Origin of the sequence: Streptacidiphilus sp. MAP12-20 (assembly GCF_041262525.1) — a bacterium.
Classification (GTDB): domain Bacteria; phylum Actinomycetota; class Actinomycetes; order Streptomycetales; family Streptomycetaceae; genus Streptacidiphilus.
This window is the reverse complement of sequence record NZ_JBGCCK010000003.1, coordinates 1-224841: the sequence shown is the minus strand read 5'-3', so window position 1 is coordinate 224841 and position 224841 is coordinate 1. Positions and strand designations below refer to the sequence as shown.

The window sequence follows — 224841 nt, the reverse complement described above, 5'->3', positions numbered from 1 at the left end:
CGCGCCGCCGCCGGTCAGCGACTCCAGACCGGCGTCGATCAGCTCGTCCAGAATCTCGGAGGCGGAGAGCCCGGAGATCTTCTCGAAGTGGTGGATCTCGGTGGCCGTGAAGCATTTGAGCCCGACGTTCGGCAGCGCCTCCTTGAGGGCGCGCAGCGAACGGGGGTAGTAACGCCAGGGCAGCGTCGGGTGCAGGCCGTTGACGATGTGCAGCTCGGTGAGCTGGTCGGTCTCCATCGCCTTGGCGAGCTTGACCGCCTCCTCGATGCGCATCGTGTACGCGTCCTTCTCGCCCGGCTTGCGCTGGAACGAGCAGTAGGCGCAGGAGGCGGTGCAGACGTTGGTCATGTTGAGGTGGCGATTGACGTTGAAGTGGACGACGTCGCCGTTCTTCTGCGTCCGCACGTGGTGGGCGAGACCGCCCAGCCAGGCCAGGTCGTCGGTCTCGTAGAGGGCGATGCCGTCCTCCCGGCTGAGCCGCTCCCCGGCGTAGACCTTCGCCTCCAGCTCGCGCTTCAGACCTGCGTCCATCCGCCTCATGCCTCCATCACAGCCCGGTCAACCCGTACGAGACTACGCCCTGGGCAGACGGCGCGGTTGCACTGCCCTTGGGGGCGCGAGGCGCACCTCCTCAGGGGCGCGGGGAACTGCGCGAGAAACCACCCTGCGCGGATGGCCCTGCGCGTTGAGGACCATCTGCATGCCGGTGGCTTGTCGCGCAGTTCCCCGCGCCCCTGGAGGTGCAACCTCAGGTGGTGCGGATCAGACGGCGAGGATCTTCGCCAGCAGCGCCGGATCGATGTTGCCGCCGCTCACGACAGCCGCGAAGCGGCTGCCCGGCAGTTCCGCACCGCGGTAGAGGTACGCCGCCGTGGTGACCGCGCCCGAGGGCTCGGCGACGAGCCGCCCGCGGCGGGCCAGGACGGCCACGGCCGCGCGGATCTCGTCCTCCGTCACCGTGATGATGTCGTCCACGTACGCCTGCACGTGCTCCCAGGGCAGCACGCCGAGTGAATTCGTGCGCAGGCCGTCGGCGATGGTGCGGTGGGTGTCCGCGAAGGACCAGGCGCGGCGTTCGCCCGCATGGAAACTCTCCGCCGCGTCGCCGGCCAGGGCGGGCTCGACGCCGATGATCCTCACGCCTGGCATGGTCAGCTTGAGCGCCGTCGCGACTCCGCTGATCAGCCCGCCGCCGCTGACCGGGACCAGGACCGTCTGCAGGTCCAGGTCGAGCGCGGCCGCGTCGTCTGCGATCTCCAGGCCCGCCGTGCCCTGGCCCGCGATGATGTACGGGTCGTCGTACGGCGGCACCCAGACGTAGCCGAACCGCTCGACCAGGTCGGCCGGGGTCGTGTCCCGCTCGTGCATCGCGACCAGGATCACCTCGGCCCCGAAGGAGCGAGTGTTCTCGACCTTCACCTCGGGTGACGTGTCCGGCATGACGATGACGGCCTTGATCCCGAGCGCGCGGGCCGCGTAGGCGACCGCCTGGGCGTGGTTGCCGCTGGACTGCGCGACGACGCCGCGCGCCCGCTCTTCCTCCGTCAGCGCCGCGAGCCGGTTGTACGCGCCCCGGATCTTGAAAGCGCCCGTCGGCTGGAGGCCCTCGGGCTTCAGATGCAGGGTCCTCCCCGGCAGGTCCGCCCACGGGCAGGGCATCAGCGGGGTGCGCACGGCGACCCCGGCGATCCGCTTCTGTGCTTCGCGCAGCTCGTCCAGGGTCACCAGTGCCATGCGAGGATCACGCCTTCCGCTGCTCGGCGAGAAGCTCGGTGTCGGGGAGCTCGACCGCCCGGTTCTCCCACTTCGTGGAGAGGACCACCGTGGTCCGGGTGCGGGCGACACCCCTGGTGCCGGAGAGCCGCTTCACGATCGACTCCAGCCCGTCCACGTCGGGAACGCGGACCTTGAGCATGTAGGAGTCGTCCCCGGCGATGAACCAGCAGTCCTCGACGTCGGGGAGGTCGCGCAGCCGGTGGGCGACGTCCTCGTGGTCGGCGGCGTCGGTCAGTTGGAGGCCGATCAGCGCCGTGACGCCCAGGCCCAGCGAGGCCGGGTTGACCGTGGCGCGGTAGCCGGTGATGACCCCGGCCTGCTCCAGCCGGTTGATCCGGTCCGTGACGCTGGGGCCCGACAGCCCGACGAGCCGCCCCAGCTCGGCGTAGGAGGCGCGCCCGTTCTCGCGCAGCGCCTGAATGAGCTGCCTGTCCACCGCGTCCATGCTGGGAAACCTGGCCTTCCAATCGTTGGGGAACCTGCCGACAGTATCCGGAATCGCAAACTCGAGCCCGCCGTGACCCCCGGTTCGCAAAGAAGATACTCCGACGAGGTGACCTCCATCACTGCGGTCTCACTTCGGCCCGAGCTCGCCCTCCCAGCGACGGTAGAGCCGGTGCTTTACCTTGACCGAATCGAGCACGCGTCCGGCGACGAAATCCACCAGCTGCTGCACGCTCGCGGAGCCCGCGTAGAAGCCCGGCGAGGCCGGGATGATCACGGCTCCCTCCCCGTCCAGCTCGGCGAGTTGACGCAGCGTCACTCCGCTGAGCGGAGCCTCTCTGACGCAGAGCACGAGCGGCCGCCGCTCCTTGAGCGTGACGTTCGCGGCCCGCTGCAGCAGGTCCTTGCTGAGCCCGATCGCGATGCCCGCGACGGCCGCGGCGCTGCACGGCACCACGAGCATGCCCTTCGCCGGGTACGAGCCGCTGGACGGCCCGGCCGCGAAGTCGCCCGCCGTCCAGTAGCGCACGTCGTCCAGCTCGAACGGTTCCGGCTTCCCCCGATCGAGCGGCGACTCGAGCCACTCACGCAGGTCCTCCTGCCAGTGCGCGTCGCGGAAGGAGATCCCTGTCTCGTCGAGGATCGTCAGCCGCGCCGCGCGGCTCACCACGACGTCGACCGCCTCCCCCGCGCCCAGCAGTCCGCGTATCACCGCCGCCGCGTACGGCGTCCCCGACGCCCCCGACACCCCCACGACCCACGGCTCTCGCTCCACAGATCCGACCCTAACGGCAGGAATCAGACCTTGACGATCCGGACCGTGACCGCGCAGCCGGTGCGTGCGCAGGAGGTCGGCGGGCGCTTCACTCGATCAGGGGAACTTCCCGGATCAGTCGTGCAGGACGCGCAGGCCGGTGTGGCGGCCCTTCTGCATGGACGGGAAGAGCAGGAAGATCGCCGCGTCCAGCAGGTCCGGGCGGCCGGTGCCGGCGGAGACGGGGATCAGGCCGACGGCGGTGACCAGCGCCTCGAGGGCAGGGGCGTCGGCCTCATCGGAGACGGTGTAGAAGAGGCTGCCGCGCACGCCGTCCCAGAGCGGGTCGACGTAGGTCTCCCAGGTCTGGCTGTTGAAGGCGCGCGCGTAGCGCGCCGTCGGCGCGAGCTCGGCGAACAGCTCAGAGCTGTTGAGCACCGGGCCCGGGAAGCGGTTGGTCGCGTCGACGACCAGCTTGCCCGCGAGCGCCGCCCCGTGCTCGCGCAGGAACGCCTCGACGCCGTCGGCCGGCACCGCCAGCACGACCACGTCCCCGGCGGCCACGGCCTCCGCGAGCGTCGCCACCTTGGCCGTCGTGTCGCCGGAGGCCCCGGACTCGGCCGGGCTGCGGGAGCCGAAGACGACCGCGTGGCCCGCGCGGGCGAAGGCACGACCGAGGCTGCCGCCGATGTTGCCGGTGCCGATGACGGCGATCGTGCCGAGGTCCGTGCTGGTGTCCGAATACGCGCTGGTGTCGCTCATGGTGAAACCCTCCCGTTGACTGATCAGCCTGTGACCTGGCCAGCAGCGGGAGGGCCGGTGATATTCCGTCAGCTCGCCGAACGAGCCGACAAAGTCAGGTCCCCAGCCCGCGCAGCACCAGATCCAGCAGCGCGAAGCAGAAGAGCGAGATCCCCACGAAGCCGTTGACCTGGAAGAACGCCCGGTTCAGCCGGCTCAGGTCGTGCGGTCGCACGATCGAGTGCTCGTAGACGAACGCCACGGCCACGACCGCGAGCCCCATCCAGAACGCCCAGCCCGCGCCCGTCAGCCAGGCGTACCAGCCCAGCAGCAGCATGGTCACCACGTGCGCCGTCCGAGCCCCGTAGAGCGCGGCCGGGACGCCGAAGCGGGCGGGGACCGAACGGACGCCGTCGGCGCGGTCGGCCATCACGTCCTGGCAGGCGAAGATCAGGTCGAAACCGCCGATCCAGACGCCGACCGCGAGCCCGAGCACCACCGCGTTCCAGGACCAGCTCCCGGTCACCGCGATCCACGCGCCGATCGGGCCCATCGCCTGGGCCAGGCCGAGAATCGCGTGCGGGAAGTCGGTGAACCGCTTGCCGTAGGGGTAGATCACCATCGGGATCACCGCGATCGGCGCGAGCGCCAGACAGAGCGGGTTGAGCAGCGCGGCGGCGGCCAGGAAGACCACCAGCGCGACGGCCGAGCCGGTGTACGCCGTGCGCAGCGACACCGCGCCGGTGACGAGCTCGCGTCCGGCGGTGCGCGGGTTCCGCGCGTCGATCTCGCGGTCGATGATGCGGTTCGCGGCCATCGCGAAGGTGCGCAGCCCGACCATGCAGAGGGTGACCAGGAACAGCTGCACCCAGTGCACATGCGTGTCGGCCAGGAACATGGCCGTCAGCGCGGCGATGTAGGCGAAGGGCAGCGCGAAGACCGAGTGCTCGATCATCACGAGCCGCATGAAGGCTTTGGCCTTGCCTCCGGCCTCCGGAGCCGCAACAGCAGTCGTCATCAGAGCCCGTACTCCTTCCAGCGCTTGCTCACGCGCTCGGCCGTCTCCGGGTCGGAGAGGACCATCTCGGGCCAGCCGCCGTCGCGGGTGTAGCCCTCCTCGGGCAGCTTGCGGGTCGCGTCGATGCCCGCCTTGCCGCCCCAGAACTGCTGGTAGGAGGCGTGGTCGAGGTGGTCGACCGGTCCCTCCACCACGGACAGGTCGCGGCTGTAGTCGACGTTGCCGAGTGCTCGCCAGGCGACCTCCTGGTAGTCGTGGACGTCGCAGTCCGCGTCCACCACGACGATCAGCTTGGTCAGCGACATCATGTGCGCGCCCCAGATCGCGTGCATGACCTTCTGCGCGTGCTTGGGGTACTTCTTGTCGATCGAGACGATCACGCAGTTGTGGAAGCCGCCTGCCTCGGGCAGGTCGTAGTCGACGATGTCCGGGACGATGATCTTCAGCAGCGGCAGGAAGAACCGCTCGGTGAACTTCCCCAGCGGCCCGTCCTCCGTCGGCGGGCGGCCGACCACGATGGACTGGAGCAGCGGCCGCTTGCGCATCGTCACGCAGTCGATCGTCAGCGCCGGGAACGGCTCCTGCGGGGTGTAGAAGCCGGTGTGGTCGCCGAACGGGCCCTCCGGAAGCAGCTCGCCCGGCTCCAGCCAGCCCTCCAGCACCACCTCGGCGTCGGCTGGGACCTGCAGCGGAACCGTCTTGCAGTCGACCATCCGGACCCGCTCGCCCGCGACGAAGCCGGCGAAGAGGTACTCGTCGATGTCGCCCGGCAGCGGCGCGGTCGCCGCGTAGGTGACGGCCGGAGGGCAGCCGAAGGCGATCGCGACCGGCAGCCGCTCGCCGCGCTTGGCGGCGACCGCGGCGTGGTTGCGGCTGTCCTTGTGGATCTGCCAGTGCATGCCGATGGTGCGCCTGTCGTGGCGCTGCAGCCGGTAGAGGCCGAGGTTGCGGATGCCCGAGTCCGGGTCCTTGGTGTGGGTCAGGCCCAGGTTGAAGAAGCTGCCGCCGTCCTCGGGCCAGGTGAACAGCGCGGGAAGCTGCATCAGGTCCACGTCGTCGCCGGTGAGCACGACCTCCTGGACCGGCGCGTCGCCGGGCTTCACCTTCTTCGGCGGGACGTGCGTCATCCCGGCCAGCTTGCCGAAGGCCTCGCGGACGCCGGTGAAGCCGTGCGGCAGCTCCGGCTTCAGCAGCCCGGCGATCTTCTCGCCGATCTCGTCGGCGGACTTGAGCCCGAGCGCCTTGGCGAGCCGCCGCTCGGTGCCGAAGACGTTCATGGCCAGCGGCATCGCCGAGCCCTTCACGTTCTCGAAGAGCAGCGCCGGGCCCTTGGCCTTCTGCACCCGGTCGACGATCTCCCCGATCTCCAGGTACGGGTCGACCTCCACCTTGATCCGCTTGAGGTCGCCCTCGCGCTCAAGCGCCCGGAGGAAGGACCGTAGATCGTCGTAAGCCATAGCGCTCAGTATCCGTCACGGGCCCGCGCGGCTTGCGCGCGCACCCCCGGAACGGGCCGCGTCGATGATCGAAAAAGAAGATTGCCGACCGGGCCGTAAAGAGATTGTTTCGCGCATTTACAGCCCGCCGCACCGCCCCGACACTGCGGCAATGACCACCACGCAGGGCGCCGGACCGGGCGCCGCCCCCGAGGAGATCGCCGCCTACGGCGACCACGTGCTCGCCGTCGAGCCGACCGGCGCCGAACCCGTCCCTGACTCCGCCCGCCACGGCAAGCCGCTCAGCCTGCTGTGGACCTGGACCTCACCCAACATGGAGTTCGCGACCGTCTTCGTCGGCGTCCTCGCCGTCGGGATCTTCGGGCTCGGCTTCTGGCCGGCCACGCTGGCCATCCTGCTCGGCACCGGGCTCGGCGCGGTGGCCCACGGCTTCCTCGGGTTGGCAGGCCCGCGCTTCGGCGTGCCGCAGATGGTGGCCGGGCGCTCGGCCTTCGGCTTCTTCGGCAACGCGCTGCCCGCCGGACTGAACGCGCTGACGGCCGGGATCGGCTGGTTCGCGGTCAACAGCGTCAGCGCGGCGTACGCGCTGAACGCGCTGCTGGGCTGGCCGGTGCTGCTCTGCCTCTTCATCGTGGCGGCGCTGCAGGTGGGCATCGCCTTCTACGGCCACAACTTCATCCACACGGCCGAGAAGTACACCTTCCCGGCGCTGACCGCGGTCTTCCTGGTCGCGGCGGCGGTGCTGCTCAGCAAGGCGGACATCGGCGCGGCCGACGGCAAGCACGCCTTCACCGGCGCCTTCCTGCTGACAGCGGGCGCCGCCTTCGGCTACGCGGCGGGCTGGACCCCGTACGGCTCCGACTACACCCGCTACCTGGCGAAGTCCGCGTCCAAGTGGCAGGTCGCGCTCTTCCCCGCGCTCGGGGTCTTCCTCTCCTGCGCCTTCCTGGAGATCGTCGGCGCGGCCTCGGTGACGATCGTCGTGCCGAAGGGCCTCAGCCCGACCGCCGCGTTCGTCCACCCGCTGCCGGGCTGGCTGGGCGACCTGACGCTGCTCGCGATCGCGGTGGGCGGCATCGCCGCGAACGCGCTGAACATCTACTCGGGCGCGCTGTCCTTCGTGGCGATGGGCATCAAGCTCCCGGCGAAGGTGCGACGGGCGGCGGTCGCGGTGGTCTTCGGCGTGGCGGGGACGGCGGTGGCCTGGTCCGGGTTGAGCGACTACGGCGACAAGTACACCAACTTCCTGCTGATCATCACTTACTGGATCGGCCCCTGGCTGGCCGTCGTCTTCCTCGACCGCTGGCTGCGGCGCGGCCAGAGCGACGAGCGGATCGCCGCCGACCTGGCCGACCCGCGCTTCGCCAACTGGGCCGGGCCGATCGCGATGCTGGCCGGGACCGGGCTGGGCGTCTGGCTCTTCTCGAACCAGACGGAGTACACCGGACCGATCGCGAAGCAGTTCCCGCAGATCGGCGACATCGCCTTCCTGGCCGGATTCCTGATCGCGGGTCTGGTCTACCTGGGGCTGCGGACCCTGCCGGGCTTTGCGCCTTCTGCCACAGCGCCGGTGGCTGAGGCATCGTAGGCACATGGGTTCTCTGAATTACTCGGCTCTGCTCAAGACGGCTGTCGGCGAGGCCCAGCGCGGCCTCGCCGAGGGCGGCATCCCGATCGGCGCGGCGCTGTTCGGCCCGGACGGCGAGCTGCTCGGCTCCGGCCACAACCGCCGCGTCCAGGACGGCGACCCGTCCATGCACGCGGAGACCTCCGCGTTCCGTGCGGCGGGCCGACTGCGGGGATACGGGCGGACGACGATGGTGACGACGCTCTCCCCGTGCTGGTACTGCAGCGGGTTGGTACGGCAGTTCGGCATCGGCCGGGTCGTCATCGGCGAGGCGCGGACCTTTCAGGGCGGCCACGACTGGCTGGCCGAGCACGGCGTGGAGATCGTCCTGCTGGACGACCCAGGCTGCGTGCAGTTGATGACGGACTTCATCAGGGACAACCCCGAGCTGTGGAACGAGGACATCGGAGAATGATCCCCACCATCGATCTGACCCCCTGGCTGTCGGGTGACCCCGCCGCGCAGACAGCGACAGCGGCCGTGGTCGACGCGGCGCTGAGCGAGGCGGGCTTCCTGCTGATCACCGGACACGGCGTCACCCGCGAGGAGCGGGAGGCGGTCCGGGAGACGGCGCGGTCCTTCTTCGCGCTGCCTGCGTCAGTGAAGCAGCGGTACGGCGTGAGCGTCGGCGGCCGCGGCTGGCTGGCGAAGGGCGCGGAGGCCAACGGCTACAGCGAGGGGACGGCGACGCCGCCGGACCTGAAGGAGTCCTGGACGGTGGGCGCGGACACCCCGACCGGGACGGACCCGGAGATCGACGCCTTCTGGTTCCAGCCCAACAGGTGGCCGACGTCCGAAGCGCCAGCGTTGCAGCGCATGGTGGAGAACTACATGGCCCGGATGCGGGCCGTTGCCGACGAGGTGCTGAGGCTATTGGGCGCGGCGCTGGGCCAGGGCCCCGACTTCTTCACCGACCACACGCGTCACCCGACCTACACGCTGAACATCAACTGGTACCCGGGTGTGTCGGTGATGGGCCCGCCCGAGCCCGGTCAGTTCCGCATCGGCCCGCACACGGACTTCGGCACGGTCACCCTGCTGGACCGTCAGGTCGGCCGCGGCGGCCTCCAGGTCGACGTCCCCGGCGCGGGCTGGGTCGACGCCCCGTGGGACCCGGACGCGCTGACGGTCAACATCGGCGACCTCATGGCCCGCTGGACCGGCGACCGCTGGCGCTCCGGCCGCCACCGCGTTCTCCCGCCCGTGCCTGAGGCCCCGGAGGAGGACCTGATGTCCCTGGTCTACTTCTACGAGTGCGACCCCCACACGCTGGTCACCCCGGTGGCCGGCCCAGTGGCCTACGAGCCGGTGGACTCCTCGGATTACCTCCGAGCCAAGCTCGAAGCGATCACCGTGTCTGCATAGGACCAGTTGCACCACCAGGGGAGCGGGGAACTGCGCGACAAGCCACCGAGGTGGTGAGTCCCCGAATGAGCAGGGCCATCCGCACAGGGTGGTTCTCGCGCAGTTCCCCGCGCCCCTGATGGTGCAACTTCCCCGCTTGCCCCGAGAAGAGGTCAGCTGTGGCCGAGCTCCTCGGCCGGGGTGCTCTCCTCGACCGAACCGCCCGTGCGGTCCGGATGCAGCGGCATCGGCTCGAGGCTGAACTCGTCCAGGACCGGCGGAGCCGGGACTGGGGGCGCCGGCATGACCGCCGCTTCCGAGTGGCCGCCGCAGCCGAAGCCGAGGGAGACGATCCTGCCGTCCGCCGGGCCGAACTCGTTCGAGCAGATGCCGAAGGCCTGGCTCAGCGCGCCCGCGATCGGGACCAGGAAGCCACAGGACGCGCACGAGGCCGGAGCCGCCTGCGCCATCGGCGTGTGCGCGCCGAACTCCTTCTCCCAGCGGTCGGCGGCGAGGTTCAGCCCGAGTCGGCTCAGCACCCGGACCCGGCCCATGCCCAGCTCGTCCGCGACGGACGCGATCTGCGCGCGCTCCGTGGACGGCGCGATCGCCATCCGTTCGCCGGAGGGCTCGATCGCCACGTCCTCGCCGGCGATGCCGGAGAACCGGTCCTCGGCCAGCGCCGAGTTCGGCGCGGGCTCGTCCTCGCCCGAGTAGCCGGGCTCCAGGCGCAGGTCGTCGGCCTCGGTCGGGAGCAGGTCGCCGGGACCCATGTCGCCCGGACGCAGGCGCTCGCTCCACGGGACCCACTGCGGCGCGATCATCGCGTCGGGGCCGGGCAGCAGCACCGTTTCATCAAGGGTGACCTGCTTGCTTCGCGCAGCACGGGTCACCGTCACGGCCCAGCGCCAGCCGCGGTAGGCCGTCTCCTGGGTCTCGAAGTAGTGGGTGACCACCCGGTCACCGTCGACGTCCACACCGAGGTGCTCGCCGACCGCGAGCGCGCCGGCAGCCTCGACCGCGGCATCCCGGGCGAACTCCACGGCCTCGGCACACTGGGGGTCAGGGGTACGGCTTCGCGTCGTCGTCGCAGCACTCATCACGAACTGATTCTCTCCCAACCATCCGCACGGTTTCACCACTGCCGTCGCGGCGGCACTCGGCACGGCTCGCGTTCTCGGTCAGACTCCTATTCTGCTGGACATACGTCCCCGCTGTCCCGCTCGGGAGAGGAACCCGCCGGGGCAAAGTACCGCAGCCTGCCGACGACGTCATGCACCATGGGGGTGTGGCCGACGTGGGAGCGGGTAGGGCCCGGCGCGCAGTGACATCCGTGCACCGGTTCACCTCGGCTGCCGCGCTCCGCACCGGTGACCTCGTGCATGCCACCGGCCGGCGGATCCGCAAGGCCACATCCGCCGAGGGCGCGGGCGAGTCGGGCCTGGCGAAGCTGATCGAACTGCACGCCGTGAGCTCCGCCGGCGACATGATGATCACGGTCGCGCTGGCCTCGACGATCTTCTTCTCGGTCCCCACCGACCAGGCCCGTGGCCGGGTCGCCCTCTACCTGCTGATCACGATGGCGCCGTTCGTGCTGCTGGCGCCGGTGGTCGGCCCGCTGCTCGACAAGATCCCCAGCGGTCGCCGGGCCGCGATGGCCGGAAGCATGCTGACACGGGCCGCGCTGGCCTGGATGATGGCGGGCTCGATCGCGGGCGGGGGCCTGGCGATCTACCCGGAGGCGCTGGGCGTGCTGGTCGCGTCCAAGGCCTACGGCGTGGTGCGCAGCGTCGTCGTGCCGCGGCTGCGGCCGCCGCAGTTGGCGCTGGTGAAGGCCAACTCGCGGGTCTCGCTGGCGGGTCTGCTCTCCACCGGCCTGGCCGCGGGCATCGGCGGGCTGCTGCATCTGATCGGCCCGGACTGGCCGCTGCGCGGCGCGTTCCTGCTCTTCGTGATCGGCGCCGGACTGGCCTTCGCGCTGCCGCACCAGGTGGACGTGGCCAAGGGCGAGGAGCGCGCCGTCCTGCACGCGGACGCGCCGGAGGGCGCCTCCGGCAAGGTGGGTCTGCGGACGGTCGGGCCGAGCGTCGTCCTCGCACTGGGCGCGGAGGGGGCGCTGCGCGGGCTCTTCGGATTCCTTACCTTCTTCCTGGCTTTCCTGGTCCGCGAGCACCCGCTCGGCGGGCTGGCGCCGACCCTCTCGCTGGGCCTGGTCGCGGCCGGGCTGGGCATCGGCAACACGCTCGGCACGGTGCTGGGCGCGTGGCTGCACACGCGCGGCCCTGAGACGCTCGTCACGCTGATGCTGACCGTCGCCTTCGGTTCCGCGCTCGCCGCGGCGATCGCGTACGGCGCGGTGACCGTCGTGGTGCTGGCTTTCGTCGCCGGGCTGACCCAGTGCCTGGGCAAGGTCGCCCTGGACGCGCTGATCCAGCGCGACGTGCCGGAGACCGTGCGGACCTCGGCGTTCGCCCGTTCGGAGACCCTGATGCAGCTGACCTGGGTGCTCGGCGGCGGCCTCGGCATCGTGCTGCCGCTCGTCGGCGAGGTCGGCATGGCGACGGCGTCGGCGCTGCTGGCGGTGGCCGTGCTGTGGGCCGTCCGGACGAGGGTCGCCCTCAAGCCGCGCCGCACGTCGACCGCCCCCGACGTGGCGTGATCGCGGCGGGACGGTAGCCTCAGCACCATGAGTCTCAACCGCGGTGTCGCCGCCCTCGGAGCTGTCGCCGTCGTCGGCGCCGCGACGCTCGGCGTCTCGATTCCTCTCGCCATTCACTACGGCAAGCCCGTGTCGAACGTGTCCGTCGTGGCCGGGTCGCACTGGACCCAGATCGCGCCGCTCCCGGAGTGCTGGAACAAGGGCGACGCGCTGAGCGACAAGCAGCAGGCCAAGTGCCTCGCCGCCGTCAGCGCGGCCGTGCAGGGCAACAAGCTCCCGACGGCGATCGTGCCGAGTGCGGGCGGCAGCTTCGGCATCAACGTCGACCAGGCCGTCATCGAGAACAACCACAGCTGGCAGGCGAAGGGGCTCACCGGGGCCCTGGTCCCCACCACCAAGCACGCCTACGCCGGCCCGCTGTCGATCACCACGGTGCTGACCACCCAGGACCCGCAGACCGGCGCGACCAGCGTCGGCGCCTCCGGCCCGGTCCTGGTCGCCGAGGTCGACGCGAACAAGAACATCTACGGCGAGTGGCTGTTCCAGCTCAAGGTCGCCAACTGATCTCCCCCCGTCTCCTCGTCGTCACCGCCGTCGCTGCCGAAGCGGCGGCGGTGCTGCGTGGTGTGCAGGCGGCCAACGGCCACTACGCCGAGATTTCCCGGCCGTCGCTGCCCGGCGGGTACACGCTGACCGCGTGCGGACCGGTGGACGTGGTGGTCGCGGGCGTCGGCCCGGCGGCGGCCGCCGCCGCGACGGCGACCGCGCTCGCGGTGGGCGACGGCTGCTACGCGCTCGCCGTCTCCGCCGGGATCGCCGGCGGCTTCGCGCCGGTCGCGCCGGTGGGCTGCGCGGTGGTCGCCGAGGCGATCGTCGCGGCAGACCTGGGCGCGGAGACGCCGGACGGCTTCGCGGACGTCACCGAGCTCGGCTTCGGGCGGGTCCGGCACGCGTGCGCGCAGGCGGACGAGGTCGTCCGCGCGCTGCGCGGGCGCGGCCTGCCGACCGCGACGGGCCCGGTGCTCACCGTCTCGACCGTCACCGGCAGCGCCGAGCGCGCAGCCGAGCTGCTGCGGCGTCACCCCGGGGCCGTCGCCGAGGCGATGGAGGGCTTCGGCGTGGCCGAGGCCGCAGCGGGACACGACGTGCCGGTGCTGGAACTGCGCGCGGTCTCGAACGCCGTCGGCCCGCGCGACCGCGCCGCCTGGCGCATCGGTGACGCGCTGGACGCCCTGGCGGCCGTGTTCGCCGCGCTGCCGTACGCGACACTTGTCGGGTGACTCCTCTTCGTATCGCGTACTCGCCCTGCCCGAACGACACCTTCGTCTTCCACGCCTGGGCTCACGGCCTGGTCGAGGGAGAGCCGACGCCCGAGGTCACCTTCGCGGACATCGACGTCACCAACGGCCTGGCCGAGCGTGGCGAGCTCGACGTCCTCAAGATCTCCTACGCGCAGTTGCCGTGGGTCCTGGACGGGTACGCGCTGCTCCCCTGCGGCGGCGCGCTGGGCCGCGGCTGTGGCCCGCTGGTCCTTACCGGCCCGGACGCCCCCGCCGACCCCGCGGCGCTGCGCGGCCGCACGATCGCGGTCCCGAGCGAGCGCTCGACGGCCTACCTGCTGTTCCGCCTCTGGGCGGCGGAGGCGGTCCCCGGCGGCCTCGGCGAGATCGTGGTGATGCCCTTCCACGAGATCATGCCGGCGGTCCGCGACGGCAAGGTCGACGCTGGCCTGGTGATCCACGAGGCGCGCTTCACCTACCAGAACTTCGGCCTGCGCTGCCTGGCCGACATGGGCGAGGCCTGGGAGACGGCGACGGGCCTCCCGATCCCCCTGGGCGCGATCATCGCGAAGCGATCCCTCGGCGCGGAGCGGCTGGCGTCCCTGACGGAGACGATCCGCGCGAGCGTCCGCCAGGCGTGGGCGGCGCCGGAGGCGACGCGCGACTACGTCATGTCGCACGCACAGGAGATGGACCCGGCCGTGGCGGACCAGCACATCGCGCTGTACGTCAACGACTTCACCGAGGACCTGGGCGAGGCGGGCTACGCCGCGGTACGGGGGCTCTTCGACCGAGCGGCGACCCAGGGGCTCGTCCCTGCGGTTCCCTTTGAGCTGCTGAGTTAGCTTCTGCTGCCGCCTGCAGTTGCACCAATCAGGGGCGCGGGGCTCTGCTCACTTGCGCCTCCGGCGCGTGGGCGCGACAGGTCACGACAGAGGGCCCGTTGCACCACCCAGGGGCGCGGGGCTCTGCTCACTTGCGCCTCCGGCGCATGGGCGCGACAGGTCACGACAGAGGGCCCGTTGCACCACCCAGGGGCGCGGGGAACTGCGCGACAAGCCGCCCTGCGAGGTAGAGCCCCGAACGAGCAGGGCCATCCGCACTCGGTGGCTTCTCGCGCAGTTCCTCGCGCCCCTGGATAGTGCAACCAGGCCGCCTGCAAAGCGTCAGGCGTCGAGTTGGTCGGCGATGTGGTGCAGGAGGGTGGCAACCCTTTTGCCGACCGGCTTGTCCGGGTAGCGGCCCTTCTGGAGGCCCGGGAGGATCTTCTCCAGGACCGTCGTCAGGTCCTGCACCATCGCGGCAAGCTCATCCGGCTTCTTGCGGGAGGCCGCCGCCAGCGACGGCGCGTCCTCCAGCAGCGTCACGGTCAGCGCCTGGTCACCCCGGTGGCCGGCGACCACGCCGAACTCGACCCGCTGGCCCGGCTTCAGCGACTCCACCCCGACCGGCAACGCCTTGGAGTGCACGAAGACATCGCCGCCGTCGTCGCGGGAGAGGAAGCCGAAGCCCTTCTCTGAGTTGAACCACTTCACTTTGCCCGTAGGCATGGGGAGACCTCGTCGGTGGTGAGTCGGAGTGTGTCGTACGGGGAGCAGCGGACCGCCGCCCGCGCTGGAAGCGAACTAGCGCCGCGCCATTGTTCCAGTTCGGCGCCGGAATGATCGACCGGATTGCTCCGCCGGAGGCACCGGCGCCAGAGTCGGTCCACGGCGTACTCGCGTGGCGGTCATGGCGCACCTCCTCCTCCGGCCTGCCGGCCCACCGTCGATCCCGCAGCGCGTTCGCACGGTCCCCGTGCGTGACGTGCATACCCCCGCCGGGCCTGCGGCTAACCCGCGCCGGGCGACCACGCGTACGGACCGGCTAGCGTGGAGGGCGTGAACCCTGACTCCACCTCCCCCGGCGACCTCCTGGTCCGCGTCGGGGCGATCCTTTTCGCCCTCGGCGCCGTGGCCACGATCGCGACGGTCACCCCGCTCTTCCTGGGCCTGCACCGCCTGCCGACGCCCGCCTACTTCGTCTGCATGGTGATGCCGCTCGGCTTCGCCGTCGCGCTCGCCGGGCTCCTCCGCACGGCCCGCTCGCAGCGGCGTTAGCCGCCGGCTCAGCCCTGGTCGGCGAGGTATCCGACCAGCCAGGCCGGGAACTCGGTGAGGTCTGCCAGGACCACGTCCGCGCCCGCCGCGCGCAGGCTCGCCGCGTCGTAGGGGCCGGTCGTGACGGCCACGGCGTACGCGTCCGCCTCGCGCGCGCCCTCGACGTCGCCGAGGTGGTCGCCGACGTAGACGCGCGCGCCTTCCGCGCGCAGCGCGTCCGCCTTGCCCGTGCCGAAGACGTTGCCGTGCAGGGCGTCCACCCGCATCGCCACCGCGTCGAGGTTGAGCCTGGCGTTCGGGGCGTACTTGCCGGTCACCACGACGGACCGGCCACCCGCCGCCCGCACCGCGGCGAGCGCGTCGACCGCGCCGGGCAGCGGGACGACGCCGGCGACGCCGTGCACGGCGTAGAGCTGCCGGTAGCGGTCCGACATGGCCGGGACCTGGTCGGCCGGGAACCAGTTCGCCATCTCGATCTCGACCGGCGGCCCGAGCCGGGAGACGACGAGTGCGGTGTCGATGGCCGTGCCGGTCTCCTCCGCGAGCAGCTCATAGGCGCGCGCGATGCCCGACCGTGAGTCGATCAGCGTCATGTCGAGGTCGAATCCCACGGTCAGCGGTGTCTGCGTCGTCATGGCCTCACCCTAAGTCAGGGCGTGGTGGGTGATACTCCCTCTAACAAAGGCCGCAAATCGGTCATGGGAGGCAGGATGCCGCGCGACTGTTCGCGCAGAGCCGTGCTCGGCGCACTCGGCGCACTCGGCGCGACCGCGCTCGCCGGCTGCACCGGCTCCAGCCGCGTGCCACTCAGCTCGGACGCCACGCCCAGCCCCGGCTCCGCTTCGGCCTCCGCCGCGACCTCGGCCTCGGCAGCCGGTTCCGCCGCGCCCTCTCCCGTGCGGACCGTCAAGGCCGCGACCGGCACGGTCGACGTGCCCGCCGAGCCCAGCCGGGTCGTGGTGCTGGACACGGCGGAACTGGACTCCGCGCTCACCCTGGGCCTGAGGCCCATCGGCGCCGCGCGCCCCGCGCTGAACCCGGGCCTGCCCGGCTACTTCCCGCAGAGCTGGCTCGCGGACATCGCCCTCGTCGGCACGATCGGCTCGCCCGATCTCGCCGCGATCGCCCGGCTTGAGCCCGACCTGATCCTCTCCAACCGCACCCGCGACGGCGACCGTTTCGAGCAGCTGACCGCCATCGCGCCGACGGTGCTCACCGAGTCCACCGGCGCCGCTTGGAAGCAGAACTTCCAGACCCACGCCCAGGCGCTGAACAAGCAGACCGCCGCCGACGTCATCACCACGGCCTACGAGGAGCACGTCCGCCAGTTCGTCGCCGCGCTGGGCGGCGCGGGAGCGACGACGAAGCAGCAGATCAGCCTGGTCCGCTTCGTCCAGGACGAGGACCCGCGCGCCTACGCGACCGACAACTTCCCCGGCTCACTGCTCGCCGACGTCAGGCTCGGCCGCCCGCCCGCGCAGAACGTGGCCGCGTTCGAGGTGATCATCCCCTCGTCGGCGGAGCTGGGCGACGCCGACGGCAGCACGATCCTCTACGCGACCTACGGAGATCCGGCCAGGGCCCACACCACGGAGGTGCTGAACAGCGCGTCCTGGAAGAAGCTCTCCGCAGTGAAGGCGCACCGCGCGTTCCAGGTGAACGACCAGCTCTGGTACCTGGGGATCGGCTACTTCGGCGCGAATCTGATCCTGGCTCAACTCCAGCGCTACTTGGGCGGGTAGCGGACGATACGCGGCATGAGTCTTGTGATGCAGGTCACTCGGTAACACCATGGCAGCTATGCCGACGACAACCGAGCAGGAGCAGCAGCAGGCACAGGAGAAGGCGCGCGCGGCCAGGAAGGCGTTCATCGCCGAGGGCTTCGACCTGGTCGCCGACACCTACGACGAGGTCAACGGCGAGTTCTTCCGCGCGAACGGCGCCCGACTGGTCGCGCACGCCGGGCTCCGGCTCGGCGACCGCGTGCTCGACCTCGGCTGCGGCCGGGGCGCGGTGCTCTTCCCTGCCGCGACGGCGGTGGGCCCGGACGGCTACGTGGCCGGCCTGGACCTCTCACCCCGGATGGCGCACGCGACGGCGGCGGCGGTCGCCGGTCGCGGCCTGCGCAACGTCGTCGTCCGGGTGGGCGACGCGGAGGACCCCGGCTTCCCGGCGGCGTCCTTCGAGGCGGTGCTGGCGGGGCTGATGATGTTCATCACCCCGGCCCCTGAGGCCGTCCTGCACGGCGCACGACGGGTACTGACGCCGGGCGGGCGCTTCGCGATGTCGACCTTCGGCAGTATCGACCCCCGTTGGACCGGCCCCCTGGACGCCGCGCTGGCGTTCCTGAAGGACCCTCTGCCCGCGTCGTCCCCGACCCAGGGCGCTCGAGGCGGCCACCCGGCGTTCGACACGGTCGAGTCGATCGCCTCCCTGCTGGACGCGTGCGGCTTCGCCGAGATCCGGACGGTGGAGGAGCGGACGGTGGAGGTGGTGGAGAGCGGCGACGCGTGGTGGCGCTCGCAGTGGGCGACGGGCCGCAGGATCTGGCTGGAACAGATCCCCGCGGACCGCCTGCAGGCCGCGAAGCGGGCCGCGCTCACGGCGCTGGACGCGCTGCGGGACGAGGACGGCGTGCTGCGGAAGGAAACGGTGCTCCGGTACACCGTTGCCACCCGACAGTGAGTTGCACTGCCTAAAGGGGCGCGGGGAACTGCGCGAGAAACCACTCTGTGCGGATGGTCCTCAACGCGCAGGGCCGTCCGCACAGGGTGGTTTCTCGCGCAGTTCCCCGCGCCCCTGGGAGTTGCAACTGACTCAGCGTCGGGAGATGCGCCAGGCGAGGAACGCTGCCGAGAAGCCCGACGAGAACCGCAGCCAGAAAGCGAAGGCGTTGTGCGTCGCCGCGGTCATCTGCGCGGAGGTCAGGCCCGGGTGGCCCGGCGCGTGGCCGGCGCGGCTGTAGAGCCAGAAACCGCAGGCCGTCGCCGTCAGGCCGGGGACCCAGAGGGCTGCGAAGCGGCCGACCCCGCGGCCCAGGCGGCGGCCGCCGTACGCGAAGAGCCACCCCAGCAACGCCACGTACCAAAGACCCGTCACCGCCGCCGCGACCAGCACCAGCGTCGCGAGCGCCTCCACGAAGGGGATCGGCAACCGCGGCACCGTGACCGGCTGCGCGACCTCTGGAGCCGGGCTCGGCGCCGACGCTGTCGGAGGCGTCAACACCCGCCTCAGCAGGCCGCGCTTCGGTGCGGCTGCGGGAGTTGAAGCTGCCGGTTCCGGCTGACGGGCTGTCGGGATGCCCGTCACCGGGTCCACCAGACCGGCCCGGTACGCGCTGCTCGGGTCGAGTTCGTCCACGAAGCCGCCGGCCCAGCCCGGCGGCCGGACCACAGGGATACCGCCCTCGTACCCGCCGGAGCCCTCCGCGGCTCCGCCGCCCAGGGTCCACCAGTCGGTCGCGTACCCGGTGTTGCCCTCGTTGCCCGCGTCCGCGCGGACGAAATCGGCGCGCCCCTCGATCACCGGAGCGCTCGCCTGGGCCGACACGGACGGCGCGGCCGGCGCTCTCCGCACGACTTCCGCCGCGGACGCCGGCAGCGCGCCGCCCGCCGCGCGGCTCACCACCTCGTCCGGGGTGCCGAGCCCCGCGAGGATCTTCCTGACCGAGCCGACCTCCGCCCGTGCCGTGCGCGGGGCCGTTGCGGCCTGCTGGGCGTCGATCGTCTGACGCAGCGTGTTCACCAACCGCGCGCGGTCCGCCGCCGTCAGGGCCGGTGAGGCTCCGGCCAGGTCGCCCACCCGGCTGAGGTAGTCGTAGACCAGCTGCTCGCTCTCGATCCCCATCGTGCTCCCCGCCCTCCCAGCGGCTCCGCCGCAGCCACCGACGGCGTCAGCTTAGGCTGGCGGGTGTGGATGTGACGCACGTACCCGGAGATCTGCGCTGGTACTCCCTTCCGCCCGGGCTGCGCCGCCTGCGGCGGGCTGGGTCCGGGTGCGGATGAACGTGGCGGGGCAGAGCGAGAAGGCCTCCGTGCTGCTGCCGGTCACCCCGAAGGGCGAGGCGCTGGCACTGCTGGCCCGGCTCTGGCCGGGGCTCGACCTCGACGCGGTGGAGCTCACCCGGCCGCCGCGGCGGGCGCGCTGGATCGCACCGTTCTGGGCGGCCCGCTCGGGCTGCGGCTACGACGAGCGGGTCTTCGTCAGCGTCAAGGGCCTGGTGGTGCGACGGACGGAGGTCATCCCGCACGCCAAGCCGCAGAGTCTCGCGGTGACGCAGAATCTGCTGACCAAGGCGCTCGGCCTGGCCGAGTTCCAGCTTCATTCGACGAAGGGTCCGGTCGCCGTGACCGCCCGCTTCCGCGACCTGCGCGAGGCGCGCGCCCTGCTGGAGGCCCAGGCGCACCGCTCCCGCACGAGCCGCCGCGAGGACGTCCCCGCTCGCTGGGCAACGGACTGAGGTACGAGCCCAGCCAGGCGGCCGGGGCCTCGACGCCGCGCTGCCTCATCGCCCGAGGCCGGTCCGGCCCAGCCCGGACGGGGGGCCCAGCTGATCGCACGCCCGAGCTCTCGGGCTCGGCTGCCGGTAATCTGGGTCGGATGAGCACCGGGAGAACCGGGGGGTCTCCCCGGGCGAAGACGGCGAGCACGGCGACGGCAGCGCAGCCGGTGAAGACGGCGTCCGCGCCGCGCACCCTCGCCGAGGACCTGCGCGGGCGGGACGACGACGCCCTCGGCGCGCTGCTGCGTGCCCGCCCGGACCTCGTGCATCCGGTGCCCGCGGACCTGACCCAGCTCGCCACCCGCAGCTCCACCCGGGCCAGCGTGATCCGCGCGCTCGAGCGGCTGAACCGCTTCACGCTGCAGGTCGCCGAGGCCCTGGCGGTCGCCGCCGACCCCTGCGAGCCGGGCGAGCTCCGCGCGCTGCTCGGCACGGCGCAGGAGCCCGAGGTCGAGGCCGCGCTCGGCCCGGCGCTCGCGACGCTCCGGGACGCGGCTCTGCTGTGGGGCGACCCGGAGCGCCTCCGGCTGATCCGGACCGCGCGCGACGTGCTCGCGCCGGGCGGCGGGCAGCCGGGACCGACCGGGCTCGGCCCGGTCTTCGCCGAGGCGGGGGCGGGACTCTCGCCCGGTCGGCTGCAGGAGATCCTCGCGGACGCGGGTCTGCCCAGTACCCACGATCAGGTGAGCGCGCTCACCTCGCTGAGCGCCCTCTTCGCCGACCGCGCCCGGGCGGACGCGCTCCTCTCGCAGGCCCCCGAAGGCGCGCGGGGCGTGCTCAACAAGCTGGTCTGGGGTCCGCCCTTCGGCGCGACCCCGCCGCGCGCCGTCCGCGCGGCGGACGCGCGCACGCCCGTCGAGTGGCTCCAGGCGCGCGGCTTCCTGCTGCCCGCCGGACGCGACGCCGTGGTCCTGCCCCGCGAGGTCGCCCTCTGTCTGCGCGGCGGACTGGCCCACCGCCAACTCGAACCGATCGCCCCCGACCTGGTGACCGCGCGGACGATCGACCCCGATCAGGCCGACCGCGCCGCGGCCGCGCAGGCGTTCACGGCCGTCCGCACGGTCGAGGAGGCGCTCGACCTGTGGAGCACCGAGCCGCCGACCGTGCTGCGCGCCGGCGGCCTCGGCGTCCGCGACCTGCGGCGGGCGGCGCAGGCCCTGGACCTGACCGAGCCGATGGCCGCGTTCTGGCTCGAACTCGCCTACGGGGCCGGGCTGCTGGCACCCGACGGGGAGGCCGACGAACGCTGGGCGCCGACCCCCGCCTTCGACGAGTGGCTGCGCCGTCCCGTCGCCGAGCGCTGGCTGCTGCTGGCCCGCACCTGGCTGACCGCGACGCGGCTCGCCGCGCTGGTCGGCAGCCGCGACGCGAAGGACAAGGTGCTACCCGCCCTCGGCGGCGGGTTGGACCGGGCGCTCGCCCCGGAGATCCGGCGCGACGTGCTCACCCTGCTAGCCTCGCTGCCGCCCGGCGGCGCGGGCGAACCCGCCTCGCTGACTGCCCGGGTCCGCTGGCAGCGGCCGCTGCGCGGCGGCGAACTGCGGGACCGGCTGGTCAGCTGGACGCTGGACGAGGCGGAACAGCTCGGCCTCACCGGCCGCCGCGCGTTGGCGCGCTTCGCCGTGCCGCTGCTGGACGGTGACGAGGCGTCGGCCGAGGCCCGGCTCGCCCCGCTGCTGCCGGAGCCGCTCGACCAGGTGATCCTGCAGCCCGACCTGACCGCCATCGCGCCGGGACCGCTGCACACGCCTCTCGCGCAGACCCTCGCGGTCGCGGCGGACGTCGAGTCCAAGGGCGGCGCGACGGTCTACCGGTTCACCCCGGACTCCGTCCGCCGCGCCCTGGACGCCGGCCGCAGCGCGGCGGAACTGCACGCGTTCCTGGCCGACCACTCCAGCACTCCGGTGCCGCAGCCGCTCTCCTACCTGGTCGACGACGTGGCCCGCCGCCACGGCCGACTGCGGATCGGCGCGGCCTCGGCGTACCTGCGCTGCGACGACGACGCGCTGCTGGACGAGCTGCTCGCCGACCGCCGCGCCGCGCAGCTGCGGCTGCGCCGCCTGGCCCCGACCGTGCTGGCCGCGCAGGCGGAGCCCACGGCGGTGCTCACCCAGCTGCGCGCGATGGGCTACGCCCCGGCGGCGGAGTCCGCCGACGGCGACGTGCTCATCTCCCGCCCGGACGCCCGGCGCACGCCTCCCCGCACTCCCCCGGCCCCGGTCCCCGACGGCCCGCCGCCGGTCACCCGGGCGCTCCTCTCCGCCGCGGTCAAGGCCATCCGCGCCGGCGACCGCGCCGCGACCGTCCCCCACCGCGGCGCGGAAACCCCCGGCGGCCCCCTCCCCCGCACTCCGGCGTCGGAGACCCTGGCCACCCTCCAGACCGCGGTCCTCACCGGCGACGCGGTCTGGATCGGCTACGTCAACGCGGAGGGCTCCGCCAGCCAACGCGTCATCGAACCGGTCCGGGTGGAGGGCGGCTTCGTCACCGCCTTCGACCAGTTCCACGAGGAGATGCGCACGTTCTCGCTCCACCGCATCACCGGCGTCGCGGAGCTGGCCGCCGACGAGGGGTGAGACGAGGGGTAACGTGCGTGCGGGTGCGGGCCGACTTACGGTCGTGGCATGGATGCGTACGAGGAACTGTTCCTCCGTGCCGCCCGCGACGCCGCCCGCTACCGGGCGTCCGTGGCGGACCGTCCCGTCTCTTCCGGCGCCGACATGGCCGCCCTGCGGTCCGCGTTCGGGGGCCCGCTCCCCGATGCGCCGACGCCGCCGGGCGAGGTGGTGGACCGGCTGGTGGCCGCGGCCGAACCAGGGCTGACGGGGACGGTCGGGCCGAGGTTCTTCGGGTTCGTCATCGGCGGATCCCTGCCTGCGGCGGCCGCGGCCGACATGCTCGCGACCGGCTGGGACCAGTGCGCCTACAACGCGGTGCTTTCCCCCGCCGCTGCGGCGGCCGAAGAGGTGGCGGGGACCTGGGCGAAAGAACTGCTCGGTCTCCCCGGGACGGCGTCGGTCGGGTTCGTCACCGGCGCGCAGGCGGCGAACACCGTCGGACTCGCCGCGGGCCGGCACCAGGTGCTCGCCGAGGCCGGGTGGGACGTCGAACGGCACGGTCTGCACGGGGCGCCGAGGGTGCGCATCGTCGCGAGCGGTGAGCGGCACGCCACGATCGACCGCTCGCTGCGGCTGCTCGGTTTCGGCACCGCCGCCGTCGAGACGGTCGGCACCGACGCCAACGGCGCCATCGACGTGGAGGATCTGGCATCCGTGCTCGCCGCCGGGCCGAGCGCTCCCACGCTGGTCTGTCTGCAGGCGGGCAACGTCAACACGGGCGCCTGCGACGACTTCCCCGCCGCCATCGAGATCGCCCGTCGGCATCGGGCCTGGATTCATGTGGACGGTGCCTTCGGCCTCTGGGCGGGCGCGAATCCGGCCACCGCGCACCTGGTCCGTGGCGTCGAGGCGGCGGACTCCTGGGGCTGTGACGCCCACAAGTGGCTGAACGTCCCCTACGACTCCGGGTTGGTGTTCTGTGCCAAGCCGGACGTCCACGCCGCCGCCGTCTCCTACAGCGCGGCCTATCTGGTCGGCTCCGGTGGTTCGGCGAACTGGGGCCTGGGTGATCTGACCCCTGAGTCCTCCCGCCGCGCGCGGGGCTTCGCCGTGTGGGCCGCGCTGCAGCAGCTCGGGCGCAGCGGCGTGGCCGAGCTCGTCGAGCGCGGCTGCCACCTCGCCCGGCGGATGGCCGAGCAGCTGGCCGTCGGCGGCGCCACGATCGAGAACGACGTCGTGCTCAACCAGGTCCTCGTCGGCTTCGGCGACGACACCCCGCTCACCGATCGACTCATCGAGGCCGTCCAGAGCGACGGCACCTGCTGGCTCGGCGGCACCCTCTGGCACGGGAAGCACCTGATGCGGATCTCCTTCTCCAACTGGACGACGACGGAGGACGACGTCGACCGCTCCGCCGAGGCGATCCTGCGCCTCGCGAGAGAGCGACTCTGACGCCGTCCCGTTCACTCCGGCGATGCGGGACACTGGTGGTTTGGCCCCTCGCACCCGGCTCCGGAGGACACGCACGTGAACGACGGCCCGCTCATCGTCCAATCCGACAAAACCTTGCTCCTAGAGACCGGCCACCCCGACGCCGACGCGTGCCGGCGCGTCATCGCGCCGTTCGCGGAGCTGGAGCGGGCGCCCGAGCATGTGCACACCTACCGGGTGACGCCGCTGGGTCTCTGGAACGCGCGGGCCGCCGGACACGACGCCGAGCAGGTGGTGGACGCGCTCGTCACCTACTCGCGCTACCCCGTGCCGAACGCGCTGCTCGTCGACATCGCCGACACCATGGACCGGTACGGTCGGCTGCAGCTCAGCAAGCACCCCGTGCACGGGCTCGTGCTGACCACCACCGACCGCCCCGTCCTCGAGGAGATCCTCCGCTCGAAGAAGATCCAGCCCCTCGTCGGCCAGCGGCTCGACCCCGACACCGTCGTCGTGCACCCCTCCGAGCGCGGCCAGATCAAGCAGGTGCTGCTCAAGCTCGGCTGGCCCGCCGAGGACTTCGCCGGGTACGTCGACGGCGAGGCGCACCCGATCGAGCTCGCGCAGGACGGGTGGAAGCTGCGTCCCTACCAGGAGCAGGCCGCCGAGGGCTTCTGGCACGGCGGCTCCGGCGTCGTCGTGCTGCCCTGTGGAGCGGGAAAGACGCTGGTCGGCGCCGCCGCGATGGCCAAGGCCAAGGCGACCACGCTGATCCTGGTGACCAACACCGTCTCCGCCCGCCAGTGGAAGCACGAGCTGGTCAAGCGGACCTCGCTCACCGAGGAGGAGATCGGCGAGTACAGCGGCGCCCGCAAGGAGATCCGCCCGGTCACCATCGCGACCTACCAGGTCATGACGACCAAGCGGAAGGGCGTCTACTCACACCTGGAGCTGTTCGACTCCCGCGACTGGGGCCTGATCGTCTACGACGAGGTGCATCTGCTGCCCGCGCCCGTCTTCAAGTTCACCGCGGACCTGCAGGCCCGCCGCCGGATCGGCCTCACCGCGACGCTGGTGCGGGAGGACGGCCGGGAGGGCGACGTGTTCTCGCTCATCGGCCCCAAGCGCTTCGACGCCCCCTGGAAGGAGATCGAAGCGCAGGGTTACATCGCCCCCGCCGACTGCTGCGAGGTGCGGGTCACGCTCACCGACCACGAGCGGCTCGCCTACGCCACGGCGGAGCCGGAGGAGCGGTACCGGTTCTGCGCCACGACGGCGACCAAGCGCCGGGTCACCCAGGCCCTCGTCGAGAAGCACCGGGGCACGCCCACGCTCGTCATCGGGCAGTACATCGACCAGCTCGACGAGCTGGGCGAGGCGCTGGACGCGCCGGTCATCAAGGGTGAGACCACGAACGCTCAGCGCGAGAAGCTGTTCGAGGCCTTCCGACAGGGCGAGATCAGCGTGCTGGTGGTGTCCAAGGTCGCCAACTTCTCCATCGACCTGCCCGAGGCGACGGTGGCGATCCAGGTCTCCGGGACCTTCGGCTCACGCCAGGAGGAGGCCCAGCGGCTGGGCCGCGTGCTGCGGCCCAAGGCGGACGGGCACATGGCGCACTTCTACTCGGTCGTGGCCCGGGACACCATCGACCAGGACTTCGCCGCGCACCGGCAGCGGTTCCTCGCCGAGCAGGGCTACGCCTACCGGATCATTGACGCGGACGACGTGCTGTAGCCCGTCAGTCCTTGTGGAGGAGGTCCTCGGGGAGGCCGTCCCGGCCGAGGAGGACGACGGAGAAGGCCGTGGTGGCCACGATGCCCACGCCTCGGGCGCAGGCGGCGATCGGGTTGCGCGGGCGCCGGGCCGCCTTCGTGGCTCCACGGGCGACGACGGGACGGTGGCTGCGGACGCGGGGCTGGGGGCGGGGGTCGATGTGTGCGGTAGCCATGACTCAAAGGTAGATTTCGGGCGCCCCGAAGTCGTCAGCCCACCGGCCTAATCGGGGACCCCTTCCGGCTCCTCCCCGAGGGGTACTCCGCCTCATCCCCGCGTCAGGGTTACCCCTGATCTCCCCGGCATAAAGATTCGCATGCCACCCACCGTTGGGTATATGGTTTCCGGTCTGCCGCCTCCCCGTCACGCACGTGGGGAGGCGCCGCCCGGACGGTAACCGGGCGGCTCTCAAATTCCATCGCAGATCTTTTGAGACCGCTGCGCGCCGGGCACCCCCCGGTGTTCCGCAGCCGGGAAGGCTTCCTTGTGCCCGCGCACACTTCTGCACCGGTCGGCCCCCTCGACCGTGAGCGCGCCCATCTCGCCTCCTCCCGCTCCGCGCTGCGCGCGATGCGGGAGGACGTCCAGGCGCTCGACATCCGCGACGTCACCGGCAACTGGGTCAACGCCGCGATCCTCGCCCGCGAGATCGACGACCGGATCAAGGCCCTGGCCGACCTCGCCGACACCCCGCTCTTCTTCGGCCGCCTCGACTTCCAGCACGCACCCGGCGCGGACCTCGCCGAGGGTGCGGACGGCGAGCGTTTCTACATCGGTCGCCGCCACGTCCACGATCACGACGGCGACCCGATGGTCATCGACTGGCGCGCGCCGGTGTCCCAGTCCTTCTACCGCGCAAGCAAGAAGGATCCGCTCGACGTCGCGCTGCGGCGCCGCTTCGGCTACACGGGCGGCGAGCTGACCGCCTACGAGGACGAGCACCTCACCGACCCGGAAGAGGAGCAAGGCACCAGCGCGCTGCTCGCCGCCGAGATCGAGCGTCCGCGCGTCGGTCCGATGCGCGACATCGTCGCGACGATCCAGCCCGAGCAGGACGAGATCGTCCGCGCCGACGTGCACGGCACCGTCTGCGTCCAAGGCGCGCCCGGCACCGGAAAGACCGCCGTCGGTCTGCACCGTGTCGCCTACCTGCTCTACGCCCACCGTGAGCGCCTGGCCCGCACCGGCACCCTGGTCATCGGCCCGAACCGCTCCTTCCTCCACTACATCGAGCAGGTCCTGCCGGCCCTGGGCGAGCTCGACGTCGCGCAGGCGACGGTCGAGGAGCTGGTCGCGCACGTGCCGCTGCGCGGGCAGGACACCGCGCAGGCGGCCCGACTCAAGGGCGATGCCCGGATGGCGGAGGTGCTGCGGCGCGCGGTCCGGTCCGGCATCACCCTGCCGACCGAGGGCTGCGTCGTCGTCCGCGGCTCACGGCGCTGGCGGGTGGCCTCCTACGAACTGGAGGAGATCGTCCGCGAGCTGATGGACCGTGACATCCGTTACGGCGCGGCCCAGGCCGCCCTGCCGCAGCGGATCGCGCACACCGTGCTGGTCAAGATGGAGCAGGCGAGCGAGGCCCCCGACGACCGCGTCCAGGACGCGGTCGCGCGCAGCGCGTCCGTCAAGGCGACGGCCAAGACGCTGTGGCCGCCGGTGGATCCGGCGAAGCTGGTGCTGCGCCTGCTGTCGGAGCCCGAGTTCCTGGCGCAGTGCGCGGACGGCCTGCTGACGGCCGAGGAGCAGGCCGCCGTGCTCTGGCCCAAGCCCGGCCGCAGCGTGAAGACGGCGCCGTGGACGCCGGCCGACGCGGTCCTGGTCGACGAGGCACGGGACCTGGTCGAGCGGACGCCCTCGCTCGGCCACGTGGTCCTGGACGAGGCGCAGGATCTCTCCCCGATGCAGTACCGGGCGGTCGGCCGCCGTTGTACGACCGGCTCGGCGACGGTGCTGGGCGACATCGCCCAGGGCACGACGCCCTGGTCCACGGACAGCTGGGCGACAGCCCTGGAACACCTGGGCAAGCCGGGCTCCCGGGTGGAGGAGCTGACCATGGGCTTCCGCGTGCCGCTCGAGGTCATCGACTACGCCTCGCTGCTGCTCCCCGCCATCGCGCCGGGGCTCGCCCCGGCCACCTCCATCCGCGACACGACGGACGCGCTCGCCGTCCGACGGATCGACGGCGCGGCCTCCCCGGAGGACGCCTCGGCGCTGGACGCGGCCTCCGCGCTGGCCCCGGCGACGCCGCCGGCCCTCACGGACGCGGTCGTGGAGGCGTGCGTGACGGCGCTGGCCAACGAGGGCTCGACCGGCCTCATCGCCGCGGACGCGCGGATCCCCGCGCTCTCCGCCGCGCTGACCGCGGCGGGGCTGCCGTTCCTGGACCCCGGCACGGAGACCTCCGCCGACGCGCGGCTGACCCTCGTCCCGGCGTCGCTGGCCAAGGGCCTGGAGTACGACTACGTGGTCCTGGACGAGCCGGCGGCCATCGTCGACGGCGAGGCGGACCTCCGCACGGGGCTCCGCCGCCTCTACGTCTGCCTCACCCGCGCCGTCTCCGGCCTCGACGTCCTCCACGCGCGCCCCCTGCCGGAGGCGCTGGCCTACTGAGGCCCAGTTGCAACTCCCTGAGGGGCGCGGGGAACTGCGCGAGAAACCACCCTGCGCGCATGGCCCTGCTCGTTCGGGGACCCACCTCCTCGGGTGGCTTGTCGCGCAGTTCCTCGCGCCCCTGAGGAGAGTGCAACTGACCCTAGGCTGCCAAGGGCTCCGCATCGAGCAAGCGGCGCCACTGCTGGACGAGGCCGGTGTCGACCGGGCTGGCCCAGCCCGCCGAACGGACCATCGTGCCGACGTGGAAGCCGTCGATCCCCGCGGAGCGCAGGCGCGGGACGTGTTCGGTCTTGAGGCCGCCGCCGACCAGGATCTGCGGACTGTAGCCAGGCTTCCCCGCGCGCGTGACCTCGTCCACGAGTACGTCCATGCCGACAGCCACGCCCGCCGCCGAACCCGCAGTCAGGACGGTATCCAGGCCGGGCAGGCCGTCGATCGCCGCGCGGACGCCGTCACGCGACGCCGCGTTGTCGAGCGCACGGTGGAAGGTCCAGCTGCAGCCGGAGATCGCGTCCAGCACCGTCCGCAGCGTCGGCAGGTCGACGGTGCCCTCCGGCGTCAGAAAGCCGAGGACGAACTCCTCCGCGCCCTCCGCGCGCAACGCCTCGGCCCGCGCGCAGAGCGCGTCGACGTCGCGCACCAGGAAGCCGTCGCCGTCGCGCAGCATGACCCGCAAGGGGACGTGCACCGCCGCGCGGATGCGTGCGAACTCGGCGAGGTCGGGCGTCAGCCCGTCGGCCGCCATGTCGGTGACCAACTCGAGGCGGTCCGCCCCGCCCGCGGCCGCCGCGACGGCGTCCTCCGCGTTGGTAGCGATGACCTCGAAGATCGCCCGATCACTCATGTGCAGCCTTTCTGCTCCGCTCTCAGCCCTCGCCAACAGGTCTAGTCCAATACACCCTAGTTGCTCGGAAGCACGAAACGCACCCCTGTGGTCAGCCGGAAGGCCGCGCGAGCGCTCCTGTCCGTACCACAATGGCTGTATGCCCGAGCCGTCGCATCCCGACCAAGCCCTCGCCGAGGCACTGCTGTCCCGCTGGACCGCGCTCTTCGCCGCCCCGGAGGCGGAGCCCTACGGCGAACAGCTGATCCGCCGCTGGTCGGAGCCACAACGCAGGTACCACACCTTGCGCCATCTGGCCGCGACCCTCTCGGCCGTCGACCGCCTGGCCGCGCACGCGGAGGACGCGGACCTGGTCCGGCTCGGGGCCTGGTTCCACGACGCGGTCTACGCCCCGGACCGCACGGAGAACGAGGAGCGCAGCGCGCGCCTGGCGGAGCGGGTGCTGCCCGAGCTCGGCGTGCCGGACGAGGCCGTGGCCGAGGTGGCCCGCCTGGTCCGGCTGACCGCCGACCACGACCCGGCCGCCGGCGACCGTAACGGCGAGGTGCTCTGCGATGCCGACCTCGCGGTACTGGGCGCTCCCCCGGAGATCTACGCCAGCTACGCGGCCGCCGTGCGGGCGGAGTACGCGTTCGTCCCTGACGACGAGTTCCGCGCGGGCCGCGCGCAGATCCTGGAGCAGTTGCTGGCCCTGCCCACGCTCTACCGCACGCAGGCCGGACAGGCCGCGTACGGAGAACGGGCTTTGACGAACATGCGTACCGAGCTGGTGCGGTTGCGCGATAAGGTGCCGCCCATCGCATGAGTCGAACCGGGTGGGGCGCATGGACATCGAGGCCGAGTTCGAGTACGCGCGCGGCGAGCTGCGCGGGTACTGGCTGCGCACGACAGCGTGGATCAACGCGCTCTGGCTGTTGCTCGGCCTGGGCGGACTGGTCGTCGCGCTGGCCGCGCACCCCTTGTCCGCCTCGCACCTGACGCTGGCGCTGCTGTCGCTGCTGCTGCTCGGCAGCCACGGCCTGGCCGTGGAGCGCCGCCTCCGGAATCTCAACACCGGCACGGAGCTGTCGCTCCGCTTCACCGAGCTCGGGCTTTCCTGGCGGAATCAGTTCGTCTCCCACCAGATCCGCTGGCCGGCGGTCCGCCGGGTGCGTCGCACCCGCGGGTGGCTGGTCTTCGAGGGCACCCGCAGCGTGGGCAACGTCGCGTTTCCGGCGCGTTCGCTGAGCGAGGTCCAGATCGAGGAACTGACCAAGTGGCTCATCGCCCAGAAACTCCTCCGCTGATGAGCTGACGCTCACTTGCACCATCAGGGGCGCGAGGAACTGCGCGAGCAACCACCCTATGCGGATGGCCCTGCGCGTTGAGGACCATCCGCACGTCGGTGGCTTGTCGCGCAGTTCCTCGCGCCCCTGATGGTGCAACTACCTCTTGCGCCGCCGCAGCCCCGCCGCCGTCAGCCGCGCCACGATCTCCCTGCTGCGCACCGGCGTCGCCCCCAGCTCCACCGCCGCCGCGTACAACCGCTCCGGCACGTCGTAGTGGTCCCGTTCGAAGCCGCGCTCCGGGACCCCCAGCCGCCGCGCGAACGCATGCAGCTCGTCCAGCGACTCGTCCGAGACCAGGTGTGACCAGAGCCGGCCGTGGCCGGGCCAGCTCGGGGGGTCGATCAGGATCACGGGGTCAGCTCCCCCACCGCCGCGACGACGACACCCTCCTTGCCGCAGACCCAGTGCGGGTCGGGGCCCAGCTCCGGCTCGACGCTCAGCGCGTGCGGGTCGCCGTCCGACGAGCAGAGCGGACACAGCGGCCACCGACCCCAGCCCTCCAGCAGCCCGTCCTGCACGTCCTGGGCGACCAGCCCCAGCACGTAGTCGACCCCGTCCGGCCACTGCTCGACCCACCACCGCCGTTGCACGATCGCGTCCTCCAGCAGCGAGACGACCGCGGCGTCCGCCACGTCCCGCACCGACAGATCCTTCAGCAGCGCGCTCCGCGCGCCGTGCAGGGCGGTCTCCAGTGCACTTTCCATCCCACCAGTGTCCTCTCCTCCAACGCCGGAAGGCGGCCCACCCCTCTCGGGGTGAGCCGCCTTCCGAACGAGCTTCAGACGCTCCGATCCGTCAGACGGATCAGAAGTCCATGTCGCCGCCGGGCATGCCGCCACCGGCCGGGGCGCCGGCCTTCTCGGGCTTGTCGGCGATGACGGCCTCGGTGGTGAGGAAGAGCGCGGCGATGGAGGCCGCGTTCTGCAGCGCGGAGCGCGTCACCTTCGCCGGGTCGATGATGCCCGCGGCGATGAGGTCGACGTACTCGTTGGTCGCGGCGTTCAGGCCGTGACCGGCGGGGAGGTTGCGAACCTTCTCCACCACGACGCCGCCCTCGAGGCCGGCGTTGGTCGCGATCTGCTTGATCGGGGCCTCGAGCGCGACGCGCACGATGTTGGCTCCGGTCGCCTCGTCACCCTCGAGCTCGAGCTTCTCGAACGCGACACCGGCCTGCAGCAGGGCCACGCCGCCACCGGCGACGATGCCCTCCTCGACGGCCGCCTTCGCGTTGCGAACGGCATCCTCGATGCGGTGCTTGCGCTCCTTGAGCTCGACCTCGGTGGCCGCGCCCGCCTTGATGACAGCGACGCCACCGGCCAGCTTGGCCAGGCGCTCCTGCAGCTTCTCGCGGTCGTAGTCCGAGTCGCTGTTCTCGATCTCGGCACGGATCTGCGCCACGCGGCCCGCGACCTGGTCGCTCTCGCCGGCGCCGTCCACGATGGTGGTCTCGTCCTTGGTGACGACGACCTTGCGGGCGCGGCCCAGGAGCTCCAGACCGGCGTTCTCCAGCTTGAGGCCGACCTCCTCGGAGATGACCTGGCCACCGGTGAGGATGGCGATGTCGCCCAGCATGGCCTTGCGACGGTCACCGAAGCCCGGGGCCTTGACGGCGACGGACTTGAAGGTGCCACGGATCTTGTTGACCACGAGGGTGGAGAGCGCCTCGCCCTCGACGTCCTCGGCGATGATCAGCAGCGGCTTGCCGGACTGCATGACCTTCTCCAGCAGCGGCAGCAGGTCCTTGATGCCGCCGATCTTGGAGTTGGCGATCAGGATGTAGGGGTCCTCGAACGAGGTCTCCATACGCTCCAGGTCGGTGGCGAAGTACGCCGAGATGAAGCCCTTGTCGAAGCGCATACCCTCGGTGAGCTCCAGCTCCAGACCGAAGGTCTGGGACTCCTCGACGGTGATGACGCCTTCCTTGCCGACCTTGTCCATCGCCTCGGCGATGAGCTCGCCGATCTGGGTGTCAGCGGCGGAGATGGAGGCGGTGGAAGCGATCTGCTCCTTGGTCTCCACGTCCTTGGCCTGCTCGAGCAGCTGGGCGGAGACGGCCTCGACGGCCTTCTCGATGCCGCGCTTGAGGGCCATCGGGTTGGCGCCGGCGGCGACGTTGCGCAGACCCTCGCGGACGAGCGCCTGGGCCAGCACGGTGGCGGTGGTGGTGCCGTCACCCGCGACGTCGTCGGTCTTCTTGGCGACCTCCTTGACGAGCTCGGCGCCGATCTTCTCGTAGGGGTCCTCGAGCTCGATCTCCTTGGCGATGGAGACACCGTCGTTGGTGATCGTGGGGGCGCCCCACTTCTTCTCCAGAACGACGTTGCGGCCCTTGGGGCCAAGCGTGACCTTGACGGCGTCGGCGAGCTGGTTCATACCGCGCTCGAGGCCACGACGGGCCTCTTCGTCGAACGCAATGATCTTGGCCATGGAAGCGGTCCTCCTGGACAGACTGGCTGCTTCGGACCGCGCTGGCGCCCGCGACGGACGGCACCGACCTTCGGCGGTTCCTTCCCGCCGCGCCCGGAGCCTCACCGACCCGGCCCGTTGTCACTCTCTACCTCAGAGTGCTAACGCCAATGATTAGCACTCGACCCCCCTGAGTGCAAGCAGCGGACGCAACGGAGGACCCCCGTCTCGAGTGAGACAGGGGTCCTCCTGAAGACCTGCGTGGATGCATCGTTTCGCTGAGATGAGCTGGAACGAGCTCTGCGGGTCCTGAATCAGTCAGCGGTCGCCGGCTGCAGTGGGGTGCGTTACGCGGTCACGCGGACCATGTCCGCCTGCGGGCCCTTCTGGCCCTGCGAGATCTCGAACTCAACCCGCTGGCCCTCTTCGAGCGACCGGTACCCGTCCATCTGGATCGCGCTGTAGTGGACGAACACGTCCGCACCACCGTCGACCGCGATGAAGCCGTACCCCTTCTCCGCGTTGAACCACTTGACGGTGCCCTGAGCCATTCCAAACTCCCCTATTACTGGCCCTTTCACGGTCCGCACACCGCGGACCGGACCGGTCGGAACGCTGCGGGATGCAGACGCCACGCCCCCGATCGACGCTGAATGTATCCACTCCGATGCCCTGAGCAACAGAGCATAAGCCGGGGAATTCTCAGGAGAAGTTAAGAGACATAAACGGTAATCAACCGCAAAGGCGAGCAATTCGGGCCGGACATAAGGGACGGGTCCGGCATATTGCCGCAGGAAAAAGAATCAGCCAACCGTCTCGACGGACGGGACAGGAGCACTCTACTCCTCTTAAACATCAGGAAATGACAGAGTCGGTGCACCCCTGTCAGGGGTGCACCGACTCTGCACAGCTGTCAGCAGCAATCGTCAGCAGCCGCCGGCCACCGCGGGGATGATCGAGACGCCCGCACCTTCCGGCGTCGCCGTCTCCAGACCGTCGGCGAAGCGCACGTCGTCCTCGTTGACGTAGACGTTCACGAAGCGGCGCAGCTTGCCGTTGTCGTCCAGCAGCCGGGCGGAGATGCCCGCGTGGTTGGCCTCCAGGTCCTTGATCACCTCGGCGAGGGTCGCGCCCTCGGCCTTCACCTCGGCGTTGCCGCCGGTGTAGGTGCGCAGGATGGTGGGGATGCGGACGTTGACGCTCATGCGAGGCCTGCCTCTCGGAACGAGTCAAGGGTGGGGCGGATGACGGCGGTCGGGCGGGCGGCGTCCGCCACGGCCTCCAGGGTCTTCAGGCCGTCGCCGGTGTTGAGCACGACGGTCTCGGCGGCCGGGTCCAGCACGCCGTTCTCGATCAGCTTGCGCAGCACGCCGACGGTGACGCCACCGGCGGTCTCGGCGAAGATGCCCTCGGTGCGCGCCAGCAGGCCGATCGCGTCGACAACCTGCTCGTCGTTGACGTCCTCGACCGCACCGCCGGTGCGGCGGACGATGTCGAGCACGTAGATGCCGTCGGCGGGATTGCCGATGGCCAGCGACTTGGCGATGGTGTCCGGCTTCTGCGGGCGGACCACGTCGTGGCCGGCCTTGAAGGCGGCGGACACGGGGGAGCAGCCCTCGGCCTGGGCGCCGAAGATCTTGTAGGGCTTGTCCTCGACGAGGCCGAGGGCGATCAGCTCCTTGAGGCCCTTGTCGATCTTCGTCAGCTGCGAGCCGGAGGCGATCGGGATCACCAGCTGGTCCGGGATCCGCCAGCCGAATTGCTCGCAGATCTCGTAGGCCAGCGTCTTGGAGCCCTCGCCGTAGTAGGGGCGCAGGTTGACGTTGACGAAGCCCCAGCCCTCACCGGCCGGGTCTCCGATCAGCTCGGAGCAGAAGCGGTTCACGTCGTCGTAGTTGCCGTCGATGCCGACGACGTCGCCGCCGTAGATCGCGGCCATGACGACCTTTCCGGCCTCCAGGTCGTGCGGGATGAAGACGCAGGCGCGCAGCCCGGTGCGGGCGGCGGCGGCGGTGACCGCGCCGGCCAGGTTGCCGGTGGAGGAGCAGGACAGCGTGGTGAAGCCGAAGGTGCGGGCGGCCTCGACGGCGATGGCCACGACCCGGTCCTTGAAGGAGTGGGTCGGGTTGCCGGAGTCGTCCTTGACGTAGAGGGAGCCGGTGATGCCGAGCTCGCGGGCCAGGTTGTTCGCCTTGACCAGCTTGGTCAGGCCCGGGTTCATGCTCGGGCGCTCGGCGACGTCCGGGGAGACCGGCAGCAGCGGGGCGTAGCGCCAGATGTTGGCGGGGCCGTTCTCGATCTGCTTGCGCAGGCCCTCCGGGTCACCGGCCGGGAGCTCGTAGGCGACCTCGAGCGGGCCGAAGCACTCCACACACGCGAAATCGGGAGCGAGGGGGGTGCGTGCTCCGCACTCGCGACAGGACAGGGCCACGGCGGGGCCGAAGGCGTCGGGTGCGACGGTGTGGCTGACAAGAGCCATGATGGCGAGAACCTCTCTCCTCATCTTCCCCGGGGCGCGTTTCGCCACAGGACGGAATTGGCACCTTCCCGGCCTGGGCCACGCGGCGTGTGCACGCTGCGGACTACCTGGCAGGGGGGTTGCCGGGACTTCGACGGGCCGTTCCCTCAGTCCCTCTGGATGAGCGCTATGGCGTCGCGCGTTCGCACGCGGCGCATTTGTCGGAGACGGACCCCAATGTGCGATGAGTCCACCTCGTCCTCAAGACTGTAACCGAAGCCCCACCGACCGCTCACTGCCGTCCGAGACGCGAGACGGGCGCGTCGCCGACCGTCACTGCCGAGGGAGATCCGTGCTGGACCAGGTCGAGGACTGGCTGCGCCGCCGCTCGTGGAGCGCTGCCGACCGACCCCTGCCCGAACTGCTGGCCGCGAAGCGGCGCAGCGGCGCGACCGTCAGCGTGGTGCTGCCCGCGCTCGACGAGGAGGAGACCGTAGGCGAGATCGTCGCCGCCATCCGCCGCGACCTGATGGAGGCCGTGCCGCTGGTGGACGAGCTGGTCGTGGTCGACTCCGGCTCGGTGGACCGCACGGCGGCCGAGGCCACGGCGGCGGGCGCACGCGTGGTCCACCGTGACGAGATCCTGCCGCGACTGCCGGTCGAGCCGGGCAAGGGGGAGGTGCTCTGGCGCTCGCTCTTCGTCACCCGCGGCGACATCGTCTGCTTCGTCGACTCGGACCTGCGGGCCTTCGACTCGACCTTCGTCTCCGGGATCGTCGGCCCGCTGCTGACCGATCCGGGGATCGACTTCGTCAAAGCGATGTACGACCGGCCTTTCGACACCGAGACCGGCTCCATTCCGGCGGGCGGCGGCCGGGTCACCGAGCTGGTGGCGCGCCCGCTGCTCAACCTGCACTGGCCGCTGCTGGCCGGCTTCGTCCAGCCGCTCGGCGGCGAGTACGCGGCGCGGCGCTCATTGCTGGAGCGGCTGCCCTTCCCGACCGGCTACGGCGTGGAGCTCGGCCTGCTGGTCGACGCGCTGACGGCGGTCGGCCTGGACGCGCTGGCCCAGGTGGACGTGGGCGTGCGGCACCATCGCCACCAGGACGCGCAGGCGCTGGGCCGGATGGCGGCGACGATCTACCGCACCGCGCTGGACCGGCTGAAGACGCCGGAGGAGCAGGTCACGTCGGAGCTGGTGCAGTTCACCCGCACGCCGGCCGGCTTCACGCCGAGCACGAGCGAGATCGCGCTGGTGGAGCGGCCGCCGGTGGTGACCGTGCCGGAGTACCGCGCGCGGCGGCGATCGCAGTAGGGAAAGGTTTGCTCCACTCCCGGACAGGCAAGGTTGACTGACATGGCTCGAACCACGACCGCGCCCATCGTGCTGGCTTCCAACCGCGGCCCCATCTCCTTCACGATCGAGGACGACGGCACGCTGACGCCGCGCCGGGGCGGGGGCGGACTGGTCTCGGGCCTGTCGGCGATCGGCACCGAGCAGGAGAGCGTCTGGGTCTGCGCGGCCCTGTCGGAGGGCGACCGCGCGGCGATCAGGCAGGGCCTGACCGACCCGGACGTGCACATGCTGGACATCGACCCGGGCACCTTCAACCGGGCCTACAACGGCATCGCGAACTCGACCCTCTGGTTCGTCCACCACCTCCTCTACGACACGCCGACCAAGCCCGTTTTCGGAGCCAACTTCCGCCGCGAATGGGCCTCCTACGAGGCGTACAACCGCGCCTTCGCGGACGCGCTGGCCGCGTGCGCGGCGCCCGGTGCGGCGGTACTCGTCCAGGACTACCACCTGTCACTGACACCCCGGCTGCTGCGCGAGCTCCGCCCCGACCTGCGGATCGGCCACTTCTCGCACACGCCCTGGGCCCCGCCGGACTACTACCGCCTGCTGCCCGACGACGTGGCGGCGCAGGTGCTGGAGGGCATCCTCGGCGCGGACCGGGCCGGCTTCCTGACCGAGCGCTGGGCGCGGACCTTCGCGCAGTGCTGCGAGGCCGTGCTGGGCGCGTCCGTCTCGGACTCACTGGCGGTGACGTACCGGGGACGGACGACGCAGCTGGGCGTGCACCCGCTCGGCGCGGACGCGGAGTTCCTGCGCGACCGCAGCCACCGCCCTGACGTGGACGCCAGGCTCGCCGGCCTCCGGGAGGCGGTGGGCGACCGGCGCACGATCGTGCGGGTGGACCGCACCGAGCTGAGCAAGAACATCGTGCGCGGGCTGCTCGCGTACCAGCATCTGCTGCGGACGCGGCCCGAGTGGCTGGACCGGGTGGTGCACATCGCCTTCGCCTACCCGTCGCGCCACGACCTGCCGGAGTACCGCGAGTACACGGCGGCGGTGCTGCGCACCGCGCAGGAGATCAACGACGAGTTCGGGACGGCGTCCTGGCAGCCGGTGATCCTGCACGTCAACGACGACTTCCCGCGCTCACTCGCCGCGTACCGGCTGGCGGACGTGGCCCTGGTGAACCCGATCAGGGACGGGATGAACCTGGTCGCGAAGGAGATCCCGGTCGTCTCCGACGGGGGCGTGGCGCTCGTGCTGTCGCGGGAGGCGGGCGCGTTCGCGGAGCTGGGCGAGGACGCGCTGACGGTCAACCCGTACGACGTCATCGCCACGGCGGACGCGCTGCACGCGGCTTTGAACATGCCGGAGGAGGAGCGGGCCTCACGCTGCAAGCGCCTCGCCGAGGCGAGCACGGCGCTGCCGCCGACGGCGTGGTTTCTGGAGCAGCTGCACGCCCTGACGGGCGGTCAGGATCAGCAGGAGTAGTCGAAGGACGCGGACGGCTTGATGGACGAGTGGCCGGGCACGAGCAGGGTCGCGGTGCCGTGGAAGCTGCCGGGTCCGGAGAGCGTCCAGATCAGCGGCAGCTCGACCTGCCGGGTCCCGGCGGCGACGGTCTCGGTGAGCATTCCGCTGTCGGTGCCGTCGCTGCGGAGCCAGTGGTACTGGAAGCTGCCGGCTTCGCCGTTGGTGGCGACGGTGGCGGTGACGGTCGCCTTGCCGTTGCAGGTGACGGCGGTGGGCACGACCTGAATGCTCGCGCCGGTGAGCTGGATCGCCGACGGCGCGAGCAGCCGGAACAGGTACCAGGCGAGCAGCCCGAGGAAGACGAGCAGGACCGGGACCCAGAAGAGCCAGCGGCTCTTCTTCCCCTCTTCGGCGGGCCGCTGCTGCGCGTCGGGCGCGGCCTGCCCTTTCCAGACGGCGATGGTGCGGGCCGTCTTGGGGTCAGGAACCCCCGGCCCGAACCGGATCAGCGCGGGGTCCGGGGCGGGAGCTTCAGCGGCTGCCGCCGCAGCCATCACCGTGGCGATGTACCCGACCGACTCCGGCTCTGCCGCGAGCGGCGGCACACCACCGAGTCGCACGGTGCCTTCATCGGGCGGGAGCGGGGCGTCCTGCGGCGGAAGCTTCAGATGCATCGTGCCGTCTTCGCCGGGAACGGCGTCCTCGGGGGTCATGCGCTGGCCTCTCTGGCTAGCCGATGTTGCACTGGAGCGTGAGGAAGATCGAGGCGTCCGGCAGCAGGTACTGGCGCGCGTAGGCGGGGTCCTGGCCCGTCACGACGCCGCCGTAGTTGCACGGGGTCATGGTGATCTTGCTGCCCTGGAAACCCGCTGCCACGAGGTTCTTGTACGCCTGCCCGCCGTCCACGCCGCCCTCGTAGGGGTAGAAGACGCAGGTGTCGGAGGTCGCCGTCAGCTGGAACTGCGCCGTCGGCTTGGCCTCGCTGCCGCCCGCTGGATCCTGGGTGTGGACGGTGAAGAGCTTTTGGCGTGCCGTCAGGCAGTCAGGTACCACGGTGACGTTGTTCGGATCGAAGCCTGCGGCCTTGATCGCAGCGTCGGCCGAGGAGACGGTCAGATTGAGCACGTTCGGCACGTTGAGCAATGACGGCGGCGGAGTCGGCGACGCCGAGGTCGGCGAGGCGGAGGGGGTCGGGCTCGCCGACGGGCTCGGACTCGCAGTCGGACTCGGACTGACACTCGGGCTGGCGCTGGGGCTCGCCGACGGCGACGGCGAGGCCGAGGGCGACGGACTCGGCGACAATGAGCCGGGCGTCACCGACGTGACCGCCACCGGGGTGGGGCCGCCGGTGATCTTCGGCTTGCCAGTGTGGCCGCCCGCCAGGGCCACCCCGCCCAGCACGCCGACGAGGATGATCCCGGCCCCCGTGCCCACCAGGATCTTCCTCGGGATCCGGCGCGGCGCAGCCCTCAGCACAGTCCGCGCCAGCGCCGTCGTACCGCTCGTCGGTCCGCCGCCGCCCCCCGCCGAGGGGAACAGCATCGGCAGCAGCGCCGCGATCGCGGCCAGCTTCTTCCGGCCGCGTTCCTCCCACTCCGGGCCGTACGCCGCGCCCGCGACCGCCTCCAGCTCGTCGACGAACGCCGCCGCGCTCTCCGGCCGCTCGGCCGCATGCTTCGCCAGGCCGCGCCGGATCAGCGGGCGGACGCCCTCCGGGGCGAGCTCGTCGGGGATGGGGGCCGTCGTGTGCTGGACGACCAGTTCGGCGAAGGTCACCCCGGGGTACGGGCGCGAGCCCGTCAGGCACTCGAAGAAGGTCGCCGTCGCCGCGTAGACGTCCGCCGCCGGGGAGGCGGGATCGCCGGTCCACTGCTCCGGGGCCATGTACGGCGGGGTGCCCGCGATGCCGCCGGAGTCGCCCGTCTTGACCGCGATCCCGAAGTCCACCAGCTTCGACGTGCCGTCCGCCGCGACCAGCACGTTCTCCGGCTTGTAGTCCCGGTGCACCACGCCCAGCGCGTGCGCCGCCGCCAGACCTAAGAGCGAGCCCTTGAGCACGACCAGCGCCGCTTCGGGCCCCGTCGCACCCGCCTGCCTCAGCAGCGCCCGCAGCGCGATGCCGTCGACGAGCTCCATGACGATCGCCGCGCCCGCAGGGCCCTCGACGTACTCGTAGAGCCGCACGACATAGGGCGTCTCCAGGTCGCCCAGCAGCCGGGCCTCCTCGCGGAACTCCGCCAGGAAGTCCGGATCGGCGCGCAGCTCCTCGCCGAGGTACTTGACCGCGACCGGCGTGCCGGTCTCCTCGTGCACCGCGAGCACCACACGTCCGCTCGCGCCCGAACCCAGCTCCCGGGTGTGTCGGTACCCCGGAACAATCCAGTCCATCCGCCGCCCCCTACTCGTCGCGAAGGTAGCGCCAAACGGGCCGTCATACATCAGCTGTGACACCACAGTTACGCCCCCGGAGCGCAACCCTGATGCTCCGCACACGGCCACTCCCCGCCCGGATCAGCCGCTGCGCCGGGCGCTCGCAGCGGCTAGGGTCGGGAGCATGGGAATTCCCGAGCCGAGCACCCCCGCAGGAGCCGCCGGCTTGGCCGCGCTGCTCGCCGCACCCGCCCGGGCGGTCGTCGCCCTCGACTTCGACGGGACGCTGGCGCCGATCGTCGCCGATCCCGACCAGGCCCGCGCCCACCCCGGCGCGGCCCCCGCGCTGGCGCGGCTCGCGCCGCTGATCCGCTCGGTGGTCGTGGTGACCGGGCGGCCCGCCGGGGTCGCCGTGCGCTACGGCGGGTTCGCCGGCGTGGCCGGCCTCGAGCACCTCACGATCCTCGGCCACTACGGCGCGGAGCGCTGGGACGCCCGCAGCGGCGCGGTGCAGGCGCCCGCGCTGCACCCGGGGATCGCGGCGCTCCGCGCCGAGCTGCCCGGCGTGCTCGACGCGGCCGGGGCCTGGCAGGGCACCTGGATCGAGGACAAGGGCCGCGCCGTCGCCGTCCACACCCGCCGCGCCGAGGACCCCGACGCGGCCCTCGTCGCACTCGAAACCCCGCTGCGCGCGCTCGCCGCGCGTCACGGGCTCGCGGTGGAGCCGGGCCGGATGGTGCTGGAGCTGCGGCCGCCCGGCGTCGACAAGGGCGTGGCTCTCACCGACTTCCTGACCGAGCAGCGCGCCGGCTCGGTCCTCTACGCGGGTGACGACCTGGGCGACGTGGCGGCCTTCGACGCGATCGACAAGCTGCGCGCGGGCGGCCTGCCCGGCGTCCTCGCGTACAGCGCGCCCGCGACCGGCGAGCCACCGCTCGCGGTGATCGCGGACCGCGCGGACCTCACCGTGCCGGGCCCGGCCGGGGTCGTCGCGCTGCTGGACGCGCTCGCCGACGCGATCAGCGCCGGGCCCGCTGCTGCTCGCGGATCCGCCGCAGCCGGTTGACCAGCACGGGGTCCTGCGCGAGCGCGGCCTCCCTGTCGAGCAGCGCGTTGAGCAGCTGCGTATAGCGCGTGGGCGAGAGACTCAGCTCCTCCCGGATCGCGGCGTCCTTGGCCCCGCGCGTCCGCCACGGGCGGGCCTCGAAGGCCAGCACCGCGCGCTCGCGCGCGCTCAACTCGTCCGCCACCCTGGGCCCTCCTCTCCGGCTACCCGACCATACGACTTGTCATTCTGCCGGTCCCCTCTGACGCACTCTGCTGCTCCCCCGCCCCACCTGCGCGGACTACGGTCGGAACCATGACCAGTTTCGCCGTGCACATCCCCGAGGCCGAGCTCGAGCCCGACCCGCTCGACCCCAGCCAGATCGTCTCCGGCTCGCCGGAGGTCTCCGGCAAGGTCCTGTGGGAGTCGGAGGACGGCAAGCAGATCCGCGGCATCTGGCAGATCACCCCGGGCGTCGTCACCGACACCGAGGCCAACGAACTCTTCGTCGTCATCTCCGGCCGCGCCACCATCGCCGTCACCGACGGCCCCACCTTCGACGTCGGCCCCGGCGACGCCTGCGTCCTCCGCGAGGGCGACGAGACCACCTGGACCGTCCACGAGACGCTGCGCAAGGCGTACCACATCACCCTGCCGTAGCAGCGCGAGCAGACAGCAAGGGGCGGCCACCCGCACGCGTGGCCGCCCCTTCTTGTTTCGTCTTACATCAGATCACTTCACCGAACCTGCTGTCAGGCCCGAGACCACATGGCGCTCGATCGAGGCGAAGAGGATGACGACCGGGATGATCGCCACGACCGAAGCCGCGAACATGAAGTTCCACTGCGGGTTGTAGGCGCCGATCATGCTGTCGATGCCGACGGTCAGCGGCTGCTTCGACGGTGTGTTGATCAGGATCAGGCCCATGATGAACTCGTTCCAGGCCGTGATGAAGGTGAAGATCACGCAGGTCACCACGCCCGGGAGGGCCAGCGGCAGCGTCACCTTGAACAGGGCGCCCACCCGGCTCGTGCCGTCGATCATCGCCGCCTCCTCCAGCTCCGCCGGGATGGAGGAGATGTAGGCGGACAGGATCCACACCGCGAAGGCCAGGTTGAACGCCGCGTTGGCGATGATCAGCGTGAGGTCGCTGTCCATCATCCCGAGTGAGGTGAACTCCCGGGCCAGGCCGACCTGCAGGGCGGCCGGCTGGAACATCTGGGTGACCAGGACCAGCAGCAGGAAGATCTTGCGGCCACGGAAGCGGATCCGCGCGGTGTAGTAGGCCGCGGGAAGCGCGACCAGCAGGGTCAGCAGCGTCGCGCCGCCCGCCACCAGAAGCGAGACCTGAAGGTTCTGGCCGATCGTGGTCTGCGACCAGACGTCGACGAAGTTTCCCCACTGGAAGTGCTTCGGCAGGTACCCGTTGTCACGCAGTTCGTTCGCCGGGCGGACGGCCGTGATGACCATCTCCAGATACGGCGCCAGGAAGAATGCCGCCAGGCCCCAGGCCAGCACCGCGAAGACGGTCTTGCGGCTGAGCTCCTTGAATCGTCCCTGAATCAGCATCGGTCAGCTCTCCTCGTTCCAACGGCTGACCTTGAGGAAGAGCAGCACCATGACGATGACGACGGCGAAGTTGACTACCGACATGGCCGCGGACTCGCCGACATCCGTCTGACCCAGGATGAACATGAAGACCGTCGACGTGGAGGTGTCCGTGTTCGGGCCGCCCTGCGTCATGCCCCAGATGACGGGGAACGAGTTGAAGACGTTGATCAGGTTGATCACCAGCGCGACCAGGAACGACGGCCGCAGCAGCGGCAGCGTGATCCGGAAGTAGGTCTGCCAACTCGACGCGCCGTCGACCCGTGCGGCCTCGTAGACCTCGCCGGGGACCGTCTGCAGGCCCGCCAGCAGCGTGTAGGTCGTGAACGGCAGCGAGACGAAGACCGCGACGAAGATCAGCCAGGGCTTGGCGTGAGCCGCGTCCCCGGTCCAGTTCTCGGCGCCGTGGATCAGACCGAGGTCGAGCATCATCCGGTTGAGCACTCCGGCGACCTCGTCCAGCATCCAGCGGAAGCCGATCGAGGTGACGATGACCGAGGCGGCCCACGGGATGATCAGTGCCCAGCGGGTGTACTTCCGCCCCGGGAACTGCTGGTTGTAGAGCTGGGCCAGGCCGAGCGAGATGACCATGGTGAAGCCGACGACCAGGACCGTCCAGATCAGGGTCCAGGTCATCACCGTGCCCAGGCGCGCGTCGGAGAAGAGCTTCTGATAGCGGCCGAGACCGTTGAAGCCGAAATCGATGCCGAGGCCACTGATCTTGTGCGTCGAGGTCAGCACCATCTCGGCTACGGGCCAGACGACGACGAGCAGGATCAGCGCGATGCACGGGCCGATCCAGGGCAGCGGCCCGAGCCGGGCGAGGCTGTTGCGCCCGCCGGCGGCGGTGGGCTTGGCCGCCTTTGCCGCCTTCGCGGACGTGGCCGCGTCGGGCGCGGCGGTCTTCTGGGACATGGGACGTGAACTCCCCTGTGCGGAGATGCGGGAGGTGGATCGGGCCACGGGGGCCGGACGGACAGCCGCCGGTCGGACGGGCCACCGGACGACAGGCGAACGCGGCGGGACGGCGTGGGGGCCCGTCCCGCCGCGGCTCAGACGCAGGCTCTCAGGACCGGCCCTCAGCGAGAGGGCCGGAACCGACTGCCTACTGGCCGGCCGAGGTGGCGGCGGTCTGCAGCGTGGTCAGGACCGTCTGCGGGTCCTTCAGCGCGCCGCCAATCTGGGTCTTGACCTGCGCGTTGACGGTGTCCCAGGCGGGGATGCTGACCGGCACGAACTGGGCGTTGGGCAGCGCCTTCAGGAACGGGACCAGCGCCGGCACGTCCGTGCTGACCTGGGTGACCGCGTCGTTGGTGACGGGGAGCAGGTTGTACTCCTCGTCGAACTTGACCTGGTTGTCCTTCTGGAAGGCGAAGTTCAGGAACGCCTTGATCTGCGCCGCGTGGCCGCCCGACTTGAAGCCGTAGATCCAGTCGCCGACGCCCATGGTCTGGGAGGTCTGGCCGGCCTGCGCCGTGGGCAGCGGGGCCCAGGTGACATCCAGGTTGTTCTTCTTGATGTCACCCAGCTGGGTCGGGTGGCCGTTCAACATGCCGACCTTGCCGGACGCGAAGTCCGCGTAGAGGTCGGTGCGCTTGACGGAGGCCGGGTCCTTCTCGGTCAGGCCAGCATCGACCCACTTGCCGAGCTGCTTGAAGGTGGCGACGTTGGCCGCGGAGTTGATCGCCCACTTGCCGCTGGAGTCGACGTAACCACCGCCGTTGTTCATCTCCCACATGAAGGACTCGGCCTGCGCCTCCTCCGAGCCCAGCGGCAGACCCAGCGGGATCTGGATGCCGGCGGCCTTCATCTTGGTCGCGGCGGTCTCGACGTCCGCCCAGGTCTTCGGGGCGACGGCCTGCGTGCCGTTCATCGGCAGGCCGGCCTTCTTCCACAGCGCGTTGTTGATCAGGAACGCACGGGAGGAGGAGACGAACGGGATGCCGTAGGCGGTGCCGTTCTGCTGACCGGCCTTCGCCAGCGACGGGATCAGGTTGCTCTGGACCGACTGGTCGAGCACGTCGTTGACCGAGTAGAGCAGGCCGCTCTGGGCGAAGCTGGCGTAGCCGGGGCCCTCGACGACATCCGGGTACTGCTTGTTCTGGACCATCGTGGAGAGCTTGGTGCTGATGTCGTTCCAGTTGATGACCTGGAGGTCGACCTTGATCTTGGGGTTCGCCGCCTCGAAGGCCTTGACGACGCCGTCCCAGTACGCCTGGCTGGGGTTCTGGCCGTTGGACCCGTAGTCCGCGGCCACGAACTTGATGGTGGTGACACCGTCCGCGGAAGAACTCCCGCCGCCGTTGCCGCTGCTGCTACAAGCCGTCAGCGCAAGGGCACCGACGACGCCGACTGCCGAGAGGGCGAGCATACGACGCTTCAACGCAACTACCGCCTTTGGTAAGCGAGCCCGGTCCTGGCCGAGCTGTGGGTGCGGCTTAGTCTCCCGACGCGCCACCAAGAGGTCTACACCATTTATCGAAAAGCAGGACTTCATTGCATCCTGCGCAACGGCAATTCGGACAATGCCTCTCAAAATTCGTTAATTGCCTACTGCCGATGAGTCGTCAGATTTCCCTCGGTGATCGAGAGGCGAAGTTGCCGTGAATATTTTCGCGAAGCCTCTTGCCTATTCGCCTCGCCGCTGACCTGGGATTCCACTTGGTCTAGACCACAAAGGTCCAAACCAATGTATGCACGCAGGTCAGCGAGTGCAGTCCAGGACGACTACCCTCCGTAGTCATGCTGGGGCAAATCAGACCAATCACCGCAAACAGAGAGGTAGATTGTCCATGGACCAGACCAATCTGCAAACTGGACTAGACCTCTGTGGCCCAAAGGAGGGAGACTGCTGCGTCGTGAAGCACGTCATCGCTCTCGACGTCGGCGGGACCGGCATGAAGGCCGCCCTGGTCGCCCCCGACGGCACCCTCTTGCATGAGGACCGCCGACCCACCGGCCGCGAACAAGGCACCTCAGCCGTCGTGGCCGGCATCCTCGACTTCGCCGCCGACCTGCGCGACGAAGGACGGCGGCGCTTCGGCGTGACCGCCGAGGCCGCAGGCGTCGTGGTGCCCGGCACCATCGACGAGGCGGAGGGGATCGCCGTCTTCTCCGCCAACCTCGGCTGGCGGGACCTGCCGATGCGCAAGCTGCTCGGCGAGCGCCTCGGCATCCCGGTCGCGCTCGGCCACGACGTGCGCACCGGCGCGCTCGCGGAGGGCAGGCTCGGCGCCGGACAGGGGGTCTCGCGCTTCCTCTTCATCGCGCTGGGTACCGGCATCGCCGGTGGCATCGGCATCGACGGGCGGATCGAGTCCGGCGCCCACGGCAACGGCGGCGAGATCGGCCACGTCGTGGTCCGCCCCGGCGGTCCCGACTGCGGTTGCGGCGCTCGCGGCTGCCTGGAGACGATCGCCTCCGCCTCCGCCGTGGGCCGCGCGTGGGCCACGGCCTCCGGCGACCCCTCGGCCACCGCCGCCGACTGCGCCCGCGCCGTGTCGAAGGGCGACCCGAGCGCGGTCACGGTCTGGACCGAAGCGCTCTCCGCGCTCGCGGACGGCATCGTGATGGCGCACAGTCTGCTCGACACCGGCACGGTGATCATCGGCGGCGGCCTCGCCGAGGCCGGCGACACCTTGTTCGCACCACTGCGCGTGGCGGTCACGGAACGACTGTCGTTCCAGGTGCCGCCCGCGCTCGTTCCGGCGATGCTCAAAGACACCGCCGCTTGCCTGGGTGCGGGACTCCTCGCCTGGGATCTGCTCTCCTTGGAGGTGACCGCGTGAGCAACGCGGAGCGCACTGTGCTGGCCGGGGCCAGGCTCGTCCTGCCCACCGGCGTCGTCGAGAACGGGAAGATCGCCGTCGAGAACGGCACGATCACCGAGATCGCCGCGCCGGTCACTCCCCCGGACGGCGCAGTACCCGCCCTGGATCTCACCGGCTTCACCGTGGTCCCCGGCTTCGTGGACATGCACGTCCACGGCGGCGGCGGGGCGTCCTACCACTCCGGCACCGCCGAGCAGATCATCCATGCGGCGCACACCCACCTGGAGCACGGCACGACCACGACGATGGCCTCGACGGTCACCGGCGAGATCGACGACCTGTGCCGCCAGGCCGGACTGCTCAGCGAGCTGGTCGAGGACGGCGTACTGGCCGGGATCCACTTCGAGGGCCCCTTCATCAGCATCAACCGCTGCGGCGCCCACGAGCCCGACCTGCTCCGCGACCCCGACCCCGCGGTGGTCCGCAAGCTGATCGACGCGGCGCGCGGCGCGGCGAAGATGGTCACCCTGGCCCCCGAGCTCGAGGGTGGCATCGAGTCGATCCGGCTGCTCGCCGAACGCGGCGTGATCGCGGCCATCGGCCACACCGACGCCACCTACGACAAGACGCTGGCAGGCATCGACGCGGGCGCGACCGTCGCCACCCACCTCTTCAACGCGATGCCGGGCCTGGCTCACCGCGCCCCCGGGCCGATCGTCGCGCTGCTGGAGGACGAGCGGGTCACCGTCGAGCTGATCGGGGACGGCGTCCACCTGCACCCGGCCATCGTCGACCTCGCCTTCCGCGGCGCGGGCGCGGCGCGCGTCGCGCTGGTGACGGACGCGATGGACGCGGCGGGCTTCGGCGACGGCGACTACATGCTCGGCCCGCTGGCCGTGAAGGTCCGCGAGGGCGTCGCCCGCCTCGCCGAGGGCGGCTCGATCGCCGGCTCCACGCTGACGCTGGACGTCGCGTTCAAGCGTGCGGTCACCGTGAACGGTCTGCCGCTGGAGCAGGTCAGCCGGATGCTCTCGCTCAATCCGGCCCGCCGGCTCGGGCTCGGCGACAAGCTGGGCTCGCTGGAGGTCGGCAAGCGCGCGGACCTGGTGGTCCTGGACGCGCAGCACGACGTCGTCGCGGTCATGCGCGAAGGCCGCTGGGCGGTCGGCGCGGACAAGCTGACGGACCGCGTGCCGGTGCCCCACTGAGGCTTCGCCCGGCACCGTCCGCACATCACGTCGGCCCGCGCTCTCAGGGGGAGCGCGGGCCGAGTCGTTGTCGCGTGCGGGGACCACGGGACTACCGGACTACCAGGGGCTGACCTTCTGGGCGGTGATCGCCAGCTGGTCGATGGACACGGCCGGCTGGCCGGCGATGCCCTGGATCGTGATCTGCACCTGCCCCGCCTTCAGGTCCGGCTGGTTGTACGTGCGGTACCAGGCCTGACTCGGGTCCGTGGGGTGGCTGTAGTTCTTGAAGTCGGCCTCGCGGCTCTTCTTGCCGTTGACCAGGACCTGCGCCTTGGCGTCCGCGCCCATGTTGTTGTAGCGGATCCAGAGGTAGTACTGGCCGTCCGCCGGGATAGTGACCGTCCAGGTGACGCTCGCCGTGGCGTTCGTCAGCGGCACCGAGCTGCCGCCCGCCGCCTTCGCACCGGCCGGCGTGGTCGTCGCGGCGGTGCCCTGGAGGGTCATCGTCGCCGCGTCCGTCGCGCCCGGGAGCGCGGCAGAGGGGGAGGCCGAGGCGGACGCCGAGGCGCTGCCGGTGGCCACCGAGCTCTGCGAGGAGCCCGTTCCGGCCGCGGAGCCCCCCGTCTTGTTGTCGTTGTTGCTGAAGATGGCGAACAAAATCCCGATCACGATGGCCACGCCGACCGCCACCGCGCCGATCATCACTCCGCGACTGCTGCCGCCGGAGCCGCCACCACCGGCCCGCGCCGCGGCTCGGCCGCCGTCGGCCGGGGGCGCGGGCGGGGCCTGGTGCGGGACGGACGGGTAGCCGTAGCCCTGCTGCGGCTGCTGCGACTGCTGCGCGTAGCCGGGCTGCTGGCCGTACTGGGTGCGGCCGACCTGGGTGGCCTGCTGGTACGAGGTACGCGGCACTCCGGGCATCGGCTGCGTGGGCGCGGCGACTTCCGCGCCGGCGGCGTCGCCCTCGGCGCGGTACAGGTACGCGAACGGGTCGTCGTCCTCGGGCACGCCGTTGTTCTCGGCTGTCATCGAGTTCTCAACTCCCGAGTGTGATACGTGGATGTTCGGCTTCGCGCCCGGATTACCGCACGGCAGGCACGCGTATCCACCGCACACTACCCCGACTGGGTGACGCAGGGGTAAGTGGAAGGGGGACGGGAGGGGTGGTTGGGATCAGCCCGCGCGGCGGTGGGAGCGGCCTCCGCCGGCGGCCCGCGCGCGTTTTTCGACGTACATCAGCTCGTCGGCCGTGTGGAGTACCTCGTCGATGGTCATCCCGCAACCGGCCCAGCCGATGCCGATGCTGACGCCGACCCGAAGCGTGCGGTTCTCCCAGCGGATCGGCGGGGTGACCGCCACCCGCAGCCGGTCCGCCAGATCCTTGGCGCGCTCGCGGTCGACGCCGTCGGCGAGGACGACGAACTCGTCTCCGCCGAGGCGGGCCACGGTGTCGCCCTCGCGGACGACGTGCTGCAGCCGCCGGGCGACCTCGATCAGCGTCGCGTCGCCCGCGTTGTGGCCGTGGCGGTCGTTGATGCCCTTAAAGCCGTTCAGGTCGCAGAAGAGCACCGCCAGGGCGCGCCCGCCCTGCGGCGTGCCGCCGGCCTCGTCGGGCAGCACGGCGTGGACGTGCTCGTAACCGCTGCCCTCGCCCGCCGCCGGGTGTCCGTACGCGTGCCCCGCCCCACCGTCCGGGAGGGCCACGCCGTACCCGCCGTGGTCGGCGAAGCCGCCGTGCTCCCCGTCCTCGGAGCCGCCGTATCCGGCGAAGCCGCTGAAGGCGCCCAGCCCGCCGGGGCGGTGGGCGACGGCGGGGAGCAAGCTGTTCGGGTGGTCGCACAGGCGCAGCCGCAGCCTGGCCTTGAGCTCGGCGGCGTTGGGCAGGCCGGTCAGCGCGTCGTGGCTGGCCCGGTGGGCCAGTTGCAGTTCGTGGCGCTTGCGGTCCTCGATGTCCTCGACGTGCGTGAGCAGGTACATCGCGCCCTCGGTGGCGTCGGAGACCACGGAGTTGCGCAGGTTGACCCAGAACCAGCCGCCGTCGCGCCTGGCCAGCCGGACCTCGGCGCGGCCGTTCTCGGTGGCGATGCCGCGCAGCTTGGCCGAGTCCTCGGGGTGGATCAGGTCGGCGAAGGACTGCCGGTGCAGCGCGGACCTGGAACGGCCCAGCAGGCGGCACAGCGCGTCGTTGACCCGCGTCAGCCGTCCCCGCTGCTCGCCGTGCAGCTCGGTCAGGGCCATGCCGCTGGGGGCGTACTCGAAGGCCTGCCGGTAGCTCTCCTCGCTGGCGAGCAGCACTTGCTGCTCGCGCTCCAGCCGGATCAGCGCGCGCTGCATCTCCGCGCGCAGGCGCGCGTTGCCGATGGCGATGCCGGCCTGCTGGGCGAACATCTCCAGCGCCTCGCGCGTCCACGGCCCCGCACGCCGCCCGTTGCGCGGCCGGTCGACGGAGAGAACGCCGAGCAGCTCGCCACCGAAGCTGTACATCGGGGCGAGCAGCATGTCCTCCGGGTGCCAGGCGCCCTCGATGACGTAACCGGGGCCTCCGCCCCAGGTGGGGATGTCGACGGGCCGGGCCCAGCCCCGGTCGTGCGGGACGAAGACCAGGCTGCCCCAGACGTCGCCGACGTTGAGCAGCCGGTTCCACGACTCGCGCGAGCCGATCTGACCGAGCAGGCTGTTGATGCCCTCCTCGGCCTCGCCCTCGGTGCTGATCTCCCAGACGGCGGCGACGACGAGATCCCCGTCGGGCCGGACCATGTTGACGACGGCACTGTCGAAGCCGAGGCCCATCACGGCGCCCTCGACGACGGCCTGGAGGGTGCCCGCGAGGCTACGGGCGGCGTTGAGGTCGGCGATGATCCGGTGGAGGGTGCGCAGCGTCGCCAAGCGGACGTAGGGCTCCGGGTCGGTTGCCGGGTCGGTTTCCAACGCCTTGCCTCCCTCCCTCGATCGGAACCGCGTGCAGATGGTCCGACTGCCAGACAAACTGAATCACAGGGAGCACACCGATCGACACTCTGGGTCAGCAAATCCCCGTCACTTGTGACTCAACTCACACGTGTGGCAGGTGTAACCCTTGATCGAACAGCTGCCCCGGAGGCAACGTGAGCAATCAGACGCCCGTCCTACGCCCAAGGTCCGATGCGGTCCGGGGGCGAGCGAAGATAGCGTGACTGACGTGTACGACGCCGCGACCACCGCCACCACAGTCCCCACGACCACCGAGGCCTCCCCGGAGGAGTTCCGCGCCGCCTTGGGCCAGCTCGCCTCCGGCGTGGTCCTGGTCACTGCCCACGACGCAGACGAGGGCCCCCGCGGTGAGGACGTCGGCATGACCGCGACGGCGTTCCTCTCGGTCTCACTGGAGCCCCCGCTGGTGATGGTCTCGGTCCGCGAGGACTCCCGGATGGAGGAGGTCCTCACCCGCGTCGACCGCTGGGCGGTCTCCGTCCTCTCCGCCGACCAGCGTACGACCGCTGCGCGCTTCGCGATGAAGGGCCGCGTCAGCGACCGCCTGCTGTTCGCGGAACTCCCGCACAGGCGCGGCGCGCTGACGGGTGCCCCGCTGGTGGAGGGCGCGCTGGCGACGGTGGAGTGCCGCACGGTGGACCGCATACCCGCGGGCGACCACGTCCTCGTCATCGGCCACGTCCTGGAAGCCCACGTCGGCGCGCCGGCGGGCGGCCCGCTGGTCTACTTCCGGGGCCAGTACCGGCACTTGGGCTAGCTCTTGCGGCTCCGCCAGACGGGCGTGACAGCTCACAACGCAGGGAAGTTGCAGCACGCTAGGGGCGCGGGGCTCTGCTCGATGAACTGCGTGCGCGACAAGCCACCCACCCACCCGGCACACCGAACGCACAGGGCCATCCGCACAGGGTGGTTTCTTGCGCAGTTCCCCGCGCCCCTGGAGGTGCAACCTCAGTCGAGCGGTCGGCTGCGGCCCCGCTTCAACTGCGCGCGCCTGCGCTTGTTCTCCAGGCGGCGTTCGACCATGCCGCGGCTCGGCTTCGTCGCGCGGCGAGCGCGCGGTGGGGGTGCGACCGCTTCGGCGAGGAGCGCCGACATGCGGACGGCGGCCGCCTCCCGGTTGCGCCACTGCGAGCGGTGCTCGGACGCCTTCACCACCAGCGCGCCGTCGACCAGGCGGCCCTCCAGGCGTTCCAGCGCGCGCTCCCGCCAGACCGCCGGCAGCGCCGCGCTCGCCGCCAAGGCGTACCGCAGCTCGACCTGGCTGTCGCTGGTGTTGACGTGCTGACCGCCGGGACCGGAGGAACGTGAGAAGCGCCACTGCAGCTCGGCGTCGGGCACGACGACGCCCCGGACGCTGACGGCTACAGGATTCGCGGACATGTCCCCATGATCTCGCGCGGGGGTGGGGGGAGGCGAACGGTTTTGCTGCAATCAGCGAGAATGAGACGTGATCGAGCTCGGCTACTCCCTCTCCAACCGCTTCCCCGACCCGCCGCAGACGGACTACGCGTCCGCCCCCGCACGGGCCCTGCGGCACGACCTGTTCTGCGGGGACGTCTTCATCGAGGGCGACGGCGGGCGCGATCTGTCCACCCGCTGGGGGTGGGTCCCGGTGCTGGACTTCGCCTGGGCGCTCTGCGACATCGTCGAGCAGCTCGACGCCGTCCTGCCCGGCCTGCGGATGCCCCGCGCCGAGTTCGACTTCACCGAGTCGGCCGACCGGCTGCGCTTCTCCCGGCGCGGCGACTGGGTCGAGCTGCACGCGGACTGGATCCGCGACGAGCGGCCGCTGGTCGTCGACCACGGCGTGCTGCGCCGCGAGTCGCGGGACTTCCTCCAGGACGTACTCGCCGACCTGACGGACCTGCACGACGGCTTGGAGCAGAACCTCACCGTGTGGGAGCTGAAGGCCCGCTTCCCCCGGGTGAAGTAGCCGGTTCCATGTCCGTGCCGCGTCCCAGCACGACCAGGCCCGGCACCGGCCGGGCCAGCTCGGCGAAGCCCAGCCGGTCGTAGAAGGCGCGTGCGGAGACATTGCGCTCCCCCATCGCCAGATGCACCCGCTCCACGCCGCGCTCGCGCAGCGCACCCAGGTAGCTGCGCATCAACTGCCGTCCCAGGCCCTGGCCCTGGGCCTGCGGCAGCAGGTCGATGTGCAGGTGGGCGGGATATTCGTCGACCTCCGGGCCGAGCATGTACTCCGGATGCCGCAGCTCGCTGCCACGACCGCCGTCGTCCGGGTAGCGGTCGACCACGGCGGGCAGCCAGTCGGCGAGGTAGCGCGCGACGAAGCGGCGGGTGTCGGCGGTGCCGAGGATGTAGCCGAGGGCCCGGTCCTCCCCCGCGACGTCCGCGACGTCCGCGACGACGAAGGCCAGCTCCGGCTCCTGTGCCAGATACGGGCCGACGAAGATGTCGGGCAGGATGCGCGGGTCCTCGTACAACGAGGTCGCGTCCGCACCGTTGTCGCCGGTGCGGACGCAGATCTCGTACAGGTCCTCCCGGTCGCCCGGTCGGTAGGGGCGGATGCTCAGCTGCATCCGCTCAGGCTAGCCGTGCGACGCTCCGCTGCCAGTGCCGGTGCCCGTTCCCGTTCCCGGCACCGCACCGCCCGGGGTGCCGGTGCCCGGGCCGGCGGGGGTGTGCAAGCCGGGCACGCCGCCCTTGTAAACCTTGGGCGTCTTGATCTGGTCCAGCAGCGGCTGCCACACATCGCTCAGCGCCGCGGCCTTGAGCTGCTCGCCGGTGAGCGGCGGATCCTGCCGGGTGACCGGCGAGTCCTTCTCCGACACCGCATTGTTCTCGGCCAGTTCGATCAGCGAACCGTCGGGCCGGAAGAGCCAGGCGGTCCACGCTTTCGTCCCGCTGCCACGCGAGGAGTACTCGTAGCCGAGGTCCACGACCAGCGTGCCGCCGCCCTCCACGTCGTACTGGTGGCAGACATCGTCCGGGAAGTGCACCGGGTCGACCGGCGGGCAGGTCGGCGCCTTGTACGTGCCCGGGGCGTACTTGGTGAGACTCACGGCCACCGCGCCGGGGCCCTTGTCGTCCTTGTAGACGACCAGCGCCGACGCCATGATGTTCGAGTAGACCGTCTTGGGTGTGCCCCAGTCGCTGTGCGGACCGCTGACCGTGCCGCCCTTGGGGAGAATGCTCTCCAGCCCCGAGAGCAACTGCCGTGCGTTCTCGGCGTTCGAGACCGGCTTCGCGGACGCGGTCAGGGACATGCCCCCGGTGGCCGCCTGCGCCTGCTGCCGCGTGGGACTGCCGCCGAGCAGCGACGGCGCGAGCGCGCCGCCGACGGCGATCAGCGCGAGCGCGGCCGAGCCGCCGAGTACGGCGACGTTGCGGCGACGACGGCGCTTGCGGCCGTCGGCGACGCCCGCCGTGACGAGCTCGGTGAGGTTGGCCGGGGTGAACTGTTCCCCGGTGTCACGCAGGGTCTGCGCGACGTGGTCTTCAAAAGGCATGTGATGCCACCGCTTCCAAAGTGTCGAAGGTGTCGGTGCGTCAGGAGCGGGCCAGGTCCGGCAGGGAGTCACCGAGCACCGCGCGGAGCCGTCCCAGGGCGCGAGAGCTCTGGGTCCGCACCGCTCCGGCACTGATCCGGAGCGCGTGCGCGGTCTCCTCGATGCTGCGGTCCTCCCAGTAACGGAGCACCAGCACCGCGCGGTCGCGCGGGCGGAGCCGGGCGAGTGCGTCGAGCAGTGCCAGCCGCAGGGTGGCGTCCCCCTCGGTCGCCACCCCCTCCGGCAGCTGCCCGGTGGGATGCTCCGCCGTACTTCGTTTTCGGCGGTGGCTGAGAAAGACGCGCACCAACACGGTGTGCGCGTACGCAGCGGGGTTGTCGGCTGCGGCGACCCGACGCCAGTGGACGTACATCCGCCCGAGCGTCTCCTGAACCAGGTCCTCGGCCAGATGCGGATCGCCGCTGCTGAGCAGGCTCGCCGATCGGTACAGCGCGCCGGCTCGAGCGGTGGCGAATTCCAGGTAGTCCCGTTCGTCGTCCGCCCTCATCCGCGCCCCCACAAGAGTCCCGAGTCGTTACGCCCGCCAAAGATTGACGACCGTTCCTGCCCCTTTGACGCCGATGGCCGCACGGGACGTTACAGGGCGCGCTTCACCGGGGATCCGAACGCCTCCGGACCCCCGCCATTCGGTGGGGACTGACCGTATGCGTCGGGACCCACCGACACCGGCTCCAAGGGCCTCGGCACCCCGATCACCCTCGTCAGCTGAGTACGGACGAGCCCCCGCCCGGGATCGGGCAGGGGCTCGTCGCGGCCGGAAGGCTCAGTCGTTGGGGCGGAGTTGGGCCGGGCTGAGCAGGGAGAACGCCGTGGCTCCGTCGGTAGCCTCGCGGAGGAAGTCGGCGTGGCCGGCGTGGCGGCCGATCTCCTCGATCAGGTGGAGCAGGATCCAACGCGCCGATCGGCGGGCGCCCTGGGGGAACCAGGGGCGGTCCGGCAGCGGCACGGTGACGTCCAGGTCGGACAGCGAGCCGACGATCTCCGCGGTCTCCGCGGCGACCTCGTCCCAGAACTTCAGGACGTCCTCGATCTCCTCGCCCTCGACCAGGCGGAAGGTGTCGGCCCAGGTGTTCTCGTCCGCCGTAGCCAGCGGCTCGCGGCCGGCCAGGATGACCCTGACCCAGTTGCTCTCGACGAAGGCCAGGTGCTTGGGCAGGCCGCCCAGCGTCAGTTCGCTGACCGTCGGCCGGGCGACCAGCTGCTCCCGGCTCAGTCCGCCCACCGCGCGCCGCACGGCGGCCCGCTGGGCCTCGATGAACTGGAGGAGTGCGTCGCGCTCGTCGGTCTCTGCGTTGACGACGGTCGGCATGGGAACCACCTCTGCTTTCTGGCTTCGTGCGCTTCAGTGGTTCCCACGGTAGAGGGGAAGTAGGACGGAATCAGTCCTACTTCCCCGGTGTCTCAGCGTGGCGGGGGAAGTCTGTTCAGGAACACCTCGAAAGCGGTCGGTTCGACGTGGGTGACCCCGGTGAACGGGAAGTCCATCTCCTTGATCAGTAGGAGGGAGACCACGACCAGCGCTGTGAGCGTCAGCACCATCAGGCCGTGGGCGAGGGTGTTGGAGAGCCCGAAGAGATAGGTGAAGCCGACCGTCAGCAGCGCTCCGGCGATGAGCGCCACCCACATGATCGACGGGACGGAGTCCCCCACCTCGGTCAGTCGTTGCCGCCGCTCCGAGGCCAACTGCTCGACGTGGGCGACGGCGTGTTCGTAGAGCACCTGCTGCCGACTGTCGGCCGGGGTGAAGCCGAAGACCTCCGATCGCATGGCGTAGACGAGTTTGGTGGCCTGGGGACTGCTCTGATGACGGGACATCAGCGGCCACTCGGTGTCCTGGACGGTGTGCGCGTACTCCAGCGCGTTGTGCTCCAGCTGCGCGCCGATTGGAAGCGGCAGTTCGCGGGAGATCCAGTAGACGCCGGCCAGGGCGTCGGCCTCCTTGAAGGTGGTCTGCCTGGCGGAGTCCAGGTTCTGCCAGACGGCGATGACGACGAAGGCCAGCAGCACCGCGTACATCACGCCCACGGCGGCGAAGATGAACCCGGCCACGTCGTTGTGGGACTCCCGCAGCCGGTGCGGGACGAAGTGCTGCAGCAGCCACAGCGCGGCGGCGGACGCCGCGAGGGTGCCGAGCAGGATGAAGACGTCGGGCCAGCTCACGCTCGTGTGCCTCTGCTTCTCAGTCCCCCGACCCTCAGTCCCTGGGCCGCGCGACCTCGACGTTCTCCAGCACCCCCAGCGCGTCGGGGACGAGCACGGCGCAGGAGTAGTAGGCGCTGACCAGGTACTGGATCACCGCCTTCTCGTTGATCCCCATGAAGCGGACCGACAGTCCCGGCTCGTACTCGTCAGGCAGCCCGGTCTGGTGCAGGCCGACGACGCCCTGCTCGTTCTCCCCGGTGCGCAGCACCATGATGGAGCTGGTGTGCCCGCCGTTCACCGGGATCTTGTTGCACGGGAACATCGGCACCCCGCGCCAGGAGGGGATCCGGTTCCCGGCGATCTCCACCGAATCCGGGTACAGGCCGCGCCTGTTGCACTCGCGCCCGAACGCGGCGATGGCGCGCGGGTGGGCCAGGAAGAACTTGTTGCCGCGCCGACGGGAGAGCAGCTCGTCCAGGTCGTCGGGCGTGGGCGGGCCACCGTGGGTGTGGATGCGCTGGTCGTAGTCGGCGTTGTGGAGCAGGCCGAACTCGGGGTTGTTGATCATCTCGTACTCCTGGCGTTCGCGCAGGGCCTCGACGGTCAACTTGAGCTGCTGCTCGATCTGGTTCATCGGCTGGTTGTAGAGATCGGCAACCCTGCTGTGCACCTGCAGCACGGTCTGCGCGACGCTCAACTCGTACTCGCGCGGCGCGAGTTCGTAGTCGACGAAGGTGCCGGGCAGCTCCGGCTCGCCGTCGTGTCCGGCGGCGAGGGAGATGGCCGCCTGCCCGTGCGAGTCCTGCGCGGCGGCGCCCGCCGCGAGGTACGCGTCGACCTGCGCGCGGAGCTCGGGCGAGCGGCCGAGCAGATCCGCGAAGGCCTGCCGCGGCAGCGAGAGCAGGGTTCCTGCGGTGGCGGCCTTGGCGGTGTACTCCCACAGCGTGTTGTCGCTGGTCAGGGACCCGTCACCGAAGTGGTCACCATTGGCGAGCACCCCGAGCACGGCATGGGTGTCGCCGAACTTTCCGGTCCCCACCTTGTGCACCTTGCCGTGGGCGATCACCAGCACCTGGTCGACGACCTCCCCGTACTCGGCGATCACCTCCCCCGGCGCGAACTCCCGCTGGGTGAAGCGGGACGCGAGCTCGGTGAGCAGGGCGGCGTCGCCGAAGCCCCGCAGCAGCGGCAGCTCGGTGAGCGTGGGCGGCACGATCCGGGTCTCCGCCCCGGTCTGCGCGAACCCGAGCCGCCCCCTGCCGGTGGCGTAACTGAGCCGCCGGTTCACCCTGTAGGTACCACCGGACACCTGCACCCACGGCAGCATGCGCAGCAGCCATCGGGAGGTGATGCCCTGCATCTGCGGGGGCGTCTTGGTGGTGGTGGCCAGGTTCTTCGCTGCGGCGGTACCGAGCGCGGACGGCTGCGCCGTTGATCCTGACGAAGCGTCAATACCCGCGTCGACGGTCATATGTGGGGTCCTCCCCTGGGAGTTGATCGACGACTCCAGAGTGAGGGCGCGGCCACGTCAACGACCATTCCCCGAAAGAGCGGGACTGCGTATGCCCTTCGCCGGGTATCCGAGGGAAGTTGCAACTCCCCAGGGGCGCGGGAGCTGCGCGACAAGCCACCCACCCACGTGGCTGGCCGAACGCGCAGGGCCATCCGCACAGGGTGGTTTCTCGCGCAGCTCCCCCGCGCCCCTGGGGAGTCGCAACTACCTCGCTTGCAAAAGGCTTCAGGCCTCCAGCGCGGAGCGGATGTGGGGCCAGGCCGTTGAGCTCGGGTCGATGAGACCGAAGTGCTCCATGTCCGGGAGGTCCATCACCGTCACCGCGTCCCCCGCGTCCCGCGCCATCCGCGCGTACTCGTGGGACATCGACGGCGGGACGGTGTCGTCGTCACGGCCGTGAATCAGCGTCACCGGCACCCCCAGCGGGAGCAGCGCCGCCGGGTCGCAGTCCGCGTAGCGGTCGCGGAGGTCGTCCGAGGAGCCGCCCATCATCGCGCGGGCCGCGCCGTCGCCCAGTTGCCACTCGTCCGTCAGCGTCAGCGACGCGCAGCCCGCCAGGGAGACCACCGCGTCCGGGCGTGAGTCCGTGCGCCAGGGGGAGCCCGCCGGCAGGCGATGGCGGGCCGCCGCCCAGAGCGCGAGATGGCCGCCCGCCGAGTGACCCATCAGCGCGGTCCGACGCGGGCGCAGCCCCTCCGCCGCCGCCATCATCGACAGGGCCTCGACGCAGACCGACACGTCGTCGAAGATCTCCGGCCAGCCCTTGACCCGCCGGTACTCCGGCACCGCGACCAGGTAGCCCTCGTCCGCCAGCGCCCGCGCCAGCGGCGCGGTGTGGTGGCGGTCCCAGACCGGCCGCCAGTAGCCGCCGTGCAGCAGCACGACCATCGTCTTGCCGCCGCCGCCCGCGCCCTCCCCACTCGGCAGCAGGAAGTCCACGACCTGGTCCTCGTGCGCGCCGTAGGCGTGCGTGCGGTCCGGCGTCAGCCGGACCTTGCTCAGTTCGTCCTCGTTCATCAGGGTCCCCTCCCGTTCACACCGGTTCGACCGGCCGCCAGCGCACCGGGCTCGACAGAATCATCGTGCTGGACGGCTGCCCGTACTCCGCCAGCCGGTCGATCAGACCTTCGAACTCCGCCATGGTGGCCACCGCCACCATCAGCACGCAACAGGCCCCACCGGTGACCCGGTGCAGTTGCAGGACCTCCGGCCACTGCGCCACGGCCGGGTCCCGCAGCACGCAGCGCGGGCCGTAGCACTGCACCTGCACCAACGCGCTGACCACCCGACCGGCCCGGCCCAGGTCGACCTCGGCGTGGTAGCCGGTCAGCACGCCGGACGCCTCCAGCCGGCGGACCCGTTCGGCCACCGCCGGCGACGACAGGTTCACCCGCCGGGACAGCTCGTTGTAGGAGAGCCGCGCGTCCCCCTGGAGCTCCGCCAGCAGGCGCCGGTCCACCGCGTCCAGCACGGCACTCCCCTCACACATCCAACACGCTTTACGTTCGCAAACCCGATACTCGAATCTGCCTTCTCCAGACTAAGCCGGATGGCCCTGCCACCGCGCGTTGCCCATTCAGCCGAGAGCCCTTTCCGCCGCAGAATGGCAGTGCCCCACCGCGCCTGGAGGACCACCATGCCTGCGACGCCCGCAACCACGGCGTTCGACGAACCGACCACACCCAAGGTCGACTTCGGCGAGCCCACCACCCCGTACGCCGCCTACGCCGGGATCGACACCCTGCACACGCTGCTGCAGCCGCGCAGCAAGGAGCCCGCGGAGACCTCGTTCATCGTCGCCACCCAGGTGATGGAGCTGCTCTTCGGACTGATCCGGCACGAGTGGACCCGCGCCCAGCAGGCGCTGCGCGCCGACGACCTGCGCGAGGCGGGCGCCGCGCTGCGGCGCGGCCTGGACGCGCAGGACGTGCTGGTCCGCTCCTGGGACCTGCTGGCGACGATGACGCCGGTGGAGTTCGGCGCGTTCCGGCCGGTGCTCGGGGAGGCCAGCGGCTTCCAGTCGTACATGTACCTGCACCTGGAGTTCCTGCTCGGCAACAAGAACGAGCGGCTGCTCGCTCTCTACGCCGGTCACCCGCACGTCCACGCCGAGCTGACCCGGACGCTGGAGTCGCCGAGCCTCTACGAGGACGCGGTCGCCGTGCTGCAACGCCGTGGCCTGGACACCTCCGACCCGGTCGCCGCCTGGACCGCCGTCTACGCCGACCCGGCCGCGCACGAGCTGCAGGCGCTGGGCGAGCTGCTGCTGGACGTCGCCGAGCGGGTCACCCGCTGGCGGCAGCGGCACCTGGCGGCGGTGAAGCGCTGCATGGGCGCGAAGCCCGGCACCGGCGGCTCCAGCGGCCTGAGCTGGCTGCGCCACGCGGCGGAGACGGACGTCTTCCCCGACCTGTGGGCCGTCAGGAACGTGCTGTGAGCGCGCCGACCCGGGAAGAGGCGCTGGCCCTCGACGCCGCCGACCCGCTGCGCGGCTTCCGCGAGCGGTTCACCCTCCCGAAGGACGTCCTCTACCTCGACGGCAACTCGCTCGGCGCGCTGCCCGCGCACACGCCGGAGCGGCTGCGGCGCATGGTCGAGGAGGAGTGGGGCAACGGCCTGATCCGCAGCTGGAACGAGGCCGGCTGGTACGACCTGCCGCGCGGCCTCGGCGACCGGATCGCCCCGCTGGTCGGCTCGGCGCCGGGCCAGATCGTGGTCTGCGACTCGACCTCGGTGAACCTCTTCAAGGTGCTGACCGCCGCGCTGCGACTCAGGCCGGGACGCTCGACGCTCGTGAGCGAGCTGGGCAGCTTCCCGACCGACCTCTACCTGACGGAGGGTGTGGCCCCCGCGTGGCGGTTGCTGCTCGGCCGCGACGGCGACACCCTGGACGAGCTGCTCGACGCGGACACCGCCGTCGTCCTGCTCTCCCACGTCGACTACCGCACGGGCCGCCTGCAGGACATGGCTGCGGTCACGGCGAAGGTCCAGGCCTCGGGCGCGCTGATGGTCTGGGACCTGTGCCACTCGGTCGGCGCGCTCCCCGTCGAGCTGGACGCCTGCGGCGCGGACTTCGCGGTCGGCTGCGGCTACAAGTACCTCAACGGCGGCCCGGGCGCGCCCGCGTTCCTCTACGCCGCCGCCCGCCACCACGACGCTGCGCGGCAGCCGCTGACGGGGTGGTTCGGGCACGCGGAGCCGTTCGCCATGTCGCCGGAGTACGCGCCTGCGGCGGGCATCGGCCGCTTTCTGACGGGCACGCCGCCGTTGCTGAGCTTCGCGGGCCTGGACGCGGCGCTGGACGTCTGGGCGTCGGTCGACATGGCCCTTGTCCGCGCGAAGAGCCTCAGCCTGACGTCGTTCTTCCTCCGCGCGACGGACGCCCTCGGCCTGCCGACGGTCACCCCGCGCGTCGACTCGGAGCGCGGCAGCCAGGTCTCCTTGCAGCACGAGTCCGCGTACGCGGTGGTCCAGGCGCTGATCGCGCGCGGCGTGATCGGGGACTTCAGGGAACGGGATGTGATGCGCTTCGGCTTCACCCCGCTCTACGTCTCCCACGCGGACGTCCTGGACGCGGCGGAGGCGCTCCGCGACGTCCTGGAGTCCAAGTCCTACCTCGACCCCCGCTTCACCCAGCGCGGAGCTGTCACCTGAAGTTGCACTACCCCTGGGGGCGCGAGGAACTGCGCGACAAGCCACTGAGGTGGTGAGTCCCCGAACGCGCAGGGCCATCCGCACAGGGTGGTTCCTCGCGCAGTTCCTCGCGCCCCTGGGGGCAGTGCAACAGCAGCGTGAACGTGAGACACCCCTGTCGTTTCGCTGGGCGCACTGCGAGAATGCGCAGTATGCCCCGCCCTGCCCCCACCCCCGCGCGTTCACACCGCAGTCTCGGACTCAGCCTCGCGCTGGTCAGCGCCTTCGCCTTCGGCGGTTCCGGCGTCGCCGCCAAACCGTTGATCGAGGCCGGGCTGAGCCCGCTGCAGGTCGTGTGGGTGCGGATGGCCGGCTCCGCCGCCCTGCTGCTGCCGGTCGTGATCCGTCACCGTGACCTCCCCCGCCGACGGCCGTGGCTTCTGGTCGGGTTCGGGTTGCTCGGGGTCACGCTGGTGCAGGTCTCGTACTTCTTCGCGATCGCCCGCATCCCGGTCGCGATCGCCATGCTGCTGGAGTACCTCGGGCCGACCCTGCTGCTCGGGTACGTCCGCTTCGTCCAGCGCCGGCCCGTCACCCGCGCGGCCGCGCTCGGCGCGCTGACCGCGACCCTCGGGCTCGCGCTCGTCGTCGAGGTGTGGACCGGGCTCGGCGGGCTGGATCCGCTCGGCGTGGTCTTCGGCCTCTGCGCCGCCTGCTCGCAGGTCGGCTACTTCGTCATCTCCGAGAAGGCCGGGCGTGCCGCGTCCGCGTCTCCCGCCGATCACATCGACCCGATCGCGCTCAGCGGCTACGGCCTGCTGATCGGCGCGCTCGTGGTGACCCCGCTGGCCCAGCCGTGGACGCTGCCCTGGCACGTGCTCGGCGGCGAAGCCGCCATGGGCTCGCGTCAGGTGCCGGCGATCGGGCTCGCGCTGTGGATGGTGCTGGTCTCGACCGTGCTCGCTTATCTGACCGGGGTCGCTTCGGTCAGCCGGCTCTCCGCGCCGGTCGCGGCGGTGGTCGCGTTCCTGGAGGCCGTCGTGGCGACGGTGCTGTCCTGGTTCCTGCTCGGCGAGCACCTCGCGACGCCGCAGCTGCTCGGCGGCGCGCTGGTCCTGATCGGCGCTTTCGTCGCGCAGACGAGTCGGCCCTCGGAGCCCTCGACCGTGGTCGCCTCCAGCGCCGACCCGACCCCGCTGACCGAACACGCCCCGCGCTGACGCGCTCGACGTGCGGGCGGCGGCTCCTGCGCGCATCGTGGTGCCATGACAGCTATGACCTCGATGTCGAACAGCGCCATGAACACCGGCTTCCGGCCCAACGCCCGGCTGCTCGCACTGGGGGCCGCCATGACGGGCGTCGGCTCCGTAGTCGTCGCCACCGGCGCGGCCCTCGTCGGCCTTGCCCTGGCCACCGCCGGACGCCGCTGGATCCAGCACTGGGAGACGCCTCCCACCGAGATGGCCCACCGCACCTTTACCCAGGCCAAGGTCGCCTCCCAGGCGGGCCTCGACGCCTGGCGCAACGGTGGCTCCTCGATGAACTGACGCGTCCCGCCGCGCTGCGACGGCCCTCCGGTCGGCGCAGCGCTTGGGCATGCCCATGCTGCTCGCCCCATTGACGACCCCTCGGACCCCCGGCTATACCTTCCGGTGCACGACAGAAAGGAAAGTTTCCTAACCGGATTGCCGGAGGCCCCCACATGCGACCGTCCGTTTCTCGCCGCCCTCTCCGCGCCACCCTCACCACCTCCCTCGCCGCGCTCGGCCTCGCCGCGAGCGCGGCCGCGACCGGCATCCCCACCGCCCACGCCGCGACGACCTCCCCCGCCACCGCTGCCGCCACCACCGTGCCCGCGCAGCTCTTCGCCCCCTACTTCGAGGCGTACACGAGTGACGACCCGGCCACGATCGCCGCGCAGTCGGGCGCGAAGTGGCTGTCGATGGCGTTCCTGCAGACCCACAGCAAGGGCTCCTGCACGCTCTACTGGAACGGCAACACCAGCCAGCCGATCGCCTCCTCGACCTACGGCACCTCGATCGCCAAGATCCGCGCGGCCGGCGGCGACGTGATCCCCTCCTTCGGCGGCTACTCCGCCGACACCACCAGCACCGAGCTCGCCGACAGCTGCACCAGCGTCAGCTCCATCGCCGCCGCGATCGAGCACCTGATCACGACCTACAACCTGCCCCGCGTCGACTTCGACGTCGAGCAGAACTCCCTCACCAACTCGGCGGGCATCGACCGGCGCAACAAGGCGATCGCCCAGGTCGAGAGCTGGGCGGCGAGCAACGGCCGGTCGGTGCAGTTCTCGTACACGCTCCCGACCAACACCAACGGGCTGGACTCGGGCGGCACGGCCGTCCTGAAGAACGCCGTCGTGAACCACGCCCGGATCGACGTCGTGAACATCATGACCTTCGACTACTACGTCGGCACCAACCAGCAGATGGCCACCGACACGGAGACGGCGGCGCAGGGGCTGGTGAACCTGCTCGGCTCGCTCTACCCGTCCAAGAGCTCGGCGCAGAAATGGGCCATGGTCGGCGTGACGGAGATGCCCGGCATCGACGACTACGGCAAGGGCGAGACCTTCACCACAACGGACGCCAAGACGGTCTACACCTGGGCCGTCAGCAAGGGCATCAACGAGATCTCGATGTGGGCCTCCGAGCGCGACAACGGCGGCTGCCCGGGCACGGCAGGCTCCGACTCCTGCTCCGGCATCTCCCAGTCCACCTGGTACTTCAGCCACACCTGGGAGCCCTACACCCACTGAGCCCCGGCCCGACCCCCGGCGGAAGGCCGCTGCGGCCTTCCGCCGGGTAATCTGGGACCGCCCGACGGCACCCGTCGCCGGACGCGTGGAGGGAGGTCCGCCTTGTCCGCCGAGATGGTCGCCCCCGCGTGGATGCACGCCCAGATCACGGCCGAGGAGTACGACTCCTGGTCCGAGGAGCAGTGCGCGGGCATCGAGATCGTGGACGGGATGGTCGTCGTGAGTCCCAGCGCCTCCAAGCGGCACAACCGGCTGGCCCGCATCCTGGCCAACACACTCGACCAGGCCGGCGACACGACGTGGAACGCGGACACGGACTTCGATGTCCGGCTTCAGGATGTCCCTCTCACCAACCGGCGCCCCGATGTCGTGGTCTACCGGGCGGACAGTATCGACGTCTCCCCGACCCGCCCCGAGCACGTGCTCCTCGTCGTCGAGGTGGTCTCACCCGGCTCCGAGACCACGGACCGGGTCGTCAAGGTCGACCAGTACGCGAAGGCGGGAATCCCCTTCTACTGGCGGGTGGAGCAGGCCGCCACCGGCCTGCCGCTCGTGTACACGTACCTGCTCGACCCCGCGACTCGGCAGTACCGGGAGGGCGAGGTCTTCACCGGCGCGATCAAGACGACGGTCCCTTTCCCGGTCGAGGCGGACCTGACCGGAGCCTGATGCCCGCGAGGGCGTGGGCGTGTCAGGCCAGAGCCAGGAAGAGCTTTTCGAGCTCGGCCTCCGTCATGGGCGCCTCGTCGGGGTCGGCGGCGGCCAGGCACTGGCGCATGCCGCTGGCCACGATCTTGAAGCCCGCCCGGTCCAGGGCCCGGGAGACAGCGGCGAGTTGGGTGACGACGTCCTTGCAGTCGCGGCCCGCTTCGATCATGGCGATGACCCCGGCGAGCTGGCCCTGGGCGCGGCGGAGCCGGTTCAGTACAGGCGCGGTGGCATCCTCGTCGATGATCATGATGCGGGACCCTTCTGGCGGTGGCGGTCTCTCGTCGAGAGTACCCCGAGGGGTATGTCCCGCCCACCCGGCAGCGTGCCGCCGACGGCGACGCGAAGGCTGCGACCCCGGTGCGCCGCGCCTCGGCGAGGTGCGCGCCGGGTGGGCAGCAGCCGTCAATGGTCGTCGGCCGTCAGGTGGGCCGTGAAGCTGAAGCGGTCGCCGCGATAAAGAGAGCGGACGCACTCCACCGGGTGGCCGTCGCGATCCCGGCTGACCCGGTTCAGCAGCAGCATCGGCAGCGCCGGGCTGGTGCCGATCAGCTGCACCTCACGGGGCGAAGCGAGCACCGTCTCGATGCGTTCGTCCGCGTCGGCGAAGACCGCGCCGACGCCGCGCAGGTACGCGTAGAGGGAGGTGGTCGGGTCGAAGTCCTCGGCGAGTGCGGGGAAGCGGGTCGCCGACAGGTAGGTGCTCTCCAGCCCCACCCGCTCGTCGTCCGCGAGCAGCAGCCGCTCCAGATGGAACACCGGCGCGCCCGGTTCCACCTGCAGGCCCGCCGCGAGGGCCGGGTCGGCCGGGAGGCGCTCGAAGACGATCAGCTCACGTCCGGGGCGGCGGCCCTGGCGGCGCACGCCTTCGGTGTAGCTCGCCAGGGTCAGCGGCTGGACCAGCTTCGGCCCGGCGGCCACCGTGGAGCGGCCGCTCCGCTGGACCCGGCCCTCCAGGCGCAGCTCCCTGATGGCCTGACGTACCGTCATCCGGGAGACGCCGAAGCGCTCGGCGAACTCCCGCTCGGTCGGCAGCGGCACGCCGGGCCCGAGCAGGTCGAGGACCGCGTCGATCTTCTGCTTGACCTGGAAGTACTTGGGCGCCGGACCGTGTTCCGGCACTCCCGCTCGGACCGCCGCCAGCGGGGGCGGGGAGGGCACGGGGTCCACCGGGAGGCTGCTCACGAGCGCGAGCGTAGCCGACAGGCCCGGCCTCCCCGTGAGAAGGCCGGGCCTGCTGTGTCGGCTCTGTCGGCTCTGTCAGCTGCCGAAGGTCATCGCGAGGTCGTCGACGTAGCCGTCGTCGTCCGTGCCGGCCTGGCGGGTGAAGTTGACCGTGAACGTCACGGACGCCGTGCCCGTCGGCACCGTGCCGGTGGCATGTTCGAGCAGCAGCCCGGTCTGGTTGTTCCGCTGCGCGGCGGTGACGGGGGCGAGGGCGGCGGTGCCGAGCGAGGCACCGGACGCGTCGAGGAAGGTCGCGACGACGCCGGCGTTGTCACCCTGGGAGCTGTAGCCGCCGATCCAGCCGGAGAGCGTGTAGGGCAGCGTGCCGGTGGCGATCTGCGTGGCCTGGCTCTGGACGTCGACCGTCTGCGTCATCTGCGCGGAGGCGTAGGGGCCGCCGTCGAAGAAGGCGTTGCCGGGCGTCGCCGGGGCCTGCGGACCCTGGGCGGCGGTCGGGTAGCCCCCCGACGCGCCGTAACAGACCTGCTGGGGCTGGTTGCTCGTCGCGGTCCAGCCCTGGGCCGGGTAGCCGCCGCCTCCCGAGCCGCAACTGCCGGTCTCCGCGCCGGGGTTGGCGATCGGGACCGACCAGGCGCTGCCGGCCGGGCTGCCGACAGTCCAGACGAAGGACGCCGAACCGGAAGCCCCGCTGGTGTCCGTGGCGGTGGCGGTCGCGGTGAAGGTGCCGGCGGTGGTCGGCGTGCCGGAGACGAGCCCCGCGCTGCTGACGGACAGTCCGTCAGGCAGGCCGCTCGCCGTCCAGGTCAGGGCCTGGCCGGACGCGGAGTCGGTCGCGGCGAGCTGGAGCGAGACGGCCGCGCCGGTGGTCGCGGTCTGCGCACCCGGATCGGTGACGGTGACGGTGTTCCCGCCGGTCTGCGCCGAGGTGAACACCTCGTTGTACGGGGTTGCCCACCGGTCGTTGTTGGTCATCGCGGGCAGCCCGAGCGCGCTGTCGATGACGCGGGCGGTGCTGTAGTGGTCGTATCGGGCGGCGTCCTGGTAGCCGGCCTTCACGGTGCCCTGCGAGCCGATCGCGAGGGTGGCGACCTGGTTCGTCTGCCCGGGGCCGAAGCCACCGGGAGAGTTGGCGCCGTCCTCGTCCCAGGTGAGGAGCAGCAGCGACTTCTGCTGGGTCCACGCGGGCGAGTGGAACAGCGTCGGCAGGGTCTGGCGGAGCCAGGTGTCGCCGGCCGCGATGCCGCAACCCTCCATGTCGTCGCAGGAGTCCGCGTCGGCCCAGACGAAGGCGGGCGTCGTGGACGTGGAAGCGAGGTCGGTGTTGAGCAGTTGCGGCAGCGGCTGCCAGTGCGCCTGGCAGTAGGCGTTGTCGTTCTTCATCTTCGCGGCGTAGTAGAAGGGCACGTCGTCGCTGGAGTAGTTGCCGCTGCTGGTGGTCTGGCAGTTGCTGGTCTGCGACTGGACGTACTGCTTCCAGGTCTTGCCGACCGCGTCCAGGTTGTCCGAGAGGCCGTTGTTGGTCGCGGTGCAGGCGGTGCTGGTGATGCAGTTGGCGTTGCCGCCGCCGACCGCCATGGCGCTGCGGCCGTAGGAGTTGCCGAAGGCGATCTGCTCGTAGTTCGGGTCCGAGTTGTGCGTCCCGGCGTGGTAGTTGGTCAGCAAGGAGCCCATCGGCAGCAGGGTGTTGTTGATGTAGGGCGCGCTGGAGTTCCCGATGATGCCGGCGCCGCCGTCGACGGTGTTCGAGGAGGCGGAGTAATTGTTGTTCTCCATCATCACGACGAAGACGTGGTCGTACCCGGGCACGGTGGACGTCGGAACGGTCAGCGCGGCGGCGGTGACGGGCGTGTCGAGTGTCAGCGACAGGTCGTCGGCCATGCCGTCGTTCTGCGTTCCGGTCATGGTGAAGTCGACCGCGGTGAGGATCGACCGGGTGCCGGCGGGCACGGCGGAGGTCGTGCTGCGTTGCAGGAACTGGGTGGTGTTGCCGCGCGCCGCCGCCAGCACCGGAGCGATGGACGCGGTGCCGAGCGAGGCGCCGGACGCGCTGCGGTAGGTGACGGTCACCGCGGCCGCGTCGTTGTAGCTGCCGACGCCGCCGAGCCAGCCGGAGACGGTGGCGTGCACCGCGCCGGAGTCGATCGCGCTCGCCGCCGAGGAGACGTCGGTGACCTGGGTCATCTCGGAGGAGCCGCGCGAACCGCCCTGGAAGTAGGCGCCGCCCTTCGTCGGCGAGCCGGGCGTGGTGGTCGCGGCGCCCGTCGGCACGCCGTAGCAGTTGATCACCGGGTCGCCGGAGGTGATCTGCCACCCGGGCAGGGTCGTCTCCTCCCAGCCGCCGGGGCTGCACTGCGAGGTCTCGGCGCCGCCGTTGAGCAGCAGGTTCGCGCTCTGCGTGGCGGCGGCGGCGAGCTGCGCGGGCCCGGCGACGGCGGGCCCGAAGGCCGCCAGCAGCGCGGCGGCGGTACCGGCCGCGGCGAGCCGCGCCGTTCGGGCGCGCCTGGACGCGGGCGGTGGCTGGGGTGCTCGGGAGGTGCGCGGCGGCGGGGTGGATCGGCTCGTGAATGGGCTCATGGCGGGGCGTCCTTCTGCGTGAGGGGCGGCACATGGCTCGGTGACGGGACCGTCGCGATTGGGCTAGCCCAATCGCGACGACAGGATTCTCGGGGCCCGAATCGCACGGCGTGGGTCCGCCTGTTGCACAAAGGGCATCGAGCGGGCGAACGGCTCGGTCGACCTGCACTTCGGCCCCAAGCCCCCGCCCGGCCGCGAGTCGAACTGGATCGAGACCCTCTGACCAGAACCCCGGGCAGCACGTCCGGGCGGCGCGGACCACCCCTGGCCCGACGCCGCCCGCCGGCCGCCTGTGATCAGCAGCCCCGCCCGGACGGTCAGTTCCCGGCCGCCGTGGTCGAGCGGGCGTACTCGGTGGGCGTCCGGCCGTAGTGCTTCTTGAAGGCTCGGATGAAGTGGCTGCTGTCGGCGAACTGCCAGTGGGCGGCGAGTTCGGAGACGCTGAGCCGACCCGAGGGGGCGGTGAGGGCGAGGCGGGCCTCCTCCAGTCGCCGCTGCCGGACGTACGCGTTCACCGACTCCCCGGCGGCGGCGAAGGCCCGCTGCAGGTTGCGGATGGAGACGTTGAGTTCGCGGGCCAGCATCGTCCCCGAGAGCTCGGGGTCGGCCAGGTGGCGGTCCGCCAGATCCTTCGCCGCCTGTGCGAGTGCGGGGGCCAGCCGGGGTTCCGCGTCGTCGAACCGGCGCCTCGCCACTGCCTTGGCCAGTTCGATGAGTGTGCTGTGGGCGGCCTGTACTCCCGCGGGTCCCAGGTCGGCGACCGTCTCGTAGATCATGTTCGAGTGGGCCACGAGCAGTCGCACTTCGGCGGCGTCGGCCGGCCCGCTGACGCTCTGCCGGCCCCCGAGCAGGGGTTTGAGCATCGCGGCAGGCAGCACGAGGACCTTCGCCTTCGTGTCCGGAACCGTCTCGAAGTGCAGCGGCCGCCCGATGTGGCGGAGCAGGAACTGCCCGGCCGGTACGGTCTGTTCACTTCGCGCGAGTGGCGCGCCCAGGGCCCAGGAGCCCCGGGTGACGACGTACATCCGCACCTGGTCCTCGACGCCGTCGAGGGGCCCCTCGGTCCGGATGGCCGACGCGCCGTGGAGATCGGTGAGTGCCACGTCGCCCACGGTGGTGGCACGGCTCCTCACCCGGAAGTCGCGGGTCGTGGCCGGACTGAAGGTCGGCAGCGGGAAGCCGTCGCCGATCTCCGTCTCCCAACCGCTGCGGAAGGCGTCGAACGCTCCCGGCGCCGCACCGGCGCCTGCGGCTGCGGGGCTCTCGGGGACTCCTGACCTGTTCATCACCGTCCGCTTCGCCTGGCGCTGATGTTCTGTCCGGTTGGCGCTGTGGTCCAAGCCTGCGCTGCGCCGATCTTCCTAGGCTTCCAAGGCAGGGACAAGCCCCCGATACAGCTCGGCAGATACGCAGAAGGAGACTCTCGTGAGCCGGCAGAACTCCTCCCCCGTGGCCGTCGTCACCGGCGCCGGTACCGGCATCGGAGCCGCGACCGCGCACCGATTCGCCGCCGACGGGTACACCGTGGTGCTCGTGGGCCGCACCGAAGTGACCCTCCGACAGACCGCGAAGGAGGGCCCGGAGGGCGCGGAGCTGCACGCATGGGTGGCGGACGTGTCGGACCTCGCCGTGGTCACCGCGACCATGGACGGCGTGGCCGAACGGTTCGGGCGCCTCGACGTGTTGGTGAACAACGCCGGGGTGGCGATTCCCGGCACGGCCGAGCGAATCGACCTGGACAGCTACCGGACCATGGTGCGCACCAACATCGACGGCACCTTCTTCGCCTCCCGGGCCGCGCTGCCCCACCTGCGGGCAGTCCGCGGATGCATCGTCAACGTCGGCTCCGTGGCCGGGTTGCGCGGTGAATGGAACCAGGCCGCTTACAACATGACCAAGGGCGCGCTGGTCAACCTGACCAACTCGATGGCCCTGGACCACGGCCGGGAGATCCGGGTCAACGCCGTCCACCCCGGCGTGACGCTCAGCAGGCAGCTCTTGCGCGACGTGCTCGCCGAGGGGACACCGCTGTACGAGCGCTTCGTGGACCGCGTGCCCATGGGCAGGCCGGCCGAGTCGGCCGAAGTCGCCGCCGTCATCGCGTTCCTCGCCGGCCCCGACGCCGGCTACCTCAACGGCGTGCACATCCCCGTGGACGGCGGACTCACCGCCTCGGACGGCCAGACCGACCTCTACAGGATGGCCGGCTGAGACGAGTAGCCAGACTCGCATGATGAGAGTTTGCTTGCACGAAGCGGTCGAGTGGCATACATTCGTTCATGAGAGCCAACTCTCACAGCGATAGCTTTCTCTCTTCTTCGGAGGTTCAGATGACAGACGTCTCGGTGGTGGGCCCGAATGCCGGTGAGTCGATCCAGCTCGGCCCGACCCTGATGCGGATCCTGGAGGACGGCAGCACGACCGGGCACCGCCTGGGCATCGGGGAGATCACCCTCGCCCCGCACACCGACGGTCCGCCGCAGCACCGTCACGCCCGGCACGACGAGGGCTTCTACGTCGTGTCCGGCGCGGCCCGGTTCACCGTCGGCGAGACCGCGTACGACGCGCCCGCCGGAACGCTCGTGATGATCCCACCGGGCGCCCCTCACACCTTCGCCAACCCGACCGACGGCACCACGGTCCTGCTCAACACCTTCACCCCGGACCTGTACGTCAACTACTTCCGGGACCTGCGCGACATGATCGCCGCCGGCCGACCGCTCACCCCCGAGTCCACGATCGAGGCGATGAGCCGTTACGCCACCGAACCCGCCACCGACTTCGCCTGACTCCCCGACAGCAAGGAGAAAGCCGTGAGCGCCACCACGCAGTACACCATCCCCCTCGACGGCATCGGCCCAGTCGAGATCTCCCTCGCCGAGTACGGGTCCGGGCAGCCGTTCCTGCTCCTGCACGGCGGCGCCGGCCCGCAGTCGGTGACCGGGTTCGCCGAGAAGTTCGCCGCCGGCCACGACGTGCGCGTGCTGGTCCCGACTCATCCGGGCTTCGGCGGCACGGTCCGGCCCGACGCGCTGAACTCCGTCGCCGGCCTGGCCGCGCTCTACCAGGCGCTGCTGGACCAGCTGGGGCTGGCCGACGTCACCGTCATCGGCAACTCGATCGGGGGCTGGATCACCGCCGAGATCGCGCTGCTGAAGTCGCCGCGGGTCAGCGGCATCGTCCTGATCGACGCCGTCGGGATCGAGGTCCCCGGCCACCCCGTCGCCGACTTCTTCTCCCTGACCATGGATCAGGTCTTCGAGCTCAGCTTCCACAACCCCGACCCGTTCCGCTTCAACGCCGCGACGCTGCCCCCGGCGGTGCAGGCCGTCGCGGCAGGCAACCGGGCCGCGATCGCCGTCTACGCGGGCGGCACCATGACGGATTCCACCCTCCTTCAGCGTCTCGGGTCCCTGGAGATCCCGACCCTGGTGCTGTGGGGCGACAGCGATCGGATCGTGGACGCCGACTACGGCCGCGCTTACGCCGTCGCGATCCCCATGGCCCGGTTCCAGTTGCTGACCGACACCGGCCACAACCCGCAGCTGGAAACCCCCGGCCAGGTCGCGCAGGCGATCTGGGACAGCGCGGACACGGACTTCGCCGCCTTCGCGCGCTGAGCCGCGACCACCCGCCAATCCCGGCCAGCCAAGGAGATCCAACGATGCCCAAGACAGCGGTCACCCGCATCACCCACAGCTGCCACCTGATAGAGATCGGTGGTCGCACCTTCCTGACAGACCCCTGGTTCAGCACCAGGCCCGGCTACTACCAGGGCGAGCCCATCGCCGTCGGCATCCCCGACCTGCCCCGGCTCGACGGCGTTCTCATCACCCACGAGCACTACGACCACTGCGACCTGGACGCCTTCGCCGCCTACCGGGACCGTGACGTCCCACTGTTCGTCGCCGAAACCGTCGTCGACACGGCACGCAAGCACGGCTTCACGAACGTCACGGCCCTCGCGCCCTGGCAGGAGGCCGAGGTCGGCGGCGTCACCATCACCGCGACCCCGGCCAAGCACGGCGTCTACGAGGTCACCTTCGTCCTGCGCGCCGGCTCCGAGGCGGTGTACTTCGCCGGGGACACCATGCTCATCCCCGAACTCACCGAGATCCCCGAGCGGCTCGGTCACATCTCGCTCGCCCTGCTGCCGACCAACGGCCTGCACATCCGGCCCGCGAACGACATGCAGGTCGTCATGAACGCCGATGAGGCCGCCGAACTGACCGCGATCCTCAGGCCCGAACTGGCCGTCCCGCACCACTACGCGTTCACCAAGGGCTTCCTGGGCGACCGGCTGATCACCCGCAGCGACAAGGATCCGCTGCGCTACCAGCACGCCTCACGCGATCTCGCGCCCGGCACCAGCGTCCGCATCGTCGAACCCGGCATCAGAGTGGAGCTGTAGTCCATGACCGGCGACAGCGAGAACTTCCTCACCACGAGACCCCTGGCCGAAGGCAGCCGCCGGCGGTCGGGGCCGGTTCTGGCGGTTTGCTGCCTGAGCCTGCTGATCACCGCTGTGGACACCACCGCCGTGAACGTCGCCCTGCCTGCCGTCGGGCGCGATCTGCACGCTTCGGTGAGCGGGCTGCAGTGGACCGTCGACGGCTACACACTGGCGGTCGCCGCCTTCATGCTGCTCGCCGGATCCACCGCCGACAGGATCGGGCGGCGTCGGGTGTTCCAGGCCGGACTGGCCCTGTTCACCGTCGGCTCGCTGGGCTGCTCCCTGGCCCCGAGCCTGGGCTGGCTGATCGCCTTCCGTGTCGCCCAGGGCCTCGGCGCCAGCATGCTCAACCCGGTCGCCCTGTCGATCATCACCCACGCCTTTCCTGATCCACGCGAGCGTGCCCGCGCGATCGGGCTGTGGGGCACCACCGTGGGCCTGTCCCTGGCTGCCGGCCCGGTGGTCGGCGGCCTGCTGGTCGCCTCGGTCGGCTGGCGCTCGATCTTCTGGATCAACATCCCTGTAGGCGTGGCCGCCCTCGTGCTCGCCGCCGTGTTCGTGCCCGACTCCAGGTCCGCGACAGCGCGGCGCCCGGACCCGGTCGGGCAGGTGCTCGTCGTCACGATCCTGACCTCGCTGATCTTCGCGATCATCGAGGGCTCCCGCCGGGGTTACGGCAGCGCCCCCATCGTCGCCCTGCTCGTCCTGTGCGCAGCCGCGACCGCAGCGCTGCCCGCCTACGAAAGGCGCCGCGAGCAGCCGTTGGTCGACCCGGTGTTCTTTCGCTCGGTCCCGTTCACCGGCTCCTTCGTCGCCGCCGTCACGGCGTTCCTCGTGCTGTCCGGCTTCCTGTTCCTCAACACCCTGTATCTGCAGGACGTGCGCGGCTACAGCGCGCTCCACGCCGGCCTGCTGACGGTGCCGCTGGCGGCCGGCACCGCGCTCGCCTCACCGTTGTCCGGACGCCTGACCGCCGCGCGCGGCCCGCGCCCACCGTTGGTCGCCGCCGGCCTGTTGATCGCGGCCGCGGCGCTGACGCTGACCACACTCAACGCGACCACTCCGTGGGCGGTCCTGCTCACCGCCTACGTACTGCTGGGCATGGGATTCGGCCTCGTCAACGCCCCGATCACCAGCACCGCCGTGGCCGGCATGCCGCGCACCCAGGCCGGGGTCTCCGGCGCGATCACCGCCACCGGCCGCCAGGTGGGCAACAACCTCGGCGTCGCCGTCCTGGGCTCGATCGTCACCGCGCACACCCGGGCCCCAGGACGTGCCGGATTCGCCGCTGCCAGCCATCCCGGCTGGTGGATCCTCGCCTCGGGCGGACTGGTGATCGCGACGATCGGCGTGGCGACCACCACACGCCGCGCCACCGACAGCGCCGCGCGCGTCGCCACGCGCTTTCCGGCCGACTCCGTGTCGCGCAGCGAGGTCCATCTCGCGGCCTCGGTGCAGGTCAAACCGCCACCCCCGTGAGCCTCGCAGCGGCGTCCCACAGCTTGCCCGCACTCTCGCTGTCACGTGCGGCACGGGAGGACTTGCCGATCTTCGGGTAGCCCCTGATCCCGCCCGGACCGTCCGGGCCGACATAGGAGTTGCCCGGCAGGTTCTGGGTCACGGCGAACAGCGTCGGCAGCGCGCCGCGGTCGGGGTCGTTCAGGAGGAATCGGAAGGTGTTGATCCGACGGGAGACGGAATGGCTCGCCAGGTTCGTCGTGGCGATCCCGGGGTGCGCGACGATCGAGCGCACCGCGCTGCCGGAATCGGTCAATCGCCGCTGCAGCTCCAACGAGAAGAGGATCAGGTCGAGTTTGGAGTCGCTGTAGGCGTCCATCGGCTTGTACGGTCGCTGTTCCCAGTTCAGGTCGTCCGGCCAGACGTGTCCGACGCGATGCAACTGGGAGGCGACGTGGACGACCCGGTCGGTGATCCGCGGCAGCAGCAGGTTCGTCAACGCGAACGGCCCGAGATAGTTGGTCGCGGTCTGCAGCTCCAGCCCGTCGGCCGTCTGGCTCAGCGGGACGGCCATGACGCCCGCGTTGTTGACCAGCACGTCCACATCACCGGTCCAGTCACGCGCGAAGGCGCGCACCGAGCCCAGGCTCGACACGTCCAGCCGCCGCACCTCGGCGCGGCCCGCGATCCCCGCCAGCACCGCTTCGCCCTTGGCGACATCGCGCACCGCGAGCACGACCCGGGCTCCGACGCGCGCCAACTCCCGTGCGGTGACCAGCCCGATCCCGCTCGACGCACCGGTGACGATCACCGTGCGACCCGACATGTCCGGCAGGTCGGCCGCCGTCCACTTCGCCATGGTGCGCTCCTTGATCCGTGAGCGACGCGGGCCGCGCGGTCCAGGGCCCGTCGTCCGCCGCCGTGGCGGCGGACACGAGTAGACGCCGCGCCGGAGGGAGCAACAAGGATCCGCCGAGCCGCTGAATGCCGGACAGTGGATACCGGACTACGACCGGCCGATAGTGGACCCAGCGGCGGCGACGACCGGTTCGCGTCAGGAACGGGAGGAGCGGACATGGACAGCGACGCCTTGGGGCACTTCCTGCGCACTCGGCGTGAAGCACTGCAACCCGAGGACGTCGGCCTGCCCGCTCGCTCCCGTCGGCGCACCGCCGGCCTGCGCCGTGAGGACGTGGCCGAGCTGTCGGGCATGTCGGCGGACTACTTCGCCCGCCTCGAACGCGGTTCAGGCCCGCAGCCCTCCGAACAGATGACCGCCGCCCTCGCTCGCGGCCTGCGACTCTCCCTGGACGAACGCGACCACCTCTTCCGCCTCGCCGGTCACGGCGCCCCGCGGCGTGAGCTACGCGCCCAGCACGTCAGCCCCGGTCTCATGCGGGTGCTGGACCGGCTCGACGACACCCCCGCGCAGATCATGGGCGCGCTGGGCGAGACTCTCGTCCAGACCCGCCTGGCCATCGCGCTGCTGGGCGACGAGACGCAGTACACCGGAGCCGCGCGCAGCGCGGTCCACCGCTGGTTCACCGACCCCGCCGCCCGCCGCCTGTACCCGGCCGAGGACCACGCGCATCACAGCCGCGTCCACGTCGCCCTGCTCCGCGGGCTCGCGACGCAACAGGGTCCGCACTCACCGGCCGCGGAGCTGGCCCGCAGCCTCACGGGCCTGAGTCAGGAGTTCGCCGAGATCTGGAACGACCATCAGGTCGGAGTGCAGTTCACGGAAAGAAAGCGGTTCATCCACCCCGAAGTCGGCCGCCTCGACCTCTACTGCCAGATCCTGCTCGACCCGGACCGGACCCACTCCCTGCTGATCTTCACCGCCACCCCCGGCAGCGACAGCCACGACAAGCTCGCCCTGCTCGCCGTTCTGGGAGCCGGTCCGGTTGTGCCGATCGTCAGCCGCAGGTGATCGAGGCGATCTTCATGGTGGAGAGGTCGACGGTGACCTTGGGATGCCCGAGTGGCTTCTCGCCGGGAGTGAGTCCATGGGTCGTGGGCGCCGAGGTGAGGGCGACCACAACCGTGTTGCCGGACGCGGTGGCGGTGTCGGGATTGATGCTGCCGGCTGCCGTCGCGGCGCACTCCAGCGGCTGGGCACCGGTGTGCGCGGCGGCCGTGCGGTAGGCACCCGGGGAGGTGAAGTAGGCGGCGATGCCGGAGGGGTCGGCTCCGTAGGGCTTGAGGGCGAGGAGGAGGGCGTAGCCGTTGAGCACATCGCCGATGTATCCCTCGACCTGATCGCCGGAGTACGAGGCCGGGGCGAGCGGGGGCACAAGCTCGCCGGTGCAGTTGGCCCAGGCCACCTTCGGGGTGCGGTCGACGGCGACGGTCATGACGACCTGGCCGGGGCCGCCGGGCCAGAAGTACCACTGTGCGCCGGTGTTGGTGGCGTTCGGCCCGCTGTGCCGTCGCGGTGTCCTCCCCCGCGCCGGGCACTGGAGAGCGGGCCCACTGTATGACCGGCACCTGCCAGGACACCACTGTGCGTTGTGCCACATTCCGCCCACCTCGACGCACTGCAGGGTGCCCTCGGGGGCAGGCCTCAGCCCGCCGCCCAGTGTCGTCGGCCGAGGCTGATCAGACGCAACTGGCGGCGGGCGGTCGAGGCGATCCGGCCCTCCGCTTCGGCGTCGGCCTCGGCCTCCAGCAGGGCCACCGCCGTCAGGACCATGTGGTCGACGTACAGCTCGGCGACCATGCGGACATCCGCCGGGTTCCAGCCCGCCGAGACCGGCTGCGCGGCCAGCGCGCACGCCACCTCGTCGGTGAACCGCTCCAGCTCGGCGGCGATCGCCTCGCGGACCTGTCGCACCCCTCCGAAGCGCTCGCGTGCGATGAAGCGGACGTGCGCCCGGTGTTCGCGGACGTGGTCGGCGATCACCTGGACGGCGTGGTCGATCACCTCCTCGGGCTCGCCCAGCCCGGCGAAGGCGGCGAGGACCATCGCGTGCAGGCTGCCGAGGGCCTCCTCGACCAGTGCGACGCCCAGGTCGGCAAGGTCGCGGAAGTGCCGGTAGAAGCCGGCCGGCGACATGCCCGCTTCGCGGGTGACCTCCCGAACGCCAAGGCTGGAGAAGCTCTGATGCTCGAGCAGTTGCAGGGCCGCGTCCATCAAGGCGCGGCGGGACTGCTGTTTCTGGGCCTGCCGGACTCCCGTCGTGTGACTCACGGCATTGAGTAAACAACTGTTTGCTCAATATCGCCACTCGTCGTAGACTGCAGAAGTCAGCGAACAGTCGTCACCACAACTGTTCGCCGAAAGTTCACGCCGTCTGCACTCTCCGCCAGAGAAGAGTCTCGCGATGAGCCTCCTGCTCGTCCTCGCCGCTGCCAGCCTGCTGCTGGGCGCAGCGCTCCACATCAGCATGTCCGTCTTCGTCGCCGGTGCCGCCGCGATCCTCGCGTGGCTGCTCGCCTTCGGCGTCCGCGAAGGACTCTCCCGACTGAAGCAGCACTGACCGCCGCAGCATCGATCACCTTCGGAGTCGTCCCGTGGACACCCTCGCCGAACGCCAACGCACCTTCGACGCCGATCAGATGGCCGTCGCCTCGTTCATCCTCGCGCTGCCCGGCCTCCTGCTGTTCAACCTGGTGCTCGGACCGTGCGCGATCATGCTGGCCGTACTCGCGCTGGTCCGCGGCACACGTCGGCCGTTCCGGGCCGGGCTCGGCCTCACCCTGGGCATCGCCGATCTGGCCGTGCTCGCGGTGACCGTCGTGGCCAGCCACGGCACCTTCTGGCACGCCTGAACGGACCTGGAGCGCCGCCGCGCTCGGGGCAGTTGTGCTTCTGTCCGGCGCCGCTCATCGAGGAGGGCCGGGGCCCGTCCTCGATGAGCGGCGTGCCGGCCGACACGGCCTACCGTCTACTGGCCTGGCGGCGGGGCCGACTCGCGGCTAGCGCAAATGCCGAGCGAAGAACCCGGCTGCCTCCTCCCCCGCGAACTGCGGGACGCCCGTGTGCCCGCCCATGTTGGCGTGCAGCGTCTTCTCCTTGGAACCGAAGGCGTCAAACAGGTCCAGGGCCGCCTGCCGGTCGTTCCCTTCGTCATCCCACTGCAGCAGGACGTGCAGCGGAATGGTGACCCGGCGGGCCTCCTCGAACATGGTGGTGGGCACGAAACTCCCGGCGAAGAAACCGGCGGCCACGATGCGCGGTTCGACCACCGCCAACCGGATGCCGATGGAGATCACTCCCCCCGAGTACCCGACCGGGCCCCCGATCTCGGGCAGCGACAGGAGGACGTCCAGAGCGGCCTGCCATTCCGGGACCGACTTTTCGACGAGCGGGAGGATGAGGGCGTCGATGATCTCGTCGCCGACCGGCTCGCCGGCCTCCATAGCCCGGCGCAGGTCGGCGCGGGCCTGCTCGGCGGCGGCCCAACGGGGCCGGTCACCGCTCCCGGGAAGCTCAATGGTGGCCGCGGCGAAGCCATCCGCCGCGGCCTGCTGGGCCCGCCCCGCCAGCCGGGGGTACATCTTGCGCAGTCCGAGCGGTGGGTGGCCGAGCAGGATCAGCGGCACCGGTGCGGACGCGGATGCGGTTTCAGGCGTCCACAGGATGCCGGGGATCTCGCCGAGGGTGAATTCGCGCTCGAGGACGCCGTCGTCGAGACGCTGCTCAGAAGTGAAGTCCATGGTCGTGCCTTTCGGGAGTGCACAGAACGGCGCTCCCGGACGACCTATCGCCCGACCGTGACCCCGGAGGGGAGCACCCATGTCGATACTGCGTTCACGGGTACCACCTCCTCGTTCTCTCGCACGGCCTCCGGAAGGGTAACAGTGGTCGCCGTGGGCCGCCAACGGGTTTTCGCGGAGGCTCCCCGCACAAGCACACCCGTCGACGGGAGAACCCCAGAGTTCTGGGGTACCGAGAAAGCCGTCGCCGTCGAAGACTGCCGGTATGGACACCATCGAGCGAAACAAGAGCACCATCACCGCGTTCATCGACGCCCTCTTCACCAAGGGCGACCTGGGGGCTGTCGACGACTTCCTCGCCGAGGACTTCGTCAATCACGACCCACCCTTCGGCGGAAGCGCCGACCGCGAGGGCATGCGCCGGGCCGGGGCACTGTTCCGGGCCGCCTGCCCCGACTGGCACAGCGAGCCGGACCTGCTCGTCGGGGAGGGCGACCTGGTCGTCGAGCACTTCACCGGCACCGGCACGCACCGCGGCGACCTGCTCGGCGTGGCGCCCACCGGCCGGGCGCTCACCCTGCCCGGGATCAACATCTTCCGGCTGCGCGACGGGCTGATCGTCGAGCGCTGGGGTCGTGTCGACGAGCTCGGGCTGCTGCGGCAGCTCGGGGTCGTGCGCGTGGCGCAGGAGTAGCGTCGTTCCCATGGCGGCATCACTGGTGGAACGCCGCACGGCCGAGCTCGTCGGCCGCTGCTACGCCGGGTTGGATCTGGTCCGGCTGCGCGAGGAGGTGGTGCGGCGGCTGCGGCGACTGGTCCCGGCCGACGCCTCGTTCTTCGCGACGGTCGATCCCGCATCCCTGCTGTTCACTTCTGCCGTCGCGGAGGAGCCGCTGGGCGCCGAGACCGCCCGCTTCCTGGACAACGAGTTCGGCCGGCCGGACGTCAACAAGTTCGCGGCCCTGGCCACGTCGGACGATCCCGTGGCGACCCTCGGCCGGGCGACGCGCGGGGACCTCGCCGCCAGCGCCCGTTACCAGGAGATCATGGCGCCGCTGGGGCTCGGCGACGAGCTGCGGGCGGCGCTCTCCGTGGGCGGGTCCTGCTGGGGTGTGCTCTGCCTGCATCGGGAGCAGTCGGACACCGGCTTCGAGGACCGGGACCTGGCGGTGCTGCGCACCATCGCCCCGCATCTTGCCGAGGGACTGCGGCGCACGATCGCGCTCGGGCTCACCGACGGCGCGACCGCAGGGCCGCTCCCGGCACAGGCGCCCGGCGTCATCGTGCTCGACGACGCGCTGGAGGTCATGTCGACCAGTCCGGAGGCCCGGGAATGGCTCGACCGGATGGATCCGTCAGACTTTCCGCACCGAGCCCAACTCCCCTTCGCTGTCTACGCGGTGGCCGCGCGGTTGGCCCGGCTCGACGACGGGGCGGCGGGCGACGTGCCACCGGCGGTGGTCCGGGTCCGTGACCGCTACGGCCGGTGGTGCACTCTGCACGCCGCTCGACTCTCCGGACCGCCCCAGCCCCAGACTGCCGTCATCGTGGAGCCGGCCCCAGCGCAGCTGCGGTCCTCGCTCTTGCTCAGTGCTCTGGGCCTGACCGAGGCGCAGACCCGAGTCGCCGCCCTCGTCCTGCGCGGCTTCTCGACCCGCGAGATCACAGCTCAGTTGTTCATCTCGACCAACACCGTGCAGGAGCACCTCACGGCCGTCTTCGACCGGCTGGGTGTCCGCAGCCGCCGGGAACTGGTCGCGGTCGCGGCTGACGGCGCGCGCAAGCCCCACGCCCGCCGCCCGCCACCCGAGGGAGTGACGACATCGCAGACAGCGTCACGTTGAGTAGTGGACCTCTCCAAGGAGGTGTCTCATGGCACCCGCAACTGACCTGGAAACAGGCCTGGCGTACGACATCGAGGGGACCGGCACGCGGGTCGTCGCGATCACACTCCGCGCGTTCGTCGAACACGGCGACGAGCACACCTGACTCGCGTCACCGTCCGACTGCCCGAACCGAGGCGTTGCCGCCGAGAAGCACCGGCGCGATAGGCTCCCCGGCAACCGCGCACCGGGCGCGGTCGGCGGGGGCCCTTCGGACCACGGTGGCAGCGCGTGATCGATGCGACGAGCGGCGCTCCCCCCGTCGAGGCTGAGGCTGTCCCGCCGCGCGCGTGGGCGGTGTGGACCTGGCGGCTCGCCGCCCTGCTGATCAAACTCGCGCTCGGCAGCGTCGTCGCACTGATCATCTTCGGCGGTCTGCTGGTCGCCGCGCCCGAGCTGTTCGACTACCTCATCGCGCCGGCCTTCCAGGCATGGCAGACCGTCCTGGTCGCGGTCGTCATCCAGGGCCTGCCGTTTCTGCTGCTCGGCACCGTTGTCTCCGCGGCCATCAGCGCCTTCGTCTCCGACGCGGCACTCAGCCGGGTCCTGCCCAAGCGCGTGGCGCTGGCCGTGCCGGTCGCCGGCATGGCCGGCGCGGTGCTGCCCGGCTGCGAATGCGCCTCCGTTCCGGTCGCGGGCAGCCTGATGCGCCGTGGCGTCCCGCCCGCTGCCGCGCTGGCGTTCCTGCTCTCCGCGCCCGCGATCAACCCGGTCGTGCTGGTGGCCACCTCGATCGCCTTCCCCGGACGCCCCGAGATGGTCGGGGCCCGATTCCTCGCCTCGCTGGCGACCTCAGTCTCCATGGGCTGGCTGTGGCTGCGGCTCGGCAAGCCCGAGTGGCTGCGCCTGAACAGAAGCGCCGACGCCCACCGTCACGGCGGCCACACCCGCCTGGACGTCTTCCGCCGCGGCCTCCAGCACGACTTCCTGCACGCAGGCGGCTTCCTCGTCCTCGGCGCGACGGCCGCCGCCACCTTCAACATCGTCGTCCCACCCACCTGGCTGCAGACCTTCACCGGCTCCACCTGGCTCGCCGTCCCCCTGCTCGGCACCCTCGCAGTGATCCTGTCCATCTGCTCGGAGGCGGACGCCTTCGTCGCCGCCTCCCTCGCCGCCTTCCCCGCCACGGCGAAACTGGCCTTCATGGTCGTCGGCCCCATGGTCGACCTGAAACTGATCTCCTTGCAGACCGGCACCTTCGGACGCGCCTTCGCTGTCCGCTTCTGCGCCGCGACGTTCCTCGTCGCCGTCCTGGTCGCCTCGGCCGTCGGGGCGTGGCTGCTGTGAGGACACTGAACGCGCTGAATCGCCACCGCACCGCCCTGCTCCTGCTGCTGTCCGGCGCAGCCCTACTGCGCATCACCCTCGCCAGCGACCTGTTCCAGCGCTACGTCAAGCAGAGCCTGCGCCCCGAACTCGTCGCCGCCGGTGTGCTGCTGGTCCTCCTCGGCATCCTCTCCGCCGTCCGCGACCAGCCCGGCGAAGCCCACGACGAGGAGGCGCGCGGCCACGCGGGCCCAGGCCGCCTGGCCTGGCTCCTCGCGCCCCCGGCGCTGCTCCTGCTCAGCTTCGCCCCGCCCTCCCTCGGCGCCTTCACCGTCGCCCGCGACGGCTCCGGCCAGATCGCCCGCCCGGTCACCTTCGACCCGCTTCCGCCCACCGGCACGCTGCGCCTGCGCCTGTCCGACTTCGACGCCCGCGCCGTCTGGGACACCCACCAGTCCCTCAAAGGCCGCACCGTCGAGGTGGAAGGCTTCGTCGCCCCCGGCAGGAACGGGACCTGGCAGATCAGCCGCATCATCGTCAGCTGCTGCGCCGCCGACGCCCGCGTCGTCGCCGTCACCGTCCTCGGCCCCACCGCCCCACCCGCCAACACCTGGGTCACGGTCACCGGCACCTGGAACCCCGCCGACGCCACCCCCACGATCGAGGCCGCGACCCTGGCCCGCATCCCCTCCCCGGCCGACCCGTACCGCGACACGGCACCCTGACCAGGCTCCGCGAGCCGCCGGAGGGCGGCCGTCCTACCCTTGCGGAAGGGGACGAACGCGTCGAGGAGCTGCCATGGCGACGGCGAGATGGTCCTTCGAGCCCGGTCACACCGCGGCGGAGTTCAGCGCCAGGCACATGATGATCACCTACGTGCGCGGCCAGTTCAAGAACGTGCACGGGTTCCTGGAAGTGGATCCGGACGCCCCGGAGCAGGCCACCGTCGAAGCGACGATCGACGCCACCCAGGTGTACACCGGCCAGCCCGAGCGCGACGCCCACCTGCGCAGCGCCGACTTCTTCGACGTCGAGCACCATCCGACCTGGACGTTCACCGGATCGCGCATCCACCAGGTGAGCGCGACCGAGTACGAGGTGACTGGGGATCTCACCATCCGCGGTACCACCCGTCCGGTGACCTTCGACGTGACCTGCCTCGGCCAGTGGGACACCCCGTGGTGGGAGGACGGCCGAAACCTCGGCACCCGCCGCCGCGCCGGCTTCGTCGCCAGAGCCCGCATCAACCGACACGATTTCGGCGTCAGCTGGAACGACGTGGTCGATCGGGGCGGCGTCGTCGTCAGTGACACGGTCGACGTCGTCGTCGACATCGAGGCCGTCCTCGACACCACCGCGCCGACCGTCTGACACGCGCGCCGTCTGGTCGGGCCGAGGTGTCAGCCGCCGGTTGCGGCGGCGGGCCCCTTCCGGCGCCACAGCCCCGGCCCGTTTACCGCCCGGCGAGACAGAGCAGGTGGGGCGCACGTCCGAACGGCTCCACCGAGGATCGCCAATGAGCTTTCCCTGCAACGGACTTCATTGCCAGCCCGGCGGACTCGGGCACGCCGTATCGGTGCACCGGGCGGGCCCCGGACGGCCTGCACGGCTGTGGCACGACCCGAGTCGCGCCACGAGACCTCAAAGGGCCAGCCCGAGAGGGTTCACACCACCCGAGCCGGCCCATCGGGTCCGAAGCGACGACCCCCGCTTTACAAGACGAACTTCGATCATGACGAGAAGTGACTCCTGATGTCGCGTGGCACTGAACCTGCAGGTCAGCGCCACGCGACGGATTGCATGATCCAACGCAGGACGGCAGGTGCCGCCCAGTCCGCTACGCATCGCTCACGCAAATGGGCCCTGGATGAGATGCCCGGACAGTTCCCTCAAACGGCGAGCGAGGCTCCCGCCGCCCATGACTCTGAGGCTCAGGCCACTGAACCCCTTCGAACGCCAGTGAATGAGACCCCATCGGCCTCCGGCGCGATCTTCCATGAGAGCGACGGATGCGCATAGCCGCCCCGATTGACACAATCATTGTCGCTCGACAATAGTAGAGCCAACTAGGCAGAAGTATTGTCGCTCGACAATAGAAGTGTCAGCTCTGGGGGCAGCATGGACCTGACCGTTCCGGAGGCCGCGAAGCGGCTCGGCGTATCGCGGCAGCGCGTCCTCGCACTCATCACCCGCAAGGAGTTGTCAGCTCGGAGGGTCGGGTCAGCGTGGATACTCGACTCAGCCAATGTCGACATGCGCGCACGAGAGAGCTCGAAGGGCCGCCCAATGGCCGCTCGGAGCGCGTGGGCACTCCTTGACCTCCTGCAGGGAGGCGACGCTCCCTGGATGCGCGCCGACGAGCGTTCACGCCTAAGAGGCAAGCTCCGGCGGCATCCAGACATCGCCGAGGTCGCGGGGTGGTGTCGCCGTCGCAGTGAGCTTCTCTGGCTCCGGGGACATTCAGCCGCGGTGCCCAGGCTGCTGGCCTTCCCCGGCGCTAGGCCAACCGGCGCGTCGGCAGGCGGCCACGACGTCGTCGACATCGGGCGCGTGGAGGTGTATCTCACCAGCGACGACACCGACAAGGCGATTCGCGAACTCGCCTTGCGCCCCGTGACCCGCTCTGAGGCCAACGCCCTCATCAGGGTGCCCCACGGCCAGTGGCCGTTCTACGAGAATGTCGGCCGGGCAGTTGTCGCCCTCGACCTATGGGAGAGCGGGGACGAGCGGTCACGCCGCACCGCCCGCCAGATCCACGGCCAGCTGCTCAACATTCACTTTCCCCAGCGAAGTGGAGGAGCGGCGTGAGTCAGGACATCCCCCGGCCTGTCCTCGGAACCATCGAACTGCCGGCAATGGGCGGGGCCACGGATGCGCTGTGGCATCTCTTGATGCGCCTCGCTCAAAGCATTGACGTGCCATGGACACTGGTGGGCGGTCAGATGGTGATGCTTCACGGACTGCAGCGCGGGCGTCCATCCCCACGGGTCTCCGCGGACATCGACACCGTCATCGATGTCCGCACCGAGCCTCGGGGAATGCGTCGCGTGGTGGCGACGCTTCTCGCTCTCGATCTGGAGCCCGCAGGGATGCCAAGTCCAGATGGTCTGATGCACCGCTACGTCAAGCCCGGCACAGGCGTCGCCGTCGACCTCGCCGTCCCCGGGGCCTCTGTGGACGTCCTCGTTCCCGAGGGTCTCGGCCCAACCGCGGATGTGGGTACCAGCCTCGGTGGTCGAGCCTTTCCAGTTCAGGGTGCGTCCCAGGCGCTTGGCCGAACGCAAATCGTGCCGGTCCGCTACGACGGGATCGACGCAAACGTGCCACGCCCCGACCTCCTTGGGGCCATTGTCTGCAAGGCAGTGGCTGCCGTCGTCGACTACAAGTCCCCAGAGCGGCACACCCGAGACCTCGCTTTCCTCTGCACTCTCGCCGAGGACCCGTTCCTCCTGGCCGCTCAACTGACGTCGAAGGATCGCAAGCGTATGAGCGCCGCCGCCCACAAGCTGCATGCCGACTCCGCCACCTGGCGTGAACTCGAAAGCTTCGGCGAAGACGGCCGCGCAACATGGCAATTACTGACCGCGTAGCGACAACGAAGACCCCGAAGCCGCTGGTTTCGGGACCACCCCTTGGTGCCTCACACCGAGCCGCCGCTCACGCAAACGGCCGCGGACGATAAGTCCGAGGCCGGTCTCGACACTTCTCAGCTTCGCGCGCTGAATCCGTGCCCTGAGCGGGGTCTCCGGGCGACCGGGAGGCCCCGGACCCGCGCTGGCGATACATCGCGGGACGGTGGTTGGCTGGAATGCGATCAGCGCCCAGCGGTCTTCGGATCGGTGATGTCATCCCGCTGCTCCGTCGTGGCGGCCCAGCTGGCGAGAAGGCGGAGCGCGTCAGCGGAGGGACTGGCCGGTTCCGCGCTGTAGGCGATGAGGGTCAGACCGGTGTCGGCGGGGAGTTCCAAGGCGTCGAAGTCCAGGGTGAGCTCGCCGACGACCGGGTGGCGCAGGTGCTTCACCCCGGTGCGGTGCAGGCGGACGTTGTGGCCGGCCCAGCGGGTGCGGAACAGTTCGCTGCGGGTGGAGAGCTCGCCGACGAGGTCCTGCAGGGCCTTGTCGTGCGGGTCACGGCCGGCCTCGGTGCGCAGCATCGCGACGACGTCGGAAGCCATGCGCTCCCAGTCGCTGTAGTAGTCCGGTGCGGCGGGGTCGAGGAACATGAAGCGGGCCATGTTGACTGGCCGGTCCGGTTCGGCCAGGGCCCAGGCGGGCGCGGTGAGAGCGCGGCCCAGGGCGTTGGAGGCCAGCACGTCCAGGCGGCGGTTGCGGACGTAGGCGGGCACGCCCTCCATGGAGTCGAGGAGCCGCTGTACCGAGGGGCGGACCGTGGGCCTGGGCCCACGGCGTTGCAACCGGGCGGGGGCGTTCAGGGCGTGGGCGAGGTCGAAGAGGTGGGCTCGTTCTGCCTCATCGAGTTGCAGTGCGCGGACAAGCGCGTCCAGCACGCTCTCGGAGACGCCGCGGGCACTGCCGCGCTCCAGCTTGATGTAGTAGTCCACGCTCACCCCGGCCAGCAGCGCCACCTCCTCGCGACGCAGCCCGGTCACCCGCCGGTTGCCGTCGAAGACCGGCAGCCCCGCCTGCTCCGGTGTGATGCGCGCCCGGCGGGAGGCAAGGAAGTCGGCGAACTCGCGGCGCTGGTCGAGGGGGGCCATGCCTCCCACGGTACGACCGCTGCGGCGCGCAAGGGGGGCCCTGCCAGTACCCGTATCAGCCTGGACCCCCTGGTGGCGGGCGTCGTGGGGATTCCTCCGGCAGGGTGGATGACACAAGCGAGCGCAAGGTTCGGCGAAAGGGGTTCAACCCCATGCGAGCAACCCTGATCCACGGTGCCGGCGACATCCGGACGGGCGAGGTTCCCGACCCGCAGATCCAGCAGCCGACCGATGCGCTGGTGCGGGTGCTGCGCGCCTGCATCTGCGGCAGCGACCTGTGGCCCTACGCCTCACGGCCCGCCACCGAACACGGCGACCGCATCGGCCACGAGTTCCTGGGCGTCGTCGAGGACACCGGCGCCGACGTCACCGGCTTCCAGCGGGGCGACCTGGTGGTGGCCCCCTTCGTCTGGTCCGACGGAACGTGCGACTTCTGCCGCGAGGGCCTTACGACCTCCTGCCGCCACGGCGGACTCTGGGGGCGCGACGGCGTCGACGGCGGCCAGGGCGAGGCGGTGCGCGTGCCGCAAGCGGACGGGACGCTGGTGAAGCTGCCGGTCGCGGCGGACTCCGCGCTGCTGCCCTCGCTGCTCACGCTGTCCGACGTGTTCCCCACCGGCTACCACTGCGCGAAGACGGCGGGCGTCAACGAGCGCACGACCGTCACCGTCATCGGTGACGGCGCGGTGGGCCTGTCCGCGGTGCTGTCCGCCAGGCTGCTGGGTGCGGAGCGGATCATCTTGATGGGCAGGCACGAGGCCCGCACCGACCTGGGCCGTGAGTTCGGCGCCACCGAGGTGGTGACCGAGCGCGGCGAGGAGGGCATCGAGCGGGTACGCGAGCTGACCGGCGGCGACGGCACCCACACCGTGCTGGAGTGCGTGGGCCTGGAGCCGGCCCTGACCACCGCGTTCGGCGTGGTCCGCGCGGGCGGCACGGTCAGCCGGGTGGGCGCACCGCAGTACGACAAGATCTCCTTCGGCTTCCCCGACTTCCTCCGCAACATCACTCTCACCGGCGGCGTCGCCCCCGCTCGCCCCTACATCGGGGAACTGCTTCCGCCCATCCTGGACGGCAGCATCCAGCCCGGCCGAGTCTTCGACCGCACCGTCCGCCTGGACGGCGTCCCCGACGGCTACCGCGCCATGGCCGACCGGGAGGCGCTGAAGGTGATGATCGCGCTGTGAGCACAGCCGACACCCCGAAGACCCCTGCCCAGCAGTTGCTCGGCGACACCACCCCGAAGCTGGTCGAGCTGACCGACCAGGTGCTCTTCGGCGACGTGTGGGAGCGCCCCGAGCTCTCCCCCCGCGACCGCAGTCTGATCACGATCTCCGCCCTGGTGACCGGTTACCGCCTGGAGCAGCTCCCCGCTCACCTTCGAATCGGCCTGGCCAACGGCCTGACCAGGGAGGAGCTGGCCGAGGCCATCACCCACCTGGCGTTCTACACCGGCTGGCCCAACGCGATGAGCGCGGGAACCGCCCTGCGGGCCATCGTCGAGGAGACCCCTGAGCCAAAGGGCGCGCAGCAGGAGGACGCCGAACAGGAGCGCGCGGCGGAGGAACAGCGATGACGGCAAAAGCCTGGACCGAGGCCGAGCTGGCCGAGGTGGACGGCAACGACGAGGTGGAGATCGCCTCGCTGCGCCCCGACGGAGAGTTGGGCGGCAGCCGCACCATCTGGGCGGTCAGCCTCGACGGCCGGGTGTACGTGCGCTCGGTCAACGGCGAGCGGTCGGTCTGGTACCGCGCCACCCGCCACCGCCATGCCGGCCGGCTGGCAGTCGGCAGCGTCGTCGCCGACGTGGCGATGCACGACCTGGACCACGCCGACGGGGTCGAGGACCGCATCGACGCCGCCTACCGCACCAAGTACGCCGGCTACCCGGGACCGGTCGCCCGCATCACCGCAAGCCAAGCCCGCGCCACCACCCTCGAACTCACTCCCCGTTGAAGGAACCACCGTGGACATCCTGAACCTCCCGCCCACCGCCAAGAACCCGCCCGAGCTCTTCGCCGGCGATGCCTGGGTGGACTACCTGGCCGTACCGCAGCCGGGCACCGACCAGCGGGCGACCGTCGCCAAGGTGCGCTTCGCGCCGGGCGCGCGCACCGCCTGGCATTCGCACGCACGCGGCCAGTTCCTGCACGTCACCGACGGCGTGGCGTGGTTCGGCACACGTGACGGCGAGGTGGTCGAGGTCCGCCCCGGGCAGACCCTCTACACCCCGCCCGGTCAGGAACACTGGCATGCCGCCGCCGAGGGCTGCTTCATGGAGCACATCGCCCTGATGGAGGCCGGCGACGACCCCGCCACCAGCGTCACCTGGGGCGAGCACGTCACCGACGACGACTTCCACGGACCGCGAGCATGAGCCGCGAACCGCAGCGGGACATCGTCGTGGTGATCGGTCCCGGCGGCATCGGCCGTGCCATCGCCCGGCGAGTGGGAGCCGGACGCACGCTGCTGTTGGCCGGGCACGACCAGGCCGGGACCGAGCAGGCCGCCGCCGAACTGCGGGGAGACGGCTACGCCACCGTCACACGCCCTACCGACATCTCCGACCGCGCGGCGGTAGAGGCACTGGCGGAGCAGGCCGCCTCACTCGGCCCGATCACCCACGTGGTGCATGCCGCCGGGGTCTCGCCAACCCAGGCGAGCATCGAGCGGCTGCTGCACGTGGACCTGCTGGGCACCGCCTACATCCTGGACGCCTTCGCCCAGGTCGTCGCCCCCGGCGGGGCCGGGATCGTGGTCGCCAGCATGGCCGGGCACCGCGAGAGCCCCTACGACCGCGAGGTCGAGCAGGCGCTGGCCACCACCCCCACCGACGAACTCCTGGCGCTGCCGTTCCTGCGGCCGGAACGGATCGGCAGCACGGTGCACGCCTACGCCCTGTCCAAGCGGGCCAACTCGCTGCGGGTGCAGACCGCGGCAGCGGCCTGGGGCCGACGCAGGGCGCGGGTGAACACCGTCAGCCCCGGCGTGATCATCACCCCGCTGGCCCTGGACGAGCTGTCAGGACCCCGCAAGGAGTGGTTCGAGCACCTGCGGCAGACCTGCGCCGCCAAGCGCTTCGCCACCCCGGACGAGGTCGGCGACGTCGCGGCGTTCCTCCTCGGCCCACAGGCCGGCTTCATCACCGGCGCCGACCTGCTGATGGACGGCGGCGTCACCTCGGCCCTCCGCACCGGCGAACTCACGATGTAGCGCGAGTCCGGACGGCGTCCACACGGTGACCGCGGTCCAGCGGACCCGCGCTGCGTCCGCCGTGGCCCGCTCCTGCCTGTGGCGCGGCTCGCAGTGCACGAAGGCCACGCGTTCCGAGGGTTACTCCCGCGCCGTGACGTGCAGCAGGCGTACCTCTTCATGGTTCAGACGCGTCTGAACCTGCCGCAAGGCGGTGTCGTCGATGCGCTGCTGGTCGCGCAGCGCGAAGGACAGTGGCGCGCCTGCGGGCGAGCAGGGCCAGGTGCAGCGCGGTCTCGTCCTGGTTGACGCGGCTCAGGGTTGACGCCTCATCAGAGCGTGCCTCGACATCCAGGTAGGCGGCGGAGCAGGGGGATGTCTCAGGCTTCAGGGATGGCCCGGCCGTAGGCCTCCAGGGTGATGTCGGAGGGTGCATCTGACCTCGGCAACGCCCAAACGCCGAGGTCCAGCCGCAGAGTCAACCCATCGAACGCATGAGCACCGCTTCCGCGGAGCAGAGCTCACCGAAACCCGGCCCGGAACACCAAGAAGGCCGCTGAACTGCACTTTCGCGCAAGCCAGCGGCCTTCGATGGACATGAGCAGCACTTTTCAGGGCGCTAGGCCATACCCAGATGGATGTCCGATATGCCCTGAAGTTATGTTCGCTTTGGAGCCCCCTGTCGGGTTCGAACCGACGACCCCCGCTTTACAAGAGCGGTGCTCTGGCCAACTGAGCTAAGGAGGCGCGGTTGGCAGTGTACCGGGCGGGCGGGGTGGGCGGGGTGCGGATTTGTTCGGGTCGGGGGGCTGACAAGCGCACGGTCGGACAGGTAGCGTCACCTGAAGTTCACATTCGTACGTGGACTAGACCTCTCAGTGAACCGTGCCGCTCCGGCGGGCTGGTGCGGCGTGCGGGAGGGCGAAAACTTCACATCCACCCTTTATTACGGATCGTCCGGCACGTTCCTGCCGGTGAAGGAGCGCAGAACCACCATGCCTACGGTGACGTTCGACAAGGCCACCCGGATCTACCCCGGTGGCGACAAGCCCGCGGTCGACTCGCTCGAGCTCGAGATCGCGGACGGCGAGTTCCTCGTGCTCGTCGGCCCCTCCGGCTGTGGCAAGTCCACCAGCCTGCGCATGCTGGCCGGCCTGGAGGACGTGAACGGCGGGTCCATCCGCATCGGTGACCGCGACGTCACCCACCTCCCGCCGAAGGACCGGAACATCGCCATGGTGTTCCAGAACTACGCGCTGTACCCGCACATGACCGTCGCCGAGAACATGGGCTTCGCCCTGAAGATCGCCGGCGTCAACAAGGCCGAGATCCGCACCAAGGTCGAAGAGGCCGCGAAGATCCTCGACCTCACCGCATACCTGGACCGCAAGCCGAAGGCACTCTCCGGCGGTCAGCGCCAGCGTGTCGCCATGGGCCGCGCCATCGTGCGTGAGCCGCAGGTCTTCCTCATGGACGAGCCGCTGTCCAACCTGGACGCCAAGCTCCGTGTGCAGACCCGTACGCAGATCGCCTCGCTCCAGCGCCGCCTGGGCATCACCACGGTCTACGTCACCCACGACCAGGTCGAGGCCATGACCATGGGCGACCGCGTCGCCGTGCTGAAGGACGGCCTGCTCCAGCAGGTCGACTCCCCCCGCAACATGTACGAGCGGCCCGCCAACCTCTTCGTGGCCGGCTTCATCGGCTCCCCCGCGATGAACCTGGTCGAGGTTCCGCTGGTCGACGGCGGCGTGCAGTTCGGCGACACCGTCGTTCCGGTCTCCCGTGAGGCGCTGGCCCAGGCCGCCGCCAGCGGCGACACCACGCTGACGCTGGGCGTCCGCCCGGAGCACCTGGACGTCGTCTCCGAAGGCGACGCGCTCGCCAAGGGCGGCTCCGGCCTGGCCGTGACGGTCAACGTCGTCGAGGAGCTCGGCGCCGATGGCTACGTCTACGGCACCGCGAACGTCGGCGGCGAGGACCGGGACCTGGTCGTCCGCGTCGGCGGCCGCTCGGTGCCGGCCCGCGGCGAGGTGCTGCACGTCGTGCCGCGCTCCGACGAGCGTCACCTCTTCTCGACCACGACGGGCGAGCGCCTCAGCGACTGACGCGGGAGAGTCGAGCGTCACGCCGCGTCGCGCAAAGCCACGCTGACGACAAGTCGACAGCCAAGGGAAGCCGTCCGGTTCATCCGGGCGGCTTCGGGCATTTCGGGAGAATTCCGACACCATGCTCACTCGTTGGAGTGACGCAATGTCGCCAAATCATTACCCCTCGCTAGCATCCCCGTTGTGAAGCAGCTAGCTCGCCGCATCGGCCGTTCTCTCGCCTTCGTCCTGCCGCTCGTCCTCGTGACGACCGGCACCCTCGCAGTCGCCCGCGTCTCCTGGGCTCCACCGGCCACCGCCGACGTCCAGTCGCTGACGGCCGCGTCCGACGCCCAGCCGCCCGCTCAGCCCGCGCAAGCCGCACCGGCCGGGCAGGGCGGACAGAGCGCCCCTGTCGCCCCGCAGGACGCCCTCCGGGCGCGCCTGCTGCGGGAGTTGGCCACCAGGAACCCCGCGGTCGCCCTGACCGACCTGGAGCACACCATGGACCGGGAGCCGTCGCTGCGGCAGTTCTGCTCCGCCCTCGCCAGGGATCTGGGCCGGGCCGCCGTGCGCAAGTACCACGGCGACCAGCACCGGGCGCTCTCCTACGCCCGGCCGGTCTGCGACGCCTCGTTCGCCGCGGGCACCCTCGCCGGCGCGAACTGAGCACGGCGCTGAACCGAAGCGAACGATGCACTCGCTCAGATGACCATCAGGTGACAGCAGACCTGGCACTTACATTTGCCCCCTAGGGTGATGCCATGACCGCTGAACACCTCATCCCGTCCGCCGGGGACTCCCCCATGGCGGCCCCGACGGTGACGCAGGCCGTAATCCTGGCCGGCGGCCAGGGATCCCGCCTGCGCCCGTACACCGACACCCGGCCCAAGCCGATGATCGAGATCCCCGGAACGGGAATCCCGATCATCGGCCACCAGTTGCAGTGGCTGGCCGAGGAAGGCGTCACCGACGCCGTCGTCTCCTGCGGACACCTCGCGGACGTCCTGCAGGACTGGCTGAAGACCGCCGACCTGCCGCTGAACGTCTCCACGGTCGTCGAGACCGAACCGCTGGGCCGTGGCGGCGGGCTGAAGTTCGCAGCGGGCTCGCTCCCGCGCAAGGACGAGCCCTGGTACGCCACCAACGGCGACATCTGGACCCGCTTCTCGCTCCGCGAGATGGCCGCCTTCCACGCCGCCCGCGACGCCCACGCGACGCTCGCCCTGGCCCGTCCGCGCCTGCCCTGGGGCACGGTGGACGTCGACCAGTTCGGCACCATCCTCGACTTCATCGAGTCGCCGCCGTCGCCGTACCTCATCAACGCCGGCGTCTACGTCTTCTCCTCCGCCTTCGCGGGCATGCTGCCGGACCTCGGTGACCACGAGCGTTCCACGTTCCCGCGTCTGGCCCGTGAGCGCCGCCTCTCCGGCTACGAGCTGCCGCAGGGCGTCTACTGGCGCGCGATCGACACGGCGAAGGACCTCAACGAGGCGGCCAAGGAGCTCGCCGCGGCGCGCGCCGCAGTCGAGCACTGACGTCGGGCTCAGCACCACACGTCACGAACGCCACGCACGTCACGGACGCGAGCGGCCGACCACCGGAAGGTGGTCGGCCGCTCGGTCGTTCCCGGTCCGCGCGCTGAACGCGCTGGACGCGCTGGGCGCGCTGGGCGCGTCAGCCGCCCAGCAGGCCGCCGATGACGCCCTTGGGGCCGGTCGCGCTCGGCGCCGGGGCCGGGTTGTTGGAGTGGCTCGGCGGTGCCGTGCTGCCCGAGGAGCCGCCCGTCCCGCCCGTCGTGCCGTGGCCGGTGGAGGAGCCGCGGTGCCGGTGGGGCGTCCCTGAGGGGGACGCGGCGGGCTTCGACGCGGCCGGAGCCGGCCAGCCGGAGCCCTGCGGCCCCGTGCCGGTCGGGACCGGGACCACGCCCGTCGGCCAGGCGCCGAGAGGCAGCGGCTGCGTGGGCGTCGCGGACGGCGCCTCGCTCGGGACGGTCGTCGTGGCGGTCAGGTGCGAGGCGCGCACCGCCGCGCCCAGGACGGAGCCGAGCAGCAGCGTCCCGCCGATGACCACGGTGGCCACCACCACGCCGCGACGGACGACGCGACGCCGCAGCTGGGTCACCCGCGCGTGCTCGCCGAGCCGCCGCCAGGCCTCCAGGTGCAGCCAGCCGTCCAGGGAGAAGAGCGGCGCGCCCGCCAGCAGCAGCGGGCTCCACGCGGCGAGGTAGATGATCTCCGGCGTGTCGTAGGCCGGCACCGTCTGCCAGCTGACGGTGACCAGCAGGGCGAAGGCGAGCAGCATCGCCACCGCCGCGCACAGCCGCTGCCACAGGCCGAGGATCGCCAGCACGCCCACGTTGATCTGCACGAACGCCACCGCCAGGCCGGCGCCCACCGGGTGGGCCATCGCCAGCGCGAGCAGCGGTTGGGCGACGCTCCACGGGTGCAGCGCCTCCAGCCAGTGCATCATCGAGCCGCGCGCGCCGCCGTTGAAGTAGACCGGGTCGCACAGCTTGCTGAAGCCCGCGTAGAGCGAGAAGCAGCCGAGGAAGACGCGCAGCGGCAGCAGCACCAGCCCCAGATCGACCCGCTTGCCCGGGTACCAGGCGTGGTGCTGCGCGGCCGCGACGCCGTCCGACGCGTCGGGCAGCGGGGGGCGCCTGGCCGGCGGATCGAAGACGCGGACGTCGTCGAAGTCCTCGTAGGCGTCCAGCTCCTCGAAGTCCGCGAGCGACATCTGCTGGGTCGACTCCAGCTCCTCGGCGGCCCGGCCCTGCCCCTGCGCGGGCACGCCGGGCATGCCCGGTGCGCCGGGGACCGCGAGGTCGAGTTGGCCGGTCCAGGTGATCGGCACCACGCGTCCGCGCCGACGCGGCATCGCGCCGACCCCGCCTGTTCCCGCGCCGAGCCCCGGGGCGAGGCCGACGGGCATCGCCCCGGCCATCGCGCCGACCAGCACCGGTTCGCGCATGCCCGCGCCCGCGCCGAACGCGGCGCCCGCGCGGACCGGGCCCGCGTCGATCAACGAGGCCGCCGGCGGGGTGAAACGGACCCGGAAACTCGCGGTGGTGGTGTTCAGCCGCGTCGGGTCCGACGGCACCTTGACCGTGTTGAGCATCGGCTCGCCGCCGTCTATCCCACCGGCGTTCGCCGCCTCGGGACGGGGACGGGTACGTGTTCTGGTGTCCACACTCCACTAACCGGCCGAAGGGCCGGAAGGACACTCCCGGTTGACAGAGTTGACAACCGGCCACGTGACAGCCCCGGCACACCCCGGCCGCAGCCTCGGTGCCGGACGCGTCAGCCCTTCGTCGCGGCCTTCGTGGTCTTCGCGGCCTTTGCCGCCTTCTCGTCCTTCGCGGCGTTCGCACGCAGCCGAGCGGCCTCGTAGAGCACGATGCCCGCCGCCACACCGGCGTTGAGCGACTCCGCCTGTCCCGGCATCGGAATACGGACCGTCAGATCGCAGGTCTCGGCGACGAGTCGGGACAAGCCCTTGCCCTCGGAGCCGATCACGACCACGACCGGGCCGGTCAGCGAGTCCAGGTCGACGACCTCGTGCTCGCCGTCGGCGGCCAGGCCGACCACGAAGCAGCCCGCCTTCTGGTAAGACTCCAGCGCCCGGGTCAGATTGCTGGCGCGGGCGACCGGGACGCGGGCGGCCGCGCCGGAGGAGGTCTTCCACGCGCCGGCGGTCATGCCGGCCGAGCGGCGCTCGGGGACCACGACGCCGTGGCCGTCGAACGCGGCGACGGAGCGGACGACCGCGCCGAGGTTCCGCGAGTCGGTGATCCCGTCCAGCGCGACGATCAGCGCGTTGTCGCGGTTGACCGCGGCCGCGGCGAGCAGGTCGTCCGGGTGCGCGTAGTCGTACGGCGGAACCTGGAGGATCATGCCCTGGTGGTTGTGGCCCTCGGCCAGGTTGTCGAGCTGCGCGCGCGGCGCCTCCTGGAGCGGGATGCCCCGCTCGGTGGCCAGCGCGAGCGCGTCGCGCACGCGGTCGTCGTTGTCGATGAACTGCAGCACATAGAGCGCGGACGCGGGGACGCCGCCCTGCAGGGCCTCGAGCACCGAGTTGCGGCCGTAGACGAGCTCCGCGCCGGACTTGCCGGTGCGGCCCTGGACGCCGCCGCGCTTGGCCCCGCGGGCCTTCGCGTCGGCGGCACGCTTGGCGGCGGCGTTGGCGGCACGCTGCTTCGGGTGGCCCTTGCGCGCCTCACCGGGCGGCGTCGGGCCCTTGCCCTCCAGCGCCCGACGGCTGTGGCCACCCGTGCCGACCGACGCGCCCTTCTTCGATCCGGGGTTGCGGCGGTTCCTGCGCTGGCTGTTGCCGGCCATGGGTGCTGTCCTGCTTCCTTCTTGTGCTACTGCGAGTTACTGCGAGAGGTCATTTGCTGAGGGTCCAGCGCGAGCCGTCCGCGCGGTCCTCGATGGTGAGCCCGGCCTGGGCGAGCCGGTCCCTGATGGCGTCGGAGGTCGCCCAGTCCTTGCGCTCGCGCGCCGCCTGGCGCTGTTCGAGCAGCAGCTTGACCAGCGAGTCCACCACGCCGTGGAGGCTGTCGCCGGACCCGGCGCCCGGGTCGGCCCACATCGGGTCGAGCGGGTCCATGCCCAGCACTCCGAGCATCGCACGGACTTCCGACAGACGCGCTACCGCGCTCTCCTTGTCGTCCGCGGCGAGCGCGGCGTTGCCCTGCCGGACGGCGGTGTGCACGATCGCCATCGCGCCCGGGACGCCGAAGTCCTCGTCCATCGCCTCGGCGAAGGCCGGCGGCACGTCGGCGGCGGGCTCGACCTCGCCGTGGAGCTCGACGACGCGCTCGATGAAGCCCTCGATCCTGGCGAATCCGGTCTCGGCCTCCTGCAGGGCCTCCGGGCTGTACTCGATGGTGGAGCGGTAGTGCGGCGTGCCGAGGTAGTAGCGCAGCACGATCGGCCGCCACGTGGTCACCATCTCGGAGACCAGCACCGAGTTGCCGAGCGACTTGCTCATCTTCTCGCCGCTGAGCGTCACCCAGGCGTTGTGCAGCCAGTAGGTGGCGAAGTCGTCACCGTAGGCCTTGGACTGGGCGATCTCGTTCTCGTGGTGCGGGAAGATCAGGTCGCGCCCGCCGCCGTGGATGTCGAAGGACCGGCCCAGGTACTTGTGCGCCATCGCGGAGCACTCCAGGTGCCAGCCAGGCCGCCCGGCGCCCCACGGGGTGGGCCAGCTGGGCTCGCCGGGCTTGGCGGCCTTCCACATGGCGAAGTCACGCGGGTCGCGCTTGCCGGTCTCGCCCTCGCTCTCGGGCTGACGCAGGTTGTCCAGCTCCTGGTGCGAGAGCGCGAGGTAGTCGGGGTAGGAGGTGACGGAGAAGTAGACGTTGCCTTCGGGCGTGGCGTAGGCGTGGCCCTTCTCGATGAGCGCCTGCATCATCTCGATCATCTCGGTGATGTGCCCGGTCGCGCGGGGCTCGCCGGTGGGCGGCAGGCAGCCGAGGGCGGCGTAGCCGTCGTTGAAGGCGCGCTCGTTGGCGTAGCCGATCTGCCACCAGGGCTGGCCCGTCGTGCGCGACTTGTCAATGATCTTGTCATCGATGTCGGTGACGTTCCGCACGAACGTGACGTCGTAGCCGCGGTGGGCGAACCATCGGCGCATGATGTCGAAGTTCAGCCCGGACCGGATGTGCCCGATGTGCGGGGCGGCCTGGACGGTCGCTCCGCAGAGGTAGATCGAGACGCAGCCCGGCGTGTTCGGGACGAAGTCGCGGACCTTGCCGGAGGCTGTGTCGTGCAGGCGAATGCTCACCACACCAGGGTAGTGGGCGTCGAGCAGTGCACAGCGCCTGTCGGCGCGGCAGCCACGAGCCGTTATTACCGCTGACACATTGGGCTGCACTGTCCAGGGGCGCGGGGCTCTGCTTGATTCACTGCGTGCGCGAGCAACCACCCTGCGCGGATGGCCCTGCACGTTCGGGGACTCACCACCTCGGTGGCTTGTCGCGCAGTTCCCCGCGCCCCTAGGGTCCTGCAACTGAGCCTCTCAGCGTCAGTACACCAGCGCAGTGGCGACAGCCGTGAGGCCTTCTTGGCGGCCGGGGAAGCCGAGGCCGTCCGTGGTCGCGCCGGAGACGGAGACCGGGGCGCCGACCGTCTTCGTCAGAAGCTCCTGTGCTTCCGCGCGGCGCTTGCCGATCTTCGGGAGTGGGCCGACCAGCTGCACAGCGACGTTGCCGATCTCGAAGCCCGCCTCGCGGACGATCCGCGCCGCCTCGGCCAGCAACGTCAGGCCCGACGCTCCCGCCCACTCGGGACGGTCCGTCCCGAAGTGCGCGCCGAGGTCGCCGAGACCCGCCGCCGAGAAGAGCGCGTTGCACGCCGCGTGGGCGACCACGTCGGCGTCGGAGTGGCCGGCCAGGCCGAAGGAGTAGCCGTCCCAGAGCAGGCCGGCGATCCACAGTTCGCGGCCGTCCTCGAAGGCGTGCGTGTCCACGCCGATGCCGGTGCGGGGAATGCGGAACTCAGTACTCATCGCGTGACCTTCGACGTGCCAGCACGGCCTCGGCGAGGACGAGGTCCAGCGGGCGGGTGACCTTGAAGGCCTCCTCGTGGCCCGGCACGACCACGACGCGGCCGCCGAAGCGCTCGACCAGGCCTGCGTCGTCCGTCGCGTCGACGCCCTCGTCGAGGGCCTTCGCGTGGACGCGGTCGAGGATGTCACGGCGGAAACCCTGGGGCGTCTGCACCGCGCGGAGGGTCGACCGGTCGGGGGTGGAGACCACCGGTTCGGGGGTGCCCGGCGTGGACGCCGGGTTGACCTGCTTGACGGTGTCGGCGAGCGGGACCGCGGGGACGACCGCTTCGGCGCCGTCGGCGACGGTGCGCGCGACCGCGTCCACGACGTCGACGGGGACGAGCGGGCGGGCGGCGTCGTGCACGAGGACGACGTCGATGTCGGCGGGGAGTGCGGCGAGGCCGGCCCGCACGGACTCCTGACGGGTCTCGCCACCGGGCACCACGACGAGAGCAGCGCTCTCGCGTTCACCGAGCGCGTCTGTGAGCAGTGCTCTCACTTCGGCGACGCCGTCCGCCGGCGCGACCACGACCACCAGACCCACGGCACGCGAACGCGCCAGCGCGCGGACAGCGTGGACGAGGATCGGCACCCCGCCGAGCTCGCGCAGGGCCTTCGGGGCACCGGGCCCCAGTCGTTCGCCCCGGCCTGCGGCGGGGACCACTGCTGCGGCGTTCAGGTTTGGTCCCTTCAGGGATGTGGGTATGGCCAAGGCGTGCCGGGCTCAGCGCCCTTCCGTGAAGCGCCAATTGACGCCCGCGCCCGGCACACGTACCGCTTTCACGCACGCCTCAGCGCCCGGCGACGCGACCGCCAGGCGCTGGGACGTACGACGAACACAGCACTGGAACCTCAGCGCTGATCAGGCCTGAAGCCGTGATGGCGTCAGACCGGGACCGTGATCCACCCTACGAGGCGAGCACCTCGTCGAGCAGCGTCTCAGCCTTGTCCTCGTTGGTGTTCTCTGCGAGCGCCAACTCGCTCACCAGGATCTGCCGGGCCTTCGCCAGCATCCGCTTCTCGCCTGCGGACAGCCCGCGCTCGCGCTCACGTCGCCAAAGGTCGCGCACAACCTCCGCGACCTTGATAACGTCACCCGAGGCAAGCTTCTCCAGGTTCGCCTTGTAGCGGCGGGACCAGTTGGTCGGCTCTTCGGTGTACGGTGCCCGCAGCACCTCGAAGACCCGATCCAGCCCGTCCTGCCCGACCACGTCGCGCACGCCCACGAACTCCGCGTTCTCCGCGGGCACGCGCAGCGTCAGGTCGCCCTGCTGCACCTTGAGCACCAGATAGGTCTTGTCCACACCCTTGATCTGGCGGATTTCGATAGCCTCGATCAGCGCGGCCCCGTGATGGGGGTAGACCACGGTGTCGCCAACCTTGAACGTCATGTGACAGGTACCCCTTCCGTGGCTTTCCAGAGTAACACGCTCAGGGCCGTATCAGAAGGGCGTTTTCGCAGGTCAGAGCTGGTTCGCAGGCTTGACAAGCGGCACGATTCCATGCTGCGACCCCTGTTCGAGAACCATTTCCCGCAGGTCGGAGCGGTTGTCCACGAACCTGTGCGGGTACCGTCGGGCCGCAATGATCTTGCGCTCAGGGCGTTATCAAACCGTGATCTGATCTTCGTCCGGCAGGGTCGGCAGCGCGTTGGGGACGCGACACGGGCTACCCCGTGTGGAGCGGATAAGCGCCGTCGGTAATCTGAACGCGGCCCAGAACCATCGAAACGTTCAAGGAGCACCCTCCGCCGTGAGCCGCACTCTTCGTCGCGGCGCGGTCGCCGCCGTCATCGTCGCGATCGCCCCCGTCCTCGCCGCCTGCTCTGCGGGGTCCAGCGCGGCGACCCTCCAGATCAAGCCCAACACCGCCGCCACCACGCTGAACATCCCCGGCGGCGGCCAGCTGATTCTGAACGGCATCGCGGTCGTCACCGACGCGACCGGCAACGCGCCGGCCAATGTCGTCGCCAGCATCTCCAACAACGAGAACCAGGACGACAGCCTGGTCTCGGTGACCGTGGGCACCACCGCCGCCACGATCACCGGCCCGACCAAGCTCCGCCAAGGCGGCGCACTCTTTCTGAGCATCCCCGGCGCGGGCAACCCCGTCGCGCAGGTAGCCACGCTGAGCCAGCCGGCCGGCGCCAACATCCCGGTGACCTTCGGCTTCGCCAACGGCGGCCCGGTCACCGTGCTCGCCCAGATCCAGCTCCCCACCGGCGACTACGCCTCCTTCGCCCCGGCGACGCCGACGCCCACCCCGCTGCCGTCCGAGTCCAAGGTCGCGGGCCTGCCGTCCGGCTCCGCCTCCGCGAAGCCCGGTGCCAGCCACAAGGCCACGCCGAGCGGCTCCGCCACGCCGAGCGCGTCCCCGACGCACTGACGCCCCGACGCGGAGCACTGACGCAAAAGACTGAGGCCGAACCTGTCCCGGAAATCGGGACAGGTTCGGCCTCAGCCACGTTCGGGTGAAGAAAGCAGGGCTTACGGCTCGAACTTGTAGCCCAGCCCCCGCACCGTCACCAGGTACCGCGGCGCGCCCGGGTCCGGCTCGATCTTCGCGCGCAGACGCTTGACGTGGACGTCCAGCGTCTTGGTGTCGCCGACGTAGTCCGCGCCCCAGACCCGGTCGATCAGCTGCATCCGGGTCAGCACCCGACCCGCGTTGCGGAGCAGCATCTCCAGCAGGTCGAACTCCTTCAGCGGCAGGTCGACCTTGGCCCCGTCCACGGTGACGACGTGGCGGTCCACGTCCATCCGGACCGGTCCGGCCTCCAGCGCGCCGGGGCCGCCGGTGGTCTCCTCGGTCTCGCCACGGCGGCGCAGCACCGCACGGATGCGGGCGACCAGCTCGCGGGTGGAGTAGGGCTTGGTGACGTAGTCGTCCGCCCCTATCTCCAGCCCGACGACCTTGTCGATCTCGCTGTCCTTGGCGGTGACCATGATCACCGGGACGCTCGACTTGGCCCGCAGCTGGCGGCAGACCTCGGTGCCGGGCAGGCCGGGCAGCATCAGGTCGAGCAGCACCAGGTCGGCGCCGTTGCGTTCGAATTGGTCCAGCGCGTCGGGGCCGGTGGCGGCGATGGCCACCTCGAAGCCCTCCTTGCGAAGCATGTAGGAGAGGGCGTCGCTGAAGGACTCCTCGTCCTCGACGACAAGCACACGGGTCACGGCATGGCCTCCGGGGCAGCGGTAAGGGTGGGAGCGGAAGGAGCGGTGGGAGCGGATTCGTCGGATTCGGATTGCTCGGGCAGTACGGCCGGGTCGTCCTCGCGGGACGGCTCCTGGCCGGCCGCCCTTCCTGCGGGCAGGCGCAGGGTGAAGGTCGACCCCTGGCCCTCGACGCTCCACACCGCGACGGTGCCGCCGTGCGAGGCGGCCACGTGCTTGACGATGGAGAGGCCGAGGCCGGTCCCGCCGGTCGCCCGGGAGCGGGCGGGGTCGACGCGGTAGAAGCGTTCGAAGATGCGCTCGCGGTCCTTCTCCGAGATGCCGACCCCCTGGTCGGTCACGGATATCTCGACCGCGTCCTGCTTGGCCCCGGGCAGCTTGCGGGCGGCGATGGCCACCCTGGTCCGGGCCGGGCTGTAGTTGACGGCGTTCTCGACCAGGTTGCCGAGGGCCGCGGCGAGCTGGCCGCGGTTGCCGTAGAGGTGGAGTCCGGCGATGCCGCCGGCGGCCATGGTGATCTGCTTGGCCGCGGCCTGGTGACGGCAGCGGTCCATCGCCTCGGCGACGAGTTCGTCCACCGGGACGGGCTCGGGGTCGACGAGGCGTTCGTCGTCCTGGACCCGGGAGAGCTCAATGATCTCCTGGACCAGACTGGTCAGCCGGGCCGACTCGATCAGCATCCGGCCGGAGAAGCGGCGCACCGCCTCCGGGTCGTCGCTGGCGTCCTGGACCGCCTCGGAGAGCAGCGACAGCGCGCCGACCGGGGTCTTCAGCTCGTGCGAGACGTTCGCGACGAAGTCGCGGCGGACCGCCTCGATCCGGCGCGCCTCGGTCAGGTCCTCGACCAGCACCAGCACCAGCCGGGAGCCGAGGGGGGCTACCCGCACCGAGACCGCGAGCACCTCGCCGCCGCTGGCACGGCGCTGGATGTCGAGGTCGGCCTGACGTATCTCGCCGTCGCGGCGGGTCAGCCTGGCCATGGCGAGCATCGAGTCCATGGCGATCGCCCCGCCGCGCACCAGCCCGAGGGCATAGGCGGCGGAGCTCGCCTTGATCACCTGATCGCTCTCGTCCAGCACGACAGCGCAGGAGCGCAGCACCGACAGCACGGTGTCCACACCCGGCGGTAGGGCCGGCTCCTCCTGCTGGTCGGTGCGCTTCGAGGGCAGGTGTTCCTTCTCGCTCCAGCGGAAGGCGAGCGCGGCGGTGAGGCCGACTCCGAGCCCGACGAGCGCGCTCACGGAGGCGGCGGCCACGTTCACGTCCATATCTTCAGCGTAAGCGCACTGTGGTCACCAGCAGTGACCCCGAGAGAATGCGCTCAGCCGGAGGATGCCGAGAATTCACCTTGGCGTCCCCGGTGGTTCACTCCTGCTGAGGACGAGGGTCGTCCAAGCAGCGCACAGTGGGTGGCGAACACCCGTCCAGGAGGATTGAGACAAGAATGCGCGACGCTTACCACGAGGAACTCGACTCGATCAGCGACGGGCTGGTGGAGCTGGCACGCCTGGCCGGTTCCGCGATGGGCCGGGCGACGACGGCACTGCTGGACGCGGATCTCGAACTGGCCGAGAGCGTGATCGCCGCCGACGAGAAGCTCGACTCGCTCCACCATGACCTGGAGAACCGCGCGATCGCCCTGCTGGCCCGCCAGCAGCCGGTCGCCACCGACCTGCGCATCGTGGTCACCTCGCTGCGCATGAGCGCGGACCTGGAGCGCTCCGGCGACCTGGCCCGCCACGTGGCCAAGCTGGCCCGGCTGCGCTACCCCGAGTCGGCCGTCCCTGCGGACCTGCACCCGATCATCCTGGAGATGGGCCAGCTCGCGCAGCGCCTGATCTCCAAGGCCGGCCAGGTCATCGCCACCAAGGACGTCGACGCGGCGCTCGAGCTCGAGCGCGACGACGACGCCATGGACGACCTGCACAAGCAGCTCTTCGCCCACCTGCTGGACGACCGCTGGCACCACGGCGTGGAGACGGCGGTCGACGTCACCCTCTGCGGCCGCTACTACGAGCGCTTCGCCGACCACGCCGTCTCGGTGGCCAAGCGCGTCGTCTTCCTGGTGACCGGCGAGCACGCGGACGACTTCGTCGCCGAGGCGGGCGACAAGTAGGCGGAAGGCACCGGCGCGGGGCGCGCGGACCTGCTGACGGGCGTACGGGATGATCCCGTACGCCCGTTGACGCTCCGTACACGGGCCGTTTCACTGGGAGACAGGCCAGGCGGGGCAACCACGCCGCGCCGGCCGAGCTAGAGGAGGGCCGCACGCCATGACCCGGACTCCGACGCCCCCGTCCCCCACCCCACCGCCGGCCACCGACGCCCCACGCCTCCCCCTCCTCGCCGCCTGCGGCTGCGGCTCGGGCTGCGGCTGTGGCTGCCAGTCCGGCAGCGCCTGCCAGTGCCGCGGGTGCGGGCACTGACGCTCCGCGGGTGAGCTTGCTCGGCTGCTACGACGCCGTGGGGCCCGCGGGCCCCACGGCGTCGTGTAGCACATGGCCCGGCGGCTGGCGGCCCCGCGTCGGCGCGACCGGCGTCCCACGCCACCGATCGCCTGTCCTGCTCCTGCACCGTGCCCCCGGTCTGATCCTGCCTGCCTGATCCTGCGTCGAGGGCGCGGACGCCCGCGACATTCGCGCAGCTGAGGGGCTGTCCGCTTTGCGGTGCCGGGATACTTCTTGCCCTGGCTTGGTACCGGCCCCGCACCGTCGACCGGACGACGGAGTGGCGTGGATCACAGCAACGGTGGGACGGGACCGGACAGGTAGGGGTGTGGAGAAATCGATGCGAGCGCGGATACGCGCCGGGGATTCGGCGGCGTTCGGGCAGCTCTTCGAGGATCACGCCGGGGCGGTCCACCGGCATGCCCTCCGGATGACCGCGGACTGGGCCGTCGCCGAGGACGTCGTCTCGCTGACGTTCCTTGAGGCGTGGCGTCTGCGCGCGCGGGTCGAACCGGACGGCGACAGCCTGCGGCCCTGGCTGCTGGGCATCGCCACCAACGTGATCCGCAACACCCGCCGCGCCGCCCGCCGTCACCAGCAGGCGCTCGCCAAGCTGCCGCCGCGCGACATCGTGCCCGACTTCGCCGTGGAGCTGACCGGCCGCATCGCGGACGCCGAGCAGCTCGCCGCCGCGAAGGCCGCGCTGGAGAAGCTGCGTCCGGCCGAGCGGGAAGTTTTCGCGCTGTGCGTGTGGGAGGGGCTGGACCACGCTGCCGTCGCCGAGGCCCTGGGCAAGCCGGTCGGGACGATCCGCTCCCGGCTGTCGCGCGCCCGCAGCCGTCTGCGGGAACTCACCTCGAAGGAGCTGGCCGCGGGTCGCTCCGAAAAGACGATGCAACGCATGGACACCCACGGACAGGTAACTGATGACCGCGGACTCGCGGTCCGGTCGAAGAAGGAGACGATCCGATGAGCGCCACCCCCCGGCACCGGTCCCAGCAGGCCGAGCGGGAGGAACTGGCCGGGCTGCTGCCGGCCGCGGCCGCCCCGGAACTCTCCCGAGGCCGCCACCTCCTGCTCAAGGAACACCTGATGAGCACCGTGACCGAGAACTCCCAGCGCACGGCCAAGCGACGGACTCTGACGCTGCGTCTGGCGCTCCCGGTCGGCCTGGCCGCCGCCGTGGCCGGCGTCGCCCTCACCGCCGGAGCGGGCCACCCTGCCGCTCCCACGCCCGGCCTCGCGGCCGGGAGCCAGTCCCCGGTGAGCATCGGCGACGTGGCGTACACGGTGCAGAGCAGCGGCGACGACACGGTCAGGCTCACCGTTCTGGACCCGAACAAGCCGGTCGACGTGCCCCGGCTGCAGCGTGACCTGGACCGGCTCGGCGTCCGCAGCCACGTCTACGCGGGCGAGCCCGGCTGCCAGGCCCCCGCGCCGAAGTCACCGCCCGTCGACTCGTCGGACGCTGCGCTCAACGCCATGAACGGGGACAGCCGGACCCGGCTGGCGTACTTCGGATGGGACATCTCCTCAGAAGGAGTCAAGCAGGTCCTCACCGTCCACCCGAGCCGCATTCCGACCGGGGAGCAGATCTTCATCTACCTCCCGCTCGCCAGGACCAGCCCCGCGAACGGCTTCCGCGAGCTGGAGGCCGCCCTGATGACGAACCCGGCCCCCAGCTGCATGCCGGCCAGGACGTACACCAACCCGCTGGCCAACCTCTCCCGGTCAGCGACCCCCACTCCGACCCCGGCCCACTGAGCCGGCCCCACAGGCGGCCCAGGACAGACGAACGCCCCCGATCTGCGCGGTTCGCGCGGGTCGGGGGCGTGATCGCGTAAGGCGATTACTTCTTGCCCTGGTTCTTGACCGCCTCGATCGCGGCAGCCGCGGCGGCCGGGTCGAGGTAGCGGCCGCCCGGGGTGAGCGGCTTGAAGTCGGCGTCGAGCTCGTAGACGAGCGGGATGCCGGTGGGGATGTTGAGGCCGGCGATGGCCTCGTCGGAGATGCCGTCGAGGTGCTTCACCAGCGCGCGCAGCGAGTTGCCGTGGGCGGTGACGAGGACGGTGCGGCCGGCGGCCAGGTCCGGGACGATCGCGTCGTACCAGTACGGCAGCATGCGGTCGACGACGTCCTTGAGGCACTCCGTCTGCGGGCGGATGTCGGCCGGAAGCTCCGCGTAGCGGGTGTCGTCGGCCTGGGAGTACTCGGCGTCGTCGGCGAGCGGGGGCGGCGGGGTGTCGTAGCTACGACGCCACAGCATGAACTGCTCCTCGCCGAACTCGGCGAGGGTCTGGGCCTTGTCCTTGCCCTGCAGCGCGCCGTAGTGGCGCTCGTTCAGGCGCCAGGAGCGGTGCACCGGGATCCAGTGGCGGTCCGCGCGGTCCAGCGCGATCTGCGCGGTGCGGATGGCCCGGCGGAGCAGGGAGGTGTGCAGAACATCGGGAAGAAGACCCTCGGACGCGAGCAGCTCGCCGCCGCGTAGAGCCTCCTTCTCGCCCTTCTCGTTCAGGTCGACGTCGACCCAGCCGGTGAAGAGGTTCTTCTCGTTCCACTGGCTCTCGCCGTGGCGGAGCAGGACAAGACGGTAGGGAGCTTCAGCCATGGCCACGAGCCTAGACCAGGTCGTTATTGGCTGGCGCGCGCGGCACCACGACCGGTAATGTCTCAACCGCTTATCTGACACTTACCTGCCCTGGTCGGAGCGCACATGCCCAAGCCTGCCCCCTCCCGTCTGCGAATTGTGCTGAGCGAGACGGTGGGCGGCCTGCCGACCACCTTCTGGTGGCTGTGGACCAGCACGCTGGTGAACCGCCTGGGCAGCTTCGTCGTCACCTTCCTCACCCTCTATCTGACCGCCACCCGTGGCTTCTCCCCGGCCGTGGCCGGGCTGGTCGTCTCCGCCTTCGGACTCGGCGGGGTCTTCGGCGCGATCGCGGGCGGTATCGCCGCGGACCGGATCGGGCGGCGGCCGACGCTGGTAGCCGCGCAGACGCTGGCCGCCTTCTCGACGATCCTGCTCGGCTACACGCGCTCCCCCGCGCTGATCGCACTCGTCGCCGCGCTGCTCGGGCTGACCAGCAACGCCGCGCGGCCCGCCATCTCGGCGATCATGGCCGACCTGGTTCCGAGCGCCGACCGCGTGCGGGCGTTCTCGCTGAACTACTGGGCGATCAACATCGGCTTCGCGGTCTCCGCCTCCGTCGCGGGCGCGCTGGCCGCGCACGGCTTTCTCATCCTCTTCTACGGGGACGCGATCACCACGCTGCTCTGCGCGCTCGTCGTCTTCCTCCGCATCCCGGAGACCCGGCCGGAACGACCCTCCCCGGGGGAGCGCACCAAGGCGGAGCCGGAGATCGGGATGGGGACGGTCTTCCGCGACGGCGCCTTCATGGGCCTGGTCGGCCTCACCTTCGTGCTCGCCATGGTGGTCGGGCTCGGCCAGGTCGCCATGCCGGTCGTGATGGGACGCCAGGGCTTCTCCGCCACCGACTTCGGCCTCGTCGTCGCGGTCAACGGGGTGCTGATCGTCTTCGGGCAGATCCCGATCACCCGCCTGATGCGGAACCGCAGCCGCACCGCGGCACTGATCGCAGCCTCGCTGCTGCACGGCTTCGGCATGGCGCTCTGCGCCTTCGCCGGCGGGATGGGCTTCTACGCGCTGACGGTCGTGGTCTGGACCCTGGGCGAGATCCTGTGGACGCCCGCGAACCAGGCCCTGGTCGCCGAGCTCTCGCCGGTCCACGGCCGCGGACGCTACCAGGGCGTCTTCTCGCTCGCCTGGCAGACGTCCTCGTTCCTGGCCCCGCTCGCGGCGGGGCTCATGCTGGCCGGGTGGGGAGCCGACTCGGTCTGGGGCGCCTGCGCCGCGCTCGGCGTCATCAGCGCGGTCGGCTACGTCGCGCTGATGCGCGGCCGCGCCGGTCAGCGGCCGTCGGCCGTACCGACAGCCGTGCCGAAGGCCACCGAGAACAAATCGGATGCCGGTGTCGGTGCGGGCTCCTAGAGTGCCGGACATGGGACAGCGTCAGGACACCTCCGCCAGTGCGGGCAGCAGCTCATCAGCACCGATCGACATCCGCGTCGTCACCGACGAGGAGCTCCCCGCCTGGGGCCAGGCGCTCAACGTCGGCTTCATGCGCGCCAGGGGCGACGGCTCGCCGGACTGGCACCGTCAGCGCTTCGAGCTGGGTCGCGCCCTCGGCGCGTTCGACGGCGACCGTTGCGTCGGCACCTTCCGCAGCTTCGAGAAGGAGCTGACGCTTCCCGGCGGAGCGACGGTCGTCGCGGACGCGGTCACCAACGTGACGGTCTCGGCCAGCCATCGCCGACGCGGCCTGCTCACCCGGATGATGCGTCAGGACCTCGACGCCGCCGTCGCCCGCGGCGAGGCCTTCGCCATGCTGATCGCCGCCGAGTTCGGGATCTACGGCCGCTACGGCTTCGGCCCGGCCAGCGCACAGCAGGGCAGGCTGATCGACAAGCAGCTGGCCGGCGGCCTCCGTGTCCCCGCCGAGGCCGAGGGCGGCAGCATCGAGCTGCTGACCATGGCCGAGTACGCCAAGATCGGCGCGGAGCTGCACGAGCGCTTCCGTCGCACCCGGCCCGGCGCGGTCTCCCGCAACGCGTTCGTCTGGCGGATCCGCTCCGGCGATTCGGCGATGCCGGGCCACCCCTTCAAGGAGCCGCTGGTCGCCCTCTACCGCGACCCTTCGGGCACCCCGGCCGGGCTGCTCGCCTACGAGGTCACCGACGAGTGGCGCAACTGGCTGCCCAAGGACGTCACCCTCAAGGTGAAGGACTACTTCGCCGTCGACTGGGCCGCCGAGGCCGCGCTGTGGCGCTTCGCGCTGGAGGTGGACTGGGTGCAGCGGATCGACATCTGGGACCTCGCGCCCGACTCGCCGCTCCCGCTCGCTCTGCACAACCAGCGCGCCTGCATCGACAACAACGACAGCGTCGGGGACTTCCTCTGGGTCCGCATCCTCGACGTGCCCCAGGCCTTCTCCGCGCGGACGTACGACGCGCCGGGCCGGGTGGTCTTCAAGGTCACTGACGCGATGGGCTACGCCGCAGGCCACTTCGTGCTCGACGCGGCCGAAGACGGAACCGGCCGCTGCGTGCCCGCCCCTCCGGCCGAGGAGGTGGACTTCGAACTTGACGTCAGCCAACTGGCGGCCGTCTACTTCGGCCACCAGCCGCTGGCCCGGCTCCAGGCGGCGGGGCAGCTGACGGAGCGCCGCGCCGGCGGCGTCCGCGCGGCGCAGCGGGTGCTGCGCACGGAGCTCGCACCCTGGTGCCCGGACGTCTTCTGACCCGGCCGGCCCGGCTGGCCCGGCTGGCCCGGCATCATCCGGCGTGTGAGCGCAGGCGCTTGAGCGTCTCCACGTCGGCGGCGTGACCGAAGCCGGGCGCGGCACTGCGGTCGGGCGTCTCCAGGATCAACGGCACGCCGCGCGTCGCGGGGTGCCGGAACAGCTCGGCGAACGGCTCCGCGCCGATGTGGCCGTCGCCGATGTTGGCGTGCCGGTCCTTGCGCGCGCCCACGACGTCCTTGGAGTCGTTGGCGTGGATCAGCCGCAGCCGGTCCGGACCGAAGACCTGCTCCAGCAGGTCCAGTGCGGCGGTGACCCCGCCGGGCGCGGCGAGATCGTGCCCGGCGGCGAAGACGTGGCAGGTGTCCAGGCAGACGCCGAGCCTTGGGTGGCGGTCCAGCGCGTCCGCGTACGCGGCCAGGTCCTCGATCCGCGAGCAGAGCGACTCCCCCTGCCCGGCCGTGGGCTCCAGCAGCAGCCACGGCGCGTCCTCGTCGTCTCCGAGGTCCTCCAGCAGCGGCCGCACGTCCGCCCGTACCTGCCGCATCGCCTCGTCCCGTCGGCCCGAGCCGACGGCCGAGCCGGTGTGGACGACCAGACCGCGCGCGCCGATCGCCCGCGCGCGGTGCAGCGAGTGGCGCAACGACTCGGCGGAGCGCTCGCGGGTAGCGGCGGTGTCCGAGCCGAAGTTGATCAGGTACGGCGCGTGGACGTACGCGGGCAACTCCCGCTCCGCGCAGGCCTCGCGGAAGGCCGCGTCCTGCGCCGGGTTGCCGGACGGCGTGGCCCAGCCGCGCGGATTGGCGACGAAGACCTGGACGGCCTCCGCGCCTATCCGCTCGGCGTAGGCGATCCCCGTCCCCACCAGCCCACGTGCGGCGACCGGCACGTGGGCGCCGATGGGATTGCGGCGGCGGGCTTCGTCCTCGTCCTTGCTGTGCACGCGTGCAGCATGCCACGCGAGGCTCCGGCCGAGGTCAGCCCGCCTGCTCCACCGGGATCCACAGCTCGGCGACCGCGCCCTTGCCGTCCGGCGCGGCACCGACCTTGAGCAGTTCCGGCCCCGGGCGGTAGCGGTAGGGATTGGAGGGGAACCACTGGGTGAACACGTCCGCCCACAGCTGCTGCAGCGCCTGCGGGAACTCGCCGGTGTTGGCGAAGACGGCCCAGGTGCCGGCCGGGACGTCGAGTGCGTCGAGGTCCTCCGGCAGCGTCTCGGCGGCGGCTTCGGTCACCACCGCGTGGTAGTAGTCGAGATCGGTGCCCTCGGCGCGCTCGGGGTCGTGGGTGACGGTGGCGGAGATGATCCCGGTGGGCTCCAACCCCTGCTCGGGGTCCGAGAGAGCCGCGATGCGTGCCATCGTCTCCGGGCCGATGCCCTGGATCATCTCGGCGATGCCCGGGTTGACGCCCTCGTAGACCAACGGCACCCTGGCGACCCTCCCCACCACCTGGAACCGGTCCCGCTCCACGATTCGGTACTGCATGGTGCTGCTCCCTTCGACGACGAGTCGGAAGGACATCCGCGGCTGCGCCTTCAACACCGCGCCGGTGCGCCGTGCCTCCCCTGGCCCGACCCCGTGCATCGCGCGGAACGCCCGCGCGAAGGCCTCACCGGAGCCGTAGCCGTGCCGGACGGCGATGTCGAGCAACGTCCGCTCCCCGGCCAGCACTTCGGCCCCGGCCACGGTCAGTCTCCGCCGCCGGATGTACTCCGACAGCGGCACCCCGGCCAGCGCGGAGAACATCCGCCGCAGGTGGTACTCCGAGGTCAGCGCGATCCGCGCCAACTCGGCGACCTCGACGGGCTCGTCGAGGTGCGCCTCGATGTGGTCCATCGCCTGGTTGAGCGGTTCCAGCACGCCGGATTCCTTCCTTGTCCCTTACGTCCACGAGCCTAGGAATCCTCCCCCGCCCCGCACCCGACATCCTGTGCCCGCTCCGGTCGGCTCCTCGGCTCGGCACGCGGTGCCGTCGCCGGGATCGTCGCCGAGACCCGCGGCAACGCCAGAACGACCTACACCTTCCGTGCCTGGCGGCTTGGTCGTCAGCGCTCGGAGGGGTCGAGTCGGTCGTGCCGCCAGGCGTGGAAGGCGGTCACACAGATCCCGACCAGCAGCACCAGTGCTGTCCAGCCGACCAGCGCTCCCCACAGGGCGAGCGTCCCCGGTGATCCCGTGGCCGCCACGAACAGCGCCAACGGGCCCAGCACGAACGTTTTCAGTACCACCCCGGCGACATCGTGACGCTCGCGCAGCAGGAACGTCCCGGCCAGGCTGGCCATGGCGCCGAGCAGCACCCACAGAAGACCCAGAAGGCCGACGCCGCCGAAGACCAGCAGGACCGCCGAGACGTAGCCGACCGACAGACCGGCCACCAGAAACCAGCCCGTCGCCACCCGGGCCAGCACCACCGCCCACCGCCGCGCCGGCACGTCCCACACCCGCAACGGCCAGGCCACGGCCCAGGCCAGCGCGAACGCCGGCCCCAGCACCAAGAGCGGCCACGGCGCCCGCAGCAGCACCAATGCCGGGACCAGCGCGAGGGCGATCGCGCAGCCTTCCCCCAACTCCCGTACCGGCACCGGCCTCCTGGGCGGCACGAACCGCCGCCCTGCCTCCGCGTTCACCGGTGACTCCCCTCTCCCCTTGGGCTGCCTTCGAACGGTCGCAGCGGCTCTCCCGCGTCCGCCCAGCGCCAACTGCGGTGCTCCAGCACGACGCACGTGTACACGGCACGCAAGCGCGGTGCCGCGCCGTCGGCTTGGGGCACGCGCTCCAGGACAGGCGGTGACAGCACCCCGCCGCAGTCCGGGCACCACTCGGCGAACACGCGCTCGCTCCGCCGGCTCAGCGCCCTGATCAGCCAGACCAGCGCGCCGATCGGCACCAGCAGCGCGAACGGCCCCACCACGAAGATCGCGAAGAACGTGACGAACAGCAGCACCCCCAGCACCACCGGCACCGCGACCGCGATGCCCACCACCCGCGCCACCTGCCGGCCCGTCCGCATCGTGCTCATCTGGTCACCGCCGCCAGCGGTATCAGCCGGACGTCGTATCTGCCGTGCTTCCTCATGTTCCCCTCCATGCCGCCGCGTTCCCGGCGGCATGGAGGGGCTGAGCTCAGCTCAACTCTCCTTGCGCCGACGGCGCTTGCTGGGCGTCTCGGCCGCCTCCTTGCTGGGGGCGGGCTTCGAGGCAGTCGTTTTGCCGATGGTGGGCAGGACGAAGTCCTTGATCATGTCCACCGCGTCCCGCACCAGCGGGCGGAAGACCCGGTAGCGCGAGAGGGTGACGAGCTTGGCGACGAAGGGAGCGCAGCGCTTGACGAAGGCGCGGGTGCGCCCGGTGTCGTCGGTGCGGTCGAAGACCCAGTACAGGACCACGACCATGAGGTGCAGCCAGAGCAGGTCGGGCAGCAACTCGTCCAACTCGGGATCGATCTTCGGACCGAGATCCGAGCCGTCCAGCACCTCACGGAAGAGCTGGACGGCCGTCTCGCGGGCCGGGTGGGACTCGTTCGAGAAGGGGCTCAGCGCGCTGTTCGGGTCGGCCGCCGTCCGGAAGAACTGCGCCGCGAACTCGTGGTACGGCGCCGCGCAGTCCACCCAGGACTCGAGGGCGATGCAGAGCCGCTCCGAGAAGTCGGTCCTGCCCGCCATCCGCTGTCGGGCGTCGATCGCGTGCTCGCGCGTCATGCGGTCGTAGAACCCCTGGATCAGGAATTCCTTAGATCTTCCGCTCATCTCTAGTAACGTCGCGCGCATGGAGACCACACCCGAACTGCACTGCCCCCACGAGTGGGTACCCATCATCCAGGCTGCCATGGCGAGCGCGCTGCCGCACCCAAGGACCGCAGGTCCCGACAGCGTGCGCGTCGGCGTGCTCATCCGGCAGAGCCGTGCCCGTGAGGACGACTCGCAGGGCTCTCCCCGTGCCCAGCTGGACACCGCCTTGCACATGGTGCAGTCGCCGGCGCGCGGCTCCTGGCACGTCAGGCCGGAGCACGTCTTCGCGGACATCGGGGTCTCCGGCTGGTCTCCCACCGTCAAGCGCCCCGGCTACGAGGCCATGCTGCGCGAAGTCCGAGCGGGGAAGCTGGACGTGGTCATCGTCTTCGCCCTGTCGCGCCTCTCCCGCAAGGGCGCTCTCGACGTGCTGAGCATCATCGACGAGTTCCGCACACACGGCACTCGCCTGGTCTCCGCCACCGAGCCATGGCTCGACACCGACCCGAGCAACCCGGTCGGGCAGGCAATCCTCGGCCTGACCGCCGCCCTCGCCCAGCAGGAGTCCAACCAGAAGTCTGAGTTCATCACCGGCACCCACGCCCAGGCGCGCAAGCGCGGCGGGCATGTCGCCGGGCGCGCACCGTACGGCATGCGCATCACGCCGGTCCTGGTCGACGGGGTCAAGGTTCGGAAGCTCGAACCCGACCCGGAGACCGCGCCGACCGTCCGGAAGATGGTGAAGTGGACGGTCAGGGACCGTCTCGACCGGCGCGAGATCGCCGCGCGGCTCACGAAGGCCAAGATTCCGACCCCGACCGGCAAGAGCACGTGGCTCGTCGCAACGGTCCGCAGCATTCTCCGCGATCCGCAGATCGCCGGGTACTCGGTGGAGCCCTTCACCCGACTTGAGAAGGACGCCGACGGCAAGACCCGCCGACGTGCCGTCACGGCGACGCACGGCATCCTCTACGGGGCAGACGGAAGCCCCGTCACCCTCCACGAGGGGATCATCTCCCGCGCGGAGTGGTGGGAACTCCAGATGATCCAGGGCCATGACGCCAAGGCGCCGCGGGTTCGCAACCCTCGGGCCGAGGGCGCGCCCACCGGCCTCTTCACCCGCCTCGGCATCCTGCGCTGCGCCGTGTGCGGGCGACCGCTGCAGTCCAATCCCGGCAAGGGATCGCGCTACGCCTTCTACACCTGCAACACCGGCCCAGGCGGGCCCCTCAACGCCGCCCGGCACAGCCAGGGCGTGACGATGGCCCAGGTCGATGACGTGGTCCCCCGGATGGCCTTCCGACGTCTGGCCGCACTCGACCCGCAGGATCACGCCGACCGTGCTGTCCTCCAAGCCGTGGCCAGGCGCTTCGCCAACCAGCACCGCTCGGAGGAGGCCCAGGAGCAGAAGGCCGCAGCCGAGAAGGAACTGGAGCACGTTCAGGCCGCGCTGCGCACGCTGGCCGCCGACCGCGAGGCTGGCGACTTCGACGGCCCCACGATGACTGCTGTCTACCGGGACAGCAACCGCCGCCTCCAGGCGACGGAACAGCAGCTCCTGGCCACGATCGCGGAGCTCAGCACCCATGACTCCGACCAGGTCGCCCTGCCCTCGGAGTGGTTCCTGCCTGCTGAAGACCCGGTGGCGGATGGGAGTCCGTGGTCGACATGGGACATCAACCGCAAGCGCGAGTTCCTCGTGACCGTGCTGGAGGAGGTGAAGGTCTCGCCCGTAGGCCGCAAGGGCAACCACGTGGACGTCGCCGAGAGGCTCGATCCCGAGTGGGCAGGCACCAGGAAGCCGGCCCCGAACACACCAGACGAGTGACCCGCAGGCCACCAGGCCGACCGGTGCTGTCCGAAGTAGCACCTTTCACGGCATTTTGAATAACGGTTACATAACATATCTCAGCACGCGCCCGTGCTCACTTGACACAGCAGCATCGTTTCATGCAGGTTGTCGAGTCCATCTCTCCACCCCCAGATGTGCCAACAGTCACGCCAGCCCCTGGAGCCACGGATGTTCGACCGCCTGACTGCGGTCCTCCAGCGCGCCGCACAGAGTGCCGCCGCGCCGCTCCTGACTGCTGCGCTCGGCAGCCCCGCTGATCTCGCCGCCGCCGCGAGATTCGGCAGATCCTGACGGTCAGCTCTCTCCCCGCCTGACCTGCGCCTCCGCGCAACCTCGGTGCTTTTCGCCCCATCGTCGCCCCGCGCGCAGGGCATTCCATGCCGCGCGACTCACCAGGCACGAGCCCGATCGGCACGCGCCTGAGCGGTCGCCACTTCGGCCTGGTTCGCGGAGTCACAGGCCCCAGGTGAGCTGAGCCCCATCGCGCCACTTCGGCTTCCCGGAGATCGTCCTGCCGAGGTCCCGGCTGTACGCCGCCTACGGTCTGCGCCTGACGACGCGAAGCACCATGCCGTGCGGTCTCAGTGATCGCCAATTAGGTCGCGAGCCCAATTACGACTACCTTGACGCACCGCTTCACGTCGCCTGCCCCCTACCGAAAGGCCCTCAGTTTGCCCCTGACTCACCCCCTCCCCCACCGCAGCGCCTCCGCCGCCCGAAAGGCCGTCCTGCCCGGAGCGGCGTGCCCGCCTGCCGACGGCGTACCGGTCGGGATGTTCCGCTCCGTCCGGATCACCGGGGCGCTCCCCGATCCGCTCTCCACCTGGTGTGTCACTACGAGCCTTCGGCCCGTGGCCGACGCAGCGGCGAAGCTCCTCGGGGGCACCGTTCAGCCGAGCCCGTCGGCGGACAGCACCTTCGAGGTCCTCACTGACGCCGCCGAAGTCGAGGTTGTCGTCGACTCCCCGCGTGACATCCGCAGCGAAATGAAGCTCTGGGACCGGACCGGCCTCACACATCACTGTGACGGTCAGGTGTTCCTCGCCGACGACCGCCGACGCGGCACCACCTGCGGTTGCCCGGCTTCCCTGGCAGCACGTCGGCAGCGCGCCCGTAGCGGGCGCGGACCGCTGGCGCACACGCTCACCCGCTTCCGGCTGGCCGACGCACCGCTTCTCGGTGCCTTCCTGCACGAGTCCCTGTCGTGGGAGCTGGCGGAAGAGGTGGGCGCCCTGCGCGCGGCCGCTGCCAGGGCGCAGGGCCCGTCCCGCTTCAAGCTGCGGCTGACAGAGACGGAACTGGCCGTCCCCGGCCTCCGGGCGATGTCGGTTCGCCGCCCAGTCCTGGATTTCGTCGCGCCCGTGACGTCCGCGCTGGTGAGCGGTCATGCAGCGTGCGTCCGGTCGGTCGCCGAGGCCGCAAGATCCGCCCGGACCGTAGTACAAGCCGTCCTCGGCCGCAGGCCGCGCTCCTGCCTCGGCTCGCCCTGAGCCCGATCACCGGCGTGAACCTCGGCAGCCGAGAGGGTGTCTTCGGCCATTCAGACGGTCACCGTCAGCGCGCACGATAGTGCTGTCTGACGTGTGATCACAGTCGCTGCGGAAGGAGGTGATTGGGCATGGCGCGCGTAGTAGTGTCGCTGGTCCACCAATCGAATAAGGCGACCCCGGCAGCGCGCCAACGCTCCGGGGTCCGGCACCAGGAGCGATCACTCCAGATGCACGTTCATCGTAGCCGCCATGTGCGCGGCTTCACCGCCCTGCCCAATTACCTGCTGCAGGACCGCAGGCTGTCCTACACGGCTCGCGGTCTCCTGGCTGACCTGCTCTCGCGCCCGGACGGGTGGCGGGAGGACGGCCGGCAGATGGCCGACTCCAGCCCGCAGGGCCGCACTGCGGTCGCGAAGGCGCTGCGCGAGCTCGCGCGCGCCGGGTACTACCGGGTTGAGAAGGTCCGCCAGGCGGACGGGACCGTGGTCAGTGAGGCCCACGTCTACGACACCCCGCAGACGGCTCCGGGTGCCACGGTTGCGGGCTCCGGTCGCCGGATGGTCGGTGGTCCTGACGTCCTTCCAAAGGACCTGGTGAAAGAACCCTCCCACCCCCGCCCCGCGGACGGCACCGGCGCGGCGGGGCGGTCCGGCCTGCCCGGAAACGGGGAGGGCGGCCGGGAGACCACACCCAGCACCACCCCCGCCCCAGCCGAGGAGCTGGCGGCGGACGGTGGCGTGGCCGCGCCCGTCGAGCCGCTCGCGCCTGCCCCTGGCGCGGTCGCACCCGAGGTGCGTGAGGCGGCGGCGATGCTGTTTCGGGTGATCCGCCCTGAGCCACGCCTGCGCCTCGGCGCGGCCGAGGCCCTCTCCCTGGCACCGCTGGTCGCCGGGTGGCTGGAGCGCGGGGCCAGCGAGCACGACCTCGCCGCCGCCCTGCTGGCGGGCCTGCCGGCGCAGGTCCACGCACCGGTGGCGCTGCTGCGCGACAGGCTGGCTCGCAAGCTCCCGCCCGAGCCCGTCCAGCAGGCTGCCGCCGTTCCGACGGTGCGGTGGCATGAGTGCGCGAAGTGCGCCGACCCGGTCCCGCAGCCGGGGATCTGCCGCGCCTGCGCGGGCCTGGCCGCGCGCCAGCCCGCCGTGGGCTCCGGCAGTGCGGTGACCGCGCGCGGCGCGGCCCTGGTCAGAGCCTCCCTGCGCGGCACCCAGCCCGCCACCGTCACGGCCTGACCCGCGCGCCCAGCTGCGGGCTGCCGATCGACCGCGGCGCTCCGCGTACCGGACCACCCCTCACCGCCCCCTAACAGCAGGGCCGTGACCGCTGCCGCCCGGGCGGACCACCACCCTTCGATGCCGCTGCTCTGCGCATGCCGCCAGCGCGAGCTTCGGCGTCCCCACCCACACCCGCAAGGAGACTCCCGCCTTGACCACCACACCCCTGAACCGTCGGCGCTGGCTGCCGCGCCCTGTCTGGTGGGACCGTGCCGCGATCTTGCTGCTCGGTGCCGCCGGGTGCGCGCTCTCCTACGACGCGCTGCGGCAGATGGCCTTCGCCATCCACGTCCGCCCCGCCCTGACGTGGCTGTTCCCGATCGTGATCGACGGCTTCATCGCTTACGGCGTGCGTGCCCTCCTCGTCCTGCGCGGCGCCCCGTTCCGGGCCCGCGCCTACGTGTGGACCCTGTTCGCCGCCGCCACGGCCACAAGCGTCTGGGCCAACGCCCTGCACGCGATCCGCCTGAACCAGACCACGCCCGCCTCGGAACTGCACCTGAGCGACCGCGTCGTCGGGCTGCTGTCCGTGGTCGCGCCGCTCGCGTTGGCTGGGGCGACCCACCTGTTCATCCTCATCAGCCGCCACGCCCACCAGACCGACCAGCTCTCCGTGGGGACCGCCGCCCACGAGCCGGCGGGACCGCTCAACGAGGAGGCGGGGACCGCGTGGTCCGCACTTCCGGCCAGCGCCACCGGGGCGGGGACAGCTGCGGCCATGATTCCGGCCGTCCCCGTCAAGCCGGGGCAGCCGGGACCAGCCGGGGACGCGGCGACCACCGAGACGGTCCCCGACATCACGGCGGGGACCGCACTGGCCGAAACCCCCGCAACGGTCCCCGGGACCGGGTCGATGCTCGCCGCGGAGGGGACCGTCGCGGTGGAGAGCAATCCGGTCCCCGCAGGTCACCGGGCGGACGGTGATTCCGGCGGCGCGGTCCGCGCTGCCCGTCTGGGTCGGCCTGCCGACGCGTCGATCCCCGAGCTGGCCCAGGTCCTCGGCACCGTCCCCGTCGAGGGCGGCCGGATCACCCGCGCGAAGGCGCGCAACGCGATCGGGGCCGCGGGACTGTCCGCCGGAAACGAGCGGATCAAGGAAGCCCTCCAGCTCCTGGACCCCGGTCCCTCCGCGCTGCCGCACCCCGACGCGGACTGAACCGCGCCGCCGTACAGGGGCTGTCCGGGCACTTCCGGCCGGACAGCCCCACCCTTCTCCTCCCCATCATCGCCTGTTCCGGCTGGACCGGACCGTCCCGGTCCCGGCCTTCCGCCGTCCCCACCGTCTACCGATTGGAGTCCCGCCTATGACGCCTCGTTTCTGGCCCCGCACTGCCCACACCCCCGCCTCGCCTGCCACGGTCGCTGAGCAGCCGCCGCGTGCCGCCCAGGCCCACGGGTCCGACACCGCCGCCGGGCCGGGCTCCGGTCTTGCAGTTGCTTCAACTACCCTGCTGGTAGATGGGGTTGATGAGCCTCGACACGTTCGGGGAGCCAGCAATAGCGTGCGTCCGACTTACGTCGGCCTGCACGCGCTGGTCCCCGCCGAGGGCGGCGGGGACGACCCGGCGAGGGCGCCGGGTCTGGGGGTGGTCGCGGCCGAGGGCAGCCGCGACCAGGACGGGGCCACCGTCCGACTGGCCGCCACCAGTACGCCGCCCGCTGCCGCCGGCAGCGCCTCCTCGGCCATGCCGTCGGCGTCCCGTCCGGTGCGGGCGTCCCGGGCGGCGCAGCGCCGTCGGGGCCCGAAGCGCAGGCCGAAAGACTTCGAGACGCCCCTGGGCGCGCGGGTGACGTTCCGTGTGGCCCCGGAGGTGAAGGCGCGCTGGCAGGCTCAGGCGGACCAGGCCGGTGATTCGCTGTCGGTGCTGCTGGTGCGGTGGCTGCTCGCCGCCGAGACGGGCACCGCCCCGAGCAGCTCGGTGGCGGACGCCCTGGACGCGCTGGTGGACGAGCTCGCGGCCGTGCGGTCGGAGCTGGGGGCGTGGGGCAACAACCTCAACCAGATCGCCCACCGCCGCAACATCGACGGCACCCTCCCGACCGACCCCGCCGCCATCCGTTTCCTCGACCGCTGCCAGGAGCTCCGGGAGCAGGTCCGGGCGCTGACGCGGGAGGTGGACCAGACGGTCACCGCCGTGGCGAAGGCGCGGAGGCGCGCGTGATCGCGTCCATCACGCGGGGCGACCGCACCCGCGGCGTCCTCGCCTATGTCTATGGTCCCGGTGACGAGGACGAGCACACCGACCAGCACACGGTCGCATCCTTCGAGCCGTTCCTGCCGGACCCGGGCCGTGACCCGGACTTCGACGCGGCGGTCGCTCAGCTGACGGACATCCTGGACCTGCGCGTGGTCCAGGCGGGTAAGCGCGCGCCGAAGGAGCACGTGTGGCACTGCTCCCTGCGGGCCGCCCCGGAGGACCGTCACCTGTCGGACAGCGAGTGGGAGCAGGTCGCGCGCCGGGTCATGGCGGCGGCCGGCATCGCCCCCGAGGGGGATCCGGACGGCTGCCGGTGGGTTGTGGTGCGCCACGCCGAGGACCACGTGCACATCGTGGCCACCACGGTGCGGGCGAACCTCACTCACGCCCGCCTGCACAACGACTACCGGCGGGTCATGGACGAGCTCGCGGTCATCGAGCGGGACTTCGGGTTGAGGGAGGTCGACCACCGGCCGGGCCGGGGCACGATGGCCAAGGCACCGACGCGCGCCGAGGTCCACAAGGCCAAGCGCCAGGGCCGGGAGCGCACGCCGCGCGAGACGCTGCGCATCGCGCTGCGCACGGCGCTTGCGGGGGCGGTGAGCGAGGACGAGTTCCTCGCCCGGGTCCAGGCCGAGGGCGTGCGGGTCAAGGTCCGACGGCTGCCGTCCGGGGACGCGCAGGGCTTCTCCTTCCACCTGCCCGGCGACCACAACCGCAAGGGCGAGCCGGTCTGGTTCCCGGGCAGCGAGCTCGGCCCGGACCTGACCCTGCCCAAGATCCGCGCCCGCCTCGCCGCAGGAGCCGACGAACCCGCTGTCAAGGGCGCCGACACCGCCGGTCCCGCGCTCGCCGAAACGGCTGGCGCGGTCCGCGCCGTGCTGCACGCCTTCACCGCCACCAGCGGCGACGGCGAAGCGGGCGGGGGCACTGGTGGCGTGGAGCCGATGGTCGACGCGTCGGTGGTGGTGGCGTGGTCGGCGGGGTTCGGGGAGGTCCTCGACGCTGTCGCCCAGACCCACATGGGTCCGGGCCGGGCGGAGTTGCGGGCCGCGGCGAGGGCGTGGGGTCGTGCCGCGTTCGCGCACGAGCGTGCCGCGGATCGGGAGTTGCGGGCGCTGCGTTCGGCGGCGCGGCAGACCCTGTCCGGCGGGGCGAGTCTCGGGCGGGGCAAGGACGCGGATCCGGTGATGATGCTGCTGGACCTGGTGCTGCTGCTCGGCATCGCCCTGTACCGGTGGCACGAGGCCGAAGGGCACCGCCAGCACGCCCGCACGGCACATAAGACCGTCGCGCACCTGGAAGTAGCCGCCAGCCAAGCCGCCACCGTCCCGCTGCGGACCCTGGCGGCGGAGAGCCGGTCCGTGCCCTCACCGGTGCGGCAGACGCTCGCCACCACTGTGCGGCAGGTGCTGCCTCCGGACCTGGCCGAGCGGGTGGTGACGGGGAAGAACTGGCCGGCGCTGGCCGGTGCGCTGCTGCAGGCCGGGCATCGCGGCCTGGACGTGACCGGGCTGCTCACCGCATCCGCCGGGGAGCGGGAGCTCGACAGCGCCCAGGACCCGGCCGCGGTCCTGCTCTGGCGGGTGCGCCACCTCGCCGACCTGCCACCGGTCACCCCAGCCGTGGGGCGGGCGAAGGCCCGCAAGCCCGCCCCGGCCGAGCAGCCCCGGCCCGGCCAGTCCATGGTGCCGGGCCAGCCGCCCCGTCCCCGGGGCCGGTAACCCGCAGGCCCGTACCACAGGTTCGGCTCCACGGGTGGAGCCGAACGGCTGTGAAGCTCTGCCGCACCCATACGGCTCCCTGGCCGGCCACCCGGTCGGCCAGGGAGCCGCCTCTCTCCCTCCTGAGCCACCGCCCCAACTGGGCGGTGGCTATTCATCCGTCGTCGCCCGCAAGGAGCCAGACCGATCACCACCATCACCCAGGCCACCAAGACCACGAACGCACCGGCGCTGGAGCGCACCGTGTTCTCCACGCCCCGGACCGCCGAGTTCCTGGAACGGCGCGCCCTTCAGTCCCAGACCGGCCAGGTCGCCGCGAAGTTCGGTGACGTGGTCATCAAGGAACTGCTCGACAACGCCCTGGACGCTGCCGAGTCGGCGGGCGTACGCCCCGAGGTCGGCCTCACCGTGGCCTGGCGCGACGGGCTGGTGTTCGTGACGGTGACGGACAACGGGCCGGGGATGCCTGCGGAGGTGATCGACCGGATCCTGGACTTCACCTGCAACGTGTCCGACAAGGAGAGCCTTCGCTCGCCAACCCGCGGCATGCAGGGCAACGCCTTCAAAACCATTCTCGGGATCCCTGGCGCCCTGGAGGTCACCGCGCCGGTGGTCGTCGAGGCCCGCGGCCTGCGGCACGAGCTCACCGCCTCCCGCGACCTTGCTGGCGGTGTCGCCACCCGCCACACCCAAACCCCCAGCGCCCGCACCACCGGCACGTCGGTGACCGTGCCCCTCCCGGCCGAGCTCGTCGCGGAGGGCACGTTGGTCACGACGCCGCGCCGGGTCAAGCTCGTCACCGCCGAGTCCGCTGTGGGCTGGGTGGAAAAGTACGCCCTTGCCAACCCGCATGCCCGCATGAAGGTTGACCACGCTCAAAACCAGAGCGAGCAGGGGGTCGGAATTTACGAGCCGACCGCCCCGGAGGGGTGGCGCAAGCCGTGGCCGACCGATCCGACCTCCGCCCACCACTACGACCAGGCCGCGATGGCGAAGCTGGTCTTCGGCCACATCCGCGAGCACCAGCGCGGCGGCATCGACCTGCCGCTGCGGAAGTTCACCGAGACCTTCGCCGGGCTGACCGGCTCCATCAAGGCCAAGCAGGTCGCCGCCGCGCTGCCCGGCATCACCCGCCTGTCCGACTTCACGGACAAGCCGGAGCAGATCGCAGTGCTGCTGGAGACGATGAAGGCGCACAGCAAGCCCCCGAAGCCCTCCTACCTCGGCCAGATCAGCCGTGACCACTACATCCACGTGCTCGATGGGGCGTTCGGCGTCGAGGAGGCGTGGTTCTCCCGCCAGCAGCTCACCGACCACGCCGGGATCCCCTGGAGCATCGAGGTCACCGTCGCGCGCACCAGCAGGCCGGGCAGCCTCACGTTCGCCGTGAACCATGCGGCGACGTTCGACGACCCGCTCGCCCAGACCGCCCTGGCCGGCGACGGCTTCACCACCACCGGTGCGCGCGCTTTCCTGGCCCGATGCGACGGCGCCCCCGGCTACGGCAACCAGTTCCTGCGCGCCGTCGTGGTCCACCTGGTCTGCCCCGTGCCGCAGTTCACCGACAAGGGCAAGACCGTCCTGTCCGTGCCGCCTGAGGTCGCCGAGGCCTGCGGGACGGCGCTCAAAGCCACCACGAAGAAGCTGCTGAAGGACAAGCTCTCCAGGCAGAAGGCCGAGGGCGCCCGCCAGCGCGCCGAAGACGCCCACCATCGCGCCGAACTCGCGCAGATCCGCAAAGCGGAGCGGGACTTCAAGGCCGCCACCGAAACTCCGGCCGCAAGGGTTCCGCGGAAGATGACGAAGAAGGAGGCGGTGTTCGCGGTCATGGCCCAGGCCATCGCGCAGGCCCGAGGCGACCAGGGCCTGTCGTTCTCCTCCCACACCCTCTACTACAAGATCCGCCCGCTCGCGCTGAACCTGCTCCCGTCCGGGGCCAAGCTGAGCGCGAAGTACGTCGAGCAGACCCTGCTGCCCGCCTGGGAGCGCGAGCACGGACTGATCCAGGGCCTGTACCGGGAGCCGCGCGGCACCTTGCACCACCCCCACGATCCCGCCGGGGCCCGTGACCTGCGCCTGGGCACCCGTGAGGTCAAGCGGTACATCCCGCCGTCCCGAACCTTCAACAAGATCCTCGTCGTGGAGAAGACCGGCCTGTGGCCGCCCATCCACGAGTCGCGGATTGCCGACAAGTACGACATGGCCGTCATCACCACCGAGGGCTACGGCACCGAAGCCTGCCGCGACCTCCTCGCCCGGATGCCGGCCGGCGACGTGAAGATCTTCGTCCTGCACGACGCAGACCCCTACGGCTACAACATCGCCCGGACCCTGGGAGAGGAGACCGCCCGGATGCCCCACCACCGCGTCGAGGTCATCGACCTCGGCCTCACCGTCGACGACGCCCACGCCAAGGGCCTGGAATCCGAACCCGACACCCGCGACAGCGCCCTACCGGCACGCATCGTCCCCCACCTCACCGAGCTCGCCCACCGCTGGTTCACCGGGAAGGCATGCGACTGGCACGAGAACACCGGCGACCCCACACGCTGGCTCTACCAGCGCGTCGAACTCAACGCCTTCTCCTCGCCAGAGCTCATCGCCTACATCGAGGAAGGACTCGCCCGCCATGGCGCCACCGGCAAGGTCATCCCACCCGCCGACGAACTCCGCGACATGGCCGTCATGGGGTTGCGGGTCCGCGTGGATGCGGCCGTGACCCGGGCCGTCGACGAGATGCACGCCAAGGAGCTGCTCGCCGATACCGTCCTCGCCGGCCTCGACGTCGACCAGATCACCAACATCAGCCCGGACGACATCGCCCACCACCTCGCGGCCCACCCCCACCGCGACTGGCCGATGGCCGTCATGGCCCACGTCACCGACAATCTGCACCACCGGCCGCCGCTGTACGACCTCGCCCGCCAGGCCATCACCGCACAGCAAACCGACAACAGCGACTGACCCGAGAACCTCGGTCCCGGCTGCCGCGCCTCCTTCCGAGGCGTCAGCCGGGACGGACACGCCCACGCCTCCCAGCAGGGGAACCGGCAGAGGTCAGTAGGAGCGTCGGCGTGCTCGGCGCGTGATGCGGGTCAGATGATTCCCTGCCTTTCGCCGTCGATGACAAGGACCTGGCCATCGCGCAGCGTGCGGTGCGGGGTTCCGTCGGCCCGATAGCGCTCCGCGACGCGCCCACAGTCCTCGGTCTCGGGGTGCCCGGGGGAATCGACGTGCGGCACGAAGGCGTGATCCAGGATGCCCAGGCCCTCCCAGACTGGATCGGCGCCCCAGGTTTGCGTCACCTTCTGGGGGAAGTCGCAGAGCTCCAGGCCCTGGAGGCTCGGAGCCAACACGCAGGGGCCCGCGCTGTATCCCGCATAGACGATCGTGTCTTCGCGAAGCCGGGAGGACAGCACACCGTCGGCTCCGCTGCGGGCCATCGCGTAGCGGAGCATGAACGCGTTACCGCCGCGGACCCAGACGGCCAGGAACGTGTCGAGCACGGCCTCAACCTCGCCGACAGGTCGGCCGAAGAACCCACGCAGATCAAGCTCCTGCGGGTCGAAACCGAGCTCGGCCAAGGCGCCGACCTCGCGGGCGACTCCAGCTCGGCGCCTTTCTTCCTGGGTGGCGTCCATGGCGTTGGCGATCACGGCTATCCGTCCGGGCCCTGCCCCGAGGAGCTTGCGCAGCCGGTCCGGGTGATCGCCGACGCGGAACGACGACAGATACAGGCGCATCCACGGACCCTAGCGCGGCTCCAGGGCCTCCGGCCGCGATGGACACGATCTTCTGATTGTGTGCGTACTATCTTGCGGTGTTCAGCCAGCACCACCCGCCGCAAGCGGGGCACCTACGCCTTCGCCCGTCCCGGAGCAGGACCGATCTTCGGTCCGTGACCGACATGGGCTGGGTCAAGCTCGATGATCTCCACCCTGAGGAGCGGCAGCTCGCCACCGGCTTCTACCTCGCGTGCGGCCAGGTCCGGCACGCCCTGACTGACATGCAAGAGAAAGCCCAGGCGGCGTGCGAGCAGTGGACCGGCAACAGGCCGCACCCGATGGGCTCATCCTACGCCGGCACCGCCCTGAGCAGTTCAGACATCGATCTCTACGCGCCGCTGCCCAAGCAGAGCGGCAGCCTGGACGACCTGCGGAAGCTGCTAAATGGCCATGCCGCCTACCGCAAGACCCGCCCGGGACCGACCGGACAGGACCGGCACCTGTTCAGCTACACCCAGGCAGCCACCCGTGTCGATCTCAACTTCGTACCGGCCGACGACTACTGGCTTGCTCTGACCGTCGTCCACGAGATCGCCACCGGGCTCACCGACGAGGACCGAATCGCTCACACCTGGATCAAGCACCTTCTCCACGCTAGAGGAGATGAGGATGGGTACGACCGCTGGAAGACAGCGATGCGGCTCCGCATGTCCCCGACCCTGCGGGCGCTAGTGGCTCCAGGTGAAGCCGGATGCCTCCGGGTTCCACGCCACGGACAGCAATCCCTGGCCGCATCGCTGCAGTGCTGCTCTCCGGAAGGAGCACGGTCAGACCGACGACTGTAAGCGGCTCGGAATTTACGAGTCGTGGCTCCGGACAGCTGGCCTTCGCGGCTTTGCTCAGTGCGGGACTCACGCGGCCGACCGCAGGTCGGTCGCCGCTCTTCGCGTCAGGACAGTCCACGCGCGGTGGTTGGCGGGAGTCCGCGGAGCAGTTGCCAGAGCGGCCAGGGGCCGGCGGCCCAGCGGGCGAGGGTGTCTCGGTCGACGAGGTGTATGCCGTGCTGTCTGCCCCAGTCCTTGGCAGGGGTGGAGAAGTAGCCGTTGGTGACGACGACGGGGACGCTGGCTCCGTAGGCGCGGTCGGCGGTGCCGGCGAGGGCGTAGAGCACCGGGGCGCCGACCTTGTTGCCGTGCAGTGGGTTCTCCTTGTGCTTGCATTGGAGGGCCCAGACGCGTCCTTCGGGGTCGGTGCCCAGGACGTCGACCGCTTGGTCGTTGCTGCCGCCGATGCGGCGGGCCCCGGTGAAGCCGTCGCGCTGCAGGAGGGTGCGGACGGCATCCTCGAACTGCCGGTGGTGCATGGCGTCCAGGCCGCCGGGCCCCTGCATGGTCAGGCGCAGGTTACGCAGATGCTCGGCGTACTCCCGGGAGCTCGTGTGCTGCACGTAGAGCCATATACCGCCGACCGCGGCAGCAACGGCTGCGATAACAATCAGGATCCACCAGTGCGCGGCGAGCCAGCGCAGGACGACGGTCGCCACGGCGATGGCGAGGATCGCCCCGCCGCCCCAGAGGTAGGCGGCCTCGTTGTTGTAGCGACGCCGTCGCCGTGCGGGGCTCATGCGCGACCTCCCGTGTGATGGTGCATCACCAGCAGGTAGCCGACCAGGGCAAGCGCAGCGCCGCCGAGGTCGCTCGCCGTGAGCAGTCTGAAGCCATGCAGGTGGCAGCGCACCAGCCAGCCCTTCCCCGGGTTCTGGCAGCTGCCGTCGACGCGCGTGCGGGCTCCGCATCGCGAGGTCAGCCATGCCCCCAGCGCCCAGAGCGCCCCCAGTAACAGCAACACTTCCCACTCCCTGATGCTCGGCATTCCGGTCTTTTGTCGATCGGGCCGTGCCGGTCCTGCTCCGTCCTCGCAGCCGGAGCAGGACCGTCGTGCTGCGCATGTTCAGTGGAAGAGGACCGCCGCCACCACGACGACGGCGATCAGCCAGCCGAGCCCGATGGCCGGGGCGGCGGAGCGGACCCGCCGCTGGTGTCCACGTACTCGTCGGCCGTTGCGGTAGTGCGGCTTCACATGGGTGTACCTCACGACAACCCCCTGGGGTGTTGCTCGACGACTCCCCGCGACAACAACCAGCAGAGCACTCACCACCGACAGATGAACGCACACGGTCATGATCAATGCGGTGAATCGGCCACCCCTGCCCCGAATCGGCTGAAACTGGGGCCGTGGGTTGCGGGACCGGCACGGGCGGCAGGCTGACGAGCGTGACGCCGGAACCGGTTCCGGCCCCGGCGTCGACGGGTTCGACGTGGAGCTCTACGGCTCCAGGCGGTGGGGTCCGCGGAAGAGGAAGGTGACCTCACGGATGGTGGGGACGTCCAGGAGCAGCATCAGGAGCCTGCTGAGGCCGAGCCCCAACCCGCCGTGGGGCGGGGTGCCGAAGCGGAAGCAGTTCAGATAGCTCGCGAGAGGCTCGGTCTCCATACCCTTCTCGCGGGCCTGGGCGATGAGACGCTCGTGGCGGTGCTCGCGCTGCGCGCCGGTGGTGATCTCGATGCCCTTCCACAGCAGGTCGAAGGACTCGGTGACCGTGGGGTCGTCCTCGGGCCGCAGGTGGTAGAAGGGCCTGACCGAGGCGGGAAAGCGCGTCACGAACACGAACTCATGCCCGGTCTCCTCGGCGATCAGGGCGGAGAGCTTGCGCTCGCCTTCGGGGTCGAGGTCGTCCTTGGCGCCCTCGGGGTCCCAGCCAGTGGCCCGGAGCTTGGTGAGGGCGTCGGCCATGGTGATGCGCGGGAACGGCGTCTGGGGGACGACGACCTGGGCGCCGAAGTGCTCTCTGATGGCGTCGCCGTGGCGCTCGGAGACCTTCTGGAGAACGCGCTGGAGGAGGCGTTCCTCGAAGGCCATGACGTCCTCGACACCGTCGATCCAGGCGAGTTCGGCGTCGACGCCGGTGAACTCGGTGGCGTGGCGGGAGGTGAAGGACGGCTCGGCGCGGAACACGGGGCCGATCTCGAAGACCTTGTCGATGCCAGCAGCGATGGCCATCTGCTTGTAGAACTGCGGGGACTGGGCGAGGTAGGCGGTGCGGTCGAAGTAGTCGACCTTGAAGACCTCGGCTCCGGACTCGGAGGCGGTGCCCATGAGCTTGGGGGTGTGCAGCTCGGTGAAGCCCTCCTCGGCGGTGACCTCGCGCATGGCCTGCTCGACGGTGGTCTGCACCGCGAAGACGAGGTGCTGGGAGGGCCGGCGGATATCGAGGAAGCGCCAGTCGAGGCGCTGGTCCAGTCCGGTGTGCTCGTCGATGGGCAGCTTCGGCTCGGCCGGGGAGACGACCTCGACGCGCTCGGGGATGATCTCCAGGCCGCCGAGCTTGACCTGCGGGCTGTCGACGACCTTGCCGGTGATCTTCACGGCGGTCTCGGCGGTGATGCTCTCGAAGGCCGCCTCGATCTCGTCGCCTTCGCCGCCGCGGGCGTGGGTGACCTGGACGAGGCCGGTGTGGTCGCGGACCAGCACGAACTGCATGCGCCGCTGCAGACGGAGAGTGTTGATCCAGCCGTAGACGGTGACCGTCTCGTCGAGGTGGCTGGGCAGGTCTGCGACGAGGGTGCGCGTCATGGCGGCAACTCCCTGGTTGCGGGCGCGTTGGTCGCGCCAATGGCGTCGGACGGTAGACGGCCGCCCGGGGGGACTGGTTCACCATAACCGAACCAGTCCCGTCCGTGCGGCCGGATTAAGCCGTTCGTGATCAAGCGAGGCTGAACACGCCGGAGAAGACGGGGAGTTCGTAGCGGTCGATGATGTCGTTGAAGCCGACGTGGACGTCGATCAGGCCGTCGAGGTCGTAGTGGAACGGGATGTCCATCTGCTTGACGACGAACGGGGTGAGGACGGTCGGCGCGGGGCACACGCCCAGGTCGGCGATGGTCTCCAGACCGCGGAGGCTGTCGTCGGCCGGTTCGATGCCGGCGAGCAGGCAGCTGCCGACTTCGAGGCGGCCGAAGACGTCGACGGCGTCGGTGAAGACGGTGGTGTAGTCGTCGAAGGTCAGGGTGCCCTTGTAGCCGTGGACGTAGCGCTGGCGGTACTCGTTGTTGACGATCTCGACGCCGCTGTTGAAGCGGCTGATCCCTGCTTCCCGCAGCGTGGTCAGGTAGTCGTTGCGGTGGGCTGCGTCGCGGCGCATGCGGTCAGGGATGACCTGGGAGACGTAGATGCCTCCGGTGTAGCCGATCTTCCGCAGAGCGGTGGCCAGGCGGCAGTGGCGTTCGAGTTCGAGCTTCTCGTTGGTGATGCTGCCGGTGCAGAGCCAGATGATGTCGTAGTTCCGGTTGATCTCCTCAGCGTGGGCGTCGACGTAGGCGAGGCAGGCGTCGAAGTTGCCGGTGTAGTTGGAGCTGGCACCGCCCTGGAGGGCGAGGATCTCCCACTCGGACTCCTTGAAGCAGAAGTCGCAGGAAAAGGCGCAGTAGGTGTGGTAGTCGAAGACGAAGGACCGCATGCCGTTCTCGCGCATGAGCCCGAAGTTGTACATGCCGGTGGGGGCGCGGTCGCCGTCGACGAACTGGGTGCTGCCGATGGCGTGCTGCCGGCCGTTGAGGTGAGCGCTGAGCTGGTCGCCGCCGAACATGAACGGGGAGTCCTGGTTGACGCGGACGGTGATCTTCTTGGCGAAGCCGGGCCCGGTCAGCTGGAGCTCGATGCGGGGGACGACCTGTCCGTAGACGGGGAAGCGGATATCGGTCGTGGTCAGCTGGACGCCGTCCCTGAGCGCGCCGAGGCGGAAGACCTCCTCGATGCGAACCTTGTCCATTCCGGTGAGGGTCAGAGGGAAGCGGGCGGCCCGGTCAGTGCGAGACGGCATGCTCGTGCTCCTTCCTGGCGCTGCGGACAGAGACGAGGCGGGCCGCGTTGGCGCCGGCCAGCCCGGCGGTGAAGGCGTCGGGAAGGGCCGCGAGTGCATCGGCCCATTCGGCGGCGGGGTCCTTCGGGGTGCCCGGGTGGGGGTAGTCGGTGGCGAGCATGAGCCGCGTGGTGAGCCAGCCGGGCAGGCGGGTGAGGTCCTCGCCCAGCCCTACGGAGAAGAAGAACGTGTCGCGATCGGTCAGGTAGGCGCGGGGCGGCAGCTCGCACAGGTCGGTCTGGCCGTTGCCGCGCAGCGTGTGCCAGGACTCCTCGGCGCGGTCGAGCCAGGATGGCAGCCAGCCGGCGTTGCACTCGTGGAAGGCGAAACGCAGGCGCGGGTAGCGGTCCGGGACTCGGGCGTCGAGCAGGGCCGCGAGGTGCAGCTGGCCGGGCAGGGTCTCGTTGATGTGGTTGAACAGCGGCCCCATCGCTGGGGCGCTCAGGCTCGTGCTGCCGCCGCGCCTGCGGGCGATGGGCAGGAAGTGCGGGACGGCGACCTTGTGCAGGTGTAACGCGATGTCCAGGTCCTGCGCGGCGGCGAACAGTGGCTCTGCGGGCAGGAGGCTGCCGCGGATGCCGCCGGGGATCATGGCGTGGGCGAAGCCCGCGTCCGCCAGCCGTCGCAACCGGTCGGGGGCGTCCTCGGTGGCCGGCACCTGGGCGACCGGGAGGAGGCGCTCGGGGTCGCTGGCGGTCATGTCGGCGATCCAGCGGTTGTACGCCTCGAAGTGCGCGACCGCCCAGGGGCCGGTGGGGTCGACCTCGCGGGGCCAGATCAGGCCGAGCGAGGGGAACAGCAACGTGGCGTCGATACCGGCGTGGTCGAGCCAGGCGAGCCGGGCCAGGCCGTCCCACGACGCGCGGGTGCACGACTCCTGGTAGGACGCGAAGACGCCGTCGGCGGGCAGACTGTTCCAGTCGCGGATCTCGCCGTCCTCCGGCGCAGGGAGGCCGCCGAGGCGGCGAACCAGCGCGGAGGGGCGACCCTGAACCAGGAGCTTGTCGCCGTCCTCCTCGTCGCGCACCACACGCAGGCGGTTCTCGCGGAAGGCCGGGTCGAGGTAGGCCTCCCAGCCCCACAGGGGTTCCATGATGTGGCCGTCGGCGTCGACGACCTTGTGTCCGTGCCACATGGCGGACCAGTCCTTTGCTCTCGGCGGAAGGATCAGGCGGGCAGGGCGAGGGCCTTGATGTAGTCGGTCGGGTAGTGGGCCAGACGCGTGTCGGGGACAACCCGGCCGCCGGACGGCAGCTGGCGCAGGAGCAGCACGCGCTGGATCCACCGGTCCGTGCCGTCGTAGGCAGGGCGGAACGCGGTGCGGCCGTGGACGGCCTGGCGGTTGTCGATCAGCAGCAGGTCACCGGAGCCGAGCAGGACCGACTGGGCGCAGCGGCCCAGAGCCTCCTCCAGTGCGGCCAGCGCGGCTGCGGCGGGGGCCGTGATGGCGGTGATCAGGGTCGAGTACTCCAGCGCGGGGCCGTCGGCGCGGTCCTTGAGCAGCGGCACCGGCTCGGTGGTGCGCCGGCCCTCGTGGTCGTAGCTGCCGCGATCGGTGGGGAAGACGAACAGCGGCTCCCGCAGAGCGCCCCGCTCGGCGGGAGTGAGCTGGGCCAGGGCTTGGGGGATGTCCGAGACCAGCGTGACGGCCTGCCCCGTCGGGTCGGGGCGCAGGCCGAGCAGCGCCAGGAAGTCGGGGGGATAGGCGGTGAAGCACGCCTCGGTGTGCAGGACCAGGTCGTTCGCGCCGGACGCGGTCTGCACCTGGTGGTGCGAGGCGACCGGATACCGGTTCTGCACCAGGTGCGCGCCGTCCCACTCGCGGTAGGCGAAGACCTCGCCCAGCCGCGCGCCGACCAGTGCCAGCACCGGCTCCGCCCCGGTCGGCCGCGCCTCCGGCTGCTGGTGGAAGCTGCCTGCCGGGGTCCGCGGCAGCGAAGCGGGGATCGGGACGCCCCGGATCAGCAGGCTCGACGAGCCCTGCTGCGCGGCGAAGTGGTCCACCACCGCGGTCAGATCGCCCTGCGGCAGGGACGCGGCGGCAGCGCGGACCTGCCGGGCGAACACATCGCCCTCGGCATAGGGGTCGGCACGGATCGGGCCAGCCGCCCGCGCCAGCTCGGCGGCGGCGTGCGGCTCGAGGTCGACGACGGAGATCGGTAGGCGTGGAGGCATGGGGCAGCCCTTCCGGAAGTCGAGTGATCTCGCGGCTGGATGTCGGAGAGCAGGAAGCAGAGGAATAGGTGAGGCGCCGGCGTCAGCCGTGGACGGGCGGCGATGCGTCGCCCTCGCCGTGGCAGCCGCCGTGCGGGTGAGCGACCCCGGGGAGCAGGGCCCAGACCGTCTTGCCCTGCGGCTCGGGATACCAGCCCCAGCTCCGGCTCATCTGAGCGACGAGATGGAGCCCGCGCCCTGCTTCGTCCAAGGCGGAGGCATCCCGGCGCCGGGGCGGACGTTCGCAGGAGTCCGACACCTCGATCAGCAGGCTGCTGACGAGCTGACGGGCGACGACCGTGACGGTGGCGCCGAGCTGGCTGGCGGTCACTGAGTTCGCCACCAGCTCGGTGAGGACGACCTCCGCGTCGCTGAGAGCATCCGGGGCGATGACCTCGTGGAAGGCTTCGCGAAGCGAACGACGAGCATCCGTTGCAGCCCGAACGCCGACCGGAAAGGCGCAGTCGAGAGTGACCACGTACGGCGGCCTCACGGCAGCCGGTGCCGACTCCTCAGTCGAACTCCGATGACCAGAATCGCTGTTCAGGACTACCACCATGAGACTCACCTCCCATCGGGCTCGTGATCATTTCGCTGTCGCCGACTCCGGCCGGGGCCGTCGATGTTGAAGATGTTCCGCTTGGGGATGGGACGCGGGTACCGCACCACGGGACGCCTGGGGGACGTCCTGAGACGTCCCCACCGCGGCGCCGATCGTCCGGGCGTAGGTGTCCAATCAGCCGGGTAGGCCAGGGTGATGACGGAGCCGAACGAGCGCCTGCGCGCCGCGCTGCGGGACCGCGGACTCACCCCGCAGACCCTCGCGGACGAGCTCCGCGTCGATGCGAAGACCATCGAGCGGTGGATCGGTTCCGGCCGTACGCCCTACCCCCGTCACCGGTACGCGGTCGCCGAGCTACTCGGGGTCGCGGTAGCGGAATTGTGGCCGGAGACGGACCGCACTGCGGTTACGGCTGGGCCAGGCGGAACGGAGGTCCTCGGTGTCTACCCCGACCGGTCGGCAGTGCCCGGCGAGCTCTGGCGCGCGCTGTTCAGCAAGGCGACCAAGGACATCGGCGTCCTGGTCTACAGCGGCCTGTTCCTCTCCGAGGACAGCGGCATCCACCGCATCCTGCTCGCGAAGGCCGGACAGGCGGTGCGCATCCGCATCCTGCTAGGGAACCCGGCGAGCGAACATGTGGCCCGCCGCGGCGCCGACGAAGGTGTGGGCACAGCCATGGCCGCCAAGATCGAGAACGCCCTCGTGATGTACGCGCCGCTGCGAGGCAACGAGGCCATCCAGTTCCGGCTGCACGACACGATCCTCTACAACTCGATCTATCGAGCCGACGACGAACTCCTGGTCAACACGCACCTGTACGGGTTCTCCGCCGCCCAGGCGCCGGTCCTGCACCTGCGGGCGACCGCTGATGGCAGCATGGTCGCCAGCTACCTGGACAGCTTCGAGCGGGTCTGGGCCGAAGCCGTTCCCCTGGAATGAGGTCACGATGCCGAGCCGGATCGACTACTTCGACGACCCCGACGCGCCCCTGGCCAACAGCATGGTGCCGTCCGTCAACGTCGTCGTCGCTGACGACCTCGGACGTATCCTGCTGATCCGCCGCACCGACAACGGCAACTGGGCGGTCCCGGGAGGAGCGATCGACCTCGGCGAGTCAGCGACGCAGGCAGCCGTCCGCGAGACGGACGAGGAGACGGGGATCCGCTGCGAGATCACCGGCCTGGTCGGGATCTACACCGACCCGCGGCACCTCATCCACTACACCAGCAACGACGAGGTCCGGCAGGAGTTCTCCATCGTCCTGACCGCGCGGCCCACGGCCGGTGTGCCCCGCGCCAGCAGCGAGTCCAGCGAGGTCTGCTGGGTCGACACTGCCGACATCCCCGCTCTCCCGATGGACCGCTCCATGCGGATGCGGCTGGAGCACTACCTTGCCGGCGACTCCCGGCCCTACCTCGGCTGATCGCGACGAAGCAGCGAGCGGACGGTGTCCACCGCGCGCAGGATCTCCGGGCGCGCCTCCGTGATGGCCGCGGCGACCAGGCTGCCGGGGCCGTACCGCGTCAGGATCTCCGCCAACCGCTCCTCCGCCGAGATCGGTTCCCCGTCGGGCGAGGTCGTCATGTCGCAGTACGTCAGCGCGTCAGCCAGAAGGCCACCGACCGGCGTGAACTCGGCCGACAGACGTTCGAACAGACCCCGTCGTGCGGCCTCCGCCACGGCAGAGGAGTGGTAGGCGACGAGAGAACACACCCGGTCGTCGACTCCCACGACGTCCCGCAGGAACAGCGCACCGTCCATCGGATGGAATCCGGTCGACGCGACCATGGGCGCATACCCGATGTCGTGCAGCCAGGCGGCGTCGACGAGAAGCTGACCGTCCGCGCCGAGCCGATCAGCGATCGACTCGGCCTTGTGCCCCACGCCTCTACTGTGCTCCCACCTTCGCTGCAGCGGTCCCGACAGATGCTGCTCCGCGAGTTGGGCCGCCCACCCGTTCCGGTTCATGCCGGGACCATACCCAGGGCCGACCATGGAGCCTCGTTCTGCCGCCGGGACGTCCAGGACGTCCCGATCACGCTGCCGCGTCAGCCCGGGCAAGCTCCCGCAGCACGTCCAGCACGCGGGCGGTGTCACGCAGATCCGGCAGCACGACTCTCGCTCCGGCCGCGTGGAGGGCGTCTGAGCTGTAGCTCCCGGACGCCACCGCGAGGACTGCGTCGCCGTTGGCCAGAGCAGCCTGCACATCCCGCGGCGTGTCCCCGACCAGGACCACCGGCACGGACGCGGGCAGTGCGTAGGCCGCGCTGATGCGTCGCCTCGCCACCGGCACCAACCCGGACCGGTCCTCGCAGTCCGCGCCGTACGCTCCCACCGTGAGATCGACGAGGACGTCCAGGCCGAAGGCCCCCAGCTTCACCCGCGCGTTGGCGGCGATGTTCCCCGTGAGCACGGAGCTCACCGCGCCAGGCTCGCCGGCCAGCGCCTCCAACACCTCCCGGGCCCCGGGCAGGACGTACCCGCGCCGACGCAGCTCGGACGCGTGAGCGGCCGCGGCCTCGGCCAGTGCCTGTTCGATCGCGGCCCAGCACGGCGGCTGAAGGTGATGGCGGCCGAAGAGATCCGCCATGATCGACCGGTCCGTCCGGCCCTCGGTCACGACCGGAGCCGACGGAGGCAGACCGGCCAGCGCGGTGAACGCCGCGGCGTAGATCTCCTTGCTGACGCCGCAGTTCTCGATCAACGTATGGTCGATGTCCCACAGAACGGTCAAAGGCACCAGCCCACCCTACGATCGACGTGGCCCGGTATCCCAACGATCACGAGGACGTGCCCAGACGTCCTTGCGGCAACTTGGCGTCACCGATTTGATGAGCTCCGTGAACGAGCAGCTACGGTTAGCCATGGCTCGGCAGGGCTTCACCCCGGACGACCTCGCAGCAGCCTGCGCAGTTGACCCCAAGACGGTCGGCCGCTGGCTCGCCGGCCGCGTCCCCCACGCCCGGCACCGCTGGACCACCGCCGGGCTCCTTTCCGTGGCCGAAGACGACATCTGGCCCAGTCCCCAGCGTGCGTCGCCCGCTCGGCTCCGCGCCGAGCCCGTTGGCTGCTACCCCAACCGCGCCAGCGTCCCACGCGAGCTGTGGCTGTCTCTGCTGGAGAGCACCGAGCGCCGGATCGACGTCCTCGTCTACTCCGGGACGTTCTTCGCCCAGACCAACCCCCACGTCGCCAGAATGCTCACCGCCAGAGCCCGCGCCGGCGTTACCGTCCGCCTCTGCTTCGCCGACCCCGCGGGCAACGCCGTCGCCCAGCGCGACCGGGAGGAAGAGCTCGACGGCACCCTCGCCGCCAAGATCCGCGCCTCGCTCACCTACTACCGTGTGCTGCTCACCGAGCCCGGGTGCGAGATCCGCCTGCACAACGCCACGGTGTACGCCTCCCTATTCCGGTACGACGACAACCTCTTGGCCAACCCGCATGTCTGGGGCCAGCCCGCGAGCGCCAACCCCCTCATCCACCTGCGCCGCGGCGCCGGGGCCGAGCTCGGGTGGTTCGAGCAGTACGTCACCAGCTTCGAGGCGCTCTGGGAGACCGCCCGCCGCTGGGACGGCACCACCATCGACAAGACCTCCAAGGAGTGACCCCGTATGGGCAGGACCGAGTACCTCAACGACCCCAGCGCGCCCAAGGCCAACACGCTGATCCCGGCCAGCAACCTGCTCGTCGTCAACGACAGCGGCGAGATCCTGCTCCAACGACGCCGAGACACCGGCCAGTGGGCCCTGCCCGGCGGAGCCCAGGACATCGGCGAGACCGCAGGCCAGTGCGCCGTCCGCGAATGCCAGGAGGAGACCGGCATCCTCGCCGAGCTCACCGGCTTCCTCGGCGTCTACACCAACCCGAACCACATCGTCGCGTACAGCGACGGCGAGATCCGGCAGCAGTACGAGAACACGTACATCGGCCGGCCCCTCTCCGGAACCCCCACCATCAATGACGAGGCCGACGGTGTCCGCTGGGTCCACCCCGAGCACCTCGACGGGCTCGACATCCACCCGAGCATGCGGCAGCAGATCGGCAACTACCTGGCAGGCAACTACCCGTACCTCGGCTGAACTCCGTGACGAGGACGGGCGGCGTGCCAATTGCCCCAAGCGCGGGCACCGCTCGACCCAGCCCGAACGCGCCTTCGACCTCGTGCCCATCCCCGTCTGCTCCCAGATGGAGCACCTGGCATCCCTCGTCAAGCTCATCGGCCGGGCCGACGCCCCGGACGAGGGCCACCTTCCACCTGAAGGCCGAGCGCCAGGCCCGCCCCGCAACCTGGCGGGTCGCCGGGCCCGAGCGCAACACCGGCATGCTCCTGGACGAGCGACCCCGATTGATCATCGCGTTCCACGGCCACTCCGTGCCCGCCAGCGGCGGCACGTCGGACAGGTGCCTGCGCGGCCTGCTCGCCCGAGTGCCGGTCTGGCTCACCCTTGGCTCGGACGTCCAGATCGGGATGTGGCTACGGCCAACGATGTTCCCCCGCGACCGCGTTCGCCGTATCGACGCCGAGCTGACTGCGGCATGCAACTCAACGAATGCCCAGAACCCGGCTCAGCGCCAGGTCTTGTATCGCCAGGCTGAAGGGCTGAGCCGCCACTGCGGCCACGAGTTGGATCTTGGGTGGCATGCAGACCACCGGGTCCCGTGGGCCGACGGCGGCCGGACGACCGTCGAGAATGGCCAGGCGCTCTGTGCAGCCTGCAACCTCGCCAAAGGACGTGATATGGCATTCCGCGATGAGTTCCGCCCCCGCCCCTTCGAGCTGGAAGTGGCCGTCCAGGTCCTCGACGGCATCGCCGCTCCCTAGTCAATCCTCCGAACCTCCTGTCCACGAGCCCGGGGCACCATAGGATCGGTCGTCAGGTTCAGGACACATGGGGGTTTGCTCATGCAAGAGGAAGTGGAGCTGTTCCTGGGCACGGCAGGGCAGACGGTCATGACCGCGATGGCTGGCGACGCCTACCGGGCGGCGAAGCAGGCGATCGTCTCTGTCTGGCACCGCTTCATCCCTTTCGGGGCTGAGGCCCTCGACGGCGAACTGGAGCAAGCGCACAACCAGGTGGTCGCGGCTCAGGAGGCGGGAGACTCCGAGGTCGAGCACGCCTTGGCCACCCGGTGGCAGGAGGCTCTGCAGCCCCTGTTCGCCGCTGATCCCCGTGCCGCCGAAGCACTGCGGACCGCCCTGGTCGACGCCGGAGTGGCCATCCCGCTCCCCGCCCCCGGCCAGGCGCAGACCGGCGACCGTCGCCTTGTGGCGAAGGCGGACGGTCACGCGCGGGTTTACCAAGCCGGCAACGATCTGCACGTCACCGAACAGTGACCACCGGCTCCGATGGCGCGGCGGGCGGGGTGCAGCAGGAGGTGACCGGCCAGGGTCGTGCCTACAGCGCCCAGCACGACCTGCACATCACCGAGTACCACGCCCATGTCACCGCGCCTGCGACTGGCACGCCGCTCCCCAGCGGCCCCGCCTCGGTCCGGGTCCCACTTGCAGCCCCGTTGCGCACCCGGGTTCACGACCGGCGTGAGCTGCGCAAGCTCCTGCTGGACGCCGCCTTGGGCGCCGGGCGGAGCGGTGGGACCCATGTCATCCACGGCATGCCTGGCTGTGGGAAGACGGCCGTCGTCCAGGCGGTCATCGGGGAGGTTGCTGCTGCGCGCGACACTGCCGGGCAGGCTGTGAGCGGGTGGTGGGTCAACGCCGCCAGCGGCAAGTCCTTCTTCGACGGCTTGCTGTGTGTCGCGCAGGAGCTCGGCGCATCACAGGAGGAAGTCCTCGCAGCTCGCAGCGGGAGCGTCGCCCCCGCGGACCTGGTCTGGCGCTATCTCGACGGCGCGCGGCAACGCTGGTTCCTGGTCCTCGACAACTTCGACGACCTCGCCGTGGTCCGTGAGCCGGGCTGGCTGCGGAACAGCCCCCAGGGCACCGTCGTGATCACCAGTCGCAACGGCGTGCCGAAGTCCTGGCCCGTCGAGGCCACCTTCCACGGCCTGGATGTTCTCGACGTGGGCGACGCCGTCGCCCTGCTGCTGGACCTGAACGTCGGCGACAGCAATCTCGGCGAGGTCGAACGCCTGGCGAGAGCGTTGGGCTGCCACCCCCTCGCCCTGCTCCTGGCCGGCGCCTTCCTCGGTGAGCAGATCCTGGAGCCGCTGAGCATCGGCGAGTTCGTCGATCGCCTGGAGCACGACCCAGGCGCTGTGCTCGATCTCGGCGCCGAGCCCGACGAGGTAGACCTACGCCGTCTGATCGGCGCCACCTGGCAGCTTTCACTCGACGTGCTGACGCGTCGGGGTGTGCCGCAGGCGGTCACACTGCTCCGCCTGCTCTCCTGTCTGGCAGCCGACCCGCTGCCGACCGGCGCACTGCACCCCGCCTTGCTGAGCATGACCGCGCTGCACACCGCAGAGCCGCCGCTGCTGACGAACCAGACCAACGGTGCTCTGCAAGCCCTCAAGTCCCAATCGCTTATCGCTTTGGTCGAGGTCCCGGGCGACGTCGGCCTCCCGGCGGTGCCCGGGATTCAGAGCCACAGGCTGTTGCTCGACACCGTCTTCGCCCGCATCCCGCTCGACCAGCGTGATCTGCTCCTCACGGCCGCCGCCGACCTGCTCTCGGCACTGACCGCCGCCGGCCCCGGCCTGTGCGTGGACGCGCAGACGTTGCGCCTGTTCGCTCCCCACGTCACGGCCATCCTCCAGCGCGCCGGCCGAGTCCCCGGACAAGCGGCCGAGCGCGCACTGTCGGTCGCCCGGGACCTGCGATCCCAGCACTACGACACGGGTGACTACCGTGCCGCGCTCGCCTTGGCTGACGACATCCGGCAGATCACAGGCCGAACCGATCGAACCGGCCGACCCGATCGGCAGTCCGATGAGGACGCCCTCACCGACCGCCGGGAGTACGGCCGCTCCCTTCGCGCCGCCGGAGAGTTCCGGCAGGCCGCAGAGATCCTTGAGGCGGTCCTCGACGAGCAGGAGCAAACGCTGGGGCCGGATCATCCACGGACCCTGGACAGCGCACACACGCTGGGCCTCGCCTACTACGGCCTCGGCGACTTCAGCAGGGACGAGCGACACATGCGCAGAGCCGCCGAGGGCCGCGCACGCGTGCTCGGTCCGCGGCACCGCGACACCCTGCACAGCCGCCTCTGTCTGGCCGAGGCCCTCGGAGCTCAGGAACAGTGGAGCTCCGCGGAGGAGTTGGCTCGCAGCGCGATGGCGGACGCGGCCGACTCGTTCACCCCGGACCACCCGCAGCGTCTGGCCGCCCGGCTGACACTGACCTGGATCCTGTCGGAAACCGGCGCCTACGCGGAGGCAGAGCCGATGGCTCGCAGCCTGCGCGACGACAGCGTGAGGCTCCTCGGAGCGGCACATCCGCAGGTGCACAACTGCGGCCAACTCCTTGCCGAGATCCTGCTCCAGCGCGAGTGCTGGCAGGAGGCGGAGGAAGTAGCCCAGGAGGTCCTGCGGGCGCGGACTCGCGTGCTCGGTGCAACCCACCCTCACACGCTCGCGGGCCGAGACCGGCTCGCCCGCGCACTGCAAGGCGCCGGACGTCTCCGGGAAGCCCGGGAGTTCGCCGAGGCGAACGCCCGTGTCGCCACGGACGCGCTCGGCCCCCACCATCCCGACACCCTGGCCTACCACGCTCTGGTCCAGGAGCTCAGCCGCTCAGGTGTGCCTGGCGGATCGAGTCCCAAGAGTCCATCCGATGTCGACGAGGAAGGCACCCCGACCCGACCATGAGTACGAATCCGGCACGCGTATGGCGCAGGAGCAGCCACAGCGGCAGCAACAACAACTGCGTCGAAATACTCACCCCCCCCCCGCGAGGATTCGCACCTGTCCGTGACTCCAAGGATCCGGACGGCCCAGTGATCTACTTCCGCGCCGACGCGTGGTCCAGCTTCGTGGGCGCCATACGACGCGGGGAAATACCGACCTCGATCACGGACATCTGCCGCCCATAACGCCGATGCACTCGATCAATTGGCAATGCCCAGCCCACTCGCACTTGACGAAGAAGGACGCCATGCTCGAACACCTGGCCAGCCGGGGTTGGCACAAGAGCAGCCACAGCGACTCCGGGAATGAGTGCATAGAGGTCGACACCCCCCCCCGTTCGAAAATGTGTATGTGCGTGACTCGAAGGATCCAGATGGTCCGATCCTCCGATTTTCAGTAGCACCTTGGACTGACTTCCTGACCTCCCTGCGCGACGGCACCCTCGTCCGCATCGACATCGACATCGACATCGACGCGAACGTGCCTCCTCCCGTCGCGACAGCCCCGAGCATCCGCTGACGTGCTCCTCGGCCGGAGCCCGTCCCCGTCCGAGGAGCGAGCATGACCAGTGTGACGTCGCCATCCCCTGGGGGTGTCCGATGAGCAGCCGCAACGAGGGCCGCGCCGAGGGCCACGGGCAGGTGTTCCAGGCTTCTGGGGACCTGCACAACATCAAGGCCGACGCGGTCTATCTCGGCATCGCCGAAGCACTCGCCGCACCTGGACCGGACTCCGTACGACATCCCGCGACAGGCAGGCCCCCTGTCCGATTGCGGGATCGGGAGGAGCTCATGAAGCACCTGCGCGCCGCCATTCAGGCCGGGCCTGGCGGCCAAGTCCGGGGCGGCCAGATCTTCGTGCTCCACGGGCTCGGAGGCTGCGGGAAGACCGCGGTCGCTCACACGCTGTTCCAGGAGGTGGTCACGACCGGCGAACGAATCGGACTGTGGGTCAATGCCTCAGACGACTCCTCCCTCCGGGCAGGGATGCTCGCCGTAGGAGCGGACCGAGGTGCCGGCGAGGAGAAGCTCTCCAACGTGCGCCGCGGACTTCTGCCCGGGGCCGACCTGGTCTGGCGCCTGCTCGATCAGTCAGAGAACCCTTGGCTGCTGGTGCTGGACAACGCCGACGATCCGGCGACCCTGCGCAACGGCACCTGGCTGCGGTCCAGCCCGCGCGGCACGGTCGTGGTGACCACTCGCCAGGCAGCAACCCGGTGGTGGCCCGGAGCCGAACTGCACCAGGTGGGGGTGCTTCCCAGTCGGGCCGCCGCGCAGGTCCTCTGCGACCTCGCGCCCCACGCAGGCGACATCGAGGACGCCACCGCCGTGGCCGAACGCCTCGGACGACTCCCGCTCGCCCTCACCCTGGCCGGCGGCTACCTCGCCAATCAGATCATCTCCCCATGGAAGCTGGCCGACTACCGGGACCATCTGGACGCCTCGGCCCAAGGTACACAGATCGACCTGCTCGACCGAGGTGCAGACACCGCCCCCGAGGCACGGCATCTGGTCAGCCGAACCTGGCAGCTGAATCTCGATGCCCTCACCCGCCAAGGGATCGGCTCCGCAGTCACGCTCCTGCGGCTGCTCGCCTGTTGGGCAAGCGACCCCTTGCCGCTGTCACTCCTCGTCGGCGCCCAGCTGAACCCCGGAGCAGCACTGGACGACGTGGAGACCGCTCTGCGCGGACTGCTCGACCAGTCGCTCACCGACCTGATCCCCGGTCCGCCGCGCTGCCTGCAGACCCACCGCCTTCTTCTCGACGCCGTCGCCTGGAGCACACCACCCGACCAACACGACCTCCTCGGCTGCCTCGCTGCGGAACTCCTGACAGCACCCCTTCCCGAAGACCCCGAACGTTCCGCCGCCGATCCCCGCCTCACCCTGCTCGTGCCGCATGTCCTCGCACTGCTCCGTCGCCTCGCCGGCTGGAGTGACGTGCAGGACCGCACGATCGAGGCCGCCGCCGCGGCCGCCTTCCGATTGGTTCTCGGGCTGCACCGCAGCGGCGACTACCTGTCCGCACTGAACTTCGCCACCGATGCCGCGGCCCTCACCCGGCGGCTGCTACCGGAGGGCCACCCTGCCGTGCTCCGGCTCGATCAACGCGTCGGCCGGGCCTTGCAGCGGCTCGGCCGCTTGGAGGAGTCCGTGGCAGTCAACCGCCAGGTACTGGAGCAGTTCCGGCACACCCTCGGCCCGCAGGCACCGGACACCCTCGAGAGCCTTCTCGGACTCGGCGTGCCGCTCTGCATTCTCGGCAATACCGACGAGGGCACTCCTCTGATCGAGAGCGCCGTCGCCGGGCTGGCCGCAACGCTGGGCTCCAGTCACCCGTCCACCTTGCTGGCCAGGGCAAACCTGCTCGAAACAGCCACCGAACCTACCCTGACAGTTGCTCTGGACAACGGCCCCGCTCTTGTGGAGCGCTGCACCCAGGAGCTCGGCCCGCTCCACACGGTCACCCTCGCCGCCGAGATCAGCTACGCCAACGCCCTGTTCCGCGCCGGACATTACGCAGCCGCCCTCCCCGCGGCCCGTGCCTGCCTCGCTGCCCACGAAGGACGCTACGGTCTCCAATATCCGATCACCCTGGCTGCACGCTCACTGCTCAGCCGCACCCTTCTCAACCTCGGCCGCCCCGCCGAGGCAGAGAAACACGCAGCCCTTGTGCTCGCGGGGCGCCGAGAAGCACTCGGACCCGAGCACCCGTGGACCGCTACTGCACAGGACCATCTCGCAGCCTGCCGAGCCGCAACCAAACGGCCGACTTGAGCAGATTGGCCGAATACTGTCCTGCACACGTCACTTGAACGTGCTTATCTGCTGCGGATGCCGTTAGTAGTCGCACAGTCGCGGGGGGTTAGCTTGAAGCAGGCTGCGCAGGTGCTCAAGGATCTCGCACGTTCGTCGCATATCTCGGTCGACTCCGGCGCTGCCCTGGTCGGGAATGTGGAGGCCGCTGCGGCTGAAGCCGACCGAACCCGCGAGCAGAAAGCCAAGAGCGACGGCAAGGCTGCGGCCGAGCCTCCACGGCGCAAGCCCCTCCTCTGCCCCATCCCCGAGACAGATCTGGATCAAACGCTGGCACTCGCCCCTTGGACAGTCCTGCACTGCTTGGGCCGGGCCATGGCGCTCTCCCGGCAGGGTGCCGGTCGTGGACTCGCGGAGCACTGGGGATGCCTCAAGTACACCCAGGCGCTGGTCGGTGGACTGAACTCGTTCCTCGCCCTCTCGGACGAAGGCCGCGACACGGCCGAGTACTACAAGGCTCTGCAGTCACGGGAGCTCGGAATCGGCTTCGCGTGCACCCTGTCCGAGCTACTGCTGCGCCGCCAGTACCCAGACCACTCCGTCTCGATCATCCCTGCCGAAACGGCGCTCCGGGCCGGCTGGGCCCTGACGGGGAGGGACAAGGGTCCTAGATCCAGTGGCTCCCGGTATCGTCCACGGCTCTTCGCAGAGGTATGGAAGCCCGGGGAAGCCTCCAGGGTCATCCCGATTGCATGCAAGGGCAATCACAGCAATGCCGCGACGTCCCACGAACAACTCGCGTCAGCCTCCGCTCACGCAGAGGCCGTGCACGTCGGCGCCTGGAACGAGACGCCGGCCTTGGTCTTCAGCACGGAGATCCCGACCGAGGGACCGCTGACCGTGCACGCGCTCCAGGCCGAGGGAACGGGCGGTTGGCTTCAGCCACTGGCCCACGACCTGGCGGCCGGCCTGAATCACGACGTGCAAGAGCTGGCGATCTACCCCGGGATCCAGCCGCCCGACGACGAGGGCAGAGAAGGCGAACCCGAACCCGGCTACCAGATCCGGCCGCCGCACTTCTCGTGGTTCGCGCAGGTCCTCGGCCGGACCAACGCGGCTGGGATCGCAGCCTTCGCAGGCGACAGCGAGACGACCGCGCGATACCTGACGAAACGTCAGGGGAAGCAGCGCTTCACCGGTACCGTGCACGCGGCAACCGGCAGCGTGCAGGATGCCGCCTGGACTCTCCTTGGCACTCCCTTCGTCGGCACGGACCACGTCTTTCGGCTGAACGGGACCCGCGTCGAAGCGTTCTCCGGCGTGGATGCCACCCTGCTCGGTCTCCTCACCGAAGGGAACGTGGAGGAGTACCGACGCCAAGTGCACGCGCGCCGGTCGGACAGCCAGCGTGTCCAGTGGGACTCAGACTGGCGCGGGCCGGTATCCGTCCACAGCGACGGCTCCGTTCTCGCCCTCCGGGTTCTGCCCCAACCGCGCACACGAGCTCGCAAGGCGCTGACCAGTTGATACCGGCACGTACGCAGGCGTCGCGCCGGACGCGCGCACTCAGTTCACCAGCAGGGCGAGACCACTGCGCCGCTCTTCGAGGACCAGGCGGAAGAAGATGACCGAAGCACCTGATCAACGTCACCGCCTGTCGCTGGAGGTTCTGGCCGGGGGAGACGCTCTGCGCCAGGAGCGGCTCACCACGGATCTGCGGGGAGCGCTACGGAAGGCTGACGGCTGGGAGATCGAGTTCCGTGAGGGGACTGCACCGAACTCCGGCGACCGCAAGGGAGTCAGCTCCGGGGACCTCAGCCTGTGGGCCGTCGCTGTCGCTGCAGCTCGGCCCGCAGCCAACATCCTGATCACTCTGATCAAGGAGTGGTGCGCCAGAGACCGGCACCGCAAGGTCGAGATCACCTTCGGGAACGACTCCGTGGTCATCACGGGCAAGCCGGACCAGGCCCAGGAGCGCGTCATCGACTCGATGCTGGCCAGGATGCAGTCTGTTCAGGCGCCGAGCGCAGGGGACGACGAGGAGTGACCCGCCTCATCCGCCGCCGCGCACTGCTGATCGGCAACGAGCGCCACGACGACGGCCGATTCGGTCCCCTTTCATCTGCCCATGCTGACGTGTGGGGCCTCGGGCAGGTGCTGCGCCATCGCAACATCGGCAATTTCGTCTCGGCCGACTCCCTGACCGATCTCACGGCCGACGAGATGCGTGACGCCATCAGTGAGTTCCTCGAAGCCTGCGAGCCGGACGAGTTGGCGCTGCTCTACATCTCCGGCCACGGGGTCCGCCGGACGGCTTCCGGTGGAGAGTTCTACTTCGTGGCGACGGACACGGACTACGACCGCATCGAGGAGACCGGGGTCAGCGCGGGGTTCGTCAACGAGCGCCTTGAAGCGTGCTGGGCTCCGCAGAAGATCGTCATGCTCGACTCCTGCCGCAGCGGCGGATTCGCCGTCGGCCTGCGCACCTCGAACCGGCTTGCGCAGGACGCCACCGCGAAGTCGGAGGAGCGCGCACCGATCACCAGCCGTGGTGTCTATGTGCTCTCCTCATCGCGGGCGGGCGAGGATTCCTACACAGGAACGGTGAGCGCGGAGGAGGTCAAGCCGTCCGTCTTCACAGCTGAGGTGATCGAGGCCCTACGCACGGGAAAGGTGGGCAAGGACGGCACGGGTGAGATTTCCGTCGACGAGCTCTTCCAGTACGTCAACCGGCGGATGCGCCGTTTGGACAACGGCAGGCAGGTACCTGTGAAGTCGGCCCATGGGGTGGACGACACGATCATCCTCGCCGCCTGCCCGCTCGGCAGCGCGCCGATCCTCGTGCCCCTGAGTAGCAAGCCCCCGGCACAGTCTGAACATGCCACCAAGTCAGTCGGACCCAAGAGGCCTCCGGCGCGGCCGTCGTGGGCCGGCCTGCTCGACTACTACCGCGAATGCATTCTGTCCGACGAAGCCGATGCACCTCTGATACCCGTCGAAGAAGTCGGCACGTCCTACGTATGTCTGTCCGGCGCAGAACGTCTGCTGTCCGGAGACGTTGACAGCGACAACTGCATCAGCCTCCCCGATGAAGCAGTACCGCTGCTGGACGCAGCCGCCGAGCAGAACGCCGAACTGTGGACCGGCTACCCCGCAGTCCTGCTTCACGGCCAGCGCGGCCGGAGTGCATGGCGGTCTCCCAGGTTCGCACCACTGCTCATCCGCAGAGTGGAGCTCGTCCAGAACGACGGCGTACCCCGCCTGAAGCCGTACGGCCCCGTCCTGCCGCACCCTCGCCTGGCACAGGACTGGCTCGGGGAGGAGGAGGCCGCTCAGCTGGCGGAGACCTACCAGCCAACCTGGCACCGCGGGCAGCACGACCGCATGGCGGTCGACATCCGCAATCTCCTCGCCCAGGAATTCGAGCTCCCCTGTGTGCAGGAACTTCGGCCAGATCAGCTCGCCGAGCGCATCGATGTCGACACCCCAGGGCAAGGGGCCCGGAACTCCGCAGTGCTCTTCCTTGCGCCCTCGGACACCAAAGCCACCAAGAAGCTGCTGGACGATCTCGGTGCCATCGAGAGTCGCTCCTCCCAGATCAGGTCCACAGCCCTTGCCGCCCTGTCCCCCGACCCAGCCGAGCGCACCTCAGCACTGGCTCTGACCGATCCGGCACCACAACACCTGGTCATCCCTCTGTCATGCAACGACGGCCAGAAGGCCGTCCTGCGGTCCGCGATGACCCGACGCATCACGGTCGCCACGGGCCCTCCTGGGACCGGGAAGAGCCAGCTGGTGGCGAACCTCGTCGCCACTGCCGTGGCGAACGATCAGTCCGTCCTCGTCGCCTCGACCAACAACGAGGCCGTGGACGAAGTCTGGCGTCGCTGCGAGCGACTCGTTCCAGGCAGCGTCGTCCGGACGGGCTCGGCGTGGGCCAAGACCATGGACTACACCGAGGCCGAGGGTACGTCACTCCAAGCGCTGAGAGCGGCCCCCGCGCCAGTCGGCAACCTCCCTACGCTGAAGATTGATGTCGCCGTGACCGACGACGCATTGACACACACCAGCGAGGAGTTGTCCCGCATCGCGGAGGCAGAAGGCCTGCTGCTCGCCGCCGGCCAATCCCGCGAGACCTATGCAGCCCAACTGGACACTTCCGTCCCTGAACTGCTCAGCGCCCTGGCCCCGGGGCAGAGTCTGGATCAGATCGCGCGGAAGGCCGATCGCCTGGCCCGGGCACGGGTGGCAGGCGAGTGGAGACGTAAGCGCTACCTCCGCCGTCTCGGCGTGAATACAGGTGATCAGTCGAGTGCCACATGCGTCGCTCTTGCCGGATTCATATCTGCCCACGCCAGGTGGCTTGCAGGACTCGCATCAGCCACCCGGACAGACGATGACACCCTGAGCGCAGAACTCCACCAAGCCGAAGAACGCGTACAGGCAGCCTCGCGGGCACTGTTCGATGGTGTGGTCCGCGCCAACGCACGAAACGGTCGTCAGCGGATCGCGGCCCTGCTCACAGCACGCGACAGCGGACGAAGCGACTGGGCGGCGGTGAGGGACGTGCTGCCTGCGGTGAGAGGCTGGGCTGTCACGAGCCTCTCAGCACGACGCTTCCCGCCGGACGCTGCGCTCTTCGACCTCGTGATCATCGACGAGGCCAGCCAGTGCGCCATCCCCCATGTGCTTCCGCTCCTGTTCCGGGCCCGGCGCGCTCTGATCATCGGCGACACCATGCAGCTACCCCACATCGCGAAGATCGGTCCGGAACGCGAAGCACTCATCCGGCGAACGGCGGGCCTTCGGTCCTCGTGGCTGGAGCAGCACCGGCTCGCGTATCGCCGACACTCCGCTTTCCACGCTGCCGAGCGCGCTTCGGGCGCAAGCCTGCTCCTGGATGAGCACTTCCGCTGCCATCCGAGGATCGCGGCCGTCTCGAACGAGCTCTTCTACGACGGCGGCCTGACTGTCCTCACGGACATCCGCGACCGACCGTGCCTGCCTCGCCCCGCGATATTCTGGGCCCACATCGCAGGAAGGGCTGCACGACCACGCAACGGCGGATCGTGGGTCAACGACGATGAAGCTCGGCAGGTGGACCGGTTCGTTGCCAACCTGCTGGCCCAGCTTCCTCCGGAAGCCACGATCGGCGTCGTCACCCCCTTCAAGGCGCAGGCTGCCGAGCTCGGCAGGCAACTTGCCCGCTACGGAACGGACCGCATCCGCGTAGGCACAGTCCATACCTTCCAAGGCGGCGAGCGCGACGTCATGGTCTTCTCCCTTGTGGCCGGGAGCGGCATGAGTCCCAGCGCGATCAGCTGGGTCGACAACCAGCTCAATCTCTGGAACGTCGCCATCACGCGGGCTCGCTCACACCTGATCGTGGTCGGAGACGCGGACCTGTGGCGGAACCGCGGAGGGGTCGCCACCGCGCTGTTGGACGCAACCGGGGCAGATCTCCCCGCAGCCACCGACACGCCGCCTGAGCTGCTCAAGCGTCTCTACCAGGAGCTGTCCGCACGCCGGGACGCGAGCGTGACCCTCGCCGAGACCGTTAACGGCCACTTCGCCGACGCCATGGTGCGGCACGACGATGGCTCCACAATCGCTGTGCTGCTTGACCCCGGTCCGAAGGAAGGTGACGACGCTTCCCACCACCTTCGTGTGCGCCTTCACCGCGTGCGCTTGCTGGAGGGCGGCGAGGCCGAGGCGAAGGCGGTTCGCTACCCGGCGTGGCGACTCTTCGACGTTGCGGATACGCCGCGCCCAAGTGCCTCATGACGGGCGACTGAGTAGTCGGCCGTCCGCCGTACTTGAGTGCGGTCACCCCTTCAGCCCCGGGCCGCGCCTGGGGTCGAGCCGGTACAAGGCTGATTCGGGCCCGCAACGGCGCGCAGCGCGAGGTCCCCGGTAGGAACACGCGTCAGGGCTCTGGTCACAGGATTCCACAGGGCTACCTCGCTACCCTGCATGTCGAACGTGAGCAGCGGGATTCGCGTGGTCAGGAGGTCGCCCTGATAGGGGAAGGACTGCGACAGGGGACCCGCGCACACGTACTCCGGCGTCAGACTTCCCCAGGCAACCGGTGTGTCATACCGCGCACGGGCGACGGCCGCGGCTCCAGCTTGGCTCCCCGACTGCAAGGACGCCACAACAGTAAGCGCAGCAAATACGAGAATCATGGGCACGATGACCAGGTACCCGAGGTCCACGTGGAACCGGCGCGCGATGCCGGCGTACGCCAGCACAATGCTGCAGCCCAGTGTGCCGATCGCTATGGGACCGACTGCCGGAGCCAGGTGTGAGAGGCCGGACGAGGAGACATCGTCGACGCTCATTCCGAAGTGTCCAAGGTACTGCTCATAGCCGAGGCGAGCGATCTGCGCAGTCACGACCGGAATCATGGACAGCGCAAGGGGAATGGCCGCGAGAAGGACCTGTCTCCAGCCGGCACCCCGGACCAGGTCGCGCAGGCCGAACGCAATGACGGCGAGAAGGCCGAAGCCGGCGAGCTGCATCCAGCCCAGCCGTCCGTGACTCGCAATCCCGCTCCAGGCTCCGAACACCACACAGACGGCGGCCAAGACCAGGGCCAGGGTCATCTCTCCCCGGGGGCTGTGAACCTGGCGTGTCATCTGAGCCCATCGCAGCACGGGATAGATCGCCGTGACCAGCACCAGGCCGAACAGAAGCAGACAGACGGCACCGGGCCAACCACGTGACCACCAACGCTCGGTGGCCACAATCGTCAACAAGCCGGCACAGGGAACCACCGCCGCCCACAGCGCTCGCGACTTCGCTGTCCTCACCGCATACCGCCCCGGGGTCGGGTGGCTCGACCGGGCGGTGAAGGCAGTCGGGCGGATCTGCACCGGCTTGCTCCTTGTGGGGGCTCCCGGCAGGGCATCGCGACGCCGCAGTTCCTCTTCCGCGTGCATGAGGGAGTGCGCGTTGATGATCTCCCCAGTGTCCAATTGGCCGGATCTAAGCCGGAACTCGTCAAGCCGCCGTCGGAAGCCGCTCCTGCGAGTCGGCGGCTGGTGGTACACGCGGAAGGTCAGAGCGTGGACAGCCTCCGGTTCGAGCACCCGCGCTCCCCGACAGTGCACGGCAGTACCGTACGCCGCAGCACGGCTGTTCAATCGCCGCTCGGCTTCGGCTGCGGCCCGAGCCGTGGCCCCCGGAAGCGGGACGTCCACCTGCCAGTGGGAGCGCAGTTCGCGTTCCCCTGGTCCAATGACCCCACCTCGTATCGAGGCGTCCGGCGTACAGTCCCACCCCACCGACTCGAAGGCCTTCACGAGTTTCGGAGCCCCACTCGGATGGACAGATATCCACACGCGCACGAGCACATCGAAGTCGTTCCCGGGTATCACGGCGTCCTTCTGCCCTGGCCCCTCGGTCCTGCGTGCGGTCCGCGCGCGGCGGGCACGAATGGTGCTACTCGGGCGTCGTCTGGTCATTGGGCGTCATCTCCACTGTCTACCGACCTGCACCGGCAGTCTGCTTGTCCAGCAGAGAGGAACGCCAGCTGTTTCCGAGCTGCGTGTCGGCACCGGCCCCACGGCAAGCAGCCGAACCAGCTGCACCGCACCTCAAGCAGTCCAGACGGACTACCTGTCATGGTCGCCTACGGTCGCAAGCCGATCACTGCGAGCCGCCCTCGGTGCACTTTCGGGCAACTGAAGTCGCAGACGAACTTCTTGAGGGGAATTCCGGATTGGCGGTCCCATTTCGATCCGCGTGACCGTCTTATGGGTCGGGTGCAGCGATACGGCATCACGAGCGAGCAGCAGCCGGACGGTCTCGCATCTGGATGAACGCACCCTGTCTCTTCCGCAGAGTCCTCGACCCGGAGACAGCGCAATGTCCTCCCCTCCAGTACAACAACTGGTCCTCGACCGCATCGAAGCGGCATTTCTCACGCTTGGGCAGGATCCCCAGGGACCTGCATTCGACGGCGCCTCGCTCGGCAGCTGGCTCCCCATGCCGACCCTCCGCCTTGACCGTATGCGCGGCCTGTTGCTCAGACCTCCGCATGCGGAAGCCGTCCCCTCGATCTGGCGGGAACTCGTCACACGAGTCACCAGCGCCGAAGATCAGGAGCTCTGGCTACTCGTCGCGCTCGGGGCGATGAACCCCGGCATGCGCAGCATCTGCCGACGGGGCCGCCTGGACCTGTTGCAACAGCAGGAGCTCCAATCGGAAGTCGTGGCACAAGTCTTGAAGCGCCTTCGTTCGCTGGATCCGGCCCAGCCGGCCCTGGCGAGTGAGCTCTACTGGACTGCCAAACGCGCCGACAGCCAATTTCGCCGGGACCTGATTGCTTCGGAGCAACGAAACATCCCAGTCGACGCGGTTCCGGAGTTGGAGGCCGGAGCTGATGCCGGCCACCCAGACACTGCCTTGGCACAGCTCTGCAAGAGAGAAGTCATTTCCGGGGATGAGGCCGAACTGATAGGTCGGACCCGCCTTGAGGGCGAATCGCTCACTGCCGCCGCGGAACGACTGGGTATCAGCTACGCCACCTGCCGCAAGCGCCGGAGGCGCGCGGAGCACCGGATCGTGCAGCACTACGTCAAGGAGGGGCTTCTCACGGCGACACGTGCCCAGGCACTTCTCGGCGACGGGTCCAAGGGCAGCACACGATCAGAACCTGCCTCCTGCAAGGTCGAAGTCGCCGCCGCACGAACGCACCACTGGTTCAGGAGGCTCGATGCCGTCCCCGCGTGAGAAGACAGCCCTTGATGTAGTGGCTGCCGCCATCGATGGTCCGAGTGCCTGGGTGGGACCGCTGCTGCTCGACGGCACCACCATCCACCCGGCTCTCCCAGCCCGTGATCTGCCGTTGTCGGAAGTGCGCTCCCTGATGCTCAGCTCACGGCCACCGTACGAGGTGCGGAACGCTGTCTGGGCCGAGCTGGCCTTCCACGCCCAGCATCGCGGGGCTGACTGGGAGTTGGGTGCCGTGTGGATGATGGCGCCGGGCCTTCGAAAGGCCGCCCGCCGGGCTGTCAGTGACACCGGCGCCCCTTACGCAGACATCGAAGCGGAAGTCGTGGAAGGCTTCCTCCGCGAACTGCGGAGCATCGACATCGAGGTGCCCGCCATCACGGCCAAGTTGTGGTGGGCGGGGTACCGCCAAGGACTGCGGGCCTTGGCGGACTATCGACCTACGGCCTGGCGGCACGAGGTTCCCGACCCCGCCTCGCTGCGCCCCCACGCCTCGCCTCCTGGCCATCCGGACAGTGTGCTGGACCGAGCCGTCTCAGCCGGCGTCATCTCCGCAGCAGAGGCGGAACTGATCGGCGGGACCAGGCTGGAGACCGGCGGTCTGGCCGCAGCCGCAATGCAGATGGGACTCGGCTACCAGGCGTGCCGCAGACGCAGGACCGAAGCAGAGGAACGTCTTGCCAGGTTCCTGCTGGTGCCGGGAGTCTCCGCCGACCCCACCCCCCTGCGCACCCCTCCGGTCGCTCAACCTCGAATGACATGGACCGCCGACATGAGAGAGGCAGCCTGACGTGTCCGTGGAGAAGGAACAGAACGTGGGGCGGAAAGACGACCATCGCCCCAGCCGCGCTGACCTACTCGCCCTGCCAGTGTTCGTGAACCTGCAGACAGCTGCCGCGGTTCTCGGGCTGGGCAGGAGTACCGCCTACGACCTGGCACACAGGGAAGCGTTCCCTTGCCGGGTGCTCAAGGTCGGCCGGGCCTACCGGGTTCCCAGTGAGGAACTCCGCCGCCTCGCCGGTGTCGAGCAGCAGCCTGCTCCCAGCTCGGACGCCCCCTGCCAGACGAATCTCCGTCTCCCTCGCGCGGCCGAGCATCTGGGGCGCGCCCGCCGTTGTCCCACCTGCTACGCGCGAGTCCACCGCACGTCGAGGAGGCCAGCATGTCCCTCGTGAATGAGCACCGTGCCGTCCGCCGCCCAATCGCCGGGTGGCGGGGGGACACCACCGTCATCCTCGGGGTCCGCGCGCTGCTGACCGATGTTCTCGGCGGGGTCGCCGAGGACCTCCTTCCTGGGGAGGTGGACCTGCCTGACCACATGGGTGCTGTCGTCGCCTGCAGTTGGCGATGGCACCCGCCGAAGCCGTACGTCTACGTCCGCGCAGACCAACCGACCGATCTGCGTGCCGACCTTTGGGGTTTCGCGGCAGCGCTCGCCTCGTCCGTGTGCGAGGGGCGGCTGCCCCTCGGCGAGGAGGACTTCCTGTTCATAGGCAACCGGCGGGTACCGGGGGCCGGTTCGGGGACGGCTCTGCTCGGCTCCGCCGTCCTGCGCCGACTCGGGCGCCGCAACGCGGTTTGCGACTTCCCCGTCTATCGCTGGACGGACGGCGCGTCGCCTGCGCTACTCGCGCCGGCGGCTTGAATCCCGGCCCCGTCCAGCCCCCACAGTCCGCATGAAAGGGGTGAACCACCCGCCTCGGGACTCGCAAACTCATACGGTGAACCGGCGGAGTGTCAGTACCGAAGGGGGAAGTCGTTGCGCAGAGTGCCACCGGAGATGTTCCGGTTCGCCACCGGTGACCGTGCCGACCTCTACGGTGCGGTACTCCAGGCCTTCGGTGCGGCCAACGAACGGCTGGAGACCGCCCTCGCACTCGACGGGGTGCGCAGCAGACTGCGCACGGTCGGCTGGCTCACCGCCGTCGCCGACGACGACCTCCAGGACATCCTGCGCCAGCTCAAGCAGTGGGGACTGCTGGACGTGGTCCAGAACCACGCGGAGAACTACCGGACCGCCGAGGACTACGAGCGCCGAAACCTGCAGTACTCACTCACCCGACGTGGCGAGGCGGCGCTGGCCGGCGTGGAGCAGGCTCTCCTGGTACTCGCATCCACCGGCGCCCTGCAGACGGCGGTGCTGGAGGCCATCGCCGACCGACTGGACGAGCTCTACCTGCTGCTGGAGGACGCCACCACATCGGGCCGGCGACTCTTCACCACCCTGCAGGAGCTGGAGAGTCATCTGGAGGCGCTACTGACGAACACCAAGAGCTTCAACGGCGAGCTCCAACGCCTGCTGCGTGCCGAAGGGGCGGACCTCTCCACGTTCCGGGAGGTGAAGACGGCGACCGTCGCCTACCTGCAGGAGTTCCTGGGCAACTTGGACCAACGCAGTGGGGCAATCGCCTCCGCCGTCGCGCGCGTGGAAGAGCGGGGGGTGGCCCTGCTCCACGAACGGGCACTGCGCAGCGCGGAGCTGCCGCCTTCCCGGAGCGGGGATCCGGCCCCGGCGTGGCTGGAGGGACGCCGCGCCCGCTGGGAGGGTCTGCGAGCCTGGTTCCTACCGACGGACCGTTCCAGGCCGCGCGCGGAGCAGCTGCACGACGTTGCCCGACACGCCATTGTGACGCTGCTTCAGGTACTGGACAGAATCACCGAGTCACGTCGGCGGTCCTCCAGTGCTGTGCAGGACTTCAGGGAACTCGCCCGGTGGTTCGCGGCGGCGCCGACAGAGCCGGATCTGCACCGCCTCTGGTCCCTCGCTTTCGGCCTTGGGTCCGCGCGGCACCTCCATTTGGCACATCCCGACCCAGAGCTGGTTCCCGCCTCGGTGACCTGGGCGCAGGCGCCTCCGGTGCAGGTGTCGGCATTGCTGCGCACCAGCGGCAGGACCGAGCGGTTCAGTCGCACCGGCAAGGTGCGCGATGTCGGCGGCGTGAAGGCGGCCCGAGCTGAGCGCGCGCGGGCGGAGCGGGCGGAGTTGGAGGCGGCGTGGGACGTGCTCAGCACCGACGCGCCAATGCGTCTGTCTCTCCTCGGCTCACTGGACCACGTCGTCTTCGAGCGGTTGCTCGACCTGCTCGGCCGGGCGCTCGCATCCCGTCCGGGCCGCGACGGATCACGCCGGGCGGTCACCGCCGATGGCCGCGTGGAGATCATCCTGCGGCCTGCCGCAGACGCAGCGCGAGCCGTCCTGCTCACGGCCCGAGGAGAGCTGGAGAGCCCCGACTACCTCGTGGCCATCCACGAGGCAGGCAACCGCAAGCGGCAGGAGACCGTCGCAGGAGCGCACCAACCGTTGCCGAAGGAGGAGGCAGGATGAGTACGCTGGCCAACCAGCTCGTCACGGCCGAACGCGAAGAAGTCGCTCGCGGCATCCGACTGCTGCTGGGAAGTCCGGCTGTCACCGAGCGCGGCGATCCTGGCGCGTTCGAACTGGTCCGACGCCGCCAGGGCCCCCTGACCTCCTGGTTCGACTACCACTGCGGTTGGCAGTTGGTGGTCGAGCCCCGGCTCGGCTACGCCCGGCTGCTCAAGATCCGCTCCAGTGCCGACTCGTCCCGACCGGCCCGCCGGCAGCGGTCGGGCCGGGCGCCGTTCGACCGGCGCCGCTACACCCTGTTCTGCGTGATTGCCGCCGAGCTCTTGACGGTCCCGATAACTACGGTCGGCCTGCTCGCGGACCGCGTCGCCCAAGCGTGCGCCACGGACCCGGTGGTGCCGACGTACCACTCGGAAAGCCGTTCCGAACGCATGGCATTCGTGGACGCCCTGCGACTGCTGGAGGAACTCGGCGCAGTGCACGTGCTGGATGGCGCCACGGAGGCATACGCGGACTCCGCCGACGCAAAGGTTCTCTACCGCGTGGACGCGACAGCACTGCTCCGTCTGCCGGCAGCCCCGGTAGGCGCCTCGCGACTGGCGGTTCCGCCGGACGAGATCAGCTCGTGCTTCGAGGAGCTCCTGCAGGAGAGCGCGCGCGAGCAGCGATACGGAAGCGGTGAAGTGTCCGAAGGTGGCTCGACCGCCCAGCGCAACCTGCGGCTGCGGCATTCGCTCTTGCGCCGCCTCTTCGACGATCCCGTCCTGTACCACGAGGACCTCACCGAGGACGAGCTCGCCTACCTGACGTCGCTCACCGGGCGGCAGATCGTACGGCGCGCGGCCGAGCAGGCCGGCTTCCTGCTAGAGGAGCGTGCCGACGGATTGCTACTCGTCGATCCCGAGGGCATCGCCACCGACAGTCGCTTTCCGGACGACTCCTCTACGGCACGCGTCGCCGCCCTTCTCTTGCTCGAACCACTGACCAAGGCTGTTGGTGGACTCACCACAGAGGAGCTGAGCAGCCACACCCGGGCCCTGATGACACAGTTCCCGCGATGGGCCAAGCACTACCAGGCCGCGGAGGGCGCCGCAGTCCTCGCCGATGACGCCGCCCGGATTCTTGTCGACTTCGCTCTCGCGCGACGTCTCGGCGACCGAGTGCTCGCCCGGCCTGCTGCCGCTCGTTACCGGGCCATCGCCACCACGAACGACCGTGCAGGCGCCCAGCGGGACGCCGACACTGCCGAGGAGGACCCCGCATGGGTGTGACGTTGCTCCCCAATCACAGCACCGATCCGAGTGCCGGTGCTGCGATCCGCTCCCGCTGGCAACCCTCACGCGCGGGGATCCTCAACGTCTGGCGCTACTACGACGAGATCTTCACCTTCCACCGCGGGCGGCTCCTGCTCCGTGGCCCGAACGGAACCGGCAAGTCGAAGGCCCTGGAGGTGCTGCTGCCGTTCCTGCTGGACGCCAGTCTCCGTCCCAACCGCTTGTCCACCTTCGGGGGCTCCGAGCGCACGATGCACTGGAACCTCATGGGCGAAGGAACCTCCGGAAAGACGAGGGTGGGCTACGTATGGCTGGAGTTCACCCGGAACGTGGGGCGTGAGCAGTTCTGGTTCACCTGCGGGGCGCGCCTCCAAGCCAGTCTGCACACCTCAGGAGTGCAGACTGACTACTTCACCACGACACACCGGGTCGACCATCCGGACGGGCTCTCGCTGGTCAACGACAGCGGCCAACCGCTCACCCGTGCAGCCCTGGCAGAGGCGATCCGCGGCAGCGGCACAGTGCACGACACCGCGAGCGACTACCGGCACGAGGTTCGCGCGACCCTGTTCCCGGGCCTCACCGAGCAGGGCTACGACGCGCTGATCACCGCCCTGCTCCAACTGCGCACCCCCAAGCTCTCCGAACGCCTCGATCCCTCCCTCCTTTCCTCTTTGCTCTCCCGGGCCCTACCCCCGCTCGGCCAGCACGAGATCGCCGAACTCGCGGAGGGATTCGAACGTCTGGACCGCCAGCGCGAGCACCTCCGCGCCCTCGACGCAGAGGTTGCTGCGGCGACCACGGTCGCGGCGCAACAACGCGGCTACGCGCAACGCGTACTGCGGGCCGGCGCCGCCTCGCTCATCTCCGCCACCACCGACATGGACAACCGCACCCGGGACGCACGGACCAGCAAAGACCAGCTCGACCAGGCTGTCGCGGAGCGCAGTCGAATCACGGACGGGCGCACTGCGCACAGGAACTCGGAGGCCGAGACTCACGGCACCATCGAGGGACTTGAGGCGTCCGAGCCCTACCGACAGGGGCAACAGCTCACCGAACTCCGCGTCCTGGCCGAGCGGGCACGCCGCGAGGCCAGCAGGCTGGGCGAGCAGGCCCAGAGGCAGGTCCGGACCGCAGACCGCGAGCGAACGCTGGCCGAAGATCTCGCCCGGCAGGAGGCCGAGCACGAGGCACGCGTGCTCATCGCGTTCACGGACGCGCAGACCACGGCTCACCGAGCGGCGTTGGAGTCCGTCTTCGACGAGATCCGGACGAGCATCGACGCAACCGCCAACAGCAGCGAGGCGACAGCCGGAGCCTGCGGCGACGCACGTCGTCTGGCACGAGGTGCAGTCAGCTCTCGCCGCCACCAGATCGGTCAAGTCCGATCCGCCATCGAGAGCTGCGACCGGGCAGTCGCTGGCCGCACGGTCGCGGAGAGCCAGCTTGAAAGTGCCCGGGGACGGCTGACAGTCGCGTTGAGCGATCGCGACCAGAAGCAGCGTGCCTTCGGGTCAAGCTTGGAGCGGCTCGCCGAGGCTCTGCACCAGTGGTCTGCGGACTGCTCGGAACTGCTCTTCGAGGACGCGGAACAGCCGGCGTTCCTTGCTGCGGATGCAGACCAGGTTCTCGATCTCGTCAACCAGGCCGCCCTACGCGCGGACACCGCCATCATTGTGGAGCAGGCTTCCCTCCGTCTCTTGCGCGAGACAGCCGAGAGCCGACGCAACGAGCTGCAGGCTCGCAGGGAGCACCTCGGACGCGAGATCGACCTCCCGCCCAACGCGCCGCACACCCGAACCGCCGACCGCTCGACCCTGCCCGGCGCACCACTGTGGCGACTCATCACCTTCCGCGACGGAACCTCACCCCAGCTGCAGGCCGGCATCGAGGCCGCGCTCGAAGCATCCGGCCTGTTGGACGCATGGATGGCACCCGACGGGAGCATCAGGCTCCCGGGACACGACCGCCACATCACCATCACCGACGTCCCCGCCCTGCAGGGAAACACGCTGGCGCAGGTCCTGGAGCCCGAACCAGAGTCAACTGTTCCGGCATCTCGTGTCGCAGAGCTCCTCACACGCGTCGCCTACGGAGCGGTCCTGCCGACGGGGCAACAAGCGGCCATCGGCTCTGACGGCTCATGGCGACTCTCTGTAACCAGTGGAACGTGGGCCAAGACCGAGGCCCGCTACATCGGCGCTGCCGCCCGGAAGCGGGCCAGGAAGCGTGAGATCGAGACTCTGACAGGTGAACTCGTCCGAGCAGAGCAGTCGCTGGCTGATCTGGACCAGCAGGCCGCCGCCCTTGACTCCCGTCGGGCCCGGCTGGAAGCCGACCTCGCCGCTCGGCCCAGCCGTCACGAGGTGGAACAGGCTGAGGCCAGCGCAAACACCGCTGAAGCCGCCGTGGTCACCCGCGAAGACTCCGTCCGCGAGGCTGTCTCTGCTCTCGACACCACCGAAAAGGCAGTCGCTACGGCGCTTCGGGCACTCACGCGTCTCTCCGCGGAGCACAGCCTGCCGACGGAACGAGCCGCCCTCGACAAGCTTGAAGGAGTACTGGAATCTCTCCGGGACCACATCGACCACTGGTTGGAAACCCGGCTTCATGGGGCCTCGCTCAGCGAGAGACTGACGACCGCCCGAGACCGCGCCGAGGCCGCCCGTGACGAAGCTGTCGAGCGCAGCGGCGAGGCCGAAGAAGCAGAGACCGAAGCTCTCGCCTGTGAGGCCAAGCTGCGCGCCGTCGAGGGTGCCGTCGGAGAGGACTACCGCCAGATCGCTGCTCGCATCGCCGCGCTCCGCGTAGACCTCACCCGCACACGGAATGCCATCGAGGCCGCAGGGAAGACGCTCCTTGAGATTGAGGGTTCCATCGGCCGGCTCAGGTCGGACGTCGCTCACGACGAAGAGCTCCGCGACCAAGCCCGCGACGTGCGGGACAAGTCCGCGCTCCGGCTGCGTCGGCTCTGTCTTCTGAATCTTCCCCAGGACGCCGGCATCACGGTCGCTCTCGGCACAGGAGACGGCATCCGGACCACCCAGGAGGCGGCACGCGTCATCGCCACCGCCTGGCCCGGCCTCCTACACGAGCCGAGGCATGTCGGTGACGCCCTCACCCGCCTGCTGACGGCCGTCCACGAAGCCCGGGCACGCTTCGGCGGACGTGTCGACCTCGACGTCGACCAGGACGACGAAGTCCACGTGCTCGCCGCCACCATGAACGGCATCCGCATGGGGGCCGCCGGATTGCTGAGCGCTCTCACCGAGGAACGTGATCGCAGTCGCGACGACATCACGACCGCAGAGCGTGAACTCTTCGACCGGACCCTCACCGGCGGCACGAGACGCCATCTCGCCTCACGCATTCGCCAGGCCGGTGAGCTCGTCGAGCGCATGAACGCCCACCTGACTCAGGTGCGCACTGCATCCGACGTCGCTGTCCGCCTCGTCTGGCAGATCCATCCCGACCTTCCGACCGGAACCCGCACCGCACGGGAACTTCTCCTCAAGGACCCGGCCCGCATCACCGAAGCGGACCGTGAGGCTCTCCACGCCTTCTTCCGAGGGCGCATCGAGGATGCGAAGGCACGCAACACCGCCGCCAGTTGGGAGGAGCAGTTGGGCCAGGTCCTCGACTACACCTCCTGGCACCAGTTCGTGGTCAAGCTCGACCGGGCGAAAGGCGCTGGATGGCAGTTGCTCACCAAGAAGCTCCACGGTGCCCTGTCCGGAGGCGAAAAGGCCATCGCACTGCATCTCCCCCTGTTCGCGGCGGTCGCCGCGCACTACGAGGCGGTCCCCGAATCCCCGCGGCTGATCCTCCTCGACGAGGTCTTCGTGGGCGTCGACACGGTCAACCGCGGCCAGGTCTTCGCGCTGCTGACCGCCCTCGACCTGGACATGGTCCTGACCTCGGACCACGAATGGTGCACGTACCGCGAGCTCCCCGGGATCGCAATCCACCAGCTGATCACAGGTAGCGACGGCGACGACGCGGTGACCAGCGCGCGCTTCACCTGGACCGGCCTGGAGCTCCAGTCCGACGAGCCGGAGGAGGCCCTTCTGTGACGTGGCGCACCCAACTCGACCGGGCCGAACTCCGCCCACTATGGCAAACGCTCCATCACCGCCTTTCCTCCGGACGAGCCGTCACTCGGGTAAGGCTGGGGCCACTCGACGAGACGGGCCAAGCGGCTCTGGCCGATCTCCTGGGACTCGACCGGCTGCCGGGAGAGCGCCCGAGCGTCAACTTGGACCGGCTGGACGTCGTACTGCGTGAGGTCTGCGAGCTGTCGGTCCGAGACGTGGTCACCCAACTGATCGGGCCCCTCGGGAACCGTGCCGCGGACGCTGTTGGTGCACGTGAAGCGCGCGAGGCGCTGTGGTCCTGGCTGGGCAGTCATGAGGTCGTGACCGCGCAGCCGGCACTCATCGCATGGGTGGAACATCTGCGCGCCACGGGCCTGCTCGCAAGTTCACCCTCCGCTTCAAGAGCCTGTGCGGCGTCGGCGCTCAGGGTTCTGGCCGCCCTACCCGCCGACGGCGAGCCCTTGCCCGTCCTGGCGGCACGCCTGGTCGACGGGGATGCCCATGCCCTCGACGACGGAACCCGACTGTCCTCGTGCGTGCTGCGTGCCTTGTCGGTGCTCCATGACGTGCCGATGCCCGAGAGCGCCGAGGAACGTCGCGCGCTGTGGGGCCGTGCCGGCGCCTCCGACGACGAGCTGTCCAGCACCGTCCTTGTCGCGGGCCTGCCTCTGCGCGGAGACGGGCTGGCCGCTCGGATCGCGCGCCTGTGCGCGCAGTCGGGCCAGGCGGCAAGTCTCACCCTGGCTCAGTTGCGTGCTCAGGGTCCGCTGGGGCTCGGAGCGTCCCGGGTGTACGTCGTCGAGAACCCAAGCATCCTGGCGCTGGCCCTACGGCGGTTCGGTGACCGTTGCCCGCCTATGGTCTGCACGTCCGGGTGGCCGAACACCGCAGCGATCCGCCTCTTGCGGCTCCTGTCCGCCGGAGGTGCCGAACTGCGCTACCACGGCGACTTCGACGGCGAGGGAATTCGCATCGCCGCCCACGTGATTGCCAAGACGTCGGCCGTCCCCTGGCGCATGACGGAACAGGACTACCGCAACGCCGCCGCACAGCTCCGGCCCGGGAGTCCAGTGCCGGGCCGACTCACTCCGGCGCCCTGGGATCCTGCCCTGGAAGCCGCCCTGGAGGAACTGAATGCCGCCGTCATGGAGGAGGTGGTGGCCGACATCCTGCTCGACGAGCTCGCCCTCCGCGCCTGACACTCACCGAACCTGGAGTAGGCATGCCCGTGTCTCCGGTTGCTTGCGACGCCAACACCCCTGCTGCCCCCGGCACCACAGACCTCTGTCCCGTCTGGTGCCGCACAGTCCACACCTCCGAACCTTGGGACGTCTGCCACGACGGACCCAGCGTCCAGTTCGCCCCGAACTCCGAGGCCTCTCTGGGTTCCGCCGGAATCGAGGCCACCATTCTCAGCATCATCGAAGTGCCCGAAGACCTTCTCCGGCCGCCGGTGGTGTACATCGCCGGGCGCAACGACGACCTCGAACTCGACCTCCCCGGCTTGGACGAGCACATCGCAGATGTGGAGCGGTTCCTGGCGGATCTCAAGGTCCTGCGCCGACAGTTCGCCGACATCCTGGCCGGCCCGGGAGCGCAACCCGGGGAGGACCCCCGGCTGCTCGTTGAGCGCACCTCGCCGTGCCCACCTTGGTGCGTCAGCACCGCCTGCCGCGACACCGCCCCATTCGACCGGACGTGCTTCCCCTCGGACCGTTATCACCACTCCGAGACCCGTTCCCTCTCACCGGGCCGGGAGAGCAACACCTTCATCCAGTTCGATCTGGTCCAACAGGCTTTCGCCCAGCGTCCCGACGTGGTGCTCAGTATCGACACCGGCCGGGACGACGCGTGCACCACCTTGACCCTCGACGAGGCGAGGACGCTGGCGACTTCGGTGGGCGCGCTCGCCACACTGGGAGAGCGACACGCCCAGCCTGGGTGCCTACCTCCCCTGCCTGACATCCTCGGCTCTGTCGGGGCTCAGGTATTCGAAGATCCGGGCCTCAAGCCCGACCGCCCGGGCTACACCCTGGGCCGTGTCTCTGAGGACAGCCGGGTCCTCGTGGTCGTACCTGGTGGCTTGTCGCCGGAACACCGCGAATGGGTGATCCGGGAGCAGCTCGGGGACGCGTCCCACCGTGCGCGGCGCGAGAGGACACCGGAAGAGCAGACGAAGTCGCCGATTCCCCTGCCTACAGCCGCGTAGCCCGAGCGGCGGCTGGCCCCGCCCAACGCTTTTAGTTGGGCAGGGCCAGCCGCCGCGAGGTGCTCATCGGGTCGCCGCCGCACGGTGGTCGACGCAGCGACGCAGGCGTCAGGCGTTGGCACGCCGCGTGCGCTTGGTCGTCTTCTCCGTGACGGGCTCGGCCTCCTTCGCCGGCACCGCGGTCTTGCCGATGGTCGGCAGGACGAACTCCTTGACCATGTCGACCGCGTCGCGGACCAGCGGGCGGAAGACCCGGTAGCGCGACAGGTTGACGATCTTGGCGACGAACGGGGCGCAGCGCTGCACGAAGGCGCGGGTGCGCCCGGTGTCGTCGGTGCGGTCGAAGACCCAGTACAGGACGACGACCATCAGGTGCAGCCAGAGCAGGTCGGGCAGCAGCTCGTCCAGCTCCGGGTCGATCTTCGGGCCCAGGTCCGAACCGTCCAGCACCTCACGGAAGAGCTGGACCGCCGTCTCACGGGCCGGGTGGGACTCGTTCGAGAAGGGGCTCAGCGCACTGTTCGGGTCGGCCGCCGTACGGAAGAACTGCGCCGCGAACTCGTGGTACGGCGCCGCGCAGTCCACCCACGACTCCAGCGCGATGGTGAGCCGCTCCGAGAAGTCGGTGCGCCCCTCCATCCGCGCCCGGGCGTCGACCAGGTGCTCGTGCGTCATCCGGTCGTAGAATCCCTGAATGAGGAATTCCTTGCCTTCGAAATAATAGTAGGCATTTCCAACGGATACGCCCGCTTCGGTAGCGATTGCCCGCATGGTCGTCTTGTCGTAGCCCCGCTCCTGGAAGAGCCGCATCGCGGTCTCCAAGATCAGAGCTCGCGTCTGCTCGCCCTTGGGCGCCTTCGCCTTAGTCTCGACCGCCTCTGGCGGAACACCGGCAGACTCATCCTTCGAAGGCGTCACGTCATCCACGCTCCCCGACAGTACCGGCGAACGAGGAGCCATCTCGATCCTTACTAGACTCTCGCCGAAACTCTTTGCCCTCGTAGTAGTAGTAGGCGTTGCCGACCGAGACGCCGGCCTCCGCCGCGATCGCGCGCATCGTGGTCTTGTCGTATCCGCGCTCCTGGAAGAGCCGCATCGCGGTCTCCAGGATCAGCGCGCGGGTGCGTTCGCTCTTCGCCTTCTTGGCGCTCTCGGCCGCTTCAGCCATCTCGCTGGTCTCGGCGGGCTCGGTGGAGGCATCGGCAGGCAGATCGTCGGTCACCCGTCGAGGCTATCCGGAGCGGGGGTAGCACTCGCCGCCGCAAGAGACGTCGGCTTCGGCATCGGCGTCGGCGTAGGGCCGGGTGGTGGGGGAACCGGCTGCCCCCTGCACAGTCGGTGCCCCCACCTCCCGTCCGTCCCTCCGGGCGAGCGCCTTGCGCCACCGTGCTGCGGCGAGCACCGCCGCACGGGCGAGCGGCGCCCCGGTGGGTGTACTGAGCCGGTGCGCCGTCACCCGGTAGCCCTCGAGCGCCCAGAGGCAGGCGATCCACGCCGCCGAGCCCTCGTAGACCTGACCGTCGTCGCTGACCACCGTGATCTCGGACTGGCTCCGCGCGTGGTCCAGCTGCGGGAACCGGGCGCGCGCCTCGGCGGAGGCGACATCGACGAACTCGAGCGGCACCAGCTGTCGCTGCCGTTCCAGCCAGCCGCGCAGATGGCGACAGAGCGGGCAGGCCGGATCGGAGAGCACGGTGAACCATCGGACCGGGGCGTCGCTGGAGCCTCGGCCCGGGGCGTTCTCCTCCGCTGCCACCGCTCAGACCTGCGGCGCGACGGGCCCGACGGGGCCGGCCCAGCCGGTCGGCGGCATCGGCGGACGGGGCTCCTGACGCAGCGCCGACCCGCGACGGAAGCGGTTGAGGACGTAGACGTTGACCAGGTGCAGCACGCCCAGGACCAGCAACACCGTGCCGACCTTGTACGACAGGGCCTGGAAGACCCCGACCACGTCGCGTACGTCGTTCTGCCCGCCGCGCAGCCAGAGCGCGACGAAGCCCAGGTTGACCAGGTAGAAGCCGACCACCAGCAGGTGGTTCACGGCATCGGCGAGCTTGTCGTTCCCGTGGAAGACGTCGGCGAGGAAGACCTTCCCCGAGCGGCTGAGCGTGCGGCCCACCCAGATGGTGAGCGCGATGCTCAACACCAGGTAGACGACGTAGGTGATCACGGTCGAGTTCATGGCGAAACAGCCCTTCAGTACGCTGCGCACTGGTTCTTGAACGCGTTCAATTTCGCGTTGATGCGACTGTAGCCATGTTTTTGAACGCGTTCAAGTGCTTGTGCGAGGGCATGCGGGAGCGGAAGCTCAGATCTCGGTCAAGTGGGGTGTCGGCCTGGTGCGCCCCGGGCACAGTGGCGTTGACGCGGCGGGGACCCGCCGCCGAACAAGGGGGGCCGATGATGATCGGTACGGGATTCGTGGTGGTGCTGGGCCTGGTGGTGCTCGGCGTCATCGTCGCGGTTTCTGCGGGTGCGGCTCAGAACAGCCGGAACAGGCAGCGGCGCGGAACGGTGCAGCGACAGGCCATGCCGTGGCAGCCGGGGCAGCAGGACGGGTTGAGCTACCTCTCCGACCCGGGCACGCCGGCCGGCGGAGAGGCGGGGACCGGGCACGCGGGTCACGGCCACGGCGGTCACGGCGGTGGGCACCACGGCGGGCACCACGACAGCGGCGGCTCGTCCTGGTCCTCAGGCTCGGACTTCGGTTCCGGCGGCAGCTTCGACAGCGGCGGCGGTCACCATCACGGCTGACGAAGGGGGCCGCGCCGACGTTGAGTCCGCGCGGCCCGTTCAGCTCATTTCACGCGGTACTCGTACGGCGTCGTCGTCGCCAGCTGCGTGAAGCCGAGCCGCGCGAGGATCGGCCGGCTCTGGTCGGACGCGTCGACGAAGAGGTAGCGGTAGCCGCGCTCGACGGCGACCCGCGCGCGGTAGCCGACCAGCGCGCGGTAGATGCCACGTCCGCGCCACGCCTCGACGGTGCCGCCGCCCCACAGGCCGGCGAAGTCGGTGCCCTCGTTGAAGTCCATCCGTGCGGCGCAGACCGGCCGGCCGTCGGCCACGGCGACCAGCGCCACCACGCTCTCCGGCGCGCGCTCGAGCTGCACCAGCAGCCGAGCCTTGATCCGCTCGCCGACCCCGTTGTCGAAGGCCTGGTCGTGCACCTCGGCAAGCATCTCGATCCCGGCGGCGTCCGTCACGGGCACGAAGGCGACCCCCGTCGGCATCGGCGCGGGAATCCCGGCGATCTCTGCCGCCTCGGCGACCATCAGCGCCTCCGCGTCCTCGGGCACGAAGCCCGCAGCGGCGAGCCGGGCACCGAGATCGGCGGGGCGGTCGTGACTGTAGAGCTTCCACTCGAAGCTCTCCACATCCCCGAGCGCGGCGTAGTCCCGCACCTGCTGCGCGATCACGTCGTCGGCATCCGCGCCCGCCTCGTCCGCACCCAGCCCGGACCAGAGCACGCCGTTCCACATCGCCCCCGGCCCGACCTGCCGCGTCACCGCGCCGACCCGCTCCACCCGCGTGAGCGGACTGTCGGGCCGCGCCTCGCGACGCATCTGCTGGTCGAACTGGGCGAGTGCGGCGTCAGCATCCATGAGGGCAGCCGACCACACCGCCCTGACCTGCGCAAACGAATATTCTCTCGCCGCCTGCGGTGACCGTAGGGCCCGGATCACTCGTTCGGCTGACGTTCGGCCTCAGAGACGCGGGGCCGGGTTGGACCCTACGATGATGGTCTCGACATCAAGCCGGTGAGGAGGTGCACATGTCCGCCGCAGCGACCGAGCATCATCGCGACGATCCGGCCACTCTCCTGCAGCAGGCCGAACGCATGTGGCAACAGCTTCCGGAGGGCTACCGAGTCGAGATCATCGGGAGTCAGATCACCGTGACGCCACCACCCGACAGCCGCCACGGCATCACTCTGACCGACGTGATGTTGCCATTCCTCGCCGCAGGGCTTCACAGCGATCAGTCGAAGGTGGTCCAGGGCGTCGGACTCTGGCTGCCGACGGGCCCGTCGGACTTCGCCATCCCAGATCTGGCTGTTGTCGATGCGGACATCGAGGACCACTGCGTCGAAGCCAACTGCTACGACCCAGCAGTCTTCCGGCTCGTCCTAGAGGTCTCCTCAAGCAACTACGCCACCGACCTCCGCGCCAAGGTCTCCGCCTACGCGGCGGCGCACGTGCCGGTGTACGTCATCGTCGACCGTCGGCACGAGCGCCTCCACCTACTGACCAGCCCTCAGCAGGAGGAATACGCCTCCCACAGGGTCCACGCCCCGGGCGAGAGCGTGACGCTCCCCGCGTCCATCGGCGCGGAGGTCACGCTCGACGTGGCCTCGCTGCTCAGTCTCAAGAGCTGAACGCCGGTCAGACCCCGACCGTTCCGTCGACGCCTTCGCGGAGGAAGTCCGCGTGGCCGTTGTGGCGGCCGTACTCCAGCAGCATGTGCAGCATCACCGCGCGCAACGTCACGTCGGACTCCCAGCGGGGGGCGTAGACCGTCAACTCCAGCGACTCCGCCTCGCGCTCGATCCGCCGGGAGTGCTCGATCTCCGCGTGCCAGGCGGCGAAAGCCTGCTCGCGCGTCGAGCCGCTCGCGTCGTAGGCGACCTGGTAGTCGCCCTCCGGCGACCAGACCAACGGGAGATCCGTCTCCTGGTTGATCGTCCGCCGGAACCAGGCTCGCTCGACCTCTGCCATGTGCCGCACCAGGCCCAGCAGGGAGAGCGTGGACGGCGGCATGGACTGCTGCCGCAGCTCCTCGTCCGTCAGGCCGTCGCACTTCATCGCGAGCGTGGCCCGGTGGAAGTCGAGCAGCTCGCGCAGCGACTGGCGCTCGCCACTGGAGGTGTCCGGCGAATTCCGCACCGTCGGCGTCGACTTGGTCATTTCTTCGGCTGCCATGGCTTCAAGATCCCTTCCCGTTCGAGGGCCACAGCCTATGTGTGCGGCGCGACCCAGTCGCCTGAATCCCGACACCGGGAAACGTTAGGCTCCCTGGCCATGGCCGATCTGACCGAGACGAACCCGTCGAGCGTGATCCAGACGCGCTACCTCAGCACCACCCGCTCCTCCTACGACACGGTCGCCCACGACTACGCCGTACTGCTGGCGGACGCGCTGGACTCCCGGCCGCTCGACCGCGCGCTGTTCGGCGCGTTCGCCGAGATGGTCGGGCCGGAGGCGGAGATCGCCGATCTCGGCTGCGGGCCGGGACATGTGACGGCGTACCTGCGCGGGCTGGGCGCGAACGCTTTCGGGCTCGACCTCTCGCGCGAGATGGTCAAGGTGGCGCGGCAGCGGCATCCCCGGATCCGGTTCGTCGAGGGCTCCATGACGGAGCTCGACCTCGCGGACGGCCGCCTCGGCGGGATCGTCTCCTGGTACTCGATCGTCCACACGCCCCCGGAGCTGCTGCCCACGGTCTTCGCCGAGTTCCACCGCGTGCTCGCGCCCGGTGGACACCTGCTGATCGGCTTCAAGGCCGGCGAGCGCCTGCACCACCTCGACCGCGCCTACGGGCACGACCTCTCCCTCGACGTCTACTGGACGCCGCCGGAGCAGATCGCCTCCCTGCTCCAGGAGGCAGGCTTCGCCGTGGACACCCGCCTGATTCGCGAGCCCAGCGACGCGGAACGAGCCTCGCGCCAGGGCCCGCAGGCTGTGATCTTCGCCCACCGCCCGCCGCAGGATGCCTGAACCCCATGCCCGTTGATCCGTCGGGACTGTCCGGATCACGTGCGGTTTGCGGGGCGCAAAGGAGCGGCGTTCGTGATCCCGGCGCACGCCACCTTCGAGTGGAGGCTCTCCATCGGCGTTGCCAAGAACTGGCTCGTCAACGACGGAAAGATCGACATCCTGACCGGGTACGAGGAGCAGGGCAAGACCCTGCACCCCCACGGCGGTGGGGGACCGGTTGAGCTCACTGTCGGCGACGGCAAGAACGGAGGCCCGGTCCTGGTTTCGGTCGCCGGTGGCACCAAGCTGTCTCCCGGGCACCCGGCCTGGGAGAGGCTGACCGTCACCAACCACACCGGCGCCACGATCTCCGAGCCGCTGAAGTTCCTGCCGCAGGCGTTCGCCTTCGCCCAGATCGGCCAGGTAGATCTCAAGCTCTACCAGTGGGTCGGCGCCACGGCCAAGGCCAAGGCGCACTGGCAGGACATCACCAAGTCCGGCTTCACCGTCCCGGCTGGCCTGGCGGACAGCGCCACGGCCTCGGCCTGGTTCCAGGTCCGCGTGGTCTCCTACACCGCCAAGGCCCCGTCCGAGCAAGGCGAGATCTGGGCCTACAGCCCGCAGATCCTGCCGACCCCGCAGGCGATGCCGTCCGAGCCGGTGACGGTTCTCCGCTGAGGTCGTTCCGCCCGGCCCGTGCGACTACGGGCCGGGCTTCTCATTGAGCCGCCGCCGGGGAGAGAAGTGCTCCGGCGGCGGCTCGTTTACGGTCCTGGCCCAGCGTGTGTCTCGTCGGGCGACGCGCGCGTGCGATTGTTAGCAGCGTGCTTGCATTTGCAAGCACGGCCAGGCAGCATGGAGGCATGGCCTCACTGAACGTCGGGTCGCTCGGCGAGTACATCCGGGAGCAACGGCGGCATGCGCAGTATTCGCTGCGTCAGCTCGCCGACGCCGCAGGGGTGTCCAATCCGTACCTCAGTCAGATCGAGCGCGGACTGCGGAAACCGAGCGCGGAGATCCTGCAGCAGATCGCCAAGGCGCTGCGGATCTCTGCGGAGACGCTCTACGTGCAGGCGGGGATTCTCGAGGAGCGCGAGGAGCAGGGGCTGGAGTTGCGGGCCGCGATTCTCGCGGATCCGCTGGTCGACGAGCGGCAGAAGCAGGTGCTGCTCGCCGTGTACGAGTCCTTCCTCAAGGAGAACGGCGTCTACCACGCCGCCGCCGGGGCCACCGCAGACGAGCCGCAGACCCAGCCAGTCGACGACGAGAACCAGAAGGGGAGGACCACCCATGCCGATCGCTGATGACCTCCGTAAGACTCTGTCCGACCCCACGCCGCTCTACGCCCTCGCGGGTGCTGGGGACCTGGCCGTGGAGAAGCTCAAGACCGTGCCCGAGCGCGCCGCCGCGCTCGCCGCGGACCGCAAGGCCACGCAGGAGAAGGCCACGGCGAAGCTCACCGAGGCGCAGACCAGGCTGACCGAGGCGCAGGCCAAGGTCACCGAGGCCGTGCAGACGCTGCCGACCGACCTGAAGTCGCTGCAGGAGAAGGCCCAGGGCCTGGCGCTGCAGAGTGTCGGCCGCGCGGCCGAGCTCGCGGTGAAGGCGCGCGAGGCCTACGACGAGCTGGCCGTGCGCGGCAAGTCCGTCGTGGAGCGACAGCGCAAGGACGCCGCCGACGAGGCCGAGGCCGCGATCGAGGCGACCGTCTCCAAGGCCGACGTGTTCGCCGCCGAGGTGGCCGCGGACGTCGAGCCGACGCCCGCCGCCGAGCCCGCCGCCGAGGCGAAGGCGGAGGCGCCGAAGCCGGCGCGGAAGACCACCACGCGCAAGCCGCGCTCCGCGGAGTAGCGCAGCAGAAGATCAGCATCCATGACCACGGCTGGGGCACGTCTCACGTGTCCCGGCCGTTGTCATGGCACGATGGGCCCCGCACGAGCCTGGTCGCACGAGCCTGAGCGTTTGGCAACAAGGGAGTGGTGACGATGCAGCTGGCCGCCTACGGGCTGCTGACGGCAGCGTTCAGCAACGTCATGTACTGGCTGCTGATGGCGCTGACCCTGTTCAAGGTGTTCACGTTCGTCGACGCGGCGGTCCGCCGCGAGGACGCCTACCGCGCCGCGGACAAGCAGACCAAACCGTTCTGGCTGATCATCCTGGGCGTGTCCGTCGGGATCGACCTCTTCCTCGGGATGCTCTTCCTGTCGCTGATCGGGCTGGTCGCCGCGATCGTCTACATGGTCGACGTCCGACCCGCGATCAAGCGGGTGTCGCCCTCCCGGAAGAGCCGGAACGGGCAGCAGAAGAAGCACGACCACATGGGGCCGTACGGGCCCTGGTGAGCAGCAGCACCGCGACGTCGTCGGCCAGCGCGCCGCCGTTGAGGTCCTCGACCTCGGACATGGCGGTGTCGATCAGCAGCTCGTCGCGCAGGCCGCCCTGCTGGTGGTCGCCGATCATGTCGATCAGCCCCTCCTGGCCGAGGCGACGCGTGCCCGCACCTATCCGGCCCTCGATCAGGCCGTCGGTGTAGAGCATCAGCGCCCAGTCCTCCCCCAGCCGGACCTTGACCGGCGGCCAGTGGCCCGCGCCGATCAGGCCGAGGGCCGGGCCCGCGTCGTCGAAGGGCAGCAGAGCGGGCGGGCCCTGGTCGCCCAGCAGCAGCGGGGCCGGGTGGCCGGCCAGGTGCAGCTCGGCGTGGTCCCCTTCGGGCCCGATGGCCAGCATGCACAGGGTCGCGAAGATCTCCTCGCTGCGGCGCTCGTGCTCCAGCACCCGCTGGAGTGTGGCGAGCAGTGCCTCGCCGGTCAGGCCGGCGAAGACCAGGGTGCGCCAGGCTATCCGCAGCGCGACGCCGAGCGCGGCCTCGTCCGGGCCGTGGCCGCAGACGTCGCCGATGACGACATGGACCGTGCCGTCGGAGGTGCGGACGGCGTCGTAGAAATCCCCGCCGAGCAGGGCGCGGCGGCGGCCGGGCCGGTAGCGGGCGTGGAACGTGAGCCCGGAGCCGTCCAGAAGTGGGGTCGGCAGCAGGTGGCGCTGCAGGCGCGCGTTCTCCTGGCCGCGCAGCTCCGCCTCGACCAGACGGCGCTGTGACTCGTCGGCGCGCTTGCGTTCGACGGCGTAGCGGACGGCGCGGGTCAGCAGTCGACCGTCCATCTCCTGCTTGACCAGGAAGTCCTGCGCGCCGGCGGCGACCGCGGCGGCGCCGAGCTGGACGTCGACCGTGCCGGTCACGGCCAGGACCGCCGTCCCCGGGGCGCGACGCAGCAGCGTACGGATGTCCTCCAGGCCGCTGCTGTCTGGGAGCTCCAGATCGAGCAGGACGCAGGCGGTGTCCGCGTCGAGCAGCCGCAGCCCCTCGGGCAGGCTGCGGGCCCAGCGGAAGGCGACCTCGGAGCCGAGCTCGGCGAGAAGGTTGCGGACGGACTCCGCGCCGGCGTCGTCGGCCTCGATGAGCAGCACGGAGAGCGGCGTCGCGGGCGCGACGGGGACAGGGACGAGGACGGGGGGCGCGACGGGGACAGCCTGCGCGGCCGGGGGCGCCGAGGGGACGACGGAGGTGCGCGGGCGCGGTATCGGAGCGCTCGCGGAGTTCTGGTTCGCTGCGCTCGAAGCGGCGCCGGCGTGGGCGGACATGGGCTACCTCCCTCTCCCCGACTCGGTAACGGCTGGGCGGTGGGCGTGGTGCCCATCAGACACCATGATCCGGCGACCTCCCCGTGACCGTGACGTGATCTCCACGACCTCTCCCCACCGGGGCGGAGTGGACAGAAGGCGGCTTTTGTCACCCTGATGGACCAGAACCCGTGCGCCGCTTGGACGGTAACGAAGATGCTCGGCGCGAAGGCCCGCAGATAGCGTGCGAAGGGACGAAAGGAGCCCGTGATGGAGATCACGCTCGTGCAGGGTGACATCACCACACAGCAGGTGGACGCCGTCGTCAACGCGGCGAACTCCTCGCTGCTGGGCGGCGGGGGCGTCGACGGGGCGATCCACCGGGCCGCCGGACCGGAACTCCTGGCCGCGTGCCGGGCGCTGCGCGCCTCCCGCTACGGCAGGGGGCTGCCGACCGGCCAGGCGGTGGCGACGACGGCCGGCCGGATGCCCGCCCGCTGGGTGATCCACACCGTCGGCCCGGTTCACCCACGCTTGGAGGAAGGCGCGGCCGAACTCGAGCGGCGGGCGCAGCTGCTCGCCTCCTGCTATCGCGAATCCCTGCGGGTGGCGGAGGAGTTGGGCGCGCGCACGCTGGCGCTGCCGGCGGTCTCCACCGGCGTGTACGGCTGGCCGATGGAGAGCGCGGCGCGGATCGCGCTGGGGGTGCTGGCGGAGGCGGCGGGAGCCGCCGAGGCCGCGGGGACCGGAAGCCGCCTGGAGGAGGCCCGGTTCGTGCTGTACGGGGCAGACGCCTACGGCGTCTTCGAGCGGGTGTGGCGGGAGTTGTCGCACGGACCCATGGTGGACTGAGAGGCCGTCAATCCACCACGGTTATTCGATAACTCGTTCGAGTGAACTTCGATTATGCGACTCGTCAGGACGGTCGGACGACGCCGAGGATGGGCATCGAGCCCGCAGCGGCCAGCTCGACGACGCCGCCGGGGTGCGGGGCCTGGATGATCGCCCCGTCGCCGACATAGAGCGCGACGTGGCTCGCGTCGTGGAAGTAGATGACGAGATCCCCGGGCTGCAACGAGGAGACGGGAACCCGGCGCAACAGCGCCCACTGCTCCTCCGAGGTCCGGGGGATGTCGACGCCGGCCGCTTGCCATGCCCGCATGGTCAGGCCCGAGCAGTCGAAACGGTCGGGGCCGACGCCGCCCCAGAGGTAGGGCTTGCCGATCTGCGCCACGGCGTAGGCGATGGCCGCGCGCGCGGCGCCGTGCGCCTGCCGGGAGAGCTGGGCCGCGGTGAGCCCGCCGCGCCAGGTCATCTGGGCGTCGTAGGAGGACTGGGCCTGGAGCTGCTGGAGCGAGGCGAGTTCGGTGGCGGAGAGGGAGGCGAGCAGTCCCTGCGCGGTGGCGAGCTTCGCCTTGATCTCGGCGACGGCGGCCGCGGCGGTGGCCTGGCTCCTGCTCAACGCCTCCCACTCCGCCGTCGCCGCGTCGCCGTAGGCGGAGAGCGCGGCCTGCGCCTGCTGCAGCTCCTGCAGCAGGCTCGCGACGGAGACGTTCGCCTGTTGGGCGAGCGGGAGTTGGGCGAGATAGGCGCCCGGATCGCTGGAGAGGAGCAACTGCAGGCTCGGGCTGTTCGCAAAGGCCTGGCCGGTGTACTGCTCGTTGGCCACCTGGCCCACGAGCGCGTTGAGGCTGTCGACCTGCGCCTGCGCGGCGACGATCTGCCGGGCGAGGTTGACGATCTGCAGCTGCTGCGCGAGGACGGCCTGAGTGGCCGCGTCGTAGCGGGCGGTCGCCGACTCGGCCTGCTGATAGAGCGCGGCGACTTCCTGCTGCAGCTGGGCGAGCGGCGTTACGGTCGCCGCCGGAGCGCGCGTCCCGGCGACGCCCGCCACGCCCGCGACGCCCTCGGCGGAGGCGGGCGGCGCGGCAGTGGCCCCGAAGGCGAGCGCGGTGACCGCGAGCAACGCGAGCTCCAGCCGGCGTCGAGAGCGTGGCACAGTGGCCTCCCCAGTTCTGACGGCCTGTCAGATATGCTCCCGGGATGCTGCCATGGATCGATGTAAACGACCAGAGTGCTGCGCAGGGCATCGCATGAGACTCGCGAAGGGCCCGGCCGGCGGGAGGGACCGTCGGGACACGGTGGGAGCCGCAGGGCCGGAGCGCGGACGGGCGTCGGCCAGGGCCACGAGGCCGCAGCTCGGCGGGGGCGGCCAGGGTCGAGTGACGGCCATCGGCGTGGCTGGGCCGAATCGACAAGCCGGACAAGGCCGCGAGACCGCCGCTCGGCGGAGGTCGGCGGGGGTCGGCGGGCCCACCGAGGCCGCGACTCAGCCGAGATCGCCAAGCCGGCCAGGGCCGGGAGGCCGAAGCACGGGCGCGAGGCGGGCGTCGGCAGGAAACGGCAAGCCGGACAGGGCCGCGAGGCCGTGGCCCGGCGGGGGTCGGCCAAGGCCGGGAGGCGGCCGGGAGGCCCTGGCTCAGCGGGGTCCGGCGGGGGTCGGCCAAGGCCGCGAAGCCGCAGGTCGGCGCGGGCCGCGTCAGTGGGGGGCGACGGCGGGCCAGGGGAGGGTGAGTTCGCCGAGGCGCTGGCGGGAGGGGGTGTCTGCGAGCGGCCAGGTGGTCGCGAGGGCGCGGGTCGTGGCCAGCCAGCGCTGGCGGACGCCGAAGTCCGCGTACGGTGCGGCCGCGGCCCAGGCCCGGTCCAGGTCGCGCAGCAGCGCGTGCACCCGCTCGCCCGGCACGTTGCGGTGGATCAGGGCCTTCGGCAGCCGCTCCGCCAGCTCGGAGGGGCGCTCCAGGGAGGCGAGGTGGGCGGCCAGCGTCAGCGTCCGCGGGCCCTCCGGGCCGAGGGTGACCCAGGCTTGGCGGCGGCCGATCTCGTCGCAGGTGCCCTCCACCAGTAGCCCGCCCGGCGCCAGCCGCCCGCAGAGACGGGCCCACGCGTCCGGAACCTGGTCCTCGTCGTACTGGCGCAGCACGTTCGCGGCGCGGATCAGCATCGGCCGCTCGCCGCCGTCCAGCGGCACCTCGAAGCCGCCCCGGCGGAAGGTGAGCGCGGGCGGCCGGGCCACGCGCTGCGCGGCGGCGACCCGCTCCGGTTCGATCTCGATGCCGACCATCCGGACGTCCACCCGCACCACCCGCAAGCGCTCGAACAGCTCCACCGCCGTCCACGGGGCCGCGCCGTAGCCGAGGTCGACGGCGACCGGCGCCACGTCCGCCCGCCGCAGCGCCGGGGCCAGCGCGTGGGCGATCCAGCGGTCCTGGCGGCGCAGCCGGTTCGGGTTGGTGGTGCCCCGGGTGACCGCCCCCACCGGTTTCGCTGCCGCGGATCTCATGTCACGCAGCGTACGCGGCAGGTCGTTCGCCCAGCATGCCAACCCGGCACGCCAGGTAATCTGGAGAAGAGGACGAGGGCGGGAATCGCTGGGCTTTCACTCCTGTTGCACCAGTGTTGAAGCCACTGGCAGGACGACCCAGGACCGGAAAGAGGACGAGCGGTGACCCATCAGCCCGCCCGCGTCGCCATGCTGAGCGTGCACACCTCCCCCCTGCATCAGCCCGGGATGGGCGACGCCGGAGGCATGAACGTCTACATCGTCGAGCTCTCCAAGCGCCTGGCCGAGCTGGGCACCGAGGTCGAGATCTTCACCCGCGCCACCGCGTCCGAGCTGCCGCCGCAGGTCGAGCTCGCGCCGGGCGTCCTGGTGAGGCATGTCACAGCCGGCCCCTACGAGGGCCTGCTCAAGGAGGATCTGCCCGCGCAGCTCTGCGCCTTCACGCACTCCGTGCTGCGCACCGAGGCGGGCCACCGTGCCGGCCACTACGACGTGGTCCACTCGCACTACTGGCTCTCCGGGCAGGTGGGCTGGCTGGCCGCCGACCGCTGGGGCGTGCCGCTGGTGCACACCATGCACACCATGGCCAAGGTCAAGAACGCCTCCCTCGCCGCAGGGGACCAGGCGGAGCCCGCCGCCCGGATCATCGGCGAGTCGCAGGTGGTCGACGCCGCGGACCGGCTGATAGCCAACACCGAGGAGGAGGCGGAGCAGCTCGCCTCCCACTACGGCGCCCGCCCCGACCAGCTCTCCGTCGTGCACCCCGGCGTGAACCTGGATGTCTTCCGCCCCGCGACGGCTTCGCCGACCGGTCCCGTGGGCGACGCGGTGAACCGCATCCGCGCGCGACTGGGCCTCCCGACGGACGCGGTGGTCCTGCTCTTCGCCGGCCGGATACAGCCGCTCAAGGGCCCCGACGTGCTGGTCCGCGCGGTCGCCCAGCTGCTGGAGGAGGCACCGGAACTGCGCGAGCGCCTGGTCGTCCCGATCGTGGGCGGCCCCAGCGGCAGTGGGCTCGCCCGCCCGGAGGCCCTGCACAAGCTGGCCGCCCAGCTGGGCGTCTGCGACGTGGTCCGCTTCCAGCCGCCGGTCGGCCAGGCGGCGCTCGCCGACTGGTACCGCGCGGCGACGGCGCTGGTGATGCCCTCCTACAGCGAGTCCTTCGGCCTGGTCGCCCTGGAGGCCCAGGCCTGCGGCACGCCGGTGGTCGCGGCGGCGGTCGGCGGGCTGCCGGTCGCGGTCCGCGACGGGGAGACAGGCTTCCTGGTCCAGGGCCACGACCCCCGTGCCTGGGCGCGAGTGCTGCGCCGCTTCGTGGAGAACCCCGAGCTCGGCGCCCGCATGGGCGCGGCGGCGGCGGACCACGCCCGCGCCTTCGGCTGGGGCGCGGCGGCGCGGGCGACGGCGGACGTCTACGCGGAGACGATCGCCCGGACGCGCTTCGCGCAGGGCCTGGCCGCTGCTACGGCACGGTAACGTGCGGACCATGGGCGAGGAGATCATGCGCAAGCGGGCGGCGGAGGTGCTGGCCGCGGCGCTGGAGGAGTCCGGCGTCGCCTGGGAGCAGCCGTCGGGCGATCCATGGACGTTCGTGGCGACCCTGCCGGGGACGCGAAAGCTGGCGACGACGTGTTCGCTGCGGATCGGCGAGCAGACGCTGTCGGTGAACGCGTTCGTGGTGCGGCGGCCGGACGAGAACTTCGAGTCGGTCTACCGGTGGCTGCTGGAGCGCAACACCCGCATGTACGGGTTGTCGTATGCGCTGGACCGGCTGGGGGACGTCTACCTGGTCGGCCGTCTGCCGCTCGCGGCGGTGACGGCTGACGAGATCGACCGGCTGTTGGGGACGGTGCTGGAGAACGCGGACGAGCCGTTCAACCAGCTGCTGGAACTGGGCTTCGCGACGGCGATCAAGCGCGAGTGGGAGTGGCGCACGAAACGCGGCGAGTCGACTCGCAACCTCGAGGCCTTCGGCCGGATCACCGGCCGCGACGAGTGACTTGCACCATCAGGGGCGCGAGGAACTGCGCGACAAGCCACCCACGCAGGTACTGATCCGAACGGACAGGGCCATCCGCACAGGGTGGTTACTCGCGCAGTTCCTCGCGCCCCTAGCGTGCTGCAACTCCCCAATTGCCTAGAACGCTGCGCGGACCTCGCCCACCACCGCGCCGCCGCCGTGCAGCGGCGCAGCCGCGACGCGGTCGAGCGTGCCGTCCTGCGTGGCAACGCCCATGCGGCGGAGCGCCGCGGAGAGGACCGGGCCCAGGGCCCGCTTCGCGCCGTCGTCGATCTTGAAGGCGAGCGCGCGGCCGTCCGGGAGGGCGACGGCCTGGACGGATTCCGCGCCCATCTTGGCCAGCGCGCCCGGGACCGCCCGCATCAGCCAGGTGTCGATGCGGCGGGTGCCCGCCACATACTCCGGGTGGGCGCGCATCGCGTCCGCGACGCGGCGTTCCGGGGTGTTCGCGTCCGCCAGGACGTGCGCGCGGAAGGCGCGCGCCAGCGCGACGAGGCTGACGGCCATCAGCGGCGCGCCGCAGCCGTCCGTGCCGACCGCTGCGACCGGCTCGCCCGCGAGGGCCTCCAGCGTGGTGCGCACCTGCACCTGCACGGGGTGGTCCTCGGAGAGGTAGCTCGCCGTGTCCCAGCCGTTGCGGACACACGCGGCCAGCATGGACGCGTGCTTGCCGGAGCAGTCCATCAGGATCCGCTCGCGCTCGCCGCCGGCGCGTATCCAGGCCTCGGCCTCCACCTCGTCGAGCGAGAGCGAGGGAGGCGTCTGGAGCGCGGACTCGTCCAGGCCCGCCGAGGCGAGGATCTTCCGCACCGCGTCCAGGTGAAACGTTTCCGCAGAGTGGCTCGCAGCCGTCACCGCCAGGAGCTCGCCCTCCAGCTCGAGTCCGGTGCTGAGGATCGCCACCGCCTGCATCGGCTTGTTGCTGGAGCGGGGAAAGACCGGCAGCTCAGGAGACCCGAGCGCGAAGTCGACGCTGCCGTCGGCGGCGAGGATCACCAGCGAGCCGCGGTGGTGGCCCTCCACGAATCCGGAGCGGACCACCTCGGCGAGAACCGGCAGGTCAGCGGGGACAGCAGGGTGCGGAGCAGACATGTGGGTGTGCCTCTGTGCCTTCCAGGGGGCCTGCCCCCGGCGAGGGTCACCCCCCGGAGAGCAGGTCGTCGACGCGTGCTTCCCCTTCACGGTACCTGCGGGTGATCTCCGCGATGCACCCGTCCACCGTCCGCTGCAGCCGCTGCCTGCGCCGCGAGATGCCGCGTTCGTGCGCGGTGAGCCGGATGCAGGCCGCCTGCAACTGCTCGTCCGACTGTTCGGCGAGGTCGGCCAGGCGGGCGTCGGCCATGAGTTCGTCGGCGAGGGCCTGGTACTCCCGGCCGCTGGGCGTGCCGAGGGTGACGTGTCGGGCGGAGTGCCGGACCTGGGAGGGGATGTCGGCGAGGATCTCCGGCAGCTGCTCCAGAAGGGTGTCCGGCGGGAGCGAGGCGTGACCGCTGCGGCGGTCCAGTTCGGCGCGGAGGATGTCGACCCGGCCCTGCAGCAGTCGGCGCAGGTAGGAGAGATCGGCCTCGTCCTGCTGAGCGTGGCGGCGCAGCGCGCGCAGTTCGTCCAGCCCCAGTGCGTCCAGGGTCTGTCCGGCGCGGTCGGCGAATGCGGCGAGGTCGTCTTGGTGTCCCACGGGTGCATGGTGCCACCGTCGGATGAAGGTTCGTCGACGCCTGCACCCAATCGGGCCCCTGGCGAATCTCCGTGGTAAATACGACCGCCGCATATCCCCAGCGCACGGCCCCTTCCGGGGTGACGCGGGGGCGCGTGCCGACCACCGGCGCGCCCCCCCGCACTCCCTGTCGGCGCGTGCCTGCGCGTGCCGGAGAATGGGGGCATGCGTGCAGTGGCTCAGCGGGTGACCGAGGCAAGTGTGACCGTCGACGGCGAGGTCGTCGGCTCGATCCTGGGGCCGGGGCTCTGCGTCCTGGTCGGGGTGACCCACGAGGACACCCACGAGCAGGCCGCGCTGATGGCGCGCAAGCTCTGGTCGCTGCGCATCTTGGAGGGCGAGAAGTCCTGCTCGGACCTGAACGCGCCGCTCCTGGTCATCAGCCAGTTCACCCTCTACGGCGACGCCCGCAAGGGGCGCCGCCCCACCTGGAACGCCGCCGCCCCCGGCCCCGTCGCCGAGCCCCTCGTCGACGAGGTCGTCGCCCAACTCCGGTCGCTCGGCGCCACGGTGGCGACGGGCCGCTTCGGCGCGGACATGAAGGTCGCCCTCACCAACGACGGCCCCTTCACCGTCGTACTGGATTTCTGAGACAAGCCGGCGGTTACGCCTCGACCACGACGTCCTGCGACGCCGCGACCGAGCCCGCCAGCAGCGTCACATCGGCGGCCGTGTTGCGCTTGATCAGGCCCAGGGCGATCGGGCCGAGTTCGTAGTGGCGGACCGCCGTCGTGACGAAGCCGACCGGGCGGCTGTCCGGACCCTCGGACGCGAGGCGGATCGGGTCGCCGTGAACCGGAAGGGACTCGTTGCTGCCGTCGAGGTGGAGGAAGACCAGGCGGCGCGGGGGACGGCCGAGGTTGTGGACGCGGGCGACCGTCTCCTGACCGCGGTAGCAGCCCTTGTTGAGGTGGACCGCCGACTTCAGCCAGCCCAGCTCGTGCGGGATCGTGCGGTGGTCCGTCTCGAAGCCGAGGCGCGGGCGGTGGGCCTCGACCCGCAGCGCCTCGTAGGCCCACAGGCCCGCGGCCGGGCCGGAGTCAGCCACCGCGAGCTGGTCGGCGAACTCCGCACGCGGCAGGAAGAGATCATAGCCGTAAGGGAGTTGGCGCACCGCTGCGGCCGGCGGCGGGACCGAGCCCGCCGGGGTGAAGACGACCGCGTAGGCGTCCGTCGCGTCGGTGATCTCGACCTGGGCGAAGAACTTCATCTTCTCCAGGTAGGCCACCAACTCCCCCGTCGTTCCCGGCTCCACATGCATCCACGTCGTCTCGCCGTCGTCGACGAGGTAGAGCGCGTGCTCGATGTGACCGTGCGGGGAGAGGATCAGCGCCTCCGTCGCCTGCTGCGGCGGCAGTGCGCTGACGTGCTGCGTCAGCAGCAGGTGCAGCCAGCTCAGCCGCTCGGGACCGGAGACGGTGACGACGCCGCGGTGCGAGAGGTCGACGAAGCCCTGGCCGGCGGCCAGCGCGCGCTGCTCACGGAACAGGTCACCGTAGTGCGCGGCGACGCCCGCGTCCACGCCGTCGGCGGAGACCGCGCCGGGGAGCCGGTCCAACAGCGGGCTGCGGTAGGTCGTCACGCGTGCTTCTCCTCGGGAACCTCAGGGACCTCGTGCTCCGCCGCGGCGGCCTTGGCCGCGCAGTTCGCGCAGAGGCCGAAGATGGCGAAGTGCTTCATGTCAGTCTCAAAACCATGCGCACGTCGCAGGGATTCCACGAACGGCTCGGCGAGCGCGACATCCGTCTCGATGACGCTGCCGCACTCCCGGCAGACCAGGTGCATGTGCTGGTCGCGACTGGCCAGGTGGTAGGTGGGCGCGCCGTGGCCGAGGTGGGCGTGGGAGACCAGGCCCAGCTCCTCCAGCAGGTCCAGCGTGCGGTAGACGGTGGAAATGTTCACACCAGCGGCGGTGCGCCGCACCTGGGTGAGAACCTCCTCCGGGGTGGCGTGCTCCAGCTCGTCCACGGCCTGCAGCACCAGCTGCCGCTGCGGGGTGAGCCGGTAGCCGCGCCGGCGCAGGTCCGTCTGCCAGTCGATGCCGCTGCTCACCTGAAACAAGCCCCTGTCTGCGCCGTGCGCCCGAAACGCGTCTGTCCCGCACCCCGAGTCTAGGGCGGTACGGGACAGGCGGAAGATCAACCGGAGCTCAGCGGAAGAAGGCGATGCCGTCGTCCGGGAGGTCGGCGATGTCCTCGATCAGCTTCGCCGGGTTCAGCACCTTCTTGAGCTGCGCGGACATGTACGGCCGCAGCGGCACCTCGGGGGCGGACTTCTCGCCGACCCACATCAGCTCGTTGTTCACGAAGCCGTAGAGCCGCTTGCCGCCCGTGTACGGCGGCGCGCCCTCGATCCGGGCGACCGCGTCCGTGGCCAGGTCGATCTGCGGCTTGCCGTCGGCCAGCTCGCCGTACCAGATCTCGACCGTGCCGTCGTCGCGGACGGAGGAGAACTCGATCTCACGGACGCCGGAGGTGCCGTGCGCGTTGGCGGTCACCCGCCAGAAGCCCGACTCGCTCTCCAGCGGGCGCACCTTGTTGCCCTCGTTGTCCAGCACCCACGTGCGCGAGCGGAACTCCAGGAACGGGCGGCCGTCGTGCCGGAAGATGATCTCCTGGCCGAAGTTGCACTTCTCCGAGCCGGGGAAGTCGAAGACACCGGCCCCCTCCCACGTTCCGAGGAGGAAGGCGAGGGAGACGACGTCCTTGTGCAGACCGGAGGGGATCTCGATCATGTTCAGCGCTGGCCCTGGTAGAGCTTCTTGACGGAGAAGGCGGCGAATCCGATGATCGCGACGGCCATGAAGATCAGCAGGCCGTCAAAGAACCACTCAAGCGCAGACATTGCAAGTCCTCAACGATGGGGAACGATCCTGCCCAGAGTCTAGTCGGCCCCGCCTACCGGCTCACTGTGAGCCCCGCCCTACGCTGCCGCTATGCCCAAGTCGAAGCTCGTCATCAAGGTCACCGCAGGCGCGGACGCGCCCGAGCGCTGCTCGCAGGCGTTCACCGTCGCCTCCGTCGCGCTCGCCAGCGGGGTGGACGTCTCACTCTGGCTGACGGGCGAGTCGAGCTGGTTCGCGCTGCCGGGAAAGGCGGCGGAGTTCGAGCTGCCGCACGCCGCGCCGCTGCCGGACCTGCTGGACGCGCTGCTGGCCGGCGGCACGGTCACTCTCTGCACGCAGTGCGCGGCGCGCCGCGGAATCACCCAGGAGGACGTGTTGGACGGGATCCGGATCGCGGGTGCGCAGCTCTTCGTCAGCGAGATCGTGGGTGACGGGGTCCAGGCACTCGTCTACTGACGGACGGGTCGTCCCACCAGGGGTCGTCGGGTCCGCGGCGATTGGCGAGGACCGCGGCGACCGGCGGGATGACCATCGCGACCAGGCTCATCGCGACAGCGGCCGGGACCGACCAGAAGCGCACCACGTTCCAGGCCAGGACGATCAGGACCAGGCAGGTGCCCATCAGGGCGTAGTAGACGTGCCGCCGTCGGGACTGCATACCGTCAGTCTTCCCGTTCCGGGCGGACCGGAACGCACGCGAACCCCGCGCTGACGAAGATCACAAAATGTTTCACGTGAAGCATTTCGTGATCTTCGTCGAGGCGGGGTTCGCGCAGGTGAAAGTGGCAATCAGACCGCGATCGCGACCTCGGTGAACTCGCCCTGCTGGGCGACGACCGCACGGTCGACCGTCGCACCGGGGACGAGGGCGCGCAGCGTCCAGCTGCCGGGGGCGGCGAAGAAGCGGAACTGGCCCGTCGCCGAGGTCGGGACCTCGGCGGTGAACTCGCCGCTCGCGTCCAGCAGGCGGACGTAGCCGTTGACCGGCTCGCCGTCGCGGGTCACCGAACCCTGGATGATCGTCTCGTTGGCCACGTCAACTCCTGCAAGTTCGGGCCCGCCGGCCTTGGCTCCACACATGTTCTTGCTCCTCGTTCGTAGGTCGGCTCAGGCCGGGCTCAGTTGGAGCCGAGCTCGATCGGAACGCCGACGAGGCTGCCGTACTCGGTCCAGCTGCCGTCGTAGTTCTTGACGTTGGTCTGGCCGAGCAGCTGGTGCAGCACGAACCAGGTGAGCGCGGAGCGCTCGCCGATGCGGCAGTAGGCGATGGTGTCCTTCGCCAGGTCGACGTTCTCGGCCTGGTAGAGGGCGCGCAGCTCGTCGTCCGACTTGAAGGTGCCGTCGTCGTTGGCGTTCTTCGACCACGGGATGTTGCGCGCGCTCGGCACGTGGCCGGGACGCTGCGACTGCTCCTGCGGCAGGTGCGCGGGGGCGAGCAGGCGGCCGGAGAACTCGTCGGGCGAACGGACGTCGACGAGGTTCTTGTTGCCGATCGCGGCGACGACGTCGTCACGGAAGGCGCGGATCGAGGAGTCCTGGGCCTGCGCCTTGTACTCGGTGGTGGCGCGGACCGGGACCTTGTCGCCGTCGACCAGCTCGCGGGAGTCGAGCTCCCACTTCTTGCGGCCGCCGTCCAGCAGGCGAACGTCGCCGTGGCCGTAGAGCTTGAAGTACCAGAACGCGTAGGAGGCGAACCAGTTGTTGTTGCCGCCGTAGAGGACGACGGTGTCGTCGTTGGCGATGCCCTTGGCGGAGAGCAGGGCCTCGAAGCCGGCCTGGTCGACGAAGTCGCGGCGGACCGGGTCCTGCAGGTCCTTCTTCCAGTCGATCCGCGCGGCGTTGCGGATGTGGTTCTTGTCGTAGGCGCTGGTGTCCTCGTCGACCTCGACCACGACGATCTTCGGGTCGTCCAGGTGGTCCTGGACCCAGTCGGCGCTGACCAGAACGTCACTACGGCTCATGAGAAATCTCCTCCGGGGCAGTTGCGGAAGGGGGCGCCGCGCGCGGTGGCACGTCCGGAACGGAGTCCGGATCGTGGGACGCGCGGCAGGAAGTCTTTCAGGGCGCTGCCGGGCGACGGCCGAGCAGCGCGGTTGACGTGCGCGAGTGTGGGCAGGAACCGCCCGATCAGCGCATTCGACAGAGGCAGGCAGCGACGCGGCACAGGTCTACTGCCCGCCGCTTCGTGAGGTCCGCCTGTCGCTTCATGACGACGATGCTAGGGAACGAACCCGGAGGCTGTCACCAAAGTCTTGCCATATGAGACAAAGATGTTCGAGATTTGGGAAATGGAGGGTCTTCAGGGCGATCCGAGGCGGTCCGGAGGGTTCCGGGGCGCGACACGGAACCACCCTGCGAGATCGCGGTGGACAGCGCGTCTCGCAGGGTGGACAGGAGGGAGCTCGGGCGGCTCAGCCGTTGAGGTGAACGTCGGTGCCGGAGGCAGCGACATAGACGCCGTTCTTCTCCGCGTCGACCGAGGTGAGCTTCAGCCCGTTCGGCAGGCCCGCGACCGGTACCTCGGGGGCGAAGAGGTCGCCCGCCAGAGAGACCAGCGGGTTCCCGGTGTCCAGGTTGCTCAGCGACACGTTGTTGCCCCCGGAGACCGCGATGTCGGCGGTCCCTGAGAACTGCTGGCCCCCGATGGTCGTGGTGACCTGGACCTTGCCGGGCGAACCGCCGTAGCTGACGGTCGTGTGGTTGGGCAGCGCGGCCGAGAGGTCGGCGTAGCCGATCATGACCTTGCCGGTCGCGGAGTCGGCGACGGCGCTGGAGTAGTCGCTGGAGACCTTCACCCCTACCAGGTCGGCGTCTATGGACCCGAGCTGCACCTTGCTCGTCGCCACCTTGACGTCGTTGGCGTGCAGCTTGACCTCGTCGAGCTTGGAGCCGATCAGCTGGGTGAGGAAAGGGAAGCCCTCGATGGTGACGTCGGGCTTGGTCGCCATGCCCCGCGAGGACTGGATCTTGCCGGCCGCCTGGTTCTCGGCGATCCGCACGGCGATGCGGTCGGCGGCGACGAACAGGCCGAAGAGGATCACCAGGGTGATGAGCAGGCGGCGCAGGTTGCGCATCGTGGGTCGGTCCCTTCGGGGGTTCATATCGTCGGTCCGGAAGCTCTCGAACAAACGACGCGGGGCCGGGCGTCGTGGTTGCCCGGCCCTGCGGTTGTCGTGCGGTGTGGTGTCAACGGGCGATCAGGAAGATCACCGGTGCGGCGCAGGCCAGCGGGAGCACGACCCCGGCCGTCATGTGGACGAAGCGGGACGGGAAGTCGTACGCCGCCACCCGGCGTCCGACCAGCGCGCAGACGCCTGCGGCCAAGCCGAGCAGCAGGCCCTTGCCGAGCCCGAGCCCGGTTCCCGCCCCGATCGCGCCGCCGACCACGACCGCAGCGAAGCCGCCCGCGGCGAAGCCCAGCACGGCGGGGCTGCGCAGGGTGGCGGAGACCGCTGCGGCGACACCGGCCGTGAGCGCGCCCGCGAGGACGGCCTGGCCGGACGAGACGGCGAGGAAGGCGCCGCCGAGCACGGTCATGACGGTGGCGGAGGCGCTGACCGTGAGCGCGTAGAAGCGCTCGTCGGGGTTGCTGGGCCGGAAGATCTGCAGGATCAGGACGAGCAGGAAGAACCCGCCCAGCGTCCCGGCGAGCACGGCGGGCGCGCTGGACTTCGCGGAAGCGGCGAGGATCGCGGCGTCCGCGACGAAGCCGCCGAGGGCGGCCAGCGCGATGCCCTGCCGGGCCGGCCACATGCCGTTGAGCCGGAACCACCCGGCGGCGGTTCCTGCCTGCAGCAGCAGCACCGGCAGGACCAGCGCGAACTGCCCGCCCAGTGCGGCGACACCGATCAGCGCGCCGAGCGCGAGCGTGATCGCCCCCGGCTGCACGCCGGGATCGATGATCGGCGAACCCTGACGCGGAGCCGGTTGCGCGGGCGCGGCGGCGGCCTCGGTGGGTCCGGTCGGCTGCGCAGCGGCGAACGCCTCACGCAGCGAGCCTCCAGGCTCCGCGTCCAGCGGCCTCGCCACGCCCCCCACCGGCCCGGTGGGCGCGGCGGCGGCGAACGCCTCCCGCAGGGACCCTCCGGCCTCCGGCCCGAACCCCTGCGGCGCGGCGGCTCCGGCGGGCAGCGGAGGACCACCGGCCGACGCCGGGTATCCCTGCGCGGCTGCGGCGGGGAAGTTCTGCGGCGCAAGCCCCGAGCCGCCGACCGACTGCGCCCCCGGGGCAGCCTGATAGCCACCTCCGTGAGCACCCGGTCCGGCGAGCGCCTGCCCCGACTCCCCAGCGTCCGCGCCACCGCCCGCGACGGGCGGGAAACCCTGCGGCGGCAAGCCCGCGAAGCCCTCCCCCTGAACACCGACCACCGGATAACCCGGCGCGGCAGCGCCCACGGACAGCGGACCGCCCTGCGGCACGCCAGCGCCCGCAGCAGGCGGGAAACCATGCGGCGGCAAGCCCGCGAAGGCATCCGCCTGAGGGCCTGCGGCCGGGTAGCCGTGCGTGGCGGCGCCGGGGGCGAGCGGGTCGCCCTGGTGCTGTGCGGCGGCGTACGGGCCCGGGTAGCCCTGTCCGGCGGGGCCGGGGGCGGGCGGGAATTGTTGGGGCGGGAGACCGTCCTGTCGGGCGGCGGGGGCCGGGGACCAGGTCTGAGGGGGCGCGGCGGGGCGGTCCCAGCCGGGGGGCCACGGGGAAGCGTCCGCCTCGACGGCAGCCGGTGCCTGCGGCAGGGGGAACTCGTCCGTGCCGTACTTCTCCTGGATGTGCCCGAAGCGCGACTGCGTCGCCCCCATGGGTGCCTGTGCGCCGTACGGCTCCTGGGCCGGGACGGGCGGGAGGAAGGCCGTCTCCTCAGCCGCTCCGGACGGGTAGCCAGCCTGCGGAGGCGACGGCGGGTACCCGCCGCCCGCCGGAATCGGCGGAAGGAAGGCCGTCTGCTCCGCGTCCAGCGAGCCGGGGTGCGGGCCGGGGTACGGGCCGGCCGGCAGGTCAGGGATCGGCGGCAGGAAAGCCGTGCGCTCGGCGTCCTGCTCGGCACCCGGACCGGGATCGATGGGGTAGCCGGAGTAGTTCTGCTGCGGGTAGTCACTCATGGCGCCGCTCACCCGCCCGCGAACGGCGGCAGGACCTCGACCGTGCCGCCCTCCGTCAGGGCCACGGTCGCGTGGTCGCGGCGGCCGACCTGCGCGCCGTCGACGAGGAACGAGCAGTGCGCCAGCACCTGCGCGAAGCGCGGCCGGTCAGCGTGGCGGGCGCGCGCCGCGGCGAGCGCGTCGGCGAGGTTCACCGCCGCGTACGGCTCCTCCGCGGTGCCGGCCTCCGCCTTGGCCGCAGCCCAGTAACGGATCACACCGTTCCTGGCTGTCGCCTCTGTCTCCACTGTCTCCGTCGCTCCTTGCATCCGGCCATCATCGCCGTTCGCCCCCACAACAGTCACGCGTGGCTGGTCAGCCACTCGCACACCCGCTCCAACAGGGCCTCGGTCGCTGCGTTCTCGGCGTGCCCGAAGCCGGGCTCGATCCACAGCTCGCTGCCCGGCGCGGCCTCGCGCAGCGAGCGCGGGTGGTCGAGCGGGAAGTAGGGGTCCGCGTCGCCGTGGACGACGAGCAGCGGGACCGTCACCCGCGCGGCCGCAGCCACCGGCGGGAGCGGGACGTCCGTCCACTCGTTCGGGTCAATCCTCGTCTTCAGTCCGATCCGGCCGACCACCCGTCCGAGCGGCTTCATCACCACCCAGTGCAGCCGCCGCATCGGCACCGTCCCCTGGTAGTACCAACGTGCGGGCGCGCTCACCGCCGCTACCGCGCTGACGCCGCCGCTCAGCGCCGCGTGCCGGACGACCACCGCGCCGCCCATCGAGAAGCCGACCGTGGCGACCCTCTCGAAGCCCAGCGACCGGGCCCAGGCCACCGCCGCGTCCAGGTCCAGGACCTCCCGGTCGCCGACCGTCGAGCGCCCGCCGGAGCGCCCGTGGCCTCGGAAGGAGAAGGTCACCACCCCGGCCCGCCGCGCGAAGACCTCCGCCGCGCGCCGCAGCGCGGGCCGCTCGACGGCACCGGAGAAGCCGTGCGCGACGACGACCGCCAAGGACCCGTCTGCCCCGCCCGGCGGCAGGTACTCCGCATGCAGACCGACCCCGTCGGCCGTCGTCAGCCACGCCTCTGCGGGGGATCGCCAGAAACCGGAGGTGTCCGGGATGCGAACCAGACTCTTCGCGGCGGGGTCCATGTGGGCTATTCTCCTAGTCAGAGAGGGATCCGGGCAGAGTCGCCCCCGGGTCCTTTTGTGCTTTGTGAACGCCAGTACGGACGTTCGTGCGAGAGCCGGACGTTACCGGCAAGCGCCCGATGACGTGCGCCCGTCGTGCTTTGAGAAGTGTCGTCAGGAAGTGTCACCGGCCCACCCGGAAAGGGGACTAACCGGGTATGAGTTCTCTCCTGCTGCTGACCAACGCCCTGCAGCCGTCAGCCGAGGTGCTGCCTGCACTCGGCCTGCTGCTGCACAACGTCCGCGTCGCCCCTGCGGAGGGTTCGGCCCTCGTCGACACCCCCAGCTCCGACGTGATCCTCGTCGACGGGCGCCGTGATCTGCCGCACATCCGCAGCCTCTGCCAGCTGCTCCGCTCGACCGGGCCCGGCGCCCCCGTCCTGCTCGTCGTCACCGAGGGCGGTCTGGCCGCGGTGACGGCCGAGTGGGGCGTGGACGACGTGCTGCTCGACTCGGCCGGCCCGGCGGAGGTCGAGGCGCGGCTGCGCCTCGCCATCGGCCGCCAGTCCGTCGTCGCGGACGAGAGCCCGATGGAGATCCGCAACGGCGACCTCTCGGTCGACGAGGCGACGTACAGCGCCAAGCTCAAGGGCCGGGTCCTCGACCTGACCTTCAAGGAGTTCGAGCTCATCAAGTACCTGGCCCAGCACCCGGGACGCGTCTTCACCCGCGCCCAGCTGCTGCAAGAGGTCTGGGGCTACGACTACTTCGGCGGCACCCGGACGGTCGACGTCCACGTGCGCCGCCTGCGGGCCAAGCTCGGCCCGGAGCACGAGCAGCTGATCGGCACAGTCCGCAACGTGGGCTACCGCTTCGTCGTCCCTGACAAGTCGGAGAAGGGCGCCGCACGCGCCGAGGTCCCCGGCGCGCAGAGCATGCATGACGCGCAGGGGTCGCCCGCCGAGGTCGACGCGGAAGTCGACGTCGAGGTGTGAGCCTCGCGATGACGCCCGGGCCAGGGGACGGTGAACGCCCTCTGGCCCGGACATGCCCGCGTCCAAGTAGAATCCGGGCATGCCCAAGGTGACCCGCGACGATGTGGCCAGACTGGCGGGGACCTCGACCGCGGTCGTGAGCTACGTCATCAACAACGGACCCCGCCCGGTCGCTCCGGCGACCCGCGAGCGCGTCCTCGCAGCGATAGACCAGCTCGGATACCGGCCCAACAGCGTCGCCCAGGCGATGGCCAGCCGGCGCACGAACCTGATCGGCATGGTCGTCCCCGACGCCCGCCAGCCCTTCTTCGCCGAGCTCACCCATGCGGTCGAACGCGCGGCGTCGGAACGCGGCAAGATCGTCCTGATCGGGAACTCCGACTACACCGGCGACCGTGAGATCCACTACGTCCGCGCCTTCCTCGGCATGCGCGTGGCCGGGCTGATCCTGATCAGCGAGGGCCCGAGCGAGCGCGCGGACGCCGAGTTCGCGGCGCACGGCGACTCACGGGTGGTGCTGCTGCACCGCAGGCCGGAGACCTCGGACGACATCGCGGTGGTCACCGACGACATCGGCGGCTCGATGCTCGCCGTCGACCACCTGCTCAAGCACCACGGGCACCCGTACGTCGCCTGTTTCGGCGGCCCGGTCAACGCCCCCGCCCCGGGCGACCCGGTCGTCGACCACATCGAGGGCTGGCGCCGCGCGATGGCCGACGCCGGTGTCTCCACCGAGGGCCGCCTGATCGACGCGCCCTTCTCGCGGTACGGCGCGTACCAGGTGGCGGTGGACTTGCTGAAGTCCCCCGAGCGACGCCCGCCGGCGATCTTCTGCTCGACCGACGACCAGGCGATAGGCGTGCTGCGGGCCGCTCGCGAGGTCGGCGTCCGCGTGCCCGAGGACCTGGCGGTCATCGGCTTCGACGACATCCAGGAGGCGGCGTTCTGCGACCCGCCGCTGTCGACCATCGCCTCGGACCGGGACTCGATGGCCAAGGCCGCGGTGGACCTGGTCCTGGACGACTCGCTGGCCGTCCCTGGCTCGGAGACGCCGCGGATCAGGAAGTTCCCGAGCCGACTGGTCGTCCGACGCAGCTGCGGCTGCGCCCACGACGGCAACGCGGTCTGAGGGTTCTGCGGCGCTTCTGAGCAGGCTCTCAGAGGGCTCTCATGTCCGGGGCGGACTGTACTTCCATGAGCGAGACGCCCCGGAACCACGCAGACGACCCGTACACCTCCGCTGTGCCGCCGTTGCCCGGGTACCACCCCACCGCCGGGCACGCGGCGCAGCCCCTCGAAGGCACGGTCCACCCGTCCTCCGAGCAGCAGCCGCAGCAGCCTCAGCCTCAGCCGACGGAGCAGACGCAGCCGCAGGCCGGCTACTACTTCAGCGCCGAGCAGCCGCCGGTCGGGCCGCCGCCCGCTCCTTCCGCCCCGCCCGTCGGTGACGGCGCCACCCCGCCGCGCAGGCGGATGAAGCGGCCGATCGCTCTCGTCGCCGCCGTCGCCGTGCTGTCCGCCCTGGCGGGCGGCGTCGCCGGCGGACTCATCAGCGAGAAGACCACCGACCAGGCCAGCTACAGCACGAACGCCGTCGTCACCGGCGACAGCTCCGGCACCTCGAGCAACACCGCTGCGATCGCCAAGGCCGTCTCCCCCGCCGTGGTCCAGATCACCGTCACCAGCGGCAGCAGTGAGGACATCGGCACGGGCATCGTGCTGACCTCGGACGGCCAGATCCTCACGAACTACCACGTGATCGCCAACGCCGCGGGCAGCAACGGTGGCACCGTCAAGATCACCTTCAGCGACGGCAGGACCGCGACCGGCACCGTCGTCGGCACGGACGCGAGCCTCGACGTGGCGGTGATCAAGGCCAACGGCGTCAGCGGCCTGAAGACCGCGTCGCTGGGCGACTCCAGCAAGGTCGCCGTCGGCGACCAGGTCGTGGCCATCGGCAACCCGGACGGCCTGACCGGCACGGTCACCTCCGGCATCGTCAGCGCGCTGAACCGCCCGGTGAAGGTCGACGTCAGCCCGACGACGACGCAGAGCAACGGCGGCTTCGGTCTCCCCTTCTGGCAGGGCGACAACAGCCGCTCCAACCAGCCGAGCTCTGGCCAGACCGCGTCCTACAACGCGATCCAGACGGACGCCTCGCTCAACCCCGGCAACAGCGGCGGACCGCTGCTGAACTCGCAGGGTCAGGTCGTCGGGATCAACGCGTCGATGTACTCCTCCTCGGGCAGCAGCTCCGGCTCCTCGCAGGCGGGCAGCGTCGGTCTGGGCTTCGCGATCCCGATCAACGCCGTCAAGGCGGTCCTGCCGCAACTGCAATCCGGGCACAGCATCACCGGCTGAGGCCCGCCGTAGCGGACAATCAGCACAACACCGACTGACGATGCACGAGGAGCAACGGGGATGACAGCCACCGAGTCCGACGCGCCGGCCCGGGTCCTGGTCGTGGACGACGAGCCCGCGCTGCGGGACGCGCTGGAGAGCAGTCTGGCCTTCGAGGGCTACGAGGTGATCACCGCCTCGGACGGCCTCGAAGCGCTGGACACGGTGGCCGAGCAGCAGCCCGACCTGGTCCTCCTCGACATCATGATGCCCCGCATGGACGGCCTCACGGCCGTCCGCAGGCTCCGCGCACGCGGCGAGACCGTGCCGGTGCTGATGCTGACAGCGCGCGACGCGGTCGGCGACCGCGTCACCGGCCTGGACGTGGGCGCGGACGACTATCTGGCGAAGCCCTTCGAACTCGACGAACTCCTCGCACGCGTCCGCGCGCTCCTGCGCCGCTCCGCGCTGAGCGTCGGCACGGGCGCCGACTCGGGCGAGACGGACGAGGTGCTCTCGTTCGAGGACCTGACCATGAACACCACGACCCGCGAGGTCACCCGCGCGGGCAAGCCGGTGGAACTGACGCGCACGGAGTACATGCTGCTGGAGATGTTCCTGGCGCACCCGCGCCAGGTGCTGACGCGGGAGCAGATCCTCAAGGCGGTCTGGGGCTTCGACTTCGAGCCCTCCAGCAACTCGCTCGACGTGTACGTGATGTACCTGCGCCGCAAGACCGAGGCCGGCGGCCTGCCGCGCCTCGTGCACACCGTACGCGGTGTGGGTTACGCGCTGCGTGCGGCATGAAGCGCTGGCGCAACCTGACCCTCCGGGGGCGGCTGTCGGTGCTGACGGCGGCGGTGGTCTCGGTGGCGGTGGTGATCTGCTGCTCGCTGGCCTGGTTCGCGGCGCGCGAGCAGATGAACAACCAGGTGGATGAGACGCTACGACAGTCGTGGTCCACGCAGGGCGGAATCCAGTCGCTCGGCAACTGGTGCTCCGAGACGCGCCCCTTCGACCGCTCCCAAGCTGTCACCACCGTCATCACCCCCGACGGCCTGCTCTGCGGCGGTGGGGACAGCGCAGTGAAGCCCACCGAGGCGGACCGCGCCGTGGCAGCCTCGGGCACATTTGGACACGACGCGGAAACCACGATCCACGACGGGACGACGTACGGTGGCACGCCCATCCGCGTCTACTCCGTGAGCCTGGGCACCTTCAAGATCAACGGGCAGCCCACAAGCCTGGCGGTCTCCTTCGCCCAGCCGTTGAAACCGGTCCACTCCGCGCTGGCCCAGCTCGGGCTGATGCTGCTTGCACTGGCGCTGATCATCATCGCCGGGGCAGTGATCGCCGCCTGGTACGTCGCCCGGACCGGCCTCAAGCCCGTCGATCAGCTCACCGCCGCCGTCGAGCACATCGCCCGCACGGAAGAGGTGGGAACGACGATCGAGGTCTCCGGCAAGGACGAGATCGCGCGCCTCAGCCAGTCCTTCAACAGCATGAGCACCGCGCTGGCCAGCTCGCGTGAGCGGCAGTCGCAGCTGATCGCGGACGCCGGGCACGAGCTGCGCACGCCGCTGACCTCCCTCCGGACCAACGTCGACCTTCTCGTCCGCAGTCAGGACACCGGCCGCGCTCTGCCGCCGGAGACGCACACCAAGCTGCTGCGCAACATGAAGGCGCAGATGGGCGAGCTCTCGACGCTCATCGGCGACCTGCTCGAACTCTCCCGCCCGACCCGCCCTAGGGGCGGAACGCCGCTCGCGGTCGTCCCCCTGCACGACATCGTCGCCCGCGCGCTGGACCGGGCCCGGCTGCGGGGCCCCGGCCTCGAGTTCACCGTGGACGTCGAGCCGTGGTTCGTCCGCGCGGACGCACACACGCTCGAACGCGCCGTGATCAACCTGCTCGACAACGCCGTGAAGTTCTCCCCCGCGGGCGGCACGATCGACGTCGGCCTCCGCTTCGGCACCCTCACCGTCCGCGACCACGGCCAGGGCATCCCGGAAGAGGACCTCTCCCACGTCTTCGAGCGCTTCTGGCGCTCCCCCTCCGCCCGCCAGCTCCCCGGCTCCGGCCTCGGTCTCTCGATCGTGGCCCAGACGGTCCACGACTGCGGCGGCGAAGTCTCCCTCTCCAACGCCGCCCCGGGCACCCTCGCCACCGTCATACTCCCCGGCGCCCCAACCCCTCCCCCGGAGCTTCCGTCCAGCATCTGAAACGAACTGTCCCACTATATGAATACTGCGCCATCATGCCGACATGACCACAAGTCAGCGTGATGTCCCCGCGCACCCCGTAGCCGCAAGCCCGCCGCCCGCGTACAGGCGATGGGTGATGCTCGGGCTCGGGACTGCCGCGCAGACGGCGGCGTTCGCGTTCGTGTACGGGATGCCGTATCTGATCCCCGCGCTGCGCGGTCAGGAAGGGCTGAGCCTGGCGCAGGCCGGGGTGATGGTCGCGTGTCCCACGGCCGGGCTGCTGTTGTCGCTGTACGCCTGGGGGGCCGCCACCGATCGGTACGGGGAGCGGTGGGTGCTCGCCACCGGGCTGGGGTTGGCGACGGCGGCGCTGGCCGGGGCGCTGATGGTGCACGGGCTGGTCGCGCTCGGGGTGCTGTTCGCGGTGGCCGGCGCGGCGGGCGCGAGTGTGTCGGCGGCGAGCGGACGCGTTGTGCTGGGGTGGTTCGCACCCGAGCAGCGCGGGTTCGCGATGGGAGTACGGCAGACGTCCACGCCCCTGGGGATGCTGGTCGCGGCCGTCGCCATCCCGCCGATCGCGGCGGCGCACGGGCTGCGCGGGGCGGTGCTGTTCGTCGCGGTGCTGAGCGGGGTGATGGCGGTGCTGACGGCGCTGTTCGTCGTCGACCCGCCGAGGGCCGCGAGCGGCGCGGCGCAGGGCGAGAAGCCGGAGAACCCCTACCGGGGCGGAACGCTGTGGCGGATCCACGGGGCCAGCGCGCTGATGGTCTGGCCGCAGTTCACCGTCGGCGCGTTCGGGCTGGTCTACCTGACCGACGTCCGGCATTGGCCTGCGATCGCCGCCGGTCAGCTGATGGCCTGCGGCCAGGGCGTCGCGGCGGCGTGCCGGATCGGCGCCGGGCGCTGGTCGGACGCGGTGGGGAGCCGGCTGAAGCCGATGCGACTGCTGGCGACGGCCGTCGGGGTGCTGGCGCTGGCTCTGAGCGTCGCGGGCGGGAGCGTCGCGGTGGTGCTGCTGGTCGTGCTGTGTGGCCTGTCGGCCAGCACCAACGGGCTCTCCTTCACCTCGGTCGCGGAGCGGGCGGGCTCCCACTGGGCGGGCCGCGCGCTGGCGGTGCAGAACACCGGCCAGAACCTCACCGCGTCGCTGGCTCCGCCGGCGGTCGGCGCGCTCATCAGCTCCGCTGGGTTCGCACCGGCCTTCGGGCTCGCGGCAGCGTGCGCCTTCGCCTCGATCGCTGTACTCAGGCACGTGAGGTAGTTGCACCATCAGGGGCGCGGGGAACTGCGCGAGAAACCACCGACACGCGGATGGTCCTCAACGCGCAGGGCCATCCGCACAGGGTGGTTGTTCGCGCAGTTCCCCGCGCCCCTGGAAGTGCAACTTCCCACCGTCCTCAAGCTCGCCGCCGCCTGAAAGTCATAAGGTCGAACGTATGGACACCACAGAGCGTGAGGAGATCGCCGCGCTGATCGCGCGCGCGGCGGAAGCCGACGGGCGGCAGGCGGTATCCGAGCAGGGCCGGCTGGCCCTGCGCAGCGGGCGGGCCGATGTCAGTCATCTGACCGCCAGGGACGAGCGCGGTGCGCTCCTCGCGTACGCGCAGATCGACGCCGAGTGGACCGCCGAGTTGGTCGTCGATCCCGCGCGTCGACGCGAGGGCCACGGCAGGGCGCTGCTCCAGCGCACGCTCCGCACCGGTGCCCGCAGGGTGTGGGCGCACGGCGGGCACCCCGCCGCGACGCGGCTCGCCGCGGAGTTCGGGCTGGAGCTGACCCGCGAACTGCGGCAACTGCGACGGACCGGCCCCGCGCCGGAGGTCCCTCCGCTGCCTGCGGGCGTGTCCATCCGGACGTTCGAGCCGGGCCGGGACGAGGAGGCGTGGCTGCGGGTCAACGCCGCCGCCTTCGCGCACCACCCCGAGCAGGGTGGGTGGACCGTCCAGGACCTGGAGGACAGGGAGAAGGAGAGCTGGTTCGACCCGGCCGGCTTCTTCCTCGCTGAGCGCAGCGGCCCCGGCGGCGAGCTCGTCGGGTTCCACTGGACCAAGGTCGAGGGCGGACTCGGCGAGGTCTACGTCGTCGGGGTGAGTCCGACCGAGCAGGGAAGCGGACTCGGCAAGGTGCTGACCGCCGTCGGACTGCGCCACCTGGCGGAGGACCGCGGGCTGTCGACCGTACTGCTCTACGTGGATGCCGATAACCCGGCCGCACTGCGGGTATACGAAAGGGCGGGATTCACGGTGCACGAGGTGGATCTGGTGTTCAGCGTCCCTGAGGACTGAGCCGACACGACGCGCAGGCGACCGACTCAGCTTTCCTGCAGGCCACGCTGTATTTACCTTGAGTTCAAATGCCGTTGCAAAGATCACGAAATGCAATCCGTTCGGCCACCGCGGCGACCCGCGGATGACGCCGTGCAGGAGGAGCCAACCGAGATGACAGCCCAGCCTGCAACCAGTCAGCCGTCCAGCGTCGCCGCCCCGCTCCCCGGCGCCGTCCTCGTCCCCGAGAACACCGTCCTGGCCGAGCTCGACGAGGACCTGCCGCAGAACCGCTTCCTGGACCGCGAGCGCAGCTGGCTCGCCTTCAACGAGCGGGTGCTCGAACTCGCCGAGGATGCGGAGACGCCGCTGCTGGAGCGGGCGAAGTTCCTGGCGATCTTCGCAAGCAACCTGGACGAGTTCTTCATGGTCCGCGTCGCGGGCCTCAAGCGCCGCATCGCGACCGGCGTGGCCCAGCGCAGCGCCAGCGGGCTGCAGCCGCGTGAGGTGCTGGACCTGATATGGACCCGCTCGCGCGAGCTGATGGCACGGCACGCCGCCTGCTTCCACCAGGACGTGCTGCCCGAGCTGTCCGCCGAGGGCATCGAGCTGGTGCGCTGGCCCGAGCTGACCGACAAGGAGCAGGGCCGGCTTCTCGCCCTCTTCCGGCAGCAGATCTTCCCGGTGCTGACGCCCCTCGCCGTGGACCCCGCGCACCCGTTCCCCTACATCTCGGGGCTCTCGCTCAACCTTGCCGTGGTCGTCCGCAACCCGGTCAGCGGGCACAAGCACTTCGCGCGCGTGAAGGTGCCGCAGTCGCTCTCCCGCTTCCTTGAGGCGTCCCCGAACCGCTACGTCCCGCTCGAGGACGTCATGGGCGCGCACCTGGAGTACCTCTTCCCCGGCATGGAGGTGCTGGCCCACCACGCCTTCCGGGTGACCCGGAACGAGGACCTCGAGGTCGAGGAGGACGACACCGAGAACATCCTCAAGGCGCTGGAGAAGGAGCTCATGCGGCGCCGCTTCGGCCCGCCTGTGCGGCTGGAGGTCGAGGAGTCGATCGACCCCTACGTGCTGGACCTGCTGGTCCGCGAGCTCAACATCTCCGCCGCCGAGGTCTACCCGCTGCCCGGACCGCTCGACCTCACCGGCCTCTTCGCGCTCGTCGGCGCCGACCGGCCGGAGCTGAAGTACCGGCCCTTCGTCGCGGGCACCGCCCGCGGGCTGACCGAGGTGGAGTCGGCGTCCCAGCCGGACATCTTCGCCGCCGTGCGCGAGCGCGACGTGCTGCTGCACCACCCGTACGACTCCTTCTCGACCTCCGTGCAGGCGTTCCTGGAGCAGGCCGCCGCGGACCCGAACGTCCTCGCGATCAAGCAGACGCTGTACCGGACCTCCGGCGACTCGCCGATCGTCGACGCCCTGATCGACGCCGCCGAAGCGGGCAAGCAGGTGCTGGTCCTGGTGGAGATCAAGGCGCGCTTCGACGAGCAGGCCAACATCAAGTGGGCCCGCAAGCTGGAGGAGTCCGGCTGCCACGTCGTCTACGGCCTGATCGGGCTGAAGACGCACAGCAAGCTGAGCCTCGTCGTGCGCCAGGAGGGCGAGACGCTGCGCCGCTACGCGCACGTCGGCACCGGCAACTACCACCCCAAGACGGCCCGCCTCTACGAGGACATCGGCATCCTGACCGCCGACCCGCAGGTGGGCGCGGACCTCTCGGACCTGTTCAACCGCCTCTCCGGCTACTCGCGCCGCGAGTCCTACCGGAGACTGCTGGTCGCGCCGCGCTCGCTGCGCAAGGGCCTGATCGAGCGGGTCCACGACGAGATCGCGCACCACCGGGCCGGGCGGCCGTCCCGGATCCAGATCAAGGTCAACTCGATCGTCGACGAGGCCGTCATCGACGCCCTCTACCGGGCCTCGCAGGCCGGCGTGCCGGTGGACGTCTGGGTGCGCGGGATCTGCGCGATCCGGCCGGGCGTGCCGGGGCTCAGCGAGAACATCAGGGTCCGCTCGATCCTCGGGCGCTTCCTCGAACACTCGCGGATCTTCGTCTTCGGCAACGGCGGCGACCCCGAGGTGTGGATCGGCAGCGCCGACATGATGCACCGCAATCTGGACCGCAGGATCGAGGCGCTGCTGCGGGTCACCGACCCCGGCCACCGCTCCGAACTGGTCGGCCTGCTCGAACTCGGCATGGCCGACGACACGTCCTCCTGGCACCTGGGGGCGGACGGCGCCTGGACCAGACACGCGCACGACGCGGACGGACGTCCGCTGCGCAACGTCCAGGAGCTGCTCATCGACTCCCGCCGCCGGGCCCGACGCGGCGCGGACGGCTGGGGGCCCGGTGCCGGGTCCAGCTGAAACACCACCACGCTTACCAGAGCCGACCCACGCGAACGCAACGGGGATTCACCGAATGACGACCGAGATCGAGCCACCCCCCGCAGGGTCCTCCTCGGCCGAGAGCCTGCTCGGCACGCACCTCGCCGAACAGGCCGGGCGCTTCCTGCGCGCACTGCCGGACGTCGACCTCGGCACGCTGCGGCGCGTGGACGGCGCGCTGCACGGCTTCGGCGGCCTGCTGGACCCGGCCTGGGGCGAGACGCTGCGCGGCGACCTCGCCGCGCTGATCGTCACGCTGGGCCAGGAGCGCGGCTACGCCCGCAGACTCACCCGGCTGCTGGCCGCCGTCGACTCGCTGACCTGCACCGACGTCGCGGTTCCGCTGCCCAGGACGGCCGAGTCCGGCTCGCCCGCTGCCGCTGCCGCGGCCGAGCCGCCCGTCGGCGGTCTGCTGGCGCACCACCCCGGCGCGCCCAAGGCGCGCGCGATGCTGGAGCGCCAGCTCACCCTGGCCCGGTCCCGCAGCCACACCGCCGCGCTGCAGGAGCTGGGCTCCGCGCGGTTCCACTCGCTCGCGGACCGGATGACGCTGCTCGTCTCCGACCTGCCGCTGCGCGCCCCCGGCGCGGGCCACCCGCCGGAGCGGCTGCTCGCCTACGCGGCCCGGATGGGCGAGGCGCTGGAGCTGACCGTTTCCCGGCTGCCGCTGGAGCGCGCCGCCCTGCCCTACAACGGCGACGCCCTGCACCGGGTGCCGCTGCGGGCGTCCACCGATCCGGCCGGCCAGTCCGCCCACGACGACGCCGCCTGGACCAGGGTCGGCGCGGCGGTCCGCTACGCCCGCTACGCCCTGGAGGTCTGCGGCCCGCTGCTCGGCGAGCGCGCCGAGGAGCCGCTGGCCGGGCTGGCGCGGCTGGCGGGTGAGCTGGAGCGGCAGCAGGAGGCCGTGGACGCGGCCGAGGCCGCCGCGCTGGCGGCGAGAACGCCCAGAATCACCCCGGCCACCGCCTACGTCCTCGGCGTGGTGCATGCTGATCAACGTCTGGAGGTCGAGGCCGCGCGTCACGCTTTCAGCCGTACCTGGCCCGATTTTCTCAGCTCCGGATGGCTCACCGACCCATGGCTCGCGCGATCGACCTGACCAGCCCCCGCAAGAAGCAGCAGAAGAAGGACCGGGTTCCGCCCAGCATGGATGTGGTCAAGGCGGCCGGCGTCGTCCTGTGGCGCGAGCGGCGCAAGAGCGGCGACGGGGTCGAGATCGCCCTGGTGCACCGGGCCAAGTACGACGACTGGAGTTTCCCCAAGGGCAAGCTGGAGATCGGCGAGAGGCACCGTGAGGCCGCGCTGCGGGAGGCCTTCGAGGAGACCGGGATGAAGGTCCTGCTCGGGCAGCGGCTGCCGACGCAGCACTACCTGGTCAGGGACAGGGTCAAGCGGGTCCGCTACTGGTCTGCGACCAGGCTGACCGGCCGGTTCGTCCCCAACCGCGAGGTCGACGAGCTGTGCTGGCTGCCGGCCGCCGAGGCCCGTGCCAAGCTCAGTTACGAACACGACCGGGCCCTGGTCGACGCGCTGCTGGAGCAGCTCGGCGCCTGAGGTCCCGCAGGGGCCTTCAGGGGCGCGAGGAACTGCGCGAGAAACCCACCCTGGACGGATGGCCTGCTCGCTCGGGATCTGACCTCCCCGGGTGGCTTGTCGCGCAGTTCCTCGCGCCCCTGAAGGCCCCTGCCGTGACCTTGTCGTGGCGAAACCGTTACTACTGGTCTGCGTATCCCGGTGTCCGACGTAGGTTCACCCTCCGTTCATTTGCGCAGGCCGAACGCTTCACCTCCCCTGCCTAACTTCGGTGACATCGGAGGCCGAACGGCCCCGCGACCACCTCGAAAGGGATCACCAAGTGAAGCTCCAGCGCAACGGCCGCACCAAGGCCCTCGCCATCGGCGCCCTTGCGGTCGTCAGCTCGCTGACGCTCGCGGCGTGCGGCTCCGACAACAACACCACCACCAGCGGCAGCGGCTCCGCCGCGCCGAGCTCGACCACCTCGGCCGCCTCCGCGGACTGCAAGGGCGCGACCGGCCAGCTGCTGGGCGCCGGCTCCACCGCGCAGGCGAACGCGATGACCCAGTGGGTCAAGGACTTCCAGGCCAAGTGCTCGGGTGTCCAGATCAACTACCAGGCCACCGGTTCCGGCGCGGGCATCACCGCCTTCGAGAGCGGCAAGGTCTCCTTCGCCGGCTCCGACGCCGCGCTCAAGGACGCCGACATCGCCAAGACCGCTTCGGTCTGCACCGGCGGCGGCAAGGGCATCGACCTCCCGATGATCGGTGGCCCGATCGCGATCTCCTACAACCTGCCCGGTGTCACCGGCCTGGTTCTGGACGCGCCCACCCTGGCCCAGATCTTCACCGGCAAGATCACCAACTGGAACGACGCGGCGATCAAGAAGCTGAACCCCTCGGCTCAGCTGCCCAACCTGCCGATCCAGACCTTCCACCGCTCGGACGGCTCCGGCACCACCGCGAACTTCACCGCGTACCTGGCCGCCGCCGCCCCCAAGGACTACACGCTCTCCCCGAACAAGCTGTGGCAGGCCCCCGGTGGCCAGGCCGCCGCCGGCTCCTCCGGCCTGGCCGCCCAGGTCAAGCAGGTCAAGGGCTCGATCTCCTACTTCGAGCTGTCCTACGCGACCCAGGGCAACCTGGCCACCGCCTCGATCGCCACGGGTGCCTCGGCGCCGGTCGCCGTCTCCACCGACGCCGCCTCCAAGGCCGTCGCGGACGCGCAGTTCGCCAAGCCGGGCACCCCGGACCTGGCCCTCAAGCTCGGTGGCGCCTACACCACCAAGTCGGACGGCGCCTACCCGATCGTCCTGGTGACCTACGAGATCGCCTGCGACAAGGGCAACAAGGCCGACAGCCTGCCCACCCTCAAGGCCTTCCTGAACTACATCTCCAGCGACGCCGGCCAGTCCTCGGTGACCGGCCTCGGCTACTTCCCGCTCCCGGCCAACCTGGCCACCCAGGTCAAGACCCAGATCGCCGCGCTCGCCTAAGAACGCTGCCGAACGGGCCGGGGGCCGGCGCACACCGCGCCGGCCCCCGGCCCCGGGACTCATCACTGAATGTCACGCCACCGAGCCTCGAACGCTCCCTCACGTCCGGTGCACCGCCGCCAGGCGCCCTCCCCGCAGGGATCGCGCCACCAGACCGGAGATCTCATGGAATCCCCACGCAACACCAGCGCTCCGCCACAGAGCGGACCGCAGGACAACCAGACTTCTGACCACCTCGCCGGCAGCTCCCCCCGGCGGGGCCGCTCGGCGTTCTCCGCCCCCGGCAAGTCCCGCATGGGCGACACGCTCTTCGCGGGCGCGTCCAAGGGCAGCGGCGTCCTGCTGCTGGTGATCATGGCCGCCATCGCGGTCTTCCTCACCTGGCGCTCGATCGCCGCGGTCAACGCCGACAGCGCCAACTTCCTGACCACGGCCGACTGGAACACCCAGGTCGACCCGATGGTCTTCGGCATCGCCTCGATCGCGCTGGGCACCATCATCAGCGCCGTGGTCGCCATGCTGATGGCCGTGCCGGTCGCGATCGGCATCGCGCTGTTCATCTCGCACTACGCTCCGCGCCGGATCGCCCAGGCCCTCGGCTACGTCGTCGACCTGCTGGCCGCCGTGCCCTCGATCGTCTTCGGTCTGTGGGGCGCGCTCTTCCTGGTGCCGCACATGAGCGGCGTGAACGCCTGGCTGAACGACTACTTCAGCTGGACCTACGTCTTCAAGCAGCAGCTTCCCGGCTCCCAGCCGCGAAGCCTGTTCACCGTCGGCGTGCTGCTGGCGATCATGATCCTGCCGATCATCACCGCGGTCTCCCGCGAGATCTTCCTCCAGGTGCCGCGCGCCCACGAGGAGGCCGCGCTCGCGCTCGGCGCGACGCGCTGGGAGATGATCCGCACGGCCGTCCTGCCCTTCGGCCGCTCCGGCATCATCTCGGCGTCCATGCTCGGCCTCGGCCGCGCGCTGGGCGAGACGATGGCGGTGGCGACGGTCCTCTCGCCGTCCTACATCCTCCAGTTCCACATCCTGGACCCGGGCGGCTCGACCATCGCCCAGAACATCGCCTCGCAGTTCAACGAGTCGCAGGGCCTCGGCCGCGACGCGCTGATCGCCTCCGGCCTGGTGCTGTTCGTGATCACCCTGCTCGTCAACGGCGGAGCGCGGCTCATCATCGCCCGTCGCAAGGAATACTCGGGAGCTGACGCCTGATGAGCAGCAGCCTTACGCACGCGCGGAACTCCCTGAGCTCCCCCCTGACCGAGCGTCGCCTGCCGAAGTGGATGCCCGCCGCGAACGCGGCCCTGGCCCTGCTGCTGGCGGTCGCCATCGGCGCGGGCTTCGGCCTCAGCAGCAAGCTGCAGTGGGGCCTGATCGCCGCGATCCTCTTCGTCGGCATCCAGTACCTCGCCTCAACGGCCGTCGAGGGCCGCCGCCACGCGAAGAACACCCTGGCCACCAGCCTGGTCTGGGTCGCCTTCCTGCTCGCCCTGCTCCCGCTGGTCTCCGTGCTGTGGATGACGGTGAGCAAGGGCATCGGCGTCATCAACGTGAACTTCCTGACCCACTCGATGAACGCGGTGGGCCCCAACGACAAGGGCGGCGGTCTCTACCACGCCCTGGTCGGAACTCTGGAGCAGGTCGGCCTGGCGTCGCTCTTCGCGGCTCCGGTCGGCATCCTGACCGCCGTCTACCTGGTCGAGTACGGCCGGAACGGCAAGCTGTCCAAGGCGGTCAGCTTCTTCGTGGACGTGATGACCGGTGTGCCGTCGATCGTGGCGGGCCTGTTCGTCCTGTCCTTCTGGATCATCATCCTCAACATGCCGTACACCGGCTTCGCGGGCTCGATCGCACTGGCGATCCTGATGCTGCCGGTCGTGGTGCGCTCCACCGAGGAAATGCTCAAGCTCGTCCCGAACGAGCTGCGCGAAGCCTCGCTGGCCCTCGGCGTGCCGAAGTGGCTCACCATCCTCCGCGTCGTGCTGCCGACCGCTCTTGGCGGCATCACCACCGGCGTGATGCTGGCCATCGCCCGCATCATCGGCGAGACCGCGCCGATCCTGATGCTGGTCTTCGGCGCCGACGCGATCAACATGGACCCGTTCAACAACCCGCAGTCCTCGCTCCCGCTCTACGTGTGGACCGAGTACTCGCGTGGCACCGACCAGTCCCAGGCGCGTGCCTGGGGCGGGGCGCTGGTCCTGATCGTGGTGGTCATGGTGCTGAACCTGGTCGCGCGGGGCATCGCCCGATGGAAGGCGCCCAAGAGCGCCACGCGCTGACGTGCTGACGCACGGGCATACGGACATCCAGAAGTTTCAAGAAAGCGATTGAACATCATGGCCAAGCGCATCGACGTCAGCGGACTGAACGCGTACTACGGCAACTTCCGGGCCGTGGAGGACATCTCCATGGTCGTCGAGCCCCGCTCGGTGACGGCCTTCATCGGCCCGTCGGGCTGCGGCAAGTCCACCTTCCTGCGGACGCTGAACCGCATGCACGAGGTGATCCCGGGCGCCCGGGTGGAGGGCAAGGTCCTCCTGGACGACGAGAACCTGTACGGCACGAACGTCGACCCGGTCGCCGTGCGCCGCACGGTCGGCATGGTCTTCCAGCGGCCGAACCCGTTCCCGACCATGTCCATCAAGGAGAACGTGGCCGCCGGCCTCAAGCTGAACGGCGTCCGCAACAAGAAGCTCATCGACGAGTCGGTCGAGCGCTCGCTCCGCGGCGCGAACCTCTGGAACGAGGTCAAGGACCGCCTGGACAAGCCGGGCGCGGGCCTCTCCGGCGGCCAGCAGCAGCGTCTCTGCATCGCGCGAGCGATCGCGGTGGAGCCGCAGGTCCTGCTGATGGACGAGCCGTGCTCGGCGCTGGACCCGATCTCGACGCTGGCGATCGAGGACCTGATCGGCCAGCTGAAGGAGCAGTACACGATCGTGATCGTCACCCACAACATGCAGCAGGCCGCGCGTGTGAGTGACCGGACGGCGTTCTTCAACCTGTCGGCCGTGGGCCAGCCGGGCCGCCTGATCGAGATCGACGCGACGGAGAAGATCTTCTCCAACCCGTCGGTCCAGGCGACGGAGGACTACATCTCGGGTCGCTTCGGGTGATCTCCCAGATTCCTTCGTGGCGCTACTAGGCGGTGCCGCCACGGAGGTAGCAATACGGAAGGCCCCTGCTCCTGTACTGGAGCGGGGGCCTTTCGTTTTTACTTGCGCCTCCGGCGTGGGCGCGACAGGTCACGACAAGGGTCAGTCGCACTTCCAGGGGCGCGAGGAACTGCGCGACAAGCCACCCGCGCAGGTACTGATCCGAACGAGCAGGGCCATCCGCACAGGATGGTTGTTCGCGCAGTTCCCCGCGCCCCTGGACAGTGCAACTAACCCACGATCGCCCAGCTGAGCCAGTAGACGAGCGCAGCGACGATGCCCGCGGCAGGCAGCGTGATGAACCAGCCCATGACGATGTTCTTCGCCACGCCCCACCGCACCGCGCGCACGCGCTTCGTCGCGCCGACGCCCATGATCGCGGAGGTGATCACGTGGGTCGTCGAGACCGGGACCTTGAAGGCGTAGGACGTGATGTAGAGGATCGACGCCGCCACCGACTCGGACGCGAAACCCTGCGGGGGGTCCAGTTCGATAATCCGTCGGCCCAGCGTCCGCATGATCCGCCAGCCGCCGGCCCACGTGCCCAGCGACAGCACGATCGCGGTGCTGAACTTGACCCAGAGCGGGATCGAGTCGCCCGTCTGGTGGCCGGAGATGACCAGGGCCAGCACCACGACGCCCATCGTCTTCTGCGAGTCCTGCAGGCCGTGGCCGAGCGCCATCGCCGCCGCCGAGACCGTCTGCGCCATCCGGAAGTTCCGCTTGGCCTTGTGCGGGTTCACCCTGCGGAAGATCCACATGATGGCCAGCATCAGCAGGAAGCCCAGGATCAGACCCGCGATCGGAGAGGTGATCATCGGAATGATGATCTTGTCCCAGACCCCGGACCAGATCACCTCGGTCCCGCCCGCCAGCGCAGCGCCGATCATGCCCCCGAAGAGCGCGTGCGAGGAGGACGAGGGGAGTCCGAAGTACCAGGTGATCAGGTTCCAGGCGACCGCGCCGATCAGCGCCGCCCAGAGGATGACCAGCCCCTGGGTACCCGTCGGCGTCTCGATGATCCCGCTCGTGACGGTCTTGGCCACACCCGTGCCCAGGAACGCGCCGGCCAGGTTCATCACCGCGGCCATCAGCAGCGCAGCCTTCGGCGTCAGCGCCCGTGTCGAGACGGAGGTCGCGATCGCGTTCGCCGAGTCGTGGAAGCCGTTGGTGTAGGCGAAGCCGAAGGCCACGCCGATGACCAGTACCAGTCCGAAGATCTCCACGAGCGGTTCAGGACTCCTTGACGGCGATGGTCTCCACCGTGTTCGCCACGTGTTCGAACGCGTCGGCCGCCTCTTCCAGCACGTCGACGATCTGCTTCAGCTTCAGCACCTCGATGGCCTCGTACTGGCCGCTGAACAGGTGCGCCAGCAGCTTGCGGTGGATCTGGTCGGCCTGGTTCTCCAGGCGGTTGACCTCGATCCAGTACTCCGTCAGGTTGTCCATCGTGCGCAGGTTCGGCATCGCGGCGGCGGTCAGCTCCGCGGCCCGGGAGAGCACCTCGATCTGCTGCTCGACGCCCTTGGGCAGGGCGTCGATCTCATAGAGGACGACCAGATCGACGGCCTCCTCCATGAAGTCCATGATGTCGTCCAGCGAGGAGGCGAGGGCGTAGATGTCCTCACGGTCGAAGGGCGTGATGAAGGACGAATTCAGCTGGTGGAAGATCGCGTGAGTGATCTCGTCGCCCGCGTGCTCGGCAGCGCGCATCCGGTCGGCGATCTCCGACCGAGCTGCGACGTCGGCGCCGAGCAGCTCCAGCAGGAGCTTGGAGCCGGTGACAAGATTGTTCGCCGAGGCGGCGAACATGTCATAGAAGCTCGTCTCCCGGGGGGTCAGACGAATTCGCACAAAAGTCTCCGAAGTACAGGGGCGGACGTAGCGATGCTAGGCGCTGCGCCGGGACATTGCGCACACCGGGGTGCAACGGCCGACACGGAGTACCTGAAATCATCCTTGCGTACGTACTGGTAGGGAGCACAGCGGCGGGGCCGGACGCAATAAGGGTCACGCGGATGCGCAAGGTTGTGATTCGAAGCACGGGTTTCGATATCCAGCCGTGACCGGTCCGCCGCGGCGAGCCCTACCATGGAGCGCATGGACGTCGTGGACGTGGACAGCCCGAACCAGGACCACCCGGGGCCTGTCGGCCCGCACGGGTACAGCGCGCGCAGAGACGACCACGTCAAGCGACTGCGCCGGATCGAAGGACAGGTCCGCGGTCTGCAGCGGATGGTCGAGAACGACACCTACTGCATCGACATCCTCACCCAGGTCTCCGCGAGTACGAAGGCGCTCCAGTCCTTCGCGCTGAGCCTGCTGGAGGAGCACCTCAAGCACTGCGTCGCGGACGCCGCCGCGCAGGGCGGCCCGGAGGCGGACGAGAAGGTGGCCGAGGCGACCGCGGCGATCGCCCGCCTGCTGCGGTCCTGACCGCTCAGGGTCAGGCACTCACGGCGGGTGGGTCGTCCTCTTCGCTGACGCGCTGCTGCGGCACGCGTGGCGCGATCGGATCGCCGTCACGTTCGACGCAGAGGATGGTGTCGATCCGCTCGGCCGTCAGCCGCTCGCCCGGCGTGGCAGCGGCGGCGATCATGAGGTCGCTGTACATCTCGATCTCCGCCAGGGCGACCGGGTCGTCCGTGGCCACGCGCGCCACCTCCTCCCAGGGCCCCGAACTCGTGGCCTACCGCTGCCGACGGGTAGTCAACTCTTTACAAGAGTAGGCAGCCCGTGCCGAGCGTGCATGGCACGTCTGGGCCATTTTGGGGACCGGCGGGCGCGGCCGCCTCTGCCCTGCGCTACTTGCTGCCCGGCTGAGCCGTGGGCGCGACGATGTCGCCGGTCGGCGGCAGCTCGACCTTGACCGGCGTGCCGAAGGCGGAGAACTGGCTCGTGGAGGTGACGACCACCTGGTCCTTCGGCGCCGTCGAGCCCGGGACCTGGGCGAAGGTGAAGACCTCGACCAGCTTGTCGATCCGGCCGTGCTCGTCGAGCCAGACGTCGTACGGCACCTTCTTCACCGTGAAGGTGTGCGCCGCGAGGGCGAGCCCAGCGGCGGCCGGGCCGGCCGTGGCCTTGGCCGAGGCGGTGAGGTCGAGCGTGCCCCGGTAGTGCTTGAGGACTACGCCGCCCGCCGTGGAGGTGTCCACGAGCGTGGCCGCCTGCGCGCCGCGTAGGGCGTCCGCCGCGCTGGCCGGATCCGTCGCGCCGCTGCTGACCAGATTGCCGTCGCCGAGCTGCTGGACCTGAAGTTTGATCCACTTGCCGGCCGGGACCTTGGCGCCGCTGTTCTGCAGATAGACCACGCCGGGGCTGACGACCTCGTTGAGCCGGCCTGGCGCGCCGGTGCCCGCGCCGGCGGGGACCTCGACCTGGATCCTGCCCAGATGCGCGGCGTAGTCGTAGGCACCCGTACCGTGCAGGGTCATCTGCTTGGTGGCGGAGACCGTGCGCAGCGTCGTGACGTCCTGCAGGAAGCCGTTGTGCCCGGTGATGTCCGCCGCCGCGCGGACGGCCGCCAGCGGATCGGCCGCAAGGTGGTCGGAGGCGGGGTCGACCGTCTGGGCGTCACTGCTCGTGCCCGGGGCGGCGCCGGACGAGCAGGAGCTGAGCGCGGCGACGGCGATCGCGGCGACGAGAGCGGCGCGGAACGGGCGAGACATCTTGTCCTCCTGGACACGGCGTGCGTGTGCGTTGTGAACAACGAGGCACGGGGAACAGGGTTACGGCCGTCCGGGTTACCGTTGAATCGTGACCAACGAAGCGGGTCCCGCCATTCCGGCCCAGCGACGTCAAGGGGAACCGATGCACCAGACGTCCGTGACGGAGAAGGGCGCATTCGCAGTGGCTCACTGCAGCTGTGGTTGGCACTCCCCCGCTCGCCGGTCCCGTGAGAAGGCCCGCAGGGACGCCGCCGAGCACCACGCCAACGCCGACGCGTAGCCACTGCCCGCCCGCTCCCGCTCCCCCTTCTCACGCTCCCTCGCGCGCCCCTTGTCGCGCCCCTTGTCGCACCCGCAGTGCAACCCTCTGGGCGGTTTCCTCGTCTACTCCCGCGTAACCACCGGGCGGGACGGTAGAAGGAACACCATGGGCGACCAGGGCAGCACACGTCGTAACCTCCTGCGCGCCGGCGGCGCGCTGGCCACAGGCGTCGGCATCGCCGCCTGCGCGGACACCCAGCGCAGGGCCTCCGCCTCGGCGTCCTCGTCGGCGTCGGGCTCCGCCTGGTCGACCGGATCCACCGGACCGGGCGGCACGACCGGGCAGCCGCTCGCGGCGACGGGCGGCAACTGGGCCGCGCTCGCCAAGGAGCTGACCGGCACGCTGATCCGGCCCGGCGACTCCCGCTACGGTGAGGCCGCCGAGCTGTTCCAGCCGCGCTTCGACTCGATCCGGCCCGCCGCCGTCGCCTACGTGGCCTCCGCGCAGGACGTCGCCATCTGCCTCGCCTTCGCCCGGCGCTACCGGGTGCCGATCGTCCCGCGCAACGGCGGTCACAGCTACGCGGGCTGGTCCAGCGTCAGCAACGGACTCGTCATCGACCTCGGCCGTCTGAGCGCCGTCCACGCGAGCGGCAGCGTGGGCGCGGGGGCGCGGCTCATCGACGTCTACAGCGGCCTCGCGGCGGCCGGGCGCACGATCCCCGCCGGATCCTGCCCGAGCGTCGGCGTCAGCGGCCTGACCCTCGGCGGCGGGGTCGGCGTGACCGGCCGGGCCAACGGCCTGACCTGCGACAGCCTGACCGGCGCGCAGATCGTGACCGCGGACGGCCGGATCCGCGAGGTCAACGCCCGTCAGGACGCGGACCTGTTCTGGGCGCTGCGGGGCGCCGGCGGCGGCAACTTCGGCGTGGTGACCCGGCTCGACTTCCGCACCCACGCGGCGGACGACTGCAGCTACGGCTTCCTCTCCTGGCCCTGGTCCAAGGCCGCCGCCGTGATCCAGGCCTGGCAGGCCTGGGCCCCGACCGCGCCGGACGCCCTCTGGGCCAACCTGCACCTCAGCGCCTCCTACGACGGCCGTCTGCGGATCGCCTCGACGGTCAACCTGCTGGGCGGCTCGCGGACCGAGCTCGGCAACCTGGTCGACCGACTCCACCCGAGCACGGCTTCGCTGCACAGCGCCTCGTACCTGACGACGATGCAGGTGATGGGCGGCGTCGCGGGCGAGTCGGTGGCGAAGGCGCACGTGCACGGCTCACTGCCTGGCCACAACCCGGCCGGTACGGTCGGCCGCTCCTCCTACGGCGCGCGCTCGGACTTCTTCACCCGCCGCCTCAGCGGCGCGGGCGCGGCGGCGGTCGTCGCGGCGGTGGCCCGCTACCCGCGCACGGCGCCCTCCGGCGGCCGCGCGGCGGTCGCCTTCGACGCGCTGGGCGGCGCGATCAACCGCGTCGGCGCGCGGAACACGGCGTTCGTGCATCGCGACGCGCTGTTCATGGCGCAGTACACGGCGGACTACCCGGCGGGCGTGACGGGCGGCGCGGCGGCGGACCGCGGCTGGGCCTGGATCAACGGCACGTGGAACGCGATGCGACCGTACGCGAGCGGCGAGGCGTACCAGAACTACATCGACCCGCAGCTGCGGAACTGGGAAGCGGCGTATTACGGCGCGAACGCGGCGCGGCTCCGCCAGGTGAAGCGCGCGTACGACCCGTCGGGGCTGTTCCACTTCCCCCAGGGCATCCCGCTGGGGTAGCGGGGCAGATCACAACGGGGGGACGTTGCACTACCTCAGCGGCGCGGGGAACTGCGCCAGAAACCCCCCCTGCGCGTTCGGGAACTCCCCACCTCGGTGGCTTGTCGCGCAGTTCCTCGCGCCCCTCCGGCGGCTACGCCGCCAGGTCCTGTGGGGGGTCCTGCGGAGCATCCGTTCCCACCGCGTGGACTGAGCTTCGGCGCCCACCGCGCCCACGCTCTGTGACGAGCGGGGCCAGCGACGAGCGAGTCAGCGCGTGGGTGAGCTGGGTGAGGACGGCCATCGCCACCGGCGCCAGCAACAGGACCGTCGCCGCGGCCAGCGCGAAGCCGCCCAGGATGTCCGAGGGATAGTGCACTCCGACGAACATCCGCAGCACGCCCTCCAGGCAGGCCAGGCCCACGCCGATCAGCCCGTACCTCCGGTTGAGCAACAGCAGGCCGATCGCGACCGCCATAGTGAAGGTCGCGTGATCGCTCGCGAAGGAGCCGTTCGCCTGGTGATCCATCAGCAGGTCGATCCGGCCGGGGTGGTCGACGAAGGGTCTGGGCCGCTGCACCACCGCTCGCACCGGGATGTTCATCAGCAGTGCGAGCCCCGCGGCCAGCCCCGCCCACAGCACGCCCGCCACCGCGACCGGCGCGTCCGCGCCCTTCCTGGCCCGCAGCCACACCCAGAGCAGCAGCAGGACGGAGGCCAGCGGCACGCCGTACTCGCCGAGGTACGCGAGCGCACTGTCCACGACGTGCGGCAGATGCCCGGCCAGCCCGTTGACCGCGGAGACCACCGACCAGTCGAGGCTCCCACCGCCACCGCTGTCCGCCAGTAGCGTGACCACCCCGCACCTCCGCTAACACTGCTGTGAGCCAGTAGCCGTCGAGCAACCCCCGTTGCGTCTTTGCACCAAGGTCAAGTGTGCTCGCCAAACAGCGGGCACAACGGAACGAATGCCCCAAAGCGTTCCGCTTAGCCGCGAAGTTATCGGAATGTTGCCCTTCACTCACGGGACCGGCACAAGTGGCGCGGCGCGCCAGGATCAGTGTCCGTTGGCGATGCTGCCGTTCGGCTGGAGTGTGGGTAGAGCGCTCGCGCCGGCGCTGGTGACGCGGGTCGCGCCGAAGTAGTCGCCCTCGGAGTCGATCGAGTCGAAGCGGATCACCGCTCCCGTGTGCGGGGCGTTGATCATGTAGCCGCCGCCGACGTAGATCCCGACGTGGTGGATCTGCGCGGGGTCGTGCGGGTCGTGGGAGAAGAAGACCAGATCCCCCGGCTGCAGCTGGCTCCGGCTCGGGTGCGGCCCGGCGTACCACTGGTCCGCCGCGACGCGGGGCAGTGCGATCCCGACGCTGGCGTAGGCCTGCTGAGTGAGCCCGCTGCAGTCGAAGCGGTAGCCCTGCGAGGCCAGCCCCTCACCGCCCCAGAGGTACGGCGTGCCCAGCTTGGACTGCGCGTAGTAGATCGCGCCGGCCGCCTGGGAGGAGAAGCCGACCGTGGTCGCGGCGGTGAACGAGAGCGCCAGCTTCTTGATGTTGGCGACGTAGTGCTGCGTCTCCGCGATCGGCGGCACGCCGCCCGCGCTGATCACCGCGTACGGGCCGGCGTTGTAGGCCGCCAGCATGTTCGACTGCTTGTCGCCCGGCACCCCGGCCGTGTCCTTGGCGAGCTGGCAGTCGTAGGAGGCGGCGGAGGGGATCGCGTCGGCGGGGTTCCACGGGCTGGGCGTGTGGGTGTGGGTCGGGTCGATGCCGTAGATCTTCCAGGTCCCCGGCATGAACTGCGCTATCCCCTGCGCGCCGACCGGACTCTGCGCGGTCGGGCTGAAACCGCTCTCCTGATACAGCTGAGCAGCCAGCAGAGGGGGCGTCAGTTCCGGGCACAGATTGCCCCACTGCTGGATCAGCCCGGCGTAGGCGGTGGGCACCGTCCCCGGCGCGAGCGAGAGCGTGCCCTGCGCGGCGGCCTGATTGATGCTCCCGGCCGTGAGCATCACGGCCGCGACGAAGGCGACGAAGAGCCCGACGACCGCGGCCGCGACTCCGCCTCCGAGGAGCGCGGCTCTGCGTGGGACCGCCATCAGGAGCCTCCGAGCCGTCAATCGGGTGGTCCGCCGTCGATCGCGTGGTTACGCGGCGTCACATTGGCTTATATGTGCGGTCGATGGGGCAGGAGGAGGAGCGAACGCCCCTCCGGTCGCTTCGGACAGTGTCGGCGACGAACGTTGCCGATGGCAATCACCGGCGATACAGAGAGTTAGCGGTAGGGTCGATCGGGCGACGTCAGGGGTTCCGCGCGCTCCGGCGGACCCTCATCGTGGCAGTTGTGACCAGCGCCTCGGGAGGGAACCTCCGCAAAGTGGCCAAGTCGACATCGGATCTGGCCAAGAATGGGGCCGAGCCCTTCGCCACGGCCGGGCCCTGGGCTTTGAATGATGATCAGGTGGGTGGTTGCGTTGTATCTGAGTGCGGGTAACAAGGGTGACATCAACACCATCATTGGCGGGATCGCGCCCAACTGGGGCCCGTTCGCCAATCTGGGCACGCAGGCCCGGACGATGGTGGAAGTCGTGATGGCGGTCGCCATTCTCGGCTGCCTGGCGATCGCGATCTGGGGCGCCGCGAAGCAGCGCATCGGCGCGACGGCGCTGCGGGACACGTTCAGTGCGGAACAGGGCAAAGGGCTGATCATCGCCGGTCTGACCGGCGTGTTCATCATCGGATCACTGGGGACGCTCTTCACCATTGTCTATGGAATGGCGATCTGATTAGTCGTCTGAATCCTGAATGACCAGTCCACTTCGTGTGGTCTAGCCCGAAATGACTAGTCCGGATCGGTGAATCCCCGCCCACGGGTCACCGTCCGGGTGTCAGAGTTGACGCACGCCCCTCCAGGGGTGCGCCCCGCCTGCCCACCTGCCCGCCCACCTCGTCCCAAGGGGGCTGCCGTGTCCGTCTCCGACGACCAGCCGCACACACGTACCCGCCTCCCTGCGGGCGACCAGCCGCAGGGGCCGCAGGCCCCTGGGCTGAGGCGGCTGCGGTTGTTGGGCGGGGTGTTCGTCGTGGTGTTCCTGCTGGTGGTCGCCGTCGCGGTGATCAACCGCGCGAACGGCGGCGGCAGCGGGAACGGCGGCGGCGGCACGTCCAACGACACGGGCAACGCCCCGGCCAAGGCGACGGCAACGGCTCCGACCGGCACGCAGCCGGTGACGACGACCAGCAACGGCATCGCGGTGCAGTACCCGCACACGAGCGAGGGCGCGCAGAGCGCCGCGGCGAACTACTCGGTGGCGCTGGGTTCGAGCGAGATGTACGCGACGGCGAGCCGCCACGCGATCGTGGCGACGGTCACCGAAGCCTCCGCAATCGGCTCACTCAACGGTCGGTTCGACGCCTCGTACGACGCCGAGTCCACCAAGCTCGGGCTGAAAGACGGCCACGCCCCCACGGGGCTGACCTTCGTCTCGCGCACGATTCCGGTGGGCACCAAGGTCGACAGCTTCAGCCCGCTGGAAGCGACGGTCGAGATCTGGAACACCTCGATCGGTGGCCTCGCAGGCCAGGGCTCGCAGCGCCCGGTCAGCGAGTACTGGTACACGCTGACGTTGAAACTGCACTGGTCCGGCGGGGACTGGAAGGTCACCGACTTCTCCCAGGTGGACGGTCCTACGCCGATCGGCGGCACCCAGACCGTCTCCAACTACGGCGACATGTCGAACGCTGTCAACCAGTTCGGAGGCTTCCGCTATGCCCGTTGACCTCCGCAGGATCCTCCCGCTCGCGACGGGCATGACCGGACTCCAGTTCCTCCTGCTTGCCGGAACGGCCGCTGCGTCGCCCAGCCCGACACCGAGCGGATCAGCTTCGTCATCTGCGACGGCTGCATCCAACTGCAACGGGCTCTTCGGTCTGGCGAAGCAGATGTGCCAGCAGGGCGCCAACACCAACACGCCCTCCACCGGCGGCCTCGGCAGCTCCATCGACCCCGTCCAGTCGCTCGCCGACAGCTGCGCCAAAGCCGCCGCCTCCATCGTCCGTTCGCTGTCAAAGCTGATCGACACAACCACCAACGTCGACTTCACCAACGCGTCGTTCCTCGCGCAGTACGGCATCGTCTTCGCCGCCGCGACCTTCCTGACCCTCCTGCTGTGGGTCCTCGCCGTGGCCAAGCGCGCCGCGCGCGGCGTGCCGCTGCACACCGCGTTCGGCGAGGCCATCGGCTTCCTCTGGCTCACGGTGATCGCCTCCGCGTTCACGCCACTGATCCTCTACACCGTGGTCAGTGCCACCGACGGCCTGACCGAGGGAATCGCCGCCGGTATGCGCTCAGGCACCGCGACCTATCTCGGCACCTTCGCCGACACCCTCACCTCAGGGAAGATCGGCGGCGGGCCGATCATCCTCGTGATCGTCTCGCTCGTCGCGATCCTCGCCGCAGGCGTCGTCCTGCTGGAGATGTGGGTCCGCACGGCCATGCTCTACATCGGTGCCCTGCTCGGTACCGTCGTCTACGCCGGGCTGGTCGAGAAGCAGATGTGGAAGCACGTTCGTCGCTGGGCCGGGCTGATGATCTCCGTCATCCTCATCAAGCCCGTCATCGTCATCGTGCTCGGGCTCGCCGGGGCCATCGCCTCCTCCTCGGGGGCCAACGACTCCTTCTCCACCGTGGCGTCCGGCGTCGCGATCCTCGTCATCTCCATCTTCGCCAGCTCCGTGATCTACCGTTTCGTGCCCGGCTTCGGCGACGACATGGTCGCCATGCGCCGGGCCCGCGCGCAGGCGGTCAGCGCCGGGCGCGCCGTCGTCAACGGCCCCGCGAACTTCATGAAGCAGGGCATCAACACCCACGCCGGCCGGGACGGCGAAGGCGGGGGCGGCAGCGGTGGCGGTGGCGGAGCCGCAGGCGGGGTCGCGCCCGGCATCGCCGCGCACGCGACGCGTACCGCGGCCGCGCCGCCGGCGCAGGGCGGGGGACCTGACCAGGCAGCAGCTGCTGCCCGAACCACCAGCACGTTTGCCAAGGGAAGCGGGAGCCAGCCGTGACCACCCCACCCGTCGGGCAGTACCGGCGCACGTATCTGATCGGGAAGGCCAAGCCCAACGCGGTCATCGGACGGAACCGCGAGGGCGGCGAGATCTTCCTGATCATCTTCTGCGCCTTCCTCGGCATGATGTGGGGCATCCTCGTCCCCGTCCTGCCGATCCGGCTGCTCGGGCTGATCGGCCTGCCGATGGTGGGCTTCGCGATCGTCTACCTCCCCTACCGCAAGCGGACCTTCTACAAGTGGGCCGAGATCAACCGCAGCTACAAGCGGATCTCGCGCTCCTCCGCCGGGGCCTTCCGCTCCGGCGCGATGGAGGCAGGGACGCGGCTCGCGGGCGGCGAGGTCGAGGTCGGGCCGCCGCCGGGGATCGGTCGGATCCGCTGGCTGGCCGCGCCCTTCGGTCCTGACGAGGTCTCCGTGCTGATGCACCTGGACCGCCGCACCGTCACCGCCGCGATCGAGATCGAGGGCCCCGGTGTCGGGCTGCGCGACAGCGAGGACCAGGAAGCCCTGGTGGAACGGTTCGGCACGCTGCTGCGCCACGTCGCCAACGGCGACGGCTTCGTGACCCGGCTGCAGATCCTCGCCCGCACCCTCCCCGCCGACCCGGACGCACACGCCAAGGACGTCGCCCGACGCGGCGACACCGCCGCGCTGGACTGGGTGAAGGAGTCCTACGACCACCTCCAGTCGATGGTCTCCACCTCCTCCGAGCAGCACCGCGCCTACCTCGTCGCCTGCATGCCCTACACCCGCGAGCTCGCCGCCGAGGCCCAGGCCATGGGCCGTACCGCGCACAGCCGCGCGCGCGGCGACGAGGGCCTGGCGGCGGTCATGGCGCGCGAACTGACCGACATCTGCGCGCGCCTCGCCGAGGCGGACATCCGGGTCCGGCAGCCGCTCGGGCAGGCGCGGCTCTCCTCGCTGCTGCACTCGATGTACGACCCGGACCACCAGATCGACCACATTCAGGCCATGTCCAAGCGCAACGCCTGGCCGGCCGAGCTGGACGCGACGCACCCGCACTTCCTGCAGGCCAAGACCCGCGAGTCGGCGACCCGCGAGCCGTGGTGCCACGCCACCGCGTGGATCAAGGAGTGGCCGCTGACCCCGGTCGGCGTCAACTTCCTGGCCCCGCTCCTCGTGCACACCCCGGACGTGATCCGCACCGTCGCCGTCTGCATGGACCTGGAGCCGACGGACGTCGCGATCGAGCGGATGCTGACCGAGAAGACCAACGACGAGGCCGAGGCCAGCCGCGCCGCGAAGATGAACCGCACCGTCGACCCGCGCGACCTGGCCCACACCGGCCGCGTCGACCAGCGCGGCGAGGATCTGGCGTCGGGCGCGGCCGGGGTGAACCTGGTCGGCTACATCACCGTCAGTTCGCGCTCTCCGGAGGCGCTGGCGCGCGACAAGCGCACCATTCGCGCCTCTTCCGGCAAGAGCTATCTCAAGCTGGAATGGTGCGACCGGGAACACCACCGGGCCTTCGTCAACACCCTGCCCTTCGCCACCGGCATCCGTCGCTGACGGCCCGCTGACCTTCTACAGAACCGTCGATCCACTGGAGGCCGGCCATGGCAGCACCGCTCGGAGGCATCACCGAGGGGTTCACCAGCTTTCTGTTCGGCAAGATCGAGACGACCCGCCTGCCGGTACGCACCTCCACCGGCCAGGCCCAGGCCGTCTATCTGCCGACGGCCGCCCCCGGACTCGGCGACTCTGGCGTCATCATCGGCCGCGAGGTCTACAGCGGCAAGGGCTACGTCTACGACCCCTTCCAGCTCTACGGACAGCAGCTGCCCGCTCCGCACTGGCTGGTGTTGGGCGAGTCCGGCAACGGCAAGTCCGCGCTGGAGAAGACCTACGTGCTGCGACAGCTGCGGTTCCGGGACCGGCAGGTCGTCGTGCTGGACGCGCAGGGCGAGGACGGCGTCGGCGAGTGGAACCTCATCGCACGGGCCCTGGGGATAACTCCGGTCCGGCTCGACCCGATGGCCGCGATGGCCGGCGGCGTGAAGCTCAACCCACTGGACCCGGCGATCACCACGACCGGCCAGTTGGCACTACTGCGCACCATCATCGAGGTCGCGATGGCCCGCAGCCTGGAGGAGCGGGCCGGCTTCGCGCTCAAGGCCGCGCACGCGCACGTCATCGCGACGGTGACGGATCGCCAACCGGTCCTCGGCGACATCATCGACGCACTGCGGACGCCGAACACCGACTCGATCGACGCGCTCGGCGTCTCGCTCGACGAGATCCAGACCTGGGGCCTGGACGTCGCCCTGGTCCTGGACCGCCTCGTCGACGGCGACCTGCGCGGCATGTTCGACGGGCCGACCACCACCGGGATCGACCTGGACGCGCCGCTGATCGTCTTCGACCTCTCCCACATCGACCGCAACTCGATCGCGATGCCGATCCTGATGGCGATCGTGGGCGTCTGGCTGGAGCACACCTGGATCCGGCCGGACCGCAGGAAGCGCATCTTCCTGGTGGAGGAAGCCTGGCACATCATCAACTCGCCCTTCGTGGCGCAGCTGTTCCAGCGGCTGCTGAAGTTCGGGCGACGGCTGGGCCTCTCCTTCATCGCGGTGGTGCACCACCTCTCCGACGTGGTCGACGGCGCGGCGGCGAAGGAAGCGTCGGCGATCCTGAAAATGGCCTCGACCAGGACCATCTACATGCAGAAGGCCGACGAGGCGAGAGCCACCGGCCGGGTGCTCGGGCTGCCGCGCTGGGCGGTGGAGATCATTCCGACGCTCTCCCCGGGCATCGCGGTCTGGGACGTCAACGGCAATGTGCAGGTGGTGAAGCACATCATCACGGAGCTGGAACGCCCGCTGGTCTTCACCGACCGCGCCATGACGGAGGATGCGATCGCAGAACGGACCCGCGCCTCGCAACAGCTCGCCGACGACCCGGCGGCGTGATGGCCCCCGTGCCACCGCCGCCCCGCGGCACGCCGGGCCGGCCAGGGACGCCTGGTTCGCCCGGCTCGTCGCCCGGCGGCCGCGGCATCCCGGACGGGGCGATCGTCGGCCTGCTCGCCTTCCTGCTCGGGACGACGGTGCTGTTCTGGTCCGCCACGGCGCTGGGCGGGCTGATCTCGCACGGGCGGCTCCCGCATCCGCTCGCCTTCACCGCGACAGCGGGCGCGATCCGCCATCTGGCCACCGCGCCGAACGACCTCCCCGGCGCCTGGCCGGCGACCGCCCGCGTGACGCTGCCGTCCCCGCTCGCGTTCTGGCTCACCTTCTTCGCGCTGCTCGCGCTGGTTCTCGCCGTCCTCCTCGGCCTCGCGACCGCACGCGCCCGCCACCGTGTGGCCGTCGCCGCATCGTCCACAGGCCCGCACCCGCCCGCGCCGCGCCGCCCGGAGCCGGACGCCCCGCAGGCTCTCACGGCTGCACGGGTCGGCGGCGGCACGCGGCTCCGGAAGGCGGGGCGTGCGGGCGCAGACGGCTCTTTGCCGCCCGGCGAGGGCGACGCAACGAGAGGCCGGGAGCCCCGCCGGTCCGGCGCACCGAACGCAGGCTTCCCGACGGACCCGTCCGGCAACGCGCCCTGGGCCGAGACAGCGGGCCGGACGGATGCCCACACCACGGTGCCACCGGGAGAGGCCGACTGGGCCTTGCCCCCGGAGGCCCGCCGGACGGGCGCTCACAGCGGCTCGGCGCAGGCGGCAGCCGAGACCGACGCGGCGCGGCTCCGCGAGACCGACCGGTCCGGCACACCGAACCCAGGCTTCCCGACGGACGTCGCTGACCGCGCCGGGAGCGGCGTCTGGCTGCCGGCGGCCGGCGAAGCCGAGGCTTCCCGGCCCCGGGCCACAGGGGCTGGCGGCCCCGGTGGCTCCGACTCTGCCCCGGGCGCGGCATCTGCGCCGTCGTGGACCGAGCCACCCGGAGCGTCCACGGGGTTCGGCACGACGGGCGGTCCCCATCCCGACGCCGGGCGGGCCCGACGTCCGGGTCGCGCCGACTACGCGTATCTGCCCGAGCAGAGCGTGCCCGGCTCCGTGAGGCGCAGCGCCCCGCCTGTGTACTTCGTCCTGCCCGAGGGAACCACCTGCGTGTTCGCTCCGGAGGCGTCCGCCGCTTCGCGGCTCGCGCTGCTGGGCCGCGTGATCGCGGAGGCGAAGACCGAGCCGCTACTCGTCGTCGGCGCCGATCCCGCGCTGTGGGCGGAGCGGCCGCCTTACCGGCGAGCGGCGCGGTTCGACCCGCAGCAGCTCAGCGGCGAGGATCCGGAGCAGCCACGAGGGCGCTGGGCGCCCCACACCGGGTGCGAGGACACGCTCGTCGCCACCGCCCGCGCGCACGCCCTGTTGCTCCCCACCGTGAGGCCCGCCGCCGACGCCGAGGAGCAGGGCGTCCGCGACCTCGCGGAAACGCTCCTGCGCTGCTGGCTGCATGCCGCCGCCCTCGACGGGCGGCCGTTCCGCCACGTCGCCCGCTGGGCGGCGGGCAACGGCGGAGCAGGTCGGCAGGAGGCAGTGGCGATCCTCAACACCACCGACGCGCACCGCTCGGGCGAAGGTTGGGGCGGCCTGCTGCAAGCGGCGCTGCTGCGCCCCTCCCCCACGCTGGACGCCGCCCTGGGCCGGGTCCGGGCCGCCCTCGGCGCCCTCGCCGAGCTGCACATCCTCACCGCCTGCACGCCCACCTCGCCCTCCGCCGCGCTCGACCCCGGCGCGCTGCTGCGCGCGGGCGAGGTGAACAGCCTCTACGTCCTCGGCCACGCGGGCGACGCCCGCCTGCGCGAGCCGCGCGACGGTGCCGCCCTGCCGCCGCACGACGCGATGCCGCTGCTCGGCGCGCTCGTGGACGACGTCTTCGAGCGCGCGCGGCGGACGGCCGTGCGCTCGACCGCCGGGCGGCTCGACCCGCCGCTGCTCTTCGTCCTGGACGACATCGCCGCAGTCGCGCCCTTCCCCGGCCTACCCGACCTGATGTCGCGCGGCGGTCCGCTCGGGCTCCGGGCGCTGACGCTGCTCCGCTCCCCCGAGCAGGCCCGCGCCCGCTGGGGCGAGCGCGCCGTCCACAGCCTGTGGACGAGCGCGGACCACCGCGCCGTCCTCGGCCCGCTCGCGCCGGAACCCCTGGGCGCGCTGCTCGCCGCGGTCGGATCGCTGGACGTATCCGCGCAAGTGGGCCTGGACCGGAACGAACTCCTGCTGCTCCCCGGACACGGTCGGATGCTGGCGCCGCAACGTTTCCGCATCGGCCACCGGGAACCCTGACCAAGGGCCCTGCCGCGTTGTCCGGCGCTGCCGTACGCTCGACTCTCCTGACACTCCGACGAAGGACCGCACGAGAGATGAGCAGCAACGGGGGTTGGTGGCAGCCGCCCACTCCACCTAACGGTCCGCCACCCGCCGGACCGCCCTATGGCCCGCCTTCCGGGCAGTGGCCCGGAGGAGGCCCCGGCGGACCTTACGGACCCGGCGGACCCGGCGGACCCGGCGGACCGGCCGGGCCGTGGGGGTACTTCCCGCAGGCCCCCAAGCCGGGCGTCATCCCGCTCCGTCCGCTGAACGTCGGCGAGATCCTGAGCGCGATCTTCGCGACCATCCGCTACAACTTCCTCGCGGTCTACGGCCTGGTCCTGATCACCGGCCTTGGGGTGCTTGCCGCGTGCGCAGTCTTCGCCGCCGTCGCGTACTCCCCGCTGCACGCCTTCTGGGTCGATGCGAGGGACAACTCCGGCGTCGACGGGTGGAGCCCCAGCCAGACCGAGGTGACGAACGCGGCGCTCGCCTTCGGCGGCTTCTTCCTGCTGATCGCGCTCAGCTCCCTGGCGATGTACCTGGCTTCGACGCTGAGCGGCGTCGCGACGCTCCGACATGCCGTCGTCGGCCGCCGGGTGACGATGCGCCAGGTCGTGACGGAAGCACGCCCGCACGTATGGCGGCTGCTCGGTGCGACCCTGTTGCTGGGCCTGATGTCGGGCGCGGCCGGCATCCTCGCCGTCGCGTTCGCGGTGCTGCTGGGCCTGGTGTCGCAGGGCCTCGGCGCAGCCGTCGGCATCGGCCTGCTGCTCTACTTCGGGGCCTCCGTCTGCGCCGTCTACGTGCAGTTCAGACTGGTCACGCTGAGCGCCGTGGTGATCCTCGAAGGCGCACGGCCGGTCGCCGCCATCCGCAGGGCCTGGCGACTCAACCAAGGCAACTGGTGGCGTTCCTTCGGGATCTCGCTGCTGGTCGGACTCATCGTCGGGCTGATCAGCCAGGTCGCGCTGATGCCCCTCTCGCTGTGGGCGGGCTCGGTTTCAGGCATGACCAATGCCCAGTCCTCGATCGGCGCCCCCCACGCACTGCGCCAACTGCTCCTGGCTGAGCTGCTCTACTTCGTGCTGGTGCTCCCGGTGGCCCTCGCCGTCAACCTGCTGACGCTGCCGATGATGCCGCTGACCCAGGGTCTCCTCTACATCGACCAGCGCATCCGCCGCGAGAGCCTCGACGTCCAGCTCGCGGAGGAGGCCGGCATCCCCTTCGGCCACCCGCACCAGTCCCCACCCCCAGGGGACTTCCCGCCCCAGAGCGCCGCGCTCTGACCCTCACGCGAACGCCGCCCCGAGCGCCTGCTCGGAGGCGGCGTTCGCGTTTCTCGGCGCTGGCACGGGCCGAGGCTTCGGCCGCTCACATGGACGTTTGCGGCAGGGAGGCGAGGTACTGCATCGTCGCCTCGGGGGTGCCGAGCCAGCGGGGAAAGTCGGTCGGGTCAGCGTAGGTGTCGGCCAAGCGGGACGCGACCTGCGGATGGGCGGCGGCTTGAGCGAATGCGAGCCCGATGTGGTCGGGAAGCGGTCCGAGCATGGCGGTGGTGAAGTCCACGGTGTGGCGGGCCTGGTCCCAGTACCGCGCGAAGAGGTCGTGCATCCACGAGTCGTCGAAGGGGCGGTCACCGTGCCCGGTCACCGCGGCGGCGTAGAGACCCGCGCAGCGGGACGCGTTGTTGGCCCCCTGAGCCGTGATCGGATCGTTGAGGACCAGCGTGTCCGCCATCCCGAGCACGGCCGCGCCGTCCGCGCCCAGGTGCGCGACGGGGTGACGCACAGTCGGAGTGATCGCACCGCAGAGCACTGCTCCGGCGTCCGTCGGCTCGGCCCCGGACACCGCCTCGTACTCCCACGGCACATGGCTGCGGATCAGCTCCAGGGAGCGAGCCAGCATCTCGGCCGGACCGGGGCTGTCACCGAACACGTCCAAGGGCCCTCCGGGGACGGCCTCCCAGAGCAGGATCATGCACGGGCCGGTCAACGTCAGCCCAGGCTGCAGGATGAGTTCGCCCGCCCCAGGAACGATGTGAATCCTGGCCGCGTCGCCCACCCCAGCGGGGGCGTCGGCGGGCGCGCCCACCCCGTGCAGGTACACGCAGGCGAGGGAACGCTGCGGCGCGTCGAACGGGCTGCGTGCCTCGTCCCTGGCGAAGAGGGAGCCGAGCGCACCACGGCCGGCCGCGACCACAGTCAGCTCGTTGCGCTCCGCGAGTCGGACCACGTCCTCCGGCTCCGCCCGGTGGTACTCCACCCGGCCGCCGCGCTCCTCGAAGAGCTCCAGCCAGGCCGACGTCTTCACCCGCTGATCCACCGAGTGGGCCGGCTCCCGGGGCGAGGCGTCGATCGTCAGCATCGGCTTCGCGTCGACGCCGACCACCACGTGCAGGGCATCGGTGTCGGGTGCCGCGCCGTCCCACAACGCGAGGCCCGCGGCCCGTTCGATGGCCCGGGCCGGCCCGAACATGGCCTGCGTCGACAGCACGCCGCCCGCCCGGACCTGTTCCGGCGTCCGCTCGGAGACCACGGTCACCCGATGCCCGTCAGCCTGAAGGGCCAGCGCCAGGTGCAGTCCCGACTGCCCAGCCCCGACGACAGCAACCTCACGCATCATCCGCCACGCCCCTCTGCTGACCTGACCAACAGTCAGCACCCATCCTGGCGGCCTCGGTGGCCAGGGACAAGGCGGCCTCGTCCGATGAGTCCTTAACGCAGTGAAGCCCCCTGACCGATAGTCAGGGGGCTTCACTGGAAAGGTTGTTCGGCGGTGTCCTACTCTCCCACAGGGTCCCCCCTGCAGTACCATCGGCGCTGTGAGGCTTAGCTTCCGGGTTCGGAATGTAACCGGGCGTTTCCCTCACGCTATGACCACCGAAACACGGTGAAACTCGCGACCCACCCCACAGGGCGGATCGGGTCGTTGTTTCAGAACAACACAGTGGACGCGTAGCAACTATGGACAAGCCCTCGGCCTATTAGTACCGGTCAGCTCCACCCCTTACAGGGCTTC

222 protein-coding genes, 1 tRNA gene, 1 rRNA gene, 3 pseudogenes and 1 riboswitch (1 of these 228 only partly in view) are annotated in these 224841 nt (G+C 70.6%); of the genes and pseudogenes, 125 read left to right on the top strand and 102 right to left on the bottom strand.

The genetic code is table 11. The features are described 5' to 3' along the window. The 7 genes from mqnE to ABIA32_RS05440 form a co-directional block, all read right to left on the bottom strand. On the bottom strand, positions 1-531 hold the start of the coding sequence (gene mqnE / locus ABIA32_RS05470; RefSeq protein ID WP_370092677.1) for an aminofutalosine synthase MqnE. The gene continues 633 nt to the left of window position 1, outside the view; only the first 531 of its 1164 coding nucleotides appear in the window; its start codon is at positions 529-531; the stop codon falls past the left edge of the window. 231 nt (positions 532-762) lie between these two features. After that, positions 763-1734: a threonine/serine dehydratase gene (locus ABIA32_RS05465; protein WP_370092676.1), complete on the bottom strand. Its 972-nt coding sequence runs from the start codon at positions 1732-1734 to the stop codon at positions 763-765. 7 nt (positions 1735-1741) lie between these two features. After that, positions 1742-2221 carry an Lrp/AsnC family transcriptional regulator gene (locus ABIA32_RS05460; RefSeq protein WP_370092675.1) on the bottom strand — a complete coding sequence of 160 codons (480 nt, stop codon included), beginning with the start codon at positions 2219-2221 and terminating at the stop codon, positions 1742-1744. A gap of 129 nt (positions 2222-2350) precedes the next feature. Then, the gene (locus ABIA32_RS05455; protein WP_370092674.1) at positions 2351-2995 is read right to left on the bottom strand and encodes a UbiX family flavin prenyltransferase; all 645 of its coding nucleotides are present in this window, start codon (positions 2993-2995) and stop codon (positions 2351-2353) included. Between the two features lie 114 nt (positions 2996-3109). After that, a complete protein-coding gene (locus ABIA32_RS05450; protein ID WP_370092673.1) occupies positions 3110-3736 on the bottom strand; it encodes an NADPH-dependent F420 reductase in 627 nt (208 codons plus the stop codon). 94 nt (positions 3737-3830) lie between these two features. Then, complete coding sequence (gene mqnP / locus ABIA32_RS05445) at positions 3831-4733, bottom strand: menaquinone biosynthesis prenyltransferase MqnP (protein WP_370092672.1); 903 nt, start codon at positions 4731-4733, stop codon at positions 3831-3833. Further along, on the bottom strand, positions 4733-6190 hold the full coding sequence (locus ABIA32_RS05440; protein ID WP_370092671.1) for a menaquinone biosynthesis decarboxylase: 1458 nt from the start codon (positions 6188-6190) through the stop codon (positions 4733-4735). Before ABIA32_RS05440 ends, mqnP begins: the two co-directional genes overlap by 1 nt. Before the next feature lie 151 nt (positions 6191-6341). On the opposite strand from ABIA32_RS05440, the gene ABIA32_RS05435 reads away from it, so the two are divergent. The 3 genes from ABIA32_RS05435 to ABIA32_RS05425 are packed head-to-tail and all read left to right on the top strand — an operon-like array spanning position 6342 to position 9182. Next, positions 6342-7778, top strand: a complete 1437-nt coding sequence (locus ABIA32_RS05435) for a cytosine permease (protein WP_370092670.1) — start codon at positions 6342-6344, stop codon at positions 7776-7778. Between the two features lie 4 nt (positions 7779-7782). Then, on the top strand, positions 7783-8232 hold the full coding sequence (locus ABIA32_RS05430; protein ID WP_370092669.1) for a nucleoside deaminase: 450 nt from the start codon (positions 7783-7785) through the stop codon (positions 8230-8232). Next, on the top strand, positions 8229-9182 hold the full coding sequence (locus ABIA32_RS05425; RefSeq protein ID WP_370092668.1) for an isopenicillin N synthase family dioxygenase: 954 nt from the start codon (positions 8229-8231) through the stop codon (positions 9180-9182). Before ABIA32_RS05430 ends, ABIA32_RS05425 begins: the two co-directional genes overlap by 4 nt. A 152-nt stretch (positions 9183-9334) precedes the next feature. Here ABIA32_RS05425 and ABIA32_RS05420 read toward each other — a convergent pair whose 3' ends face one another. Then, entirely contained in the window at positions 9335-10261 is a 927-nt protein-coding gene (locus ABIA32_RS05420; protein ID WP_370092667.1) for a DUF3027 domain-containing protein, read from the bottom strand. 173 nt (positions 10262-10434) lie between these two features. Between ABIA32_RS05420 and ABIA32_RS05415 the strand changes: the two genes are divergently transcribed. From ABIA32_RS05415 to ABIA32_RS05400, 4 genes are read left to right on the top strand one after another with little or no spacing between them, the layout of a single operon-like run. Next, on the top strand, positions 10435-11820 hold the full coding sequence (locus ABIA32_RS05415) for an MFS transporter (RefSeq protein ID WP_370092666.1): 1386 nt from the start codon (positions 10435-10437) through the stop codon (positions 11818-11820). Between the two features lie 27 nt (positions 11821-11847). Then, complete coding sequence (locus ABIA32_RS05410; protein WP_370092665.1) at positions 11848-12384, top strand: hypothetical protein; 537 nt, start codon at positions 11848-11850, stop codon at positions 12382-12384. Further along, positions 12354-13100, top strand: a complete 747-nt coding sequence (locus tag ABIA32_RS05405) for a futalosine hydrolase (protein WP_370092664.1) — start codon at positions 12354-12356, stop codon at positions 13098-13100. Before ABIA32_RS05410 ends, ABIA32_RS05405 begins: the two co-directional genes overlap by 31 nt. Continuing rightward, positions 13097-13945: a 1,4-dihydroxy-6-naphthoate synthase gene (locus tag ABIA32_RS05400; protein WP_370092663.1), complete on the top strand. Its 849-nt coding sequence runs from the start codon at positions 13097-13099 to the stop codon at positions 13943-13945. Before ABIA32_RS05405 ends, ABIA32_RS05400 begins: the two co-directional genes overlap by 4 nt. 321 nt (positions 13946-14266) lie before the next feature. On the opposite strand, the gene ABIA32_RS05395 is transcribed toward ABIA32_RS05400, so the two are convergent. After that, entirely contained in the window at positions 14267-14650 is a 384-nt protein-coding gene (locus ABIA32_RS05395; RefSeq protein WP_370092661.1) for a cold-shock protein, read from the bottom strand. Between the two features lie 330 nt (positions 14651-14980). Here ABIA32_RS05395 and ABIA32_RS05390 point away from each other — a divergent pair, with 330 nt between their 5' ends. Beyond that, entirely contained in the window at positions 14981-15199 is a 219-nt protein-coding gene (locus ABIA32_RS05390) for a hypothetical protein (RefSeq protein ID WP_370092660.1), read from the top strand. An 8-nt stretch (positions 15200-15207) separates the two neighbouring features. Here ABIA32_RS05390 and ABIA32_RS05385 read toward each other — a convergent pair whose 3' ends face one another. Beyond that, complete coding sequence (locus tag ABIA32_RS05385; RefSeq protein WP_370092659.1) at positions 15208-15834, bottom strand: HAD family hydrolase; 627 nt, start codon at positions 15832-15834, stop codon at positions 15208-15210. A 75-nt stretch (positions 15835-15909) separates the two neighbouring features. Between ABIA32_RS05385 and ABIA32_RS05380 the strand changes: the two genes are divergently transcribed. Continuing rightward, entirely contained in the window at positions 15910-16941 is a 1032-nt protein-coding gene (locus ABIA32_RS05380; protein WP_370092658.1) for an ABC transporter substrate-binding protein, read from the top strand. 58 nt (positions 16942-16999) lie between these two features. Further along, positions 17000-17884, top strand: coding sequence for a class I SAM-dependent methyltransferase (locus ABIA32_RS05375; protein ID WP_370092657.1), 885 nt, complete (start codon positions 17000-17002; stop codon positions 17882-17884). 132 nt (positions 17885-18016) lie between these two features. On the opposite strand, the gene ABIA32_RS05370 is transcribed toward ABIA32_RS05375, so the two are convergent. Then, complete coding sequence (locus ABIA32_RS05370; RefSeq protein WP_370092656.1) at positions 18017-19045, bottom strand: hypothetical protein; 1029 nt, start codon at positions 19043-19045, stop codon at positions 18017-18019. A 160-nt stretch (positions 19046-19205) separates the two neighbouring features. Here ABIA32_RS05370 and ABIA32_RS05365 point away from each other — a divergent pair, with 160 nt between their 5' ends. The 4 genes from ABIA32_RS05365 (at position 19206) to ABIA32_RS05350 (ending at position 25423) form a co-directional block, all read left to right on the top strand. Then, a complete protein-coding gene (locus ABIA32_RS05365; RefSeq protein WP_370092655.1) occupies positions 19206-19658 on the top strand; it encodes a PH domain-containing protein in 453 nt (150 codons plus the stop codon). Between the two features lie 209 nt (positions 19659-19867). Beyond that, entirely contained in the window at positions 19868-22276 is a 2409-nt protein-coding gene (locus ABIA32_RS05360) for a helicase-associated domain-containing protein (RefSeq protein ID WP_370092813.1), read from the top strand. 48 nt (positions 22277-22324) lie between these two features. Further along, positions 22325-23710, top strand: coding sequence for an aspartate aminotransferase family protein (locus tag ABIA32_RS05355; RefSeq protein ID WP_370092654.1), 1386 nt, complete (start codon positions 22325-22327; stop codon positions 23708-23710). Positions 23711-23785: 75 nt separating this feature from the next. After that, entirely contained in the window at positions 23786-25423 is a 1638-nt protein-coding gene (locus ABIA32_RS05350) for a DNA repair helicase XPB (protein WP_370092653.1), read from the top strand. A 4-nt stretch (positions 25424-25427) separates the two neighbouring features. Here ABIA32_RS05350 and ABIA32_RS05345 read toward each other — a convergent pair whose 3' ends face one another. Next, positions 25428-25637: a hypothetical protein gene (locus tag ABIA32_RS05345; RefSeq protein WP_370092652.1), complete on the bottom strand. Its 210-nt coding sequence runs from the start codon at positions 25635-25637 to the stop codon at positions 25428-25430. A gap of 311 nt (positions 25638-25948) precedes the next feature. Here ABIA32_RS05345 and ABIA32_RS05340 point away from each other — a divergent pair, with 311 nt between their 5' ends. After that, positions 25949-28072, top strand: coding sequence for an AAA family ATPase (locus tag ABIA32_RS05340; protein WP_370092651.1), 2124 nt, complete (start codon positions 25949-25951; stop codon positions 28070-28072). A gap of 142 nt (positions 28073-28214) precedes the next feature. Here the strand turns inward: ABIA32_RS05340 and ABIA32_RS05335 are convergent, their stop codons facing one another. Then, a complete protein-coding gene (locus ABIA32_RS05335) occupies positions 28215-28919 on the bottom strand; it encodes a copper homeostasis protein CutC (RefSeq protein WP_370092650.1) in 705 nt (234 codons plus the stop codon). Between the two features lie 139 nt (positions 28920-29058). Here ABIA32_RS05335 and ABIA32_RS05330 point away from each other — a divergent pair, with 139 nt between their 5' ends. Both ABIA32_RS05330 and ABIA32_RS05325 read left to right on the top strand, forming a co-directional pair. Continuing rightward, positions 29059-29724 carry a hypothetical protein gene (locus ABIA32_RS05330; RefSeq protein ID WP_370092649.1) on the top strand — a complete coding sequence of 222 codons (666 nt, stop codon included), beginning with the start codon at positions 29059-29061 and terminating at the stop codon, positions 29722-29724. Between the two features lie 19 nt (positions 29725-29743). Further along, positions 29744-30205: a YcxB family protein gene (locus ABIA32_RS05325; RefSeq protein ID WP_370092648.1), complete on the top strand. Its 462-nt coding sequence runs from the start codon at positions 29744-29746 to the stop codon at positions 30203-30205. A 138-nt stretch (positions 30206-30343) separates the two neighbouring features. Here the strand turns inward: ABIA32_RS05325 and ABIA32_RS05320 are convergent, their stop codons facing one another. The 6 genes from ABIA32_RS05320 to thrC all read right to left on the bottom strand — a co-directional run bounded on the left by ABIA32_RS05320 (position 30344) and on the right by thrC (position 35156). Further along, positions 30344-30598, bottom strand: coding sequence for a DUF4031 domain-containing protein (locus ABIA32_RS05320; RefSeq protein WP_370092647.1), 255 nt, complete (start codon positions 30596-30598; stop codon positions 30344-30346). Next, entirely contained in the window at positions 30595-30951 is a 357-nt protein-coding gene (locus ABIA32_RS05315; protein WP_370092646.1) for a hypothetical protein, read from the bottom strand. Before ABIA32_RS05315 ends, ABIA32_RS05320 begins: the two co-directional genes overlap by 4 nt. Positions 30952-31051: 100 nt before the next feature. Continuing rightward, on the bottom strand, positions 31052-32674 hold the full coding sequence (gene groL / locus ABIA32_RS05310) for a chaperonin GroEL (RefSeq protein ID WP_370092645.1): 1623 nt from the start codon (positions 32672-32674) through the stop codon (positions 31052-31054). Positions 32675-33000: 326 nt separating this feature from the next. Beyond that, positions 33001-33204, bottom strand: a complete 204-nt coding sequence (locus ABIA32_RS05305) for a cold-shock protein (RefSeq protein WP_009189266.1) — start codon at positions 33202-33204, stop codon at positions 33001-33003. 375 nt (positions 33205-33579) lie between these two features. After that, positions 33580-33858, bottom strand: coding sequence for a MoaD/ThiS family protein (locus ABIA32_RS05300; protein ID WP_370092644.1), 279 nt, complete (start codon positions 33856-33858; stop codon positions 33580-33582). After that, on the bottom strand, positions 33855-35156 hold the full coding sequence (thrC, locus tag ABIA32_RS05295; RefSeq protein ID WP_370092643.1) for a threonine synthase: 1302 nt from the start codon (positions 35154-35156) through the stop codon (positions 33855-33857). Before thrC ends, ABIA32_RS05300 begins: the two co-directional genes overlap by 4 nt. Continuing rightward, positions 35150-35298: riboswitch (SAM riboswitch) on the bottom strand. It overlaps the preceding gene by 7 nt. A gap of 165 nt (positions 35299-35463) precedes the next feature. Here thrC and ABIA32_RS05290 point away from each other — a divergent pair. Next, entirely contained in the window at positions 35464-36426 is a 963-nt protein-coding gene (locus ABIA32_RS05290; protein WP_370092642.1) for a glucosyl-3-phosphoglycerate synthase, read from the top strand. 42 nt (positions 36427-36468) lie between these two features. Next, complete coding sequence (locus ABIA32_RS05285; RefSeq protein ID WP_370092641.1) at positions 36469-37902, top strand: trehalose-6-phosphate synthase; 1434 nt, start codon at positions 36469-36471, stop codon at positions 37900-37902. On the opposite strand, the gene ABIA32_RS05280 is transcribed toward ABIA32_RS05285, so the two are convergent. Both ABIA32_RS05280 and ABIA32_RS05275 read right to left on the bottom strand, forming a co-directional pair. Then, positions 37890-38597 (bottom strand): hypothetical protein, encoded by a 708-nt coding sequence (locus ABIA32_RS05280; RefSeq protein WP_370092640.1) that lies wholly within the window; start codon positions 38595-38597, stop codon positions 37890-37892. The two genes, ABIA32_RS05285 and ABIA32_RS05280, sit on opposite strands and share 13 nt — an antisense overlap. 16 nt (positions 38598-38613) lie before the next feature. Continuing rightward, the gene (locus tag ABIA32_RS05275) at positions 38614-40272 is read right to left on the bottom strand and encodes a serine/threonine protein kinase (protein ID WP_370092639.1); all 1659 of its coding nucleotides are present in this window, start codon (positions 40270-40272) and stop codon (positions 38614-38616) included. 166 nt (positions 40273-40438) lie between these two features. Here ABIA32_RS05275 and otsB point away from each other — a divergent pair, with 166 nt between their 5' ends. Beyond that, positions 40439-41320, top strand: a complete 882-nt coding sequence (gene otsB, locus ABIA32_RS05270) for a trehalose-phosphatase (RefSeq protein WP_370092638.1) — start codon at positions 40439-40441, stop codon at positions 41318-41320. Here otsB and ABIA32_RS05265 read toward each other — a convergent pair. Beyond that, on the bottom strand, positions 41274-41504 hold the full coding sequence (locus tag ABIA32_RS05265) for a DUF3263 domain-containing protein (RefSeq protein ID WP_370092637.1): 231 nt from the start codon (positions 41502-41504) through the stop codon (positions 41274-41276). The genes otsB and ABIA32_RS05265 overlap by 47 nt on opposite strands. Positions 41505-41614: 110 nt before the next feature. On the opposite strand from ABIA32_RS05265, the gene ABIA32_RS05260 reads away from it, so the two are divergent. Beyond that, positions 41615-41959, top strand: a complete 345-nt coding sequence (locus tag ABIA32_RS05260; RefSeq protein WP_370092636.1) for a cupin domain-containing protein — start codon at positions 41615-41617, stop codon at positions 41957-41959. A gap of 72 nt (positions 41960-42031) precedes the next feature. On the opposite strand, the gene ABIA32_RS05255 is transcribed toward ABIA32_RS05260, so the two are convergent. The 3 genes from ABIA32_RS05255 to ABIA32_RS05245 form a co-directional block, all read right to left on the bottom strand. Next, a complete protein-coding gene (locus tag ABIA32_RS05255; protein WP_370092635.1) occupies positions 42032-42868 on the bottom strand; it encodes a carbohydrate ABC transporter permease in 837 nt (278 codons plus the stop codon). Between the two features lie 3 nt (positions 42869-42871). Continuing rightward, a complete protein-coding gene (locus ABIA32_RS05250) occupies positions 42872-43822 on the bottom strand; it encodes a carbohydrate ABC transporter permease (RefSeq protein ID WP_370092634.1) in 951 nt (316 codons plus the stop codon). 190 nt (positions 43823-44012) lie between these two features. Beyond that, positions 44013-45290: an extracellular solute-binding protein gene (locus ABIA32_RS05245; protein WP_370092633.1), complete on the bottom strand. Its 1278-nt coding sequence runs from the start codon at positions 45288-45290 to the stop codon at positions 44013-44015. A 475-nt stretch (positions 45291-45765) separates the two neighbouring features. On the opposite strand from ABIA32_RS05245, the gene ABIA32_RS05240 reads away from it, so the two are divergent. Beyond that, complete coding sequence (locus ABIA32_RS05240) at positions 45766-46695, top strand: ROK family protein (RefSeq protein WP_370092632.1); 930 nt, start codon at positions 45766-45768, stop codon at positions 46693-46695. Then, entirely contained in the window at positions 46692-47885 is a 1194-nt protein-coding gene (gene nagA, locus ABIA32_RS05235; protein WP_370092631.1) for an N-acetylglucosamine-6-phosphate deacetylase, read from the top strand. The genes ABIA32_RS05240 and nagA overlap by 4 nt, the downstream gene beginning before the upstream one ends. Positions 47886-47984: 99 nt before the next feature. Here the strand turns inward: nagA and ABIA32_RS05230 are convergent, their stop codons facing one another. Beyond that, positions 47985-48896 (bottom strand): CBM35 domain-containing protein, encoded by a 912-nt coding sequence (locus tag ABIA32_RS05230; RefSeq protein WP_370092630.1) that lies wholly within the window; start codon positions 48894-48896, stop codon positions 47985-47987. Positions 48897-49040: 144 nt separating this feature from the next. After that, positions 49041-50795 carry a diguanylate cyclase domain-containing protein gene (locus tag ABIA32_RS05225; protein ID WP_370092629.1) on the bottom strand — a complete coding sequence of 585 codons (1755 nt, stop codon included), beginning with the start codon at positions 50793-50795 and terminating at the stop codon, positions 49041-49043. Between the two features lie 250 nt (positions 50796-51045). Between ABIA32_RS05225 and ABIA32_RS05220 the strand changes: the two genes are divergently transcribed. Continuing rightward, complete coding sequence (locus ABIA32_RS05220; RefSeq protein WP_370092628.1) at positions 51046-51594, top strand: flavin reductase family protein; 549 nt, start codon at positions 51046-51048, stop codon at positions 51592-51594. A 191-nt stretch (positions 51595-51785) separates the two neighbouring features. Here the strand turns inward: ABIA32_RS05220 and arfB are convergent, their stop codons facing one another. Then, positions 51786-52217 carry an alternative ribosome rescue aminoacyl-tRNA hydrolase ArfB gene (arfB, locus tag ABIA32_RS05215; RefSeq protein WP_370092627.1) on the bottom strand — a complete coding sequence of 144 codons (432 nt, stop codon included), beginning with the start codon at positions 52215-52217 and terminating at the stop codon, positions 51786-51788. A gap of 67 nt (positions 52218-52284) precedes the next feature. On the opposite strand from arfB, the gene ABIA32_RS05210 reads away from it, so the two are divergent. After that, positions 52285-52770, top strand: coding sequence for a hypothetical protein (locus ABIA32_RS05210; protein ID WP_370092626.1), 486 nt, complete (start codon positions 52285-52287; stop codon positions 52768-52770). On the opposite strand, the gene ABIA32_RS05205 is transcribed toward ABIA32_RS05210, so the two are convergent. From ABIA32_RS05205 to ABIA32_RS05170, 8 genes are all read right to left on the bottom strand, one after another. After that, the gene (locus ABIA32_RS05205) at positions 52727-53377 is read right to left on the bottom strand and encodes a GNAT family N-acetyltransferase (protein ID WP_370092625.1); all 651 of its coding nucleotides are present in this window, start codon (positions 53375-53377) and stop codon (positions 52727-52729) included. The genes ABIA32_RS05210 and ABIA32_RS05205 overlap by 44 nt on opposite strands. Before the next feature lie 9 nt (positions 53378-53386). After that, positions 53387-54307: a hypothetical protein gene (locus ABIA32_RS05200; RefSeq protein WP_370092624.1), complete on the bottom strand. Its 921-nt coding sequence runs from the start codon at positions 54305-54307 to the stop codon at positions 53387-53389. A gap of 40 nt (positions 54308-54347) precedes the next feature. Continuing rightward, the gene (locus tag ABIA32_RS05195; RefSeq protein WP_370092623.1) at positions 54348-54854 is read right to left on the bottom strand and encodes a SigE family RNA polymerase sigma factor; all 507 of its coding nucleotides are present in this window, start codon (positions 54852-54854) and stop codon (positions 54348-54350) included. A gap of 276 nt (positions 54855-55130) precedes the next feature. Further along, complete coding sequence (locus ABIA32_RS05190) at positions 55131-55676, bottom strand: DinB family protein (RefSeq protein WP_370092622.1); 546 nt, start codon at positions 55674-55676, stop codon at positions 55131-55133. A 92-nt stretch (positions 55677-55768) separates the two neighbouring features. Next, positions 55769-56527 (bottom strand): hypothetical protein, encoded by a 759-nt coding sequence (locus ABIA32_RS05185; protein ID WP_370092621.1) that lies wholly within the window; start codon positions 56525-56527, stop codon positions 55769-55771. A gap of 34 nt (positions 56528-56561) precedes the next feature. After that, complete coding sequence (locus ABIA32_RS05180) at positions 56562-57980, bottom strand: family 2B encapsulin nanocompartment shell protein (protein ID WP_370092620.1); 1419 nt, start codon at positions 57978-57980, stop codon at positions 56562-56564. Between the two features lie 267 nt (positions 57981-58247). Beyond that, on the bottom strand, positions 58248-59039 hold the full coding sequence (locus ABIA32_RS05175; protein WP_370092619.1) for an alpha/beta hydrolase family protein: 792 nt from the start codon (positions 59037-59039) through the stop codon (positions 58248-58250). Between the two features lie 16 nt (positions 59040-59055). After that, positions 59056-59511 carry an Lrp/AsnC family transcriptional regulator gene (locus ABIA32_RS05170; protein WP_370092618.1) on the bottom strand — a complete coding sequence of 152 codons (456 nt, stop codon included), beginning with the start codon at positions 59509-59511 and terminating at the stop codon, positions 59056-59058. 147 nt (positions 59512-59658) lie between these two features. Between ABIA32_RS05170 and ABIA32_RS05165 the strand changes: the two genes are divergently transcribed. From ABIA32_RS05165 to ABIA32_RS05140, 6 genes and pseudogenes are all read left to right on the top strand, one after another. Further along, positions 59659-60459, top strand: coding sequence for a tryptophan 2,3-dioxygenase (locus ABIA32_RS05165; protein WP_370092617.1), 801 nt, complete (start codon positions 59659-59661; stop codon positions 60457-60459). Further along, positions 60456-61676: a kynureninase gene (gene kynU / locus ABIA32_RS05160; protein WP_370092616.1), complete on the top strand. Its 1221-nt coding sequence runs from the start codon at positions 60456-60458 to the stop codon at positions 61674-61676. Before ABIA32_RS05165 ends, kynU begins: the two co-directional genes overlap by 4 nt. A 191-nt stretch (positions 61677-61867) precedes the next feature. Beyond that, positions 61868-62875: a DMT family transporter gene (locus tag ABIA32_RS05155; protein ID WP_370092615.1), complete on the top strand. Its 1008-nt coding sequence runs from the start codon at positions 61868-61870 to the stop codon at positions 62873-62875. A 45-nt stretch (positions 62876-62920) separates the two neighbouring features. Beyond that, positions 62921-63202 carry a hypothetical protein gene (locus ABIA32_RS05150; protein ID WP_370092614.1) on the top strand — a complete coding sequence of 94 codons (282 nt, stop codon included), beginning with the start codon at positions 62921-62923 and terminating at the stop codon, positions 63200-63202. Positions 63203-63357: 155 nt separating this feature from the next. Further along, a pseudogene (locus ABIA32_RS05145) lies at positions 63358-64428 on the top strand (chitinase); the annotation flags it as partial. Between the two features lie 108 nt (positions 64429-64536). Then, on the top strand, positions 64537-65103 hold the full coding sequence (locus ABIA32_RS05140) for a Uma2 family endonuclease (protein ID WP_370092613.1): 567 nt from the start codon (positions 64537-64539) through the stop codon (positions 65101-65103). A 22-nt stretch (positions 65104-65125) separates the two neighbouring features. Here the strand turns inward: ABIA32_RS05140 and ABIA32_RS05135 are convergent, their stop codons facing one another. From ABIA32_RS05135 to ABIA32_RS05120, 4 genes are all read right to left on the bottom strand, one after another. Beyond that, positions 65126-65392: a metal-sensitive transcriptional regulator gene (locus ABIA32_RS05135; protein WP_370092612.1), complete on the bottom strand. Its 267-nt coding sequence runs from the start codon at positions 65390-65392 to the stop codon at positions 65126-65128. Between the two features lie 155 nt (positions 65393-65547). Continuing rightward, positions 65548-66312: a GntR family transcriptional regulator gene (locus tag ABIA32_RS05130; RefSeq protein WP_370092812.1), complete on the bottom strand. Its 765-nt coding sequence runs from the start codon at positions 66310-66312 to the stop codon at positions 65548-65550. 90 nt (positions 66313-66402) lie between these two features. Continuing rightward, positions 66403-68904: an alkaline phosphatase family protein gene (locus ABIA32_RS05125; protein ID WP_370092611.1), complete on the bottom strand. Its 2502-nt coding sequence runs from the start codon at positions 68902-68904 to the stop codon at positions 66403-66405. Between the two features lie 317 nt (positions 68905-69221). Beyond that, positions 69222-70190, bottom strand: coding sequence for a helix-turn-helix domain-containing protein (locus tag ABIA32_RS05120; protein ID WP_370092610.1), 969 nt, complete (start codon positions 70188-70190; stop codon positions 69222-69224). Positions 70191-70329: 139 nt separating this feature from the next. On the opposite strand from ABIA32_RS05120, the gene ABIA32_RS05115 reads away from it, so the two are divergent. The 5 genes from ABIA32_RS05115 to ABIA32_RS05095 all read left to right on the top strand — a co-directional run bounded on the left by ABIA32_RS05115 (position 70330) and on the right by ABIA32_RS05095 (position 74836). Continuing rightward, a complete protein-coding gene (locus ABIA32_RS05115) occupies positions 70330-71115 on the top strand; it encodes an SDR family NAD(P)-dependent oxidoreductase (RefSeq protein ID WP_370092609.1) in 786 nt (261 codons plus the stop codon). A gap of 119 nt (positions 71116-71234) precedes the next feature. After that, entirely contained in the window at positions 71235-71693 is a 459-nt protein-coding gene (locus tag ABIA32_RS05110) for a cupin domain-containing protein (RefSeq protein WP_370092608.1), read from the top strand. 24 nt (positions 71694-71717) lie between these two features. Continuing rightward, positions 71718-72524 carry an alpha/beta fold hydrolase gene (locus ABIA32_RS05105; RefSeq protein WP_370092607.1) on the top strand — a complete coding sequence of 269 codons (807 nt, stop codon included), beginning with the start codon at positions 71718-71720 and terminating at the stop codon, positions 72522-72524. Between the two features lie 44 nt (positions 72525-72568). Further along, positions 72569-73315 (top strand): MBL fold metallo-hydrolase, encoded by a 747-nt coding sequence (locus ABIA32_RS05100; RefSeq protein WP_370092606.1) that lies wholly within the window; start codon positions 72569-72571, stop codon positions 73313-73315. 3 nt (positions 73316-73318) lie between these two features. Then, a complete protein-coding gene (locus ABIA32_RS05095) occupies positions 73319-74836 on the top strand; it encodes an MFS transporter (RefSeq protein WP_370092605.1) in 1518 nt (505 codons plus the stop codon). Here the strand turns inward: ABIA32_RS05095 and ABIA32_RS05090 are convergent. Beyond that, positions 74817-75674 carry an oxidoreductase gene (locus ABIA32_RS05090; protein WP_370092604.1) on the bottom strand — a complete coding sequence of 286 codons (858 nt, stop codon included), beginning with the start codon at positions 75672-75674 and terminating at the stop codon, positions 74817-74819. The two genes, ABIA32_RS05095 and ABIA32_RS05090, sit on opposite strands and share 20 nt — an antisense overlap. Positions 75675-75890: 216 nt before the next feature. Here ABIA32_RS05090 and ABIA32_RS05085 point away from each other — a divergent pair, with 216 nt between their 5' ends. Then, the gene (locus ABIA32_RS05085; RefSeq protein WP_370092603.1) at positions 75891-76745 is read left to right on the top strand and encodes a helix-turn-helix transcriptional regulator; all 855 of its coding nucleotides are present in this window, start codon (positions 75891-75893) and stop codon (positions 76743-76745) included. Here the strand turns inward: ABIA32_RS05085 and ABIA32_RS05080 are convergent. Together ABIA32_RS05080 and ABIA32_RS05075 are read right to left on the bottom strand one after the other, a co-directional pair. Continuing rightward, complete coding sequence (locus ABIA32_RS05080; protein WP_370092602.1) at positions 76732-77169, bottom strand: hypothetical protein; 438 nt, start codon at positions 77167-77169, stop codon at positions 76732-76734. The two genes, ABIA32_RS05085 and ABIA32_RS05080, sit on opposite strands and share 14 nt — an antisense overlap. Before the next feature lie 209 nt (positions 77170-77378). Next, positions 77379-78005 (bottom strand): TetR family transcriptional regulator, encoded by a 627-nt coding sequence (locus ABIA32_RS05075; protein WP_370092601.1) that lies wholly within the window; start codon positions 78003-78005, stop codon positions 77379-77381. 133 nt (positions 78006-78138) lie between these two features. On the opposite strand from ABIA32_RS05075, the gene ABIA32_RS05070 reads away from it, so the two are divergent. Both ABIA32_RS05070 and ABIA32_RS05065 read left to right on the top strand, forming a co-directional pair. Next, a complete protein-coding gene (locus tag ABIA32_RS05070) occupies positions 78139-78294 on the top strand; it encodes a hypothetical protein (protein WP_370092600.1) in 156 nt (51 codons plus the stop codon). A gap of 34 nt (positions 78295-78328) precedes the next feature. Further along, positions 78329-78586, top strand: coding sequence for a DUF4190 domain-containing protein (locus ABIA32_RS05065; protein WP_370092599.1), 258 nt, complete (start codon positions 78329-78331; stop codon positions 78584-78586). A 147-nt stretch (positions 78587-78733) separates the two neighbouring features. Here the strand turns inward: ABIA32_RS05065 and ABIA32_RS05060 are convergent, their stop codons facing one another. After that, on the bottom strand, positions 78734-79474 hold the full coding sequence (locus ABIA32_RS05060; RefSeq protein ID WP_370092598.1) for an alpha/beta hydrolase: 741 nt from the start codon (positions 79472-79474) through the stop codon (positions 78734-78736). A gap of 265 nt (positions 79475-79739) precedes the next feature. On the opposite strand from ABIA32_RS05060, the gene ABIA32_RS05055 reads away from it, so the two are divergent. The 7 genes from ABIA32_RS05055 (at position 79740) to ABIA32_RS05025 (ending at position 86213) form a co-directional block, all read left to right on the top strand. Beyond that, complete coding sequence (locus ABIA32_RS05055; protein WP_370092597.1) at positions 79740-80168, top strand: ester cyclase; 429 nt, start codon at positions 79740-79742, stop codon at positions 80166-80168. Between the two features lie 10 nt (positions 80169-80178). Continuing rightward, on the top strand, positions 80179-81318 hold the full coding sequence (locus ABIA32_RS05050) for a LuxR C-terminal-related transcriptional regulator (protein ID WP_370092596.1): 1140 nt from the start codon (positions 80179-80181) through the stop codon (positions 81316-81318). A 270-nt stretch (positions 81319-81588) separates the two neighbouring features. After that, the gene (locus tag ABIA32_RS05045; RefSeq protein WP_370092595.1) at positions 81589-82644 is read left to right on the top strand and encodes a permease; all 1056 of its coding nucleotides are present in this window, start codon (positions 81589-81591) and stop codon (positions 82642-82644) included. Beyond that, positions 82641-83348 carry a TIGR03943 family protein gene (locus ABIA32_RS05040; RefSeq protein WP_370092594.1) on the top strand — a complete coding sequence of 236 codons (708 nt, stop codon included), beginning with the start codon at positions 82641-82643 and terminating at the stop codon, positions 83346-83348. The genes ABIA32_RS05045 and ABIA32_RS05040 overlap by 4 nt, the downstream gene beginning before the upstream one ends. 73 nt (positions 83349-83421) lie before the next feature. Next, positions 83422-83994, top strand: a complete 573-nt coding sequence (locus ABIA32_RS05035; protein ID WP_370092593.1) for a YceI family protein — start codon at positions 83422-83424, stop codon at positions 83992-83994. Between the two features lie 747 nt (positions 83995-84741). Continuing rightward, positions 84742-85431: a helix-turn-helix domain-containing protein gene (locus ABIA32_RS05030; protein ID WP_370092592.1), complete on the top strand. Its 690-nt coding sequence runs from the start codon at positions 84742-84744 to the stop codon at positions 85429-85431. Beyond that, positions 85428-86213: a hypothetical protein gene (locus tag ABIA32_RS05025; RefSeq protein WP_370092591.1), complete on the top strand. Its 786-nt coding sequence runs from the start codon at positions 85428-85430 to the stop codon at positions 86211-86213. Before ABIA32_RS05030 ends, ABIA32_RS05025 begins: the two co-directional genes overlap by 4 nt. A 224-nt stretch (positions 86214-86437) precedes the next feature. On the opposite strand, the gene ABIA32_RS05020 is transcribed toward ABIA32_RS05025, so the two are convergent. Continuing rightward, complete coding sequence (locus tag ABIA32_RS05020) at positions 86438-87340, bottom strand: helix-turn-helix transcriptional regulator (protein ID WP_370092590.1); 903 nt, start codon at positions 87338-87340, stop codon at positions 86438-86440. A 152-nt stretch (positions 87341-87492) separates the two neighbouring features. On the opposite strand from ABIA32_RS05020, the gene ABIA32_RS05015 reads away from it, so the two are divergent. The 5 genes from ABIA32_RS05015 to ABIA32_RS04995 are packed head-to-tail and all read left to right on the top strand — an operon-like array spanning position 87493 to position 90553. Continuing rightward, a complete protein-coding gene (locus ABIA32_RS05015; protein WP_370092589.1) occupies positions 87493-88527 on the top strand; it encodes an alcohol dehydrogenase catalytic domain-containing protein in 1035 nt (344 codons plus the stop codon). After that, positions 88524-88916, top strand: coding sequence for a carboxymuconolactone decarboxylase family protein (locus ABIA32_RS05010; RefSeq protein ID WP_370092588.1), 393 nt, complete (start codon positions 88524-88526; stop codon positions 88914-88916). Before ABIA32_RS05015 ends, ABIA32_RS05010 begins: the two co-directional genes overlap by 4 nt. Beyond that, entirely contained in the window at positions 88913-89296 is a 384-nt protein-coding gene (locus ABIA32_RS05005) for a DUF2255 family protein (RefSeq protein ID WP_370092587.1), read from the top strand. Before ABIA32_RS05010 ends, ABIA32_RS05005 begins: the two co-directional genes overlap by 4 nt. A 10-nt stretch (positions 89297-89306) precedes the next feature. Continuing rightward, positions 89307-89717, top strand: coding sequence for a cupin domain-containing protein (locus ABIA32_RS05000; protein WP_370092586.1), 411 nt, complete (start codon positions 89307-89309; stop codon positions 89715-89717). Then, positions 89714-90553, top strand: a complete 840-nt coding sequence (locus ABIA32_RS04995) for an SDR family oxidoreductase (protein WP_370092585.1) — start codon at positions 89714-89716, stop codon at positions 90551-90553. Before ABIA32_RS05000 ends, ABIA32_RS04995 begins: the two co-directional genes overlap by 4 nt. Before the next feature lie 649 nt (positions 90554-91202). Here the strand turns inward: ABIA32_RS04995 and ABIA32_RS04990 are convergent. Further along, positions 91203-91279 (bottom strand) — tRNA-Thr (locus ABIA32_RS04990). Between the two features lie 248 nt (positions 91280-91527). Between ABIA32_RS04990 and ABIA32_RS04985 the strand changes: the two genes are divergently transcribed. From ABIA32_RS04985 to ABIA32_RS04975, 3 genes are all read left to right on the top strand, one after another. Continuing rightward, positions 91528-92640: an ABC transporter ATP-binding protein gene (locus ABIA32_RS04985; RefSeq protein WP_370092584.1), complete on the top strand. Its 1113-nt coding sequence runs from the start codon at positions 91528-91530 to the stop codon at positions 92638-92640. 183 nt (positions 92641-92823) lie between these two features. Beyond that, a complete protein-coding gene (locus ABIA32_RS04980; RefSeq protein WP_370092583.1) occupies positions 92824-93288 on the top strand; it encodes a hypothetical protein in 465 nt (154 codons plus the stop codon). Between the two features lie 95 nt (positions 93289-93383). Continuing rightward, on the top strand, positions 93384-94157 hold the full coding sequence (locus tag ABIA32_RS04975; protein WP_370092582.1) for an NDP-sugar synthase: 774 nt from the start codon (positions 93384-93386) through the stop codon (positions 94155-94157). A gap of 139 nt (positions 94158-94296) precedes the next feature. Here the strand turns inward: ABIA32_RS04975 and ABIA32_RS04970 are convergent, their stop codons facing one another. The 6 genes from ABIA32_RS04970 to ABIA32_RS04945 all read right to left on the bottom strand — a co-directional run bounded on the left by ABIA32_RS04970 (position 94297) and on the right by ABIA32_RS04945 (position 100565). After that, positions 94297-95811 carry a TQO small subunit DoxD gene (locus tag ABIA32_RS04970; RefSeq protein WP_370092581.1) on the bottom strand — a complete coding sequence of 505 codons (1515 nt, stop codon included), beginning with the start codon at positions 95809-95811 and terminating at the stop codon, positions 94297-94299. 110 nt (positions 95812-95921) lie between these two features. After that, positions 95922-96959 (bottom strand): 23S rRNA (guanosine(2251)-2'-O)-methyltransferase RlmB, encoded by a 1038-nt coding sequence (rlmB, locus tag ABIA32_RS04965; RefSeq protein ID WP_370092580.1) that lies wholly within the window; start codon positions 96957-96959, stop codon positions 95922-95924. 49 nt (positions 96960-97008) lie between these two features. Then, on the bottom strand, positions 97009-98409 hold the full coding sequence (gene cysS / locus ABIA32_RS04960) for a cysteine--tRNA ligase (RefSeq protein ID WP_370092579.1): 1401 nt from the start codon (positions 98407-98409) through the stop codon (positions 97009-97011). Positions 98410-98649: 240 nt separating this feature from the next. After that, a complete protein-coding gene (ispF, locus tag ABIA32_RS04955; RefSeq protein WP_370092578.1) occupies positions 98650-99132 on the bottom strand; it encodes a 2-C-methyl-D-erythritol 2,4-cyclodiphosphate synthase in 483 nt (160 codons plus the stop codon). Next, positions 99122-99886, bottom strand: coding sequence for a 2-C-methyl-D-erythritol 4-phosphate cytidylyltransferase (gene ispD, locus ABIA32_RS04950; protein ID WP_370092577.1), 765 nt, complete (start codon positions 99884-99886; stop codon positions 99122-99124). Before ispD ends, ispF begins: the two co-directional genes overlap by 11 nt. 196 nt (positions 99887-100082) lie before the next feature. After that, entirely contained in the window at positions 100083-100565 is a 483-nt protein-coding gene (locus ABIA32_RS04945) for a CarD family transcriptional regulator (RefSeq protein WP_030255707.1), read from the bottom strand. 361 nt (positions 100566-100926) lie between these two features. Here ABIA32_RS04945 and ABIA32_RS04940 point away from each other — a divergent pair, with 361 nt between their 5' ends. Further along, positions 100927-101559 (top strand): hypothetical protein, encoded by a 633-nt coding sequence (locus ABIA32_RS04940; RefSeq protein WP_370092576.1) that lies wholly within the window; start codon positions 100927-100929, stop codon positions 101557-101559. Between the two features lie 101 nt (positions 101560-101660). On the opposite strand, the gene ABIA32_RS04935 is transcribed toward ABIA32_RS04940, so the two are convergent. Both ABIA32_RS04935 and ABIA32_RS04930 read right to left on the bottom strand, forming a co-directional pair. Continuing rightward, on the bottom strand, positions 101661-102347 hold the full coding sequence (locus ABIA32_RS04935) for a response regulator transcription factor (RefSeq protein WP_042457857.1): 687 nt from the start codon (positions 102345-102347) through the stop codon (positions 101661-101663). Beyond that, positions 102344-103615, bottom strand: a complete 1272-nt coding sequence (locus ABIA32_RS04930) for a sensor histidine kinase (RefSeq protein ID WP_370092575.1) — start codon at positions 103613-103615, stop codon at positions 102344-102346. Before ABIA32_RS04930 ends, ABIA32_RS04935 begins: the two co-directional genes overlap by 4 nt. Before the next feature lie 176 nt (positions 103616-103791). Here ABIA32_RS04930 and phoU point away from each other — a divergent pair, with 176 nt between their 5' ends. The 3 genes from phoU to ABIA32_RS04915 all read left to right on the top strand — a co-directional run bounded on the left by phoU (position 103792) and on the right by ABIA32_RS04915 (position 106558). Beyond that, positions 103792-104463, top strand: a complete 672-nt coding sequence (gene phoU, locus ABIA32_RS04925) for a phosphate signaling complex protein PhoU (protein WP_370092574.1) — start codon at positions 103792-103794, stop codon at positions 104461-104463. A gap of 671 nt (positions 104464-105134) precedes the next feature. Further along, positions 105135-105767, top strand: a complete 633-nt coding sequence (locus ABIA32_RS04920) for an RNA polymerase sigma factor (protein ID WP_370092573.1) — start codon at positions 105135-105137, stop codon at positions 105765-105767. Further along, entirely contained in the window at positions 105764-106558 is a 795-nt protein-coding gene (locus ABIA32_RS04915; protein ID WP_370092572.1) for a hypothetical protein, read from the top strand. Before ABIA32_RS04920 ends, ABIA32_RS04915 begins: the two co-directional genes overlap by 4 nt. A gap of 85 nt (positions 106559-106643) precedes the next feature. Here the strand turns inward: ABIA32_RS04915 and ABIA32_RS04910 are convergent, their stop codons facing one another. Then, complete coding sequence (locus ABIA32_RS04910; RefSeq protein WP_370092571.1) at positions 106644-107402, bottom strand: phosphoglyceromutase; 759 nt, start codon at positions 107400-107402, stop codon at positions 106644-106646. A 105-nt stretch (positions 107403-107507) separates the two neighbouring features. Here ABIA32_RS04910 and ABIA32_RS04905 point away from each other — a divergent pair, with 105 nt between their 5' ends. Further along, the gene (locus ABIA32_RS04905; RefSeq protein ID WP_370092570.1) at positions 107508-108803 is read left to right on the top strand and encodes an MDR family MFS transporter; all 1296 of its coding nucleotides are present in this window, start codon (positions 107508-107510) and stop codon (positions 108801-108803) included. A gap of 10 nt (positions 108804-108813) precedes the next feature. Beyond that, the gene (locus ABIA32_RS04900) at positions 108814-110112 is read left to right on the top strand and encodes a GNAT family N-acetyltransferase (protein ID WP_370092569.1); all 1299 of its coding nucleotides are present in this window, start codon (positions 108814-108816) and stop codon (positions 110110-110112) included. A gap of 34 nt (positions 110113-110146) precedes the next feature. On the opposite strand, the gene ABIA32_RS04895 is transcribed toward ABIA32_RS04900, so the two are convergent. The 5 genes from ABIA32_RS04895 to ABIA32_RS04875 all read right to left on the bottom strand — a co-directional run bounded on the left by ABIA32_RS04895 (position 110147) and on the right by ABIA32_RS04875 (position 113859). After that, a complete protein-coding gene (locus tag ABIA32_RS04895; protein ID WP_370092568.1) occupies positions 110147-111055 on the bottom strand; it encodes a deoxyribonuclease IV in 909 nt (302 codons plus the stop codon). Between the two features lie 34 nt (positions 111056-111089). Next, positions 111090-111974 carry a GyrI-like domain-containing protein gene (locus tag ABIA32_RS04890; RefSeq protein WP_370092567.1) on the bottom strand — a complete coding sequence of 295 codons (885 nt, stop codon included), beginning with the start codon at positions 111972-111974 and terminating at the stop codon, positions 111090-111092. A gap of 185 nt (positions 111975-112159) precedes the next feature. After that, positions 112160-112741 (bottom strand): hypothetical protein, encoded by a 582-nt coding sequence (locus tag ABIA32_RS04885; RefSeq protein WP_370092566.1) that lies wholly within the window; start codon positions 112739-112741, stop codon positions 112160-112162. Beyond that, positions 112738-113133, bottom strand: coding sequence for a hypothetical protein (locus tag ABIA32_RS04880; protein WP_370092565.1), 396 nt, complete (start codon positions 113131-113133; stop codon positions 112738-112740). Before ABIA32_RS04880 ends, ABIA32_RS04885 begins: the two co-directional genes overlap by 4 nt. 108 nt (positions 113134-113241) lie before the next feature. Next, complete coding sequence (locus ABIA32_RS04875) at positions 113242-113859, bottom strand: TetR/AcrR family transcriptional regulator (protein WP_370092564.1); 618 nt, start codon at positions 113857-113859, stop codon at positions 113242-113244. 19 nt (positions 113860-113878) lie between these two features. On the opposite strand from ABIA32_RS04875, the gene ABIA32_RS04870 reads away from it, so the two are divergent. The 7 genes from ABIA32_RS04870 (at position 113879) to ABIA32_RS04840 (ending at position 125340) form a co-directional block, all read left to right on the top strand. Beyond that, positions 113879-115669 carry a recombinase family protein gene (locus ABIA32_RS04870; protein ID WP_370092563.1) on the top strand — a complete coding sequence of 597 codons (1791 nt, stop codon included), beginning with the start codon at positions 113879-113881 and terminating at the stop codon, positions 115667-115669. Positions 115670-116466: 797 nt separating this feature from the next. Then, entirely contained in the window at positions 116467-117183 is a 717-nt protein-coding gene (locus ABIA32_RS04865) for a hypothetical protein (protein ID WP_370092562.1), read from the top strand. A gap of 227 nt (positions 117184-117410) precedes the next feature. Next, positions 117411-118412 carry a hypothetical protein gene (locus tag ABIA32_RS04860; protein WP_370092561.1) on the top strand — a complete coding sequence of 334 codons (1002 nt, stop codon included), beginning with the start codon at positions 117411-117413 and terminating at the stop codon, positions 118410-118412. A 193-nt stretch (positions 118413-118605) separates the two neighbouring features. After that, positions 118606-119610, top strand: a complete 1005-nt coding sequence (locus ABIA32_RS04855) for a DUF2637 domain-containing protein (RefSeq protein WP_370092560.1) — start codon at positions 118606-118608, stop codon at positions 119608-119610. 346 nt (positions 119611-119956) lie between these two features. After that, on the top strand, positions 119957-120616 hold the full coding sequence (locus ABIA32_RS04850; RefSeq protein ID WP_370092559.1) for a hypothetical protein: 660 nt from the start codon (positions 119957-119959) through the stop codon (positions 120614-120616). Beyond that, positions 120613-122376, top strand: coding sequence for a mobilization protein (locus tag ABIA32_RS04845; RefSeq protein ID WP_370092558.1), 1764 nt, complete (start codon positions 120613-120615; stop codon positions 122374-122376). Before ABIA32_RS04850 ends, ABIA32_RS04845 begins: the two co-directional genes overlap by 4 nt. Before the next feature lie 243 nt (positions 122377-122619). Continuing rightward, positions 122620-125340 carry an ATP-binding protein gene (locus ABIA32_RS04840; protein WP_370092557.1) on the top strand — a complete coding sequence of 907 codons (2721 nt, stop codon included), beginning with the start codon at positions 122620-122622 and terminating at the stop codon, positions 125338-125340. Positions 125341-125471: 131 nt separating this feature from the next. On the opposite strand, the gene ABIA32_RS04835 is transcribed toward ABIA32_RS04840, so the two are convergent. Next, positions 125472-126119, bottom strand: coding sequence for a Type 1 glutamine amidotransferase-like domain-containing protein (locus tag ABIA32_RS04835; RefSeq protein WP_370092556.1), 648 nt, complete (start codon positions 126117-126119; stop codon positions 125472-125474). Positions 126120-126274: 155 nt separating this feature from the next. Here ABIA32_RS04835 and ABIA32_RS04830 point away from each other — a divergent pair, with 155 nt between their 5' ends. Then, positions 126275-126946 carry a hypothetical protein gene (locus ABIA32_RS04830; protein WP_370092555.1) on the top strand — a complete coding sequence of 224 codons (672 nt, stop codon included), beginning with the start codon at positions 126275-126277 and terminating at the stop codon, positions 126944-126946. Positions 126947-127050: 104 nt separating this feature from the next. Here ABIA32_RS04830 and ABIA32_RS04825 read toward each other — a convergent pair whose 3' ends face one another. The 8 genes from ABIA32_RS04825 to ABIA32_RS04790 form a co-directional block, all read right to left on the bottom strand. Beyond that, positions 127051-127725, bottom strand: a complete 675-nt coding sequence (locus ABIA32_RS04825) for a restriction endonuclease (protein WP_370092554.1) — start codon at positions 127723-127725, stop codon at positions 127051-127053. Continuing rightward, positions 127722-127949, bottom strand: coding sequence for a hypothetical protein (locus ABIA32_RS04820; protein ID WP_370092553.1), 228 nt, complete (start codon positions 127947-127949; stop codon positions 127722-127724). Before ABIA32_RS04820 ends, ABIA32_RS04825 begins: the two co-directional genes overlap by 4 nt. A gap of 102 nt (positions 127950-128051) precedes the next feature. Then, positions 128052-128195, bottom strand: coding sequence for a hypothetical protein (locus tag ABIA32_RS04815; RefSeq protein ID WP_370092552.1), 144 nt, complete (start codon positions 128193-128195; stop codon positions 128052-128054). 231 nt (positions 128196-128426) lie between these two features. Next, entirely contained in the window at positions 128427-129734 is a 1308-nt protein-coding gene (gene aspS / locus ABIA32_RS04810; RefSeq protein ID WP_370092551.1) for an aspartate--tRNA(Asn) ligase, read from the bottom strand. A gap of 130 nt (positions 129735-129864) precedes the next feature. Beyond that, entirely contained in the window at positions 129865-130980 is a 1116-nt protein-coding gene (locus tag ABIA32_RS04805) for a hypothetical protein (RefSeq protein WP_370092550.1), read from the bottom strand. Beyond that, a complete protein-coding gene (locus ABIA32_RS04800; RefSeq protein WP_370092549.1) occupies positions 130964-132154 on the bottom strand; it encodes an amidohydrolase family protein in 1191 nt (396 codons plus the stop codon). The genes ABIA32_RS04805 and ABIA32_RS04800 overlap by 17 nt, the downstream gene beginning before the upstream one ends. A gap of 32 nt (positions 132155-132186) precedes the next feature. Then, positions 132187-133194: a TauD/TfdA family dioxygenase gene (locus tag ABIA32_RS04795; RefSeq protein ID WP_370092548.1), complete on the bottom strand. Its 1008-nt coding sequence runs from the start codon at positions 133192-133194 to the stop codon at positions 132187-132189. A gap of 82 nt (positions 133195-133276) precedes the next feature. Beyond that, entirely contained in the window at positions 133277-133792 is a 516-nt protein-coding gene (locus tag ABIA32_RS04790) for an ATP-binding protein (protein ID WP_370092547.1), read from the bottom strand. A gap of 198 nt (positions 133793-133990) precedes the next feature. On the opposite strand from ABIA32_RS04790, the gene ABIA32_RS04785 reads away from it, so the two are divergent. Together ABIA32_RS04785 and ABIA32_RS04780 are read left to right on the top strand one after the other, a co-directional pair. Next, a complete protein-coding gene (locus tag ABIA32_RS04785) occupies positions 133991-134734 on the top strand; it encodes a DUF5919 domain-containing protein (RefSeq protein ID WP_370092546.1) in 744 nt (247 codons plus the stop codon). A 7-nt stretch (positions 134735-134741) separates the two neighbouring features. Then, positions 134742-135218 (top strand): NUDIX hydrolase, encoded by a 477-nt coding sequence (locus ABIA32_RS04780; protein ID WP_370092545.1) that lies wholly within the window; start codon positions 134742-134744, stop codon positions 135216-135218. Here the strand turns inward: ABIA32_RS04780 and ABIA32_RS04775 are convergent. Then, on the bottom strand, positions 135206-135763 hold the full coding sequence (locus ABIA32_RS04775) for an HD domain-containing protein (protein WP_370092544.1): 558 nt from the start codon (positions 135761-135763) through the stop codon (positions 135206-135208). The two genes, ABIA32_RS04780 and ABIA32_RS04775, sit on opposite strands and share 13 nt — an antisense overlap. A gap of 67 nt (positions 135764-135830) precedes the next feature. Next, entirely contained in the window at positions 135831-136535 is a 705-nt protein-coding gene (locus ABIA32_RS04770; protein WP_370092543.1) for an HAD family hydrolase, read from the bottom strand. Between the two features lie 100 nt (positions 136536-136635). On the opposite strand from ABIA32_RS04770, the gene ABIA32_RS04765 reads away from it, so the two are divergent. From ABIA32_RS04765 to ABIA32_RS04715, 11 genes are all read left to right on the top strand, one after another. Further along, positions 136636-137400 carry an XRE family transcriptional regulator gene (locus tag ABIA32_RS04765; protein WP_370092542.1) on the top strand — a complete coding sequence of 255 codons (765 nt, stop codon included), beginning with the start codon at positions 136636-136638 and terminating at the stop codon, positions 137398-137400. A gap of 6 nt (positions 137401-137406) precedes the next feature. After that, positions 137407-137874: an NUDIX hydrolase gene (locus tag ABIA32_RS04760; protein ID WP_370092541.1), complete on the top strand. Its 468-nt coding sequence runs from the start codon at positions 137407-137409 to the stop codon at positions 137872-137874. A gap of 266 nt (positions 137875-138140) precedes the next feature. After that, positions 138141-138617, top strand: a complete 477-nt coding sequence (locus tag ABIA32_RS04755) for an HNH endonuclease (protein WP_370092540.1) — start codon at positions 138141-138143, stop codon at positions 138615-138617. Positions 138618-138698: 81 nt separating this feature from the next. Further along, a complete protein-coding gene (locus ABIA32_RS04750; RefSeq protein ID WP_370092539.1) occupies positions 138699-139130 on the top strand; it encodes a hypothetical protein in 432 nt (143 codons plus the stop codon). Next, entirely contained in the window at positions 139127-141562 is a 2436-nt protein-coding gene (locus tag ABIA32_RS04745; protein ID WP_370092538.1) for a tetratricopeptide repeat protein, read from the top strand. Before ABIA32_RS04750 ends, ABIA32_RS04745 begins: the two co-directional genes overlap by 4 nt. Further along, the gene (locus ABIA32_RS04740; RefSeq protein ID WP_370092537.1) at positions 141559-141786 is read left to right on the top strand and encodes a DUF397 domain-containing protein; all 228 of its coding nucleotides are present in this window, start codon (positions 141559-141561) and stop codon (positions 141784-141786) included. Before ABIA32_RS04745 ends, ABIA32_RS04740 begins: the two co-directional genes overlap by 4 nt. A gap of 166 nt (positions 141787-141952) precedes the next feature. Then, positions 141953-142120 (top strand): DUF397 domain-containing protein, encoded by a 168-nt coding sequence (locus tag ABIA32_RS04735; protein ID WP_370092536.1) that lies wholly within the window; start codon positions 141953-141955, stop codon positions 142118-142120. Between the two features lie 80 nt (positions 142121-142200). Continuing rightward, positions 142201-144378, top strand: coding sequence for a tetratricopeptide repeat protein (locus ABIA32_RS04730; RefSeq protein ID WP_370092535.1), 2178 nt, complete (start codon positions 142201-142203; stop codon positions 144376-144378). 111 nt (positions 144379-144489) lie between these two features. Further along, positions 144490-145884: a hypothetical protein gene (locus ABIA32_RS04725; RefSeq protein WP_370092534.1), complete on the top strand. Its 1395-nt coding sequence runs from the start codon at positions 144490-144492 to the stop codon at positions 145882-145884. A gap of 97 nt (positions 145885-145981) precedes the next feature. Beyond that, on the top strand, positions 145982-146404 hold the full coding sequence (locus ABIA32_RS04720) for a hypothetical protein (protein WP_370092533.1): 423 nt from the start codon (positions 145982-145984) through the stop codon (positions 146402-146404). Further along, the gene (locus ABIA32_RS04715; protein WP_370092532.1) at positions 146401-150141 is read left to right on the top strand and encodes an AAA domain-containing protein; all 3741 of its coding nucleotides are present in this window, start codon (positions 146401-146403) and stop codon (positions 150139-150141) included. Before ABIA32_RS04720 ends, ABIA32_RS04715 begins: the two co-directional genes overlap by 4 nt. A 50-nt stretch (positions 150142-150191) precedes the next feature. Here the strand turns inward: ABIA32_RS04715 and ABIA32_RS04710 are convergent, their stop codons facing one another. After that, on the bottom strand, positions 150192-151232 hold the full coding sequence (locus ABIA32_RS04710) for a hypothetical protein (RefSeq protein WP_370092531.1): 1041 nt from the start codon (positions 151230-151232) through the stop codon (positions 150192-150194). 994 nt (positions 151233-152226) lie between these two features. On the opposite strand from ABIA32_RS04710, the gene ABIA32_RS04705 reads away from it, so the two are divergent. The 9 genes from ABIA32_RS04705 to ABIA32_RS04665 all read left to right on the top strand — a co-directional run bounded on the left by ABIA32_RS04705 (position 152227) and on the right by ABIA32_RS04665 (position 163998). Continuing rightward, entirely contained in the window at positions 152227-153093 is an 867-nt protein-coding gene (locus ABIA32_RS04705; RefSeq protein WP_370092530.1) for a hypothetical protein, read from the top strand. Further along, complete coding sequence (locus tag ABIA32_RS04700; RefSeq protein WP_370092529.1) at positions 153077-153883, top strand: hypothetical protein; 807 nt, start codon at positions 153077-153079, stop codon at positions 153881-153883. The genes ABIA32_RS04705 and ABIA32_RS04700 overlap by 17 nt, the downstream gene beginning before the upstream one ends. A 1-nt stretch (position 153884) precedes the next feature. Next, positions 153885-154268: a helix-turn-helix transcriptional regulator gene (locus tag ABIA32_RS04695; protein WP_370092528.1), complete on the top strand. Its 384-nt coding sequence runs from the start codon at positions 153885-153887 to the stop codon at positions 154266-154268. After that, the gene (locus tag ABIA32_RS04690; RefSeq protein WP_370092527.1) at positions 154256-154738 is read left to right on the top strand and encodes a hypothetical protein; all 483 of its coding nucleotides are present in this window, start codon (positions 154256-154258) and stop codon (positions 154736-154738) included. The genes ABIA32_RS04695 and ABIA32_RS04690 overlap by 13 nt, the downstream gene beginning before the upstream one ends. Before the next feature lie 135 nt (positions 154739-154873). Next, positions 154874-156418 carry a TIGR02677 family protein gene (locus tag ABIA32_RS04685; RefSeq protein WP_370092526.1) on the top strand — a complete coding sequence of 515 codons (1545 nt, stop codon included), beginning with the start codon at positions 154874-154876 and terminating at the stop codon, positions 156416-156418. Then, on the top strand, positions 156415-157689 hold the full coding sequence (locus ABIA32_RS04680) for a TIGR02678 family protein (RefSeq protein ID WP_370092525.1): 1275 nt from the start codon (positions 156415-156417) through the stop codon (positions 157687-157689). The genes ABIA32_RS04685 and ABIA32_RS04680 overlap by 4 nt, the downstream gene beginning before the upstream one ends. Further along, positions 157680-161768, top strand: coding sequence for a TIGR02680 family protein (locus tag ABIA32_RS04675; RefSeq protein ID WP_370092524.1), 4089 nt, complete (start codon positions 157680-157682; stop codon positions 161766-161768). Before ABIA32_RS04680 ends, ABIA32_RS04675 begins: the two co-directional genes overlap by 10 nt. After that, complete coding sequence (locus tag ABIA32_RS04670) at positions 161765-162988, top strand: TIGR02679 family protein (RefSeq protein WP_370092523.1); 1224 nt, start codon at positions 161765-161767, stop codon at positions 162986-162988. The genes ABIA32_RS04675 and ABIA32_RS04670 overlap by 4 nt, the downstream gene beginning before the upstream one ends. Positions 162989-163011: 23 nt before the next feature. After that, positions 163012-163998: a hypothetical protein gene (locus ABIA32_RS04665; protein ID WP_370092522.1), complete on the top strand. Its 987-nt coding sequence runs from the start codon at positions 163012-163014 to the stop codon at positions 163996-163998. Between the two features lie 108 nt (positions 163999-164106). On the opposite strand, the gene ABIA32_RS04660 is transcribed toward ABIA32_RS04665, so the two are convergent. From ABIA32_RS04660 to ABIA32_RS04645, 4 genes and pseudogenes are all read right to left on the bottom strand, one after another. Next, the gene (locus ABIA32_RS04660) at positions 164107-164808 is read right to left on the bottom strand and encodes a TetR family transcriptional regulator (RefSeq protein WP_370092521.1); all 702 of its coding nucleotides are present in this window, start codon (positions 164806-164808) and stop codon (positions 164107-164109) included. 202 nt (positions 164809-165010) lie between these two features. Beyond that, positions 165011-165166 (bottom strand): annotated as a pseudogene (locus ABIA32_RS04655) (helix-turn-helix domain-containing protein); the annotation flags it as partial. A gap of 63 nt (positions 165167-165229) precedes the next feature. Then, on the bottom strand, positions 165230-165754 hold the full coding sequence (locus ABIA32_RS04650) for a thiol-disulfide oxidoreductase DCC family protein (protein WP_370092520.1): 525 nt from the start codon (positions 165752-165754) through the stop codon (positions 165230-165232). Positions 165755-165757: 3 nt separating this feature from the next. Further along, on the bottom strand, positions 165758-166180 hold the full coding sequence (locus ABIA32_RS04645; RefSeq protein WP_370092519.1) for a hypothetical protein: 423 nt from the start codon (positions 166178-166180) through the stop codon (positions 165758-165760). A gap of 218 nt (positions 166181-166398) precedes the next feature. Between ABIA32_RS04645 and ABIA32_RS04640 the strand changes: the two genes are divergently transcribed. Further along, on the top strand, positions 166399-166752 hold the full coding sequence (locus ABIA32_RS04640; protein ID WP_370092518.1) for a hypothetical protein: 354 nt from the start codon (positions 166399-166401) through the stop codon (positions 166750-166752). A gap of 44 nt (positions 166753-166796) precedes the next feature. Here the strand turns inward: ABIA32_RS04640 and ABIA32_RS04635 are convergent, their stop codons facing one another. Continuing rightward, positions 166797-167600, bottom strand: coding sequence for a GNAT family N-acetyltransferase (locus ABIA32_RS04635; protein ID WP_370092517.1), 804 nt, complete (start codon positions 167598-167600; stop codon positions 166797-166799). Positions 167601-167770: 170 nt separating this feature from the next. Between ABIA32_RS04635 and ABIA32_RS04630 the strand changes: the two genes are divergently transcribed. Beyond that, complete coding sequence (locus ABIA32_RS04630) at positions 167771-168373, top strand: Uma2 family endonuclease (RefSeq protein WP_370092515.1); 603 nt, start codon at positions 167771-167773, stop codon at positions 168371-168373. Positions 168374-168380: 7 nt separating this feature from the next. Here the strand turns inward: ABIA32_RS04630 and ABIA32_RS04625 are convergent, their stop codons facing one another. Next, a complete protein-coding gene (locus ABIA32_RS04625; RefSeq protein ID WP_370092811.1) occupies positions 168381-168902 on the bottom strand; it encodes a DinB family protein in 522 nt (173 codons plus the stop codon). Between the two features lie 114 nt (positions 168903-169016). On the opposite strand from ABIA32_RS04625, the gene ABIA32_RS04620 reads away from it, so the two are divergent. The 5 genes from ABIA32_RS04620 to ABIA32_RS04600 all read left to right on the top strand — a co-directional run bounded on the left by ABIA32_RS04620 (position 169017) and on the right by ABIA32_RS04600 (position 172033). Next, on the top strand, positions 169017-169712 hold the full coding sequence (locus ABIA32_RS04620) for a class I SAM-dependent methyltransferase (RefSeq protein ID WP_370092514.1): 696 nt from the start codon (positions 169017-169019) through the stop codon (positions 169710-169712). Between the two features lie 72 nt (positions 169713-169784). Next, the gene (locus ABIA32_RS04615) at positions 169785-170369 is read left to right on the top strand and encodes a hypothetical protein (RefSeq protein WP_370092513.1); all 585 of its coding nucleotides are present in this window, start codon (positions 169785-169787) and stop codon (positions 170367-170369) included. 185 nt (positions 170370-170554) lie between these two features. Further along, positions 170555-170995: a helix-turn-helix domain-containing protein gene (locus ABIA32_RS04610; RefSeq protein WP_370092512.1), complete on the top strand. Its 441-nt coding sequence runs from the start codon at positions 170555-170557 to the stop codon at positions 170993-170995. Continuing rightward, on the top strand, positions 170982-171542 hold the full coding sequence (locus tag ABIA32_RS04605; protein ID WP_370092511.1) for a hypothetical protein: 561 nt from the start codon (positions 170982-170984) through the stop codon (positions 171540-171542). The genes ABIA32_RS04610 and ABIA32_RS04605 overlap by 14 nt, the downstream gene beginning before the upstream one ends. Positions 171543-171676: 134 nt before the next feature. Continuing rightward, positions 171677-172033, top strand: coding sequence for a DUF2516 family protein (locus tag ABIA32_RS04600; protein WP_370092810.1), 357 nt, complete (start codon positions 171677-171679; stop codon positions 172031-172033). On the opposite strand, the gene ABIA32_RS04595 is transcribed toward ABIA32_RS04600, so the two are convergent. Continuing rightward, positions 171951-173330, bottom strand: a complete 1380-nt coding sequence (locus ABIA32_RS04595; RefSeq protein WP_370092510.1) for a PP2C family protein-serine/threonine phosphatase — start codon at positions 173328-173330, stop codon at positions 171951-171953. The two genes, ABIA32_RS04600 and ABIA32_RS04595, sit on opposite strands and share 83 nt — an antisense overlap. Before the next feature lie 249 nt (positions 173331-173579). Between ABIA32_RS04595 and ABIA32_RS04590 the strand changes: the two genes are divergently transcribed. After that, positions 173580-174161: an O-acetyl-ADP-ribose deacetylase gene (locus ABIA32_RS04590; RefSeq protein ID WP_370092509.1), complete on the top strand. Its 582-nt coding sequence runs from the start codon at positions 173580-173582 to the stop codon at positions 174159-174161. A 64-nt stretch (positions 174162-174225) separates the two neighbouring features. On the opposite strand, the gene ABIA32_RS04585 is transcribed toward ABIA32_RS04590, so the two are convergent. Continuing rightward, positions 174226-175308, bottom strand: a complete 1083-nt coding sequence (locus ABIA32_RS04585; protein WP_370092508.1) for an NlpC/P60 family protein — start codon at positions 175306-175308, stop codon at positions 174226-174228. A 540-nt stretch (positions 175309-175848) separates the two neighbouring features. Beyond that, entirely contained in the window at positions 175849-176649 is an 801-nt protein-coding gene (locus ABIA32_RS04580; RefSeq protein WP_370092507.1) for a class I SAM-dependent methyltransferase, read from the bottom strand. Positions 176650-176811: 162 nt separating this feature from the next. On the opposite strand from ABIA32_RS04580, the gene mshA reads away from it, so the two are divergent. Together mshA and ABIA32_RS04570 are read left to right on the top strand one after the other, a co-directional pair. Beyond that, on the top strand, positions 176812-178125 hold the full coding sequence (gene mshA / locus ABIA32_RS04575) for a D-inositol-3-phosphate glycosyltransferase (protein WP_370092506.1): 1314 nt from the start codon (positions 176812-176814) through the stop codon (positions 178123-178125). Positions 178126-178135: 10 nt separating this feature from the next. Further along, entirely contained in the window at positions 178136-178648 is a 513-nt protein-coding gene (locus ABIA32_RS04570; protein ID WP_370092505.1) for a YbjN domain-containing protein, read from the top strand. A 138-nt stretch (positions 178649-178786) separates the two neighbouring features. Here the strand turns inward: ABIA32_RS04570 and ABIA32_RS04565 are convergent, their stop codons facing one another. Then, positions 178787-179761, bottom strand: coding sequence for an asparaginase (locus ABIA32_RS04565; RefSeq protein ID WP_370092504.1), 975 nt, complete (start codon positions 179759-179761; stop codon positions 178787-178789). Positions 179762-179807: 46 nt separating this feature from the next. Beyond that, on the bottom strand, positions 179808-180344 hold the full coding sequence (locus tag ABIA32_RS04560; RefSeq protein WP_370092503.1) for an aerial mycelium formation protein: 537 nt from the start codon (positions 180342-180344) through the stop codon (positions 179808-179810). Between the two features lie 204 nt (positions 180345-180548). Here ABIA32_RS04560 and dtd point away from each other — a divergent pair, with 204 nt between their 5' ends. Next, a complete protein-coding gene (gene dtd / locus ABIA32_RS04555) occupies positions 180549-180974 on the top strand; it encodes a D-aminoacyl-tRNA deacylase (RefSeq protein WP_370092502.1) in 426 nt (141 codons plus the stop codon). Positions 180975-180987: 13 nt separating this feature from the next. Here dtd and ABIA32_RS04550 read toward each other — a convergent pair whose 3' ends face one another. From ABIA32_RS04550 to ABIA32_RS04540, 3 genes are all read right to left on the bottom strand, one after another. Further along, positions 180988-181965: a folate-binding protein YgfZ gene (locus ABIA32_RS04550; RefSeq protein ID WP_370092500.1), complete on the bottom strand. Its 978-nt coding sequence runs from the start codon at positions 181963-181965 to the stop codon at positions 180988-180990. Then, on the bottom strand, positions 181962-182435 hold the full coding sequence (locus tag ABIA32_RS04545) for a Fur family transcriptional regulator (protein ID WP_370092499.1): 474 nt from the start codon (positions 182433-182435) through the stop codon (positions 181962-181964). Before ABIA32_RS04545 ends, ABIA32_RS04550 begins: the two co-directional genes overlap by 4 nt. A 97-nt stretch (positions 182436-182532) precedes the next feature. Then, the gene (locus tag ABIA32_RS04540; RefSeq protein WP_370092498.1) at positions 182533-183117 is read right to left on the bottom strand and encodes an FABP family protein; all 585 of its coding nucleotides are present in this window, start codon (positions 183115-183117) and stop codon (positions 182533-182535) included. Positions 183118-183318: 201 nt separating this feature from the next. On the opposite strand from ABIA32_RS04540, the gene ABIA32_RS04535 reads away from it, so the two are divergent. Further along, positions 183319-183684, top strand: a complete 366-nt coding sequence (locus tag ABIA32_RS04535; protein ID WP_370092497.1) for a DsrE family protein — start codon at positions 183319-183321, stop codon at positions 183682-183684. Here ABIA32_RS04535 and ABIA32_RS04530 read toward each other — a convergent pair. The 8 genes and pseudogenes from ABIA32_RS04530 to ABIA32_RS04495 all read right to left on the bottom strand — a co-directional run. Beyond that, positions 183641-183898: pseudogene (locus ABIA32_RS04530) on the bottom strand (DUF3099 domain-containing protein); the annotation flags it as partial. The gene ABIA32_RS04535 and the pseudogene ABIA32_RS04530 overlap by 44 nt on opposite strands. A gap of 119 nt (positions 183899-184017) precedes the next feature. Then, a complete protein-coding gene (locus ABIA32_RS04525) occupies positions 184018-184308 on the bottom strand; it encodes a DUF1416 domain-containing protein (protein ID WP_037608477.1) in 291 nt (96 codons plus the stop codon). A gap of 38 nt (positions 184309-184346) precedes the next feature. Further along, positions 184347-185189, bottom strand: a complete 843-nt coding sequence (locus ABIA32_RS04520) for a sulfurtransferase (RefSeq protein ID WP_370092496.1) — start codon at positions 185187-185189, stop codon at positions 184347-184349. Between the two features lie 166 nt (positions 185190-185355). Next, the gene (locus tag ABIA32_RS04515) at positions 185356-185436 is read right to left on the bottom strand and encodes an Ms5788A family Cys-rich leader peptide (RefSeq protein WP_369405619.1); all 81 of its coding nucleotides are present in this window, start codon (positions 185434-185436) and stop codon (positions 185356-185358) included. Positions 185437-185639: 203 nt separating this feature from the next. After that, positions 185640-186302, bottom strand: coding sequence for a DUF2993 domain-containing protein (locus tag ABIA32_RS04510; protein ID WP_370092495.1), 663 nt, complete (start codon positions 186300-186302; stop codon positions 185640-185642). 112 nt (positions 186303-186414) lie between these two features. After that, a complete protein-coding gene (locus ABIA32_RS04505) occupies positions 186415-188322 on the bottom strand; it encodes a hypothetical protein (RefSeq protein WP_370092494.1) in 1908 nt (635 codons plus the stop codon). A gap of 8 nt (positions 188323-188330) precedes the next feature. Further along, positions 188331-188630, bottom strand: a complete 300-nt coding sequence (locus tag ABIA32_RS04500; RefSeq protein WP_370092493.1) for a MoaD/ThiS family protein — start codon at positions 188628-188630, stop codon at positions 188331-188333. 32 nt (positions 188631-188662) lie between these two features. Then, positions 188663-189457 carry an alpha/beta hydrolase gene (locus tag ABIA32_RS04495; protein ID WP_370092492.1) on the bottom strand — a complete coding sequence of 265 codons (795 nt, stop codon included), beginning with the start codon at positions 189455-189457 and terminating at the stop codon, positions 188663-188665. 197 nt (positions 189458-189654) lie between these two features. On the opposite strand from ABIA32_RS04495, the gene ABIA32_RS04490 reads away from it, so the two are divergent. The 14 genes from ABIA32_RS04490 (at position 189655) to pstB (ending at position 205762) form a co-directional block, all read left to right on the top strand. Next, the gene (locus ABIA32_RS04490; protein WP_370092491.1) at positions 189655-190431 is read left to right on the top strand and encodes a response regulator transcription factor; all 777 of its coding nucleotides are present in this window, start codon (positions 189655-189657) and stop codon (positions 190429-190431) included. A gap of 79 nt (positions 190432-190510) precedes the next feature. Then, positions 190511-191560: a LacI family DNA-binding transcriptional regulator gene (locus ABIA32_RS04485; protein ID WP_370092490.1), complete on the top strand. Its 1050-nt coding sequence runs from the start codon at positions 190511-190513 to the stop codon at positions 191558-191560. Positions 191561-191625: 65 nt separating this feature from the next. Continuing rightward, positions 191626-192792, top strand: a complete 1167-nt coding sequence (locus ABIA32_RS04480) for a S1C family serine protease (protein WP_370092489.1) — start codon at positions 191626-191628, stop codon at positions 192790-192792. Positions 192793-192852: 60 nt separating this feature from the next. Then, positions 192853-193578, top strand: a complete 726-nt coding sequence (locus ABIA32_RS04475) for a response regulator transcription factor (RefSeq protein WP_370092488.1) — start codon at positions 192853-192855, stop codon at positions 193576-193578. Next, positions 193575-194993, top strand: coding sequence for an ATP-binding protein (locus ABIA32_RS04470; protein WP_370092487.1), 1419 nt, complete (start codon positions 193575-193577; stop codon positions 194991-194993). The genes ABIA32_RS04475 and ABIA32_RS04470 overlap by 4 nt, the downstream gene beginning before the upstream one ends. A gap of 43 nt (positions 194994-195036) precedes the next feature. Next, positions 195037-196236 (top strand): MFS transporter, encoded by a 1200-nt coding sequence (locus tag ABIA32_RS04465; RefSeq protein ID WP_370092486.1) that lies wholly within the window; start codon positions 195037-195039, stop codon positions 196234-196236. Positions 196237-196411: 175 nt separating this feature from the next. After that, positions 196412-197260 carry a mycothiol synthase gene (gene mshD, locus ABIA32_RS04460; protein WP_370092485.1) on the top strand — a complete coding sequence of 283 codons (849 nt, stop codon included), beginning with the start codon at positions 196412-196414 and terminating at the stop codon, positions 197258-197260. 153 nt (positions 197261-197413) lie between these two features. Further along, positions 197414-199609 carry an RNA degradosome polyphosphate kinase gene (locus ABIA32_RS04455; RefSeq protein WP_370092484.1) on the top strand — a complete coding sequence of 732 codons (2196 nt, stop codon included), beginning with the start codon at positions 197414-197416 and terminating at the stop codon, positions 199607-199609. 55 nt (positions 199610-199664) lie between these two features. After that, entirely contained in the window at positions 199665-200732 is a 1068-nt protein-coding gene (locus ABIA32_RS04450; protein WP_370092483.1) for a CHAD domain-containing protein, read from the top strand. A 47-nt stretch (positions 200733-200779) separates the two neighbouring features. Continuing rightward, positions 200780-201187 carry an NUDIX hydrolase gene (locus tag ABIA32_RS04445; RefSeq protein WP_370092809.1) on the top strand — a complete coding sequence of 136 codons (408 nt, stop codon included), beginning with the start codon at positions 200780-200782 and terminating at the stop codon, positions 201185-201187. Positions 201188-201488: 301 nt separating this feature from the next. Beyond that, positions 201489-202643, top strand: a complete 1155-nt coding sequence (gene pstS, locus ABIA32_RS04440) for a phosphate ABC transporter substrate-binding protein PstS (protein WP_370092482.1) — start codon at positions 201489-201491, stop codon at positions 202641-202643. A gap of 165 nt (positions 202644-202808) precedes the next feature. Further along, positions 202809-203858 (top strand): phosphate ABC transporter permease subunit PstC, encoded by a 1050-nt coding sequence (gene pstC / locus ABIA32_RS04435; protein ID WP_370092481.1) that lies wholly within the window; start codon positions 202809-202811, stop codon positions 203856-203858. Then, positions 203858-204928, top strand: coding sequence for a phosphate ABC transporter permease PstA (gene pstA, locus ABIA32_RS04430; protein WP_370092480.1), 1071 nt, complete (start codon positions 203858-203860; stop codon positions 204926-204928). Before pstC ends, pstA begins: the two co-directional genes overlap by 1 nt. Before the next feature lie 57 nt (positions 204929-204985). Further along, entirely contained in the window at positions 204986-205762 is a 777-nt protein-coding gene (pstB, locus tag ABIA32_RS04425; protein WP_370092479.1) for a phosphate ABC transporter ATP-binding protein PstB, read from the top strand. 269 nt (positions 205763-206031) lie between these two features. Here the strand turns inward: pstB and ABIA32_RS04420 are convergent, their stop codons facing one another. Together ABIA32_RS04420 and ABIA32_RS04415 are read right to left on the bottom strand one after the other, a co-directional pair. Further along, positions 206032-207027, bottom strand: coding sequence for an anion permease (locus tag ABIA32_RS04420; protein WP_370092478.1), 996 nt, complete (start codon positions 207025-207027; stop codon positions 206032-206034). Between the two features lie 7 nt (positions 207028-207034). Next, the gene (locus tag ABIA32_RS04415) at positions 207035-207655 is read right to left on the bottom strand and encodes a DUF47 domain-containing protein (RefSeq protein WP_370092477.1); all 621 of its coding nucleotides are present in this window, start codon (positions 207653-207655) and stop codon (positions 207035-207037) included. A 246-nt stretch (positions 207656-207901) separates the two neighbouring features. Between ABIA32_RS04415 and ABIA32_RS04410 the strand changes: the two genes are divergently transcribed. Next, the gene (locus ABIA32_RS04410; protein WP_370092476.1) at positions 207902-208237 is read left to right on the top strand and encodes a metal-sensitive transcriptional regulator; all 336 of its coding nucleotides are present in this window, start codon (positions 207902-207904) and stop codon (positions 208235-208237) included. Positions 208238-208247: 10 nt separating this feature from the next. On the opposite strand, the gene ABIA32_RS04405 is transcribed toward ABIA32_RS04410, so the two are convergent. Continuing rightward, positions 208248-208454: a hypothetical protein gene (locus ABIA32_RS04405; RefSeq protein WP_370092475.1), complete on the bottom strand. Its 207-nt coding sequence runs from the start codon at positions 208452-208454 to the stop codon at positions 208248-208250. Between the two features lie 151 nt (positions 208455-208605). After that, on the bottom strand, positions 208606-209469 hold the full coding sequence (locus ABIA32_RS04400) for a hypothetical protein (protein ID WP_370092474.1): 864 nt from the start codon (positions 209467-209469) through the stop codon (positions 208606-208608). Between the two features lie 427 nt (positions 209470-209896). On the opposite strand from ABIA32_RS04400, the gene ABIA32_RS04395 reads away from it, so the two are divergent. Further along, positions 209897-211507: an FAD-binding oxidoreductase gene (locus ABIA32_RS04395; RefSeq protein ID WP_370092473.1), complete on the top strand. Its 1611-nt coding sequence runs from the start codon at positions 209897-209899 to the stop codon at positions 211505-211507. 133 nt (positions 211508-211640) lie between these two features. Here the strand turns inward: ABIA32_RS04395 and ABIA32_RS04390 are convergent, their stop codons facing one another. Further along, a complete protein-coding gene (locus ABIA32_RS04390; RefSeq protein ID WP_370092472.1) occupies positions 211641-212345 on the bottom strand; it encodes a phosphatase PAP2 family protein in 705 nt (234 codons plus the stop codon). A gap of 198 nt (positions 212346-212543) precedes the next feature. Continuing rightward, a complete protein-coding gene (locus ABIA32_RS04385; protein ID WP_370092471.1) occupies positions 212544-213581 on the bottom strand; it encodes an NlpC/P60 family protein in 1038 nt (345 codons plus the stop codon). A 375-nt stretch (positions 213582-213956) separates the two neighbouring features. On the opposite strand from ABIA32_RS04385, the gene ABIA32_RS04380 reads away from it, so the two are divergent. The 7 genes from ABIA32_RS04380 (at position 213957) to ABIA32_RS04350 (ending at position 223109) form a co-directional block, all read left to right on the top strand. Further along, positions 213957-214268 (top strand): hypothetical protein, encoded by a 312-nt coding sequence (locus tag ABIA32_RS04380; RefSeq protein ID WP_232248809.1) that lies wholly within the window; start codon positions 213957-213959, stop codon positions 214266-214268. A gap of 180 nt (positions 214269-214448) precedes the next feature. After that, on the top strand, positions 214449-215261 hold the full coding sequence (locus tag ABIA32_RS04375) for a hypothetical protein (RefSeq protein WP_370092470.1): 813 nt from the start codon (positions 214449-214451) through the stop codon (positions 215259-215261). After that, positions 215251-216546 carry a hypothetical protein gene (locus ABIA32_RS04370; RefSeq protein WP_370092469.1) on the top strand — a complete coding sequence of 432 codons (1296 nt, stop codon included), beginning with the start codon at positions 215251-215253 and terminating at the stop codon, positions 216544-216546. The genes ABIA32_RS04375 and ABIA32_RS04370 overlap by 11 nt, the downstream gene beginning before the upstream one ends. Further along, a complete protein-coding gene (locus ABIA32_RS04365; RefSeq protein WP_370092468.1) occupies positions 216543-218081 on the top strand; it encodes an SCO6880 family protein in 1539 nt (512 codons plus the stop codon). Before ABIA32_RS04370 ends, ABIA32_RS04365 begins: the two co-directional genes overlap by 4 nt. 47 nt (positions 218082-218128) lie before the next feature. Further along, entirely contained in the window at positions 218129-219484 is a 1356-nt protein-coding gene (locus tag ABIA32_RS04360; protein WP_370092467.1) for an ATP-binding protein, read from the top strand. Between the two features lie 8 nt (positions 219485-219492). Next, entirely contained in the window at positions 219493-221796 is a 2304-nt protein-coding gene (locus ABIA32_RS04355) for a TraM recognition domain-containing protein (RefSeq protein ID WP_370092466.1), read from the top strand. Between the two features lie 77 nt (positions 221797-221873). Next, positions 221874-223109: a hypothetical protein gene (locus ABIA32_RS04350; RefSeq protein ID WP_370092465.1), complete on the top strand. Its 1236-nt coding sequence runs from the start codon at positions 221874-221876 to the stop codon at positions 223107-223109. An 85-nt stretch (positions 223110-223194) separates the two neighbouring features. Here ABIA32_RS04350 and ABIA32_RS04345 read toward each other — a convergent pair whose 3' ends face one another. Both ABIA32_RS04345 and rrf read right to left on the bottom strand, forming a co-directional pair. Beyond that, on the bottom strand, positions 223195-224445 hold the full coding sequence (locus ABIA32_RS04345) for a styrene monooxygenase/indole monooxygenase family protein (protein WP_370092464.1): 1251 nt from the start codon (positions 224443-224445) through the stop codon (positions 223195-223197). Between the two features lie 145 nt (positions 224446-224590). Further along, positions 224591-224707, bottom strand: a 5S ribosomal RNA gene (rrf, locus tag ABIA32_RS04340). Between the last annotated feature and the right edge of the window lie 134 nt (positions 224708-224841).

Coding starts and splice junctions, on each gene's coding strand:
- ABIA32_RS05465 (WP_370092676.1), bottom strand. CDS start 1,734: ATGGCACTGGTGACCCTGGACGAGCTGCGCGAAGCACAGAAGCGGATC.
- ABIA32_RS05460 (WP_370092675.1), bottom strand. CDS start 2,221: ATGGACGCGGTGGACAGGCAGCTCATTCAGGCGCTGCGCGAGAACGGG.
- ABIA32_RS05450 (WP_370092673.1), bottom strand. CDS start 3,736: ATGAGCGACACCAGCGCGTATTCGGACACCAGCACGGACCTCGGCACG.
- mqnP (WP_370092672.1), bottom strand. CDS start 4,733: ATGACGACTGCTGTTGCGGCTCCGGAGGCCGGAGGCAAGGCCAAAGCC.
- ABIA32_RS05440 (WP_370092671.1), bottom strand. CDS start 6,190: ATGGCTTACGACGATCTACGGTCCTTCCTCCGGGCGCTTGAGCGCGAG.
- ABIA32_RS05435 (WP_370092670.1), top strand. CDS start 6,342: ATGACCACCACGCAGGGCGCCGGACCGGGCGCCGCCCCCGAGGAGATC.
- ABIA32_RS05430 (WP_370092669.1), top strand. CDS start 7,783: ATGGGTTCTCTGAATTACTCGGCTCTGCTCAAGACGGCTGTCGGCGAG.
- ABIA32_RS05425 (WP_370092668.1), top strand. CDS start 8,229: ATGATCCCCACCATCGATCTGACCCCCTGGCTGTCGGGTGACCCCGCC.
- ABIA32_RS05420 (WP_370092667.1), bottom strand. CDS start 10,261: ATGAGTGCTGCGACGACGACGCGAAGCCGTACCCCTGACCCCCAGTGT.
- ABIA32_RS05415 (WP_370092666.1), top strand. CDS start 10,435: ATGCACCATGGGGGTGTGGCCGACGTGGGAGCGGGTAGGGCCCGGCGC.
- ABIA32_RS05410 (WP_370092665.1), top strand. CDS start 11,848: ATGAGTCTCAACCGCGGTGTCGCCGCCCTCGGAGCTGTCGCCGTCGTC.
- ABIA32_RS05395 (WP_370092661.1), bottom strand. CDS start 14,650: ATGCCTACGGGCAAAGTGAAGTGGTTCAACTCAGAGAAGGGCTTCGGC.
- ABIA32_RS05385 (WP_370092659.1), bottom strand. CDS start 15,834: ATGACGACGCAGACACCGCTGACCGTGGGATTCGACCTCGACATGACG.
- ABIA32_RS05380 (WP_370092658.1), top strand. CDS start 15,910: ATGCCGCGCGACTGTTCGCGCAGAGCCGTGCTCGGCGCACTCGGCGCA.
- ABIA32_RS05375 (WP_370092657.1), top strand. CDS start 17,000: ATGCCGACGACAACCGAGCAGGAGCAGCAGCAGGCACAGGAGAAGGCG.
- ABIA32_RS05370 (WP_370092656.1), bottom strand. CDS start 19,045: ATGGGGATCGAGAGCGAGCAGCTGGTCTACGACTACCTCAGCCGGGTG.
- ABIA32_RS05355 (WP_370092654.1), top strand. CDS start 22,325: ATGGATGCGTACGAGGAACTGTTCCTCCGTGCCGCCCGCGACGCCGCC.
- ABIA32_RS05345 (WP_370092652.1), bottom strand. CDS start 25,637: ATGGCTACCGCACACATCGACCCCCGCCCCCAGCCCCGCGTCCGCAGC.
- ABIA32_RS05335 (WP_370092650.1), bottom strand. CDS start 28,919: ATGAGTGATCGGGCGATCTTCGAGGTCATCGCTACCAACGCGGAGGAC.
- ABIA32_RS05330 (WP_370092649.1), top strand. CDS start 29,059: ATGCCCGAGCCGTCGCATCCCGACCAAGCCCTCGCCGAGGCACTGCTG.
- ABIA32_RS05325 (WP_370092648.1), top strand. CDS start 29,744: ATGGACATCGAGGCCGAGTTCGAGTACGCGCGCGGCGAGCTGCGCGGG.
- ABIA32_RS05315 (WP_370092646.1), bottom strand. CDS start 30,951: ATGGAAAGTGCACTGGAGACCGCCCTGCACGGCGCGCGGAGCGCGCTG.
- groL (WP_370092645.1), bottom strand. CDS start 32,674: ATGGCCAAGATCATTGCGTTCGACGAAGAGGCCCGTCGTGGCCTCGAG.
- ABIA32_RS05305 (WP_009189266.1), bottom strand. CDS start 33,204: ATGGCTCAGGGCACCGTCAAGTGGTTCAACGCGGAGAAGGGGTACGGC.
- ABIA32_RS05300 (WP_370092644.1), bottom strand. CDS start 33,858: ATGAGCGTCAACGTCCGCATCCCCACCATCCTGCGCACCTACACCGGC.
- thrC (WP_370092643.1), bottom strand. CDS start 35,156: ATGAGGAGAGAGGTTCTCGCCATCATGGCTCTTGTCAGCCACACCGTC.
- ABIA32_RS05285 (WP_370092641.1), top strand. CDS start 36,469: ATGGCTCGAACCACGACCGCGCCCATCGTGCTGGCTTCCAACCGCGGC.
- ABIA32_RS05280 (WP_370092640.1), bottom strand. CDS start 38,597: ATGACCCCCGAGGACGCCGTTCCCGGCGAAGACGGCACGATGCATCTG.
- ABIA32_RS05275 (WP_370092639.1), bottom strand. CDS start 40,272: ATGGACTGGATTGTTCCGGGGTACCGACACACCCGGGAGCTGGGTTCG.
- otsB (WP_370092638.1), top strand. CDS start 40,439: ATGGGAATTCCCGAGCCGAGCACCCCCGCAGGAGCCGCCGGCTTGGCC.
- ABIA32_RS05260 (WP_370092636.1), top strand. CDS start 41,615: ATGACCAGTTTCGCCGTGCACATCCCCGAGGCCGAGCTCGAGCCCGAC.
- ABIA32_RS05255 (WP_370092635.1), bottom strand. CDS start 42,868: ATGCTGATTCAGGGACGATTCAAGGAGCTCAGCCGCAAGACCGTCTTC.
- ABIA32_RS05250 (WP_370092634.1), bottom strand. CDS start 43,822: ATGTCCCAGAAGACCGCCGCGCCCGACGCGGCCACGTCCGCGAAGGCG.
- ABIA32_RS05230 (WP_370092630.1), bottom strand. CDS start 48,896: ATGACAGCCGAGAACAACGGCGTGCCCGAGGACGACGACCCGTTCGCG.
- arfB (WP_370092627.1), bottom strand. CDS start 52,217: ATGTCCGCGAATCCTGTAGCCGTCAGCGTCCGGGGCGTCGTCGTGCCC.
- ABIA32_RS05205 (WP_370092625.1), bottom strand. CDS start 53,377: ATGCAGCTGAGCATCCGCCCCTACCGACCGGGCGACCGGGAGGACCTG.
- ABIA32_RS05200 (WP_370092624.1), bottom strand. CDS start 54,307: ATGCCTTTTGAAGACCACGTCGCGCAGACCCTGCGTGACACCGGGGAA.
- ABIA32_RS05195 (WP_370092623.1), bottom strand. CDS start 54,854: ATGAGGGCGGACGACGAACGGGACTACCTGGAATTCGCCACCGCTCGA.
- ABIA32_RS05190 (WP_370092622.1), bottom strand. CDS start 55,676: ATGCCGACCGTCGTCAACGCAGAGACCGACGAGCGCGACGCACTCCTC.
- ABIA32_RS05180 (WP_370092620.1), bottom strand. CDS start 57,980: ATGACCGTCGACGCGGGTATTGACGCTTCGTCAGGATCAACGGCGCAG.
- ABIA32_RS05175 (WP_370092619.1), bottom strand. CDS start 59,039: ATGAACGAGGACGAACTGAGCAAGGTCCGGCTGACGCCGGACCGCACG.
- ABIA32_RS05170 (WP_370092618.1), bottom strand. CDS start 59,511: ATGTGTGAGGGGAGTGCCGTGCTGGACGCGGTGGACCGGCGCCTGCTG.
- ABIA32_RS05165 (WP_370092617.1), top strand. CDS start 59,659: ATGCCTGCGACGCCCGCAACCACGGCGTTCGACGAACCGACCACACCC.
- ABIA32_RS05155 (WP_370092615.1), top strand. CDS start 61,868: ATGCCCCGCCCTGCCCCCACCCCCGCGCGTTCACACCGCAGTCTCGGA.
- ABIA32_RS05150 (WP_370092614.1), top strand. CDS start 62,921: ATGACAGCTATGACCTCGATGTCGAACAGCGCCATGAACACCGGCTTC.
- ABIA32_RS05135 (WP_370092612.1), bottom strand. CDS start 65,392: ATGATCATCGACGAGGATGCCACCGCGCCTGTACTGAACCGGCTCCGC.
- ABIA32_RS05125 (WP_370092611.1), bottom strand. CDS start 68,904: ATGAGCCCATTCACGAGCCGATCCACCCCGCCGCCGCGCACCTCCCGA.
- ABIA32_RS05120 (WP_370092610.1), bottom strand. CDS start 70,190: ATGAACAGGTCAGGAGTCCCCGAGAGCCCCGCAGCCGCAGGCGCCGGT.
- ABIA32_RS05110 (WP_370092608.1), top strand. CDS start 71,235: ATGACAGACGTCTCGGTGGTGGGCCCGAATGCCGGTGAGTCGATCCAG.
- ABIA32_RS05100 (WP_370092606.1), top strand. CDS start 72,569: ATGCCCAAGACAGCGGTCACCCGCATCACCCACAGCTGCCACCTGATA.
- ABIA32_RS05095 (WP_370092605.1), top strand. CDS start 73,319: ATGACCGGCGACAGCGAGAACTTCCTCACCACGAGACCCCTGGCCGAA.
- ABIA32_RS05090 (WP_370092604.1), bottom strand. CDS start 75,674: ATGGCGAAGTGGACGGCGGCCGACCTGCCGGACATGTCGGGTCGCACG.
- ABIA32_RS05085 (WP_370092603.1), top strand. CDS start 75,891: ATGGACAGCGACGCCTTGGGGCACTTCCTGCGCACTCGGCGTGAAGCA.
- ABIA32_RS05080 (WP_370092602.1), bottom strand. CDS start 77,169: ATGACCGTCGCCGTCGACCGCACCCCGAAGGTGGCCTGGGCCAACTGC.
- ABIA32_RS05070 (WP_370092600.1), top strand. CDS start 78,139: ATGAGCCTCCTGCTCGTCCTCGCCGCTGCCAGCCTGCTGCTGGGCGCA.
- ABIA32_RS05060 (WP_370092598.1), bottom strand. CDS start 79,474: ATGGACTTCACTTCTGAGCAGCGTCTCGACGACGGCGTCCTCGAGCGC.
- ABIA32_RS05055 (WP_370092597.1), top strand. CDS start 79,740: ATGGACACCATCGAGCGAAACAAGAGCACCATCACCGCGTTCATCGAC.
- ABIA32_RS05050 (WP_370092596.1), top strand. CDS start 80,179: ATGGCGGCATCACTGGTGGAACGCCGCACGGCCGAGCTCGTCGGCCGC.
- ABIA32_RS05035 (WP_370092593.1), top strand. CDS start 83,422: ATGGCGACGGCGAGATGGTCCTTCGAGCCCGGTCACACCGCGGCGGAG.
- ABIA32_RS05030 (WP_370092592.1), top strand. CDS start 84,742: ATGGACCTGACCGTTCCGGAGGCCGCGAAGCGGCTCGGCGTATCGCGG.
- ABIA32_RS05020 (WP_370092590.1), bottom strand. CDS start 87,340: ATGGCCCCCCTCGACCAGCGCCGCGAGTTCGCCGACTTCCTTGCCTCC.
- ABIA32_RS05015 (WP_370092589.1), top strand. CDS start 87,493: ATGCGAGCAACCCTGATCCACGGTGCCGGCGACATCCGGACGGGCGAG.
- ABIA32_RS05005 (WP_370092587.1), top strand. CDS start 88,913: ATGACGGCAAAAGCCTGGACCGAGGCCGAGCTGGCCGAGGTGGACGGC.
- ABIA32_RS04995 (WP_370092585.1), top strand. CDS start 89,714: ATGAGCCGCGAACCGCAGCGGGACATCGTCGTGGTGATCGGTCCCGGC.
- ABIA32_RS04985 (WP_370092584.1), top strand. CDS start 91,528: ATGCCTACGGTGACGTTCGACAAGGCCACCCGGATCTACCCCGGTGGC.
- ABIA32_RS04975 (WP_370092582.1), top strand. CDS start 93,384: ATGACCGCTGAACACCTCATCCCGTCCGCCGGGGACTCCCCCATGGCG.
- rlmB (WP_370092580.1), bottom strand. CDS start 96,959: ATGGCCGGCAACAGCCAGCGCAGGAACCGCCGCAACCCCGGATCGAAG.
- ispF (WP_370092578.1), bottom strand. CDS start 99,132: ATGAGTACTGAGTTCCGCATTCCCCGCACCGGCATCGGCGTGGACACG.
- ABIA32_RS04945 (WP_030255707.1), bottom strand. CDS start 100,565: ATGACGTTCAAGGTTGGCGACACCGTGGTCTACCCCCATCACGGGGCC.
- ABIA32_RS04930 (WP_370092575.1), bottom strand. CDS start 103,615: ATGGACGTGAACGTGGCCGCCGCCTCCGTGAGCGCGCTCGTCGGGCTC.
- phoU (WP_370092574.1), top strand. CDS start 103,792: ATGCGCGACGCTTACCACGAGGAACTCGACTCGATCAGCGACGGGCTG.
- ABIA32_RS04920 (WP_370092573.1), top strand. CDS start 105,135: ATGCGAGCGCGGATACGCGCCGGGGATTCGGCGGCGTTCGGGCAGCTC.
- ABIA32_RS04915 (WP_370092572.1), top strand. CDS start 105,764: ATGAGCGCCACCCCCCGGCACCGGTCCCAGCAGGCCGAGCGGGAGGAA.
- ABIA32_RS04910 (WP_370092571.1), bottom strand. CDS start 107,402: ATGGCTGAAGCTCCCTACCGTCTTGTCCTGCTCCGCCACGGCGAGAGC.
- ABIA32_RS04905 (WP_370092570.1), top strand. CDS start 107,508: ATGCCCAAGCCTGCCCCCTCCCGTCTGCGAATTGTGCTGAGCGAGACG.
- ABIA32_RS04900 (WP_370092569.1), top strand. CDS start 108,814: ATGGGACAGCGTCAGGACACCTCCGCCAGTGCGGGCAGCAGCTCATCA.
- ABIA32_RS04880 (WP_370092565.1), bottom strand. CDS start 113,133: ATGAGCACGATGCGGACGGGCCGGCAGGTGGCGCGGGTGGTGGGCATC.
- ABIA32_RS04875 (WP_370092564.1), bottom strand. CDS start 113,859: ATGAGCGGAAGATCTAAGGAATTCCTGATCCAGGGGTTCTACGACCGC.
- ABIA32_RS04870 (WP_370092563.1), top strand. CDS start 113,879: ATGGAGACCACACCCGAACTGCACTGCCCCCACGAGTGGGTACCCATC.
- ABIA32_RS04865 (WP_370092562.1), top strand. CDS start 116,467: ATGTTCCGCTCCGTCCGGATCACCGGGGCGCTCCCCGATCCGCTCTCC.
- ABIA32_RS04860 (WP_370092561.1), top strand. CDS start 117,411: ATGCACGTTCATCGTAGCCGCCATGTGCGCGGCTTCACCGCCCTGCCC.
- ABIA32_RS04835 (WP_370092556.1), bottom strand. CDS start 126,119: ATGCGCCTGTATCTGTCGTCGTTCCGCGTCGGCGATCACCCGGACCGG.
- ABIA32_RS04825 (WP_370092554.1), bottom strand. CDS start 127,725: ATGAGCCCCGCACGGCGACGGCGTCGCTACAACAACGAGGCCGCCTAC.
- aspS (WP_370092551.1), bottom strand. CDS start 129,734: ATGACGCGCACCCTCGTCGCAGACCTGCCCAGCCACCTCGACGAGACG.
- ABIA32_RS04805 (WP_370092550.1), bottom strand. CDS start 130,980: ATGCCGTCTCGCACTGACCGGGCCGCCCGCTTCCCTCTGACCCTCACC.
- ABIA32_RS04800 (WP_370092549.1), bottom strand. CDS start 132,154: ATGTGGCACGGACACAAGGTCGTCGACGCCGACGGCCACATCATGGAA.
- ABIA32_RS04795 (WP_370092548.1), bottom strand. CDS start 133,194: ATGCCTCCACGCCTACCGATCTCCGTCGTCGACCTCGAGCCGCACGCC.
- ABIA32_RS04790 (WP_370092547.1), bottom strand. CDS start 133,792: ATGGTGGTAGTCCTGAACAGCGATTCTGGTCATCGGAGTTCGACTGAG.
- ABIA32_RS04785 (WP_370092546.1), top strand. CDS start 133,991: ATGACGGAGCCGAACGAGCGCCTGCGCGCCGCGCTGCGGGACCGCGGA.
- ABIA32_RS04780 (WP_370092545.1), top strand. CDS start 134,742: ATGCCGAGCCGGATCGACTACTTCGACGACCCCGACGCGCCCCTGGCC.
- ABIA32_RS04775 (WP_370092544.1), bottom strand. CDS start 135,763: ATGAACCGGAACGGGTGGGCGGCCCAACTCGCGGAGCAGCATCTGTCG.
- ABIA32_RS04760 (WP_370092541.1), top strand. CDS start 137,407: ATGGGCAGGACCGAGTACCTCAACGACCCCAGCGCGCCCAAGGCCAAC.
- ABIA32_RS04750 (WP_370092539.1), top strand. CDS start 138,699: ATGCAAGAGGAAGTGGAGCTGTTCCTGGGCACGGCAGGGCAGACGGTC.
- ABIA32_RS04740 (WP_370092537.1), top strand. CDS start 141,559: ATGAGTACGAATCCGGCACGCGTATGGCGCAGGAGCAGCCACAGCGGC.
- ABIA32_RS04730 (WP_370092535.1), top strand. CDS start 142,201: ATGAGCAGCCGCAACGAGGGCCGCGCCGAGGGCCACGGGCAGGTGTTC.
- ABIA32_RS04720 (WP_370092533.1), top strand. CDS start 145,982: ATGACCGAAGCACCTGATCAACGTCACCGCCTGTCGCTGGAGGTTCTG.
- ABIA32_RS04705 (WP_370092530.1), top strand. CDS start 152,227: ATGTCCTCCCCTCCAGTACAACAACTGGTCCTCGACCGCATCGAAGCG.
- ABIA32_RS04700 (WP_370092529.1), top strand. CDS start 153,077: ATGCCGTCCCCGCGTGAGAAGACAGCCCTTGATGTAGTGGCTGCCGCC.
- ABIA32_RS04690 (WP_370092527.1), top strand. CDS start 154,256: ATGTCCCTCGTGAATGAGCACCGTGCCGTCCGCCGCCCAATCGCCGGG.
- ABIA32_RS04685 (WP_370092526.1), top strand. CDS start 154,874: ATGTTCCGGTTCGCCACCGGTGACCGTGCCGACCTCTACGGTGCGGTA.
- ABIA32_RS04680 (WP_370092525.1), top strand. CDS start 156,415: ATGAGTACGCTGGCCAACCAGCTCGTCACGGCCGAACGCGAAGAAGTC.
- ABIA32_RS04675 (WP_370092524.1), top strand. CDS start 157,680: ATGGGTGTGACGTTGCTCCCCAATCACAGCACCGATCCGAGTGCCGGT.
- ABIA32_RS04665 (WP_370092522.1), top strand. CDS start 163,012: ATGCCCGTGTCTCCGGTTGCTTGCGACGCCAACACCCCTGCTGCCCCC.
- ABIA32_RS04660 (WP_370092521.1), bottom strand. CDS start 164,808: ATGCGGCTCTTCCAGGAGCGGGGCTACGACAAGACGACCATGCGGGCA.
- ABIA32_RS04645 (WP_370092519.1), bottom strand. CDS start 166,180: ATGAACTCGACCGTGATCACCTACGTCGTCTACCTGGTGTTGAGCATC.
- ABIA32_RS04640 (WP_370092518.1), top strand. CDS start 166,399: ATGATGATCGGTACGGGATTCGTGGTGGTGCTGGGCCTGGTGGTGCTC.
- ABIA32_RS04635 (WP_370092517.1), bottom strand. CDS start 167,600: ATGGATGCTGACGCCGCACTCGCCCAGTTCGACCAGCAGATGCGTCGC.
- ABIA32_RS04630 (WP_370092515.1), top strand. CDS start 167,771: ATGTCCGCCGCAGCGACCGAGCATCATCGCGACGATCCGGCCACTCTC.
- ABIA32_RS04625 (WP_370092811.1), bottom strand. CDS start 168,902: ATGACCAAGTCGACGCCGACGGTGCGGAATTCGCCGGACACCTCCAGT.
- ABIA32_RS04620 (WP_370092514.1), top strand. CDS start 169,017: ATGGCCGATCTGACCGAGACGAACCCGTCGAGCGTGATCCAGACGCGC.
- ABIA32_RS04610 (WP_370092512.1), top strand. CDS start 170,555: ATGGCCTCACTGAACGTCGGGTCGCTCGGCGAGTACATCCGGGAGCAA.
- ABIA32_RS04605 (WP_370092511.1), top strand. CDS start 170,982: ATGCCGATCGCTGATGACCTCCGTAAGACTCTGTCCGACCCCACGCCG.
- ABIA32_RS04600 (WP_370092810.1), top strand. CDS start 171,677: ATGCAGCTGGCCGCCTACGGGCTGCTGACGGCAGCGTTCAGCAACGTC.
- ABIA32_RS04595 (WP_370092510.1), bottom strand. CDS start 173,330: ATGTCCGCCCACGCCGGCGCCGCTTCGAGCGCAGCGAACCAGAACTCC.
- ABIA32_RS04590 (WP_370092509.1), top strand. CDS start 173,580: ATGGAGATCACGCTCGTGCAGGGTGACATCACCACACAGCAGGTGGAC.
- ABIA32_RS04580 (WP_370092507.1), bottom strand. CDS start 176,649: ATGAGATCCGCGGCAGCGAAACCGGTGGGGGCGGTCACCCGGGGCACC.
- ABIA32_RS04570 (WP_370092505.1), top strand. CDS start 178,136: ATGGGCGAGGAGATCATGCGCAAGCGGGCGGCGGAGGTGCTGGCCGCG.
- ABIA32_RS04565 (WP_370092504.1), bottom strand. CDS start 179,761: ATGTCTGCTCCGCACCCTGCTGTCCCCGCTGACCTGCCGGTTCTCGCC.
- dtd (WP_370092502.1), top strand. CDS start 180,549: ATGCGTGCAGTGGCTCAGCGGGTGACCGAGGCAAGTGTGACCGTCGAC.
- ABIA32_RS04540 (WP_370092498.1), bottom strand. CDS start 183,117: ATGATCGAGATCCCCTCCGGTCTGCACAAGGACGTCGTCTCCCTCGCC.
- ABIA32_RS04535 (WP_370092497.1), top strand. CDS start 183,319: ATGCCCAAGTCGAAGCTCGTCATCAAGGTCACCGCAGGCGCGGACGCG.
- ABIA32_RS04525 (WP_037608477.1), bottom strand. CDS start 184,308: ATGTGTGGAGCCAAGGCCGGCGGGCCCGAACTTGCAGGAGTTGACGTG.
- ABIA32_RS04520 (WP_370092496.1), bottom strand. CDS start 185,189: ATGAGCCGTAGTGACGTTCTGGTCAGCGCCGACTGGGTCCAGGACCAC.
- ABIA32_RS04515 (WP_369405619.1), bottom strand. CDS start 185,436: ATGAAGCGACAGGCGGACCTCACGAAGCGGCGGGCAGTAGACCTGTGC.
- ABIA32_RS04510 (WP_370092495.1), bottom strand. CDS start 186,302: ATGCGCAACCTGCGCCGCCTGCTCATCACCCTGGTGATCCTCTTCGGC.
- ABIA32_RS04505 (WP_370092494.1), bottom strand. CDS start 188,322: ATGAGTGACTACCCGCAGCAGAACTACTCCGGCTACCCCATCGATCCC.
- ABIA32_RS04500 (WP_370092493.1), bottom strand. CDS start 188,630: ATGCAAGGAGCGACGGAGACAGTGGAGACAGAGGCGACAGCCAGGAAC.
- ABIA32_RS04495 (WP_370092492.1), bottom strand. CDS start 189,457: ATGGACCCCGCCGCGAAGAGTCTGGTTCGCATCCCGGACACCTCCGGT.
- ABIA32_RS04490 (WP_370092491.1), top strand. CDS start 189,655: ATGAGTTCTCTCCTGCTGCTGACCAACGCCCTGCAGCCGTCAGCCGAG.
- ABIA32_RS04485 (WP_370092490.1), top strand. CDS start 190,511: ATGCCCAAGGTGACCCGCGACGATGTGGCCAGACTGGCGGGGACCTCG.
- ABIA32_RS04480 (WP_370092489.1), top strand. CDS start 191,626: ATGAGCGAGACGCCCCGGAACCACGCAGACGACCCGTACACCTCCGCT.
- ABIA32_RS04475 (WP_370092488.1), top strand. CDS start 192,853: ATGACAGCCACCGAGTCCGACGCGCCGGCCCGGGTCCTGGTCGTGGAC.
- ABIA32_RS04470 (WP_370092487.1), top strand. CDS start 193,575: ATGAAGCGCTGGCGCAACCTGACCCTCCGGGGGCGGCTGTCGGTGCTG.
- ABIA32_RS04465 (WP_370092486.1), top strand. CDS start 195,037: ATGACCACAAGTCAGCGTGATGTCCCCGCGCACCCCGTAGCCGCAAGC.
- mshD (WP_370092485.1), top strand. CDS start 196,412: ATGGACACCACAGAGCGTGAGGAGATCGCCGCGCTGATCGCGCGCGCG.
- ABIA32_RS04455 (WP_370092484.1), top strand. CDS start 197,414: ATGACAGCCCAGCCTGCAACCAGTCAGCCGTCCAGCGTCGCCGCCCCG.
- ABIA32_RS04450 (WP_370092483.1), top strand. CDS start 199,665: ATGACGACCGAGATCGAGCCACCCCCCGCAGGGTCCTCCTCGGCCGAG.
- ABIA32_RS04445 (WP_370092809.1), top strand. CDS start 200,780: ATGGATGTGGTCAAGGCGGCCGGCGTCGTCCTGTGGCGCGAGCGGCGC.
- pstC (WP_370092481.1), top strand. CDS start 202,809: ATGGAATCCCCACGCAACACCAGCGCTCCGCCACAGAGCGGACCGCAG.
- pstA (WP_370092480.1), top strand. CDS start 203,858: ATGAGCAGCAGCCTTACGCACGCGCGGAACTCCCTGAGCTCCCCCCTG.
- pstB (WP_370092479.1), top strand. CDS start 204,986: ATGGCCAAGCGCATCGACGTCAGCGGACTGAACGCGTACTACGGCAAC.
- ABIA32_RS04410 (WP_370092476.1), top strand. CDS start 207,902: ATGGACGTCGTGGACGTGGACAGCCCGAACCAGGACCACCCGGGGCCT.
- ABIA32_RS04400 (WP_370092474.1), bottom strand. CDS start 209,469: ATGTCTCGCCCGTTCCGCGCCGCTCTCGTCGCCGCGATCGCCGTCGCC.
- ABIA32_RS04395 (WP_370092473.1), top strand. CDS start 209,897: ATGGGCGACCAGGGCAGCACACGTCGTAACCTCCTGCGCGCCGGCGGC.
- ABIA32_RS04385 (WP_370092471.1), bottom strand. CDS start 213,581: ATGGCGGTCCCACGCAGAGCCGCGCTCCTCGGAGGCGGAGTCGCGGCC.
- ABIA32_RS04370 (WP_370092469.1), top strand. CDS start 215,251: ATGCCCGTTGACCTCCGCAGGATCCTCCCGCTCGCGACGGGCATGACC.
- ABIA32_RS04360 (WP_370092467.1), top strand. CDS start 218,129: ATGGCAGCACCGCTCGGAGGCATCACCGAGGGGTTCACCAGCTTTCTG.
- ABIA32_RS04350 (WP_370092465.1), top strand. CDS start 221,874: ATGAGCAGCAACGGGGGTTGGTGGCAGCCGCCCACTCCACCTAACGGT.
- ABIA32_RS04345 (WP_370092464.1), bottom strand. CDS start 224,445: ATGATGCGTGAGGTTGCTGTCGTCGGGGCTGGGCAGTCGGGACTGCAC.